This window comes from Streptomyces pacificus (assembly GCF_011766325.1).
In the GTDB taxonomy this organism is placed as follows: domain Bacteria; phylum Actinomycetota; class Actinomycetes; order Streptomycetales; family Streptomycetaceae; genus Streptomyces; species Streptomyces pacificus.
This window is the reverse complement of the sequence record NZ_BLLG01000001.1, coordinates 57,672-288,357: the sequence shown is the minus strand read 5'-3', so window position 1 is coordinate 288,357 and position 230,686 is coordinate 57,672. Positions and strand designations below refer to the sequence as shown.

Here is a 230,686-nt window from a genome sequence, read left to right as displayed (position 1 = left end):
GAGATCGCGTTCGTCAAGCAGGTGGCGCCGACGGTCGAGGATCTGACCGGCAGACGCACGGAGGCGGGGGCCCGCCTCGGCGACTATCCGACCGGCTCCTGGGGCGACGAGTCCCGCGACTACCACGTGTGCGTGCGGGTGCCCGAGGCGGCTGTCGGCAGGGAGATGCTGGCGGCCCGGGCCTCGCTGATCATCCCGGATCGGGCCGGCGGCACCCCGCGCACCCTCGCTCAGGGGCTGGTCCGGGCGGTGTGGACCGACGACATGGCGGCTTCGACCGCCATCAACCCCCAGGTCGCCCACTACACGGGCCAGGCCGAACTGGCAGAGGCCATCCGGCAGGGCCTGGATGCCCGGAAGTCCGGTGATGTCGACGGCGCGACGGCGAGACTGGGCCGCGCCGTGCAACTGGCGGCGGCCTCCGGCAACCAGGACACCGCGAAGCTGCTGGCGAAGGTGGTGGATGTCGTCGACGCGGCGACGGGTACTGTGCGGCTGAAGGCAAGGGTCGCGGAAGCGGACGAGATGACACTCGAAACGCGCTCCACGAAGACAGTTCGCGTAAGGAAGTAGAGCACGCAGCGATCAGGGGTCGTCGACAACGGCTCCCGAACGAAAGCGCGCACGAGGGAGTCCGGCTCGACCGCCGGACGGAGGAGAGGGGGAAGCGCCGACATGCCGACCTGCCCGAACGGACACCGGTCGGGTTCCGACGACTGGTGCGAGGTCTGCGGCCAACGCACGGCCGGGGCGGGGGCTCCGGCCGGCGCCGTTCCGCCGCCGGCCCCTTCACCGCCGCCCGCACCGGGCTACGGATACCCGGGCCCCGGAGACCCGAACGCGACAGCCCAGGCGGAGCTGTGCCCGCAGTGCCGCACGCCCCGCGAGCCGATGGCCCCGTTCTGCGAGGAGTGCCGCTGGAACTTCCTCACGCACACGGCGACGTCGTACACCCCCGTGACCCCGCCCGACCGGCCCGGCCCCGGCGGTCCGCCGTCCGGGCTGAACCTGCCGCCCGGCTTCCAGGCACAGCAGCAGCCGCGGCCGCCGCAGGACCCCTTCGCGTACCAGGGCTCGCGTCCCTCGCAGGTGAACCGGCCCGCCGAGCCGCTCGGCGAGCACCCCCCTACGGCCCGGCCGCCGTACGAGGGGCCCCCTCCGCCGCCTCCTCCCCCGCCGCCGTTCCCGCGGCCGGGGACATCCGGCTCCGAGGACGTCTCCGAGTCGCCCGGACGGCAGCGCCCCTCCGGCCCACCCGAGTTCGACGGGCCGGCGACCCCGCCACGGCACGGGTTCCCGTCCGTTCCGCCGGCGGCGGCGACTACCGGCTTCCCGGAGGCCGTCCAGGCCCCTCCGCAGCAACCGCTGAGCACCGGTGAGGACGACTGGATGCTCTCCCCTCCCCCGCACACCCCGCACACCCCGCACACCCCGCAGCAGCCCGGCGGGCGACATCAGCAGGCGCCCCCGCCACCGCAGAACCCGTACGAGCCCGCCGGGTGGACGGCGGTCATCGCCCCCGACCGCGCGTACTTCATGGCGATGATGCAGCGCAGCGGCCCCGAGGCGGCCGGACTGAGCCTGCCCGCGTACTCTCCGGAGCAGCGGCTCGCGCTGTCCGGCGACCAGATCACCATCGGCCGCCGCCGGCACTCCACCGGCGAGTCGCCCGACATAGACCTCTCGGTGCCGCCGGAGGACCCGGGCGTGTCGCACAAGCACGCGGTACTGGTCCAGCAGCCGGACGGGTCGTGGGCCGTCGTCGACCAGAACTCCACGAACGGCACCACGGTGAACGGCTCGGAGGACCCGATCCAGCCGTACGTCCCCGTCCCCCTGCGAAACGGCGACCGGGTGCACGTGGGCGCCTGGACGACGATCACCGTCCTCCGGGTCTGAGCCCGGTCACCCGGCATCGCCGGGCACTCCGAGGGGCCGGGCGTCCGGCCCCTCGGGACCGTCCGGCCACGCCCGGCGGCCGCCCCTCGCTCACGGTGGCCACAAGGCGCCCGGCTCCGGACGGCCTACGCGCCGCCGGAGCGCGAGCGCCTCGCGCCCGGATCGCCTCGGCGGCGGGCCCGGCCGAAGGCCCCGTGCCGTGCCCCGCCGGCCCGTGCCGTGCAGCGCGGTGCGGTGCGGTGCCGCCGTGAGCGCGGTGGAATGCAAGGGCCCTCGCATCGGCCGCCCGGCGCGAGGGCCCTTCCGCTGGCTCGGACCGGGGGAGAGGCCGTCAGGGTTCTACGATGACCCGGTGACCGAGACGCTGCCCCCCGTGGGTATTGACCTCTTCGACGTTGAACGGCTCCAGCTCACGGAGGCCGTGGAACCGCCACTGTCACCTGCGGATGAATCGGCGAGAGACAGCGTGTGGAACAAGGCGGTCCAGACCAACCCGACCCTCTTCGACGGGCCTGTGGTGGCCTGTGGGGGGCTGGAGTGGACGGGCCCGCGCATGGTGCGGCTCTCCTGGGTGCGGGTGACCTACCGGCACTACGCACTGCGGCGCGTTCCCGGCGCCACGGCGCTGCCCTCGTTGTTCGTGAACGTCGTCCAGCCGACCGATGACGGCCGGGTGCTGGCGGCGAGGATGTCGTCTTCTACGGCTGCCCCGGGCCGGTGGCAGCTGCCGGGAGGTTCCGTGGAACCGCCGCGGGAGGGCGCAGAGCTGAACGAGCCGGCCCTGGCCGGCCAGGCCGCGCGGGAGCTGGTCGAGGAGTTGGGGATTGACGCGGCCCCCGAGGCGTTGAGGCTGTGGGTGGTCACGCGCGGCGAGAACGGCAGTATCGGTCTGACCTACCTTGCCCCGGTCCTTCCCGAGGCGGCGGTGCGTGCACGCTTCGCCGCCGCTGTGGACGCCGAGCGAGCCCGCGGGCGTGAACCCGAACTCGACGGCATTGCGCTGGTGCGATCACCGGGCGAGCTGGCCGGCCTGAGCGGTCCGCACGCGGACTACCTGGAGCCGATCGTCCGTCGCTACGCCGCGGCGCATCGAGGTCCGGCGCATCGCTCAGGTGTCGTCGAGGAAACTGCGTCCGCGTTCGTCGAGTTCTGCCACGCATCGAAGGCCGCGGGCCCGGAAGCGCGCGAGGTCGCCGCGCATCCGTGAGACGGCCTTACGGGTCCGGACGGAGCGGACGCCGTCCATGTGGTCGATGGCCTGATGCCAGGTGGCGCACGCCTGCTCGATGCTGCCGCGCTTGAGGTGCATCTCGGCACCCGCGACCAGGTCCAGGGCGACGATTCGCGCGTACGTATCGGCGGGGCGGGCCGTGGCGGCCAGCGCGTAGTGCTCGGCGGCGGCCCGGTGGTCGCCCAGCGTCTCGTGGACCTTGGCGGTGCGCGAGTACACCGACGCGGCCGGAGGCCCCCTTCACGTGGGGCTCTCCTGGCGCGACCCGACATCACGCGATGAAGTCCGCATTACGGGATGAAACAACGGGAGAAAACGACCTCTAAGGCCCCTGGGTCCACGGGGTCAAGTGCACCGATCAGACATTTCCGGGTGATCATGAGCGGTGGATACGGTCAGTGCGCCTGTACGCCGACGCACACAAGGATGTCACCCGTGACCAGATCGTCCTCCTCGCCTGCCGCCAAGGGCACGCCTCGCGCCTACGGTCTGGGTCCGCGTGTGGCCGCGGTACTTGTCTTCGGCTGCTCGGCTGCGGTCCTGGTGGTCGAGATCGCCGCTTTGCGACTGCTGGCTCCGTACCTCGGCCTCACTCTCGAAACCAGCACGATGGTGATCGGCATCGCCCTTACTGCGATCGCCCTCGGTTCCTGGCTGGGTGGTCTCATCGCCGACCGGGTCGATCCACGCTGGCTCATAGGTCCGTCGCTGGGGGTATCGGGGGTGGTCGTGGCGCTCACTCCCGCTGTGCTGCGCGCCACTGCGGAGTGGGCGCCGCCAATGCTCTTGCTGCTTGCGTCGCTGACCATCCTGGTGCCGGGCGCCCTGCTCTCCGCGGTGACGCCGATCGTGACCAAGCTGCGTCTCACCAACCTTGCTGAGACCGGGAGCGTGGTCGGCCGCCTGTCCGGCGTCGGGACTGTCGGCGCCATCGTCGGCACGGTCCTCACCGGGTTCGTGCTCATGTCCCGCTGGCCGGTCAGCGGCATTCTGATCGGCCTGGGAACGCTGCTGGTCGTCGGTTCGGTGCTGATCGGGTGGCGAACACGCACGTGGCGCGGCACCACGGCCCTGACCCTCGCGCTCGTCGTCGGCAGCCTTGCCGCTACGGTTGCGCCCGGGGGCTGCGACACGGAGACCCGGTACCACTGCGTACGGGTCGTGGCGGACCCCGACCGGAGTGGCGGCCGCGTCCTCGTCCTCGACGGCCTGCGGCACTCCTACGTCGACCTCGACGATCCGACGCACCTGGAGTTCACGTATGTGCGCGCCATCGTGTCAGTGGTCGACACCGCCTTTCCTGAAGGTGCCCCCCTCTCCGCCCATCACCTCGGCGGTGGCGGGCTGACGATCCCCCGGTACCTCGCGGCCACCCGGCCGGGGACGCGCAGTGCGGTCTCCGAGATCGACGGCGGAGTTGCACGCGTCGACCGCGACCGACTCGGGCTGAGGTCGGCCCCCGGTGTCACCGTACGCGTCGAGGACGGCCGACTCGGTCTGCGACGGCTAGACGCAGGCAGCCGTGACCTTGTCGTTGGCGATGCCTTCGGGGGTGTCAGCGTGCCGTGGCACCTCACCACTCTGGAGGCGATGGCCGACGTGCGGCGCGTGCTCGACGAGGACGGGCTGTACGTCGCCAACCTCATCGACCACGGCGACCTGGCCTTTGCACGTGCCGAAGCAGCCACCCTTCGCGCGACCTTCGAGCACGTCGCCCTCATCGGCAAGCCCTCCGACATCGGCACCGCCCCGAGCGGCACCACCCCGAGCGGCACCGCCCGGGGCGGCAACCTGGTGGTGATCGCCTCCACCCAGCCGATCGACCTGCGCGCTGCCCAGGATGCGTTGGACGCCCGGCAAACCGGCTGGAGAATCGCCACAGGCAACGATCTCGCCTCCTGGATCGGCGACGCCACACTACTTACTGACGACTACGCACCCGTCGACCAGCTTCTCCAGTCCTGATGTGCCGTCTCATGAGGTTGGTGCCACGCCGTACAGTCATGGCGAATGCCCGCAGCCGACTCCAACGGCTGCGGGCCTTCGCTGATGCGGATCAATCGGGGTGGATACTCACGTGGTGCTGCGCCCTTTTGGAGCCCAGCGGGAGAGCTTGTTGAGAGGGCGGCAGGGGCGGCAGTCGGCGGGGTGCTCGTGCTCGCCACGCAAGTGCAGCATGACGGCGATCCCGGTGAAGAGGACACCCAGGCAGATCAGCACGTACAGCACGTCGAGTGCGGTCTTCATCAAATCTCCCCGGCGGTCAGGACGAGGGTCTCGGCGGCGTGGGTCTTGCGGCGGGCGTGCTCGGCGTCCAGTTCCTCGTGCAGTCGGGCGGCCTCCGCCTCGGCGTCGATGTCGGGCTTGGTCACCGGGGGGTGGCCGACGGGGAGGATGTACTGCTCGTAGGCGTCGGCCATCAGGTCGGCGTCCTCTCCCCGGCGCAGGGACGCCTGGCGCATCAAGGTCTCGGCGGGGGACTTCCACGCGTCGATCGCACGGTGCGCGTTGTCCACGGCGACCACTTAGGCGTGGTGGCCGTGCAGCCAGCTGCCCTTGCTGTTCGGATCGGCCAGCGCCTCCCACCGGAGGTCGACCGGGTGCCGGGCTCGGTTGCGCTCGGCGCGGGCATCTTCCTCCTCGGCGAGCGCGGCGCGCAGGTCGTTGTACTGCCCCACCGCCATGCTCAGCGTCGTGCTGCGGGTCAGCCGTCTGACCCGCATGCACGAAGACGGCAGGGCCGGCACCGGGGACGAGTACCCGCGCGTGCGCCCGCGGCCCGAGGCCGCCATCTCCTGGCCGGGGCGCGTCCGCAACCGGGGCGCGGTGTGCGACCGGAGGGCGGCTTCCGGCCGGAGGTCCTAGGGCCCGGGTCCTCCGCCGGTCCGTCTGAGAGCATGGAGTGGTGAACGAGATTCGGCGGGGCACACTTCAGGAGCAGACCTTCTACGAGCAGGTCGGCGGCGAGGAGACCTTCCGCCGCCTGGTCCGGCGGTTCTACCAGGGCGTCGCCGGGGACCCCCTGCTGCGGCCGATGTACCCGGAGGAGGACCTGGGACCGGCCGAGGAACGCCTCAGGCTCTTCCTGATGCAGTACTGGGGCGGGCCGCGCACCTACAGCGACCACCGCGGCCACCCCCGCCTCCGTATGCGCCACGCTCCGTTCACCGTCGACAGGGCCGCGCACGACGCCTGGCTCCGGCACATGCGGACCGCCGTCGACGAACTCGGCCTCGCTGAGGAGCACGAGCGGCAGCTCTGGGACTACCTCACCTACGCCGCCGCGTCGATGGTGAACACCGCGGGCTGACCCTCCCCGGGCCCGTGCCCGACATCTCCCGTCGGCGTCCCGGCACCACCCGCAGCAGTCCCCGAGCGCCTCACCCGGCCCGTCGCGATCATGTCGCCCCGGGCCCACGCCCGGATCAGCCGGGGCCGCCTCCCGCGCCTGCTCCTGTCCGCTCCCGTCTGCCCCCCTCCGCTCCCGTCTGCTCCCGTCCGCTCCCGTCTGCTCCTGTCCGCTCCCGGCCGACCGGAACACGCACCGCGGCGGCACAACAGAGCGGCGCTGCCGCAAGCGGAAGCGGGCCCGGCGCCGGCCAGGCCCGCCGGAACCGATCCGGCGGCAGCTCATGCCCGGGTCCGGGTCCGGACCCAGCAGCCTCCGGGCGGGGTCCGGACGGGTCGAGGTCGGAGCGGAAGCGCCGACCGGAGCGGGACTTCCCGGAGCAGACCGGGGCGAACCCCGGCACACCGAACGGGAAGTGCCGCGGCCCGAGCCGGGCGTCCCCGGATCAGACCAGGGTGACCTCCAGCGTGCCAAGCCCGGCCCCGCGCACCGCGACCGATCCGAACGGCGTCCGCAGCCGGAGCCAGCCGCCCGCGGCCAGCAGCGCGGGAGCGGGGGCATCGTGCGGGGCGGGCCGGAGGAAGCCCAGCGCCTGCGCGGCGTGCACCGCCCGGAGCGGCAGCCCCGTGTCGCCGAGGGGCCTGGACCAGATCTCGCGGCCGATCCGGTCGCGTTCGGCGCGGGAGCGGTGCCCGGCGGGCAGCGCCTCGTCCCGTGCGCGGAACTCGGCGACCGCGGCTGCCACCGCTCCCCGCAGCCGGTCGGGGGCGGGGAGTCCCGGCATCTCCCGCCAGCCTCCCCGAGGAGGCAGCACACCCGTCCACGGGGGGCCGGTGACGGCGGTCGGCACGGAGAGCCGCGAACCCCCGACCGACTCCAGAAGTTCGCCCGCGGACACCGTGACGTCCAGCCCGACCGGTTCCGCCAGCCGCGCCGTCCGGATCGCGAGGACCTCGAACGACGGCGGTCGGCCGAACACGGCGAGCGCGCCCCCGCCGGCCTGCAGCCGCACCGCGGCCGCCCGGTCGTAGTGGATCAGCCGGCCGAGGAAGGCGGCGAGGTCCGCCGCCTCCCGGGCATCGGCCAGCCGAAGGGTCTGCACCGGCGCGGTCATGCCGCGAGCGCGTCCTTCACGCCCCGCTCCTCGTCCAGGTACTCCCGGAGGAAGGACTTCTCCTCGGCGGTGATGCGGCGCGGGCGCCCGGCCGACAGGTCGTACGGGACGACGACGGTCGACGCCCGTACGTACACCTGTCCCGGGTCCTTGATCTCGTAGGCGATCGTGAGCGACGCCGCGCCGATCTTCGTCACCCAGGACTCGACGGTCACCGGCTCGTGGCGGTGCACCAGCGGACGCACATAGTCGATCTCATGACGGGCCACGACGGACCCGCCGGAGAACGACGGCGAACCGTTCCCCGGCGCCAGCCGGAACATGAAGTCGATGCGGGCTTCCTCCAGATAGCGGAGGAAGACCACGTTGTTGACGTGCCCGAAGGCGTCCATGTCCGACCAGCGCAGGGGACAGCTGTAGATATGGCGAGCCACGTGCTGCCTGCCTCAGCCCCGGGTGAGCTTCTTGTAGGTGGCGCGGTGCGGACGGGCCGCGTCCGGGCCGAGCCGCTCGATCTTGTTCTTCTCGTACGACTCGAAGTTGCCCTCGAACCAGAACCACTTGGAGTCGCCCTCGTAGGCCAGGATGTGCGTGGCGACCCGGTCGAGGAACCAGCGGTCGTGCGAGACGACCACGGCGCAGCCCGGGAAATCCAGCAGGGCGTTCTCCAGGGAGGAGAGCGTCTCCACGTCCAGGTCGTTGGTCGGCTCGTCGAGGAGCAGCAGGTTGCCGCCCTGCTTCAGGGTGAGCGCGAGGTTGAGGCGGTTGCGCTCACCGCCGGAGAGCACACCGGCGGGCTTCTGCTGGTCCGGCCCCTTGAAGCCGAACGCCGACACATACGCGCGGGACGGCATCTCGACCTGGCCGACGTTGATGTAGTCCAGCTCGTCCGAGACGACGGCCCACAGCGTCTTCTTGGGGTCGATGTTCTCGCGGCTCTGGTCGACGTAGCTGATCTTGACGGTGTCGCCGACCTTGATCTCTCCCGCATCGGGCTTCTCCAGGCCCTGGAGCATCTTGAACAGCGTGGTCTTGCCCGCGCCGTTGGGGCCGATGACGCCGACGATGCCGTTGCGCGGCAGGGTGAAGCTCAGGTCGTCGATGAGGACCTTCTCGCCGAAGGCCTTGCTCAGGTTCTCGACTTCGACGACCACGCTGCCCAGGCGGGGGCCCGGCGGGATCTGGATCTCCTCGAAGTCCAGCTTCCGGGTCTTCTCCGCCTCGGCGGCCATCTCCTCGTAACGGGCGAGCCGCGCCTTGGACTTGGCCTGGCGGCCCTTGGCGTTGGAGCGGACCCACTCCAGCTCTTCCTTCAGGCGCTTCTGGCGCTTGGCGTCCTTCTGGCCCTCGACCTTCAGACGCGCGGCCTTGTTCTCCAGGTACGTGGAGTAGTTGCCCTCGTAGGGGTGCGCCCGGCCGCGGTCCAGCTCGAGGATCCACTGGGCGACGTTGTCCAGGAAATACCGGTCGTGGGTGATGGCGACGACGGTGCCGGCGTACTTCGCGAGGTGCTGCTCAAGCCACTGGACGGACTCGGCGTCCAGGTGGTTGGTGGGCTCGTCGAGCAGCAGCAGGTCCGGGGCCTCCAGCAGCAGCTTGCAGAGCGCGACGCGGCGCTTCTCCCCACCGGAGAGGTTGACGACCGGCCAGTCGCCGGGCGGGCAGCCCAGCGCGTCCATGGCCTGCTCCAGTTGCGCGTCGAGATCCCAGGCGCCTGCGTGGTCCAGGTCCTCCTGGAGCTTGCCCATCTCCTCCATCAGCGCGTCGGAGTAGTCGGTGGCCATCAGCTCGGCGATCTCGTTGAACCGGTCGAGCTTGCCCTTGACCTCGGCGACGCCGTCCTGGACGTTCTCCAGAACCGTCTTGCTCTCGTCGAGCGGGGGCTCCTGCAGCAGGATGCCGACGCTGTAGCCGGGCGAGAGGAAGGCGTCACCGTTGGAGGGCTGCTCAAGACCGGCCATGATCTTCAGCACGGTCGACTTGCCGGCGCCGTTCGGGCCTACTACACCGATCTTCGCACCGGGCAGGAAGCTCAGCGTGACGTCGTCAAGGATCACCTTGTCGCCGTGCGCCTTGCGCGTCTTGCGCATGGTGTAGATGTACTCAGCCAAGAGAAACCGTCCGGCAATCAGTGAGTGGGCAGATACACCCCATCTTGCCGTACCGCCACCCCGGGAACGAAACCCGTATGGCGCGGGCTCCGCGACCTGCCGCTTCACGGATCCCTTCGGTAGCCGATCCGTCACCGGCCGCGGTCGTGGCCCGGGTAGTGGTGTGGATGGTCACATGCTCCGCGTTCCGGTTCGAGGCCCATGGCGATCTCCGGGCGGGCTCCACCGGCCGAGAGGAACACCTGTGCCGGCGCAGCCCTTCCGGCAGCGCCGGCCCGTCTCACACGCCGGTCACTCCGTCGACCTGCTCCCGGATGAGGTCGGCATGACCGTTGTGGCGTGCGTACTCCTCGATCATGTGCACCATGATCCAGCGCAGGGACACTCGTCGATCGCCGATGTGACCCGCTTCCTGCTCGGACAGGTGGCCGGAGTCGTCCAGCGACGCGTCAGCGATCAGCTGACGCCCCCGGGCGACCTCCGCCTGCCATGCAGCCGTCACCACGTCGAGTCCTCGTTCCGGCTGAAGGACGAAGCCGTCGGGATTGCCCTCCCCGAAGACAGGCGACACGGTCAGACCTGCGAACACGCGCTGGAACCAGTTGCGCTCCACCTCGGCCATGTGCTGAACGAGACCGAGCAGCGTCATCGACGACGGTGACGCCGCAGCCAGCCGTAATTGATCGTCTTTGAGGCCCGAACACTTCAGGGCCAGAGTCGCGCGGTGAAAGTCCAGCCACGCTTCCAGCATGGCGCGCTCGTCGGCATGCGCGGGCGGGATCGGCCGTCCATCCGGTGTTGTCTTCATGAGCACACCCTGGCAGCGGCGGCCATGGACCACGGTCGTCTTCGCTCACGACGAACATGCGTCTCGCTCGTCTTCCACCACGGGTCGGCGGCAGTGACACACCCGCGGTGGACCGGGCCGGTCCCCGGAGGCGTTCGGGCGGGCTGGGGCGCACGCGCGGGAGGGACCGAGGCAGAGGCGACGGCACCGCGGCGATGCCCGGCGGCGCCGCGCCTCGCTGTCGCACTGCCTCAGGCATCTCGGCGAACCTGCTTCTGCCTGCTGCGTTCGACGCGTGGACGGCCCGGGAGTACCACCCGGGCTGCACGCTCGAGCGTGACGCCGACGATGCGGTGGTGCACTCCAGCACCCCGGCGGAAGCGGAACGGGTCCTGGCCGCACTGCGGTCCAGGATGGCCGGGGTCGGTCTGGAACTGCATCCGGACAAGACCGGGATCACGTACGGCAGGGACGGTGTACGGCAGGGACGGCAACCGTCGGGGCCGGTTTCCGGTGCCTGAGTTGGGCCACACCGTGCGCCCGAAGTGCTTCGCCCACCGGACCTGGGCGACCCCGGCAGGGGCGAGGCCCGGAACGACGAGAGCCGTATGGCGGGAGACCGTCACATGCGGTTCCGTGGGAGCCCGGGGTGAGATTCCCCCGGGCGACCCGACTGCGCGTCCGTTTTCCGGGTCGAGTCCACCCGTCCCTGCGGAGCGGCGTCAGGGCGCGCGTCGGGCGCGCCCCGGCGGGCCCGTTCAGTCGTCCTCCTTCGAGGGTGCCTTCCTCGTGTGCACGAACAGCACCGCGGCGCCGCCGACGACCACGAGTGCGATGGCCGTGCCCACGATGACCGGGGTGGCAGGGGAGGCGCCGGTCGCCGCGAGGTTGTCGTCGATGCCCGTGCTTCCGGCCGAGAAGGCGCTGGGCTGAGGCGCCGGCTGGTCCGGGAGCGGACCGGCACTGCCGGTGGTCTTGCAGTCCAGCACGCCCTTGAAGTGCTTCGAGAAGCCGTCCTGCCCGGAGACCGTGAAGTCGTAGGCCTGGTCCTCGGGCACGGGGACGGTCACGGTGCGGGACTCACCGGGCGCTATGGCGTGCTCGACACCCTGCAGCCCGAAGGTGAACTGCTCGTCGCCCCTGTTGGTGGCCGTGATGTCGATGCCGCCGGCGGCGCAGTTCTTCTTCGCGGTGAGTGCGGGTATGGGGCCCTTGCCGGCCCAGGTGGCGGTGGCCGTCGCGGAGACCGTGGAGCGGCTGGAGCCTGCCAGGATCTGCGTCTGGCTCTTGGTCGCCCCGGAGAAGGCCCGCCCCACCGGCACACTGGTGCTGGCCTGCAGGCTCAGGGCCGCGCTGCCGTCGATGGCCCCGTCCGGAACGTCGAAGTACAGCCTGCTGCCGTCGACCGCGGTGGTGAGGGGACTGCCCGCCTGGTCGGTCACGATGACGCCACTGGCCGCGGAGTCCACGGGCGGTGTCACCGTCACACTGTCCGCGTCGGTACGGACCGTTATCGGCCCGAGCCGCCCGCCCGCCTTCCCCGAGACCGCGTTCGGTTCGAGGCTCAGCGAGGCGCGGGGCTCGTCGATGCGTTCGGCCTTGCTCTCGAGCCAGTCGGCCAGTTGCTCTGCCGCGGGATCGAGCGCCTCGACCCCGGCATCGTCCGAGTACCGCCAGATCGCGACCTGGGTGCCGGCCGCCGCGGTCCGCTCGGTGAGCGGACCGGTACCGGCCCGCTCGGCAAGCGCCACCAGGTCGTCGACCTGTGGATACGAGTGCTGCAGGATCCACTGGATCTTCCCCGCATCGCTGTTGCGGCCGAGCGAGGTCTGCTCCCAGGGCGTCTCCAGGTATCTGGCCTGCGGCTGCGTGGGGTTGTGCATGTCGACGCAGTACGTCTTGAGTCTGCCGCCGCCGTCGACGGTCATCTCGAACAGACCAGCGGGCAGTTCGTGCCGCTGTCCGCCGTCGTGCAGGACGGCGCGGTCGAAGGTGGTCAGGCCGTCCAGTGTCGCGGTCGCACCGCCCTGGTGCTGAGGGATGTCCTCGGCGGCCGCGGACCCCGCGGAGGCTATGGCACCGGCCGCGAACAAGCCGGACACCACGGCCGTCACGGCGAGCCGGGCGGCGCCCCGCCGACGTACAGAGAGCGCAGTCAACACAGAATTCCCCTTCGGGCGAGGCCCTTTGGCGTGGGGTGTGTGGGGGACGTGCCTCGCCGGCAGACTCAAGTGCCCCGTGAGTATTGAGGAATCCTAAGGATCCGGCGCGTCCCGTTCCCCCGTCATACCGTCAGACAACCATTCCGAATCGGAATCGTTATCACCGTCGGCACACCCCGCCAACTGTCGACAAGTCCCCATGGCCGTGGTTCAGGGCAGGCATCGAACACCGCCAGGCTCCGTGATGCGGACATCCGCCCCAATCAGGGACATCTTGTGTCTTGGAGCCGGAACGGACTCCCGGCCGGCGGTACCGGCAGGTCGCCCGCGCCCCTGCGTCCGCCCCGAGGCGGCACGCGACCGGTCCGGGGCGGGTCCGGCCGAGTCCGATCGACCGGGCCGGAACGGATCGACTCCGGCGGTTTGCGCAGTAACCGCAGTAACCGCAGAGACCGCAGTGAGCGCAGGCGCCGAAGGAGCGGAGAGAGCCGGGACTTCGGCGGAAACCGTCGGCGGCGCGGGTGCCGCCGGAGGTGTCGGAGGCGGGGTCGATGTCGGAGGCGGTGTCGGAGGCGGGGGCGTCCGTGCGGGCAGGTCCACGGCAGCCGGGGCGGGTGGGACCGCAGCGGTCACGGAGGGTGGCGGGGACGCCGGGGAGGTGGCCGCGGCCTGCCGACCCGTCAGCCTCGCCTCCGTTCGCGTCACACGACGGAACGCCGACGTCCCGCGCGCCAGGTCGTGCCCGGCCGCCACCGCATCGATGTCGACCGACGTCCTGGGCTTGCCTTCCCACTCCTCCTCGCGGACCCTCAGGCGGCCGTGCACAACGAGCGGTTCACCCACCGCGACCGAAGCCGCGAGGTTCGCGCCCAGCGCCCGCCAGGCCCACACCGTGTAGAAGCTGGTGGGCCCGTCGGTCCAGCCGTCCCGCTGACGGTCCCACCTCCGGGAGGGGACGGCGAAGCGGAAGCGCGCCCTGCCCCCGGTCGCCGAATCGCGGTACTCCACAGCCGTCGCGACATTCCCCGTCAGCGTCACCATCACGTCGGTCATGACGTTCCCCCTGTCTCATATCCCGTATCGGGTGTGTGTCCGCGCGCCGTCGCGCCGACGTGTCCATACTGGGCCGCCGGGCGAATTCCGGCTGCCGCCTGTGGACAAGGGCAGGACTGTGGAAAACTGCGCCGCACTCACGGGTGACGGGGTGCGCTCAGCACGTCCCGGCCCCTCTCCCCACCGGCCCGAAAGGGACCTTCACGGGCTGCCCGGCCGACCACCGCGACGGCCCTTCGGACGCAACTCTCGACGCTCCGGGACCTGCCAGAATCTTCCCGGCCCTTCCCGGCCCTTCCCGGCCCTCCGGTGCGCCGCCTCGCCACCGGCAGAGCCGCCGATCCACACAACAGGCACCCCCGCACCGGTACCAGTACCAGTACCAGTAACGGCGTTGGCGCCAGCGTTGGCGCCAGCGCCGACGCCGGCGGGCGGAACCGGCCGGTTCCACGCGCCGGTTCCACGCCCGGGTTTCAGGCCTCCGCTTCGCGGCTCAGCGCCTGAAGGACACCGCCCCGTACTGTTCCCGCACCTCCCGGTAGCGCAACAGCTCCGCCGCGACCGGGTCCAGTACCTTCGCCCGGCCGCACGCCGCCGCAGCATCCCGCAGGCGCCGCTCCGCGTCCTGTCCGTAGCGTCGCGCCGGCCCCCTGGCGGCCGCCGCGCACGCCCACTCCACCAGCGGCCCGCCGATGATCCCGGCAAGCATCACCAGTACCGGCGGGAGGAGCCCCGGTTCGAGAACCCCGATGATCTGCCCTACCAGCCACAGCCCGCCGAAGATCTGGAGCAGGGTCATGCCCGCCTGCACCAGCACAGCGGCCGGCCACCACGCCGGCCGGGGCAGACGGCCGCTGGGCGTGCCCAGCTCGGCCGCCAGGTCGTCGAGCTCCGCGGGAAGGCCGTCCGCGCCGCGCACCGCCGCCTCGCGCACCGCCTGCGCCCAGGGAGCAGGCAGTCCGTGGGCCGCGTCGTCGGCCACCGTCCGTACCGCCTGCTCGACCCGCTGACGGGCCGTGAGCTCCTCCTCCGCCGGCTGCTCGGGCTGCGGGAGACTTCCGCCGGGCATGCGCACGCGCCCGTACCAGCGCCACAACCGCAGCCAGGGGGTCCCGCAGGCCCGCCCGGCGTTCCTGCGCCACCGCCGTTCGGCCTCCTCGCCGACGGCGGTGGCGCCGACGGCGTTCGCCAGCCGGGCCGTGAAGTCGTCCCGGGCGCGCTCGCTGAGCCCGGGACGCCCATTGGCCACGTACATCGGCTTCAGCCGGTCCGCTGCCGCGTCGATGTCGGCGGAGACCCGGCGGGCGGCGGCGGTCTTCTCCTGGACGAGCCGTCCGAGCAGTTCGCGCAGCTCGCCGACCCCCTCCCCGGTGAGGGCCGACAGCGCGAGGACGGTGGCGCCGGGCTCGCCGTGCTCGCCGACCGCCATCCCGTCCTCGTCGAGCAGCCTGCGCAGGTCGTCGAGCACCTGGTCGGCGGCGTCGCCCGGCAGCCGGTCGATCTGGTTGAGGACGACGAAGGTGATCTCGGCGTGCCCCGCGAGGGGGCGCAGATAGCGCTCGTGGAGTGCCGCGTCCGCGTACTTCTCGGGGTCGACGACCCAGATGACCGCGTCGACGAGCTTCAGGACCCGGTCCACCTGTTCGCGGTGCACCTTCATCGCGGAGTCGTGGTCGGGCAGATCCACCAGGACCAGGCCCTGGAGCGCCTCGTCACCGCTCCCGCCCGCGAGGGGCCTGCGGCGCAGCCGTGGCGGGATGGCGAGCCGGTCGAGCAGCCCGGCGGCCCCTTCGGACCAGCTCAGGGAGATCGGGGCCGATGTGGTCGGACGGCGCAGCCCGGTTTCCGAAATCGGCACTCCGGCCAGGGCGTTGAAGAGCGTCGACTTGCCGCTCCCGGTGGCGCCCGCGATGGCGACGACGGTGTGCCGCGCCGACAGCTGCTGCCGGGCTGCCGCCTCGTCGAGCACCCGGCCCGCCTCGGCCAGGGCCCTGTCCTCAAGCCGGGTGCGGGAGAGCCCGACGAGTTCGCGGAGCGCGTCCAGTCTGCCGCGCAGCGGGGCTGTGTAGGGGCCGCCGACGGACGCGTGCCGCTCGTCCCCGGGCGGAGAGCCGTCGTCGTCCCCGGCGAGCTCCGACGGTTCGACGGCACGGCGTGCGATGAGTCCGTCGTCCCACCGGCCCTCGTCGCCCTCCCCGGAACGGCCCTCGCGATCGCCGTCCCCGACATGACCGCACCCGGGACCGCCGCGCTTCTCTCCGCTCTGCTTGCCGTGGCCGTCGCCGTCGCCGCCCCCGTCGCCGGCCTTCCTCCCCGTGGTGGCGTTCTTCCCCGCGGTCCGCGACTGCGGATCCGTCACGCTGTCCGCCCCGTCCGCCCCTTCCCGGCCTTCCCAGCCTTCCCGGCCTTCCGGGCCTTCCGGGCTTGCGCAGTCTTCACGGTTTTCACGGCTTCCATAGTCTTCGCGGTCTTCGCGGTCTTCAGGGCCTTCCTCCCCTGTGGCCCGCGCCCGCTCACCGCTCCCGGATTCGGCATGCCCGCCATCGGGACGGCCATCGGGGCAGCCCTCCCCGTCGACGCGGCCGCCGGATGCCGAGGCCCCGGCCGCGCAGTCGCCTTCGGAATCGCCTCCGGTGCCGGCCGGGGTGCCGGCCGGGGAGTCGACCGCGTGGTCGGGCCCCGTACGGTCCCGTGCACCCGTGCCGCTCTCCACCCCGGACGCGTCCCCGGACGCCTGCCCGGCGCCGGACCCCGGACTACATCCCTCGGTCTCCCCAGTGACTGCCGTCACCGCGGTCACCTCTCCTTCTGCATTACGGACAGCGCGGCGATCAGCTCGGCCTGCGGCTCCGGGCACAGTTCGAGGGAGTCGAGCGGCGCGAGACGCCGGTCACGCTCCTCGTTCACCACACGCTCGATATACGTGGTCACCAGCTCCCCGCCCCTGTCGCGCAGCCTGAGAGCACCCTGGGCGCCCATCCGCTCCGCCAGCAGCTCCCCGGCGGCCCTGGCCCGCCGGCCGCCGAGCAGGGCGGTGGCGAGCAGCGCGGCGACCGCTTCCGGATCGGGCGCCGAGGGGCGTTCCAGACCGCGGACTTCCTCCTCGGCGATTTCCTCGACGACACGCCGCCAGCGCCGGACGGCCATGCCGATGCGCTCCGGCGTCTCCCGGTCGGCGCGCGAGTGCCGGGCGAGGGCGGGTCCGGCGGGCTCGCGTCGCCACGCCTCCCGTAGCCGCTCGTCCGCGGCGGCGACGGCGCACTGCAACAGGGCGGTCAGGCCCTCGGCGAGCGCGTCGAGGAGTTCCCCGGCGGAACTGTCGCGCGGGTAGCCCCGCCATCGGGTGCGCGCGTCGCCCGCGAGGACGGCGCCGCGCCGCACCTGTTCGCGCACCCGCTCGGTCTCCGCGCCGTAGGCCTCCTCGACCGCTGCGGAGAGGCGCACGGCGGCGGCGTACTGTGCGGCCACGGCGCCCGCGAGTTCCGGCATCCGGGCGTTGAGCGAGTCGACGACCCCCGCGGCGGTGCGCACGACCGTCTGCTGGCGCACGGCGGGGTCCAGGGCGCAGTGCGCCAGCCAGCCGCGGAGCGCGGCGACGGCGGTGTCCGGGAGCAGTCCCCGGCCGCCACCGGCGGACTCGGGCAGCTCGGGGATCGTGAAGCGCGGCACGTGTCCGAGCCCGGCCTTGGTCAGCAGGGCCGCGTACTGCCGGGACACCTCGTTGATCACCTGGTGCGGCACCCGGTCGAGCACCGTGACCAGCATGGCGTCGTACTCCTTCGCCGTACGGAGGAGATGCCAGGGCACCGCGTCCGCGTAGCGGGAGGCCGTGGTGACCATGATCCATACGTCCGCTGCGCAGATCAGCTCGGCGGCCATGATCCGGTTCTCGACGACGAGGGAGTCGATGTCGGGCGCGTCGAGCAGGGCAAGTCCGGGCGGCAGGGCAGCCGCGGTCTCGATCCGCAGCGCCCGCTCCTCGGGCCTGGCCTTGGCCTTCGTCCGGTCCAGCGCGGCTCCGTGCGGCTGCTCCGTCTCGTCCTGCTGCGGCAGCCATACGCGGGTGAAGTGCGGCAGTACGCGTGTGTCGGCGAACCAGTGGCGATCCTCGGGGTGGCATACGAGCACGGGCGTGCGCGTGGTCGGCCGCAGCACTCCGGCCTCGGTCACCCGGCGGCCGACGAGCGAGTTGACCAGAGTGGACTTGCCGGCTCCGGTCGATCCGCCGACGACCGCGAGCAGCGGCGCGTCGGGGTCCCTCAGCCGGGGCACCAGATAGTCGTCGAGCTGCGAGAGCAACTCGGCCCTCGTCCGCCGTGCACGCGGTGCACCGGGAATCGGGAGGGGAAGACGCACGGCTGCGACTCGGTCGCGCAGGGCGGAGAGTGCGTCGATGAGCTGAGGCCGTACTTCCATGGTCACCACATGCGAAGAATGCCCAATTTTGGAGGTTTTTTGAAGCGTATGAGCCCCCCTGCGCGCCGATCAGGACAACGGGACAGACGGGACGAGTGGGGCGCAGGCATAACGAGTGCACAACACCCGAGCCGTGGGGCGAAAAAAGCGCTGCGAGAATCGCATCTGCCTGCGATTATCGGTTCGCTTCACTGAACCTCCACATGATGCCACGCTGGTGAAGCATCCGGGGCAGGGCGATCGGAGCCCTATCCTTGTCCCGGCGGTCACGGCCGACCCGGGGCTCCAGGCCACCGAGGCCACATCCGGCCCCCGTAGCTCAGTGGATAGAGCAGGCGCCTTCTAAGCGCTTGGCCGCAGGTTCGAGTCCTGCCGGGGGCGCATACAGCCCCTCACCTGCGAAAACGCGTGAGGGGCTCTTTCATGCCCGGATTCACACCGCTTTACGGGCAGGCGCCTTCGCCTGCCCAAGATCGTGGGCACAGACAGACCCTGCGGCGTGGCGACAACGCCTCTCGCCAGCGAATCCACACCCGAAGCACGATGTAGCACCGAGTAGCACACCGCCGCTATCATGGGCCGCATGGCAGCGCAGCCCGAGATCACTCAGCGCGATCTGCGCACCCGCTCCAAGGAGATCATGGACGCCGTCCAGGGAGGACAGGCGTTCACCGTCACCCGCGACGGGCACCGTGTCGGAGAGCTGATCCCGCTCCGCCACCGTCGCCGCTTCGTCCCCCGTGCCGAGTTCGCGGCCATGTCACGCACCGCCCCCGACATCTCACCGGACGCCTTCCGCGACGACCAGGACGCCGCCGTCGAGCAGGAGTTGGACGACCCGTATGCCCGTTGAGCACCGGCAGGGATTGCTCGATACCAACATCATGATCCTTCGCAAGTGGATCGACGCCGACGAACTGCCCGCCGAGATGGCCATCAGCGCCGTCACCCTCGCGGAACTCTCGGCCGGGCCCCACCAGGTGCGCGGCACCGGCGAGCAGAGCGACTACGACGAACACGCCGAGCGGGCCCGCCGTATGGACGTCCTGCAGCGCGCGGAGAACGAATTCGACCCCATCCCCTTCGACGTGGAGGCCGCCCGCCTCTACGGCAGAATCTGCGCCGCCGTTGTCTCCGCAGGACGCAAGCCCCGTCGACGCATGGCCGACCTGATGATCGCCGCCACCGCGGCCGCCGAGCAGCTTCCCCTCTTCACCACCGACCCCGACGGCTTCAGGGGCCTGGACGAAATCGTCACCATCGTGGCCGTCACCCGACCCGAGGTCCCGCGCGACCGGTAGGGCCGCGTCCGCCCTGCCCCGCGCCGGCCCCGAGGCACCGGCGCCTCGGTGCCTCGGTGCCTCGGTGCCGACAGCGTTCGTTCGCGTGCATCCCGATGCTGGACCCGAACGCTTCCAACTAGCGGTTCGCGCGTAGCGGCACGTCAGCGGGCATGACAGAGCCCCGCCCGCACGCCACAGGGGCAGCGCACGGACGGGGCGGATTGCGGGTGGTCCCGCTCAGTGCTCGCGCGGCCGCCGGACCGGCCTGCGGGTGGCAGCGTTGCGCCACCACCACAAGCCGCGGCAGGCGGGCAGCGAGAGCCCGAAGAACTCCCCGCACCACGCGCACCACGGCAACCCGTTCTCGGGGTCTGTGGGGCACTCCGCGTCACAGCGGGGGCACTTCGGCATGGGACCTACTCTCAGGCGCTCAGGTCGTACTCACCGGCCTTCACGGCGTCGGTGAGGGTGCCCCACTCGGCGGCCGTCATGGTGACCACGGTGTCCGGCTGCTTGCTGTCGCGCAACGCGACGGTACCGGGGACGTTGGTCGCCACCTCGGGGCAGTTGTCCACCCTCGCGTCACGACACGCGGCGGTCTTGACGAACTCGAACTCGGGGACTGCGGTCATGGTAGTGATCCCTTCGTCGCAGTACGGGGAAACGGTCCCCGCGCCGTCGTGCACCCGCCCCGGCAGGCCGTAGCAGTCATCCACCGGGGCGGGAATCAGGGGGCCATTCGCTTGCCAGGCAGGCGGAACACGTCACGCGCCGCTGCCACACGTCCACGCTGCCGACAGCGCCACACAGGGGCTTGCCGTCGCGGACCTTGTGCACGGTCATCACGTCATCTCCGACCGTGCCCCCGGTCCGGTGGGCAGGCGGGTTCAGAAGCTCCCGCTCAACGGTCCTCTGGTCCTTCACTGCCACGATCCCGGCTCGAATCGGTACGGGCGCGTGATGTGCTCCCGGTACTCCAGGTGGTCAGGGTGGGCCTTGAGATGCTTGACCGCCCACGCCGTGCCGCCCTCGAACTCCTCGGCCTTCCCGCTGGACTCTCCGCACGTCGTGCACCGCATCTCTGACGTGATCGGTTCGGCTTCCGGCCGGAGATCAGGGCCGATCTTGAACCCTCGGAACCGGTAGACAGCGCGCGTCATGCTGCCCGCCCCTTTGCTGTCGCGTGGTTCGGATGCGGCTTCAACAACACGTTGCAGTCAGTGACTCGGCTCATGTTGTGGTTCCGGCGCGCCTCCTCCTTCTCGCGCTCCAACCAGGCGCACTCGGCGCACTGCGTGCCGCTCATGAGGTCACTCCCGCAGCATCGCGCGCCTCCTCCAGCCGCTTAGCCATTTCGCACGACTGGCCGGGGGTGCACGCCCGGCATTCCTGCCTGTGCATGGTGTGCGCGGATTGCAGCTTGCTGATGTCTTGCGAGCGGAGGGTTCGGATGTTTCGGCGGTCATGCTGCACACCCCTCCCCGCATACCAAATCCTTGAGCCACTTGGGAGCGAACACCCATGAGGCCAGAATACGGGCGCATTCCTGGCAGACATAAACACTGCCGGCCGGACCGAACTCTCTTCGAGCATAGCTACCAACACGGGGGCACTTGTAAAAGTTCCGCAGCGACAAAACGACATAGAGGGGCCTGCCTTGACTTCGACAGTGGGTGACTTCACCCTATGGGAGGCAGGCAAGCACAACTAGCCGTTTTCCTGTTCCCTCACAAGCTCGTTGCGTAGTTCCTCGAGCATGGCCCGCATGTCGTCCCCATGCAGTGCCACAGCGGAGAACCGTTCGAACTTCTCTACATACTCGGCAACGTCCCTCGGGTCCGTCACCACAATCTCAGCGCGAACGGCCTCCACCGTGACCGTTCGTTCGTCCCGCATCACGAACGCATGATTCGCAATATCTCCCTGTTGAGCCGAGAAGGGAACAACGGCCACGTCAACATTAGACAGTCGCGACAACGAGATAAGTCGGTCAACCTGTTCTGCCATCCTGCCGGGTGAAACAATGCGCCACCGAAAGACGCCCTCAGTTATGACGAACTGTTGGTCCTTGTTCACGTCGTACAGCACGCGCTGACGCTCTAGCCGAGAACGAGTGATCTTGTTGAGGACATCCTCTGTGAGGCCATGGCGCGACAGAATGGCATGGATGTACTCAGGAGTTTGCAGAAGTCCCGGAATAAGAGCGGGTTGGAATACCTTTAGCCGGGTCATCTGCGCCTCAAGGGCTCTCACCTGCTCTTGCGCCCTGTGCAGCCCCATCCGTTGAATGAGACGCCATGCTGTAGCCTCTGTGACCTCAGCCCGCGCCTGCTCAAGGTATTCCACCTTCACTTCATCCGAGACACCAATTGCCGTCAGAATGCGTTCAACGTCAGCGGCAGATGGTGAAAGCTTCCCGGTTTCTATCTTGCTGAGCTTGCTTACAGACATGACAGCACTCCGGGCAACCGCTTTGGCCTCTCTTTCAGAAGCCTTCCGAAGTGCCCGGAGCGCTGCACCCAGCTCTCCATTATTCACCGCCGTACTTGCCCCACCATTCCGCGAACGGCTGTGCGCAACTGAGAGCCTTGTCCCTGTGCGCAATGAAGGCTGCCGCTCGTTCGTCGGGAAGCACTTCGGCTCCGAGGAACTTCCCCGCGCTGTCGTAGCTCAGTATGCCAACGGCAGATTCATCGAACAGCCAGAAGTCGTCTACACCTTGCAGCGGGTTAGGCTGTTCCGTGATGTCGAGAATGAAGAACTCTTCACCCCCGAGCATGTTTGTCCGGTAGCCCCACCCCAATTCGAAGCGCAGATACGGAGTCAGCGGACGAGAGAGGACGTGGACGCGGTAAATACGTTTCCCCTCGTTGACATATCCGTGAACCTCAGACACCCAATCGGAATTATAGTCTTCCGGCTTACCCTCCCCGGCCAGGAATGCCTTGTAAGCTTCGACGCTGCCCGACTTGCTGTAGTCGTCCAGCGTTTCGAGTCGGAACGCTTCGCGCTCGAACGAGTCGAAGAGATCCGACAGGGACCTAGATGAGCCCATCAGCAACAGCCTTCTTGATCAGAGACACGGGAATCTCAACGACCCCTTCATGCGCGGGCAGGGTCAGCCCGTGGTCTTCCGGCCGGTCACCCTGAATCAGAAGCGTCCCCCTGTCCGTGGCGTAGAGGGTCGGGCAGTCCTTCTTGTCACACTCTTTCGAGATCATCCAAAGCTTCATCGCGCCTCCTATCGTCGGGGGTGTTCCCGTTACAGCCTTCCCTGATGCGTGAGAGATCACCAGGGGCAAGATTTGCGAGAACAGGAAATCGCCCCAATAGGGGTGATTAGCATCTTTCCAGACATAAGGAGAGCCCGTACCCGTCAGGTATCGGCAGGCACGGGGCAGCGCTTGGGGACCGTTCCGGCTGCTTTGCGGGCGCGTTCGGCGGCTTTGCGGCGTCCGAGCAATACCGGGTACGCCGGTCGGCGTCCGCCGGTAGCGACGCATGAGCCCGGCCCACGTATCTCGCACTTCTCCAGATGTGCGCGCGGAGCGGCGTGGCTGCGCGCCCCAGCCCCTACGGTGCGGAGGTCACCGGCTCCAGGTGATGACGCCGCCGACGAGGAGCCGCCCCGGGGATGGGCGGAGCAGCGGGGCCGGTGGGCCACCACACCGTTCACGGGCGGGACGACGAGCGTGGTGAACAGTCGCCGGATCTCGTTACAGGTGAGCGGGGTCAGTGCGTCCGGGGCCGGAATGGCGGGCGTGTTCGTCAGCACCGACGACAGCGAGGAAGGCGTGAGCGAGCATGACCAGGGTGACCCAGCGGGACCACGAGGTGAAGCGGCGGACTTGGTGTTCATCCAGTCCGGCCAGGCCCTTTCCTGCCTGGAAAGTCTCCTCCACCCGCCATCTCGACCCGGCGACGCGCACCAGCGTGGCCAGCGGCACCGGGGCCAGCAGCCGCAGTAGGCCAGTTCACCGGTGACGCGGTTGCGGCGGATCAGGTCAACCGGCCGTCCGGTCCGGCGCTCGTCAGAGGCAACCCGGCAGCCACCGAGGTGCCCACCTGGCGAGCCCCGGGCCGCCGAGGCCACATCGGGCCCCGTGGAACAGGCGGTGGGGCTCAGCTCTCGCAGACGAACGAGCCCTGCCCCAGGACGGTCCTCAACCTGCCCTCGGAGCGGATGGCGGCTACAGCCTTCTGCGCAGTGGACTGGCTGATGTCGTACTGAGCGGCGATGTCCACGGTGCCGGGGAAGCGGTCGCCTGGCCTCCACTCCCCCGCGTCGAGTCGGCGGCGAAGGTCGTCCGCAACCTGCGGCCAGACCGGCACGGAGCGATCAAGGTTCATGACCCCAGACTCCGCGCTATCGCAACAATGAGCTATCGCGGTTTCGCGCTAGTGCGGTGACGCGATAACGCGTAGGCTAGGGGTGAGCACCGCAGCACGCCCAGCAGCAACGAAAGGACCCCGGCGACCGATGCAAGCGGCCCCGGGGCATGGCCCGCACAGCAACAAGGAGAGTGCAGACGTGCGAACTCTACTGGCCCTACTCCTCTCATGGCTCATGCCATCGACCGGCAGGCGCCGGGCACAGACCGCGCCGAGGGGTACTCACGCTCCGCCCAACCGCGGCACGGCGGACGCACCGGCCCGGCGCCTGTTCATCACTCGCCGACCGCTGGGTGTGGAACGTCCCGCTCACTGGCCTCCCCTCACCGCCCTGCGCGCACAGATCCTGCGCGGGGAAGACGGGGCATTGATCCGTCCGTACCTCATCGCATGGGAGCAGGAGCAGGAGCAGGAGCGGCGAGGGCGGAGGGACCGCCGACGTGCCACCGTGCCGGCGGCTCTCGGCCGGGACTTCGCATCCGGCGTCGACTTCCACGGAGCGACGGCATGAGCGGGATCCGGCGGATCCGGCTGCTTCCCTGGCCTGGCCCGGAGGGCAACCCTGCGCATCTCGTCACGGACGGAACGTCCACGATGCTCTCGCGTCTCGCCGACAGGGTGGAGGCCGAGCAGATCGAGACGGCCGCCGTCCTGCGTGACCTGGCTCTCTCGATGGTCGTGGACCATGTGGATCCCACGCCTCAAGAGCTCCTGTTCATCACCCGCCGCCTGTGCGAGGCGGTGACGGACCTGCTGAAGATCGCGGAGAGCAGGGCCGCTCGCATCCCGCCCTACGACGAGCCGGACGACCGGTCGCCGGCCGTCGAGTAACCCCAAGAGGAGAGTCCCAGGAGGCCGTGCGGACCCTTCCGCACGGGAGACGTACGGGGATCCGTCCGCTGAGCCCGGCGGTTCTCGGACCGGTTCCCGCCCTCGCCCGGCGGCGCCCTCGCCCGGCGGACCCATCAGGCCGTCCGGTCCCGTTCCCTGAGATCCGGCCCGTCCGGGGGCTCGGGATGCCGCGACGGCTCCGGTGCCTCCTGCGCCGGGGGCTGGCGGGGTGCGGTATCCGCCGCTCCGGTTCCGTCCCGGTCGGCGTCCCCGTCGGCGTCCCGCGCCGGGGCCCGCTCGGCCAGCAGCGCCGCGCACCCGGCCGCCAGCGACACCAGCCCGCCCACGACGAGCCCGGAGCGGGCGCCGAAGCGCCCGGCGAGCCAGCCGGTGCCCAGCGCGCCCAGCGGCGTGGACCCCTGGAGGATCAGGGCGTAGAGCGCCATCACGCGGCCGCGGTAGCGGGGGTCGCTGCCCAGCTGGATGCGGTGGTTCGCCGCCTGTACGAAGTAGATCGAGGCGAACCCGGTGAGCGCGAGCAGCACCATGGCGGCCGCGAAGCCGGGCGAACAACCGGCCACCGTCTCCAGCACCCCGAACAGCAGCGCGGAGACGGCCACCGTCCGGCCGGACGGGCGGCCGCTGCGCGCGGTGGTGACGAGGGCGGCCCCGAGGGAGCCGGCGGCGAACGCCGCGGTCAGCAGCCCGAACGCGTGCGCGTCAGCATCGAAGACCGTCTTCGCCAGCAGCGGCAGGGTCAGCTGGAAGTTCAGCCCGCACAGCCCGACGACGGCGAGCAGCGCCAGCGGCAGCACCAGGTCCGAGCGGGCCAGGACGTGGCGGAGCCCGTCGACGATCCGCGCCCGGCTCTCGGGGGCGCCGCGGTACAGCTCCCCCGGGCGCATCATGCGCAGCGCCACCACCGTCGCCAGATAGCTCGCCGCGTTCAGCAGCATCACCCAGCCCGTCCCCACGGCGGCGATCAGCAGCCCGGCCAGGGCCGGTCCGGCGACACGGGCGGTGCTGAAGTACGCGGCGCTCAGCGCGGAGGCGTTCGGCAGCAGTTCCGCGCCGACCATCTCGCTGACGAACGACACCCGGGCGGGCACCTCGACCGCGTTGACGACACCGAGGCCCAGCGCGAAGAGCCCGATGTGCCACAGGCGCACCGCCCCGCTCAGCACGAGGCCGGCCAGCAGCAGGGCGAGGACCGCCGAGACCGCGTTGGCCACCGTCAGCAGGAGCCGCTTGTCGTGGCGGTCCGCCAGGCGGCCGCCGAAGAGGGTGAGCAGGAGCAGCGGGGAGAACTGAAGGGCCGTCACGATCCCGAGCGCGCGGGCCGAGTCGCCGGTCAGTCCGAGCACCAGCCAGTCCTGGGCGACGATCATCATCCAGGTACCGGCCACGGAGACGACCTGACCGGCGGCGAAGAGCCGGAAGTTGCGTACCGCCAGTGAGCGGAACGGGCCCGCCACGGATCAGACCGCCGCCGCGCGCGGCCCGGGCGGGGGGCCGGACGCGTCCGGCCCCCCGCCGGGGGACCGCAGGCACTCCTCCAGGAAGCCGAAGGCCCGCAGGTGGTAGGCGCGTGCCGCCCAGCCGAGGCTGATGTTGTGGCCGGCGCCCGGCAACCGGTCCACGACGGTCCGCGGCGCGGCGAGCTGCGCCGTCAGCTCGGCGACGGCCTCCTCGTCGTGCCGCCACCAGGCCTCGAACTCGGCGAAGGTGAGGCGGACGGGGACACGGACGTCCGCGGCGACGGCGGGGAACTCCTCGGGCCAGCGGGCCGCTTCGGCGCGCTCCCGCACGGGCATGGCGGCCACGACGGAGGCGGCGGTGGTGAAGGTCTCCGGCGGGTACAGGCCGAGCGGCCCCCAGTTCAGACGGCGGCTTCCGTGGGCGCCCTCGTCGGGCAGTTCCTCCGGGGTGACGGCGTACCGGTGGCCGCAGCCGGAGATGTCCAGCCCGAGCAGCCGGTCATGGACGGACCGCGCTGCCGCGGTGAGCGCGAGCTTGCCGCCGTAGGAGTGGGCCAGGAGCAACAGACCTGCTCCGTACGGGTGAACGGCGCTGAAGCCGTGGAGTGCGGCGCTCAGTGACGCGGCCTGCTCGGCGAGCGTCTGGCCCTCGGGCAGCTGTTCGGCGGAGGCGCCGTAGCCGGGGCGGTCCAGGGCGAGGACGGTGTATCCGAGGCGGGCGCCGAGGGTGAGCAGCGACAGGCCGGGGTCCGCCTGGCCGTCGAAGTAGCCGGCGTTCATGCCTCCGCCGTGCAGGGCGACGACCGTGGCGCGCGGCGTACCCGCCGGAACGGCCAGCAGGGCGGACAGTGGCAGACCGGCGGCGTCCACGGTGATGCGCCGCACTCCTCGGGAGTGGAGGGGACGGGACACGGGGGCTCCTCGGAAGGGTCTCGGCGTCGGGGTCGGCCGGGTCGGCGTACGGGGGCGGGGGCGGGGCGGGAGCCGGGCTTGCCCGGGGCCTCACGGGGTGTGCGGTGGGCTCTCCGGTCGCGGCGGGGGAGTTCCGGGTCGTGGCGCGGGCTCCTGCTCCGGCTACGGCTACGGCTACGGCTACGGCTACGGCTACGGCTACGGCTACGGCTACGGCTACGGCTCGAGTGTCCGCTCCGGCTCGGCGGTCGGACGCGACTCCCGTGCCGGGGCCCGCCGCACCGTCGGGTACCGGCGTGGAGTCGCGCCGGGCGGCGGGGCCCCGGCGGGGGCGCTGACCGTGGTGCCGCGAGGGGCGTGGGCTGCGGCGTGGAGTGCCGCGCGGGGTGCGGCGTGACGTGTTACGCGGAGTAAGGGGTGAAGCGCGCACGGTAAAGAGCATGAGATGACCGTATGTGCATTCCTCCGCACGCCGCCGTCACCACGGCACGGCCACGGCGGGGCGGCTCACCCACCCGGCCCAGTACGGCCGAAAAGCGCCGCCCGCGAGCACACCCCGACCGGGCACCGGCCTGGCCTGTACGACTCGGCCGGGTGGACAACACGGGTTATCATGCGGGCCTTTGGGGTCCGCTGGGATCCATGGGGACACGAGCGCAGGAGGAACGGCATATGGCGCCCACTCCCCGGCCGGGCGTACTCGCACTGCTGGACGAGTTGACCACCGATGTGCCCCCGGACCGGGCCGGCGCACTGTGGCGGCTTGCGGAGGAATCCCGCCAGCTCGACGCGAACGTGGTGCGCCTGCCCGCCGGTGGCCGGATCGCCGGGCATGTGGAACCCGAGCTGGACGTGCTGCTGTATGTGGCCGCGGGCGACGGGGTACTCGAACTCGACGACCGGCCGCAGAACGTGGTCGCGGGCTCTGTGGTCTGGCTGCCGCGCGGGACCCGGCGGGCGCTGCGTGCCGGGTCCCGGGGCCTGGTGCAGCTGAGCGTCCACCGCCGGCGCCCCGGACTCGCCATCAAGGGCGTCGCGGGCACGTCCGCGGGTGGCGAGGCCGCCTGTCTGCTGGGCCGGGTCTGCGCGGAGTGCGGGCGTCTGGCCGGGGAGTCCGACGCCCGCTACTGCGGCCGGTGCGGGGAGCAGCTGCCCGAGCGGTGAGCCGCCCCGGCGGGTGCCTCCCCCGGACGGCGGCGGCCGCAGCCGGTCAGGACACGATGTCCTTGCGGGCGAATCCGCGGAAGGCCAGGGCGACCAGCACCAGGGCGAAGGTCACGGACACCGCCGTGCCCTTCAGCATCCCGCCCCATTCGAGCTGCGGCTGGAGAGCGTCCGCCCAGGCGAACTGCCAGTGCGCCGGCAGGAACTCGCGCCACGAGCCCAGGGCCGTCACGGCGTCCAGGACGTTGCCGACGATGGTCAGCCCGACCGCGCCGCCGACCGCCCCCAGTGGCGCGTCGGTCTTGGTCGACAGCCAGAAAGCGAGCCCGGCGGTGACGAGTTGGGAAACGAAGATGTACGCGACGACCAGCGCCAGCCTGGGCAGTGTGTCGGTCGCCGCCAGCGAACCGCCGGCCGGGAGCCGCAGGGGCCCCCAGCCGTATGCCGCGGTCCCCACCGCCAGTCCGACCAGCGGCAGCAGGAGCATCGCCGCCGCGCTGAAGCCGAGCGCGACCGCCAGTTTCGACCACAGCAGCCGGGACCTGGGTACCGGCGCCGCCAGCAGATAGCGCAGGGAGGACCAGCTCGCCTCGGACGCCACCGTGTCGCCGCAGAACAGTGCCACCGGCACCACCAGCAGGAATCCGGCCGACACGAACAGGCAGGTGGCCGCGAAGTTGGCGCCCGACGCGGTCGCCGTGTCCATCAGGTTGAGCCGGCCGCCGCCCCCGCGCTCGTCCGGTGAGCCGCCGATCGCGAAGGCCGCGACCAGGACGAACGGCAGGGCCGCCAGGACGGCGCCCATCACGAGCGTCCGCCGCCGCTTCAGTTGGCGCACCGCCTCGACGCGCAGCGGCAGGGTGCGCCGGGGGCGGTAGCCGGGGGCGGCGGGCACGGCCCCGGTCACCTCGCCCGGACCGGTGCCGGTGCCGGTGCCGGTGCCGGGGCCGGTACGCAGAGGGGTGGTGGTCATGCGGATGCTCCTCCGATCAGGGTGAGGAACGCGTCCTCAAGGCGCCGGTGCGGTCCCACTCCGGTCACCGGTACGTCGAGCCGGACGAGTTCGGCGACCAGGGAACTCGCGCCCGCGCCGTCGAGGCGGACCAGCACCCCGCCGTCGGTGCGGACGGCCGACCCCACCCCCGGCAGGGCCGCGATCTTCTCCACGAGCGGTGCGGACGGCTCTTCGGCCGTCGTCACCAGCAGGGTGTCCCCCGCGCCTGTGATGTCGGCGACGGGTCCCGCCTGTACCAGCCGGCCGCGGTCCATGACCACGAGGTGCGTGCAGGTCTGCTCCACCTCGGAGAGCAGGTGGCTGGAGACGATGACGGTCCGGCCCCCGGCCGCGTACCGGATCATCACCTCCCGCATCTCGCGGATCTGCGGCGGGTCCAGTCCGTTGGTGGGCTCGTCCAGGATGAGCAGATCCGGCAGCCCGAGCATGGCCTGGGCGATCGCGAGGCGCTGCCGCATGCCCTGCGAGTAGGTGCGGACCGCGCGGGCGAGGGCGTCCCCGAGGCCCGCGATCTCCAACGCCTCCTCGGCACGGGAGTCCTCCGCGGGGCGGCCGGTGGCGCGCCAGTACAGCTCGAGGTTCTCCCTGCCGGACAGGTGCGGCAGGAAGCCGGCGCCCTCGACGAAGGCGCCGACCCGGGAGAGGACCGGCGCTCCGGGCCTGACGGCGTGTCCGAAGACCCTGATCCCGCCGTCGTCGGGGGCGATCAGCCCCATCAGCATCCGCAGGGTGGTGGTCTTGCCGGCGCCGTTGGGGCCGAGGAGGCCCAGCACCTGGCCCTTCTCGACGCGGAAGGACAGGTCCCGCACCGCGTACCGGTCGGCCGATCCGGCGTACCGCTTGCTGAGTCCGGTGATCTCCAGCGGCACGTCGGCGAGCGCGGGATCGGGTGCCGGCGCCGCGGTCCGGCGGCGCGCGGTCAGCAGCAGGGCCGCCGCGGCCGACGCGCCCGCTGCGGGCAGGCCCCACACCCACCAGGGCAGGCCGGCAGCCTGGGAGGTGACGCCGGGTGCGGTGGGCACGCTCAGCGGTCCGGCCGGGGTGACGGAGTAGGCCGCCGGGGCGGCGGGTGAGGCGTGGGCGAGGTCGGTGGCCGCGAGCACGAGCCGGAGGCGGTGGCCCGCCTCGACCTCGTGGTCCACCGCGGGGAGGGTCAGTTCGACGGTACGGCCGGCTCTCGCGTCCTCGATCCGGACGGGGGCGACGAGCTGGGCGGGAAGCACCTGCTGCCCGCCGTCCGGGCCGACGTCGTACACCTTGCCGAAGAGGACCGCCTCCCCGCTGTCCGAGGCGACCTTCACCCGGACGGTGGGCGATCCGGTGATCCGGGTGCGGCGGTCGAGCGGCGCGGAGTCGAACCGGGCGTGCTGCCCCGGGAAGTCGAGCGAGAGGCCGACACCGAGCGAGGAGAGCCCGGAGAGCCCGCCGCCCAGTCCGGGCACGGTGGAGATCCCCGGTGGTCCGGCTCCGGCCGGGTTGCGGAAGTGCTGCGTCCCACCGGTCAGTACGACCTCGCGGCGTCCCGCTCCAAGGCCCGGGTACGCGTCGGCCGTGGCGCCGCGCAGGGTTGCCCGCCCGTCGGTGGAGTCGACGCCTCCGGTGCGGCTGACCCGGAACGCGGGACCGGGATCAGCCGCCTTGTCGCCCTTCAGATACCGGTCGAACCAGGCCGAGACACGCTCCTGGACCCGTGCCGTCTCCAGATCGCCGCCGTCGTGGCCGCCGGCGATCCAGTCGACCGCGACGGGTGCGCCGTTGCCGGCGATCGCCCGGGCCATGGAGTCGGCGTGCGAGAGCGGGAAGAGCGAGTCCGACTGGCCCTGGACGATGAGTGCGGGGACCTTGATCCGGTCGGCGACGGCGGACGGGCCCCGGGCTTCCAGCAGGGCCCGGGCTTCGGCGTCCGGTCTGCCGCTGGCCGCGACGCGCTCGTACATGGCGCACAGGGCGGGCTCGAAGCGCCCGCAGGCCGGCGCGGGCTGCCCGGCCGCGGCGGCGTCCGCATCGCGGGTGCCGCCGGTGGCACCCGCTTCCGTGGGGGCCCCGCCGCCGGAACCGGTGCCCGCGCCCGGGTCGGCACCGGTGCCCGGGCCGTCCCCGGAGGGAGCGTCCGCCGGTGCTTCACCGGAGCCGGGGACGAGCCCGGCCCCGCCGGCCGAGCCTGCCGTGAAGAACAGCCCCGCCCAGAGCTTCTTGAAGACGCCGTCCGGGAACAGCGCGTCGGCGAGGTTCCAGTACGTGATCTGCGGAGCGATGGCGTCGACCCGGCGGTCGTGGCCCGCCGCGAGCAGGGCGACGGCGCCGCCGTAGGACGCGCCGGTGATCCCCACTCGCGGGTCGCCCTCGGCATCCAGTTCCACCTCGGCCCGGGCGGCGAGCCAGTCGATCAGTCGTGAGACGTCCCTGACCTCGCGCCCGGGGTCGTTCAGCCCGATGGTGCCGGTGGATGCGCCGAAGCCGCGCGCCGACCAGGTCATGACGGCGTATCCGTCCCTCGCCAGCGCCTCCGCGTGCTGCCGCACGGAGTCCTTGCTGCTGCCGAAGCCGTGCCCGATGAGCACGGCGGGCCGACGGCCCTCCCCGGAGGTGAAGTACGAGGTGTCGAGTCTCGCGCCCGGCACGGCCAGCACCTGGTCCTCGCGGTGCACCGGGGGCTCCTCGTCCGCGGCGGCGGCGGTCCAGGTACCGGCGCCCGCGAGCACGGCGAGGGCGGCGGCGGCCGCGAGCAGCCTCGTTCGGCGCCGGGGCGGCACGGCTCGGCCGGGGAGTCGGATCCTCATGCCCGAAACCATAAGCGGACCTCCGTACCGGCTGCCGCTGCCTCCTGGCTGAACTCCTTGACCTCCTCGGGTAGTACAGGAGGGCCCCGCCGTACTCCAGCCGCGGTACGCGGAAAACGGGCGGGACACCCGGGGAACGGGCGGGGCCCGGAACGGGGACGTGGAACGGGCGCGGGCTCCCCGAACAGGCTGCCGGCCGTGGTGCCGCGAGATGCCGCGAGATGCCGCGAGGAGCGGCCCCTTCCCACCCGGGTGGGAAGGGGCCGCTCCTCGGTAGCAGCCGCCGGGGGCCCCTCGCCCCGGCGCGTGCGCGGGCGCGCGGGCGCGTGCGTGGACGGGGAACATCCCCGCGGGTGCCGGGAGCAGCACTCACCCCCGCGCGCACGCGGGCGTGGAACTCAGCGCGCGAGCGGGGCGGGTCGCCTGGTGCCCCGGCGCGGGCCGTCAGTGGTTGCGCGGGAAGCCGAGGTCGACGCCGCCGTGCGGCTCGGAGGGGTCGGGCCAGCGGGTCGTGACGACCTTGCCGCGGGTGTAGAACCGCACACCGTCGTTGCCGTAGACGTGCAGGTCGCCGAAGAGGGAGTCCTTCCAGCCGCCGAAGGAGTGGTAGCCCACCGGTACCGGGATCGGCACGTTGACGCCGACCATGCCCGCCTGGACTTCCAGTTGGAAGCGGCGGGCGGCGCCGCCGTCGCGGGTGAAGATCGCCGTACCGTTGCCGAACGGCGAGGCGTTGATGAGCGCGAGACCCTCCTCGTAGGTGTCGGCGCGCAGCACGCACAGGACGGGGCCGAAGATCTCGTCGCGGTAGGCGTCGGAGTCGGTGGACACCCTGTCCAGGAGGGACAGGCCGATCCAGTGGCCGCCCTCGTAGCCGTCGACGGTGCAGCCCGTGCCGTCCAGGACGACGTCGGCGCCCTGGTCCGCCGCGCCGTGCACATAGGAGGCGACCTTGTCGCGGTGGGCTTTGGTGATCAGCGGGCCCATCTCGGACGCCGGATCGCCGCCCGGGCCGATCTTGACCTTCTCGGCGCGCTCGCGGATCCTGTCGACGAGTTCGTCGCCGACGGCGCCGACGGCCACCACCGCGGAGATCGCCATGCAGCGCTCGCCCGCGGAGCCGTAGGCGGCGGAGACGGCGGCGTCCGCGGCCGCGTCCAGGTCGGCGTCCGGCAGCACCAGCATGTGGTTCTTGGCTCCGCCGAGCGCCTGCACCCGCTTGCCGTTGGCCGAGGCGGTGGTGTGGATGTGGCGGGCGATCGGGGTCGAGCCGACGAAGGAGACGGCCGAGACGTCCGGGTGCTCCAGGAGGCGGTCGACGGCGGCCCTGTCGCCCTGGACGACGTTGAAGACCCCGTCCGGCAGGCCCGCCTCGGCGAGCAGTGCGGCGAGCTTCAGCGACGTGGAGGGGTCCTTCTCACTCGGCTTGAGGACGAAGGTGTTGCCGCAGGCGATGGCGAGCGGGAACATCCACATCGGCACCATCGCCGGGAAGTTGAAGGGCGTGATGCCGGCCACGACGCCCACGGGCTGGCGGATCGCAGCCACGTCCACCCGGTTCGACACCTGCGTCGACAGCTCCCCCTTGAGCTGCGTGGTGATCCCGCAGGCCAGCTCCACGATCTCCAGACCGCGGGCCACCTCGCCGAGCGCGTCGGAGTGCACCTTGCCGTGCTCCGCGGTGATCAGTTCGGCGATCGTGTCGCGGTTGGCGTCGAGCAGCGCGCGGAAGCGGAAGAGGATGGAGGTGCGCTGGGCCAGGGAGGAGGTGCCCCACGTCCCGAAGGCGGCCTTGGCCGCGGCCACGGCGCGGTCCACCTCTTCTGCGGACGCCAGCGCGACCCGGGCCGTCACCGCACCGGTCGCCGGATCGGTAACCGGTCCCCAGTCGCCGGAAGCGCCCTCGACGGTCTTGCCACCGATCCAGTGGTGGACGGTCTTCGTCATGACGGATATCTCCTTCGGGTCTCTCAGAGATGGCGGCGCCGGGCCGCGGCCCGCCGGTCGTACTCCTCCCGGGCCTCGACCGCCGACGGCCGGGTCGCGGTCTCGGCCACGGGGACATCCCACCACGCCTGTGCCGGGGGCGCGCCCGACACGGTGTCTGCCGTTTCTGTCTCGACGTAGACACATGTGGGGCCGTCGGCCGCACGGGCCTCGGCCAGGGCTCCGCGCAGTTCGCGTACGGTCTCGGCGCGGATCACCCGCATCCCGAGGGAGGCCGCGTTGGCGGCGAGGTCGACCGGCAGCGGCGCCCCGGTGTACGCGCCGCCCGCAGGCTCCCCGGCCCGCGACGGAGCCGGTTGCCGGTGGCGGTAGGCCGTGCCGAACCGCTCCGCGCCGACCGCTTCGGAGAGACCGCCGATCGACGCGTACCCGTGGTTCTGCAGGACGATCAGCTTGATCGGGACGTGCTCCTGGACCGCCGTCACGATCTCGGTGGGGTTCATCAGATACGAGCCGTCGCCGACGAGCGCCCAGACCGGCCTCCCCGGCGCGGCCATCGCGACCCCGATCGCCGCGGGGATCTCGTAGCCCATGCAGGAGTAGCCGTACTCCACGTGGTACTGGTCGCGGGAGCGCGCCCGCCACAGCTTGTGGAGGTCGCCGGGCAGCGAGCCCGCGGCGCTGACCACGATGTCGTCGCCGGTGACCAGGCGGTCGAGCGCGCCGAGTACCTGGGGCTGGGTGGGGCGGAGCCTCTCGTCGGGCGCTTCGTAGGCGGCGTCGACCCGGTGCTCCCAGCGTTCCTTGGCGTCCGCGTACCGCGCCGCGTAGCCGTGCTCGACGCGGTGTCCGGGCAGGGCCCCGGTCAGTGCCTCGAGTCCGGCCCTGGCGTCCGCGACGAGCGGCAGCGCGGCGAGCTTGTGGGCGTCGAAGCCGGTGATGTTGAGGTTGAGGAAGCGGACGCCGGGATGGGCGAACAGGGTCGACGAGGCTGTGGTGAAGTCGGTGTAGCGGGTGCCGACGCCGATGACCAGGTCCGCGGCCCCGGCGAGTTCGTCGGCGGTGGCGGTGCCGGTGTGGCCGATGCCGCCCACGTCCGCCGGGTGGTCGTACGGCAGGCAGCCCTTGCCTGCCTGGGTCGAGGCGACGGGGATTTCGGTGGCCTCGGCGAGGGTGCGCAGCGCGCCCCCCGCCCCGCTGTGGCGCACTCCCCCGCCGGCGACGAGAAGGGGCCGCCGGGCGGACCGCACGGCGAGCACCGCCGCGGCGAGTTCCTCCGGATCCGGTGGCGGCCGGCGCACGTGCCAGACCCGCTCGGCGAAGAACTCCTCCGGCCAGTCGTGCGCCTCCGCCTGCACGTCCTGGGGCAGTGCGAGCGTGACCGCCCCCGTGGCGGCCGGGTCGGCGAGGACCCGCGCGGCGGCGAGCGCGGCGGGGATCAGCGCTTCGGGCCGGGTGATCCGGTCGAAGTAGGCGGACACCGGGCGCAGGCAGTCGTTGACCGACACGTCACCCGCGTACGGGACCTCCAGCTGCTGGAGGACGGGGTCGGCGGGGCGGGTCGCGAAGGTGTCACCGGGCAGGAGCAGCACCGGGAGCCGGTTGACGGTCGCGAGCGCGGCGCCGGTGACGAGGTTGGTGGCGCCCGGGCCGATGGAGGTGGTCACGGCGTGCGCGGACAGCCGGTGCGACTGGCGGGCGTAGCCGACGGCCGCGTGCACCATCGCCTGCTCGTTGCGTCCCTGGACGAAGGGCATCTCCCCGGACTCCAGGAGGGCCTGGCCGATCCCGGCCACGTTGCCGTGGCCGAAGATGCCCCACATGGCCGTGACGAGCCGCTGTCTGCGGCCGTCCCGTTCGGTGTACTGGCGGGCCAGGAACCGCACCAGTGCCTGGGCGACGGTCAGCGTCCGTCCGCTCATCGGTAGCCCTCCGCGTGGTCGGGGTGGAAGCGGATCCGCCAGGCGCGCTCGGGACCGGGGCCGGCCATGACGTTCAGGTAGTACATGGCGTGGCCGGGGGCGGCGATGGACGGGCCGTGCCAGCCGTCGGGGACGAGGACGGCGTCACCGCAGCGGACCTCGGCGAGGAGATCGGTGCCCCGCGGACGGGACGGCGACACCCGCTGGTAGCCGAAGCCGTGCTCGCCCTCGATCTCGAAGTAGTAGATCTCCTCGAGTTCCGACTCCTCTCCGGGTCGGTACTCGTCGTGCTTGTGGGGCGGGTAGGAGGACCAGTTGCCGCCCGGGGTCAGCACCTCGACGGCGATGAGGCGGTCGCAGGCGAAGGCGCCGGCGGCGGCGAAGTGGTGCACCCGGCGGGCGCAGCCGCCGGAACCCCGGTCCTCCACCGGGACGTCCGGCGCGGGGCCGCGGCGCGCGGGGAGCCGCCGCTCGCACCGCGCTCCGGCGAGGGCGAAGCGGCCTCCGGCGGCGGAGGTGATCCGTACCCGGGCGTCGCGGGGGACATACGCGAAGTCGGTGACTCCGGCGAACACGCTGGTTCTGCCGGCCAGTTCCATGGCCGTGTCCTCGGTCCGCACCGTGCACCCGCCCGCCAGCGGCAGCACGATCCACTCGCTGCCGCCGGTGTCCAGTCGGTGGGAGGCGCCGGGGGCCAGCTCCAGGATCCGCAGCGCGGAGTACCTCCAGCCGGCCCTCGCGGGGTCGATGTCGAGCGCGTAGGGACCCGCGGCGGCGGTCCCGGCCGGCAGATGGCGGTCGCGGACGGTGCCGTCGCGGGCGGTGCCGTCGCGGGCGGTGCCGTCGCGGACGGTGCGGTCGCGGGCGGTGCCGTCGCGGACGGTGCCGTCGCGGACGGTGCGGTCGCGGGCGGTGCCGTCGCGGCGCTCGTCGTCGTTGCCGGCTGCGGGGGCCGCGTCGGCTGCGGGGGCCTGGTGGACTTCGCGGTGGCTATGGCCCGTGCGGCCGGCGGGGTCCTTGTGGGCTTCCTGCTGCCCGTGGCCCTTGCGGGCTGTGGCGTGTCTGTTCTCCATCAGTCCTGGGTACCTCCTGGAGCAGGCCCGCGGCCGCTTCGGCCGCCGCCGTGATGGGGCCGACGGCCGGATGGAGCAGCGAACGGCCCACCGGCAGGCCCCGGACCGCGGCCGGGCCCCGGACCGTGGGCAGCCGCAGTGCGCAGCGCCCCTTCCCGTACGCCGCCGTCGGCGGGCCGCTCGGCGACGGCCCCCGGTTCGGGGGCCCTCGTCCCGACGGCCTCGGTGGGGCCGACGCGGGTCACCGCGCCGCTCCGGGTCCGCGGCCGCCGTCCGCTCCGGGCCACGGGCCGGGCCACGGGCCGGGGCGGGCTTCGGGACCGGGGGCGTGGCCGTCGAGGAGGGCGTCCACCTCGGCGGCGTAGGGCATGGCCGATGAGCATGCCAGACGGGCGGCGACGATCGCCCCCGCGGCGTTGGCGAACCGCATCACGCGCGCCAACTCCCATCCTGCGAGGATCCCGTGGACCATCGCCCCGCCGAACGCGTCGCCCGCGCCGAGCCCGTTGACCACGTCGACCCGTACCGGGGGCACTTCGGCCCTCGTGCCGTCCCGGCGCACCGCCAGTACGCCCGCGGGTCCCTGTTTGACCACGGCCAGTTCGACCCCTCGGGCGAGCAGCGCACGGGCCGCCGCGTGCGGTTCCCGCTCCCCGGTCGCGATCTCGCACTCCTCGAGATTGCCGATGGCGACGGTCGCGTGCGCGAGCGCCCTGGCGTAGACCGGCCGGGCCTCCTCCGCGGCCGAACCGGTGCGGCCGGCCCAGAACATGGGCCGCCAGTCCAGGTCGAGGACGGTCGTACCGGACTTCGCCCGGTACTCGAGCGCGGCGAGCGTGGTCTCCCTGCTGGGCTCGGCGCACAGCCCCGTGCCGGTGGTCCAGAAGACTCGCGCCCGGCCGATCGCGTCCATGTCGATGTCGTCGAGGCGCAGTTCGAGGTCGGGGGCCTTGGGCTGGCGGTAGAAGTACAGCGGGAAGTCGTCCGGCGGGAGGATCTCGCAGAACGTCACCGGGGTCGGCAGGCCCGGAACCGCCGTCACCCAGCGGTCGTCGACCCCGAAGTCGCGAAGTGCCAGGTGGAGGTAGTCCCCGAAGGCGTCCCGGCCGGTGCGGGTGACGACCGCGGTGCGCCGGCCGAGCCGGGCCGCCGCGACCGCCACGTTCGAGGCGGACCCTCCCAGGTACTTCCCGAAGGTCTCGACCCGTGCCAGCGGTACCCCGGTCTGCAGGGGGTAGAGGTCCACTCCGATCCGGCCCATCGTGATGAGGTCGTACGGCTGAGGCATCCGGGTCCCTTCGGTCCACGTATGGCTGCCCTTGGTCTAGCCCGACTCCGGAGCACTGTCAACACTTTGTCCTTACATTCTGACGAAACCTTGACACTGTTCGCCGGCGGCCGGAAAGCTGGCCGCCATGACCTCCTCCGCAGCCTCGTCCCACCGCATCCGCATCGGGTCGGCCCCGGACTCCTGGGGGGTGTGGTTCCGCGACGACCCCCGGCAGGTCCCCTGGCGGCGCTTTCTCGACGAAGTGGCACGGGCCGGGTACGAGTGGATCGAGCTCGGCCCGTACGGCTACCTCCCCACGGACCCCGCACGACTGGCCGAGGAGACCTCCTCCCGGGGACTGCGGGTGTCGGCCGGCACGGTCTTCACCGGGCTGCACCACGGCCCGGCCGTGTGGGAGGAGACCTGGGCCCATGTGTCCGATATCGCCGCCCTCACCCGCGCGATGGGCGCGGAGCACCTCGTCGTCATCCCGTCCTTCTGGCGCGACGACAGGACCGGCGAGGTACTGGAGGACAGGACCCTCACACCCGGGCAGTGGCGCCAGCTCACCCGCCAGACCGAGCGCCTGGGGCGGGAGGTGGGCGACCGGTTCGGGCTGAGGATCGTGGTCCACCCCCACGCGGACACCCATATCGACAGCGAGGAGAACGTCGGCCGGTTCCTCGACGCGACCGACGCGGACCTGGTCTCGCTCTGCCTGGACACCGGCCACTACGCCTACTGCGGCGGCGACAGCGTGCGGCTCATCGAGACCTACGGAGAGCGGATCGGCTACCTCCATCTGAAGCAGGTGGACCCGGACGTCCTCGCCGGCGTGATGGCGGACGAGGTGCCGTTCGGCCCCGCGGTGGCGCGCGGGGTGATGTGCGAACCGCCCTCCGGAGTACCCGCACTGGAGCCGGTACTGGCCGCCGCCCGGCGCCTCGACGCCGAACTCTTCGCCATCGTCGAGCAGGACATGTACCCCTGCCCTCCGGACAAGCCCTTCCCCATCGCCGAGCGCACCCGGCGCTTCCTCCGCTCCTGCGGCGCCTGACCCCCGCGCACCGCGGCCCGCTCGGCCCCGCCGTGTCACGGGCGGGCGCTCCCGTGTCACATATGTCTCCGTTACGCGGACCTTCCGTCACAGGACATCGACAGCCCCTCCCCTGCCGTCACTCTGCGTCGTTGAACGAGCACGGGCTGAGCGATCGCCAGCACCCGCGCCGCAGCCCCCCGACGGCTCCCCAGGCCGCCGCTGAGGCGCGGGCAGGGAGGTGCCACAGATGACGGACAGAAGACTCTGGTCCTACAAGGACATCGCGGCGCACATCAAGGTGCAGCCGGACACGGTGCGTTCGTACCGCAAGCACGGCCTCCTGCCTCCGCCGGACCATGTGGAGGCGGGCAAGCCCTACTGGTACGCCGACACCATCCGGGCCTGGGTGGCGAACCGCCCGGGCAACAGGGGAGGCAGAAGGTGAGGCATGGACCCGCGCCCCCGGGGCCGGGCCGGGACCGCCGCCGGGACCGCCGCCGCGACCGACCCCGACCCCGGGCCCGGGCCCCGTAACCGACGGGACCGGAGTCGCGCCGCCACCCAGGCGGGGAGGAGCAGGACGCCTGCTTGACGCAAGGCCGAACCCTCACCGGTGGCGCGACGCGCCCTCCCACCGCGGGCCCGCGCGGCCGAGCGGGGGACGGCCCGTGCGCCCGGCCGGGCGGGGAGCACTCGCCTAGATACCCCCCAGGGGTATAATCTCGGGGGGAAGGCCCGGCGCCGCCGCGACCGACCCCGGTGTGCACCACGGGTTCGGCGCACGACAGGGCGTCGCCCCGCAAGACGACCACGCATGCGACAGATCCGCGAAGAGGAGAACGCCATGACCGCCGAGACGAACACCGGCACCATCGGGGCCACCGGCTCCCGCAGCAGCGACGGCGCGGCCGCCGACACGGCAAAGGGCGGGACCGCCGAGGCCTCCGCGGTCTACCTGGTGAAGGGCATGACATGCGGCCACTGCGAGGGTGCCGTGTCCGAGGAGATCTCCGCGATCGCGGGCGTCAGTTCCGTGCAGGCCCTCGCCGCGAGCGGGCGGGTCACCGTGGTCTCGGCCACCCCGCTCGATGAGGCCGCCATACGCGCGGCCGTCGACGAGGCCGGGTACGAGTTCGCCGGGCGGGCCTGACCTCGGGTGCGCTCCGCGGCCACCCGCCCCGGGGCGCGGATCCCGCGGCCGCCGGAATTGCCGCGAGCTACTCGTCCGTTTCCATGGCCAGCGGGAGGCTGCGTCTGCGATCCTTCACGTGGCACACAGGACCTTCACAAGGAGACCCAGATCACAGGTGTTCCTGGGTAACCATTCGGGCTCTCCGCGAGTCTAAGTGGGCGATGCCAGAGCGTCTTGGGGGACGCTCATGGGACGTCTTGGGGGACGTCCCAGGCAAGCGCTGGCCGGGGCACGTACGACCGGGAGGCTTTGAGCGGCCCTCCCGTGGATGCGTACCCCGGCAGACCGCCTCGCGAGGAGCTTCTGCTGGACACCAGCAGACGCCCGGCCGGATCCCGTGGGGGGAATCCGCACCGGGGATATGGGAAGCGCCCCGCCTGCCGACCCGTGGGGGGATCGGCAGCGGGGCGCTTCTCGCCGCACAGGGCCCGCGAAGGGCCTGTCCCGCCGGGACCGCGGGCCGGGGCCCGGGCGGTCTCAGCGGGCCTCGACGGGGACGAAGTCCCGCAGCACCTCACCGGTGTAGATCTGGCGCGGGCGGCCGATACGGGAACCCGGCTCCTTGATCATCTCGTGCCACTGGGCGATCCAGCCCGGGAGCCGGCCGAGGGCGAAGAGCACGGTGAACATCTCGGTCGGGAAACCCATGGCCCGGTAGATCAGACCGGTGTAGAAGTCGACGTTCGGGTACAGCTTGCGCTCGACGAAGTAGTCGTCGGAGAGCGCGTGCTCCTCCAGTTTGAGGGCGATGTCCAGCAGCTCGTCGGACTTGCCCAGGGCGGAGAGCACATCGTGGGCGGCAGCCTTGATGATCTTGGCGCGGGGGTCAAAGTTCTTGTAGACCCGGTGGCCGAAGCCCATCAGGCGGACGCCGTCCTCCTTGTTCTTGACCTTGCGGATGAAGGTGTCGACATCGCCGCCGTCGGCGGCGATGCCCTCGAGCATCTCCAGCACGGACTGGTTGGCGCCGCCGTGCAGGGGGCCCCACAGGGCGGAGATGCCGGCGGAGATGGAGGCGAACATGTTCGCCTGGGAGGAGCCGACCAGGCGCACGGTGGACGTCGAGCAGTTCTGCTCGTGGTCCGCGTGCAGGATGAGCAGCTTGTCCAGGGCGGCCACGACGACCGGGTCCGGCTCGTACTCCTGCGCCGGGACCGAGAAGGTCATCCGCAGGAAGTTCTCGACATAGCCGAGGTCGTTGCGCGGGTAGACGAACGGGTGGCCGATCGACTTCTTGTAGGCGTAGGCGGCGATCGTCGGGAGCTTCGCCAGCAGCCGGATCGTCGAGAGGTGGCGCTGCTCCTCGTCGAACGGGTTGTGGCTGTCCTGGTAGAACGTCGAGAGGGCGCTGACCACGGACGACAGCATGGCCATCGGGTGGGCGTCGCGCGGGAAGCCGTCGAAGAAGCGCTTGACGTCCTCGTGCAGCAGCGTGTGCTGGGTGATCTCGCCCCGGAACGCAGCGAGCTGGTCCACGGTGGGCAGCTCACCGTTGATCAGCAGGTAGGCCACCTCAGGGAAGCTGGAGCGCTCGGCCAACTGTTCGATGGGGTAGCCGCGGTAGCGCAGGATGCCCTGCTCGCCGTCGAGGTAGGTGATCGCGGACTTGTAGGCCGCGGTGTTGCCGTAACCGCTGTCCAGGGTCACCAGACCGGTCTGCGCCCGGAGCTTCCCGATGTCGAAGCCCTGGTCGCCGACGGTGCTCTCGACCACCGGATAGGTGTATTCACCGTCCGCGAACCGCAGTACTACAGAGTTGTCGCTCACGTCATCCCTCACCGACGTAGTGCCTCTTCTTCGAGGTGCCCTGACTGTCTCTACCATCCCCCATTTGGCTGAGGAGAGTGCACTCGGGGTCGACCATTAGCCCGGTTGGCGGCACTCAGTGCCGCCCAGCTCGCCCATCCTGCCCCCTTCGCCCCGGTTCCGGAAGAGTCAGGTGATCTTTCCCACGAAGCCTCCACCTGTCAGTCTGTGATCGAGCGCGGTAAAGCGCCGGCCCGCCGAGGCGGTACGGACCGCCTGCCCTATCGCCCTCCGGGATCCGACCAGCACAACCAGCTTCCGCGCCCTGGTGACGGCCGTGTAGAGCAGATTCCGCTGGAGCATCATCCAGGCCCCGGTGGTGACCGGGATCACCACGGCCGGATACTCACTGCCCTGCGAGCGGTGGATCGTGACGGCGTAGGCATGGGCGAGCTCATCGAGCTCGTCGAAGTCGTACGGCACCTCCTCGTCCTCGTCCGTCAGCACCGTCAGCCGCTGGTCGACCGGATGGAGCGAGGTCACGACGCCGACCGTGCCGTTGAAGACTCCGTTCTCTCCCTTTTCGTAGTTGTTGCGAATCTGAGTGACCTTGTCGCCGACACGGAAGACCCGGCCGCCAACGCGCTTCTCGGGCACATCGGGGCGGGCGGGGGTGATCGCCTGCTGCAGCAGTCCGTTCAGGGTGCCCGCTCCTGCGGGCCCCCGGTGCATGGGCGCCAGGACCTGCACATCGCGCCGCGGGTCCAGCCCGAAGCGCGCCGGGACCCGTCTGGCGGCCACGTCGACGGTCAGCCGGCCCGCCTCCTCGGTGTCGTCCTCGACGAAGAGGAAGAAGTCACTCAGGCCCTGGGTGAGGGGCTGGGCTCCGGAGTTGATGCGGTGGGCGTTGGTGACCACTCCCGACTGCTGGGCCTGCCGGAAGATGCGGGTGAGCCGGACGCAGGGCACCGGGCTGCCGTCGGCGAGGAGATCGCTGAGGACCTCCCCGGCGCCGACGCTCGGGAGCTGGTCCACATCGCCCACGAGCAGCAGATGGGCGCCGGGCGCCACGGCCTTCACGAGCTTGTTGGCGAGCAGCAGGTCCAGCATGGAGGCCTCGTCGACCACCACCAGGTCGGCGTCGAGCGGCCGGTCCCTGTCGTAGGCCGCGTCACCGCCCGGCTTCAGCTCCAGGAGCCGGTGCACGGTGGACGCCTCGGCGCCGGTGAGCTCGGCCAGCCGCTTGGCCGCCCTGCCGGTGGGCGCCGCGAGGACCACCTTGGCCTTCTTGGCCCGGGCGAGCTCGACGATGGAGCGGACCGTGAACGACTTGCCGCAGCCGGGACCGCCGGTCAGAACGGCCACCTTCCGGGCGAGGGCGAGCCGGACGGCCTGCTCCTGCTCCGGCGCCAGCTCCGCCCCCGTGCGGTCGGCGAGCCAGGCCAGCGCCTTGTCCCAGGCCACACTCTGGAAGGCCGGCATACGGTCCTCGTCCGTGCGCAGCAGCCGGCTCAACTGGGCGGCCAGGGACAACTCGGCGCGGTGGAAGGGCACCAGATAGACAGCGGTGACCGGTTCCCCGCCCTCCGGCGAGGGGACCTGCTCCCTGACGACCCCCTCCTCCCCGGCAGCCAGCTCGGCAAGGCAGTCGATGACCAGGCCGGTGTCGACCTGGAGGAGCTTCACGGAGTCCGCGATCAGCCTCTCCTCCGGGAGGTAGCAGTGCCCCTGGTCGGTGGACTGGGAGAGTGCGTACTGCAGACCGGCCTTGACCCGGTCCGGGCTGTCGTGGGGTATGCCCACGGCCTGGGCGATCCGGTCGGCGGTGAGGAACCCGATGCCCCAGACATCCGCGGCGAGCCGGTACGGCTGGTTGCGGACGACGGAGATCGAGGCGTCCCCGTACTTCTTGTAGATCCGCACGGCGATGGACGTGGAGACCCCCACTCCCTGGAGGAAGACCATGACCTCCTTGATGGCCTTCTGCTCCTCCCAGGCGACACCGATCATTCTGGTGCGCTTGGGGCCGAGGCCCGGGACCTCGACGAGCCTGCCCGGCTCCCGCTCGATGACGTCGAGGGTGCCGGCGCCGAAGTGGTCGACGATGCGCTCGGCGATCCTCGGCCCGATGCCCTTGATCAGACCGGAGCCGAGATAGCGCCGGATGCCCTGGACCGTGGCGGGCAGGACGGTGGTGTAGTTCTCGACGGCGAACTGCTTGCCGTACTGCGGGTGGGAGCCCCAGCGGCCCTCCATCCGCAGTGATTCCCCCGGCTGCGCACCGAGGAGCGAGCCGACCACCGTGAGGAGGTCGGAGCTGCCGCGGCCGGTGTCGACCCGGGCGACGGTGTAGCCGTTCTCCTCGTTGGCGTAGGTGATCCGCTCCAGGACCCCTTCGAGCACTGCCAGATTGGACATGCGACGACGCTACCGCCCCGCTCGGACAACATGCCGGGCCTGTGGAAAACCTCGCGTACGGCGTCCACGGCACGGTCCGTGGACGGCTGCCCCTTCCCGTTCCGTGCCACCCCTGTTCGGCCCCCGTGCCGACCCGGGAAACCCCGCCCGGGCGGGGAACCCGGGACGGGGGTGCGTCGTCCAAGGACCGTGCCGTGGACGAGTCACCGCAGAGCGGAGTCGTCGGCCCTCGCTGCGGGCTGCGATCGCCGACTCCCTCCCCGGCCGCCTGCGGCCCGCGGCACGCCGCCACCGGTGCGCCCCCTCCCAGCACCGGTGGCGGCCCCTCTCCCCGATGGCGCCTTCCCGCCTCCGCAGCACGGACGGTCCGCACTCCGCCTCCGCTGCGGACGACCGGCCCGCGGCGGACCGGCGGCCGGGCGCGCGGCGGACCGGCGGCCGGGCGCGCGTCCGTCCACATCCCTTGACCGGCAGTTATTTTCCAGATATTCGTGACCCCTGGAAGTTTCCTTCAGGGAGGGAATGCCCGTGCCCGACCGGACCGCTCCGTCCAGACGTTCCGTACTCGCCGCCTCCGCCACAGGTGCGGCGGTGGCGGCTCTCTCCTCCGGCCCCGCGCACGCGGACCCGGCCGACCGCGGCGCCATCCGCGCCGGTCTCCAGCGGCTCATCTCGCGGATGGGTCTGGAGGAGAAGGTCGGCCAGCTCTTCGTGATGCGGGTGTACGGGCACTCCGCCACCGCACCCGACCAGGCGGACATCGACGCCAACCTCAGGGAGATCGGGGTCCGTACGGCCGCCGAGCTGATCGGGCGCTACCACGTCGGGGGCATCATCTACTTCGCCTGGGCCCACAACACCCGTGACCCGCACCAGATCGCCGAACTCTCCAACGGGATCCAGCGCGCCGGCCTGGCTCAGCCCACCCCCGTCCCACTGCTGGTCTCGACCGACCAGGAGCACGGCATCGTCGCCCGGGTGGGCAGGCCCGCCACCCTCATGCCCGGCGCGATGGCACTGGGTGCGGGCGGATCGCGTTCCGGCGCCCGGGAGGCCGCCCGGATCGCGGGTGCCGAGCTGGCCGCGATGGGCATCCGGCAGAACTACGCGCCGGTCGCCGACGTCAACGTCAACCCGGCCAACCCGGTCATCGGCGTACGGTCGTTCGGCTCCGACCCCCGGGCGGTGGCCGGGCTGGTCGCCTCCCAGGTGCGGGGCTACCAGCGCGCCGGCGTCGCCGCGACGTCCAAGCACTTCCCGGGCCACGGCGACACCGTGGCCGACAGCCACCACTCGCTGCCGACGATCCACCACAGCCGCGAGGAGTGGGAGAAGCTCGACGCCCCGCCGTTCCGGGCCGCGATCGCCGCGGGCGTCCGCTCCGTCATGACTGCGCACATCGTCGTCCCGGCACTCGACCCGAGCGAGGACCCGGCGACGCTCTCCCGCCCCATCCTCACGGGGATCCTGCGCGAGGAACTCGGCTACGACGGGGTCGTCGTCACCGACGCCCTCGACATGGCGGGCGTACGGCAGAAGTACGGCGACGACCGGGTTCCGGTCCTGGCGCTGAAGGCCGGCTGCGACCAGCTCCTCAACCCACCCGACCTGGGCGTCGCCTGGAACGCCGTCCTGCGGGCCGTGCGCAGCGGCGAGTTGACCGAGCAGCGCGTCGAGGAATCGGTCCTGCGCATTCTGCTGCTCAAGTCCGAGCTGGGACTGTTCAGGGACCCATTCGTCACCCGCGGAGACGTGGACCGCACCGTGGGCAAGCGGTCCCATCTGGTGGCCGCCGACCGGATCGCCGAGGAGACCACGACCCTGCTCGCCGATCCGGCCGGTCTGCTGCCGCTCTCCCACCGCAGCCGTCCCCGTGTGCTGGTGGTCGGCGCCGACCCCGCCTCCCCGTCCGGGACCACCGGCCCCCCGACCGGCACGCTCGCGAACGCCTTCACCGAGGCAGGCTTCACCGCCACGGCACTGTCCACCGGCATCACGCCCACGACCGCCGGGATCGAGGCGGCGGTGGCCGCCGCGGCCGGGAAGGACGTCGTGGTCATCGGCACCTACAACGTCTCGGCGGCCAGTCCGCAGCGCACCCTGGTGTCCCGGCTGGCGGCCACCGGGGTCCCGGTGGTCACGGTGGCCATCCGCAACCCCTACGACGTGTCGCAGTCCACCTCTGCCGGTGTCGCGGCCTCGCTCGCGACATACAGCTGGACGGACGTCGAACTGCGGGCCGCGGTACGGGTGATCGCGGGCCGGGCGGAGCCCGGCGGCCGGCTTCCCGTACCGGTACCGCGCGCCGACGACCCGGCGCGGGTGCTGTACCCGGCCGGACACGGCCTGGGCTACCGGAAGACCCGTCGATAGTCCCCCGCTGCCCCCGTGTTCCGACGGGACCACGACGGCGAAGGAACGGCGACCCGACGCACCCGCGACCCGACGCACCCGCGATCCGGCCCGTCCTCCATCCGAAGGAGACGCCGCCGCTGCACACCGAGGCGTAGCGCGGCGTGCGCCGTGCTACCGGCTCCACTCCCCCGCACGACGGAAAGCCCCCCTGCTCCCCTGGCGTGCGCCCGCCCCGGCAGGCCACCCTGGATGGACCGAGCAGGGGGTTTCATGCAGGTACGGCGACTTTGGGCAGGAGTGGTGTGCGCGGTGCTCGTCTCCTGCGGGCCGGCCTCGGGTGACGCCGGCAGCGAGGGCCCCGCGCAGACCGGGGAAACCCCGGCCACCACACCGGCCGCGCACGGGCCGCTGTTCCTCGGCCCGGGGGACTGCAGCGGCCAGGGCCGCACCGATGTCCGCGAGGTGCCGTGCACCAGTGGGAAGGCGGCGGCACGCGTGATCGCCCGCCACGACGGACGGCGCACGACCGGGCCCTCCTGCCCCGCCGCGACGGACTTCGTGCTGCACATCTCGGAGCACCGCCCGGAGTTCGACGAGGACGGCGACGGTTCGGTGCCGCGGGGATACGCCTGCATGCGCAACCTGGAGCCGCCGCACCCCGGCGATCCGGGCGGCGGGGGCGGCCCGTACACGGTCGTCGGCGACTGCCTCCGCGACTCGGGCGAGGGGCAGGTCAAGGAGGCCCCATGTGACGGGTCCGGTGCGCACCGGCCCGAGTTCAGGGTGGAATCGGCGGTGGACGAGCGGTCCCGGTGCCCGGCGTCGACGGACCTGTTCGTGGAGCTGCCGTCCGCCGACGCACCGGTGGGATGTGCCCGCCGCCTGTGACCTGACGCCTGCGACCCGGCACCTGCGGCCCGCCGTATCGCGGGTCGTCGACGGCGGGGCACGCCCGCCCGGCCCCGGGGCACCGCCTGCCGCCCTCCGCGTTCCCTGTGCTCCTGGCGCTCCCGGTTGTTCTCAGCGCTCCCGGTACTTCTCGCGTTCTCCGCGCACAGCACACCCCCCTCGGCCCACAGCGGTCGCGGTGCCCTCGCGGGGCGATACCGCTCTGGCCGGGCTCAGTGGGACGGCGGTGCGGAGACGGCCCTCTCAGCAGAGCGTCCAGCCGGTGGAAGCGCGCTTACCGGCCACGGCCCCCGACGCCCGGACGCAACGGTTGAGTGCGTAGACGGTGACGGGGCCCGCCAGCCGGGTGAATCGGCCGCTGTCGACGACCGCGCGACCACCGCGCGGTTGGAGGGACACCGACATGGGCCGTGCGGCGCCGGGCTGCTTGGCGACCGTGAGGGCGCAGACGTACTGCCGCTTCTTGTAGACGCGCAGTTCCCCCGTGGCAAACCCCACCGCCTTCGTGGGACGGCCGGAGCAGGCGGATGCGGCCTCCGCCCGCTGGCTCCCCGGCCCCGTCAGCGATACCGCGCCGAGGACCATGAGTACGGCCAGCACTCGCCTCACCAGCTTCCCGAACACAGGCACTCCTCTCCCGCATCGAGCTGTTCCGACGTACGACGCAGCCGCGGTCCGGAAGGTTGCCCGTCGGGGCCGGGAGAGCGGGATCGCACACGGGGCCGGCGGAGCCTCGCGGAGGACGGGAAGGCCGGTGGAGGGGGCGGCGGAGGACGGCAAGATCCGGCCGGATTCGTACCATCTGTGCCCCGGACCGCCGTGCGACCCGGGTCCGGACCGCTGGACGGTCCGAGCGGCGGCGCTCAGGAGCGGGCGAGCGGCCGCTCCGGACGGCAGGGCTCGGGAGCGCGCAGCGGGACCGACCCGGACGGCAGGCGGGACCCGGGAAGGAGCGGCGCGCTCACGTCCGGTCCGTGACAACCAGGACCGGGCCGCGGGCCCGGGAGCAGGCCGCGGACCCAGGGCCAGGCAGCGGGCCCCGGAGCAGGCCGTGCCGGTCTGACCGTGCGGGAGCTGACCGCAGGGCTCACGTCCGGGCCGCGGCCGGCTCCTCCTCGCCGATGAAGGTCCGCCACAGTTCGGCGTACCGCCCGCCCCGCGCGAGCAGTTGGCCGTGGGTACCGTCCTCGACCACCCTGCCGTGTGCCATGACGACCACGCGGTCCGCGCGAGCGGCGGTGGTGAGGCGGTGCGCGACCACCAGGGTGGTGCGACGCCCGGTCAGCCGGTCGGTGGCCCGGTTCACCTGTGCCTCGGTGGCCAGGTCGAGCGCGGCGGTCGCCTCGTCGAGCAGCAGCACGTCCGGATCGACCAGTTCGGCCCGGGCCAGGGCGATGAGCTGGCGCTGGCCGGCAGAGAGGTTGCGGCCGCGCTCCGCGACCTCGTGGAGATATCCGCCCTCCAGCGTGGCGATCATCTCGTGCGCGCCGACCGCACGGGCCGCCGCCTCCACCTCCGCGTCACTCGCCCCGGGCCGCCCGTACGCGATGGCGTCCCGGACCGTGCCGGAGAAGAGGTACGCCTCCTGCGGCACGACACCGAGCCGGTGCCGGTAGGAGGTGAGGTCCAGTTCGCGCAGATCGGTGCCGTCGGCGGTGATCCGCCCACTCGTCGGGTCGTAGAACCGTGCCACCAGCTTGACCAGCGTGGACTTGCCCGCGCCCGTCTCACCGACGAACGCGACCGTCTGCCCGGCCGGGATCCGCAGATCGACACCGCTGATGGCGCTGTCCCCGCCGTCGGCCCCGCGGCCGCCGTAGGCGAACGAGACGTCCTCGAAGGCGAGGTCGCCCCGCAGCGATGACACCTCCACCGGCTCGCGGGCCTGCTTCGTCGACGTCGGCTCCCGCAGCAGCTCCTGAATCCGGCCGAGCGACACGGTGGCCTGCTGGTAACCGTCGAAGATCTGGGACAGCTGCTGCACCGGGGCGAAGAACAGGTCGATGTAGAGGAGGTAGGCGACGAGCGCGCCCACGGTGAGGGTGCCCGCCTCGATCCGGCCCGCACCCACGATCAGTACGGCCGCCACGGCAACGGAGGACAGCAGTTGCACGAAGGGGAAGTACACGGAGATCAGCCACTGACCGCGCACCCGGGCATCGCGGTAGCTCTCGCTGCGCTCGGTGAACCGCCGGCGGCCGGACCGCTCGCGCCCGAAGACCTGGAGGATGCGCAGCCCGGTCACCGACTCCTGGAGATCGGCGTTGACCACACTGATCCGCTCCCGTGCCAGCTCGTATGCCTTCACCGACTGACGGCGGAAGAAGTAGGTGCCGACGATCAGGACGGGCAGTGTCGCGAAGACCACGAGGGCCAGCTGGAGGTCGAGCACGACCAGGGCGACCATGATGCCGAAGAAGGTGACGACGGAGACGAAGGCGGTGACCAGCCCCGTCTGCAGGAAGGTCGACAGCGCGTCCACGTCCGTGGTCATGCGCGTCATGATCCGGCCGGTGAGTTCGCGCTCGTAGTAGTCCAGGCCGAGGCGCTGGAGCTGGGCGAAGATCTTGAGGCGCAGGGCATAGAGGATTCGCTCACCCGTACGACCCGTCATCCGGGTGGCGCCGATCTGCCCGGCCCACTGGACGAGGACGGTCAGCAGTGCCAGGGCGGCGGCGACCCAGACCGCGGACATCGCGGCCTGCTCGACGCCGTCGTCGATACCGTGCCGGATCAGCACCGGCAGCAGCAGGCCCATGCCCGCGTCGACGGCGACCAGCAGCAGGCTGAGCAGCAGCGGCAGCCGGAAACCGCGCAGCAGTCTGCGCAGCCCGTACCCGTCCTCGGGCGTCACCGCCCGGACCTCGTCCACCCGCGGGGTGTCGTCCGCCGGTGGGAGCGCCGCCACCTGGGCGAGGAGTTCGGGCGTCGCACCGACCGCCTCGTCCTGTTCCTCCTCTTCCCTGCGCACCCACAGCGGGGGTGTGATACCGCGCTCGTCGTCGAACTCGGCGGCCATCCCGGCCATCCCGGCAGTCCCGGCAGTCCCGGCAGTCCCGGCCGTCCTGGCTACGTCGGCCATCCCGGCCATCCCGGCCATCCCCGCCCGGATGGTGCGGTCCTCCGAGGGCCCGGCCGGGAGGGTGCGCCCGGGGGAGACCCCGCCCATCTCGTCCGGGTCGGTGAGCAGCCGCCGGTACAGCGCGGATCGTTGCTGCAGTTCCTCGTGGGTGCCGATATCGGCGAGCCGGCCGCCGTCGAGGACGGCGATGCGGTCGGCAAGGCCGAGGGTGGACCGCCGGTGGGCGATGAGCAGCGTGGTACGGCCGGCCATCACCGAGCGCAGCGCCTCGTGGATCTCGTGCTCGACCCGGGCATCGACGGCAGAGGTGGCGTCGTCCAGCAGCAGCAGCCGAGGGTCGGTGAGGATCGCACGGGCCAGGGCGATCCGCTGCCGCTGGCCGCCGGAGAGGGTGAGGCCGTGCTCGCCGACCTTGGTGCCGTACCCGTCGGGCAGCTCACTGATGAACCGGTCCGCCTGCGCCGTACGCGCGGCCTCGATGATCTCCTCGTCCGTCGCGTCCGGTTTCCCGAAGGCGATGTTGGAGCGGACGGTGTCCGAGAAGAGGAAGCTGTCCTCCGGTACGAGCCCGACGGCGGCCCGCAGCGACTCCATGGTGAGTTCGCGTACGTCGTGACCGCCGACGAGCACCGCGCCGTGCGACACGTCGTAGAAGCGCGGCAGGAGCAGCGAGGCGGTGGACTTGCCGCTGCCCGAGGAGCCGACGACGGCGACGGTCTCGCCGGGTCGGATCTCCAGCGAGAAGCCGTCGAGGACGGGCCGGGTGCCCTTCGCATTCCCGCCCGCACCCCCGCTCCCGGATCCGAGACCGCGGCCCTGGCCCTGGCCCTGGCCATTCGAGGTTCCGGCTCCGGCTCCGGCTCCGTTGCCGATTCCGGCTCCGCCTCCGTCTCCGTCTCCGTCTCCGTAGGAGAAGCCGACGTTGTCGAACTCGACGGTCGCCGGGGCGTCGACCGGAAGCACCTTGGTGCCGTCCTTGATAGCCGGTTCGGTGTCGATCAGTTCCAGGACCCGCTCGACACCGGCCCGCGCCTGCTGGGCCACGGTCAGAACCATGGCCAGCATCCGCACGGGCCCGACAAGCTGGGCGAGGTAGGTGGAGAAGGCGACGAAGGTCCCGAGGGTGATCTGCCCGCGGGTGGCCAGCCAACCGCCCGCCGCGAGCATCGCCACCTGGCCGAGCGCGGGCACGGCCTGCAGCGCGGGGGTGTAGGCGGAGTTCAGCCTGACCGTACGCAACCGGCCGGCGAAGAGCCTGCGGCCGACGTCCCTCAGCTTGCCGGTCTCCTGGTCCTCCTGGCCGAAGCCCTTGACGACCCGCACCCCGGACACGGCTCCGTCGACCACTCCGGCGACGGCGGCGGCCTGCTGCTGCGCGTACCAGGTGGCCGGGTGGAGCCTGACCCGGCTGCGCCTGGCGATGAACCACAGGGCGGGGGCCACGGCCAAGGCGACGAGGGTGAGCGGCGGCGACAGCCAGGCCATGACGCCGAGGGAGACGAAGAAGAGCACGAAGTTCCCGATGGTCATCGGGAGCATGAAGAGCAGCCCCTGGACGAGCTGGAGGTCGCTGGTGGCGCGCCCGACGACCTGGCCGGTGGACAGCTCGTCCTGACGGCGCCCGTCGAGCCTGCTGATCGTGCGGAACATGTCGGTGCGAAGGTCGTGCTGGATGTCGAGGGCGAGCCGTCCGCCGTAGTAGCGGCGTACATAGGTGAGTGCGTAGATGACGATCGCGGCGCCGATCAGCAGCCCGGTCCACACGGAGAGTGACCGTGTGCGACCGCCGATGACGTCGTCGATAACGACTTTGATGATCAGCGGAACGAGGGCCATGACGCCCATGCCGGCAAGTGACGAGCCGAGCGCGAGCACCACGTTCCGCCGGTACCGCCAGGCGTAACCGGCCAGTCTCCGCGCCCACGATCGCTCTTCCGCCGCCGCCACCGGTTGCCTCCCCGTCGCCCTGATCTTCCGGAAGGCACCAACACGGACCGGGCCCGATTTCATCCCGTGGGGCGCGGTGGAGTGAAAGTACGGTCGCTGGTCCTAGGACCGGCGACCGCATCGCGCACCTACAAGCTTGTGGGCTTGTGAAAAGGGTGGAGGTGGACCCCGGGCACGTGAAGCGCCGGATGGCATCCCGGCACGGCCCGTGACGTGGGGCCGGGACTCGGCCGGGAAGGCGGGACTCAGCTCGCCGACGGTGACGGCACCGGGGCCTCGGCGGACCAGAAGTCGGAACGGACGTAGGGGAGGCCCTCCGCGGCGGGCGAGCCTGGGTCGATCGGCTCCCTGGGGGGCTCGGTCACCGCGGACTCGGTGACGCAGGGGGAGGTGACATCGACGCTCGCCTGGCCCCTGTATCCGAACTCCAGGACGACTTGGAAACCCTCAGGGCTGGTCGCGAAGATCGCCGGATTCTCCTTGTCCTTGCGGACGGTGGTGATCTCATAACCGTTCTTGTTCCAGTGGCCCTCGACAACCCCGAGGAAGCTGCCGCGCCGCTCGTCAGAGATGATCGTCATCACATAGCGCCGACGGGTGACCTGTCCGGTCCCGGTGCTGTCGTTCTTGAAGTCGGTGCAGATCGGATCGCTCGACGGGCCGCGCTGCACCTCAACGCTGGGCTTGATAGCCCCGAAGGTGCCATCAAGAATCCGCTCGGCCTGTTCACCGGCCTCCTGCATGTTCATGCTCTCCATCCTTCCCGTCGGTGCCGTATCCCCGTCGCCGATGAGACCGCAGCCGGACACGGCCGAGACGGTGAGTGCCACTGCGAACATGCGATGCTTCATCGGTACTTCTCCGTGGTGACAAGGTGGGGCCGCCCCGAGACGATGGCGGCGATGTTGACAGCGGACTCACGGTCCTTGCCCGGGTTGAAGTAGTTGGAGTGTGCGGGTGTCGGCCCCTCACCGTCGATGATCGGCCGTGGACCATCGGCGACAACGAACCGGTGGGCGCCGAAGGCCTCGCTGGCGGGATCCTTGCCGAACCAGATGTCATCGTCGCCCTGATCGGCGACATCGGCTGCCAGATACGACAACAGCGGACCACCACCCATGAAGACTGCCCCGGCGACCGCCTCCTTCTTCGAAGGAAGGCGACTTACCGGGTCGTTCTCGGCCGCGCCCACGAACACATGGTCCTTGCCGACACCCAAATCCTCCGCCCTGTCCACGCCGACGCCCGGACTGCCGAGCAGAATGATGTCGTCCGCCCCCGGGATCCCGACTCCCTCCTGGGTGGCCGCGCCGACGAGGCGGGAGCCGTAGGAGTGCCCGATCGCGGTGAGATGCGGGTCTCCGTGCTCATTGGTGACAGCGAGTCCACTCATGAACGAGTTGTAGGCGGGAGCCCCCCGCTCTGCCCGGTCGGCGGACATGACCTCGGTGTTGGAGAGCAAGGTCTCCGCGTCCACTCCGCCAAGCTGCGGTGGGTCGTATCCGAGCCAGACGATGGAGGTACTCGACGGATCATGCTTGCGAGCCAGGACTGCGGTGTCATGTGCGCGCTTGAGGTCGTTGCGCGCGAAGTCTCCGTCAAGTGCCGTGCCCAGACCCGGTACGTATGCCGACACGTTCCGGGAGGTGTCGGGGTTGCCGTACGCGACGACTGCCCGGCCCGTGCCCTTGTCGGCGATGCCGAGCAGGTACATCGGCGGTTCCCTCGGGTCCTTGAGCCGTGCGGCGGCGTTCACTTCCATCTGGTGCTGGATCTCCTTCAGGCCGCCCAGCCGCGCCTTGGCCACCTCGCCTTCCTCACCCGAGAACTTCGCGATCAGCAGCTGAAGGTTCTCCCGGTTGGCCTCGTCGCGTACCAGGGCCGGGATGCCGTCGAGGTTCCCGATGACGTCCGGATAGCTCGCCAGGTACTCCGCACGCTGGGCGTCGGTCAGCCCGTCCCACCAGACCTTGCGGTCCGCGGGCGACTTGTCCAGCGGGATCTCGCGCCCCAGCTGGCTGATCGCGGCCTCCCGCACCGCCGCCATGTCGGCCGCCGCGTCGGCCCAGGTGCCGGCGTTGACGGTGAGTCCCGGCGCTGCCTTGAGCTTGGCGAACACGCTCTGGTACCGGCCGTCGGTCTCCCGTGCGTCACGAAGTGCGCGGGCGATCCGGTCGGCGATGTCCTGTGCCTTGGCGTGGTGGGGATTCGTGCTGATCAGGCTGGGGCCTCGATAGCCCGCGGCCGGGTCGAGGAGACCGCCGCCGGGTCCCTGGACTCCGGCACCGGGTCCGATCAGGCCGTTGCGGCCCACGGCACGCCCGCCCGGGATCTCCCGCCCCGTCAGCTCGCTCTTGCCGGCGGACGGGTAGTCGACGCTTCCGTCCTCGTGCACCGTGTACGCGTGGGCGGCCGCGTCGGCGAGGGCCTCCCTCACCCGGCGTTGCGGCAGGGCGAGTTCGGCCGAGAGTCCGCTCACCGCGGTCCGCAGCAGACCGCATTCGGTCCTGATGTAGTCGAAGTTGCGACTCAGCCGTTTCAGGCGCTTCAGGGCGGCGTCGGCGGACTCGCTCTCCTGTGTCTTCGACAGAGCACCGCTCATGTCGCCATTGACGCGCTCCTCGGCGGCGTCCGCGTGCCGCGACACGACACCCCAGCCGTCGGCGGCGCCCTTCAGCGCGTCGAGCTTCAGATCCCGCAGCTGCTGCCAGGTCAACGACGAGGTCACGGGGCGGCACCACCCTGGGGAACCCCGACCGCGTTCGTCGCCGTGCCGACCCCGTGGTCCACGCCGACGAGTTCTCTGCCCGCCCCCCGCAACGCCGTCTCCAGGCTCCCGCACTCGTCCTCCACCCTGCCGAGGCGGCTCTCCCAGGAGTGGAGCGCGCTCGTGAGCGAGGTGAGACTGGACAGTCCCGTCAGGCCGCCGGCCACCCCGGTGTGCCCCTCCGTCAGATCGGCCCTGGCCCTACGGGTACCGGCCCCGAGGATGACTGCGGTCGCCGCGGCGCGGTTCCACGGCTGGGCCATGTGCTTCAGCCGCGAACCGGTGGCTTCGCCTGACGGGCCACTGTCGCGATCGGGCGGGAGCGGGGCGAGACGCGCTTCCGCGGACTGCCGCTCGGCCGCGGATGCCTTGATCCGTTCCCACTCGTCCCACGCCACGTGTGCCCCTCTTTCGTGTGCCGATGCGATGCGGACCAGACCGCCTGGGATCGCCGCTGCAGGCTAGCGAACCCCTCCGGGTCCATGTATCGGTCGAATGTACGGGGATCTCTAGGTACGCGTACTCATCCGCTGCGGAGGGATCGTGTGCACGGACGACGGAGCTTTCCGCAGTCCGCAGCGACTGGGCCTCCAGCGGGACTCGCCGGAGCGCCGGCATGCATCCGCGAAAGGCCGGGCCGTTCCGGCAGTCCGGTCACTCCGCGGGGGGGCGACCGGAGCAGCACCGCCGCGCCACGCCCGGCCTCACCCATCTACTCCCGCCATGCAGCGCCACGCCACACCACGCCACAGGAGCACCGCACGAGCGTCACCCGCCGCACCGGCCGCAGGCGCACGGCACGGCCGCCACTCGCGCCGCCCCGCCGCGCAACCGCACCCAGACCCGCGCCCTCACCCGCGCCCCCCGCGCCACGCCCGGCCCACTTGGGCATCCGCGCCACGCCACCCGCGTCACCCGCGCGCCGCACCCCTCACCGGTGCCCCCGCGCCCCTTCGCCCTCCAGGTGGGTCGGCGCGAACATCCGGAGCACCGCCGGCAGCACCACGACCGAGGGGCCGGGCTGCGCGAGGGCCCTGGCGAGGTCCTTGCGGAGCGATTCCGCGGTGGTGCGCACGGCCGGGACGCCGAAGGAGTCGGCGAGCGCGACGAAGTCCGGGCGGGACAGCTCGGTCGCGGTGGCCTCGCCGAAGGCGTCCGTCATGTACTCGCGCAGGATGCCGTAGCCGCCGTCGTCGACGATCAGCCAGGTCACCGGCAGCGCGTACTGCTTCGCGGAGGCCAACTCCGCGATCGCGTACATCGCTCCGCCGTCGCCGGAGACCGCGAGCACCGGCCTGGTGCGGTCCGCGGCGGCCGCGCCGAGGGCAGCGGGGAAGCCATAGCCGAGGCCGCCCGCGCCCTGTGCCGAGTGCATCGTGTTCGGTCGGCGGGCGTCGAAGGCGGACCAGGCCCAGTAGGCGAGGATCGTCATGTCCCAGAAGCTGGGGGAGTCGTCCGGCAGGGCCTCCCGGACGGCGGCGAGTACCTCCTGCTCCAGGGTCAGCTCCTGGCCGGTGATCCGCTCCCGGACCTTCGCCAGCAGCGCGGAGACCCGCCCGGCGGCCGACGGGTCGCGGCGCTCGTCCACCGTCTCCAGCAGCGCGGCGAGCGCGGTCCGGGCGTCGGCGTGGATGCCGAGCCCCGGATGGTTGGACTCGAGCTTGCCGAGGTCCGCCTCGATCTGGACGATCCGGCCGCGCGGGGCGAAGGTGTGGTAGTTGGAGGAGAGTTCACCCAGGCCGGAGCCGACGACGAGCAGCACGTCGGCGTCCTCGAGGAAGTCGGTGGTGTGCCGGTCCTCGAGCCAGGATTGCATCGACAGCGGGTGCTCCCAGGGGAAGGCCCCCTTGCCGCCGAAGGTGGTCACGACGGGCGCGTCCAGTTTCTCGGCGAGCGCCAGCAGCTTGCCGGAGGCGTCCGAGCGCACGACCCCGCCGCCCGCGATGATGGCGGGGCGCTCGGCGTGCTGGAGCAGATACGCGGCGGCGGCGGTGAGTTCCGGGCGGGGCACGAGGTCGCGCGGGGTGGCGTCCAGGGCCGTCACGACCGGCAGGGCCGTCTCGGCGAGCAGCACGTCCTGGGGGATCTCCACCCAGACGGGTCCGTGCGGGACCGTCAGAGCGGACTCCCAGGCGTCGGCGATGGCGGAGGGGATCTGGGAGGCGGTACGGACGGTGTGCACGGACTTCACGATGTCCCGGAACGACGCCTGCTGGTCGCGCAGTTCGTGCAGATAGCCGTGGCGTCCTCCGCCGATGCCGGCGCTCGGCACCTGGCTGGAGATCGCCAGCACGGGGGCGCTGGCCGCGGCGGCCTCCTGGAGCGCGGCGAGCGCGGTGAGCGCGCCGGGGCCGGTGGAGAGCAGCAGCGGGGTGGCCTGTCCGGTGATCCGGCCGTGGGCGTCGGCGGCGAAGCCGGCGTTGCCCTCCACCCGCAGCCCGACGTAGCCGAGGTCGGAGCGGCGCAGCGCGTCGAATATGCCGAGGGCATGCTGGCCCGGAAGGCCGAAGACCGTCGTGGCGCCGAGTCCGGCGAGGGTCTCGACGACGAGATCGCCGCCGTTGCGGCCGGGCGGCGGGTTGAGCGCGGCCTCGACCTGCCGCGCCGTGGGGCGCAGCACGAGGTCGTGGTCGTGGGTCACTTGCCGTTCCTGGACGCGGCGATCTGACGGGCCATGATCGTGGTGAGTTCGTACGCGGTGTGGGAGGCCGCGACCGAGGTGATCTCGGCGTGGTCGTAGGCCGGGGCGACCTCGACGACATCGGCGGAGACCAGGTTGCAGGAGGCGAGCCCGCGGAGGATCTCCAGCAGTTCGCGGGAGGTCATGCCGCCGGCCTCGGGGGTGCCGGTGCCGGGGGCGTGCGCCGGGTCGAGGCAGTCGATGTCGATGGAGATGTAGAGGGGGCGGTCGCCGATGCGCTGGCGGAGCTGGTCGGCGACCTCGTCGGCGCCCCGGCGGTAGACGTCGGAGGAGGTGACGATGCCGAAGCCCATCTTCTCGTCGTCGGTGAGGTCCTGCTTGCCGTAGAGCGGGCCGCGGATGCCGACGTGGGACAGGGCCTCGGTGTCGAGGATGCCCTCCTCGACGGCGCGGCGGAACGGGGTGCCGTGGGTGTACTCGGCGCCGAAGTAGGTGTCCCAGGTGTCCAGGTGGGCGTCGAAGTGCAGCAGCGCGACGGGGCCGTGCCTCCTGGCGACCGAGCGGAGCAGGGGCAGCGCGATGGTGTGGTCGCCGCCGAGGGTCATCATGCGGGCGCCGGTGCCGAGGATGTCGTCGGCGGCGGCCTCGATGGTCTCGACGGCCTCGTTGATGTGGAACGGGTTGGCGGCGATGTCGCCCGCGTCCGCGACCTGGGCGAGCGCGAAGGGCGAGGCGTCCTGGGCCGGGTTGTACGGCCGCAGGAGCCTCGACGCCTCGCGGATGGCGTTGCCGCCGAAGCGCGCGCCGGGACGGTAGGAGACCCCGGCGTCGAAGGGCACGCCGACGACGGCGACGTCGGTGCTGCCCACCTCGTCGAGCCGGGGCAGCCGGGCGAACGTCGCGGGTCCGGCGTACCGCGGGATGCGGGACGAGTCGATGGGGCCGCGCGGCGCCTCGTTGCTGCTCATGACCATGCCTCTGCTTCCTGCGTTTTTCTGCTTATCCATCGGTATGCGGTGGTTTGACTGTAACGGGGTTCACGGCATGCCCGGACCGTCTCCGGATCGGGCACCCGCTCGCGGGCCTCGGCGCCTCGGGGCCGAGGCCCGCCGGGCGCTCGCGCCGGTCGGCCGGCCCATGGCCGGCATGCCCGCCGGACGGACGACGGTCACTGCATAGCCGGGGGCCATGGGGCCTTGCTCGCTCTCACCTCGGTGGCGTGTCGTGCAGAGGCCCAGGGGGACGCAGCGGCTCCCCCGCGTAGAGGCGGTATCCGCCCGTACCGCGTCGGTTGGACGACTCGACGATAGGTGGCCGAACAGAGACGATGAAGTGTACGTTTCCTCCATTCTCGAACACGATCAGGGATGGAACGTCCACCATGCCGGACTCCGCCGCTCTCCAGGGCGCCCCCGCAGCCGATGCGGCTTCCCCGGGCCCTTCGGCAGCTGCGGCCCCTGCGAACGACTCAGCCGTCCCAGTCCCCGCCGGCCCCTCGGCACCCGCGGCTCCCACGGCTCCCACGGCTCCCACGGCCGATTCGGCCGCCCCCTTCCCCACCGGCTCCCCAGTCCCCGCCGGCCCCTCGGCACCCGCGGCCTCCGCAGCGCCACCCACCCCGCCCGTACCGCTGACCGCACTGCTGGCGCGGGAGGAACTCGGACTGCGGCTGCTGGCGGGCACCCCGGAACCCCCCGGCGCGGAGGGCGTCCGCATCCGGTGGGTGCACGCCTCGGAGATGGCCGACCCGTACCCCTACCTCCTGGGCGGTGAGCTGCTGCTGACGGCGGGCGTCCTGCTGAAGGACCCCGAGCGGTACGCGGCGCGGGTCGCCGAGGCGGGTGGCGCGGCGATCGGCTTCGGGCTGGCTCCGGTGTACGACGCCGTCCCGGACGCGCTGGTCGCGGCCTGCGAACGCCGCGGGCTGCCGCTGCTTGAGGTGCCGCCGAAGACCCCCTTCACCGCGGTCGCGCGAGCCGTGTGGGGGCTGATGGCGCAGGCCAGGCTCCGGGAGGTGCGCCGGGTCAGCGAGGCCCAGCAGGGCCTCGCCGGCGCCGCGGCCCGCCCCGATCCGGTGCCCGCGGTGCTCCAGCAGCTGGCCTCCCGCCTCGGCGGCTGGGCGGTGCTGCTGGCGCCGGACGGCTCGGCCCTGCACGTCTCGGGCCGGGCGCCGTCCCGGGAGGCCCGCGAGGCCCTGGGACGGCTGGCGCGGGTGGTGGGCCCGGAGTCCGCCGGCGAGGAGCCCGCGGGGGACCCGGCCACCGCCCCGCTCCGGGGAACCGCCGGAGGCCGGACGGCACAGGGCGCGGCGGCGGACGCCGCGCGCCGGGCACCCTCCTCGGCGGCCGACACCGCCGGGGACGTGCACCTCGCGGCCTACGCGCTCGGCGGCGAGGGCCTGGTCCTCGGGATCGCCGCCGAAGGGCGCGAACCGGGCGGCCACACGGTCGCCGGGCTGGCCGCCGTCCTGCTGTCGCTGCTCACGGCGCCGCACCGGGGAGCGGACGCGAGCGGGCGGACTGCCGCGCTGGTACGGCTGCTGCTGGGCGGCACGCCCGCGGAGGCCGTCCGCGAGCTGGGCGGGGGCCCCTGGACGGTGGTGCACGGGACACGGCCGGGGCAGCCGGACCGGATCGCCGCCTCGGCCCTCGGCGCGGCCCTGGGCAGCGCCCTGGTGGACACCGACGGGGCGCGGGTGCGGGTCCTGCTCTGCGGCGACCGGCGCGTGGAACCGCAGCCCGGCTGGACCCTCGGGGTGAGCGCCCCGGCTGCGGCGGAGGAACTGGGCACCGCCGACGCCGCCGCCGCCCGGGCACTGCGCCGCGCGGAGGCGACCCGCGTCCCGCTCGCCCGCCAGCGGGGCACCGGCCTCGGCGAGCTGGTCGCGCCCGACGAGGCGGCCGTCCATGCACGCACCCTGCTGGCACCGGTCGCGGACTCGCCCGCGCTCACCGAGACCCTGCGCGTCTGGCTGTCGCTGCACGGCAGTTGGGACCGTACGGCGGTGGCCCTGGGCGTCCACCGCAACACCGTCCGCCAGCGGATCGCCCGGTGCGGTTCGCTGCTGGGCGTCGACCTGGACGACGCGGACGCACGGATGGAGCTGTGGTTCGCGCTGCGCTACAGCTGACGTCGGCACGGCCGTGGAAGGCCGGGAAGGCCGGGAAGGCCGGGAAGGCCGGAAAGCGCAGGAAGGCCGGAAAGGGCAGGAAGGGCAGGAAGGGTTCCGACGAGCCGCGTGAGCGCGCGACGCGGCCGGGTCGCGCGACCCGGCCGGCCGTCGGAGCCCGCAGGACCCCGCCCCCGGGCTCCGTACTCCTCCCCTGTCGCACCGCGCTCAGCGGGCGAACCCGGCCACGCTGGCGATCGCGGTGTCCACCTCAGCGGGTGTGTTGATGACGGCAGTGCCCAGGCGGGTGTAGGGCGACGAGGCCAACGCCGACAGCCGCACCCGCCGGGTGGCCGCATGGTCGATGACCTGACGGTTGGCACGCCCCGCCACGCTGAAACAGGTGATGCCGGCCGACAGCTCGGGACTCATGGGGGTGTGCACCGTCACCCCCCGGGTCTGTGAGAGTCCCTGCTTCGCCCGGGTCGCCAGTTCGCTGATGCGTCCGGCCACACGCGCCCGCCCCCACTCCTGGTGCATCGCGACCGCCACCGGCAGTGCGAAGGCGTGCTCGAACGCGAGGAAGCCGCCGGGGGAAAGGGGCGCCGCTCCCCCGCCCGAGATAAAGCTGACGAACGTCGGGTGCAGTTGGTCGAGGATCTCCGGACGCACCCAGACCAGCCCCGTTCCCCTTGGGCCGAACAGCCACTTGTGGGTGCCGGCGACGACCACGTCCGCACCGAGACGGGCGGCGTCCTCGTCGACCGCCGCGAGCCCGTGCACCGCGTCGACCACCAGGAGGCACCGGTCGGCAGGACTGCGACCCTCGTTGGCCCGCCGCACCACGTCGGCGACGGCACGGACCGGCATCCGCAGTCCGGTACTGGACTGGACCCAGGTGATCCCGACGACCCGGGTGTGCGGGCGGATGGCGTTGCCCACCGCCGCGGCGATGCCCCCGGCGGTGGCCGTGGCCGGATCGGCGAACCACGAGCACATCCTCACCCGGGCCCCGCGCTTCTCGGCCGCGAGGTCGGCCGCCATGTGCTGGGCGCGATGGTCGAAGCCGGTCAGCAGGAACTCCTGACCGGGCCGTGTCCTCACCCCGTTGTAGACCACCCCGAGGCCGATGCTGGTACTCGCCGTGATCGCGATGTCCTCCGCGCGGCCTCCGATGTAGGCGGCCAGCGCCTCGCGCACGCGAGGCCAGCCGGTCGGGCCGTCGGGCAGCCTCATCCCCGTGGGCACCACCAGAGGGTTGGCGTCGACCTGTGCACTCAGGTGGTCCACCGCGTCACGTACCCGCTTCGGCTGCGAGGCGAGGTAGAACAGGGCAAGGTTCGCCCACCCCGGCTCCAGCCGGAACTGTCCCCGCAGAGTGCCCCAGTCCGCTTGCCCGGCCGGCGCCGAGGAGAGCGGAGCCGCTTCCCGTGACGCTTTCGGCGCAGTGCACGATCCGGTCACCAGGCCGGCTGCGGCCACTCCGGCCGACTTCACCAGCAGGTCACGCCGACTCGTCCTATACACACCAGCGCTCCTTCGGACACGGTTTCCCGAGGCACCGGGCAGACATCTCCGATCTCGACGGCCGGAGAATTCACCTCACACTAAACCCGATTCCCCGTTGCCGCCCGCCGCCCCTTCGGGGAAGCCGTTCCGGTCGATCGCTTCGGCAACGCCCGGCCGACGGCCGGATCCCGCACCGGAACAGGACGCAGAGGCTCACCGAGCCTTCGGGGAGCGGCTTCCGGTCGGGCGAATCCGGTCACACCGGCCAGGGCGCGCAGTTCCGTCAGCGTGCCACGGTAGACACTGCGGTCGACGTCATCCGAAATGCCCGGGACCTGCGCCTGATCGGTGTACTGCCAGAACGTCCACGGCTGATCCGTGCCGGGAAGTGGGCGGGGTTTCGCACCCCAACTCGCGAGCCACTGCAGATGCCCCCTGAACACCGCGGCATTCCCCGCAAGACAGCTGACGGCAAAGGAATACTCGGTGTAGACGATCGGTTTGATGCCGAACGCCTCCTCGACGGCACCGAGAAAAGTCGCGAGTTGACGGGCGTCGGTACCGGGCGGGCAGCTGGGCCGGTGGTGCCGCCACCCGCTCTCCGCATCGAGAACCGGCGGCAGTTCCCCAGGATTACGTCCGGTGTAGCCGGCGGCGCGTGCCGTACGGACGAAGTGTGCAGCCTGAGCCTCGGCGTCCCCTGGGGATTGCGAGTCGAAGAAGTGGTAGGGGGCCCGGTAGAGACTCGTGCGAGACGCACCCGCCAAATCCTCCGCAAACCACGGGTCCTCGTACTGCGTGCCTTGGGTGGCCTTCATGAAGACGAAGGCGTTACGGGTCGCGACCCTGTCCCAGTCGATGGGCTCATCACCGTCTCCGTGGTTGAACTCGCTGGTGTCCACCCCTCTGGGGCCCGGCGGGATCGGCGTCCCGGAAGTCACCCATATGGCGGAACAAGGGGCGGTCACGAGCACCGCGGCAGTCACTACGGCGCTCATCGAGCGCCCGGCGGATGCACGACGCGGCATGATGCACTCTCCCATGGCGACGCCGGCACCGGCCGTGCTCCGCCAGTGCGCATTTCCGGAGCCAGGGAAACACAAAGGAAGAAGACCTGGATATGGCGGAATCGTATGCGGGCCGTTCCGGAGACGCATTTCGGCGGCTGCCGCGCGGGGAGTCGTATCGACGCGCTTTCCCTGTCGCCCCGGAGCCCGCACCCGCACCCGCACCCGCACCCGCACCCGCACCCGCACCCGCACCCGCGGATCATCCGTCCTCATCACGCCCGCCGGACCCCGCGCCCGCCTCGCGCTCCCCGCAACCGCCCCTCTCCCTCCGCCACCACCCGCCATCACCCTTTCGGCGGCGGCGTCACCTTCCAGTCCGGATGGTTCGGCATGGGCGGCGTCTCGGTCCCCTTGAGCCAGGACTCGAGGAACCCCTTCACTCCCTGCCCTGGAGCGATGCGGTCGGCGTGCGCGATGTAGTCGTCCGTACTGGCGGACCCGCCCTCGTACGCCGCGAGGAACGACCGTTCGATCTGCCTGAACGCGGCCTTCCCGACCTTCTGCTCCAGTGCGTAGAGCACCAGGGGGCCGCCTCGGTAGACCTGTTCGCTGAACAGCGATTCCTTCGTGGGCCTGGCGACCGGACCGTACTGCGCACGGTAGACGTCACCGCTCCGGTAGAAGTCCGCCATCAGCGACTCCATGGAGCGGTGCCTGCCGTCGTTGGTGCTCCAGCCCTGCGCGAACCGGTAGGTGAGGCCGTAGTAGTTGGCGTGGCCCTCACTGATCCAGTTGTCCGCCCATGTCTTCGGTGTGACACTGCCGCCGAACCATGAGTGCACGAGCTCGTGCATCATATGCGGGGCGACGCTCTCGAGCGGGGTGGACGAAAGATAGGAGGGATCGTAGACGGTGAGCGTATGCGTTTCCAGGGCATGGAATCCGAACGGGACCTCTCCGTCCGTGTCGAGGGGCATCAGACCGTACGCCTCGAGCGGAAACGGCCCCAGTTCTCTCACCGCCCACCTCATCTGCTCCACGGCCATGTCGAGTTGACCGAAGCGGCCGGCGGCTCCCCGCGGCAGGACGAGACTGATCGGCACCCCGTCGACCGTGCCTATCTCCTCCGTCTCATACCGGCCGACGGCGATCTGCACGAGTTCCGGTGCCACCGGATGCACGGTCCCGTAGGTGTACGTCGTGTATGCGCCACGGGTCTCGGGGGGCTTCAGCGGAAGTCCGCTGGCTACGGCAACGGCGTCACTGCCGCGGGTTACCGAGACACGGAAGGTGAAGTCCGCCTTGTCCCAGGGAACGTCGTTGCAGGGAAAAACCGTGTGCGCCTTGTCGGGTTGCGGGGCGAGAGCGAAACCCCTCCCCGTGTCCACCCAGCCACTGGCACCAGAACCACGCGGGTCCACGTCGTACCGGACATTGATCCGCATCACGTGATTCGGTGCCACCGAGGAAGCCGGAGAGATCTGCAGCTTCTTCTTCGCCAGAGTGAAACGGGCATCCTCCCCATCGACCGTCACGGACTTCACGTGCATTTTCTGCGCGTCCAGCGAGAACTTCTGCAGTTCGACCGAAGAGCGGGCCGTGATCACCGCCTCCGCTTCGACGGGCACCTTCTGACCTTCCGGACGGTACACAAATTCAAGGTCATACGATTCCACCTCGTATCCGGAGTTGCCGAGTCGCGGGAACACCGGATCAGCCGGAACCGGGGGGTCTGCCGTCGTCACACCCATCGAAGCGATGAGCAGGGTCGCGGTGAACGCCGCCAGAAGACCCGCCCTGCATCCACCGATCCGGATCATCCCCGTCTCCCTGCGCCATGGAGAACAGACCGCGCCCCGGCATTGTTTCGCCGAAGGTCACCGTGTATGAGGAGGGTGCACCGTGGGCGGAGAGTTGCCGGGCCTCTCGACGGTAGATCAGTGCGCGGCGTCGGATGCGGTGCATCGCGGGAGAGGCCGTGGGCTCAACGCTCCGGGCAGTCGCCGCCTTGCCCGGCCGTCATCACCGAAGAGCGGGACCGGGCCGTGGGCGAGGCGTCCCGACATTCCAGAAAAACGGTACCGGCAGCACCTGAATGCCGCAATCACAGCAATCTCCTCCGCCGGAGATCAGCGGCTTCGCCGCAGTGCACGGGCGCCGGCCGATCAGGGACGCCTCCCTCACTCCGACATCACGCCGGCCTCATGTGCTCCTCGTTGCCCCGGCGACTTTGTGTGATCATGCGGGCACGGCCCCGAGGAGCGGCCGCCAGGCGCGGCCGGTGCCGAAGTCGACCCGTACGACCGCAGTACACCGATGGGCCACGGGGACGCGGACGCCGGTGATGGCCGCAGGACCGCCACACGGTCTCAAGAGCCTGTCGGACGGGCGGCGGGCGCGGCCTTCGACCACTCGGGACACCGCTACCCGGGGTGGTCGAGCCGGACGGGAGCGGCGAGCCGGGCCCCTCGGCTCCGCGCGACGCGGTGCACATCGCGCAGGGACTCCACGAGGCGGGCGATGACGTAGCGGAGCTGTTCGGGGGTGGCGGAGCGGTCGGGCAGCAGGTCGTCGGCATGGGCGAGGAGATCGGCGGCCATGCCGAGCTGCACGCTCTCGAAGTCGTCGGCGAGGCGCGACACATAGCCGTCACCGTCACCGACGAGGTAGCAGGGCTTGCCCTCGGCCCCGGTCCAGGGGAGCAGGCGAGGCGCCTCGGTGGTACGACGGATCACGCCGCCACCTCCCGTCCGTGCATCACGAGCGGGCCGGCGTCGACGCCTTGGACCGTGATCCAGAGAGCCCGGCGACGGAGGTGCCGGCGGCGGGCCTCTGCCTGGCGGCGCTCGTGGGCGAGGAGGTAGGGACGGACGAGAGGGCTGTCCTCGCCCCGGTAGTACGGGGCGGGGGCACGGGTGGGTGGGGGCGGACACGGCGGCAGGGGCGGGGGGCAGTGGTCCACGGGCGGCGGAGGCCACAGGAGCCTCCGGAGCGGGTCGATCAGGCGGACGATACAGTGCAACACGTCGTCAACTCCTGGTTAGTTGAGGGCCACGCCCCCGGACCGTTCGCCCCGGTCGCGGGGGTCTGTGACTGCGGCTCTCCCGGGCGGCCCCGCCCGGTGAACTCGCTCTGTAGCGATTCACTCACAGCCTGGGACCGATCGGGCTACCCTGACCAGGGGGTTCGATGTGACAGAGCTTTTGTCGCGAGGGAGTTGACGATGAGCAACACCTACGGGGAATGGCTGAAGGCCCAACGCGAAGCCGCCGGCCTCACCCAACAGGAACTGGCCGATGCCGCGATCATGACCCGCTCGCACATCGCCCACATCGAGGCGGGCCGCCGCATCCCGTCGAAGGAGGATGCGCGGCGGCTGGACAGGGCGCTGGGCACGGGGGACGTGCTGAGCAGCTTCCTGCCACAGGAGGGCGGGACGATCGCCGACTACTTCGAGTCAGCGCGGCAGCTCGAACAACAGGCCACGATGATCCGCGAGTTCGCCCTCACCTTTGTCCCCGGCATCCTCCAGACGGAGAGGTATGCGCGGGCAGTTCTCGGCACGACGTTCCCACCCAGGAGCGACGAGGAACGTGACAGGCACGTTGTCACACGGCTCAATCGGGCACAGATCCTCACCGACCCGGTGACGCCGGTAGTGTGGGCCCTTCTGGATGAGACCGTGCTGCGCCGACCGGTCGGCGGCGCGGAAGTCATGGCGGAGCAGATCATGCACATGGTCCGCTTGGGTGAGTCCGGGCGTGTACGTGTGCATGTACTACCGCTCGGCGCCGACATCCACCCGATCAACCAAGGCATGGTCTCGCTCATGTGGTTCGATGACCAGCCTCCGACCGCCTACACCGAGGGCCTGTCCATCGGGAAGCTGCACGACTCCCCAGCCGTTGTCGCGCGGCTTCAGGCTATCTACGATCTCGCACTGAGCGACGCTCTACCACTGAGGGGGTCGCTGGCCATGTTGCGAACGACAGCTAAGGACTACGGGCATCATGACTGAACACATCATCGGTGACGCATCCGCGATGCGCGGCTGGCGTAAATCGTCTTACAGCGGCCCGGAGTCAGGCAGTTGCCTTGAAGTCCTGGACGGCCACCGGTCGGGTATCCCGGTCCGCGACTCCAAGAACCCTCAAGGGCCCGCGCTGGTCTTCGCGACGACTGGCTGGTCTACGTTCGTCACCGCCCTCAAGAACAACGCCTTCCCCGCCTGACCGCGCCGCGCCACATCGGGACGCGTCAAGCCTCTACTCGTACTCGCGTTCCCGTTCGTTCGCCGCCAGCAGTCGCCGCGCGATCTGGCCCTCCAGAAGAGACGGCACCGCGCCGAAGGCACCCGCCAGATAGGACTTCATCAGGTCCTCGTCCTCCCCCGGGGACGCCGCCGTCAGCGGGTACAGGTCCGTCGCGCCTTCCTCGTCCTTCTCGGTCAGCCACACCTGCCCGGGCTCCAGCAGCCGACCGCCGCTCGGGGTGCTGAGCACAGAGGGGTCGTGCGAGGTGAAGACGAGCTGCGCCCCCCGTGGATTCGCCTGCGGGTCGTGGAACAGTCGAACGACCTCCGCGGCGAAGCGCGGGTGCAGGCTGGCATCCAGTTCGTCGACGAGCAGCACGGCGCCTTCGTCGAGGGCGAGGAGCAGGGGACCGAGCAGAGCGAACCAGGATCGGGTACCGAAAGATTCCCGAGTCCAGTCGAAGGCCACGTCTCCCGCGGCGGAGCGGTGGGTGAGCTTGACCGTCGCGGGTCCCGTGCCCTCCTGGACGACCTCCGCACCGGTGATTCCGAGGTCCGCGACCCGCAGCAACTCGTTGATGCGGCGCGCGCGGCTGCCGGTCAGCTCCCGCGTCGTGAAAGCCTCGCGCTGCTCGCGCTCGTCCTCCGGGTTGATCAGCCAGAGGTTGCGGCGGAACCAGTGGAAGAGCGGGGTCAGCTGCGGATGGTTGTCCGTGCCGGCCGTGGACAGCAGCAGGGCGTTGGGCCGGGTGCGCCGCTCGAGTCCGGCCCGGTCCTTCACGCGGTTTCCCGGCCAGTCGTAGACCTCGGCGCGGGACGCGTCGCGGTCCAGCCACACCTGCCGACGGCCTCGGGGATAGCTGTGCAGCCACTCGGCCTCGACCCGGTCCGCACCGAGTTCGAAGCCGTACGTCCAGCGCACGCCGTCAAGGACGAGGTCCACCTCGAAGAAGCTGGCCGACTGCTGCCCGTCCTTGTCGTTCAGGGCGAAGGGAACGCGCGCGGTCCCTTCGAAGGCCGCCCAGCGTGCGTACGAATTGATGACGGCGGCACGCATGTCCGTCATGGCGGCCAGCACGTTCGACTTGCCGGAGGCATTGGCTCCGAAGACGCCGATCAGTGGAAGTACGGCGAGTGACCGGTCACCCGCGAGCCCCACCGGGCGTGCGGACGTGCCCGGGTCGTCCTCGGGCACGACGAACGTCAGCTCCTGCTCGTCGCGCAGTGACCGCACGTTCGCCGTGCGGAATCTCAGCAGCATGCCGGCCCCTCTCCGCGGCCAGAGTAGTGGGCGCGAAGGACAGCGGCTCGATCCGGACGCCGCGTCCGCCCTCTCCCGTCACCGGGGCAGCCCATGAGCACCGGCCCCTGCCCCGGTCCCGACACCGACACCGCCGTGTGACAGGGCCGACGTCACGTCCGGTCATCACGTCCGGCCGCCGGCGCGGATCGTCACGTGCGGGCCCATGCCCGGGCGTGACACCCGGCCGCCACGCCCGGCCGCCTCCCGCCTCCCGCCCGCGCACGTGCCCCGCATCACTCTGGACAGCTTCAACAACCGCCGGGTAACTTATTCTGAGCAAGCGCTTAGACAGCTCTGTGTGCTCGTCTGAACCCAGCCAGTGACCGACACCGTGCCGAGGAGGCGTCCGTGCGCCGGACCGTATTCAACGAGGACCACGAAGCGTTCCGGGAGACCGTCCGCGCCTTCATCGAGGCCGAGGTCGTCCCCGTCTACGACGAGTGGTTCGCCGCCGGCCAGGCGCCGCGCGAGTTCTACGACAAGCTCGGCGAGCTCGGCATATTCGGCATCAACGTGCCCGAGGAGTTCGGCGGCGCGGGCCTGGACACCCACAAGTTCGAGGCCGTCCTCTACGAGGAGACCGCGCGTGCGGGCGTCCACTTCGGCGGCTCGGGCGTGCATGTGCTGCTGGCCCTGCCGTACCTCAAGATGCTCGCCACCGACGAGCAGAAGAAGCGCTACCTGACGAAGTTCGTCACCGGCGAGGAGATGTGGGCGCTGGCGATGACCGAGCCGGGCACCGGCTCCGACGTCGCGGGCATGAAGACCACGGCCAGGCTGTCGGAGGACGGCACGCACTACGTCCTCAACGGCGCCAAGACGTTCATCACCGGCGGCGTCCACGCCGACCGCGTGATCGTGTGCGCCCGCACCTCCGCCCCGCGCGAGGACGACCGCCGTTTCGGCATCTCCCTCTTCGCGGTGGACAGCAAGTCCGAGGGCTACTCCATCGGCCGCAAGCTGGACAAGCTCGGCCTGCGCACCTCCGACACCGCCGAGCTGGCGTTCGTCGACGTCAGGGTCCCGGCCGAGGACCTGCTGGGCGAGGAGAACAAGGGCTTCCACTACCTCGGCCAGAACCTGCCGTCGGAGCGCTGGGGCATCGCCTTCGGCGCGTACGCGCAGGCCAAGGCCGCGATCCGGTTCGCCAAGGAGTACACCCAGGACCGCACGGTCTTCGGCAAGACCGTCGCGTCCTTCCAGAACACCAAGTTCGAACTGGCCGCCTGCCAGGCCGAGGTGGACGCCGCCGAGGCCGTCGCCGACCGCGCCCTGGAGGCGCTGGACGCGGGCGAGCTGACCCCGGCCGAGGCCGCCTCCGCCAAGCTGTTCTGCACCGAGGTCGCCCACCGCGTCATCGACCGGTGCCTCCAGCTGCACGGCGGCTACGGCTACATGAACGAGTACCCGATCGCCCGCCTCTACGCCGACAACCGCGTCAACCGCATCTACGGCGGCACCAGCGAGGTCATGAAGTCGATCATCGCCAAGTCGATGGGCCTCTGACCCTGTGAGCGAGGCTCTCGACGACCTGCTCGATCTGCTCGACCTGGAGCGGATCGAGCAGGACATCTTCCGCGGCCACTCGCGCCCCACGATCGTGCCCCGCGTCTTCGGCGGGCAGGTCGCGGCCCAGGCGCTGGTGGCCGCGGGCCGTACCGCGCCCGAGGACCGCTCGGCGCACTCCCTGCACGCGTACTTCCTGCGGATGGGCGACCCGGGCGCGCCGATCGTCTACACGGTCGACCGCATCCGCGACGGCCGTTCCTTCACCACCCGGCGGGTCGTCGCCGTCCAGCACGGCCAGCCGATCTTCCACCTCTCGGCCTCCTTCCAGGTCCACGAGGAGGGGCTGGACCACCAGGCGGCGATGCCCGAAGCGCCTGATCCGGAGACCCTGCCGACCGCCGCCGAGCGACTGCCCCACTACGCGGGCGGCCCCCTTCACCCGGAGATCGTGCGGCGCATGCTCGAGGTCCGCGCCGCGGTCGACATCCGGTACGTGGGCAGGCCGCCGTACGCCAGCATCGGCGAGCAGCGGGAGCCGCACTCGCAGGTGTGGTTCCGTACCAGCGGCAAGCTCGCGGACGACCCGCTGCTGCACGTCTGCCTCGCCACCTATGTCTCCGACATGACGCTGCTCGACTCGGTGCTGCTGGCCCACGGGCGCGGCGGCTGGGCGGTCGGCGACGTCGTCGGTGCCTCGCTGGACCACGCGATGTGGTTCCACCGCCCGTTCCGCGCCGACGAGTGGCTGCTGTACGACCAGGAGTCGCCGAGCGCGCACGGCGGCCGCGGCCTCGGCCAGGCGCGCATCTACACCCAGGACGGGCGGCTGGCGATCTCGGTGATCCAGGAGGGTGTGGTCCGCGTCCCGCGCGACTGACTCGCGGCCGGGCGCCGCCGTCCACCCGCGCGGTGCGTGGTCCGTCCCGCCCGAGCGACCCGGCGTGAACCGGCAGCCCACCGCGTCCCGCCCGGCCCGGCGCACCGGGCGAGCGCACCGCCCGAGCACACCGGCCGAGGGGCCACCGCGCCGGGGCCCGGTGCACCGGAGCCCATCGGCCCCGCCCCGCCCGACCGGGGGCCGGCCCCGCGCAACCGGCCCTCCGCCCGAGAGGCCCCTCCCGGACCGGCAGGCCCACCGTGTCCCGTCCTGAGCAGCGCCGCGCGAGCCGCCCCGGGTCCGACCGCGCCGACCCGGCCCGCGCACTCCACCGGACCCGGGCCCGGCCGGGCTCCCGGTGTAGGCGTTCAACCAGTCCTCAAAGGACCGGAGCTGACAGCAAGTCGATCAAGCGCTAGATTTCAGGGACGCCCAAGTCCGGTTGATATCAGCGTCATTCGCCGACACCCGGTCCAGGATGCTCGTCCCCCGGCCCGGAGGAGACGACGGGCGGATACGAGGAGGATCGGTGTTCGACGCCATCGTTGTGGGTGCCCGTTGCGCGGGCTCGCCGACGGCCATGCTGCTGGCCCGCGGGGGTCACCGCGTGCTGCTGCTCGAACGGGCCCAGTTGCCGAGCGACGTGCTGTCCACGCATTTCCTCTGGCCCCACGGCATGTCCTACCTCAACCGGTGGGGTCTGCTGGAGGAGGTGCTCAGGACCACTCCCTCGCACACCGCCGTCCACCTCGTGAACGAGGGCATCGCGCTGACCGGGGAGGTTCCGGAGAAGCTCCTGCGTACGCACTTCGAGGAACTGCACGGTGACGGTGGGGGCGTGGTGACCACCCACGCCTCGGTACGCAGGCGGGTGCTGGACGGGATCCTGATGGACGCGGCCGCGTCGGCGGGGGCTGACGTACGCCAGGGCTGCACCGTCGACGAACTGATCGTCGAGGAGGACCGGGTGGTCGGCGTCCGGGGCCGCACCCGGGCGGGCACGCGGTTCGAGGAGCGCGCCCGGATCGTCGTCGGCGCCGACGGGCGGAACTCCTTCGTGGCCCGGGCTCTCGGGCTCGCCAAGTTCGACGAGCGGCCCCGGTGCACGTTCGCCTACTGGACGTACTACTCGGGGTTCGCTCCGGGGGGCCTGCAACTGCACCGCCGCGGCCGCCTCGCCGCCGCCGTGGTTCCGACCAACTTCGACCAGAACATGACGCTGGTGTGGGGCCCGAGCGAGTGGGCCTCCGCCTTCCGCAGCGACGTCGCGGGCCACTTCCAGCAGGCCCTGTCCTTCGTCAGCCCCGACCTGGCCGAGCAGGTGCGCTCCGAGGGACAGCAGGAGGAACGTTTCTACGGGACGCTGGACCAGGCCGCCTATCTGCGTCCGCTGTACGGACCCGGCTGGGTGCTGGTGGGCGACGCCGAGAGCTTCAAGGACCAGTGCACCGCCACCGGCATGACCCACGCCTTCCGCGACGCCGAACTCGCCGCGGCCGCGATCGGCTCCTGGCTCGGCGGCCGCGAACCCCTCGACCGTGCGCTCCGGTCGTACGAGGAACGCCGCCGCAGCCAGAACGCCGCCGCCTACTACGACTACGCCTGCACGCTGGCCGAGATGCGCCCGCTGCGCCACGACGAACTCCAGCTCCTCGCCGCACTGCGCGGAAACCAGGAGGAGACCGACCGCTACATCGCCACCCACGCGGACATCGCCCCCGTCTCCGAGTTCTTCCAGGCGTCCAACCTGTTCCTGATCAATGACGCCGCCCGCGAGACGTCCGACCAGCACGCGATCTTCGACGGCTTCGCCGAGACGTCGCGGAGCTACCTCCGCAACCCGTTCTCCTGAGGCCCCGCTCCCGAATCCGAAGGTGTCCCGCCATGCCCAGCACTCCGGTCCCCCGCACCGACGAGGAACTCGTCCGCATCGTCCTGGAAACCGCCGACCGCGCCCTCAAGGAGCTCGGCGGCCGGCCGGCCGCCGGACCGCCGGCGGATCCCGGGACCCGCCGGAACCTGGCCGGGTCCGCCCGGGAGACGGGCCGGGCGGTGCAGGAGGTATCGGAGATGATGAAGAACTGGGCCACCCACGTCCCCTGGGACGAGCTGGCGGACTTCGCGGACTTCGGCGCCGACGACCCGGCAGGCCCCGAGTCCTTCACCCGCTTCCTGACCGACCGCTACCCCGAGGTGCGGACCGCGCTCGAGGACCTGGTGGAGCCGGCCGCCCTGCGGATCACCGCCGATCCCGACGAGGAGTACGCCCTCGACAAGCAGGCGTACGACTTCTACCGGCCGGCCGGCCGTGACCTGCTGCGGCGCACCGAGGAGTTCCACGACTGGGTCGAAGCCCGCCGGCGCACCGAGACCTGGCAGTACTCCAGGCTCCTGGAGGCCGCGCCCGGCAGCGTCGCGGAGATCAGCAACGACCTCGGCCGCCGGGCCCGCGGCATCAACTTCAACTCCCAGGACTACCTCTCCCTCAACGCGCATCCGGCCGTCCGGGAGGCCGCCGCGCGCGCCCTCGGCGACTTCGGGCCGCACAGCGCGGGATCCCCCATGGTCCTCGGGAACACCCGGCTGTCCAACGAACTCGAGGAGGCCCTCGGCCGGCTGGTCGGGCTGGACCACGTCACGCTGTTCCCCACGGGCTGGTCCGCCGGCTTCGGAACGGTCACCGCGCTCGTCCGCCCGGAGGACTGGGTGGTCATCGACCGGCTGGCGCACTCGTGCCTCCAGCAGGGCGCGCGGGCCGCGAGCAAGAACGTCGTCCGCTACGAGCATCTGAACATCGAGGAGGTGCGCCGCCACCTCGGTGAGATACGGCGCCGCGACAGCCGCAACGGCATCCTGGTCGTGACCGACGGCCTGTTCTCCGTCGACGCCGACTGGCCCGACCTCCTCGCCCTCCAGGAGGTCTGCCACGCCCATGACGCGACGCTGCTCGTCGACGTCGCCCACGACCTCGGTTCCATGGGGCCCGGCGGATCAGGGGTCCTGGGCATGCAGCAGATGACCGGGAAGATCGACCTCGTCATGGGGGCGTTCTCCAAGACCTTCGCCTCCAACGGGGGCTTCCTGGCCTCACGGACACCCGCGGTCAAGCAGTACGCCAAGATGTTCGGCGGCCCGCACTTCTTCTCCAACGCCCTCTCGCCCGTCCAGACGGCCGTCGTCCTGGAGGCGGCAAGGATCGTGGGCAGCGCCGAGGGCGATCGCCTCAGGGCGCGCCTGTTCGCTGCCATCGACGCGCTCCGCGGCGCCCTGGGCGGCCACGGGCTGGAGTGCCTGGGCTCTCCCTCGCCGATCGTCCCGCTGCTGATCGGCAACGAGAAACTGGCCCGTACCGCCAACCGGTTCCTGTTCGACCGCGGGGTGCTCGCCTTCATGGTGGAGTTCCCGGTCACCCCGTCCGGCTCCGCCCGCTTCCGCCTGCAGGTGCAGGCGGCGCACGGGCCCGACGAGGCACGGGAGGCGGCTGCGATCATCAGCGCCTCGGTGGAGGATGCCCGGCAGTACCTGTCGAGCGCCTTCCGCATGGGGACGCGCTGACCCCGTCCCGTCCCCTCCGCCCGGGTGCGGAAGGCCCGGGCGGTTCGGCCCGGGGTGCGAGCGGTCCAGGGCGGTTCTCCCCGGGGGGAGCCGGGTGCGGGTGAGTGGGTGGGGAACGGGCAGGTAGGCGAAGGGCCGGTCGGGCGGGTACGGGCCGGTGCGGGACCCGCTGAGCGCGGGGGCTCCCGCCGCCCGCGCCGCCGCCGGCCGGACCGGCCCTCCTCGCACCCGCACGACCGGCCCGCCGTGCACCAGGACCCGCCGGGCTCAGAGGAGACCGGCCGCGTCCAGCAGATACCCGGTCATCGGTTCGTAGAAGCGCGGGTCCGCGACATGGTCGTCCAGCGGGACCGTGACCCGGACCGTGCCCTCCGCCTCGCCGATGAACAGGGCCGGGTCGTTGCTGTCGGCGAAGCCGACGGCGTCGACGCCCCGCTGTCCCGCGCAGCCCGCCCAGCCGTGGTCGGCGACGACCAGATCCGGCCGGGTGCGGCCGTCCCGCTCCAGCCCGTCCAGGATCGCGGCCATCGGCTCGGGGGAATGCGTGTGCCACAGCGTCGCGCCGCGCTCCAGCACGGCCACGCCGGCGAACTGGAAGACCATGCCCTCGTCGGCGGTGAGCCCGGAGGGGATGCGGACGATCTCGCAGCCCGCGGAGCCGAGCGCGTCCGCGATCTGCCGGTGCACGTCGAGCAGCCCGCCGGGGTGCCCGGTGGCGAAGAGGACGGACTCCCGCCCGGCGGCGGCCTGCTTCAGCCGGGCCGCCATCCGGTCGAGGGCGTCCACGGTCAGCTCCGGGTCGATGGTGTCCTGGCCGACCCGGTACCGCGGGTCGTCGTTGACGCCGCAGCGCTCGGCCATGACGGCCAGGACGTCCTGCTCGTCGCTCCAGCGGTCGCCGAGCTCCAGCCCGAGCCAGTAGTGGCGGTCCCCGTTGGCGAGCTTGCGGTAGTGGGAGAGGTTGTTGTCGCGCGGGGTGGCGACCTCTCCCGCGATACGGGTGCGGACGAGGTGGTCGACAAGGGCGGCGCGGTTCGGTATCGGCATGCGCCCATTGTGCCGCCGACTGCGCGGAGCGTGCACGGCGTCCCGGATGCCGCGCCGCGGACCGCCGCGCGCGGTCCCTCCCGCTACGGGAGCGAGGCGAACGCCCCGTGGGCGAGCCTGCGCAGCAGGTCCTCCATGGCCGTGCGGCCCGGCAGCCCGTTGCCGTGCGAACCGAGGTGCGGGGTGGAGTTGAGCAGGCCGAAGACGGCGTGGACGGCAGCCCGGACCTGGCCCTCGCCGGTATCCGGGTGCAGTCGCCGGACGACCTCCACCCACAGTTCGACGTACTGGCGCTGGAGCTGACGCACCAGCTTGCGGTCACTGTCCCGCAGCCGGTCCAGCTCCCGGTCGTGGAGGGTGATCAGCGGGCGGTCGTCGAGGGCGAAGTCGATGTGCCCGTCGATGAGCGAGGCGAGCACCTCCTCGGCCACGCCGTCCGCCTCGGCGACCCGCCGCCTGCCGCCGTCCAGCAGCCGGCCGGAGATGCCGACCAGCAGCTCGGCGAGCATCGCGTCCTTGCCGGGGAAGTGGCGGTACAGCCCGGGGCCGCTGATGCCGACGGCGGCGCCTATCTCGTCGACGCCGACGCCGTGGAAACCGCGCTCGGCGAAGAGGCGCGCGGCCTCCCTGAGGATCTGCTCGCGACGGGTCGGAGCGTCGGTCCTGGTGCTCATGCCGCCAATTCTAGACAACCCGGTTAGCGCTCGTTAACCTGGCGGCAGTGGGTTAACGCTCATTAACACGAACGATGCTCTGACAGGGGGCACCAGACCATGCGGGAAGCACCTGTGCTGACGAGTGCGGCGGACCCCGCCTCGGACGCCTGGGGGGTCAACGAGGCGGCGCACCACGCCCTGGCCGACACCCTGCGCGCGAAGCTGGCGGCGGCCCGGCTCGGCGGCGGGGAGCAGGCCCGGGCACGCCACACGGCGCGCGGGAAGCTGCTGCCGCGCGACCGGGTCGACACGCTCCTGGACCCGGGCTCGCCCTTCCTGGAGCTGGCCCCCCTCGCGGCCGACGGGATGTACGAGGGGCAGGCCCCGGCGGCCGGAGTGATCGCCGGCATCGGCCGGGTCGGCGGCCGCGAGGTGGTGGTCGTCGCCAACGACGCCACGGTCAAGGGCGGCACGTACTACCCGATGACGGTGAAGAAGCATCTGCGCGCCCAGGAGGTGGCCCTGGAGAACCGGCTGCCGTGCGTCTACCTCGTCGACTCGGGCGGCGCGTTCCTGCCCATGCAGGACGAGGTCTTCCCCGACCGCGAGCACTTCGGCCGGATCTTCTACAACCAGGCGCGGCTCTCCGCCGCCCGCATCCCGCAGGTCGCCGCGGTGCTCGGCTCCTGCACGGCCGGCGGCGCCTACGTCCCGGCGATGAGCGACGAGGCCGTGATCGTGCGGAACCAGGGCACGATCTTCCTCGGCGGCCCCCCGCTGGTGAAGGCCGCGACCGGTGAGGTCGTCACGGCCGAGGAGCTGGGCGGCGGCGAGGTGCACTCCCGGGTCTCCGGCGTCACGGACCACCTCGCGGAGAACGACGCCCACGCGCTGAGGATCGTGCGGACCATCGTGTCCACCCTCCCCGGGCGGGGTCCGCTGCCCTGGCCGGTGGAGCCCGTCGAGGAGCCCAGGACCGACCCGTTCGGGCTGTACGGTGCGGTGCCGGTGGACTCCCGCACGCCCTACGACGTCCGGGAGATCATCGCCCGGGTCGTGGACGGCTCCCGGTTCGCCGAGTTCAAGGCAGAGTTCGGCACGACGCTGGTCACCGGCTTCGCCCGGATCCACGGCCACCCGGTCGGGATCGTCGCCAACAACGGCATCCTGTTCGCCGAGTCGGCCCAGAAGGGCGCCCACTTCATCGAGCTGTGCGACCAGCGCGGCATCCCGCTGCTGTTCCTGCAGAACATCTCCGGCTTCATGGTCGGCAGGGACTACGAGGCGGGCGGGATCGCCAAGCACGGCGCCAAGATGGTCACGGCCGTGGCCTGCACCCGGGTGCCGAAGCTGACGGTCGTCGTCGGCGGCTCCTACGGGGCGGGCAACTACTCGATGTGCGGCCGCGCCTACTCGCCCCGGTTCCTGTGGATGTGGCCCAACGCCAAGATCTCGGTGATGGGCGGCGAGCAGGCCGCGTCCGTGCTGGCCACCGTCAAGCGGGACCAGTGGGAGGCGCGCGGCGAGTCGTGGCCCGCCGAGGCCGAGGAGGCCTTCAAGGCCCCGGTCCGCGCCCGGTACGAGCAGCAGGGCAACGCGTACTACGCCACGGCCCGGCTGTGGGACGACGGGGTGATCGACCCGCTGGAGACCCGGCAGGTGCTGGGGCTCGCCCTGACCGCATGTGCCAACGCCCCGCTGCCCGAGAGGGACGCCTCGGCGCCCGGCTTCGGCGTATTCCGGATGTGAGGACCACTGTGACGTTCGAAGGACAGCGGATGTTCGACACCGTTCTGGTCGCCAACCGCGGCGAGATCGCGGTCCGCGTCATCCGTACGCTGCGGGCCCTCGGGGTCCGCTCGGTCGCCGTGTACAGCGACGCGGACGCCGGCGCCCGGCATGTGCGGGAGGCGGACACCGCCGTCCGGATCGGCCCGGCGCCCGCCGCCTTGAGCTACCTCTCCGCCGAGCGCCTGCTGGAGGCCGCCCGCCGCAGCGGCGCCCGGGCGGTCCACCCCGGATACGGCTTCCTCGCGGAGAACGCCGGCTTCGCCCGCGCCTGCGAGGAGGCGGGCCTGGTCTTCATCGGGCCGCCCGCCGGGGCGATCGCCCTGATGGGCGACAAGATCCGGGCCAAGGAGACCGTGCGGGCGGCCGGGGTCCCGGTCGTGCCGGGCTCCTCCGGCTCGGGGCTCACCGACGGCCAGCTGGCCGAGGCGGCACGGGAGATCGGCATGCCGGTCCTGCTGAAGCCCTCGGCGGGCGGCGGCGGCAAGGGCATGCGGCTGACCCGGGTGGAGTCGGCCCTGCTGGAGGAGATCGCGGCCGCCCGGCGGGAGGCGCGCGCGTCGTTCGGCGACGGCACCCTGCTGGTGGAGCGGTGGATCGACCGCCCGCGGCACATCGAGATCCAGGTCCTCGCGGACGGCGCCGGCAACGTGGTGCACCTCGGCGAGCGCGAGTGCTCACTCCAGCGCCGCCATCAGAAGATCATCGAGGAGGCGCCGTCCGTCCTGCTGGACGAGGGGGTCCGCGCGGCGATGGGCGAGGCCGCGGTGCAGGCGGCCCGGTCCTGCGGCTACCGGGGAGCGGGCACGGTCGAGTTCATCGTCCCCGGCGGCGACCCGTCCTCGTACTACTTCATGGAGATGAACACCCGTCTCCAGGTCGAGCACCCGGTGACCGAACTCGTCACCGGCCTGGACCTGGTGGAGTGGCAGCTGAGGGTGGCCGCGGGCGAGGAACTGCCCTTCGGCCAGGAGGACATCGCGCTCACCGGCCACGCGGTCGAGGCCCGCGTCTGCGCGGAGGACCCGGCCCGCGGCTTCCTGCCCTCGGGCGGCACGGTGATCTCCCTGAGCGAGCCGGCCGGCGAAGGGGTGCGCACCGACTCCGGTCTCAGCGAGGGCGCGGAGGTGTCCAGCCTCTACGACCCGATGCTGTCGAAGGTGATCGCCTACGGCCCCGACCGGCCGACCGCCCTGCGCAGGCTGCGCGCGGCGCTGGCGGACAACGTCACCCTGGGCGTGCCGACGAACGCGGGCTTCCTGCGCCAGCTGCTCGACCACCCCGCGGTGGCCGCGGGCGAACTGGACACGGGGCTCGTCGAGCGGGAGGCGGAGTCCCTCGTCGACGGCACGGTTCCGCCGGAGGTGTACGCCGCCGCCGCGCTGCTGCGGGAGCCGCCCGCACAGGTGGACGCCTCGGGCTGGACGGACCCGTTCTCCGTCCCCGGCGGCTGGCGGCTCGGTGGCGAACCCGCCTGGACCGTCCACCACTTCCGCGTCCCCGGCCACGACCCGGTGGAGGTCCGGCTGCGCGGCGCCGAGGCGGTCGTGGACGGTGGGGAGGTGCGGCAGGTCAGACGCACCGGGCGCGCCGGGAGCACGTCCCCGGGCAGGGGGACGGGCGCGAACTCCGGCACGGGATCCGGCACCGGATCGGGATCGGGCACGGGAACGGGAACGGGATCCGGCACCGGCACCGGCACCGGCACGGGATCGGGATCGGGATCGGGAACGGCGACCACCGGGGTGGAGGTCGACGGTGTCACCCACACCTTCCACCACGCCGCCTCCCCCGACGGGGTCTGGCTGGGCCGGGACGGCGACTCCTGGCATGTGCAAAACCACGACCCGGTCGCCGCCGGTCTGAGCGGTGCGGCCCGGCAGGGCGCCGGCACACTCGCCGCGCCGATGCCCGGCACCGTCACGGTCGTCAAGGCGGCGATCGGCGACCAGGTCGACGCCGGGCAGAGCCTGCTCGTCGTCGAGGCGATGAAGATGGAGCACGTCATCTCCGCCCCGCACGCCGGGACCGTCACCGGACTGGACGTCGCCCCGGGGGCGACCGTCGTCATGGACCAGGTCCTGGCGGTCGTCGCCCCGCGCGGCGGCGAGGGGAAGGAGGACACGCCATGACCGGGGCACTGCCGATGGAGGTGCCCGCCGCCGGGCTGCCGCCGCGTGTACGGATCCACGAGGTCGGGCCGCGCGACGGGCTGCAGAACGAGCGGCAGGTCGTCCCGACCGGGGTGAAGGCCGAGTTCGTCCACCGCCTCGCCGCGTCCGGGCTGACGACGGTGGAGGCGACCAGCTTCGTCCACCCGAAGTGGGTGCCCCAACTCGCCGACGCCGAGGACCTGTACCCCCGCCTCGCCGACATCGAGGGGGTGGCCCTGCCGGTCCTCGTGCCCAACGAGCGCGGGCTGGACCGCGCCGTCGCCCTCGGGGCCCGTCGGATCGCCGTCTTCGCGTCGGCGACGGAGACCTTCGCCGCCCGCAACCTCAACCGCACGGTCGAGGAGTCGCTGGCCATGTTCGCGCCCGTGGTGGCCCGCGCGAAGGACGACAAGCTCCATGTCCGCGGCTATCTGTCGATGTGCTTCGGCGACCCGTGGGAGGGCGCGGTGCCGGTCGGCCAGGTCGTCCGCGTCGCCCGGCGGCTGAGGGACCTGGGCTGCGACGAGCTCAGCCTCGGCGACACCATCGGCGTCGCCACCCCGGGCCATGTGCGGGCCCTGCTCGCCCGGCTCGACGAGGAGGGTGTGCCCACCGGCGCCGTCGGGGTCCACTTCCACGACACCTACGGCCAGGCACTGGCCAACACCCTCGCGGCCCTCCAGTACGGCGTCACCACCGTCGACGCCTCCGCGGGCGGCCTCGGCGGCTGCCCGTACGCGAAGAGCGCGACCGGGAACCTCGCCACCGAAGACCTGGTGTGGATGCTCCACGGCCTCGGCATCGAGACCGGGGTCGACCTCGGCCGGCTCACCGCCACCAGCATGTGGATGGCCGAACGGCTGGGCCGCCCCAGCCCGTCACGCACCGTTCGCGCCCTCGCGGGCACGGCGTCCCACAAGGAGTCCTAGCCATGTCGCTCGACCACCGCCTCGCCCCCGAGCACGACGCACTGCGCCGCACCGTGGCGGAGTTCGCCCACGATGTCGTCGCCCCCAGGATCGGCGACCTCTACGAGCGGCACGCATTCCCGTACGAGATCGTCCGGGAGATGGGCCGGATGGGCCTGTTCGGTCTGCCCTTCCCCGAGGAGTACGGCGGGATGGGCGGGGACTACCTCGCCCTGGGCATCGCCCTGGAGGAGCTGGCGCGCGTCGACTCCTCCGTCGCCATCACCCTGGAAGCCGGGGTCTCGCTCGGCGCGATGCCCGTCTTCCGGTTCGGCACCGAGGAGCAGAAGCGCGCCTGGCTGCCCCGGCTCTGCTCGGGTGAGGTCCTCGGCGCCTTCGGGCTGACCGAGCCGGACGCCGGCTCGGACGCGGGCGGCACCAAGACCACCGCCGTACGCGACGCGTCGACCGGCGAGTGGGTGATCAACGGCTCCAAGTGCTTCATCACCAACTCCGGCACCGACATCACGGGCCTGGTCACGGTCACCGCCGTCACCGGCCGCACGGACGCGGGCAAGCCGCTGATCTCCTCCCTCATCGTCCCCTCGGGCACGCCGGGCTTCACCGTCGCCGCCCCCTACTCGAAGGTCGGGTGGAACGCCTCGGACACCCGGGAGCTGTCGTTCTCCGACGTCCGCGTCCCGTACGCGAACCTGCTGGGCGAGGAGGGCCGGGGCTACGCCCAGTTCCTGCGCATCCTCGACGAGGGCCGGATCGCCATCGCCGCGCTCGCCACGGGTCTGGCGCAGGGCTGTGTGGACGAGTCGGTGAAGTACGCCAAGGAGCGCCATGCCTTCGGCCGCCCGATCGGTGCCAACCAGGCCGTCCAGTTCAAGATCGCCGACATGGAGATGCGCGCGCACATGGCCCGGATCGGCTGGCGCGACGCGGCGTCGCGGCTCGTCCTCGGCGAGCCGTTCAAGAAGGAGGCGGCACTGGCGAAGCTGTACTCCTCGACGGTCGCCGTCGACAACGCCCGCGACGCCACGCAGATCCACGGCGGCTACGGCTTCATGAACGAGTACCCGGTGGCCCGCATGTGGCGCGACTCCAAGATCCTGGAGATCGGCGAGGGCACCAGCGAGGTCCAGCGGATGCTGGTCGCGCGGGAGCTGGGGCTGTCCGGGTAGTCCGGGGCAGCGGGTCCGCGCGGGGGCCGGCCGCCGGCCGCCCGCCGGGCAGGGACGGGGCGGAAGCGTCCGCCGGGGCCGGGGCTCCCGCAGGGGCCGGGGCTCCCGCAGGCAGGGATACCCCCCGGCGATACGAGCATGAGGTTAGGCTAACCTACCTTCGAACTTGCCCGATGGCCGAACCGGCACGTCAGAAAGCGACTCCGCCATGCCCGATGCCAGAGCCATAACCCTCACCCGCCGTGGACTGCTCGCCGCCGGAGGCGCCCTCGGGATCGGCGCCGCGCTCACCGCGTGCGGGGGCGGAGGCGGGACCGACAGTGAAGCGAGCGCTGGAGCAGGCTCCGGAGCGAGCGCCGGCACCTGGCAGTTCAAGGACGACCGCGGCCAGGTCGCCGAGGCCGAGACCACCCCGGAGAACATCGTCGCCTTCACCGGTACGGCGGCCGCGCTCCACGACTTCGGCATCGAGGTGAAGGGCGTCTTCGGCCCCACGTATGTCGAGGACAAGGCGAAGGGCACCAGGACACCGGGCGTCCAGGCGGGCGACCTCGACATCGACAAGGTCGAGGTCCTCGGCAACATCTGGGGCGAGTTCAGCGTCGAGCAGTACGCGGCCCTGGCACCGGACGTGCTCATCACCGACATGTGGGAGAAGGGCTCCCTCTGGTACGTGCCGGACGAGTCCAAGGACAAGATCCTGAAGCTGGCCCCGAGCATCGCCCTGTCCGCCGCCGACCGGACGATGCCGAAGGTCCTCCAGCGCCACGTCGAGCTGGCCGAGTCCCTCGGCGCCGATACCGGGGCCGCGAAGGTCACGGACGCCAAGGCCGCCTTCGAGAAGGCCGCGGCCCGGCTGCGCGCCGCCGCCAGGGCGAAGCCGGAGATCAAGGTGCTGGTCGGCTCGGCGAGCGCCGACCTGTTCTACGTCTCCAGCCCGGCCCGCCCGACCGACACGCTCTACTTCAAGGAGCTCGGCGTCAACTTCGTGACGCCGGGGAATCTGGACGAGGGCGGCTGGTTCGAGGGCCTCAGCTGGGAGAACGTCGACAGGTACCCGGCCGACGTCATCATGATGGACAACCGCGCCTCCGCCCTCCAGCCCGACGCCCTGAAGTCCAAGCCGACCTGGGCCCAGCTGCCCGCCGTCCAGGCCGGCCAGGTCGTCCCGCGCGTCACCGAGCCGATCTACTCCTACGAGAAGTGCACGCCGATCCTCGAGGACCTGGCCGAGGCCATCGAGAACGCGACGAAGGTCGCCTGACCCATGCCGGCAGCCGAGGCCGTACCGTTTCGCTTCTTTCCCCTCCGGGTCGTACGGACGCGACGGCTCGGCCCGTCGCTGATCCGCATCACCTTCGGCGGGGGCGCCTCCCGGTCCGAAGGCTCCGGAGGCGAGACCCTCCGGGCCTTCGCCTCCGGAGGGCGCGACCAGTCCCTCTCGCTCTTCCTGCCGCAGCCCGGGCAGGAAGAGCCCGTCATCCCGCTCCCCGGGGAGCAGGACATATACGCGCGCCTCGGCGCGTGGCGGGCGCTGCCGGAAGGCGAGCGGGCCGTGATGCGCTCGTACACGGTCCGCGCCCAGCGTCCGGACGCCGGTGAACACGGCGAGATCGACATCGACTTCGCGGTGCACGAGGACGGCGGCCCGGCGTGCCGATGGGCGCTGAGGGCCTCCGCCGGAGACCGGGTGACGGTCCTCGGTCCGGCGGTCGCCGACAACACCGCGGTCCGCTTCCGGCTGCCCGAGGACGCCGACTCCGTGCTGATCTGGGCGGACGAGACGGCGCTGCCCGCCGCCGCGGCCGTGCTCGAATGGCTGCCGCGCGGGATCCGCGCGCAGGTCTGGATCGAGGTGCCGCACGCCGGGGACCGGATGGAGCTCGCGACCGCGGCCGAGGCCGCGGTCACCTGGCTGGTGCGGGACGAGGGGGCGCCCCGGGCGGTCGAGGCCGTAGGCGACGCCGAGTTCGGCAGCGCCCCGTACGCGTGGCTCGCGGGCGAGTCGGGTTCCGTGAGGGCGCTGCGCCGCCATCTCGTCACAGAGCGCGGACTCCACCGCCGCCGGGTCGCCTTCGTCGGCTACTGGCGCACGGGCCTCAGCGAGGACGCGCTGCGGGAGGCCCCGGACGACGGCACATAGGCCGCACACCGGCGCCCTCGGGGCACGTCGGCCACACCCGCTGCCGTGTCGGGGCAGTCGGCCACGGCCCCAGCCAGGGCTGCCGACCAGACCCTCCAGTGCCCTTGGCCGCTCCCCTCGCCGGCGCGGCCGGCACCGACGTCCTCGACACCGCCGGCGCCATCGGCCCCCGTCGCCCCGCAGCGGGGCCGACGGCCGTGCGCCGCACCGGGGGAGCTGCCGGGTGTGAGCCAACTCGCGCTCTCCTCAACGAGGCAGGGGCCAACGGAAGCAGACATTCAGGTTAGGCTAACCTAAATTCCACCCTCGCTGCCCGCCTCTGCCCCCAGGGGACGGGCCTTGACACGTCCCGCACCGGGAGGACCACCACCATGCGCTCGCACCTGCTCAACGGCACAACGGCGGAGCTCTACCGCAGCTCGGTGACCGAAGGAGTCGAGCGGGTGGCGAGCAGACTCGCCACAACCAGCCGGCCGTTCACCGGAGTCTCCCCGGACGAACTGGCCCCGGCGATCGCCGCGGTCGATCTCGACCAGCCGCTCGGCGACTCCTCCGCCGCCCTGGACGAACTGGAGCGGGTGTACCTGCGCGACGCGGTCTACTTCCACCACCCCCGCTACCTCGGCCACCTCAACTGCCCCGTCGTCATCCCCGCCGTGCTCGCCGAGGCCGTCCTCTCCGCCGTCAACTCCTCCCTGGACACCTGGGACCAGAGCGCCGGCGGCACCCTGATCGAGCGCAAGCTCATCGACTGGACCACCCGGAGGATCGGACTCGGACCGGCCGCCGACGGCGTGTTCACCAGCGGAGGCACCCAGTCCAATCTGCAGGCGATGCTGCTCGCCCGCGAGGAGGTGAAGCCAGCGGACCGGGAGGACCTGTCGAAGCTGCGCGTCTTCACCTCCGAGTGCAGCCACTTCAGCGTCCAGAAGTCCGCCGGCCTGCTCGGCCTCGGCCCGGACGCCGTGGTGTCCGTACCCGTCGACCGCGAACGGCGCATGCAGACCGTCGCACTCGCCACCGAGCTGGAGAAGGCCCGGCGCGCCGGGCTCGTCCCCATGGCGGTCGTCGCCACCGCCGGCACCACCGACTTCGGGTCCATCGACCCGCTGCCCGAGATCGCCGCGCTGTGCGGGGAGTACGGCACCTGGATGCACGTCGACGCCGCCTACGGCTGCGGGCTCCTCGCCTCGCCGACCCGCCGCGGGCTCCTCGAGGGCATCCAGCACGCCGACTCGGTCACCGTCGACTACCACAAGTCCTTCTTCCAGCCGGTCAGCTCGTCCGCCGTGCTGGTCCGCGACCGCGCCACGCTGCGGCACGCCACCTACCACGCCGACTACCTCAACCCCCGGCGCACGGTGGAGGAGCGGGTTCCCAACCAGGTGGACAAGTCCCTCCAGACCACCCGCCGCTTCGACGCCCTCAAACTGTGGATGACCCTGCGCGTCATGGGCGCGGACGGGGTCGGCCGGCTCTTCGACGAGGTGTGCGACCTCGCCGCGGAGGGCTGGCGGCTGCTGGCCGCGGACCCCCGCTACGACGTCGTCGCCGAGCCCCGGCTGTCCACCCTGGTCTTCCGCTGCATCCCGGGGCGGGTCGCCTCCCCCGCGGAGATCGACCGGGCGAACCTGTACGCCCGCAAGGCCCTCTTCGCCTCGGGGGAGGCCGTCGTCGCCGGAACCAAGGTCGACGGCCGCCAATACCTCAAGTTCACCCTGCTGAACCCCGAGACGACCGCGTCCGACATCGCCGCCGTCCTCGACCTCATAGCCGGCCACGCCGAGCAGTACCTTGGAGAGAACCTTGTCCACGCTTCCTGAGCACCGTGACATCCACGATTTCATCGGTATCGGGCTCGGTCCGTTCAACCTCGGCCTCGCCTGCCTCACCGAGCCCGTCGAGGAGCTGAACGGCCTCTTCCTCGAGTCCAAGCCCGACTTCGAGTGGCACTCCGGCATGTTCCTCGACGGCGCCCATCTGCAGACGCCGTTCCTGTCGGACCTGGTCACCCTCGCCGACCCGACGTCGCCGTACTCCTTCCTCAACTACCTCAAGGAGAAGGGCCGGCTCTACTCGTTCTACATCCGTGAGAACTTCTACCCGCTGCGCACCGAGTACAACGACTACTGCCGCTGGGCCGCCGCGAAGCTGAGCAGCATCCGCTTCGGCACCACGGTCGTCCGGGTCGAGTTCGAGGAGGCGGACGAGGTCTACGCCGTGCACACGGCCGCGGGCGAGACGTTCCGCGGCCGCAGGCTCGTCCTGGGCACCGGCACCCCGCCGTACGTCCCGGAGCCCTGCCGGGACCTCGGCGGCGACGTCATCCACAACTCCGGCTACCTCCAGGCCAGGGAGGAGCTGCGGAAGAAGGAGTCGATCACGCTCGTCGGCAGCGGCCAGAGCGCCGCGGAGATCTACCAGGACCTGCTCTCCGAGATCGACGTGCACGGCTACCGGCTCAACTGGGTCACCCGCTCCCCCCGGTTCTTCCCGCTGGAGTACACCAAGCTGACCCTGGAGATGACCTCCCCCGAGTACGTGGACTACTTCCACGCGCTGCCGGAGGCCACCCGCTACCGGCTGGAGACCCAGCAGAAGAACCTCTTCAAGGGCATCGACGGGGAACTCATCAACGAGATCTTCGACCTGCTGTACCAGAAGAGCCTCGCCGGCCCGGTGCCGACCCGCCTGCTCACCAACACCGCCCTGTGCACGGCCTCCTACCAGGACGGTACGTACACGCTGGGGCTGCGCCAGGAGGAGCAGGAGAAGGACTTCGAGATCAGGACCGAGGGCCTGATCCTCGCCACCGGCTACCGCTACGTCACGCCCGAGTTCCTCGAGCCCGTGCGCGACCGGCTGCGCCGGGACGGCCGGGGCCGCTTCGACGTCGCCCGCAACTACTCGATCGACACCACCGGGCGCAGCGTCTTCCTGCAGAACGCGGGGGTGCACACGCACTCCATCACCTCGCCCGACCTGGGCATGGGCCCGTACCGCAACGCCTACCTCATCGCCGAGATGCTCGGCAGCGAGTACTACCCCGTGGAGAAGACCATCGCGTTCCAGGAGTTCGCCGTATGAGCACCGCCGCCCCCGGCCTGGGGACGTTCTCCTTCCGTCCTGTCGGCCTTTCCCCTGCCTCCGGCGGGGAGACCCCAACCCCTGCCCCCGGCGGGGGGAACCCGACCCCTGCCCCCGGCGGGGGGAACCCGACCCCTGCCCCCGGCGGGGGGAACCCGAGTGACGCCGAACTGCTGCACCAGTGGATCACCCACCCCAAGGCCGCCTTCTGGATGATGCAGGACGCGCGGCTGGAGGACGTCGAGCGCGAGTACATGAGGATCGCCGCGCACGAGCACCACGAGGCGTTCATCGGGCTGCACGACGGCGAGCCGGCCTTTCTGATGGAGCGCTACGACCCGCGCCATGTGGAGCTGGCCGGCCTGTACGAGCCCGAGCCGGGCGATGTCGGCATGCACTTCCTCGTCGCCCCGACCACCACCCCGATCCACGGCTTCACCCGGGCCGTGATCACCGCGGTGATGCGGGAGCTGTTCGCCGACCCGGCGACACGCCGGGTCGTCGTTGAACCGGACGTCGGCAACAAGGCCGTGCACGCGCTCAACGAGGCCGTCGGTTTCGTGCCCGAGCGGGAGATACGAAAGCCCGAGAAGAAGGCGCTGCTGAGCTTCTGCACACGTGAGCGGTTCGAGGCGGCCACCGGGGTCACGGAGGTGCCGCGATGAGCACGGCGATCGACAGCGTCTCCCACCTCACCCCCGAGCTGTGGGCCGAGGCCAACCGGTTGCTGGTCCGCAAGGCCCTCGCCGAGTTCTGCCACGAGCGGCTGCTCGCGCCGAGGGCCCTCGGGGACGGCCGCTGGGCGGTGCTCGGCGACGACGGCAGGACCGAGTACCGGTTCGCCGCCGGGCGGCTGGCACTCGACCACTGGCAGGTCCGGGCGGACTCCGTGACCCGCCACCGCGACGGCGCCGAACTCCCCCTGGACGCCCTGGAGTTCTTCATCGAACTGCGCGGCGCACTCGGCCTCACCGACGAGATCCTGCCGGTGTACCTGGAGGAGATCTCCTCCACCCTGTCCGGCACGGCGTACAAACTCGGCAAGCCCGAGGTGTCCGCGAGCGCACTCGGCCGCGCCGGGTTCCAGGACATCGAGACCGGGATGACCGAGGGCCACCCCTGCTTCGTCGCCAACAACGGGCGGCTCGGCTTCGGCATCCGCGAGTACCACCGGTACGCTCCGGAGGCCGCCGCCCCGGTCCGGCTGCTCTGGGTCGCAGCGCACCGGTCGCGTGCCGCGTTCACCTCCTGCACGGACCTCGGCTACGAGAACCTGATGCGGGCCGAGCTGGGCCAGGCGGCGCTCGACCGGTTCGACGCCCGGCTGCACGACCTCGGGCTGGACCCCGGGGACTATCTGCTGATGCCCGTGCACCCCTGGCAGTGGTGGAACAAGCTCTCCGTCACCTTCGCCGCCGAGGTGGCCCGGCGGCGGCTGGTCCCGCTCGGCGAGGGTGACGACGAGTACCTGGCCCAGCAGTCGATCCGCACCTTCTTCAACACCAGCCACCCGTCGAAGCACTATGTGAAGACGGCCATGTCCGTGATCAACATGGGCTTTATGCGGGGGCTGTCCGCCGCGTACATGGAGGCCACGCCCGCCATCAACGACTGGCTCGCCGACCTGATCGCGAGCGACGACGTACTGACCGCCGCACGCTTCTCGATCATCCGCGAGCGGGCCGCGGTCGGGTACCGGCACCTGGAGTACGAGGCCGCGACGGACCGCTTCTCCCCCTACCGGAAGATGCTGGCCGCGCTCTGGCGCGAAAGCCCGGTGCCCGCCCTCAAGGACGGGGAGCGGCTGGCGACGATGGCCGCGCTGCTGCACACCGACCGCTCGGGGAAGTCCTTCGCCGGCGCGCTGATCACCGAGTCGGGCCTGGCGCCCGAGCAGTGGCTGCGCCGCTACCTGGACGCCTACCTGCTGCCGGTGCTGCACTGCTTCTACGCGTACGACCTGGTCTTCATGCCGCACGGGGAGAACGTCATCCTGGTGCTCGGCGAGGACGGCACGGTGGACCGGGCGATCTTCAAGGACATCGCCGAGGAGATCTGCGTGATGGACCCGGACGCGGTCCTTCCGCCCGCGGTCGAGCGGGTGCGCGCCGAGGTGCCCGAGGACATGAAGCTGCTGTCGGTCTTCACCGATGTCTTCGACTGCTTCTTCCGGTTCCTCTCCGCGGCGCTCGTCACCGAGGGGGTACTGGAGGAGGACGCCTTCTGGCGGACGGTCGCCGAGTGCGTCACCGGCTACCAGGAGTCGATGCCGCACCTGGGGGAGAAGTTCGCCCGGTACGACATGTTCGCACCGGAGTTCGCGCTGTCCTGCCTGAACCGGCTCCAGCTGCGCGACAACAAGCAGATGGTGGACCTGGCCGACCCGTCGGGCGCCCTCCAGCTGGTGGGTGACCTGGAGAACCCGATCGCGCGGTTCCGGTAGCCCGCACGGCGACGACGGCGACGCGGTCCGGGAGCCCGCACGGGCGGCAGGCCGGGGCGGGCGACAGGCCGGGCGGGCGGCAGGCCGGGCGGGCGTCCTGCGGGGTACGGTCCCTCCGCAGGGCGTCTGCTCCTCGTCGGACCGCCGGCGCTCCCCGTCAGCGCGCCGGGCCGGGAGGGGCCGCCGGGTGCGCCGGGCCCGGGAGCCGGGCGCCCGGAAGGGACCGCCCCGGGCGCCCGGCCGCCACCGCCACCGCCCTGGTGATTCGCCGCGATCACGGCAGCCCTGATCACCGTCGTCGCACGGCTTCCGCGCCCATGGGCGCGGAAGCAGCCGCACGTGCGCGCGGTACGCGACCTACGTGACCTGCCTGGCATACGCGCCGTACGCCCACCCGCGGGCGCGCGGGCGCGCGGGCACTGAGCGTGAGCGAGCCCGCGTCGAAGATGAGCGCGAGCGGGCCGGCTCGGCGGGTCCGGTGCCGTATGCCATCGCGATCACGCCGGTTCGTGCCCGGAATCGGGCAGGAATCTTGCGTTCCACCCCGACGGCACCTCAGTATCTACGGGTGCCCGAACGCCGTATGTCGCATGACGACCTTGTCGACCATCTGGTGCGCAGCACCGCGCTCCGGCGCGGTGAGGCGGCCCGCGTGGTGCTGGACGTGCTGGCGTTCTTCGACGAGACGACCGAGGAGTTCGTCCGGCGCCGCCACCGGGAGCTGCAGTCCGGCGGGGGCGTGAACGCGGAGATCTTCGAGCGGATCGCAGCCGAACTGCCGCATCGCGCGGTGGCTCCCCCGGAGCTGTCGCTGCGGCAGCTGCGCCGCATCGTCTACGGCTGAGCCGCCGCGGGGACCGCGCGCGCCGCGCACCCCGCGTGCCGTGCGACCGGGCACACACACAGGAACATCGTCCAAGGGGCAGAGACTCTATGTGCGGAATCGTCGGTTACATCGGGAAGCGCGATGTCGCGCCGCTGCTGCTGGAGGGGCTGGCGCGGCTGGAGTACCGGGGCTACGACTCCGCGGGCATGGTGATCACCAGCCCCAAGGGCACCGGCCTGAAGATGGTCAAGGCCAAGGGCCGGGTCCGCGACCTGGAGGCCCGCGTCCCCAAGCGCTTCGCCGGCACCACCGGCATCGCCCACACCCGCTGGGCCACACACGGCGCCCCCAGCGACCACAACGCCCACCCCCACATGGATCCCGGCGACAAGGTCGCGGTGGTCCACAACGGCATCGTCGACAACGCGTCCGAGCTGCGCGCCAAGCTGGAGGCCGACGGCGTCGTCTTCGCCTCCGAGACCGACACCGAGGTCCTCACCCACCTGATCGCCCGCTCCCAGGCCTTCTCGCTGGAGGAGAAGGTCCGCGAGGCGCTGAAGGTCGTCGAGGGCACCTACGGCATCGCCGTGATGCACGCCGACTTCAGCGACCGCATCGTCGTCGCCCGCAACGGCTCCCCCGTCGTCCTCGGCGTCGGCGAGAAGGAGATGTTCGTCGCCTCCGACGTCGCCGCGCTGGTCGCCCACACGCGCCAGGTCGTCACCCTCAACGACGGCGAGATGGCCACCCTGAAGGCCGACGACTTCCGTACGTACACGACCACGGGCACGCGGACCACCGCCACGCCCGAGACGGTCGAGTGGGAGGCCGCCTCGTACGACATGGGCGGCCACGACACCTATATGCACAAGGAGATCTCGGAGCAGGCCGACGCCGTCGACCGCGTGCTGCGCGGCCGGATCGACGACCGGTTCTCCACCGTGCACCTGGGCGGTCTGAACCTGGACGCACGCGCGGCCCGCGGCATCCGACGAGTGAAGATCCTCGGCTGCGGCACCTCGTACCACGCGGGACTGATCGGTGCCGGGCTCATCGAGTCCCTGGCCCGTGTCCCCGCCGACTCCGAGCCGGCCTCCGAGTTCCGCTACCGCAACCCGGTCGTGGACCCCGACACCCTCTACATCGCCGTCTCCCAGTCCGGTGAGACCTACGACGTGCTCGCGGCCGTCCAGGAGCTCAAGCGCAAGGGCGCCCGCGTCCTCGGCGTCGTGAACGTGGTCGGCTCCGCGATCGCCCGCGAGACGGACGGCGGCGTGTATGTGCACGCGGGTCCCGAGGTCTGCGTCGTCTCCACCAAGTGCTTCACCAACACGGTCGTCGCCTTCGCGCTGCTCGCTCTGCACCTGGGCCGCATCCGCGACCTGTCCGTCGCCGACGGCAAGCGGATCATCGAGGGCCTGCGCAGGCTGCCCGCCCAGATCTCCGAGATCCTCGAGTCCGAGGACGAGATCAGGAAGCTGGCGGACGAGTACGCCGACGCCAAGTCGATGATGTTCATCGGCCGGGTCCGCGGCTACCCGGTGGCGCTCGAGGCCTCCCTGAAGCTCAAGGAGATCTCCTACATCCACGCCGAGGCCTACCCGGCCTCCGAGCTGAAGCACGGTCCGCTGGCGCTGATCGAGCCGGCGCTGCCGACGGTCGCGATCGTCCCGGACGACGAGCTGCTGGAGAAGAACCGCGCCGCGCTGGAGGAGATCAAGGCCCGCAGCGGCCGGATCCTCGCGGTCGCCCACCAGGAGCAGGAGCGGGCCGACCACACGATCCTCGTCCCCAAGAACGAGGACGAGCTGGACCCGATCCTCATGGGCATCCCGCTCCAGCTCTTCGCCTACCACACGGCCCTGGCCCTCGGCCGGGACATCGACAAGCCGCGGAACCTGGCCAAGTCGGTCACCGTGGAGTAGGTCCGGTCCGGCCTGCGCCGGTCCGGCCGGCTCCGGTCCGGCCCGGCCCCGCACCGGCCCGTTCACACCTCGGTCCCGCACCGGGAGACGGCGACCCCCTTGCGCACGCCACCAGTGCCGCAAGGGGGTCGCCTTCTTCGTCACCGGCGTCCGGCAGCCCACGCCGGCGACCCGCCGCTCAGCCGGTGGCCGTCACACCCCGGCCCGCGGCTCGCCTGGTGAAGGCGGGCCAGTGCGCCAGCGCCGCGGTGGCGCCGTACCAGGCCGCGAAGCCCGCGACCGCGCCGGCCCAGCCGCCGCCCCTGGCCAGCCCGTCGCTCCCCGGCGAACGAGGCGATCGCAGGGAGCAGCATCGACACGCACAGCAGCCCGTACGACGTCCTTGCCCACGGCGGGCTCCCTTCGTGCGCATGTGGTGCTGATTCCCAGCCACCCGTATCTACCCTTCACAAACGCACGATCCACCCTGTACCAGCGAGTAGCCTCGACGGTGGTCAAAACCTTACCGACAGGCCCCGACCTGCGAGAACGATGCTGCGCAAGGGACCGGTGCGCCCTCTGCGAGCTAGGGGATGACGATGACGGGGCGCTGCGCACGGCGAGCCAGCCGCCCGGCGACCGAGCCGAAAATGCGCCCCACGACACCATGGGTGGAGCCGACCACGATGGCGTCCGCCGCATACTCCCGGCCGACCTCCTCGAGTTCGCTGCAGATGTCGCCGCCGCGCTCGACGAGGATCCAGGGCACCTCGGAGAGGTAGTCCGCGCAGGCGAGTTCGAGTCCCAGCACCTCGGTGCGGTGGTCCGGGACATCGACGAAGACGGGCGGTTCGCAACCCGCCCACACCGTGGTGGGCAGACGGTTGGCGACATGCACGATGATCAGGCCCGAGCCGGAACGCCTGGCCATGCCGATCGCGTAGGCCAGCGCCCGCTCACTGGAGGTCGATCCATCGAAGCCGACCACGACACCGTGCCGGAAGGCGGGATCGCAGGAGCGGCGCGGCTCTTCCGCCGCCTGCAGATCCGACAGGGGGTCGGCGACCTGCTTGCGGTCCGCGGGTTCGGGAGTTTCGTGACCGGCCATCGGTTGTCTCGACGTTCAGATCCTCATGGGAGGGTGATGGTGGGTGGCGGAGCGCTGTCCGGGAATCATCTACCCGACCCCATACCCCAAGAGTACGGCGCCACTCCTTGCCTGCCCGGAGTCCGTCCTCGCCCGCCCAGCGCTCGGGCGTCCGCTCCCGGCGAGCCAGGGAACATGCGCCCCAGGGAGCATGCACGAGCACGCTCCGTATGGCAATGGCGCCTGCACCGCAGGGGCTTCGCCGGGCGGCCCCCGGCACCCCCGGCACCGCGGGTTCCCGACGGGGTGCCGGGGCGGGCGACCGGACACCGGAGACGGCCGCAGACCCGGCGAACCGCGGGAGGAAGTCCGCGGCGGTGACCGGACGGCCGCGCTGCTCGTTGGCCCCTCGCCGGTCTCAGGCACCCGCATCGGCGAACCCCCGCCACCCGAGGGCGAATCGGACTCGCCGCCGCCTGGGCGCGCCCCCTCCGCCCCCTGCCCGCCGCCCCGTTCCACACCGCCAACACGCCACCGCACCCGTCCCGTCCCGTCCCGTCCCGTCCCGTCCCGTCCTCAGGAGCTTCCATGCCCGCATACTCGGCCGCCCGCACCTTTGTTCCGCCCCCGGGCCGAACTCCCCCACGGGGCCGCCGCAGGGCGCGTCGGACGGCTGCCGCACACCGGGCAGCGGCCACCGCACCCGGCAGGCCGGCACCTCGCACAAGCGGCAACGACCCGGTCGGCCCCACCGAGCCCGCCATCCGTGGCACCCGTGACACCCGTGACACCCGTGACAGGTATGGCACCGGTGGCACCCGTGCCGTACCCACGGGTGGCACCGGTGACGGTCCCCAAGAGCACGCGGCCGTCTCCGCCCGCACGCCGGCGCACGACGCCGCGGCCGAAATGGTTCGATGGGCAACTTTCTGCTGCGCGGTCGTCCCGGCCGTTCTGGTGGCGTACGGCGCATCCGTCGGCGGCGCCATCGCGGCCGCGGCCGGCCTGGCCGCCGTGACCGGGGCCTGCAACGAGCTGATGCGCCGGTCCGCTCCGGCGCCTCCGCGCCCCGCCGGGCCGAGGGGGCGGCGGGGCGGAGGCCGCCGGGGAGGGGGCCGTCGAGCACGGCGCACCGCCCGGGACTGACGGATTCGCACGCACACACCCATACATTTTCGGCCAACTTCACCGCCCCGGGCCCCCCTTGGGGAAAAGGCCCGTCACCCCCCGTGCCACCTGCAAGGAAGCGGCCGTGTGCGCCCCGCGCACCCCATGGGGATGGGCCATGCACGCGTCGCGCACTTCCCTGCGCGGCCTCCGGATGCCACGCTTCGTGATCGAATGCTTTACGCCAAGTTGCCTTGTCGACAATGTGCCGATTCCGGAACTTGTCACGCCGGCACCACGGGACGCAGTAGATTCGATCATGAGTATCGAAGTCTGGGGACTCGTGCAGAACCGAGGGGAAACGTGCAGGAGCGACAGGCCCGACAAGAACGGGGAGACGCGAACACCGAGGGGGGCTTAGCGTCATGAGTCAGGACTCCGCCGCGCCGGAGGCTGTGAGGAAGCTGTCCGGGCGCCGCCGCAGGGAAGTGGTGGCAGTGCTGCTGTTCAGCGGCGGTCCCATCTTCGAGAGCTCCATTCCGCTCTCGGTGTTCGGAATCGACCGGCAGGACGCCGGAGTTCCTCGCTACCGGCTGCTCGTATGCGCCGGCGAGGAGGGCCCCCTGCGGACCACAGGGGGACTTGAACTCACCGCGCCCTACGGGCTGGAGGCGATCGGCAGAGCGGGCACGGTCGTCGTGCCGGCCTGGCGGTCCATCACCTCACCACCGCCGCCGGAGGCCCTGGAGGCCCTGCGACGCGCCCACGAGGAGGGCGCCCGCATCGTGGGGCTGTGCACCGGGGCGTTCGTACTGGCCGCCGCGGGGCTGCTGGACAGCCGCCCGGCGACCACACACTGGATGTACGCGCCGACGCTCGCCAAGCGCTATCCGTCGGTCCATGTGGACCCGCGGGAGCTCTTCGTCGACGACGGCGACGTCCTCACCTCCGCCGGCACGGCGGCCGGCATCGACCTCTGCCTGCACATCGTGCGGTCGGACCACGGGGCCGATGCCGCCGGAGCGCTGGCCCGCCGGCTGGTCGTCCCACCGCGGCGCAGCGGCGGTCAGGAGCGCTACCTCGACAGGTCTTTACCCGAGGAGATCGGCTCCGACCCGCTCGCCGAAGTCGTGGCCTGGGCACTGGAGCACCTCCACGAGCAGTTCGACGTGGAGACGCTGGCGGCCCGTGCGTATATGAGCAGACGGAACCTTCGACCGCAGGTTCCGCTCACTCACCGGAAGCGCTCCCCTGCAGTGGCTGATCACCCAGCGGGTGCTGCAGGCGCAGCGGCTGCTCGAGACCTCCGACTACTCGGTCGACGAGGTCGCGGGGCGTTGCGGCTTCCGCTCCCCGGTGGCGCTGCGCGGGCACTTCCGCCGCCAGCTGGGTTCCTCCCCGGCTGCGTACCGGGCGGCCTACCGGGCCAGACGCCCGGGGGGCGAGCCGGTGGCGTCCGCGGCCGAGCAGCCCGTCATGCCCGACCGGATGCCCCCGGGGCACACGAGAAGGCCTCAGGCCGCGATAGCCGCGTCCCACGGTTCCCCGGAACCGGCCAGGCCCGGCCCGGACGCCTACGCCCAGGGCCGCCCGGCGCTCCCCGGCCAGCGGAGTGCGCCATAGGGTAGGACGCATGAACGATCGCATGGTGTGGATCGACTGCGAGATGACCGGGCTCTCGCTGGCCGACGACGCACTCATCGAGGTGGCCGCGCTGGTCACCGACTCGGAACTGAACGTGCTCGGTGAAGGGGTGGACATCGTGATCCGCCCTCCGGACTCGGCGCTGGAGACCATGCCCGAGGTGGTGCGGCAGATGCACACCGCCTCGGGCCTCCTCGGCGAACTCGCGGCCGGGACCACCCTGGCCGACGCCGAGGAGCAGGTCCTCACCTACGTGCGTGAGCACGTCAAGGAACCGGGCAGGGCTCCGCTGTGCGGGAACTCGGTCGGTACCGACCGAGGCTTCCTGCTCCGCGACATGCCGAGGGTGGAGGAGTACCTCCATTACCGGATCGTCGATGTCTCCTCGGTCAAGGAGCTGGCCCGCCGCTGGTACCCGAGGGCGTACTTCAACAGTCCCGAGAAGAACGGCAACCACCGGGCGCTCGCCGACATCAGGGAATCGATCGCGGAGTTGCGCTACTACCGAGAGGCGATCTTCGTCCCGGATCCCGGCCCGGACTCGGACACCGCCAAGACGATCGCGGCGCGCCACGTGGTATCCGCGCCGCAGTGACCCGCGCAGGGCTGCGGGGCGTCGGCCGACGCCCCGCACGGGCCCGGGGGTCCGGACCGGGGCCGTGTGATCCAGCCCCCGGACCGGGGCAGGTGGGGGGTATGTATGCCTGCACCCGTTCCTGCGATGTCCCACCGGTCCCGGCCGCATCCCGGCGCGCCACGCCGGGGCGCCTCCTCGTCGGCGGCATCGTCGGCCGGGCCCACAAGGCACCGGGACGGCATCCGGGTGGAATCCCCCGCGGCCCGGTTCCGGACGTCCGGCACGCCCACGCCCACGCCTGGTAGGCGGCACCCCGGTACGCGGCGAGCCGTCCACGGCCTGTCTGAGGCGAGCACGCCGACCGCCTCCACCCGTCTGCGAGAACCCGGCACCCAGGCATTTCCCCTGCACCCGGCACCCCGGCACCCCGGCACCCCGGCCGCGCGACGCGCCCGCAGGCGGCCGGTCGCCCTCACACCCGGGCCCCCGCACGGGCCGACCGAGGCCCGGCGCAGGCGGCAGGCGACTCCCCGCCGCTGCGCCGGGGGACGTACGGAGCAGGCGCGGCCGGGCCGCACCTCCCACGTCGGGCGGAGTGCCCCGCGGTCCGTAAGGCCAGGCGGCGGGCCCTGTGCCGAACCGCCGGAAACACGGGCGCGAGCACCCTCTCGGACCCTGTACACTTTTTCTCGGCCGGTCGGAGGAACGACCGGTCGCGGTGGGTGTAGCTCAGCTGGTAGAGCACCTGGTTGTGGTCCAGGATGTCGCGGGTTCGAGTCCCGTCACTCACCCTGAACGATCGGCCGGTGACCTGGGGAAGCAGGTCACCGGCCGATCTTGTTTCGGATCGGCCCTGGTTCGGCCGGCCAAGGGCCGAACGCCCCGCTTCCGACCGGCGACGGCGGAGTCGACGGGGGCCGTCGGGAGCCCGGCGGTTACAGCAGGCCCGGCACGAGCGGGGGACTCAGCGGAAGACGGAGGACGGCGGTACCGGCGAGGGCTTGGCGGCCGCGTCGGTGACGGCGGCCGCGCCGCCGGCGAAGTCCGTGAGCGCCCTGCCGTACTCGACCCGTCCGGCGTGCGGGTCGCCCGCCACCCGGCGGGTCAGTTCCGCCACGGGCAGGGGCCGATCCGAGCCCGCCAGCACGGCGTTGCCGAAGCGGCGGCCGCGCAGTACGGCCGGGTCGGCGACGAGGGCGAGCTCGGGGAACACGGTCGCGGCCGTGGCGATCTGCCCGCGCAGATGGGCGAGCGGGTGGCCGTCCGCGAGATTGGCGGCGTAGGTCCCGCCGGGCTTCAGCACCCGGCGCACCTCCGCCAGGAACTCGGTGCTGGTGAGGTGCGCGGGGGTGCGCGCACCGCTGAAGACATCGGCGACGACGAGATCGGCCCAGCCGTCGGGAAGCCTGCCGAGCCCGGTCCGGGCGTCGACGGAGCGGACCCGTATCCGGGCACCCGGGTCGAGCGGCAGCCGGTCCCGGACGAGCGCTACGAGGCGTCCGTCCACCTCGACGATCTGCTGGGTGGAGCGCGGACGGGTCGCCGCGAGGTACCGCGCGAGGGTGAACGCGCCACCACCGAGGTGGACGGCGCGCAACGGCCGGCCCGCGGGTGCGGCGGTGTCGGCGACGTGACCGAGGCGGCGCTGGTACTCGAAGGTCAGCAGGGCCGGGTCGTCCAGGTCCACGTGGGACTGCGGGGCCCCGTCGATCAGCAGGGTCCAGCCGCGGGGCCGATCGCGGTCGGGGATCAGCTCGGCGAGCCCACCGTCCACGGCCTCGACCACCCCTTCCGCCGCCCCGGACCGACCGCGCTGCCTGTTTCTCGCCACCCGCTCATTATCGGCGGGCGCCGGGGCGGCCGCGTACACACGGTGCGGCGGATGCCCGCGGGGCGGACGGCCGCGGTCTTGCGCCCGCCCGCGTGGGGTCCGGCCCCGGCCGAATCGGCCGAGTGGGCCCGCTGCGAGGCCGATCCGGCGCCTTGCCGTGCACCGCAGCGCAGCGCAGCGCACGCCGCGCCGCTGCTGACGGGCAGACCCCGCCCGACGCGGCACTAGATACTGTCCGCGGCCTCGATCATGCGGGCCGCCTCGCCCAGGGCCTCGCGGAGTATCACCGGGTCGGTGAGCGGCACCTGGCCCGTGTCACCGGGGGGCAGCAGCCAGTCGGGGCCCGCCGGCGAGAGCCCCGCGGCAGGTTCCACCGGTCCCTCCGCGGAGGCACGGGGGATCCGGATGCCACGGCCCGACGTCTCCGTGCACGCACTCCCCGGCATGTCCCAGCCCGCGGCCGTACCGGGCGGCACCAGGAAGCCGAGGGTGTCCCCACTGCCGTCGTGGAGCACGGGGCCGACGACGGGGGCGCCGCCGCGGCGCAGGATGTCCACCGCCTCAAGGCCCTGCCGGGCGGGCACCGTCACCAGATCGCAGGGCCCCTCCGGCCCCCCGGGTCCCGGTACGTCCGGGCCGGGTGCCAGGCTGTGATCCTGGGTGGGCAGGTGCTGGGCACTCGTCCGTGAGCCACCGCTGGTCTCCATGCCGACCTCCAACAAGGGAACCCTCCTCGCCGAGCAGGGGCGCGCGCCGCGTCCCCGGGTGGTTCAACGCAGGCCGGCGTCAAGGGCTACGGCGGCACGCCGCCGCAAAGGGTGGCAGTTCATGGCAGATTGCGGGCGAGATGTCCCTTTTATAGTCAAACGCTGCATGGTGGCCCCGTCACAGCAGGTACGTTCTTCCTCCGCCGGAGCCAGGCGTCCCGCGTCCGGAACGACTCGGGAGGGCTCCGGGAGTGGCACAGGAGAGGGCTCGGCCATGGCGTCGTCACGGGCAGTTCCCAACCTCAGGTTCCGGCAGCTGCGGGGACAGCGCTCGCCCGGCGAGTTCGCCGCGCTGGTCCGTCGCGCGGCGCGGGAGATCGGCGAACAGGTGGCCTGTGACGCACGTTACGTCGGCCGGGTCGAGGCGGGTGAGATCCGCTGTCCCAACTATGCGTACGAGCGGGTCTTCGGCCATATGTTCCCCGGCCTGACGCTGGCGGATCTCGGGTTCTCCGCCCGCGAGGCGGTACGGGGCCGCGCGGCCCGCGGGCGGACGCCACGGGCCACGGAGCCGTACAGCACCACTGAAGGCACCGGCGGCACCGGCGGCACCGGCGCCCAGGGTGCTCACGGCTCTGGCAGCACCTTCAGCTTCTGCAGCACCAACAGCACCAACAGCGCCTTCAGCACCTTCAGCACCTTCAGACCCAACAGCACATTCAGCACCTACAGCGACGAGGAGAGCGACGTGCTGCGTCGCGCGTTCATCACCGGCGGAACCGCCACCGCGGCGGCCGCCTCCCTGGGGTTCGGGCCCCTGCCCGGCGCCGAAGCCCTGCTTTCCGGCCTGCCCCGGCAGCGGATCGGCACCTCTGAGGTGAGTGCCGTGGAGGCCGCGGTGCGGCAGATCCGGCTACTCGACGACCGGCACGGCGCCGACGGACTCTACCGGCGGGCCGCGCAGCCGCTCCGCGCCGCCTTCGCACTGCTGGACGCCGGTGCCACCACCCGCGGCTCGACCGCCGAGCGGCTGGCCGCGGGCGCGGGCGAACTCGCCATCTCCGTCGGCTGGCTCGCCCATGACTCGGGCCGGCTGCAGGACGCCCGCTCCCACTACGCCGAGGCACTGGCGACCGCACGCCTCGCCGGCGACGCGGCACTGGAGGCGCACGCCTTCTGCAACACCTCCTTCCTCGCCCGGGACGCCGGCCGGCACCGGGAAGCGGTGCGCGCCGCCCAGGCGGGGCAGCGCGCGTCGGGGCAGCTCGGTTCGGACCGGCTGCTGAGCCTGCTCTCCCTGCGTGAGGCGGGCGCCTGGGCCGGTCTGGGCGACCGCGCCGGCTGCGAGCGCGCGCTGTCGCGCGCCCATACGCTCTTCGGCCGGGGCCCTTCGGACTCGGACCCGGAGTGGATGTCCTTCTTCGGCGAGCCGGAACTCCAGGTGCTGGAGGCGCAGTGCTGGTCCGCGCTCGGCGACTGGGCTCGCGCCGCCCGCCACGCGCAGCGGGCCGCGGTGCTCCAGGACCCGCACTTCGCCCGCAACCTCGCGCTCTACCGGGCTCAGCTCGCCGCGGACCTCGCCCGCGCCGACGCCCCCGCCGAGGCGGCCGCGATGGGCGAGCGGGTGCTCGACGCCCTGGAGGGCGATGTCGAGTCCACCCGCATCCGGGCGATGCTCGCCGACACGGCGCGGGTGCTCGGACCGCGCCGGAGCGCGGCCGGTGTGGCGGCGTTCCTGGACCGCCATATGGCCGCAGCGGCGCCGCTGCGGGTCTGAGGGCGGTTCAGGTGCCGAGATGCCCGGTGTCGTTCCAGCGCTCGACCGCCGGGGCACCGTAGGCCCAGCCGAGTACGGAGAGACTGGCCGGGCTCAGCTTGATGCGGGCCGCGAAGGAGACGTCCTCACCGATCCAACGCGCGCACAGGACGCGCAGGATGTGGCCGTGCGCGAAGGCCAGCACGTCGCGGTCGGCCGAGCGCACGTACTCCACGATCCCGTCGGCGCGCCGGGAGAGTTCGGCCAGCGTCTCCCCGCGCGAGGGTGCGCCCGGCACCCCGACGGGGACGCCGTCCCGCCAGATGAACCAGTCGGGATCCGTCTCCTGGATCTCCGCCCGCGTCCTGCCCTCGTACGCTCCGTAGTCCCATTCCGTCAACGCGTCCCAGTCCCGCGCCCGGTCGCCGAATCCGGCGAGGTCGCAGGTCTCGCGCGCGCGTGAGAGCGGACTGGTACGCACCTCGGCGCCCGGGAGGCCGTCCCAGGGACGCCTGTGCAGCCGCTCCCCGAGGAGTTCCGCTCCGCGGCGGCCCTCGTCGAGCAGCGGGATGTCCGTCCGGCCGGTGTGCCGGCCGAGCAGAGACCATTCGGTCTGGCCGTGCCGGCCCAGCAGTATGCGCGGTGCCATGACTCCATCATCACCGCCGGTCGCGGTATGCGCCCGGCGGTCTCGCCCTCCGGGGCGGCCCGATTCCCCGGTGGTGGCGATATGCGGCCGGTGCGCCGCGGGGCGGCCCGAGGCGCCCGTCCGCTTCCTCCCGGGGCCCGGCCCCGGGAGCACCCGTGGGGGCTGCGGGTCCGCCGGGCCCGCGGGGGCCCGGCCTCCGCGCACGGAGTCCGCACCCTGAGGCCGGAGAGCCGCACCCCCGATCTGGGCGACCGCGCCCCCGGTGTCGGTGGCGGATGCAAGACTTCCGCGGGTGAGCACATCCCTCGACAGCGGACCTCCCCCGCAGGCGCAGGCGACCGCACTCCGGCGGCGTCTGGCCGCGCTGCGCGGGCCGTCCACCGCACCGCGTCCGCTCGACGCGCGGGCGCTGGCCGCCCTTGCCGCGAACCCCGGGTGCAGGCGGCGTGCGCTGCTGGACGGCGCGGGAGTGGACAAGGCGGCGCTCGCCCGGGCACTGGGTTCGCCCGCCGTCTTCGGCCAGTCCCAGTTCGCCTTCATGCGGGGCAACGCCTTCGAGGCGAGAGTCAAGGCCGAGGGCGGTGCAGCGCTGCTGAGGCTGCTCGGAGTGGCCGATCCGCAGGCGGCGCTCGTCCCCGATCTGGCGGCGGCCGGCCCGGAAGGGCGGGCGGCGCGCACCGCACTGGCCCTGCGCGAGGCCACACAAGCCGGGGCGTGGACGCTGCTGGACCATCCGATGCTGGCGCTTCAGGTCGCGGGATCACCCGTGTACCTCGAGCCGGACGCGGTCGTCGTGCACCCCGGCGGCCGGTGGACGGTCGTCGAGATCAAGTCCTTCCCGATGCTCGACGGCTCCGCAGACCCGTCCAAGGCCGGTGCGGCCGCCCGCCAGGCCGCGGTGTACGTACTGGCGCTGGAGCACATCGCTGCGGTGACGAAGGGCGCGTCGGTGGACCACTCCGTCCTGCTGGTCTGCCCCAAGGACTTCTCGAACCTGCCGACCGCGTCGGCCGTCGACGTGCGCAGGCAACTCTCCGTCACCCGGCGGCAGCTGGCGCGGCTGACCCGGGTCGGGGAGATCGCCTCGGCGCTGCCGGACGGGCTCGACTTCGACATGGAGTCCCGCTCGTCGGACGAGCTGGCGTCGGCGGTCGACTCGGTCCCCTCCGCCTACGCCCCGGAGTGCCTGTCCGCCTGTGAGCTCGCCTTCCACTGCCGCGAGCGGGCCCGTTCCACCGGCGCGGTCGAGGCCCTGGGCCGAGCGGTGCGGGGCGAACTGGGCGGGCTGAGCACGATCGCCGGGGTCCTGTCGGCGGCCCGCGGTGAATCCGGCGATCCGGACGACCCGGCGGTGGTGGCGCTGCGCCGTGCGGCGCGCCTCCGCGCGGAGGCGCTGGGCGGGAGGGCGACGGACGACGCCGTGAGGGGGCCGGGATGTCGCTGATCGGGGCGCTCGCCCGGCTGGAGGCGGTCGAGAGCGGGCGGGCACGGCCGCTGGCCACCGTGCGGCACCGGCATCTCTCCCCGCGTCCGATGGTGTTCGTCCCCCTCACCACCGCCGGTGAGGCGGGCGCCCCGCTCGGGGCGCTCGTGGGCACCGGCCGGGACGCGCCGCAGCTGCTCGCCGTCGCCCAGCCCCGGGACCGTGACCTGCGGTTCGCCTTCCTCTCCGAACTGGCGGAGGTGCTGCTTCCCTACCTCGACGGATACGCCGACGGCGTGGAGCCCGCCGAGCGCGGCGAGACGGACCCGGAGACCGGCAAACGCGTCAAGGTCGAGGTGGAGCTCTGCGCGGACGCCCCCCAGCTGATCGTGCCCAGTGGGCCCGGCATCGACTTCGTGCGCCTGCTCGGCCGGTCGATGCGGTTCCGGCGGACCGCGGAGCAGGACCCCGGCACGCCCTATCCCGCGCCCCCGCGCGTGCCGCTGCTCGGGCGCTGGCTGACGCACTACGGGGAGCGGGCGAGGGTGCCGGGCTCCTCGCTGCTGCTCGCGATGACGGATCTGCTGGGCCGGCACTGGGCCACCGGGCAGTCCCGTCTGGAGGACCGGCATCTGGGTGCGCTGCTTGCCTGGATCGCCCCGCCGGAGGGCGGATCCGGCGCCGAGGCGGCACTCCGGGCGGAGACGGAGCGCGACCGCGAGGGCCAGTTGGTGTGCCCGCCCGCCGGGCCCGCCACGGACCCGGCCTTCGACAACGGGCTCCTCGCGCCCGTGATGGAGAGATACGACCGGGCCCGCCAGGCGCTCGCGGCAGCCGCGGACGGAGCAGCGGCCGACGAGCAGCTGGCCCGGCTCACCTCGGCCGAGCGGGAGATCCGCTCGCTGCTCGAGGGAGTGCTGCGCCCCACGTGGGACGCGGTGTGGGACGGCGTCGACCTGCTGCTGGAGCTGCCCGAGGGCCCTCACGTCGCCGACCGGTGGAAGCGTGACCGCTGGTCGTTCACGGGGCACCGCGACCGGGTGCGGGCCGGTGAGCCCCCGCAGCCGCGCCGGGACGACGCGGTGACCGCCGCGCGGAAGCTCGCCGCGCGCGAGACCGCCCAGGCGCAGCTCGATGCGCAGGAGGCCCTCGACGATCCGCTGGTGCTGGCGGGGCGGCGGCTGGCGGGCGAGGCGTTCGTCGGCGTGGTCGCCGACGTCACGATGGCCTGGTCGGAGTCGAAACGGCCCTCGCCCCGGCCGCTGCTGACGCTGCGCACGCAGGACACCCCGCATCTGGGCTCCGGGGTGAAGGCCTACCGGTCGCTGGCGGGCCGACCGCAGTCCGCCGAGTTCGTGCGGTACGAGGAGGACGGCGCTTTGGTCCTGCGGCTGCTCGACCGGATGGGCCGGTCCAGGGACCCGGCGGAGGGATCCGTGCCGGACGTGGGCGAGTCCGTCGCCTGGACCCTGTTCGAACACGACCAGCGCGGCGGGCCGAAGCTGCCCGAGCCCGAGGACACGCCGTGGACGCACGGCGGTCCGCCGCGTACCGACGCCGAGAGCCCCGACGCCGTGACCCCGGAGGACCTGCTGTGACCGGGACCGTGATCCCGCTGTTCGACCCCGGCGCGGAGGCCGCCCGCGCCACCGCCGCCATCCTGGAGGACACCCTCACCGGGGACGCGCGCGGTGTCGTCGTGGACTCGCCCCCGGGCGCGGGAAAGTCCACGCTCGTGGTGCGCGCGGCGCTGGAACTCGCTGCGGCCGGGCGCCCGTTGATGATCGTGGCGCAGACCAACGCACAGGTGGACGATCTGGTGGTGCGGCTGGCGGAGAAGGAGCCGGGGCTGCCGGTCGGCCGGCTGCACAGCAACGACCCGGACCCGTACGACAGCGCGCTCGACGAACTCCCCGCGGTGCGGAAGTCGGCGAAGGCCGGCGACCTCGCCGGGCTGGACGTGGTGATCTCGACAGCCGCGAAGTGGGCGCACGTCCAGGGCGTGGAACCCTGGCGGCACGCCATCGTGGACGAGGCGTACCAGATGCGCTCGGACGCGCTGCTCGCCGTGGCCGGGCTGTTCGAGCGGGCGCTGTTCGTCGGCGACCCGGGTCAGCTCGACCCGTTCTCCGTGGTCGGGGCCGAGCAGTGGGCGGGGCTGTCGTACGACCCGTCGGCAAGTGCGGTGTCCACGCTGCTCGCCCACAATCCGGAGCTGCCGCAGCACCGGCTGCCCGTCTCCTGGCGGCTGCCGGCGTCGGCAGCGCCCCTGGTCTCCGCCGCGTTCTACCCGTACACGCCCTTTCGCAGCGGCACGGGCGCGGAAGACCGGCGGCTGACGTTCGGGGTCGCGTCGGACGGCTCGGGAGCCGACCGGGTGCTGGACGAGGCGGCCGAGTCCGGCTGGGGTCTGCTGGAACTCCCCGCCCGGCACACCCCGCGCACGGACCCGGAGGCGGTGCGGGCCGTGGCACGGGTGGTCCAGCGTGTGCTGGACCGCGGAGGGGCGTCGGTATCCGAGCGTTCCCCGGACCCGGTGCCGCTGACCGCGGACCGGGTCGCCGTCGGCACGGCCCACCGCGACCAGGCCGCCGCGGTGCGTTCGGCGCTCGCGGAGCGGGGCGTGACGGGCGTGGCGGTGGACACCGCCAACCGGCTCCAGGGCAGGGAGTTCGACGTCACGGTCGTGCTGCACCCCCTGTCGGGACGCCCGGACGCGACGGCCTTCCACCTGGAGACGGGACGCCTCTGCGTGCTGGCCTCCCGGCATCGCCACGCCTGCATCGTGGTGTGCCGGGCGGGTGTCGCCGAACTGCTGGACGGGCACCCGTCCACGGAGCCGGTGCAGCTCGGGGTGGCGGTGAAGTTCCCGGACGGGTGGGATGCAATGTTCACCACATACCTTCACCTGCTGGAGCACCGTGTGTCCTGGCGTCCCTGAGCTGCGATGACGCACAGGCAGTCAGTCCAGGGACGCCAACGCCCCCGCTATGAGAGCACGTGCAGCCGCTCCCCTGACGGCTTCCTGGGACAGCCGTTCGAAGGCTCGGCTGTACAGCGCTACCTGGCTGGGCTGCGTGAGGGTGGCGGCAGCGTCCAGAGTGTCCGCGTGCACCCTGGCGTCGTCGAAGATCGTGAAGGTGGGCATGGTCCACACGGCTCGTTGAGCTGAGAACGGGATGAGCCCCACGGCAACGTTCTGGAGATCCATGACCCCGAGCAGATGACCAAGCTGTGCCGCCATGGTCTCCGCGCTGCACAGCCGGTACCGCAACACCGACTCCTCCAGCACGAACGAGAACCGGCGTGCACCGTTGCCGAGCACCTCGTTACGCCTCATACGGGCCGCCACGGCATCGCTCACGTCGTCCGGAGTCCCCCGGAAGTGAGCGATGGAGGACAGCAGAGCGGCGGCGTATCCGGGTGTCTGGAGGAATCCGGGGATCACATCGGAGACGTAGACCCTGAATATCTTTGTTTGTTGGTACAGATCACCGGTGGACTCCTGCAATCGACGGAGACCGCTTCGCTGGAGTCGCCTCCACTGCACATGAGCATCTGCGGACTGTCTGTTGGCTGCGATCAGGTCGGGGGCTTGGTCATCAGCAGCGCAGGCTCGGCACCAGGCTTTGATGTCCGCATCGGAGGGAGGGGTTTTGGCGTTCTCGATCCGGGATGACTTTGACTCTGACCAGCCGCACCTGACGGCCAGCTCCCGCCCGCTGATCCCCGCGTCCTTCCGGATCTCACGCAGACGGCCGGCCAGTTCTTCACGGGCCTTCTGAACGCGTGAGGAGGGGTGTGGGGGCATGGAGCCGGCTTTCGTCAGATCTCGTACAGGTGGTGCGGGATCGCTCGCTCCCAGACCGCTTCGAAGGCGGCGGAGCACAGCTTCACGGCTTCCGGGTCCGCCGTGATCTCGTCTTCCACCACCACTCCATCACCTGAGAAGTGGTGCACCCGCAGCAGGGCGCCATCGAAGAGCCAGAAGTCATTGCCCGGCAGGGCGATGGTCGTAGCCCGTCGCCGTGGCAACCACCGCACTTCCTCACCCGCTGTGACGTTGGCGCGGGTGACGTAGTGCTCCCAACGGATGTAGTCCGATACAGGCTCGGAGACCACCCGGGCCCGACGGATCGCCACGCCCCGGGCCACGGTGTCCATGATCAACTGATCGTAGGAGTGCCACCAGGATTCGCGGTCCTCCCAGTTGATCCGTTCGCCCCGCTTCCATGCCTCGAACCGATCCGTTGTGGCGTAGGAGTCACGCAGCTCCAGGTGAACGGCGGACCGCTCGCACTGGCCAAGCAGCTCAGCGAAGCTGGGCACGCTCGACGGCATCACACGCCTCCCTGATCATCGGGATCATCCGGGCCGGAATCCTCACGATGGCTTCGCTGTCGGGTACCGAGCCGTTCGCGGGGCTGCTCGCCTCGCACTCCGCCTGAGTCTCGGTGCTCGGCTTCCACCCCTGCAACAGGATCTCCTGAGCTTCCGCGTCCGCCCACACGGTGGGGCAGTGGTCCCGGTCCGTGTCGGGGTCGATTCCAATGAACTCTACGGCCATGGCTGGCTCCCTGGTCTAGGTGCTTGCTCGGGCTTGCATCAGCTTCATTGAACTGTGGAGACAGCGTCAATAGCGCTATCGGGCATGCCAGTTGCTGTGCAAGCTCATGCAAGTTTGTGGAGCCCGACACTCGCCACTTCCTACCGTCGGCACATCCACGCGGAATCGATCGGGAGGGTGCGGTGCGATGGGCGAGAGCAAGGCGCAGGACACCGAAGCGGCTGATCGTCTGGGCAGCAGTGAGGCCCGACAGTTCCTCTCCCGCCTCTCCGGAGCATTCGGCGTAGACGGCGTGCTCATGGTGCAGAAGCACGCCCCTGGCCCCGAGGGCGCAGACCTGGCCCCCAGTTCGGCCTTGCACTGGCCCCGATGCGAGTGCGGGAGCGCGAAGTGTCCTGGCTTCAAGGCCCCGCCCATTAGGCCGACAGGGGGACTGAGCGGCAGGGTCGCAGAGGCCAACGCGCGGAGCCGTAGGGGTGGGCTGTGAGCATCAGAGCGGCCATGCGGTACGTAATGCACAGGAATACCGAGCACCCCGACACGACACAGACGTCACCTTCGAGGCCGCATGTCTGCACTGCAAGTGGACGGCCACGCCTTCCACTGACTCGGCATCCGTCGATGTGGAGTGCATGAGCCACACGGGCCGGTCCGGTCATGCCGGTTTCCGACGCATCAGGACCTCGTTCGCCATGGTCGTCCGCGCCGCGTAGAGCCCCTGCCGCAGTTGTGGGGGGACCCGAACTCCCACCCAGCATGGGCGGCGGTGCGGCGGTGGTCAGTCATGACCGCGATTAGTTGAGCAGGAAGGTGCAGTGATGCTGAACGGAAGTGATCTGTACGGGCTAGACATCAGCGGGGCTTCGTTCGTCCAGGCGTGCGACGGTCCCTGCACCGAGGGGTGCGTGACCCTGGCCCGCATCGGCGACGACGCCTGGGCCCTCGGTGACAGCAAGCGGCCGGACGCGCATCCGCTGCGGTTCACCACGGAGGAACTGGACGCGGCCGGAATCGATCCGGCGCGGTTCGGCCTGAACGTCTGATCCTCCGCCCTCCCCAACCGGTCCCCGGCCCACCCCTCCACAGGACCGGGGCCGGTTGGTCCCACGACCGCCAACACCGAACGGGAACGACTGTGCACCATCACGCTGTGGACCGGCCCGAAAGAGCGTTTCGACAACGAGGCCCTACGACGACCACCGCACCCTGAGCCTCCGCCGACACCGGTTTCCGATCAGGACGTACAGGCAGAGCGGCTACTCAAGCGCTACCGGGACGTGGTCGTAGAGTTCCCCACCGCCGATCTTCCGCCGATCGAAACGGCGTACTGGCTCATCAAGCCCCGATCTCTCGTTCGCGGCACCTGGGAGGAGGCCAAGGAAGCCGCGGCCTGGCTCGGTGAGCGGCTGGCCGAGCACGCCCCTCGGTCTACACGACCCAATACCAGGACAGGATCACCTACCGGAAGACGTACACCAACTTCAGTTTCTCCGAGACTTCATGGTGGACGACGACCCACCGAAGGATCTACGTCTATTCGTCGAGGATCTACTGGGGTTACTGATCATCACCGGCTGCCTGGCCCACCGGGCCGGGCAGCCACCCTCTCCCTTCAAACCGCACCAGTAGGAGACCCGTGTGCCCAGATCCTCTGCCGGCGTCGCACTGATGTCGGTCGGCGCTGTAGCCACCGTGGCCGGAGCTCTCATGTTCGTCCTTCCGGGCCCTGGCTTCCCCATCCTCATTCTGGGTCTGGCACTCATGGCCGCAGGAGCTGCCCTACGGATCGCCGACAGAAGGTGAACAAGTGACCGCGCCGGGCTCGGCGCACGAGGACACCCCGGGTGCCGGGTGCCGGCGCGGGACGGCGGGACCGTGCCGCCGGGACCCGCCCCCTTGTGCGGGGCGGGACAATGGGGTGGTCCGGAAGCACGAGGAGGAGACGCGCATGGCGGAGTCGTCGGAGTGGAGCGAGCGGCGGGTACGGCCTTCGCCGCTGCTCTTCGAGCCTGCGGAGGTTGCCTCCGATCCGGAGCACTTCTTCGATCTGGAGTCGATCGAGGACCCCCGGGAGCTGCTTTCCCGTGCGACGGAACTCAGCCAGGCGTTCCAGGCCGCGACGGACCGGGCCCTGGAGTACCAGGCGATCGCCGCCGCGCAGCTCGCCGACCCGCGCCGCTTCGACCGGCTGACACCGGCGGAGATCGCGCGCAGGGCGGAGTGGAGCGAGGACTACGCCAAGCGCATGATCGACTTCGGCCGCGATCTGCTGCGGGGGCCCGACCCGAGGCCCGCGCCCCGGCCGTAGGTGTCACCCTCCGGCGGCGGCAGGGCAGGGTACCCCCTCCTGCCGCCCCCTGTCCCCGCTTTCGGCAACTCACAGAAAGCCGACGATTACTCCGCGTACACATGGTCCTCATGGGCAATCGGCCGCGAGACGACACCAGCGCCGCCAGGCGCAGTCCCGACCTCCATGAGGAGCGGCGGCGGGACCTCCTGGCCTCCCCGAGGGGGGACGGAGCGCACCACACCTCCCGGATCACCGCGCCCGGCGCGGACTGGCTCATGTCCGTCGGCGCGGATCCGCGGTCCGCACCGGCCCCGCGGGAGTCACGGCCGTCCGGACCCTTCGCCGTGCCCTGCGGCGGGGGCGTCTTCGACGTGGTGAACGTCCCCGCGATGTTCGGGCGGCGGATGCTGGACCGGCTGTGGTCGCAGGGCCCGGGGTCGGGGCCGGCCGCCTACCACCGGGGCCGGACGCTGCTGTTCGCCGCCCCGGGCACGGCCCAGCGGCTGCCGAGCCTGCTGAAGTGGGAGGAGTGGAGCGGCGCCGTGCCGCCCCTGCTCTGCCACGGCACGGGCGACGCGATCACCGTTCCACCGCTCGGCCCGGCGCCACCGGGCGGCGCCGGGCCCCGGTGGATCGTCGCTCCCGACACCCGGCACCCGTGGCTCCCGGGGCCCGAGGTCCTGCTCTGGGCCTGTGTGCGGGCGGCCCGCACCCCTTCGGCTGCGACGGTGCGTATATCGATTTTTCCTCCCGCCGACCAGGATGCTAAGGTCTACGACGTCAGCGGGCGCCGCTAGCTCAGTTGGTTAGAGCAGCTGACTCTTAATCAGCGGGTCCGGGGTTCGAGTCCCTGGCGGCGCACAGACGGAGAAGGCCCCTCGCGCAAGCGGGGGGCTTTCTCGTCGCCTCGCACCGCCTCGCACCGCCTCGCACGCAGCGGCTCACCGCACCGGCGTGATCTTGATCTTCCACGCTCCCGTCCGGGCGCGGTCCGCCACCTCGACCCGCACCCGCTCGCCCGGGACGGTGAAGGACTCCCCCACGCCGAGCGGTGCGTCCGCCAGCTGCGGATAGACCGAGCGGCCCCAGCACGCCCCGCTCCCCGGATGGGTGTCGATCACCTCGACCGGGCCGGCGCCGGACGCCTGCTCGTTCCTCACCCGGTAAAGCAGCACGCCCTCCCTGCAGGTGTCCCGGTCATTGCCCGTTGCGCCGCGGGCCTCGATGGCCAGCGCGCTGTGCTGCCCGGTCCTGACGACCGCGAGCCTGGTGCCCTCGGGGCGCCCGGGCACGGGGGCCGCCGCCAGCGGCTCCAGCTCGAGCACCCGGTCGGCGGGCCCGGTGACGCACCGGACCTGGCTCTCGTCCAGCCATCCCAGCTTCCACTTGTGCCACCCGAGGAGCTCGGGGGCCAGCCCGAACTGGCTGCCCATCACGTCCCAGTCCCCCACGTGGGTGTCCCAGTCGCCCTTGCCGTCCGCGGGCCGGTGGTAGAGGTCCGGCAGGTCGAAGACGTGCCCGGTCTCATGCGCCAGGACATGGCGGTCCGGAGGGTGCCGCTCGAACACCGTGACGGCCCGCTTCAGCTCGGCGCCGTCGGCCTGCGTCGCCCGCTCGAAATTGACCACCTTCGTCGCGTCGGAGTCCACGCCGGGGGCGTCCGGGTCGGCGACCAGATAGATGACGTCGTAGCGGGAGAAGTCCACCAGGGGGTCCACGACGGAGACCGCGTCCCTCAGGTAGGCGGCCCGCAGCCCGGCGTCCCAGTCCCGCTTTATGCGGTACTCGGTCGACGGCCTCGGCATCCGGATCCACCGGCGCACGGGGTGCGGGCGGAGCAGGAACCTTCCATACGAGGCGTTGCGGAAGAAGTCGCTGGTCGCGGGGAAGTGGTCGGCGACCAGGTCGTCCGGCGTCGTCAGGGGGGTGGAGTCGGGGAAGGACAGGAAGACCATGACGGCGTCGACGGCCCGGTCGGGCCGGGGGTAGGCGGAGTTCCAGCTGTCCAGTCCCAGCGAATGGTGCGCCGCGGTCCTGGCCAGTGCGCAGCCGCGCGGGGAGGGGTCGGCGGAGGCGGGGCCGGCGGCGAAGGTGGTCGCAGCGAGGGCCACCAGGGAGGTGAAGGCCGCGGCGCCGGCGCGCAGACTCGACCGCTCCACTCCTTTGGGTGAATCCTCCAGCGCCTGCTGACCCTCCACGTGGACCTCCGGCTGCGGAATGCGGGACATCCCACCCAGCTTGTGGGCTTTTATGATGATTCGCACTGTTCCGCTGCGCCGGTCGGGTGAGCAGCCCCCGACACCCCGGTGATCGGCAGGAAGTCACAACCGGTCACGAGAGCCCCGGCCTGATCCCCAGTCGTGCAGAAACGATCGGTCCGGACCTCTCGACGCCCCCGATGGCCGGCCGGACGCTGGAACGACCACCCGGCCAGCCTCTATGATCGGCACACTTTCCCGAGTTTCCGGCCCCGGAACGGGCCGGACGACACGACTGCACTGCGGGAGCGAGCGGTGAGCGCACACACGGAAGGACGGGGCCCCGCGACCGTCGCGACACCGGGGGGCGCCCCTCCACTGGTCACGGAGAGTCAGCACATGGCGGCCCCATCCGGCCCCGCGGGGGCCGTCCGATCCCGACCCGGCCGGGGGGCCGAACAACAACTCGCCGACTACCGCGCCGCGTTCAACGCCTCGGAGCTCGCCATGGCCCTCGTCGACCACGAGGGCCTCGTCGTATCCGCGAACGACGCGCTCGCTGCGCTGCTCGGCACCGAACCGGACGCCCTCCGCTCCCGGCCGGCCGCCGATCTCGTCGACCTCGCCTCGGACGGCCTTTCCCTGCGCGCCTACGGCGAGGTGCTGAGCGGGCGGAACCCGCGCCTGCGCTGCACCCGCCGCCTCAACCACGCGGACGGGCGCACCGTCTGGGCCGAGGTGACGGTCACTCCCGTCCCCGGCTGCCGCCGGCTGCTGCTCTCGGCCGCCGACATCACCGACCGCCGCGAGCTCCAGGCGCGGCTGCGGCACCTGCAGATGTACGACCCGGTGACCCGGCTGCCCAACCGGACCCTGTTCTTCGAACGGCTCAGCGGCGCCCTCGGCTCCTCCCCGCACGGCCACGGCGGCACGGGCCGGATCGGGTTGTGCTACCTCGACCTCGACGGCTTCAAGGCGGTCAACGACACCCTCGGCCACCGCATGGGCGACCGGCTGCTCACCGCGGTGGCGTCCCGGCTGGCCGAATGCGCGGAACGGGACGGCCGGGCCCGCGGCGGCACCCATCTGGTGGCCCGGCTCGGCGGCGACGAGTTCGCCGTCCTGGTCGAGGACTCCACCGGTACGGAGCAGCTCGCCGATCTGGCCGGGTCCCTGCTGGCCGCGCTCCAGCAGCCGTTCGACCTGTCGGGGCAGCGGCTGTCCGTCTCGGCCTCGATCGGGGTGGTGGAGCGCGCGGCGGACGGCACCACCGCCACCGGGCTGATGCAGGACGCGGACACGACGCTGTACTGGGCGAAGGCGGACGGCAAGGCCCGCTGGACGTTCTTCGACCCGGAGCGCAACGCCCACCGGATGACCCGTCAGGCACTCTCGTCCATGCTCAGACCGGCGGTGGAGCGCGAGGAGTTCACGCTGGAGTACCAGCCGCTGGTGTGCATGGCGGACGGCGCGGTCCGGGGCGTGGAGGCACTGGTGCGCTGGCGGCACCCCCAGTTCGGCACACTCGCACCGAATCGGTTCATCGGCATCGCCGAGGAGGACGGGTCGATCGTCCAGCTCGGCCGGTGGATCCTGCGCACCGCCTGCCGGCAGGCCCGCGCCTGGGAGCTCGGACACCCGGCGGATCACCCGCTCTTCGTCAGCGTCAACGTCGCCGTGCGCCAGCTGTGGGACTCCGACCTGGTCGCCGACGTGGCAGGGATCCTCCACGAGACGGGCCTCGCGCCGCACCTGCTGCAACTGGAACTCACCGAGTCCGCGGTGATGGGCTCGGCGGGGCGCCCGCTGCGGGTGCTCCAGGCGCTGAGCGACATGGGCGTGCGGATCGCGATCGACGACTTCGGAACGGGCTACTCCAATCTCGCCTATCTCAGCCGCCTTCCGGTGTCCGTGCTGAAGCTCGACGGATCGTTCGTCCGCGGCTTCCGCTACGACGACGGGACGCACCCGAACCCCGCCGACGAGACGATCGTCGAGGCCATGGTCGAGCTGGCCCACCGGCTCGGCCTGACGGTCACCGCCGAGTGCGTCGAGACCTCGGGCCAGGCGGAGCGGCTGCGCCGCATCGGCTGCGACACGGGTCAGGGCTGGCTGTACTCGCGCGCGGTGGCGCCGGACCGGATCGCCGGGATGATCGGGACCAGCCCGCTCACGGTCTGATGCCCGGCGCCGCGGCGCGACCGCCGCGCCCCGCGAACCGGTTCGGTCGCGCTCCGGCAGCCGGTGCGGCGCTCCCGCTCGACCGCCCCGCCCCGGCTGCCGAGTGGGCGCGGGCCCGGGAGGGCCGGTGAGGAGCACCCGGTGTGCGAGCACGGAGCGCGGCGCGCGAAGCGGAGCGCCGGAGCGCCGGCCGACGGACCGGTCCGCCTGCCGGACGGGCCCACCCGGGAGCGGCACGGCAGTCACGGCCCCGCCTCCGGCCGGGCAGGGAGTACCTCACCACCGGCGATCCGGCGGTGCCGACCGGGCAGCACCGCCGCCGCGGCACCGGCCGGCAGGCAGGCACCGCCGACGGCTCACCGGCCCTGGCCGGGCAACCCGTACGCGTCCGCGATCAGCTCGTAGGAGCGCAGCCGGGCCCCGCCGCCGTGGATGTTGGCCGTGATCATCAACTCGTCGGCCCCGGTGCGCTTCTGCAGCTCGTCGAGGCCGGCGCGCACCTCGTCGGGCGTGCCGTGGACGATGTCGGCCAGCCGGCCGGCCACGAACTCCCGCTCCATCGGGCCGAGGCCGTACGCCTCGGCCTCCTCGGGCGCCGGGATCAGCCCCGGCCGCCCCGTGGTCAGCCGCAGCATCGCCAGCGCTCCGGTCATCGCCTGGCGGCGTGCCTCCCGGGCGTCCTCGGAGGCGAGCGCGGCGACGGCGATCAGGGCGTAGGGCGCGTCCAGGACCGGCGAGGGGCGGAAGGAGTCCCGGTACAGCTCCAGCGCGGGCACGGTGCTGCGGGCGGCGAAGTGGTGGGCGAAGGCGAACGGCAGGCCGAGTGCTCCGGCGAGCCGGGCGCTGAAGCCGGAGGAGCCCAGCAGCCAGACGGGGGGCCGGGCAGCGGACTGGACCCCGCCGGGAACGGTGGCCTGCACCGGGCCGGGGACGGCGTGGATCCGGGCGTAGGGGTGGCCGTCCGGGAAGTCGTCGTCGAGGAAGCGGACCAGCTCGGCGAGTTGCTCGGGGAAGTCGTCCGCGCCTTCCCCTCCGGCCTTCGGCCCCCTTCGGTCGGTGCGGCGCAGCGCGGCCGCGGTGGCACCGTCGGTCCCGGGGGCGCGGCCGAGGCCCAGGTCGACCCGTCCCGGCGCCAGGGCCTCCAGGGTGCCGAACTGCTCGGCGATCACCAGCGGGGCGTGGTTGGGCAGCATGACGCCGCCGGAGCCGAGGCGGATGCGCTCGGTGTGGGCGGCGAGATGGGCGAGGATCACGGCCGGGGACGACGAGGCGACACCGGGCATCGCGTGGTGCTCGGCCACCCAGTGCCGGTGGTAGCCGCGCCGCTCGGCGAGTCGGGCGAGTTCCACGCTGGTGCGCAGTGCCTGGCGGGCGGTGCTGCCGCTGCCGACGGTGACCAGGTCGAGTACGGACAGCGGCACGGGGGCGCCGCCCTGCGCCGGTCCGCGGATCCCGTCGGGTCGGCGCGCTGCGTCCGGTGTGTTCGCGGCGTCCGGGGCCTGCGGTGCGTCCGGCGTGTTCGCTGCGTCCGGCGTGTCCACGAGAGGTGCCTCCTGCGTTGCGGTGCGTGTCCCCGGACACAACAGGAGGCAGTCTCCGTTTATTCCGCGGCGCGTGCGGGTGGCGGTGTCCGCCCGCCTTCCGGTCCCTGGCCGGGACGGCCGAACAGGGTCCCGAGGCCGTCCGCCCACGCCCGCCGCCCGGCCAGCCGCAGGCCCTCCCACACGGTCACCTGGTTGGCCGTGAGGACGGGCTTGCCGAGGGCCTCCTCCAGCTCCCGGAGATGGGCGGCCGTGTGCAGCGCGGTGTCCGGCATCAGCACCGCCTCCGCCCGCGGGTCGTCCCCGGCCGAGGCGAGTTCCAGCAGCTGCCCGCGCTCCCAGGTGCCGACCTCGGCGGCCGTGATGATGCCGCTCGCCCTGGCCGCGACGACCTCGATGCCCGCCGTCCGCAGGAACTTCTCGAAGAGCCCGGTCACATCGCCGGGGTAGGTGGCCGCGACCGCCACCCGGCTCACGCCCAGCGCCTCGGCCGCGTGGACGAAGGCGAAGGAGGTGCTCGACGCCGGCAGTCCCGCGGCCCGCGCGAGCTCGCGGACCTGCCGCCGGGCGCCGTCCCGGCCCCGGACGAAGCTGCCGCTGGTACAGGCCCACACGACGGACTCGGCGCCGGCCAGCCGCAGTTGCTCCACACCCGCCGCGAGCCGGTCCGCGGCCCCCATCTCGATCAGCGCGTCCTGACGGTGCGCGTCCTCGCCGATGTCGGTGTGGAAGACGGGCAGCCTGATGTCGCTGTCGAGCAGGAACTCGATCCTGGGGTAGTCGTCCTCGGCCGAGTGCCCCGGGTAGAGGAGTCCGACGGTCGTCATGTCCATCCTTCCTGTTCCTCCGGCTGGGCGACGGGCGGCACGGCCGGCGGCACGGGGGGAGCCGGCGGGGGCGGCGGCTCCTCGTGCGGACCGGCGGTCCGGATCAGCAGGGCCTGGTAGGAGCCGACGGCGTACACGCCGATCCTGCGCAGCGCCGCCCACATCGTGACCTGGTTCGCGGAGAGCACCGGCATGCGCAGCTCCGCCTCCAGCTGGGGTATCGCGTCGTACGTCGGCAGGTTGGTGCAGCTGATGAAGAGGGCGTCCGCCGCGCCCACCACGGCCTGGCGGGCCATGTCCACCACCGACCGGTACGGCACCTTCCAGATGTGCCGGGTCAGTCCGAGAAAGGCACGGCCCGTGACGGCTACCCCCGCCTCGGCCAGGTACTCCTCCAGCGACCTGGTGACCGACTCCGTGTACGGCGTGACGATCGCGACCCTGCGGGCGCCCAGCTCCTCCAGGGCTTCCAGCAGGGCGCCCGAGGTGGTCACCGAGGCGACGTCCCCCGCCGCGGTCATCGCCTCGCACATCGCCCGCTCGCCCGCCACCCCGCCGACGAAACTGCCGCTGGTGCAGGCGTAGGCGACGACCTCCGGTTCGGAGGCGGCCAGCGCACGGACCGCCTCACCGAGGGTCTCGTGCTCGCTGACCAGCCGGGCCAGGTCGAGCGAGACCTCGACGGGCACGAACGGGGTCCGGGTCAGCCGCAGTGAGACGCCGTCGGGCACCCAACGCCACAGCTCCCGGTCGAGTGCGAAGTCGAACGGGGCGACCACCCCGATCCCGCGCTGCGGGTCGGGGCCGCCCTGAAGCGAAACCGCGAGGGACACATCCATCACAGGCCCCCTCATTTACGTCTTGTTGACGACGGTAGGTTCGGGTGCGAGCGTGGGTCAATCCGTACATCTCAGACGTTCAGAAACGGTTTCCGCACGATGTCACTACCGGTTCTCCTCGTACTGGAAGCAGACCCTCCGCCTCGGCTCGGCAGCCTCACCGGACGCGCCGACGTCCGCTACGCCGACGCCGGCTCGCTGGCCAGGGCACTTCCCGGAGCCGACGCCCTGCTGGTGTGGGACTTCACCTCCGACGCGGTGCGTCTGGCCTGGCCGGGACGCGGCCCCCGGCCGCGCTGGGTGCACACCCCGAGCGCCGGCGTCGACCGGCTGCTCTGCCCCGAGTTCTCGGCCTCCGACACGGTCCTGACCAACGCCCGGGGGATCTTCGAGCAGCCCATCGCCGAGTACGTGGCCGCCCTGGTCCTCACGATGGCCAAGGACCTGCCGGGCACCCTGGAACTCCAGCGGCAGCGGAGGTGGCAGCACCGCGAGTCCCTGCCGGTGGCCGGCAGCCGGGCGGTCGTGGCCGGCGCCGGGCCGATCGGGCTGGCGATCGCCCGCACGCTGCGGGCCCTCGGCCTGGAGGTCGCCGTCACCGGGCGCAGTGCCCGCACGGGGGTGCACGGCGCCGACGAACTGGACGGGCTGCTCGCCCGCGCCGACTGGGTCGTGTGCGCGGCCCCGCTGACGGACGCCACCCGGGGCATGTTCGGCGCCCGGAGGTTCTCCCTGATGCGCCCGACGGCCCGCTTCGTCAACGTCGGGCGGGGCGCGCTGGTGGTCGAGGAGGAGCTGGTCTCGGCGCTCGCCGGACGGCGGATCGCGGGGGCCGCCCTGGACGTCTTCGAGGAGGAGCCGCTGGGGCCGGACAGTCCGCTGTGGGACGTTCCCGGCCTGATCCTCTCGCCGCACATGAGCGGGGACACCGTCGGCTGGCGCGATCGGCTGGGCGAGCAGTTCGTCGAACTGTTCGACCTCTGGTCGGCCGGAAAGCCGCTGCCGAACGTGGTCGACAAGAAACGTGGGTACGTCCCCTCCCATGACTCCCAAGACTCCCATGACCCCCCTGACTCCCATGGCTCCTGAGCCGAACGACCTGAGCGCCCTGACCGCACGCCGCCTCATCGCCGGCTACCGGCGCGGCGACTTCTCCCCGCTGGAGGCGGTCCGCGCGGTCCTCGACCGGGCCGAGGCGGCGCAGCGCCTGACCAACGCGTTCGTCCGGATCGACGGCGAGCAGGCGCTCGAGCAGGCTGCGGCGGCCACCGAGCGCCGCCGCAGAAAGGAGCCGCTCGGACCGCTCGACGGCGTGCCCGTCACGGTCAAGGACATCTTCCTGCAGGCCGGAGGGCCGACGCTGCGGGGCTCACGGGCGGTCCGTCCGGACGCCTCCGCCTGGGACGAGGACGCCCCGGCCGTGGCGAGGCTGCGGGAGCAGGGCGCGGTGCTCGTCGGCAAGACGACGACCCCGGAGTTCGGCTGGAAGGGCGTCACGGACTCCCCGCTGACCGGGGTGACCCGCAATCCGTACGACCCCTCCCGCACGGCGGGCGGGTCCAGCGGCGGGAGCGCGGCGGCGGTGGCACTGGGTGCGGCCCCGCTGTCGATCGGGACCGACGGTGGGGGCTCGGTGCGCATCCCCGCGTCGTTCTGCGGGATCTTCGGGCTGAAGCCGACGTACGGCCGGATCCCGCTCTATCCGTCGAGCCCCTTCGGCACACTGGCGCACGCCGGGCCGATGGCCCGGGACGCCGCCGACGCGGCCCTGCTGCTGGACGCGGTCAGCGGCCCGGACTGGCGGGACTGGTCGCAGGCGGCGCCCGCACCGCCCGCGGCCGACGGCCTGGCGGAGGGGGTCAAGGGGCTGCGGATCGCGTTCTCCCCGTCCTTCGGCGGCCAGGTGGCGGTCCGTCCTGCGGTGGCGTCCGCGGTGCGCGCCGCGGTGGGCCGGCTGGCCGGGCTGGGCGCGTACATCGAAGAGGCCGATCCGGACATCGCCGACCCGGTGGACACCTTCCACACCCTGTGGTTCACCGGGGCGGCACGCCTGGTGCAGCACTTCGGCGGGGAGCAGCGGGAGCTGCTGGACCCGGGGCTGCGGGAGGTCTGCGCCGAGGGGGAGCGCGCCTCGGCACTCGACTACCTCGCCGCCGTCGACGCCCGGATGGACCTCGGACGCCGGCTGGGAAGGTTCCACACCGGGTACGACCTGCTGGTCACACCGACGCTGCCGGTCACCGCCTTCGAGGCGGGCGCGGAGGTGCCGGGGGGCTCGGCGCATCGCCGCTGGACGGGCTGGACCCCGTTCACCTACCCGTTCAACCTCACCCAGCAGCCGGCGGCGACGGTGCCGTGCGGGGTGGATGAGGACGGTCTGCCGGTGGGGGTCCAGCTGGTCGGCCCCCGCCACGCGGACGCCCTGGTGCTGCGCGCGGCGCACGCGCTCTATGTGTCGGGCGCGGCGGCCGTACCGCCGCCGTCCACCGGGTGACGAGCCGCCGGACGGCAGGCGGACCCCGGCTCCGGGGCCGGAGCCGGAGCCGGAGCCGGAGCCGATGCCCCGGTGCCGTCGAACGGCCCCCAGCCCCGTGTGCCGGAACAGGCACTCCGGCAGCCGACCCGTACGAGCGCTGGGCACGGGCCCCTCCGGGTCACACCCGCCGGAACGACAGCGCCTCGCCGAGCGCGCCCGCGCGCCACAGGTCCTGGCAGGCGCCGGCCATCCGGTCGAGGCCGTCGACCACCTGGCCCCACACGATGCCCGGTACCCAGCCCGTGTCGCCGTTGAGCAGCAGGTTGTTGCGTTCGTAGAAGAGTGCGAGGTCCACGGTCACCGGCCGGGACAGGTCCCGGTCGTACCCGTACGCCGCCGTCCCCAGTTCGGTGCCGCTGAAGGTGAAATAGCACAGGTCGCCCGGGATCGGTGTCACCGTCGGGTTCTCCAGCGGTGGCTCCCGGTCGGCGAACGCGGGGAACAGGGCGTAGATCTCGTTGCGTGCGTACTTGGCGTGGTAGACGTCGCCCCCGAGCGGCAGCGCGTCCCATACGGCCTGGCAGGTCAGGGGCGCCCGGTCGTCCAGGAGCCGTGCGGTGCAGCGCACTTTGCGCCGGGTGAGGGAGACTTCGATGAATCGATCGGCCATTGCCCAGGCATACCCCGCCTGAGCCCGGGTAGCCGCGCCGCCATGGCTCCAGACACGGCACCAGAGACCAGACACGCGGTACGCAGACGAAGTCTGCTGCTGGGGACCGCCGGCGCGCTCGGTGCGGCCGGCGCCGCCGGAGCGGCGGGCTGCGCACGGGTCCCCTCCGGCGACGGGCTGGCCCGGCTGAGATCCCAGGGCACGGTGCGGCTCGGCATCGCGGGCGAGGTGCCGTACGGCTACATCGACGAGCAGGGCGAGTTCACCGGAGAGGCCCCGGAGCTCGCCAAGGTGGTCTTCCAGCGGCTCGGGGTGGCGAACGTGCAGCCCGTGGCGACCGACTTCGCCTCCCTGATACCCGGCCTCAACTCGCAGCAGTTCGACGTCGTTTCCGCCGGGATGTACATCAACAGGGAACGCTGCGCACAGGTCCTCTTCTCCGATCCCGAGTACCAGATGCTCGACGCCTTCATCGTGGCCAAGGGCAATCCGAAGGAGCTGCACGACTACCGGGACGTGGTGCGGACCAAGGCGAGGTTCGCCACGGGAACCGGTTACGCCGAGATCGGCTACGCCGTGGCGGCCGGATACCCCGAGAAGGACATCGTCATCCTCCAGGACCAGGTGGCCGGACTCAACGCCGTCGAGTCCGGGCGCGTGGACGTCTTCGCCGGGACCGCGCTCACCACCCGGCAGGTGGTGCGCAAGAGCCGGAAAGCCGAGGCCACCAAGCCGTTCGCGGCGATCGTCGACGGCAAGGAGAAGATCGACGGCGGCGGGTTCGCCTTCCGGAAGACGGACGCCGAACTGCGGGACGCCTTCAACGCCGAGATCCACAAGATGAAGCGGAGCGGCGAGCTCTTCCGCATCCTGAGCCGGTTCGGCTTCACGGAGGCCGAGATGACCGAGCTCACGGCGAAGGAGCTGTGCCGATGACGTCCGGACTCTGGCAGAACTGGGTACTCCCGGGCATCTGGATCACCGTCCAGCTCACCCTCTACAGCGCCGCGCTGGCCACCGCCGTGGCGTTCGGCGTCGGCATGGCCAGAACGCACCGTTCGAAGGCCGTCCGCTTCGCCGCGGCCTTCTACACCGAGGTGTTCCGCGGGACGTCGGCGCTGGTGCTGATGTTCTGGCTGTTCTTCGTCCTGCCACCGCTGCTGGGCTGGCAGCTGGTGCCCATGTGGGCGGCAGTGCTCGCGCTCGGCCTGTCCTACGGCGCGTACGGCGCGGAGATCGTGCGCGGCGCGCTGAACGCCGTCGCGCCGGCCCAGCAGGAGGCCGGTGTCGCGCTCAGCTTCACCCCCTGGCAGCGGATGCGGCTGATCATGCTGCCGCAGGCCGTGCCGGAGATGATCCCGTCCTTCGGCAACCTGGCGGTCGAACTGCTCAAGGGCACGGCGCTGGTGTCGCTGCTGGGTGTGGGCGACGTGTCGTTCGCGGCCTACCTGGTGCGGCTGGCCACCCAGGAGACCGCCCAGATCTACACCGTCACACTGGTGATCTACTTCGTGCTCGCGTTCCTCATCACCCGCTCGATGAAGGCGCTGGAACGGAAGACCAAGGCGAACCTGGGGGTGGCGGTCAAGTGACCTGGGACTGGTCCGCGGTCGCGGACTTCATGCCGCGCTTCTGGGACGGCGTGCTCGTCACGCTGCAGATCCTGGTACTCGGCTCGCTGCTGTCCTTCACGCTCGGCCTGGTCTGGGCACTGGCGCTGCGCTCCGAGTCGCGCTTCGTGCGCTGGCCCGTGGGGCTCGTCACCGAGTTCATCCGGAACACCCCGCTGCTGGTGCAGCTGTTCTTCCTGTTCTTCGTCCTGCCGGAGTGGGGGGTGCAGTTCTCCGCCCTCGCCACCGGCACGCTCGCGATCGGGCTGCACTACTCGACCTACACCGCGCAGGTCTACCGGGCCGGCATCGACGCCGTGCCGGCCGGGCAGTGGGAGGCGGCGACGGCGCTGAGCCTGCCCGCCCACCGGACCTGGACCGCCGTGATCCTGCCGCAGGCGGTCCGCCGGATCGCGCCCGCCCTCGGCAACTACGTCATCGCGATGCTCAAGGACACCCCGCTGCTGGCCGGTATCGGCGTGCTGGAGATGCTCCAGCAGTCCCGGCTGGAGAGCGCGGCGACCTTCCAGTACACGGAGCCGCTGACGGTCGTCGGCATCGCCTTCATCCTCATCGCCTATCCGGCATCCCTGCTCGTACGGACCCTGGAGCGCCGCCTTGCCCGCTGACACCGGCCACACCGTGCCGAACGACGAACTCATCCGCTTCACCAACGTCACCAAGCGCTTCGGGGACAACACCGTCCTGGACGACCTGTGCTTCTCGGTCCGCCCGGGCAAGCACGTCACGCTGATCGGGCCCTCCGGGTCCGGGAAGACGACCATCCTGCGCCTGCTGATGACGCTGACGATGCCCGACTCGGGCACCATCGACGTCGACGGGGGCCGGCTGTTCCCGGCCGACGAGCGGCAGCGAAGAGAGGTCCGCAAGAGGATCGGCATGGTCTTCCAGCAGTTCAACCTCTTCCCCAACATGACCGTGCTGCGCAACATCACCGAGGCCCCGGTGCGGGTGCTCGGGCTCTCCGGGGACGAGGCGGAGGAGCGTGCCCGCGGGCTGCTGGACCTGGTCGGCCTCGCCGACCGTGCCGGCGCGCGGCCCTCCCAGCTGTCGGGCGGCCAGCAGCAGCGGGTGGCCATCGCCCGGGCGCTCGCGATGCGGCCGCGGGTGCTGCTGCTGGACGAGGTGACGTCGGCGCTCGACCCGGAGCTGGTCGCGGGGGTGCTCGACGTCCTCCGGGACATCGCCCGCACCACCGACATCACCATGCTCTGCGTGACGCACGAGATGAACTTCGCCCGGGACATCTCCGACGAGGTCCTGATGTTCGACGCAGGGAAGGTCATCGAGTCCGGGCCCCCGGAGAAGATGTTCTCCGAACCCGAGAACGCCCGTACCCGCGAGTTCCTGGGCGCGGTGCTCTGACCTCTCATTCCGGGCATCATCGGTGACGCCGGCATGTGCCGAGGCCGTGCGCCCCGGGCCCCGCGCCCGGGGCGCGCACATTTCTCGCCAACGGCTGCCCGCCGGAAGGTCCTTGGCGGCTATCGTGGTACGGAAGCTTGCGGTCACAACCTGGTAGGGGGAAACCGTGGCGCTGAAGCCCGAGCCGACCGCGCCGTTCCACTCGGTGCAGTACGCCCTGCGTGTCCTGGAGACGATCTCCCGGCACGGCAGAGGAGTGACCGATGTCCAGATAGCCCGCGAGACCGGGCTGCCGACCGGCCATCTCACTCCCCTGCTGCTGATGCTCCGCCGCGAGGGCTATGTGGAGCAGGTGGCGGACGGGGCGTATGTGACCGGCGACTCCCTGATCCTGCTGGCCTCCGGCGGGAGCCGGCGCGAGGCCCTGGAGCACAAGCTCCAGGACACGCTCGGCGAGCTGCGCGACTCGGTCGGCGCGGCCGTCTACATCAGCCGCTATATCGACGGCGAGGTCAAGATCACCCAGTTCGCGGACGGCCCCCGCACCCCCAAGGTCAACGAGTGGGTCGACTTCCGCTCGGCGGCGCACGCCAGCGCGGTCGGCAAGTGCCTGCTGACCCAGCTCGACCAGAACGGCCGCCGCGACCACCTCGCCCGCCACAGGATCGCCCGGCTCACCTCCAGGACGATCACCAACGAGAAGATCCTCTTCTCGAAGCTGGACGCCCAGCCGCCCACGGTCCCGGTGCTCGACCTCCAGGAGTACGCGGTGGGCACCGTCTGCGCGGCGGTACCGCTGACGGCCGGTTCCGCCGTGGGCTGTCTGGCGCTCTCCCTCCCCATCGAGCACGCCCACCGGCTGCGCGCCGCGGCCGACACCCTGAACCGCCGGGCGGCTCCGGTGGTGCTGTCGCTGACCCTCTGACCGGCCCGGCCGGGAGTCCCCGGACCGGCGAGACGATGTGCTCCCGGCCGCCCGGGGGTCGGGAGCACCCCCTGGGACCGGGTAGGATGACGTTCGTCGTCAGCCGCCGAGAGCGGCGGAGACGGCAGCCCGCGCCGCTAGCTCAGTTGGTTAGAGCAGCTGACTCTTAATCAGCGGGTCCGGGGTTCGAGTCCCTGGCGGCGCACCACCTCCCGAGGGGCCCTCGCAGTCGCGAGGGCCCCTCGGACCGCTTCCGGTCCCGGCCCAGCTCGCCGGCCGTGACAGCGGCAGGAACACGGCCGGTCCCGTCAGGGAGTCTCCGCGCCGCTCGTCCTCGCCGTGCAGAACGCCACCGTCAGGTCCCTGACCAGGGCCTTGCGCTCATCGTCGTCGAAATCCACCAGACCCCGCAGCGTCAGCCGCCGCACCGTGTCGTCCACCGCGTCGACCACCGAGCCGAGCATGGTGACGCGCCGCTCGGCCTCCAGGACCGCCACCCGGCGGCGGCGCATGGCCGCGGCCACCTCGGGCGCGTACCCGATCCGCGTCGGCTGCGCCGAGAAGACGTCGATCCCGACCGGGGCGCACTCGGCCGCGAGCGTCTTCGTCAGGGCGTCGCCGACGGCCTCGGCATTGCGGAGCTCGGGACGCACGTCGAGTGAGCGGCCCCGGCCCGCGGGCGGGCCCGAGGCGTCGGCGGGAAGCCGGGAGAACACACGGGACAGGGCGGCCTCCACCTGCTCCCGCAGATACGCCTCGTGGTCCGCGAGCCCGAGTACGGCCCTGGCCGTGTCCCTGACCCGCCACACCACGAGGACGACCGCTTCGAGCGCGGTCCCGTCGGCGTCTACCGACGGCATGGGATCGCTGCGCCAGTGCCGGAGCCGTACGTCCACCCGCCTGCGGAGCAGCAGCGGGCTCACCCACAGCAGACCGCTGCGGCGGACGGTGCCGCGGTACTCCCCGTACAGCGTCAGCACCCACGCATGACCCGCCTTGCCGCGGGCCAGCCCGCCGAACGTGAACAAGGCGACGGTGAGGGACACGGCGAGCAGCGCCCAGTGCACGAACCCGATTCCGACGTAGGGCCGTTCGCCCAGTCCGAAGAACGTGGTCACCTCGGGCGGGAAGGCTCCCGCCCAGTGCAGCACGGCCGCGCAGCCGACAAGGGAGAGGGCCCCTGCGAGCAGAGCCGCCCAGCCGGGCAGAACCGGGCCGGGCCGCTCCGTCAGCCTGGGGTCGGGCGGGGGTGCGGCCCGCCGGCCGGGCCGGCCGGTGCGCCGCGTGGAGCCGCGCCCGACGGGGAGTGCCACCGGGGGCATGGCGATGGTGTCAGGCCCGCCGTCGCCGTCGGCGTCCCCGCCCGGCCCGTCCGCGCCCGGGCTGTCCGCACCCGGGCCGCTCCGGCGGTCCTTGAGCCACGCGGGGCCGGTGGCGCCCGCGGGGCCGGCCGGCACGGATGTTCCGTTGTGCGGGCGGGCGGTGCCCGCGCCTTCGGCCGCCTCCTTCCGCCTGCCCGCACCGGCCTTCTCCGCCGCGCCCTGGGTGCCCGCTCCGGCGGAGGCGACGGCGTCGCGATAGAGCAGATGGACGGGGATGGCCCCGGTGGCCTCGGTGCCGATGACGACCGTCCGGCGACCGCCCGCGCCGCTGAACTGCCGCTCGAGGCGCTGGGTCGCGGGCCCGCCGTCGCGCACACCGCTCCGCTCCGTCCCGCCCCTCGCACCGCTCTTCGTCCAGCCTTCCGTCCCTTCGGTACCGGACGGGGTGTCCGGGGGGGTACCGGCCGGACCGGGACCCGTCGCGCCGGCACCCGTCGAGGGGGGACCCGCCTCGGGCGCGGCGGGCGGGGTGGGCGCGGCGGGCGGGGTGGGCGCGGCGGGAACGGCGGAAACGGGCGCAACAGGCGGAACGGGTGCTGCCTCCGCGGCACCTGCCGTGGGGGCGCCGGCCGCGCCGCGAACGGCCGCGGTGGAGCCGGGCCGGGCAGCACCGTCCGCCCAGGAGTCCGAGGCGGACCCGCCGCCGACGGGGGTCTCCTGGTCCGAGGCCGGCAGTCCGGCCCCCGTGGACGCGCCGCGTGCGGTGCCGTCGTACGCGGCCCGGGAAGCGTGCGCCTCACCGGCGCCGGGCGGGGTGGGCGCGGCGAGGCGGTCGGCGGCGGCGTGTGCGTCAGGGGTACCGAGGGGACGGGCGGTACCGGCCCGGGCGGGAGCACCGGCCGGGTTGAGGAGGCCGTACCCGTCGACGGGGCCGGGAGCGCCATGGGCGCCGAGCGGGTCGGCGGCGTTCCCCGAGCCGGCGCCCGGCACGTCGGGTGCGGCGGCGGACGCGACATCGGTCCGTGGGCCGGCGGGGGCGGCGGGCAGGGGCGGGCCGGCGGCCGTGACGCCCGCGGCGGGGAGCCCCACACCGCGAATGGCCGCCGGGGCCGAGGTCAGCCGGCCGAGCGTCAGGGGAGGACCCGGTGGGTCCTCGGAGTAGGGGGTTGTCGGGTTCACCGCGGTCGCCTCCTCGCGGGGTCGGTGCACATCGGACGGGTGGGTCATGAGAAGAGCCGCTGCCAGGTCTCGGGGCCCGGGTAGCCGTCTGCCGCCGCGCCGCGCCAGCCCTGGGCGTGCTGGAACGCCCGGGTGGCCTGCCGGTGCCCCTCCCCCCAGCGCGACCCCGGATCGTCGGTGCCGCCGACGTCGAAGCCGTACCCTGCCAGCAGTCCGCCGAGCTGCATGACGTACGCGTTGTCCTCGCCGGGCCCGAAGACCTCCGCGCCGGGGAACCCGGTTTCCCCGTCTCCCGTGAGTCGCGCGTCCCCCGGACCCACGTCCTTGAGCGCCTTGTAGCGGTAGGCCTCGTACTGGCCGGAGTTGCTCCAGTAGGCCAGGGGCGTGATCTGTCGGCGGGTGTGCGGCCTGGTCTGCTCGTACGCGACGTACTTCGTGTGCGTGTCGTCCGCCCAGCCCCCGAAGACCGTCACATGGGAGCCCTGCGACGGATCGTCCGCGTTGTGGAAGAGCAGGATGTCGCCGGGCTGCAGATCCTGGTGTGCGATGCGCGTTCCGAACCGGGCCAGGCTGCCCGTCCATTCGTTGCCCGGAAGGTGCCAGGCCATGGAGACGTAACCCGAGCAGTCCTGCCGGTAGCCGTCCGCCCAGTACCTGCTCATGGAGTACGGGACCTTTGCGTTCACCCAGCGCTTCGCCCGGCTCATGATGTCGGATCGGGCCATGGTGCGCAGGCCGGCGGTTCCGGCGGGCCCGGCGGGGGGTCCACCGTGCAGCGGTTCCCGGCTGCCCTGCCACGTGGCCGGGTCGGGGTCCGGCTCGCGAGCGGCCCCGGCCGGCTCACCGGTCCGGGGGCCCTCCGCGGCGGCACGGTCCGTCACGCCTGCGGGGCCGCCTCCCGCGCGATCCGCCCCCGCGGGTTCGGCCCGCGACCGCGCCCCGGCTGAGGTCCGCGACCGCTGCGGCCGATCCTGCTGCGCGCGGGCGTCCGCCCGGCCCGGCCGCGGCGCGGGCGGCGCGGCCCGCGGTGCCGCCGCCTCCGGGGCGGACGGTGGGGAGTGCCGCGCACCGGAAGCGGCGAGCGCTCCCGTGCCCCCGCCGCCCAGGACCGCTCCGGCGAGGGTGACCAGGACGAGAGCACGACGGACGCCGGGTGCGGCCGGGTGGCCCCCGGCGCGTACCGGCACGGCACGGACCCGTTCCCTCCGCCGGGCGCAGCCGGGGCAGCCGGGGTCTCCGGCCGGCTGGTACTCGTCGAACACCGGAACGGTCATCCCTCGCCCCTTCAGCAGATCCACCGCTCTCTTTCGCCATGACAAATCGCATTTTGACTGAACAAAGAGAAAAAACGACCATCCGACAGGCCGGAACGCGCGAGGAAATGGTCAGGAGCATCACCGAGGGTCCGGTAAAGTTCTCCGGGTCAGCAGGCGCCGCTAGCTCAGTTGGTTAGAGCAGCTGACTCTTAATCAGCGGGTCCGGGGTTCGAGTCCCTGGCGGCGCACTCGCGGTCAGTTCGCTGACCTGGGCGCCCTTGGTTTCCAAGGGCGCCTTTTCGCATGGGCGCGAACCCCCGCGCAGCCCCCGTACGGCCCCCGCGCAGCGCCGGGCCCGCGGAGCCCGAGGCGGTCGGCGCACGACGGCACGGCGGGCGGGACGCGCCCGACCGGGACATCCGCCCCCCAGGCACCCATCCGACCGGGACATCCGGAGCGGCGGCGGCACGGGAGGGGCCGCGGCCGCCCTTGCGATCACACCCCCCGCTCGGGGACTCTGTGCTCTGAGTCCGCGGCCCTGAGGGGCAGCGGGCTCAAGCAGTTGCGGCTTGGGGTGATTCGCGGAGATCCTCCGGCCGCGGCCGGCCCGTACCGGGGGTCCCGTTCGTCGACGAACGCGGAGACGGGCATCATGCAACCGGAAGACCATCGCCTTATGTCTACGGATACGGTGGTCACCCACTGATGCGTCCGGCCGGCCACGGGGAGCCGCGGTCCGGACCCGACCGAACGATCACGCAGCCAGCAGGCGTGCGGGGGGAATGAAACGTATGACGTCGACGCCGACCGGCGCACGGCCGCAGGACGACGATCCTTCCCGGACCACGCAGCTTCGGGTTCCCCCGCAGCTCAGGACCGGGGGCCACCGGTCGCGCCCCAAGAAGGCGCTGCCGAGGTACGACTACGAGCACTACAGCCGGCTGGCCGGCCCCCTGACCCAGCCGGACCCGTCGAAGCCGTACCGGGTGCAGTACCGCTCGCTGCTGTCGCAGGAGCAGCACCGCGTCCGGGCCGCCCTGCTCCTCGGTGCCGCACCGCTGGTCTCGCTGGGCCTGTTCGTCTGGCTGATGCAGCCGCAGCACTGGACCGAGCGGGACCCCAACCTCGACAACGAGCTGCTGCTCTGGCTCGACGTCGTCATGCTGGTGTCGATCGGCCTGATCGAGCTCTTCCGCACGATGAACGTCCTGTCGAACGCGCACGCGACCCTCGTCGCGCGTGACCCGATACCCGTCGTTCCGGAGTCGGGTACCCGCGTGGCCTTCCTCACCTCCTTCGTGCCGGGCAAGGAGCCCCTGGAGATGGTGACGAAGACGCTGGAGGCGGCCGTGCGGATCCGCCACCGCGGAGTGATGCACGTGTGGTTGCTCGACGAGGGCGACGACCCGGCCGTCAAGGAGGTCTGCGCCCGGCTCGGCGTCCACCACTTCTCCCGCAAGGGCATAGCCAAGTGGAACCAGGAGAAGGGCGCCCACCGGGCCAAGACCAAGCACGGCAACTACAACGCCTGGCTCGAGGCGCACGGCGGCGACTACGACTTCTTCGCCTCCGTCGACACCGACCACGTACCGCTGCCGAACTACCTGGAGCGGATGCTCGGTTACTTCCGCGACCCGGACGTCGGGTTTGTGATCGGCCCCCAGGTCTACGGCAACTACGACACCTTCGTCACCAAGGCGGCCGAGTCCCAGCAGTTCCTCTTCCACGCCCTGATCCAGCGCGCCGGCAACCGCTACGGCGCCCCCATGTTCGTCGGCACCTCCAACGCCGTGCGGATCAGTGCCATCAAGCAGATCGGCGGCCTGTACGACTCGATCACCGAGGACATGGCCACCGGCTTCGAGATGCACCGGGCCAAGAACCCGGCCACCGGCAACAAGTGGCGGTCCGTGTACACCCCGGACGTCCTGGCCGTCGGCGAGGGCCCGTCGGCCTGGACCGACTTCTTCACCCAGCAGCTGCGCTGGTCCCGCGGCACCTACGAGACGATCCTCAAGCAGTACTGGAAGGGCTTCGGCAGCCTGCCGGCCGGCAAGCTCTTCAACTACACCATGATGATCATCTTCTACCCGATGTCGGCCCTCAACTGGATTCTGGCGGCGCTCAGCTGCGCGCTGTTCCTGGGCATGGGGGCCTCGGGCGTGCAGATCGACCCGGCCGTCTGGATGATGCTGTACGGCAACGCCTCCGCCCTGCAGATCGGCCTCTACATCTGGAACCGCCGCCACAACGTCTCCCCCCACGAGCCGGAAGGCTCCGGCGGCCTGGCCGGCATGGTGATGTCCGCGCTCTCCGCACCGATCTACGCACGCTCCCTGATGGACGCCGCACTGCGCCGCAAGAGCAAGTTCGTGGTGACGCCCAAGGGCGACTCCTCCAGCCCGGACACCCTCTTCGGCACGTTCCGCATCCACCTCTTCTTCATCCTGATCTTCGGCGGCTCGCTCGCCTCCTCGTTCTGGTTCGGACACGACCACCCGGCGATGATCACCTGGGCCGGTCTGGCCCTGCTGATCACTGCGGCACCCATCTTCGCCTGGCGGTACGGCATCCGCGAGGAGCAGAAGAAGCGGCGGGGCCGGCGCCGTGCGAAGCCGGGGACGGACGGCGGGGCCTTGGAGGCCACGCCGCCGGCCGCTCACGAGCAGCAGTCGCACCCGTGGGCCCCTGCCGACCAGACCATGCAGATCGCCCTTGGGGGACGTAAGAAATGAGCGCACTTCCCGTCCGGCCGAACCACCGCAGGAACCGGGCCCGGCGGATCCTGATCGGCGCGGCGGTCGTGGCGGCGATCGCCGGGTTCAACGGACCCGCGATGTACCGGTACGGCTCGGAGCAGTACCACGAGTACAAGATCGACCGGCCCGAGTACAAGGCGGCCAACGGCCGCTGGGACCTCCTCGACGTCCCCGCCGAGTACAAGATCAACACGATCCACGCGGCCCTGCTGCACACCGGCAAGGTGCTGCTGATCGCGGGCTCCGGCAACAACCAGAAGAACTTCGACGCCAAGAAGTTCGAGTCGGTGCTGTGGGATCCGAAGACGAACGAGTTCACACATATAGACACGCCCAAGGACATGTTCTGCGCCGGGCACACCCAGCTGCCCGACGGCAAGCTGCTGGTCGCGGGCGGCACCAAGCGGTACGAGACGCTCGAGGGCGACGTCACCAAGGCCGGCGGCCTGATGATCGTCCACAACGAGGACCCCGACAAGCCGATCACCCTGCCCGCGGGCACCAGGTTCACCGGCAAGGAGAACGGCAAGACCTTCGTCTCCAAGGACCCGGTCCTCGTCGAGAAGGCGAAGAAGATCTTCGACAAGGAGACGGGCCGCTTTCTGCGGACCGAGGCCGGCCTCGGCCGGATCTACGTCGAGGCCGAGAAGTCCGGCAAGCGGTACGAGACCGGCACCGAGGACAACTACCGGGTGCACGGCCTCGAGGGCACGGACAACCGGAACGTCTACGGCATCGCACAGAAACTCGCCCTCGACAAGAAGGACTTCCAGGGCATCAAGGAGGCCTTCGAGTTCGACCCGGTCGCGGAGAAGTACATCACCGTCGACCCCATGAACGAGGCCCGCTGGTACCCCACCCTCACCACGCTCGAGGACGGCAGGGTGCTGTCGCTGTCCGGGCTGGACGAGATCGGCCAGATCGTCCCCGGGAAGGACGAGATCTACGACCCCGAGACCAAGAAGTGGGAGTACACCGGCTTCGAGCGGCGCTTCCCGACCTATCCCGCGATCTTCCTGATGGACAACGGGAAGCTCTTCTACTCCGGCTCCAACGCCGGCTACGGACCGGCGGACGTGGGCCGCGACCCCGGCGTCTGGGACCTGGACACCAACACGTTCACCAAGGTCCCCGGGCTGAGCGACCCGGACCTGATGGAGACCTCGGCGACCGTGATGCTGCCGCCCGCGCAGGACCAGCGGTTCATGGTCATCGGCGGCGGCGGGGTCGGCGAGTCCGAGAAGTCCAGTGAGAAGTCCCGGCTGGTCGACCTGAAGGACCCGAATCCGCGCTTCGAGGACGGCGCCTCACTCGACAAGGGCACGCGCTACCCGAGCGCCTCGCTGCTGCCCGACGACAGCGTGCTGGTCACCGGCGGCTCGGAGGACTACCGGGGCCGCAGCGCTTCCAACGTCCTGGAGGCGCGCACCTACGACCCGAAGACGGGGGAGTACACCAGGGTCGCCGACCCCCGGGTCGGCCGCAACTACCACTCGGGGTCCGTGCTGCTGCCCGACGGCCGTGTGATGATCTTCGGCTCGGACTCGCTCTTCGGCGACGCCGCCAACACCAAGCCCGGGGTCTTCGAGCAGCGGATCGAGATCTACACCCCGCCCTACCTCTACCGGGACGCGCGACCGGAGATCGGCGCCGGCCCCGAGAAGATCGAGCGCGGCGGTTCGGCGACGTTCAGGAGCCCGGACGCGGCGAAGCTGGCGTCGGCGAAGCTGATGCGGCCCAGCGCCGTGACGCATGTGACCGATGTCGACCAGCGCTCCATCGCGCTGGAGATGACGAAGACGGCGGACGGTTTCGAGGTCACCGTGCCGAAGAACCGGTCCCTGGTCCCGTCGGGCTGGTACATGCTGTTCGTGACGGACGACCAGGGCACTCCGTCTGAGGCGGTCTGGGTCGAGATCCCCTAGACCGGACACGGCGCGGACCGGACGGACGGCAGACGGACGACCGGACGGCAGACGGGGGGCCCGAGCCGGGAGCCCCCTGCGTGGCGGACGCGGCTGCCCGGTGGTGCGGGCCGGGCGCTGCGGGGCGGGCGCCCCGAACGAGGCCGAACCTGGCGTTCCGGTCCTGGCCTCCCGAACCTGGCGTTCCCGGCCTGGCCTCCCGAACCTGGCGTTCCGGGCCCGGCATTCCGGGCCGGATGTCGCGGACCAGGTCTCCGGAGCCGGGCGTCCCGAACGAGGCGTCCCGAACGAGGCGTCCGGGAGCGAGGAGGCGCCGTTCGGGGGCGTCGGCGCGGGGAAGCGCTACGCGGTGTTGCGGGCCAGTTCGAGCGCGTACTCCGGGTACCAGTCGCCCGCCTGGGGACCGCCCTTGCAGTCACCGTCGGACTCCCCCGGCCGCTTCACCCACAGATAGGCGTCGACGAGGGGGTCGCCGGTCTTCGTCGTGGGCTGCTCACCCAGGGCACGACCGGGCGGGTTGCACCAGTTCTCCTGGGGATCGCCGTCGGTGTACGGCCCGTTGCCGTTGCGGCTGGTGTCGATCACATAGGGCTTCCCACCGACCTTGGTCGAGAGCGCGTGGCCGAACTCCTTGCTGGCCTCGGTTGTCTGGAAGTTGGACACGTTGACCGCGAAGCCGTCGGCCGCCTCGATGCCTGCCCTGCGCAGCGGGCCGGGCAGGGAGTCGGGGTCCGCCCACCCCGCATTGCCCGCGTCCAGATAGACCGTGGCGGCCGGTAGCCGCTTCAGCCGCTCGATGGCGCCCTTCAGCAGGTCGTACCGCTCCTGGTGGTACTCCTGCGGGGTGCAGCCGTCGACCAGGTGCAGCACGGCGTCGGGTTCCAGCACGACCGTGGCCCGGCGGTCGCCGATGCCCGCGGCCACCTTGTCGACCCAGGCGCGGTAGGCGTCGCCGTCGGACGCGCCGCCCTTGGAGAACTGCCCGCAGTCCCGGTGCGGGATGTTGTAGAGCACCAGCAGTGCGGCCCGGCCGGCCTCGGCCGCCGCCTCCGTGTAGCGCTTCGCCTCGCCCTCGGGGTCCTCGGTGCCGATCCACTCGCCCACCGGCTGGGCCGCGATCTTCTTGATCAAATCAGCTTCGGCGCTCTCACCGCCGTCGAGGTACGAGGCCACCTGCTTCGCCGCGTTGCCCTCGGGGTTGACCCAGTACGGGGCCGTCGCCTCGGGCTGCCGGGACGCGGGCCTGTCCCCTTCGCCGTCCGCGGAGGAACACCCCGCGACCAGCAGCACGGCCCCCACCGCGGCCGCCGTCCCTCGGGCGCGCCCGACTCGACTGCCGTACATCCACTCCCCCTTGGTGCACCGTGTACGTGCCGGGCCGCCCCCCGGGTGCCCGCGCTGCCGGACCGGGCCCGGCCGCCCCATCCTGACACACGGCGTCCGCGCGCCACGAGGCAACGAGGCTTCCGCCTGAGGCCCTCAGGCCCTCAGACGCCTCGCGCGTCCGTGAGGTAGGCGGACACCACGACGTTCGCCGTGTACGAGCCGGTCTTCCCGTCGTAGGTACCGCCGCAGGTGATGAGTCGCAGCTCGGCCCGGCCCGGCCGGTGCACCCCGTACACCTTCCGGGCGTCGAACCGGTCCCGGCCGACGACCCGGACATCCTCGATCGTGAAGACGGCGACCGTGCCGTCGGTTCGGGTCACCCTGACCGTCTCGCCGGGCCGGGCCGCGCTCAGACCGTAGAAGACCGCGGGCTCGGTACTGGTGTCGACATGGCCGACGAGCAGCGCCGCGCCCGCGGCGCCGGGACGGGTGCCGGTACCGAACCAGCCGACGGTGTCCGGCGTCGCGAACGGCGGCGGTTCAACCGCCCCCGCCGCGTCCAGGCCACGGGCGACGACCGGGGCCGAGACACCGATCGAGGGGATTTCCACCCTGCTGGGCCCCACCGGTGCCAGCGGCTCACGGGCCGGCGGCAGCGGTACCCCGAGTGGCCGGCCCACCGCGGCCACGTCGCCCGTCGTGGGGGCCGAGGCACCCCCGGCGCCGTCGGCCGCCCCACGGCCCCAGAGCCACAGGCCCGTCAGCAGAATCGCCCAGGCCACTCCCGTAAGCAGCCGACCGCTGCCGGAGGACTTCTCCTCATCGGTGGACACGGCGGTCAGTCCCGGTCCGGGGAGCCGGCCCGGCGGCGACGGGCACTGCGGAAGGCGACGGCAACAGCCGCCGCTCCGGCCAGCAGCAGCCCGATCACGGTGTGCGGGGTGCCGGGCCCCTGGGTGTCGGCGGTCCCGGCCCCCTGCGAGGCCAGCCGGTCGGCAGCGCCGCCGCCCCCGGCGCTGACGGGCGCCACGGGGCTCACCGCAGGATCGGGGTCCTCCCCGTCCTCTCGGTCCTCCCCGTCCTCTCGGTCAGGGCCGTCCTCGTCATGGCCACCGTCGTGGTCACCGTCGTCGCCGCGGCCGTCGTGGTCACCGTCGTCACCGTCGTCGCCGCGCCCGTTTCCGGTGTCGTCACCATGACCGTCGTCGCCCCGCCCCTCGTGGTCGTCGCCGGAGCCGTCCCCTCGGTCCCGGCCGTCGCGGTCCCTGTTGCCGTCCTGGGACCCGTCGTCCTTCTTCCCGTCGCGCCCTTCACGCCCCCGCTCGGCATCCTCCTCCTCGCCCTGCCTTCCCTCGGGCTCGGAGCGCGAGAGCGGCGTGAGCGTGACGATCTGGAGCCGGTCCACGGCGGCGCTCTGACCGCCGTGGCTCAGCTCGCTCCCGGATTCCGCGCCGAAAGCCCGAACCCTGTCCGTCGGCTGGGAGTTCTCCTCCGCGAACGCGGTCCCGGGGACGGGGGCCAGGATCAGGAAGCCGGTAACCGTCCCTGCGACACGGAGAGCAATCATGACTGAACGCATGGTGAACCTCCTGGTGTAACGACATTCACGCGTTCCGCCCAGTTCCGCATCTCCGGCACACCCGTACGGGTCAGTCCGCCGGAAGCACCGGGACCGCGCAGTGGCCGCACACGCCGCGGGGAGACCCGCGCCGAAAGGACCGCCCGCATCGGATGCGCGGACAGGGCTCACCGCATAGTTCACCGCAGATTTCACCGCATAGCGGACATGTTCCCCCGCACCGGAATCGAACACGCGCCGAAGGTAGTGTCTAGGCCGAGCGCAAGCCGCCTCGTACAACTGCGTCCGGCAGGAGAAACACCCCATGGGAGAGCGCAAGCCGATCGAATCATGGCTCACCGACATGGACGGAGTGCTGATCCACGAGGGCATCCCGATCCCCGGCGCCGAGGAGTTCCTGAAGCGGCTGAAGGAGTCCGGGAAGCCCTTCCTGGTACTGACGAACAACTCGATCTACACCCCGCGCGACCTGCATGCGCGGCTGGCCCGGATGGGCCTCGACGTGCCGGCCGGGAACATCTGGACCTCGGCGCTTGCCACCGCACAGTTCCTCGACGACCAGCGGCCGAACGGCACCGCTTACGTGATCGGCGAGGCGGGCCTGACGACCGCTCTGCACGAGATCGGGTACGTCCTCACCGACACCGATCCCGACTTCGTCATCCTGGGCGAGACTCGGACATACTCCTTCGAGGCCATGACGAAGGCCGTACGGCTGATCAACGACGGCGCCCGGTTCATCGCGACGAATCCCGACGAGACGGGCCCCTCCGCCGAGGGTGCGCTCCCCGCCACGGGCGCCGTCGCGGCGCTGATCACCGCGGCCACCGGCAAGAAGCCGTACTTCGTCGGCAAGCCGAACCCACTGATGATGCGTGCCGGACTGAACGCCATCGGGGCCCACTCCGAGACATCGGCCATGATCGGTGACCGGATGGACACGGACGTGCTGGCCGGCCTGGAGGCGGGCATGCGGACGTTCCTCGTCATGACGGGAGTCACCCAGCCGCACGAGGTGGACAGATTCCCCTACGGCCCCTCGAAGATCGTGGACTCGATCGCCGACGTGATCGACCACATCTGACCGCGGCGAGCCGGGGGCGACGAAGGCGGCACCCTGCCGGCGCGCGGACCGAAGCGCACCGGAGGATCGGTCGGCGCCCGCCCCGGCGGCGCCCCCGGCCCGGCCCCGCCGGCTGGGCCGCCGGCCATCAGCCGCAGCGACCGCCCACGCCCCTGCAGATCAACAGACCCGGCCCGGGGCAGAGTCCCTGCCGTCGGCGACCGCGTCCGCACACGGCCTACTTGACCGCACAGGCGCCCATTCCGGCTGCCGCGTACTCCACGACGAGAGGGCTCGCCACTACGCACCGAGAGGTCGTACCGTCACCGCGCAGGAGCCCTGTGACGCGGGCGTACCCCGTCATCATCGCGGATACGTTGATGCTGTCGTCCTCGTCGTCCAGGGCATCTATCAGTTCCTTCACGCCCCCGCGGTGCAGGCGCACCACCTCCCGCGACGGAGCCGGCTCCAGCGGCAGCGGGTCGCGGTGCCGCGTGAGCTCCTCCACGACATGCCCCACCCTGGTGACGAACGCCGTTCCCAGGCTGGAGTCCGAGCTCTCCGCTTCCAGCGCGGGACCGTCCACCACCTTCGGCGCGCTGCCCCTGAGATGTCGAACCGATCCGTGCATGAGCAGACGGCAGTCGCCGTAGGCCGCGGAGTCCGCTCCGCTGCCTGCACGGTCCACGAACAGGACGAGGTCCTGGTGAGCGCCACCGAGTGTCACACAACGAAGTGGTGCTTCGAACTGCACCCATTGGCCAGGACGCAAGTCGGGTTGCGCATACCAGTCCGCCATCAGCTCGATATGCCTGGACACCTGGCGAAGGTGGCGTAGCTGCCCCTGCTCCGCGTTCACCGCCGGCGCGTCCATGTCGATGCCGCCCAGCGGCGTGGTCACGCGGAGAGCACCGGCACGCGGGACGCGCCGTGGCTCGGGTACGAATTGCCGCAGTTTGCTCTCCGACAGATAGACGATCTCGCGCACGGATCGCTCCCGTTCAGTCGACCTGGTCAAGTGACACGTCATACTGCCACCCTCACCGAAAATGGCCGAAAACTATCAATTCCTGATCAAATGAAGCCAGTTGCCCGACAGTCGTCCAAGTGGAACCGACAATGAGCGGGCGCGCACCACAGGCGGTGATGACCTCGGGGGATGTCATGGACGACGGACCGGACCTGGACTCGACACTTCAGCGACTCGGCGAGCGGATCGGAGGCGTGGAGGAGGGGCAGGGGCGCCACGAGGAGAAGCTGGACAGCTTCAGGGAAGGGCTCCACGGCGTGGAAGCGGACGTTGTGGGGCTCAGAGGCGAGGTCGGCTGTGTGCGACAGGAGATCGCAGGGCTGGAGAGCGCGGTCGCCACCACACGCCGGGTCCTTGACCTTTTCGTCGAGCAGTACGAACGCGACCGGGAGGTCTCCAAAGCCCAGGCGGAACTGTCCCGCCTGACCACCGAGTGGCATGCACACTTCGCTCAGCGCAAGCAGACCCGCGCCCTGGCCCGCGGCCTGGTGCACGTCCTCACCAGACAGGCCATCTACAGAAACGTGGTCAACACCGCCACCGTTCGAGCGTGCTCCGAAGAGCGGCTGCTCCTCGAACCGACGTACTGGCTCGCTCCTGCGACCATGGCCGTGGCGGCCAGATTCCGCGGCGAGGAGGAGCAGGGTGAACGGGCCCGGTCGCACGCCTGCGCCCTGGACGCCGCAAAGGCCAATCTCTTCTTCTCCCTGACCTGTTCCCGCCTCGGAGACGACACCGAGGCCGCCGCGTGGATGGACCTGTACCTCCAGTCGCTCAACCCCTACGCACTCGGACAGGACTTCCTGGTCGTCCTCGACGCGATCGCCGGCAAGGAACTGGGCGAGAAGGCGCTCGGCTACACCCGGCAGGTCGTGGCTCGTTGGAACCGAGGGGCCTCGTCCCTCTCAGCCGATCCGAACGAACCGCGCCTGGGCGGTGGCACGCGTCTGGAGTCCCGGCTGCTGAACCTCCGCAGCCGCCTTGCCGACAATCGGTACGCAGCACTCCGTGCCACATGCGGAGACCAGTGGGGAGCCCTCCGGGACTGCTGGGAGCTCTCGACCGTGCCCAACAGAACCCTGGCCCACCTCGAGTACGTGTTCCCCGGCGACGGCGATGGGGCGGACGGAGCCGACACACAGGTCGGCAGCGGGGGCCACGTGCAGAGCGCCCTCGAGCGCCTCATCGAACAACTGGATCCGGATGAAGCGGATATGCACGAGAGGATGCGACGCCTCGAGCGCATCATCGAGCACGGCGGAGACCTTGCGGCGGCCGACCGGGCTCACGAATCGTCAGCGGCCTCCGAGGCCGCCCCGGTCTCGCTCATGACGCTTCTCGACCAGGCCGTCTTCGAGCCCGAGGAGGTGCGGCTGGGCCCGTCGGCCCGCCGCATGGCCCTGCAGGCCATCTGGCCGGACCTGGAGGAGACCGCACAGCGTCTTGTCACCAACTCCAGATGTCGCCTTCCGCACAGCATCACCTTGAGCGTCGCCGGCTGGCACCGCGACGTCCCGAGTGACCCCCGGCTGATGGCGCAGCCCGGTCGGCTCACCGATGAACTCGGCACCTACATCGAGCGACAGACCCAGGACCGGTCGGACGCTGTGGTGCGCAGGTGGCCCCGCGTCATCGCGTCCCTGGCGACCGGTGCCTGCACCCTGGCGCTGGTGGTGCCGTTCAGCGACGGCGCGGCACGGTGGATCTTCGCTCTGCTCACCGCCGGCCTGTTCACCTGGGCGGGGTGGGAGTTCTGGAGCGTTCCGTTCCGGAGGAGGCGCGTACGTGACGAGGGAGACCGGTTGCGGCACGAGGCCGTCGCGACGATGGACCGGGCACTCCACCAGTGGAAGGACCTCCTTGACGAATGGCACGATGCGATGGAGGAGATGGATCTCCTCACCCGATGGGGAGACAACCGTAGACAGAGCTGATCGCCGCTGCGGGGGGAACCCCCGGGATCCGGCCTGGGAGCGGAGAGGCCAAGTGGACACCTCCAAGCTGATCGGCGGCCGCTTCAAGGTGAAGGACCGCCCGGTAAGCGGCGCCATGGGGGACGTCTGGCCGGCTGAGGACACAAAGCTCGGCCGCACCGTGGCCCTGAAGTTCCTCGCGCGACGACGCCTCCGCCGGCAGGGGGCCGCCACGGACTTCACCGACTGGACGGTGAAGAGGTTCGGGCAGGAGGGCGTTGCCATGGCGCGGGTCAGTCACGCCCACGTGGCGCAGATCTACGACACGGGTGAACACGAGGGCGAGCTCTACATCGTCATGGAGTACATCCGGGGCAGATCCCTCGCCGGCCACTTGCGGGAGGGGCCCACCCTGACGCTCGAACGCACCGTGCGATGGGCGAGGGAGATCTGCGAGGGCCTGGATGCCGCCCACTCACGCGAGGTGCTCCACCACGACATCAAGCCCGACAACATCATGATCACGAACGAGGGCGAGGTGAAGATAGTGGACTTCGGGCTCGCGTCCTTCGCGGATGTCGCCCAGTCCCACACGGGTGCGGGCACCGCGCTGTACAAGGCACCGGAGAGATGGGGCGGAAGCCCGGGCAGTGTGCGCAGCGATCTGTACTCCGTGGGCTGCGTTCTCTACGAGATGCTGACGGGCCGCCCGCCGTTCGGCAACCCGCAGGACGACCCCATGACGGTGGGGAGGATGCACCAGGACAACGCGCCGGCGCCGCCCAGCGCCCATCGTCCGGGCGTGCCGGGTCAACTCGACCGACTCGTACGGATTCTGCTGGCCAAGGACCCGGGAGACCGCCCGCGAAGCGCCGAGGCGGTGTCCGCGATGTTGAGCGACATCCAGCACTCCCTCGGTGCTGAGGACACGGCCACCCGGCGGGCACACGTCTCCGGCGGCGTGGACGGCAGTGCCGACCACTCGGAGCGCATCAGGGAACTGGATCGCCAGATCTTCGAACTGGAGGGCCGGTTCGGGCCGTATGACCACGCGGTGATCGACGCACGGATAGTTCATGCCGAGCTCACCGGCCGGTCGGGCGACACCCGCGGGGCCGCGGCCCTGTACAACCGCCTGGGCCGCGACTGCCAGGACCTGTTCGGACCGTATGATGCGCGGGCGCTCAACGCTTTCGAAGGTGTGGCCCGGTGGATCGCCAGGTCGGGAGCCGGGTAGCCGGACCGCCGCGACCTGGGGTCGTTCCCGGTTCCGGCCCCTCGCTCCCGGCCGATCACGCCCTCTCGTAACGCGGCCCCGGGGGACGGCCCGACCTCGATGCAGAGCAGTACGCGCGTTCGCACACCCCGCCGGCTATCTGACCCGGCGCCTCATCAGGAGCAGCACCACCGCTCCGGCGAGGAGCACACCGCCTGCGGTGGCGAGGCCCACCGAGTGCCAGGGGCGGGCGCCGGTCGCGGCGAGTTCGTGCGGGTTCCGCCAGGCGGTGCCGTCCTCGCCCGTCCTCTCACCGGGGACCGGGGGCCCGCTCGCCTCCGGCTCGCCGACGGGCGCCGAGGGCCGGCCGGTGGGTTCGGGGGCGAGTACGTCGAAGCGGTAGTCGTCGGACTCCCCCACCCAGTCCCCGTCCGCGCCGCGGCGCTGGACGACCGCGGCGTTGGCGACGACGGTGTCGGGGGCCGTGGCGCGGTCGGGGAAGGCCAGCCTGACCCGCACGGAGAAGGTGCCGCCTGCGGGCAGCGACAGGCCGGCGAACCCGCCCGAGCCCGCACCGAACGCCCCGACGGCCTCCCCCTGGTCCGTCTTCTCGATGGTGACGTGCCGCCAGGTCCGCGCGGCTCCGTCGAAGAACTCCAGCCGCACCATGTCCGGCTGGAGCGCCCTGGCCTGCCCGGCGAGCACGACCACGGGGTGGATGTCCAGACAGGGCTGCGCCGTGGTGTTCGACAGTTCGACGGAGAACTCACGGGCGTCGCCGCCGGCCCGGTACTCTCCGGGGCCCTGGACGATGCGGGTGACGATCGGGAACTCGGCCGCGCCGGGATCGCCGCAGACCGGCTGCTGCCCGCCGGGTGCCGCGCCGGGGGCGGCGGGCGATGCGGCGCCCGGCGGGGAGGGCTGCGACGCGGGGGGTGACGGGGCGGTGGGAGCAACGGCCGGGGCCGCGGGCACCGGCGCGAGGCGGTGGGGCGCGGCGGGGGCGGGCGCATCGGGCGGGGCGGACAGGCGCGGAGGCTGCCGGATGGGTGGGGCGGACCGCGGCGCGGCGGGCGGACCGCCGGCTGACGGCGGCGCCGGCCGGGAAGCGTCCGGGTGGGGTAGTACGGGCCGTTCGGGGGCTGAAGCCGGCGTCGGCGGCAGGGGCCCCGGGTTCTCCGCGGTCCGGGCGGGGGCCGGTCCCGCCAGGGCGACGGGGGCGAGGGCGGCCGTGACGGCTCCGGCGGCGAGGGTGGTGCGCAGACGCATGGGGAACCTCAGCAGATCGCGGGTGTGGGCGGCGTCGGCAGCGACGCTGCCACGCGGGGGCCCGCCGGTCGTGCACCGACGCCACCCTGCGACCTGAAAATCACACCATTAGGCCCGACTGGCGGAGCCCATCGCCTCCATGCGGCCGAACAGCGGGGCGAGGACGAGCTGCGCCGCCCCCTCGGCGACGGGGTACGCACCGCCCTGCGCCAGCGCGACGCGCACGGCGTCGTCGCCGACCACCGCGCCGACGCCCCGGACGAACGTGTCGGCGGCGGCGAGGACCGTGCGCCCGCCGAGCAGCACCTGCTCGACGTCGAGCAGCCGGACCAGATTGGCCGCGCCGGTACCGAGCACCCTGGCGGCTTCCCCGAGGTCACCGCGGGCGACGGCCGCGAGGCAGAGCGCCTCGATGCAGCCGCGGTTGCCGCAAGGGCAGACGGGGCCGTCGAGTTGCACGACCTGATGCCCGAACTCCCCCGCGCCGGTGCGCGGCCCCCGGTGCACCATCCCGCCGATCACCAGCCCGGCTCCCAGGCCGGTGCCGAGGTGGAGGTACGCGAACGCCCCGGGGGCGGACACGGCGGCTGCCGCGGGGACGAGGCCGGGGGCGGATACGGCGGCTGCCGCGGGGGCGGGCGCAGAAGCGGGCGCGGCGGGGAGTGGGGCGGGCACGGCCGCGGGGCCGCCGCCGCGCCGTCCGGGACCGGCACCGCCGCCGCCGGCGCGCCCGGCCGCTTCCGCCGCGCCGGGTCCCGTCCTGGGCAGCCCCCGCAGCGCGAGCCCCAGCGCCGCCGCGTTGGTGTCCTTGTCCAGGACGACCGGCATGCCGAGCCGCTCCGCCAGCGCGTCGCGCAGCGGGACGCCCGCCCAGTGGGGCGCCCCTGTCACCCGGCCCGGGATCCCGCTCCGGTGGTCCAGCGGCCCGGGCATGCCGACTCCGGCGCCGAGCACCCGCGCCGGTCCCCCCGCCAGCAGCGCCCGCACCTCGCCCGCCGCGGCGGAGATGACCTCCGGTACCGCGCCGGCCAGGTCCAGCCCCCGGGTGCGGGACGCGACGACCGTGCCGACGAGGTCGACCAGGACGGCCGTCAGCTCGTCGCGGTCAAGCTGGAGACCCACGGCGTGCGCGGCGCGGGGGACAAGTCGCAGGACCGTGCGGGGCTTGCCGCCGGTGGACGCGCGGCGGCCGGCCTCGGTCGCCATCCCGTCCTCCCGCAGCCTCCCGGTGATCTTGCTGACGGCCTGGGGCGTCAGTCCGGTGCGCTCGGCCAGCTCCAGCCTGCTGATCCCGTCATCGCCGGCCATCCTCAGCAGATCCAGCACCAGGGCCGTGTTGTGGCTGCGCAGCACGGGAAGGTTGGCACCAGCGTTGCTCCACTTCACCCGACCATTGTGCGCGCGCTTGACGCTTTGGCAACAGTGTTGCTTAAGTGCGCGTATGACTGGAAGCACCGGCACCGGCACCGGCACCGCATCCGGGGCTCCCGCCCCGACCGGGCCCCCTTACCGCGTCGCACTCGTCGGCTACGGCCTCGCGGGTTCCGTCTTCCACGCCCCGCTCGTCGCGGCCACCGAGGGCCTCGTCCTCGACACGATCGTGACCTCCAGCCAGGAGCGCCGGGAGCGGGCGCGGGGCGAGTTCCCCGACGTACGCTTCGCGGCCACGGCCGACGAACTGTGGGAGCGCGCGGACGAACTCGATCTCGTCATCGTCGCGTCGCCGAACAGGACCCACGTCCAGGTCGCCACCGCCGCACTGGAGGCCGGACTGCCCGTCGTCGTCGACAAGCCGATCGCCGGGACCGCCGCCGAGGCCCGGTCGCTCGCCGGTCTCGCGGAGAAGCGCGGACTGTTGCTCTCCGTCTTCCAGAACCGGCGGTGGGACAACGACTTCCTCACCCTCCGCCGTCTGCTCGAGGACGGAGAACTCGGCGAGGTACAGCGCTTCGAGTCCCGCTTCGAGCGCTGGCGTCCCCAGCTCAAGGGCGGCTGGCGCGAGTCGGGTGCCCCGGAGGAGATCGGCGGTCTCCTGTACGACCTGGGCAGTCATGTCGTCGACCAGGCCCTCGTCCTCTTCGGACCCGCGGTACGGGTGTACGCGGAGTCCGATGTGCGCCGCCCGGGTGCCGAGGCGGACGACGACACCTTCATCGCCGTGACACACATCGGCGGAGTCCGCTCGCACCTGTACATGAGCGCGACGGCCGCCCAGCTCGGCCCGCGCTTCCGGGTCCTGGGCTCTGCAGCGGGCTATGTGAAGTACGGCCTCGACCCGCAGGAGGCCGCACTGCGCGAGGGGAAGCGGCCGCAGCCTGGACGGCCGTGGGGAGAGGAGCCGCAGGAACTGTGGGGCCGTATGGGCTCCGGTGAGTCGCCGCTGACGGGCGGCGGTCACCCCGTCGAGACCCGGCCCGGCGACTACCCCGCGTACTACGCCCAGGTGGCCGCCGCACTGCGCGACGGCACCGCCCCGCCGGTCGGCGCGTACGAGGCCGCCGACGCCCTCGACGTCCTTCAGGCGGCCCGCCGCTCCGCCCGCGAGGGTGTCACCGTGGAGCTCGGCGCTTGACCGGACTCCGGCACGGCACCGGGACTGCCCGTGGCCGTGCCGGAGGCGCGAAGAACGTCTGACGCTCAGCCGGTGCGGCCACGGGGACGCGCCTCCTCCGTTCGGCACCCGCCTTCGGTCCCCTCCCCGGCCTCGGGGACGCGCGACCCAGCCCGCGCCGGGCGCCCTACGCCGGGCGCCCTACGCGGGGCCCTGCGCGTGGGGCGGTCCTACGCGCCCTTCAGCACCTGGCGCCGGCGCCCGAGTCCCTCGATCTCCAGCTCGACCACATCACCGGCCCGCAGATACGGCTTCGGGTCCGGCCGCCCCAGCGCCGCCCCCGCGGGCGTCCCGGTGCTGACGGCGTCCCCCGGATACAAGGTCAGAAGCGCCGTGCGCTGCTCGCGGTCACGCAGCGCGGTACGTATGCGCGTGGGCGGCACCCGCGGCACCGATCGCGAGAGGATCAGCGCACAGGCGACGAGGGCGGCGCCGGCAGCAGCGGTGGCGGCGAGCGCCACGGCGATGGAGAGGCCGATCCCCTCCGCCACGAAGACTTCGACGAGGATGAAGAGCAGAAGGGCCAGCGGCCGCAGCACGCGCCAGGTCTGACCGGCCATGCGCACCCCTCCCTTGCTTCCACGCCCCGCCCGTGCGCGGCGGCTTGACGGCTGTGCGGACGGCTGTACGGCTCCAAGGCCGTAGGGCTCCAAGGCCATAGGGCTCTATGGATGTACGCGCATACGGCCCATCAACGGTTATACACGAGCGCGGTGCCCTCCGGGTTCCCTGGGGAAAACCCTGGGACGCGCACCCCGCTCCCGGCCCGGGCCACCCGGCGGGGCGGCGGCTCCCCCTCACCTGGGCGGGCACCTGCGATGCCCCGTACAGCAGTACGGTGTGCAGCATGCGCCCCGACACGTCTGCCGACCACACAGCCGAAGCCGAGCGTCTGCTGCGCACAGCGGAGCAGTACCCGGAGGACCGTGAGCCACTGCTGCTCCAGGCCGCGGCCCACCTGGAGCTCTCGGGAGACCGAGCCCGCGCGAGCGGTCTCTACGACAGCCTCCTCGCCGGCAATCCGGACAACGCCCACCTGGTCAAGGCACTCCAGGCGGCCAATCTGTGGGAGTACGGCCACGAGGCGGAGGCCCGTGCGCTCATCGACGGCATCCGCACGGCGGCACCCGACGACGCGGCACCATGGCAGATCGCCGCGGAGACGCTGGAGGCCCACGACGAACTCGATGCGGCCCACTCCACCTTCACCGAGGCCGCCACCCGCCTCATCTCCCCGGGCGGGGAGACCTCCTATGCCACCCAGTCACTCCTCACCGGCCGCCACCGTGTGCGCCGTCTGCTGGCGCTGCCGCACGACGACTGGGACACCCTGGCGGACCGCCTCCACACCGCGGCCGTCCCGCTGGACGAACTCCACGACCCCAAGCGCCTGTGGGCCCTCGGCTCCTCGGACCCGGCCGAACTCCGCGCCGAGATCGAGCGGCTCCGCTCCGAACTGGGCACCTACCGGGCGGCTCTGTCCCGCCCCTTCCCGGTCGCGGTGCTCCACTGGCCGGCATCCGAACTCGCCGAACTCCTCGGCGCGTACCCGGCGCTGGCTGCCGAGTACCCGACCCACGGCGCCCATCTCCATGCCGTCGAGTCCTCCCTGCGCGACCTGTCGGCGGCCGGCACGGGCAACCTCGGCATCGTCACGGGCACGGTCCCCTCGTACGAGGCGTTCGCCGCCTCGGAGGGCGCATCCCCCTCGGACGCCGCCCTTCTCCCCCAATACGCCACGACGCTCGCGGCCCGCGGCAAGGCGAGGCCGTGGCCCCCGACGAAGGGGGCGCTCTGCTGGTGCGGGTCACGGGCGGCGTACGGGGAATGCCACGGGGTGGGACGGGGCTGATCTCGCCGACGGCAGCGGGCGCCCTGGGGAGGAGCACGGCACGCGGAGGGGAACGGGGGCCGGGGGACGGGGGCCGGTGTCCGTTGAGTCGGCTGGGTCCGTTGGCGAGGGAAACCGGTCGGCGGACTCGAGGAGCGGCCGATCAACCCGGATCAACGAGAGGCGTCCCGCGCAGACCTCTGCCGGGAATACGCCCCGGCCCGGCTCTGTAAGTGGTGGGTCCCCCGGTGCGGTCGTAGCGTCGATACAGGGGCAACCGCCGGAGGAGCCGGGGAAGGGAGTGGACATCCGCCCGGACGCGCTGGGGATGCCGGGCCGCATGGGGGTCGGCATGGGCGCGTGGGCACGGTAGGGGACGGGTGGCTCGGGGAGAGACGGCTGGGAGCAGACATGCAGAGACACAAGCTGAGGACCGGGGCCGTGATCTTTGCCGCGACGGTGCTCGCGGTGGGCCTTGTGCCCGCGACCGCGTCAGCGTCCCCTTCCTCGTACCCCTCACAGTCCCGCTCAGCATCCGTCTCAGCATCCTCCTCCGTGACGGCCCGGCCCGATGACGAGGTCGTCGTCGTGGACTGCTTCATGAAGGCCCAGGTACGGCCGAGTGAGTTCCTGATCGCCTGCGGGGACGGCAACAGCGGGCTGACCCAGCTCCGGTGGTCGTCGTGGGGGCCGAGATTCGCCTTCGCCTCGGGGCTGAACGTGGTCAACGACTGCAAGCCCTACTGTGCGGCGGGCACGTTCCGCTCGTACCCCGTGAACGTTCGGCTCGAGCGCCCGGAGGCGTGGGAAAAGGCCCCCGACCGGCAGCGTTACGGGCAGCTCCACCTCAGCTTCCCGGGCAGCAGGCCCGAGCACCTGCCCCCCGAGGTGACGTACAGGCTGTGGGGCTGACGGGCGGTGCGGTGCTCGGCGCCGACGGCGTGCGGCCGAACGGCCTGAGCGCCTGGCGCCGGGCCGCCGGGCCGGCCGCCGCGGTTCACATCCCGATGTTCGCCGGCCGATGGGTGTGGCTCTCGACATCGGCCGCCGCACGGCCCACGAGTTCGTGGGCCAGCTCGGAACAGGCGCGGGCCGCTGCCAGTTCCTCGCCGATCTTCGCGTCCGGAGTGTCGTCCGGATTGCGCCTGGCCACGCCCCTGCCCTCGACACCGGGGGCGTTCGGGCCGCTGAGGGAGGCCTTGCAGGCCGTCCGCGTCCCGTCCTCCTCGAACGACAAGTCGATGTTCCAGTGCTGCGTCGTCATGACGGGTCACCTTCGCCATACGGTTCCGTGGGCCCCGTCCACCGCGGGGCACTGCGTGGTCAGCTGTATGGGTTCGCCTGTTCCACCAGGTCCTTGAACTGGTGGAGGTCGGCCCGGACGGTCCTCTCGATCGCGGACGACTGGGCGAATCCCCTGGGGCCCCCGAACGCGTCGTGCGCCTCCGCGGGGTCGTACTCCATGCGCAGTTGCATCCTGGTGTGGGTCGCGTCGATCGGAAGGAGCGAGACGGAACCGCTGAGGTGCGGGGTCTCGGCTGTCCTCCAGGTCATCGTCCGGTGGGGACGGAGATCGTCCGTGGCGGCGTCGAGCCCCAAGACCCGCCCCGCCGCGGTCTCCACGTCCACGTGGACACCGGAGTCTCCCTCGCGACGGGCCTCCCGTACGCCCCCGACGAACTGCGGATAGTCCTCGACCCGGTGCAGGTGGTGCCAGACCACGTCACCGGGCGCCGTGATGTCGATCTGTTCCTCGAGAGTGGGCATGGCGGTCTCCCTACCTCTCCCTCCAGGGTGCGTTCCGGGAGGCCCCGGCGCAACGCATCGGCCCCAGCGCGACCCTCCGCCCGCGCGCCAGCGCTTCCCGCCCCGGCGCTGGCTCACCCCGGTCGCCATGGTGCTCCGCGGGGTCCCCCGCAGGGGTTCCGGCATGCCCGCCCGCGAGAGCCGCCCGACGGGGCCGGGCCGTGACGGCCCGCCGGCCACTGACGCAGGGGCGCCACCGGCGCCGACGCACCCGGCCCGCCGATGCACACCCACCGGGCCGACGACGGTTCCAGCGCCGCTCGGCGGGCGGCTGAAAGAAAATCCGGGAACCGCTGAACGAGGTCGGCGGCCTCTCCGTACTTAACGGCAACTCCCCCATGGTGGCCGGGTGCGCGACCGGAAGACAGGATCCGGTCGCGCACCCGGCGCTTTATCGCCGCCACGGCCACAACGAGGGCCACAGCCACCACTGTGGCGCCGCTGCCGCCACTGCCGTGGTCGCCGCGCGCCGCGCGCCGGGTTCCCCGCCGCCGGTCGCCGGTTCCCGCTCCCCGTGCGCCGCGCCCGGCGCCCGGCGCCCATGTCACCGGCCGCCGCGCCGGGAGCACCCCGGCGCCCAGTCCGCCGCGCGGCTCATCCTCCGAGTGCGTGTACCACCGTGTAGATGACGAGCCCGGCGAGCGCTCCGACGACCGTGCCGTTGATCCGGATGAACTGCAGATCGCGGCCGATGTGCGCCTCGATCTTCCGTGAGGTGTGCTCGGCGTCCCAGCCCGCGACCGTGTCGCTGATCAGGGAAGTGATCTCCTCGCGGTACGTCGTGACCACGTACACCGCGGCGTTCTCGATCCAGCCCTCCAGCTTCTGCTGGAGCCTGCCGTCCGTCGCCAGCCGCGCGCCGAGGGACATCAGCGAGGCGCGGGCCCGCAGCCGCAGCTCACTGCGCTCGTCCTCCGCGGCGGAAATGATCATGGCGCGCACGGAAGACCAGGCCGACGCGATGACGTCCTGCACCTCGGGGCGGGAGAGCATGTCGGACTTCATGCGCTCCACCCGCGCCCGGGTGTCGGTGTCGGCCTGGAGATCGGAGGCGAAGTCGGCGAGGAACCGGTCGATCGCGCCGCGCGCCGGGTGGTGGGGGGCGTCGCGCATCTCGGTGACGAAGCGGACCAGCTCCTTGTAGACGCGCTCACCCACCTTGCGGTCGACGAAGCGCGGCGTCCAGCCCGGTGCTCCGCCCTGGACGGCATCCATGACGGAATCGCCGTGTGTGACCAGCCAGTCGTGGGCGCGGGCACAGACCAGATCGACGGCACGGCGGTGAGCGCCGTCGGCGACGATCTTGTCGAGGGTCTTGCCGATGCCGGGTGCGACCTCGACGGCCTCCGCGCGGCGGGTGATGGCCTCACCGACGACGGCCTGGACGTCGGAGTCCCGCAGAACGGCCAGCGCACCGCGCAGTGCGGTGGACAGTTCCGCGGTGACGCGGTCGGCGTGCGCCGGCTCGGCGAGCCACGCACCGAGCCGGCCACCGAGGGAGAGCCCGCGCAGCCGGGCCCGTACGACGTCCTGGGAGAGGAAGTTGTCCCCCACGAAGCTCCCGAGCGACGCGCCGAGCTGGTCCTTCTTCCTGGGGATGATCGCGGTATGCGGGATGGGGATGCCGAGGGGGTGCCGGAACAGCGCGGTGACCGCGAACCAGTCGGCCAGTGCGCCCACCATCCCGGCCTCGGCGGCCGCGGCCACATAGCCGGGCCAGCCTTCGATACCGGACTTCCCGGCCCAGGTGGCGAGCGCAAAGATCACCGCCACCAGGACGAGGAGGCCGGTGGCCGTCGCCTTCATCCGGCGCACACCGCGGCGCTTCTCCTCGTCGGCGGCGGTGTACCCGAACGACACGAGCGGCGCCGGGCGCGTACGAGGGGGCCCGGAGTCGCGCCCGCCACCACCCGCTCGGCCCAGCGCTCCCGCACGCTCCGTTCCACCCCCCGCACGGCCCGGCGCCTCCACACGCTCCGCTTCGCCGCCCCCCGCACGGACTGAACCGTGCCCGGCGCCGTCGGGGCCCTTACCGGGAGTACCGTCGGCGCCGCTCTCGGGGCCGCCCTCGAAGCGGCTACCGGCGCCGCTGTCCGCGGCCGGGTCGCCGGAGGAGGAGTCCACGGAGCCCGGCACCTCCACCGGCAAGCCCCCACCGGCCTGGCCGTCGTCCTCCGGCACACCCGCGGCGCGCCCGGGGCGGCCGGCCGCCGGATCCTCGCGCCCGGTTCCCTCTGTTCGCATCATCCGCTCCGCCCGTCCACGCACACGACCCTCCTACCCCGGGGCCGTACGCCTTCTCCCTACCTCTGGTACTCCCAGGGCGCACGTCGAGTTCCCACGGGCCGCGGCCGACAGCAGGTCAGAGACCCGGACGTCAGAGACCCAGATCCTTGATGATCTTCGCGACGTGACCGGTCGCCTTCACGTTGTACAGCGCCCGCTCGACCCTGCCGTCCTCGCCCACCACGACCGTGGAGCGGATGACACCGGTCACCGTCTTCCCGTAGAGCTTCTTCTCGCCGAACGCGCCATAGGCCTCCAGGACCGCCTTCGAGGGGTCGCCGAGGAGGGTGACCTTCAGATTCTCCTTCTGGCGGAACCGCGCCAGCTTCTCGGGCTTGTCCGGGGACACCCCGATCACGTCGTACCCGGCTCCTGCAAGCAGGTCCAGGTTGTCGGTGAAGTCGCAGGCCTGCTTGGTGCAGCCCGGGGTGAGCGCGGCCGGGTAGAAGTACACGATGACCTTGCGGCCCCTGTGGTCGGCGAGCGAGACCTCGTTGCCGTCCGCGTCGGGCAGGGTGAAGTCCGGGGCGGTGTCGCCGGGCTGGAGTCGCTCGCTCATTCTCGGTTCTCCTCGGGGAAAGTGTGCGTACGGGAGCGAGCGTAATAGGGGGTGCCGCGGGGTGCGGTCGGCATCGAGCTGACAGACTGTCCAGGAGGACTACCGGATACGACGACGGAGGCGGCGCGGTGTCGGACGCCAGGACCCCTGCGCAGATCGAGGCGGACATCGTCCGCCGGCGCGAGCAGCTCGCCGAGACGCTCGACGAGCTCGGGACGCGGGTGCACCCGAAGACGATCATCGGGGATGCGAAGGCCAAGGCCGCCTCGGCCGTGGACCACACCGCCGGGCGTGCGTTCGTGGCCGCGAATCGCGTGGTGACCGATGTGAAGCACCACTTCGTGCACCCGGACGGCACACCGCGGCTGGAGCGCGCGGTGCCCGCGGCGCTCGCCGTGGTGGGTGTGGTGGGTCTGCTCACCCTGGCAGCCAGGAAGCGGAAGGCGTGACTCCGCTCCACCCCGGCGGCGGCCGAACCGGCGTTCGGCAGGTAGGTTCGATGCCGTGAGCGACAACAGCCTCGGCAAGCACGACAAGCTACCCATCAAGATGCTGCACGACCGGGTACTGGTCCGGTCGGACGCCCCCGAGGGCGAGCGGCGGTCGGGCGGCGGAATCCTGATTCCGGCGACCGCGGCCGTCGGTCGGCGGCTCGCCTGGGCGGAGGTGGTCGCCGTCGGGCAGAACGTCCGTACGGTGGAGGCCGGGGACCGGGTGCTGTACGACCCGGAGGACCGCGCGGAGGTCGAGGTGCGCGGCGTCGCATACGTCCTGATGCGGGAGCGCGACCTGCACGCCGTCGCTGCGGACCGCTTCGAGGGCGCAGAGGACTCCACCGGGCTCTATCTGTAGCGGCCCCCGCACCCGCGAGAACCCGCCCCGCCTGCCGCCCCCGGCACGCGGGGCGGCCGCATTCCGGACGCTGAGGCCCGGGTCCGGTCCCGGCCGCGGAAGCGACCGCGGGAACCGGACCGCACGAACCGCACACACCGCGCATACCACACAGGCGCGTATACCGGATGAACCGGACTGAGCGGCGCGGGACTGGACGGCGTCGCCACGGGCCGCGCCGACCCCGGGTCAGCGGGCAGCGGGCACCAGGCACCAGGCACCAGGCACCAGGCACCAGGCACCAGGCACCAGGCACCAGCAACGGTCTCACGGCGGGGAGACGGCCTGGCGACACCGGTCCCCAGGCCGTTCTCACACCCTTTGCTACCGTGGAGACCGACCCGACGAGACGCGCCGTACCGGGCAGGAAAAGACGACGCACCCCGCCCGAAGTCCGCGTCCCGGAGGTGCCTGCCATGGCATGGGTCCTGCTCCTACTCGCCGGCCTGCTCGAGGTCGGCTGGGCGATCGGCATGAAGTTCACGGAAGGGTTCACCCGGCTCTGGCCGAGCGTGTTCACCGTCGCCGGGATCGTCGCCAGCATGCTGCTGCTGTCCCAGGCCGCCAAGGCACTGCCCATCGGCACCGCCTACGGCGTCTGGGTCGGCATCGGGGCGGCCGGAGCCGCGATCGTGGGCATGGCCGTCCTGGGCGAGCCAGCAACCGCCGCCCGGATCTTCTTCGTGGTGCTGCTCCTGGTCGCCGTGGTGGGCCTGAAGGCGACCTCGGGCCACTGACGCCGCGCTCCCCGCCCGGCTCACCGCCGGTCCGGCCGGTCGTGGAGGAGCGGCCTCCGGTGGTTCCGCCTCACGGCCGGGCACCACGGTCCCACGGAACCCCGCCCTCCGCCGCGCCACCGCCGCCCGCCCCGTTCTCCGGTGGCACGTTGCCCGTGGAGCGCCCGTCGCCGCCGACGTCCTCACCCCCCTCAACCGGGGCCGGCGGGTCTTCAGCGGGCCGGCGCAGGTCGTCAGGCCCGTCGAGGACCTCCTCGCCGAACGGTCCGCCCGACGGACCGTCGGACGGACCGTCGGACGGACCTGCCAAAAGATCGTCGTGCCGCTCGCCTGACGGATCACCGTGCGGATCACCGTGCGGAGAGAGCCCCTCGTCCGCCCCCTCAGCCACCACCAGGTCGAAGTCCCGCGCCTCGCTGCCTGCCAGAGCGGCCGCCGTGTACGCGCCCCAGATCGCCGCGGGGGGCCCGCCGCCGTTGATCCTCGGCAGGCCCAGCGCCCCGTAGAGCGACCGCTGCGCACCGGTGTCCGGGTCCTGGCCCATGACGGCGACGACGGTCGCCAGTTCGGGCGTGTAGCCGGCGAACCAGGCGGCCCTGTCGCCCTCCGCCGTACCCGTCTTTCCCGCCGCGGTCCGGCCGGCGGACAGCGCCGCCATGCCGGACCCCCGCCGCACCACGCCCATCAGCACGGACGTGGTGGTGTCCGCCGCTTCACGGCTCACGGCCTGCCGGACCGGCACGGCGGGCAGAGCGAGTTCCACACCGTCCCGGGTGACGCGCTCGACGATCGAGTACATGCCGCGCCGGCCGTGGTTGGCGAGCGTCGCGTACGCCTCGGCCATGTCCAGCACGCTCGCGGTCGCCACGCCCAGGGCGATGGACGGGGTCGCGGTCAGGTCCGGAGTGCTCTCCGGGACACCGAGCGCGACGGCGGTCTCCCGTACCCTGCGCGGTCCGACGTCCTGGGCGAGCTGCGCGTACACCGAGTTGACGGAGTGGTCCGTGGCCAGGCGCAGGCTCAGCGGGCCGTAGGAGACGTTGTCCTCGTTCCCGGGTGCGTAACCGGTCGGGCCGTGGCTGCCCAGCACCTGTCGCCGGTCCGTGCCGTCGTAGAGCGTGTCGGGGGTGATCCTGCGGCCGTCCCGGGTCACGGAGCCGTTCTCGACGGCGGCGGCCAGCACGAACGGCTTGAACGTCGAACCGACCTGGTAGTCGCGGCGGGTGGCGTTGTTCACGTACTGCTCGGTGTAGTCGATGCCGCCGTACAGGGCGACCACCCTGCCGCTCGCCGGGTCGATCGACGCTCCGCCGACGCGGACGTTCCGGTCCACCGCGCGGCCGGAATCGCGCCGGGACATCACATGCCGGTCGACGGCGGCGGCGAGGGCATGCTGCTTCCCACGCTCCAGGGTGGTCGTGATCCGGTAGCCGCCGCGCGCGAGGGTCTTCTCGTCGACGACCCCGTGGCCGGTGAGCCAGTCCTCGACGGCCCGCACGATGTAGCCGCGCTGTCCGGAGAGTCCCGTCGCCGGGCCCGCCCGCCCCGGCATGGGGAAGATCATGGCGGACCGCTCGGAGAGCGCCAGCCAGTTCTCCGTCACCATGCCGTCGAGGGTGTAGTTCCACCGGGCGAGCGCCCTGGGCAGGTTCTCGGGGTGCGCGGCGACGTCGTACGCGCTGGGCGCGTTGAGCAGCGATGCGAGGTAGGCGCCCTCCGCGGTGTCGAGCGCGCTGACGTCCTTGCCGTAGTAGGCGTGCGCCGCGGCCTGGACGCCGTACGCGTTGCGGCCGAAGTAGCTGGTGTTGAGATAGCCCTCCAGGATGTCGGTCTTGCTCTGCTCCCGGGCGAGCTTGATCGCGATGAAGAACTCCTTCACCTTGCGGGTCACCGTCCGCTCCTGACCCAGGTAGTAGTTCTTCACATACTGCTGGGTGATGGTGGAGCCGGACTGCTTGCCCTTGCCCGTGACGGTGTTCCACGCGGCACGGGCCATCGCCTTGGGGTCGACGGCCCGCTCGGAGTAGAAGTCACGGTCCTCGGCGGCCAGCACGGCGTGCCGGACGGACAGGGGGACCCGGGAGAGCCGGACACTCTGCCGGTTGACCTCGCCGTCCCGCGCGATCTGGGTACCGTCCCGGTAGAGGAACACGTTCGACTGGGCCGTGGCAGCGGCGTTGGCCGGCGGGATGTCCAGCAGCAGGTATCCCGCGGCGAAGCCGCCGAGCAGCACGAACCCGAACAGCAGGGACGCGCCGACCACCATCCGCCAGGTGGGGACGACACGACGCAGTCCGGTGCGCCGGGGCCGGCTGCGGCCGCGGCGGGCGGGACGCGACTTCGCAGCAGTCTCACGGCCCGGGCGGTTCGGAGCACGCGGATCCCGACGCGGCTGCTCTGGCTCGTGGCTCATGTCCCTGGAGACTCCTCGGCCCCTGCCCGGAGGAACACCCTGCCCGGAGGTGCACCCCGGCCCGGTGCCGACAATTCGGGCGATTCGCTTGGTGTGCCCATACTGCACCCCACACCCCCGGACGTCCGGGCCCCGCCGGTAATACGGTCGCGACGGCCACGCCCCTGGGCTAGGGTCATGCGCTTCGGCGCGTCCGTCCCGGACAAGCGCAGCGACGACCACCGCCGGAGGAGGCCATGGTGCGGCTCTACGCGGTCGTCGCGGCAGGCAGCTTCCGGCGCTATGCGACCTACCGGGCGGCGACAGCGGCCGGCGTCTTCACCAACACCGTCTTCGGCTTCATCCTGGCCCACACCTATACCGCCCTCTGGGACGAACGCCCGGGCCTCGGCGGCTACGACCTCTCCCAGGCCGTCACCTATGTGTGGGTGTGCCAGGCCCTCCTGATGACGTGCGCCACGATGGGCGGCGGCTTCGAAGACGAACTCGTCGAACGCATTCGCACCGGCGACATCGCCATCGACCTCCACCGCCCCGCCGACCCGCAACTCTGGTGGCTCGCCCGAGACCTGGGACGCGCCGCCTTCCACCTCCTCGGCCGCGGCGCCGCCCCGCTGCTGCTCGGCGCCCTCGCCTTCGACCTCGCACTGCCCGCGTCCCCGCTCCCCTGGCTCGCCTTCGCCGCCTCCGTCGCGCTGGGGGCCACCGTCAGCTTCGCTCTCCGCTACCTCGCGGCCCTGTCGGCGTTCTGGCTGATGGACGGCGCGGGAGTGCTCCACTTCAGCTGGCTGGCCGGGATGTTCTTCTCCGGCATGCTGCTGCCCCTCACCGTCTTCCCGGGCGCCCTCGGCGAACTCGCCCGGCTGCTGCCCTGGTCCTCACTGCTCCAGATCCCCGTCGACGTCCTCCTCGGCAAGCGCACCGGCTGGGCGCTCGTCCATGCCTACGCCTTCCAACTGGGCTGGGCCGCCGTCCTCCTGGGTGCCGGCCGGCTCCTTCAGTCCGCCGCCACCCGAAGGGTGGTGGTCCAGGGTGGCTGAACCGCCCCGGGCCGGCCGGGACCCCCGCCACGCCACGCCGGCGCGCTCCGTCGGCGGCGTCCCGCCGCATCCCGAGGAGCCCCCGCCCGCTCCCGAAGCCACCGGGCCGGCCGCCCGGCCCGGCCGCCACCCGCTGCCGGGACCGGGACCGGGACCGGGTGAACACACCCTGCCCGCTGAACACACCCTGCAGGCAGAACACACCGGGCTCGCAGGACACACCCGGCTCGTCGAACGCCTGCGCACGCTGCGCTGCGGACTGCGCGCCTACGGGCTCGTCGCCGCCATGTGGATGCGCTCCACCATGACCTACCGGGCGTCCTTCGCCATGACCGCGCTGGCGAACCTCGCCGCCACGTCCTTCGACTTCGCCGTCATCCTGCTGATGTTCACACACGTCGACACCCTCGCCGGATACCGCCTGCCCGAGGTCGCCCTCCTCTACGGAGCGGCCGCGACCGCCTTCGGGCTCGCCGACCTCGCGATGGGATCCATGGACCGGCTCGGACGGAGGGTGCGCGACGGCACGCTCGACACCCTCCTGGTACGGCCCGCCCCCGTACTCGCCCAGGTCGCCGCCGACCGCTTCGCCCTCCGCCGGCTCGGCCGCATCACCCAGGGCCTGCTGGTCCTCGGCTACGCGCTCCTCGCCCTCGACATCGCCTGGACCCCGCTCAAAGCCGCCGTGGTGGCGATGATGCCGCTCAGCGGCGCCGTGATCTTCGCGGCCCTGTTCGTCGTCGGCGCGGCCTTCCAGTTCGTCGCCCAGGACGCCGCCGAGGTACAGAACTCCTTCACCTACGGCGGCAGCACCCTCCTCCAGTACCCGCCCACCGTCTTCGCGAAGGACCTCGTCCGGGGCGTCACCTTCGTCGTACCGCTCGCCTTCGTCAACTGGCTGCCCGCCCTCTACGTCCTCGGGCAGCCCTACCCGCTCGACCTGCCCCGCTGGCTCGCCTTCACGCCACCGCTCGTCGCCGCCGGGTGCTGCGCGCTCGCCGGGGCAGCGTGGCGGGCGGGTCTGCGCACCTACCGCAGCACCGGGAGCTGAAACGTGGCCGAGGAAGCCATCCGCACCGCGGACCCCGTCCGGACCGGGGGCCTGATCGAACTCGACGGCCTGGAGAGGGTCTTCGACGTACGCCGCAGAACGGGGCCGCTGCGCCGCGAGAAGACCCGGGTACGGGCGGTCGACGGCATCAGCTTCACCGTCTCGCGCGGCGAGATGGTCGGCTATATCGGCCCCAACGGCGCCGGGAAGTCCACCACCGTCAAGATGCTGACGGGCATCCTGACCCCCAGCGGAGGGCGGCTGCGCGTCGCCGGGATCGACCCGTCGCGCGAACGCACCCGGCTCGCCCGGCGCATCGGTGTGGTCTTCGGTCAGCGCACGACACTCTGGTGGGACCTGCCGCTGATCGACTCCTACCGGCTGATGCACCGGATGTACCGGATCCCGGACGCCCGCTACCGGCAGAACCTGGAGCGCTGCGTCGAACTGCTCGACCTCGGCGCCCTGCTGGACGTGCCCGTACGGCAGCTCTCCCTCGGCCAGCGCATGCGCGGCGACATCGCCGCCGCCCTGCTGCACGACCCCGAGGTGCTCTACCTCGACGAACCCACCATCGGCCTCGACGTCGTCTCCAAGGCCAAGGTGCGCGAGTTCCTGCGCGACCTGAACGCCGAACGCGCCACGACCGTCCTGCTCACCACCCACGACCTCACCGACATCGAGCACCTGTGCAACCGCGTCATGGTCATCGACCACGGACGGCTCGTCTACGACGGCACCCTCACCGGACTCCACGCGATCGCGCCGGGCGAGCGCATCCTCGTCGTGGACCTCGAACACCGGCTCCCGCCCATCGAGGTCGCGGGCGCGCGGCCGGTACGGGTCGAGGGCCCGCGCCAGTGGCTGGCGTTCCCGGCCTCGGCCTCCGCGGCGCCGATCGTGGCCGCCATCGCCGACGGGTACCCGCTCGTGGACCTGTCGGTACGGGAACCCGACATCGAGTCGGTGATCGCCAGGATGTACTCGGAGCGTCCGGCCGGCCCGGTCAGACCTCGTGGGAGTTCGTGAGACCGCATGAGAGCTCGTGTGGCTCCGGAGGCCCCCGAGACCCCTGGGCCCGGGGGACCTCATGCGGCGGGACAACTCGGCCGGTCGCGGCAGCTCGGCCAGAGGGCCGTCCGGATGACCCACCGGCCGGCCGGTGGGTCATCCGGACGGCCCGTCAGTCGCCGCGGCCTTCCCGGCGCTCCCGTCCGGCCGAGGCACTAGGCTGACCGCATGACGAGCGACCTTCCGGACATGCGGGCCTCCGACGCCGAACGGGAGCGGATCGCCGAGCTGCTGCGGGACGCCGTCGCCGAGGGCCGCCTCGGCATGGACGAGTTCGGGGACCGGCTCGACGCCGCCTACAAGGCACGTACCCGCGGAGAACTGGAGCCCCTCGTGCGGGACCTGCCGGCTCCGGGCGGCAGCCCGGCGCCCCCCGCCGCCGCACCGGACCCCGGCACCATGGGCCACGCCCGGCGTATCGGCGGGCCACCGACGTCCAAGGGCGCGTTCGCGTTCTGGGGCGGCTTCGGCCGCAGGGGCACCTGGACCGTCGCCCGCAGGTTCACCGCCGTCGTCCTGCAGGGAGGCGGCGAGATCGACCTGCGGGAGGCCGACTTCGAGGACCGGGACACCGTCATCCGCTGCTTCACCCTGATGGGCGGAATCCATATCACCGCCCCTCCGGACCTGCATGTCGACGTCAGGGGCTTCGGCGTGATGGGCGGCTTCGGCGAGGCGGGTTCCGGCGGCGACCCCGACGACATCGCCCCCGGCTCACCCCGGGTGACCGTCACCGGCTTCGCCCTCATGGGCGGCGTCGGCGTCGAGCGCAAACTCCGCAGGGCCGACAAGCAGCGCCTGAAGGAGGCACGCAAGCGGGCACGCCTGGAGAAGCGCAAGGACGGCGGTTCGCCGGACGAGCGGGCGTAGCGCTCCCACGCTCCTCGGGCCATGCCCCGGCTCTGAGGGGCCTTGTTGCACCGGATACCCATCGCGCCCAGTACAGTGGGCGCGGTACGGGCGCCCGTACGCCAAGGGCTGAGCGGCGATCTTTAGGTGGTCGTGTTTGTCGGTTCGAATCCGACCGGGCGCACCAAAGCCGGGGGCTCGACCCACATCCCGCGAGCCGAGCCTTCCGCTCCGCCACCTCAGCCCAGCAGCTCCCGCACCACCGGTACCAGCGCCCGGAACGCCTTCCCCCGGTGGCTGATCGCGTTCTTCTCCTCGGGGCTCAGCTGAGCGCAGGTCCGCGTCTCGCCGTCCGGCTGGAGGATCGGGTCGTAGCCGAAGCCGTTGGTCCCGGCCGGGACATGGCGCAGGGTGCCGCGCAGACGGCCCTCGACCACGCGTTCCGTGCCGTCGGGAAGGGCCAGGGCGGCCGCGCAGGCGAAGTGGGCGGCGCGGTGTTCCCCGGAGATGTCGGAGAGCTGGGCGAGCAGGAGTTCGAGGTTGGCCGTGTCGTCGCCGTGGGTGCCCGACCAGCGGGCGGAGAAGATGCCCGGGGCGCCGCCGAGGACGTCGACGCACAGGCCGGAGTCGTCGGCGACGGCCGGGAGGCCGGTGGCCTGGGCCAGGGCGTGTGCCTTGAGCAGGGCGTTCTCGGCGAAGGTGACGCCGGTTTCCCTGACGTCGGGGATCTCGGGGTAGGCGTCGGTGCCGGCGAGTTCATGGCCGAGTCCGGCGTGGGCGAGGATCGCGCGGAGTTCGGTGATCTTTCCGGGATTGCGGGTGGCGAGGATCAGGCGGGTCATGCGCCCAGTATCTCCGCGCCGGTGGTGGGGCGGGCGCCGCGGGTGGTGCCCGCGGCGCCCGGTGGCGACGGGCGCCCGGTGGCGACGGGCGCCCGGTGGGGTCGGGCGCCCGGTGAGGACGGGTCCAGCCGTACGGCGGGGTCCGGCGCCCGCTCCGCTCAGGGGGTGCAGACCTTGCCGAGTTCGGCGGCGGCGTTGGTGACCGGTGTGATGTCCGGGGTGGCGTCGCCGTTCTCGACGGACGTGCGGACGTTGTCGACGCCCTGGGAGAGGTCGTCGACGGCCTGGGAGAGGTCGGCGTTGTCGGTGGTGTCCTTGAGGTTTCCGAGTTCCCTGTCGATGTCGTCCAGGGCTTCGACCAGCTGAGTGGGGTCCTCGGATGCGGTGGTGACGGCCCGGGAGAGCCCGTCGACGCTGGTGGCTATGGCGTCGGCGGTCTTGACGCAGTCCAGGGCCTTGTCGACGGCGCCGCAGCCGACGGCTCCGGTGAGCGCGACGGCGGTGACGACGGCGAGTGCGATGCGGCGGCTGCGCATGGGGCGGTCCCTCCCGGGTTCTCGGACGGACGTACGGTTCGGCCCGTACGCCCATGGCTGCTGTGACGCCGGCGGTGGCGTCCTCGGTTGCTTCTCTACTCCGGGAGGGGGCTGCGCCCGGGGAGACCGGCCGGGGGGCGCCCCCTGTTCACCCCGGTCCGCCCTGTTCACCCCGGGCGATGCCCCCGTCCACGCGGGTCGCCCCGGGTCATCCGCCCAGGGACGTGGCGAGTGCGGCGGTCTGGAGCGCCGCGAGGTCGGCGCAGCCGCCGGTGGCGAGGTCGAGGAGGGCGTTGAGCTCCTTGCGGTCGAACGGCTCGGCCTCGGCGGTGCCCTGGACCTCGACGAACCGGCCGTCGCCGGTGCAGACGACGTTCATGTCGGTCTCGGCGCGTACGTCCTCCTCGTAGCAGAGGTCGAGCAGGGGTGTGCCGTCGACGATGCCGACGGAGACGGCGGCGACGGTGCCGGTGAGTGGTTGGCGGCCGGCCTTGACGAGCTTGTTGGCCCGGGCCCAGGCGACGGCGTCGGCGAGGGCGACGTAGGCGCCGGTGATGGCGGCGGTCCGGGTACCGCCGTCGGCCTGGAGGACGTCGCAGTCGAGGACGACGGTGTTCTCTCCGAGGGCCTTGCAGTCGATGACGGCGCGCAGGGACCGGCCGATGAGGCGGGAGATCTCGTGGGTGCGGCCGCCGATCCTGCCGCGGACGGACTCCCGGTCTCCGCGGGTGTTGGTGGAGCGGGGCAGCATGGAGTACTCGGCGGTGACCCAGCCCTCACCGCTGCCCTTCCGCCAGCGGGGGACGCCCTCGGTGACGGAGGCGGTGCAGAAGACCTTGGTGTCGCCGAAGGCGATGAGGACGGAGCCCTCTGCGTGCTTGCTCCAACCGCGTTCGATGGTGACGGGGCGGAGCTGTTCGGGGGTGCGGCCGTCGATACGAGACATGCGGTGAGCCTATCCGTACACGGCTGGGGGCCCGGTGCGGTGGGCGGTCCCGGGCCGTCCACCGCACCGCGTCGAGGGTGTCGGTTCCCGCAGGCAGGCCCTGCCGCCCCGCCAGGGGCATCCGGAAGCGGTCCGGCGCTGCCGGCGGGCGCAGCGCCCGTGGTCCGGCTCGTACCCCGCCGGGCCGGTGGGGCGGGCTCCGCTGCCGCTCGTGCGGCGGTACGTCGAGCCGGGCCCCGGCGTCTCAGAGTTCGTAGACCGCTCCGGGGGTCGCCAGCTCGACCGGGCCTTCGAAGACATCCCGGGCGTCCGCGAGATTCCGCTCGGCGTCCGTCCACGGCGGGATGTGGGTCAGCACCAGTCGGCCCGCCCCGGCGCGCGCGGCGTGGGCGCCGGCCTCGCGACCGTTGAGATGGAGGTCCGGGATGTCCTCTTTGCCGTGCGTGAAGGCCGCTTCGCAGAGGAAGAGGTCGGTGCCCTGGGCCAGGTCGACCAGGGCTTCGCAGACACCCGTGTCGCCGGAGTACGTCAGGGACCGGCCGCCGTGCTCGATACGGACGGCGAAGGTCTCGACAGGGTGCGCCACCTTCTCGGTGCGCAGCGAGAAGGGCCCGATCTCGAAGACGCCCGGCTTCAGGGAGTGGAAGTCGAACACCTCGCTCATCGACGTGTCCGAGGGGGTGTCGGCGTACGCCGTGGTCAGCCGCTGCTCCGCGCCCTCCGGCGCGTACACCGGGATGGCTTCGCAACGGCCTCCGTCGTGGCGGTAGTAGCGGGCGACGAAGTACCCGCACATGTCGATGCAGTGATCCGCGTGAAGATGGCTCAGAAAGACGGCGTCGAGGTCGTAGAGACCGATGTGTCGCTGCAGCTCGCCGAGGGCGCCGTTGCCCATGTCGAGCAGCAGCCGGAAGCCGTCGGCCTCTACGAGGTAGCTCGAGCAGGCCGATTCCGCGGACGGGAACGACCCCGAGCAGCCGACGACGGTGAGCTTCATGGAGCTGGAACCTCCGTGGACGGTCGTCCCGTGAGCGGGAAACGGGGCGGGTGGCGGGGGCGGGTGGCGGGGGTGCCGAGGGTGCGCAGGGGAGGTCGTGCGGTCCGTCGAGCGTAAGGCGCGAAAGTGTGGAGCGCTCCTTCGCACGTGCCCGTTGTGGGAGAACTCACCTGCCCTGTCACCGGATAGGACGACGTGTGACGGTCGGGCGCCCGGACCGCGCGCCCGTGGATGCGCGCCGGCATCGTCGGGGGCAGGGGCGCACCGCGCTCCTGCTGCCCGCACCGCCCGCCACCCGGGGCACGGCCCCGCGGCCCGCCCCGGGTGGCGGCGTTGTCCGCTGCGTCAGGCCCAGAGCTGGCCCTGGAGGCTCTCGATCGCCGCCTCGGTCGTCGGGGCGGTGTAGACCCCGGTGGACAGGTACTTCCAGCCGCCGTCGGCCACGATGAAGACGATGTCCGCGGACTCACCAGCCTTCAGCGCCTTCCGGCCCACGCCGATCGCCGCGTGCAGCGCCGCTCCGGTGGAGACGCCCGCGAAGATGCCCTCCTGCCGGAGGAGCTCACGGGTGCGGGTGACCGCGTCGGCCGAGCCGACCGAGAAGCGGGTCGTGAGGACCGACGCGTCGTACAGCTCGGGGACGAAGCCCTCGTCGAGGTTGCGCAGCCCGTAGACGAGGTCGTCGTAGCGCGGTTCCGCGGCAACGATCTTCACATCGGGCTTGTGCTCGCGCAGATAGCGGCCGACGCCCATGAGGGTGCCGGTCGTACCGAGGCCCGCGACGAAGTGGGTGATCGACGGCAGGTCGGCGAGGATCTCCGGCCCGGTGGTGGCGTAGTGGGCGCCCGCGTTGTGCGGGTTGCCGTACTGGTAGAGCATCACCCACGACGGATTCCGCGCGGCGAGTTCCCTGGCCACGCGCACGGCCGTGTTGGATCCGCCGGCCGCGGGCGACGAGATGATCTCGGCGCCCCACATCGCGAGGAGCTGCCGGCGCTCCTCGCTGGTGTTCTCCGGCATGACGCACACGATCCGGTAGCCCTTCAGCCCGGCCGCCATGGCCAGGGAGATGCCGGTGTTCCCGCTGGTCGGCTCCAGGATCGTGCAGCCGGGCACGAGGCGGCCGTCCTTCTCGGCCTGCTCGACCATATGGAGCGCCGGGCGGTCCTTGACCGAACCGGTGGGGTTGCGGTCCTCCAGCTTGGCCCAGATGCGGACGTCCTCGGAGGGGGACAGCCGAGGCAGCCGGACGAGGGGGGTGTTGCCGACCGCGGCGAGCGGGGCGTCGTAGCGCATGGCTCCGGCCGCTCAGGCCATGCCGCCGGCCACGGCGGGCAGGATCGTCACGTTGTCGCCGTCGGACAGCTCGGTCGAGATGCCGTCGAGGAAGCGGACGTCCTCGTCGTTCAGATAGACGTTCACGAAGCGGCGGAGCTGCTCGCCGTTCGCCTCGTCAACGATCCGTGCATGGATTCCGGGGTGCCGGGTCTCGAGGTCGGCGAACAGCTCGGCGAGCGTGCCCCCGCTGCCCTCGACGGCCTTGGCGCCGTCGGTGTAGGTGCGGAGGATGGTCGGAATGCGGACCTCGATGGCCATGGCGTGGGCTCCTGTCGGAAGGACGTCGGGGCGTGTACATACGGGCGCGCGGCTGGGCCCCCGCGCAGGGGCTGGTACAGGGTCGCTGCGGTGGCCGGCCGTGGGCTCAGGCCGTGCGGGCATCCCCGCAGCGCGTACAGATGGCGCTGGCCAGACGGCACAGATCGACGTGCAGCCGCGCCACGAGCAGCGGTGTGCCCGGCGTCTTCTCGCTCACGTCAGGGGAAACCATGTGGTCATCGTAACGATTCCCGAACCCGCCTCCGGCGTGTGATCTCAGATGGTGAACCCGAACCGTTCACCTGACGGACACCCGGGGTCAGTACGCCTCGACGACCTCGATCTCCTCCTCGGTGACCTCGCCGTCGAGGATCCGGAAGGAGCGGAACTGGAACGGGCCGGCGTCGTCGGTGTCCGCCGTGGAGACGAGCACATAGTGGGCGCCGGGCTCGTTGGCGTACGAGACGTCGGTGCGGGAGGGGTACGCCTCGGTCGCCGTGTGGGAGTGGTAGATGATCACCGGCTCCTCGTCCCGGTCGTCCATCTCCCGGTAGAGCTTCAGCAGGTCCGCCGAGTCGAACTCGTAGAACGTGGGCGAACGGGCGGCGTTGAGCATGGGGACGAAGCGCTCGGGCCTTCCCTCACCGGCGGGCCCCGCGACCACACCGCACGCTTCGTCGGGGTGGTCCTCGCGGGCATGGGCGACGATCCGGTCGTACAGAGCCTGGGTGATGGTCAGCATGAGGACGACAATAGGCGGACCGCGCCCGGGGGCGGGACCCGGGGAGCACGGGGTGGGGTCCCCGGGCCGGGGGTGCGCAGGGCCCGCCGGAGCGGCTCCCCGGCGGACCCCGGCCGGGTCGTCGGGCAGGCCCGGGACCGTCCTGCAGCGCGGCTGCCGCGGCCCCCGGGCGGAACGGGACGGCGCACGGCTGCGGCCTCCACAAGGCGGGCTCCCGCGGAACGCCGGGCGGGGCCCCGGCCCGCCGTGGAACGCCGGGCGGTGGGCCCTGCGGTCGGTGCCGCCGAGCACCCCCGGGCCCGTCACGGGCCTGAGGGCCCCGGCTCCCGGTCGGTCACGGCGAGCAGCGCGTGGACCGCGGTCTCCATGGTGCGGCGCGCGGTGTCCGGGTCGAGCCCGTTGCTGCGCCAGTGGTACCAGACGCCCCATGTGGTCACCGCGTCCAGCCCGTTGAGCAGTTCGGCCCTGCGGTCTCCGGAGAGCCGGTCCAGTTCCTCGGCGAAGACCTCGGTCAGCCGCCGCCGGGCGAAGTCGAACACCTGGCGGGTGGCCGACTCGACCCGTTCGGACGGGTTCTCCAGCCGCAGCATCGTCAACCGCGCCGGTGTGATCCACTCCAGGATCCGCGCACGCTGCTCGACCAGCGCGGCCACCCTCGCCCCCCTCGGCCCCTCGGCCGGCAGCGGCACTATCCGCGCGGCCAACTGGTCGAGCCGCCGGGCCACGGCGACATCCTGAAGCTGCCCCATGTCGGCGAAGTGGTGGAACACCAGGCGCCGTGACACCCCGGCCCGCTCCGCCACCCGGTCAGCGGGGAACTGGGTCTCGCCGTCGTCGAGCAGGGAGAGCAACGCATCGGCGATCCGGTCCCTGGTCTGGCGCCCGCGCTCGGTGCGGCCGTCCCTGGCGGGTCCGCCTGCGGTTCCGGGACGAGCCCCGCCGCTCCCCCGGGCACGATCCGGCGCCCGCCGGTCCGCCTGGTCCATCTGGGTCCTCCCCTCACTGCGTTGACATTATTGCACTCGCGATGCAACCGTGCTGCTTGCACATCGAGTGCAACGACACTCCGCGCCCCTCCGGGCCACCGCACGAGAAGGACGGCTTTCGCATGCTCCTGGCCGTAGGGCGCTGGTGCGCCCGCAGACCGAAACGCACCGCGGCCGCGTGGCTGCTGCTGCTCGCCGCCCTGGCCTCCGCCGTCGGGGCCTTCGGGATGGTCACGAGCGAGGCCGTGACCATCCCCGGCAGCGACAGCCAGGCCGCGCGCGACTCGGCCGCCGCCTTCGCCGACCCGGCCTCCGGGCGGCAGCCCGTGGTCCTGTACGCACCGTCCGGCACCGCGCCGCTCACCTCGCCCGGGCAGCGCGAAGCCGTCGAGGAGGCGGCCCGGGCCGTCGAGCGCGTCGACCATGTCGTGGCCGTGACCACCCCTTACGACACGGCAGGCGGCGGCCTCAGCGCCGACGGGCGCACCGGCAGACTGACGGTCGAACTCGATGTCGGCGGCCGGGACATCACCGCGGAGACCACCCGCGCGGTCACGGACGCGGCCGCCCCCGCCACCCGGGCGGGAATCGAGGTGACGGCCGGCGGTGAACTCGCCGCGGCTGCGGACAAGGGCTCCACCGGGCACAGCGAACTCATCGGCATCGCGGCCGCCTTCGTCGTCCTGGCCGTCGGCTTCGGCAGCCTGGTCGCGGCCGGGGTGCCGCTGCTCACGGGAGCCGTCGGCCTCGGCGCTTCCCTCTGCCTGATCGGCCTGGTCGGGCATCTGATGGACATGCCGTCCGCGGGGGCGACCATCGCGGCGATGATCGGCCTCGGTGTCGGCATCGACTACACGCTCTTCTGCCTGAGCCGCTTCCGCGAGCTGCTGGCGGCCGGGGTGGGGGTCGAGGACGCGGCCGCACGCACCACCGCGAGCTCCGGAAAGGCGGTCGTGTTCGCGGGCAGTGCCGTCGTCGCCGCCCTCGCCGGGCTCGCGCTGGGCGGACTTCCCCTGCTGCAGGCGCTGGCACTGGCCCCGGGAATCGCGGTGGTGCTGGCCATGGCGGCCACACTCACGCTGCTGCCCGCCGTGCTGGCACTGCTCGGACCGCGGCTCGCACCAAGGGCGCGGGGCGCACGACGGGAACGGGGCAGGCGGAGCGGCCGGAGCGAGCAGACCGCACGGACCGGAGAGACCGAACCGTGCAAGCAGGCTGCACGCGCCGGACGGACCGAACGGGCAGAACACGCTGAAGGGACCGAACGGGCAGAACTGGCCGAACAGACCGGGCAGACCGAGCAGGCCGAGCAGGCCGACGGGGGTGCACGGCAGGGGCAGGGCATACCGAGCCGCCACGGCAAGCCGGGAGAGCCGGCCGCCGCACGGCACGACAGGGCCGAGCCGGGTGGACCTGCGGCCACCGGCGACCAGGGGGGACAGCGGGAGCCGGACCGAGGGCAGGAGGCCGCTCCGGCCGGCTGGGGCCGGATCGCCGCGTTCGTCGCCTCCCGGCCGTGGCGCTGCCTGCTGGCCGGGCTCGCGCTGACCGGCGTACTCGCAGCCCCGGCGGCCCAGTTGACCTTCGGTCAGTTCGACGCGGGCGACAAGGCGCTCGGCACGGCGAGCCGTACCGCGTACGACCGGCTGGCCGACGCGTTCGGGCCCGGCGCCAACGGTCCGCTCCAGGTCGTGTCCACGCTGCCCGCGGCAGCCTCGGGCCCGGACGACACCCGGGTCGCGGCCGTGACCGACGCACTGCGCGCGGCGACCGGGGTCGCCTCCGTCGGGCCCGCGCAGTTGGACGCGAGCGGCACCCATGTGCGCTGGCAGGTCACCCCCACCACCGCTCCCTCGGACCCGGCCACGGAGGCGCTGGTCAACCGGCTGCGGCAGGAGACCCTCCCCGGGGCCACCGAGGGCACCGGCGTGGTGTCCCATGTGGGCGGGGTCACGGCGGCGCAGACCGACCTGAACGAACGGCTCACCGAGCGGATGCCGCTGGTCATCGGCTTCGTGCTGACCGTCGCCGCACTGCTCCTGCTGGTGGCCTTCCGCTCCCCGGTGGTCGCGGTGAAGGCGGCGCTGATGAACCTGGTCTCGGTCGGTGCTTCCTACGGGGTGCTCACCGCCGTCTTCCAGTGGGGGTGGGGCGCGGCGCTGATCGGGCTCGAAGGGCCGGTGCCGATCCCCGGGTATGTGCCGCTGCTGATGTTCGCCGTCCTGTTCGGGCTGGCGATGGACTACGAGGTGTTCCTGCTGAGCGCCGTGCGCGCCGCGTATCTGCGCGGCGGGGACAACCGGGGCTCGGTGATCGCCGGGCTCTCCGCGACGGGCCGGATCATCACCAGCGCGGCACTGATCATGGTGAGCGTCTTCCTCGGCTATCTGCTGTCCGACGACCCCGTGGTGAAGATGGCCGGTATCGGCCTGGCCACGGCGGTCGCACTGGACGCCACCGTGGTGCGCGGCGTGCTCGTACCGTCCACCATGGTCCTGCTCGGCCGGGCCAACTGGTGGCTTCCTGGCCCGCTGGACAGACTGCTGCCGAGGCTGGCGATCGAGGACGACGGCCACGGCGAATCCGCGCCGCCCCCACCCTCGGGTGAGACGGCGCCCCTGGCCGGCGCCGGGAGCGCGTCATGATGCGGCGCCCCGCGGGTGGCCGTCGCCGGCGATGGCTGTGGGTGTCCCTGTCCCTGGTGACGGCCCTGCTGCTCGTCGGGCTACCGGTCGCCGACCGTGTCTGCGCGGCCCTCGCCGAGCAGCGGATCGCGGAGCGGATCGCCGCACGGCAGCACACGCTGTCCGGCACTCCGCAGGTGACCATCGGCGGCTTCCCCTTCCTGCTGAACGCGGCCCGTGGAGCGTTTCCGACGGTTGAGGTGCAGGCGGACGCGACGACCGAGGAGGGCAGGTCGGTACGGGCCACGGTGGAACTGCGCGATGTCGCCGAGCGGGACGGCGGGTACGAGGCCGCGTCCGCCGACGCCGTCTTCACGGCACCGTTCGACTCCCTGGGGGAGGGGCTCGGGCCGGACGCCACGCTCTCGGCGGACGGAGCCGGCCGGCTGCGCGTCGAGGCCGAGATCCTGGGCCTCCCGCTGACCGTCGTGGCCGAACCGCGGCTGACCGGGCGGACGATCTCCCTGGTGCCGGTCGCGGCCTCGTTCGCGGGGCGGCCGGTCGACCCCTCCGGCCCCCGGATCTCGGCGGCCTTCGCCGACCGGAAGGTCGAGGTACCGGAGCTGCCCGCGGGCCTCACCCCGACCCGTGTCTCGGTCGACGACGCGGGGGTGACGCTGCACGCCCGGGGGGATGACATCCGGCTCACATGAGCCGGTGCCGGGAGCGGCCGGCCGGCTGCCGGCCGGCGTTCCCGGGGCGGGGCCGGGCCGATGCCCGGCCCCGCTCCGCCCCGGCCGTACCGCCGTGGCGGTCCGCGCCGTCGGTACCACCGGTACCGGCACCGGCCCGGCACCAGCCGGGCCACCGGAACCGGCTTGCACCACGCGTACCACCCGCATCGGCCCGCACCCCGTACGCGCCGGCTCCGGCCGCGCCGTCGGTACCACCGGCCACCGGCCTGCACCAGCCGGGCCAGCCGGGCCAGCCGGGCCAGCGGAACCAGCCCACACCGCCCGTGCCACCGGTACCGGCCCGCCCCGGCCGTCTCGGTCACCTGAGCGGGGCCCCACAGTCACCTCGCCCGGCCGCCATCGGGCCCGGCGGGCGGGCGGCACCCGGCCGCGCGCCTCTGACCGGCGGGGAAGGCGGGAGCGGTGCCCCGCTATCCCACCCCGTCCGAATGGCGGGCGCTGTTCCGGCCGAGCCGCGGATCGCGCTTCTTGAGGACCGCCCAGCCGACGGCCAGACCGATGCCCCAGACCGCGCCCACCAGCAGCGATACCCGGGTGTCCCGGTCGTAGGCGATCATGCCGGTGACGGCGACCAGGAACGCCAGGGCCACCCAGCTGAGCCTGGCGCCGCCGGGGGCGGGGAAGGAGCTGGCGGGCAGCCGGCCGGCGTCGACGGCGCGGCGGTAGCGGATATGGCTGACGAGGATCATCATCCACGTCCAGATACCCGCGGCCGTGGCCACGGAGACGACGTAGCCGAACGCCTTCTCCGGAACGACGTAGTTCAGGACCACGCCGACGCCCATGAGAGCCACCGAGACGGTGATGCCCACGGCCGGGGTCCTGCGGGCGTTGAGGCGTCCGAAGGCCCGCGGTGCCTCGCCGTTGGACGCCAGGTCGCGCAGCATGCGGCCGGTGGAGTACATGCCCGAGTTGCAGGAGGACAGCGCGGCGGTCAGGACCACGAAGTTGACGATGCCGGCGGCGAGCGGGATGCCGATCCTTTCGAAGGCGTGGACGAACGGGCTCTCGCCCGCGGAGAACTCGGTCCACTTCACGACGGAGAGGATCACCGTGAGGGCGCCCACGTAGAAGATGATGATGCGCCAGGGCAGCGTGTTGATGGCCTTGGGGAGCGTCTTCTCGGGGTTCTCGGACTCGCCGGCGGTGACGCCGACGAGTTCGACGGCGAGATAGGCGAACATGACGCCCTGCAGGGTCATCAGGCTCGAACCGATGCCGTTCGGGAAGATCCCGCCGTGCGCCCAGAGGTTGGAGGCCGAGGCGGTGTCACCGGCGTGGGAGAACCCGAGGGTGAGCACCCCCAGGCCGATCACGATCATCCCGATGATCGCGGTGACCTTGACCATCGAGAACCAGAACTCGACCTCGCCGAAGATCTTCACGGAGATCAGGTTGACGCCGAAGAGCACCAGCAGGAACGCCAGGGCGCTGACCCACTGCGGGATCGTGGGGAACCAGAAGTGCATGTAGATGGAGGCGGCGGTGAGTTCCGCCATCCCGGTGACGACCCACATCAGCCAGTACGTCCAGCCGGTGGCGAACCCGAAGAACGGGCCCAGGAACTCGCGGGCGTACTCCGCGAAGGAGCCCGAGACGGGCCGGTAGAGCAGTAGTTCGCCCAGTGCCCGCATGATGAAGAAGATGACCACACCCGCGAGGGCGTACATCAGGATGATGCCGGGTCCGGCCTTGGCGATGTTCGCCCCCGCCCCCATGAAGAGGCCCACCCCGATGGCGCCGCCGATGGCGATCATCTGTACCTGGCGGCTGCCGAGCCCGCGCTCGTAGCCCTCCTGCGAAGTGCCCCCGGCCTCGCTGTCGTGCTTGCCGACCTGCAAGGAGGTCATGGTTGATGCGCCTTTCTCCATACCGTTCCGCGCCGTTGCGACACGGCCGCGGCCCGGTCCTGATCCCCGGGACAGCCATGGAGTGCCACCGGCGGCCTGCCGGTCCGAGCGCCTCCGGGGACATGGGTGGCGCCCCGGCAGGTCGTGAACATGTATCACGACGGGAAACACGTTCGATCCGGCCTGATGTGAGGCACCACATAGAAAAAAGCGGACAACTCGCTCAGCACGTAACAAAAGAGGTTCAATAGGTAATGCGATCTTGATCCTGATTTGACCGTTCACTGAAGGAACAACGGCGCGCGCAAGGGCGCGCCAGCACGGCACCCCGGCGACGCCCGTCGCGCTCGCCGTCGGACAGTGCCGCACCGCACGCCACCGCTGCGCCGCCCCACGCAGTGCCGCACTGCGCAGCACCGCGCCGCCGGCCGAGCCACCGCGCGCTGCCGTCGTGCACCGCGACGGAGCGCCGTCCGTGTGGTCCGCACGGGCCGCACGGGCCGCACGGGCCGCACGGGCCGCACGGGCCCTACGAGGGGCCTCCCGCCCTCCGGGAGCTCGAGGAAAGCAGGCCGCACCCCCGCCTCGGGCCGGGGCGGCTACGCGGTCAGCGTCTCGACCAGGGTCTCCTGGAGCGCCCCGAGCCAGAGGTACGCCATGACCATCGGCTTGCGCGGATCGGAGTCCGGGAGCCGGTAGAGGTCTCCGGTCTCGTCGTCGTCCGTGACCTGGAGCCGGGTGCCGATCGTCAGCCGCAGGTCGTTGAGCGCGCCGAGCCAGTGCAGCGAGTCCTCGGCGGTGAGCTTCAGGACGGCCCCGCCCTCACCGGTCACGGTGAGGGCGTCGAGGCTGCGGACGACCGCGAGGACGTCGTCGCGCTTGCGGGCGCGCAGCTCGTTCTCCGTGAACCGCCGGAACTCGGCCGAGAGCGCCCTGAGTTCCTCCTCCTCGGTCTTTTTCGCACCGCGCTCCGCCCCGGGCCTCGCGTAGGCGTCGGGGAAGAGCCGTGCGAGCGCGGGGTCGGACGGCGGCTCGCTCGGACCCTCGGCGAAGAGCGCGGCGAGCGGGTCCGCACCCTCGGCGGGCTCGTCACCGGGACCGATCAGCTCCAGCAGCTGGACGGCGAGCGAGCGGAGGATGGAGATCTCGACCTCGTCGAGCGCGACGGCCGCGCCGCCACCGGGCAGTGCTTCGAACTGTCCTGCCATCACTGACGTTCCTGGGAGAGGGTCGCCCACAGTCCGTAGCCGTGCATCGCCTGCACGTCGCGTTCCATCTCCTCGCGGGATCCGCTGGAGACGACAGCGCGTCCCTTGTGGTGGACGTCGAGCATCAGCTTGTGGGCCTTGTCCTTGGAGTAGCCGAAGTACGCCTGGAAAACGTACGTGACATAGCTCATCAGATTGACCGGATCGTTGTGGACGATCGTCACCCAGGGGACATCGGGTTCGGGAACGGCGAAGGTCTCCTCGGCCGACTGGGTCTGCTCGATCTCTAGGGGCACAGTCACTCCACCCATGCTGCCACCCGGGGGACCCGGTCGCACAAACGCCCCGGCCGATCCGGCGACATCTCGTCACTCTGACGAGATGCGCGCTAGCATCGCACATATGAACACTGCGGATCTGGGTCTGCCGGTCTCCGTGCCGTCGACCGCGCTCTTCACCGACCAGTACGAGTTCACGATGCTGCAGGCGGCTCTGAAGGCGGGCACCGCGGACCGCCGCTCGGTCTTCGAGGTCTTCACCCGGCGGCTGCCCGAGGGCCGCCGCTACGGCGTGGTCGCCGGCACCGGGCGCGTCCTGGACGCCGTGGAGAACTTCCGCTTCGACGGGGATCTGCTCGGCTTCCTGCGGGACCGGGGCATCGTCGACGAGGCGACGCTCCAGTGGCTGGCCGACTACCGCTTCAGCGGTGACATCCACGGCTACCCGGAGGGCGAGGTCTACTTCCCCGGCTCGCCGGTCATGCGCGTGGAGGGCTCCTTCGCGGAGTGCGTGCTGCTGGAGACCGTGATCCTCTCGGTGCTCAACCACGACTGCGCGATCGCGGCAGCCGCCTCCCGGATGGCGGCCGCCGCCGGTGACCGCCGGCTCATCGAGATGGGCGCCCGGCGCACGCACGAGCTCGCCGCCGTGGCCGCCGCACGCGCGGCGTACGTCGGGGGCTTCCATTCCACGTCCGACCTCGCCGCGGGCTTCCGCTACGGCATCCCCACGGTGGGCACCAGCGCACACGCGTTCACCCTTCTGCACGACACCGAGCGGGACGCCTTCCGCGCCCAGGTCGACTCGCTCGGGCGCGGGACGACCCTGCTCGTCGACACCTACGACGTCACCGCGGCGGTGGCGGCGGCGGTGGAGATCGCCGGCACCGGCCTCGGGGCCGTGCGCATCGACTCGGGGGACCTGCTGATGGTGGCCCACCGGGTGCGCCGGCAGCTCGACGAACTCGGCGCCCGCGACACGAAGATCGTCGTGACCTCCGATCTGGACGAGTACGCGATCGCCTCCCTGGCCGCCGCGCCCGTGGACGCCTACGGTGTGGGTACGCAGCTGGTCACCGGCAGCGGCCATCCCACCTGCTCCATGGTGTACAAGCTGGTCGCCCGCGCCGCATCCGCCGATCCGGGTGCCCCGCTGGTACCGGTGGCGAAGAAGTCGGCGGGCGGCAAGCTGTCCGTCGGCGGGCGCAAGTGGGCGGCCCGCCGGCGGGACGAGCACGGCGTCGCCGAGGCCGAGGTGCTCGGAACCGGCCCGGTTCCGGAGCCGCTGGTGGGCCGGCAGCTGCTGGCCGAGCTGGTCAAGGGAGGCGAGGTCGTCGCCCGCGAGTCGCTCGACACGGCGCGCGAGCGGCATGTCGCGGCGCGCGGCGCGCTGCCGGTCTCCGCGGCCCAGCTGTCCCGCGGTGAACCGGTGATCCCCACGGAGTACCTCGGGTGAGCCCGCCGAACACCAGGGGAGCCGGGGCACGACGCCACCGCGGGCAGCAGGTGAAGGCCCCCTCCCGCCGGGCGGTCGAAGTCTCTACCCTCGGAACGTCGCCGCCCGTCCCTCCCGCACCCGCCTACCACCGCCCTCTCCGTTCAGCACCGTCACCTACCCTTCCTCTCCGTTCAGCACCGTCACCTACCCTTCAGCACCGCCGCCTGCCGGCCGGCACCGCCACCAGCCGGCCCGTACCCGCCCCGACCGGGGCCCGTCACCACGAGCCCGTCGTTCACCTGCCCGTCACCACCACCAGCCCGTCACCACGAGCCCGTCACCACCACCAGCCCGTCGCCCCGCCCGCCGCACCCACCCGAAGGACACCCGCCATGCACCGCGCACTCATCGTCGTCGACGTGCAGAACGACTTCTGCGAGGGGGGCAGCCTCGCGGTGGCCGGGGGCGCGGACGTCGCCGCCGCCATCACCGACTACATCGGCCAGGCCCAGCCCGGATACAGCCATGTGGCGGCCACCCGCGACCACCACATCGACCCTGGGGACCACTTCTCGGCGCAGCCGGACTACGTGGACTCGTGGCCTGCTCACTGCGTCGCCGGGACCGAGGGCGTGGGCTTCCACCCGAACTTCGCGCCCGCGGTCGCCTCCGGCTCCGTCGATGCGGTCTTCGACAAGGGCGCCCACGCCGCCGCGTACAGCGGCTTCGAGGGCACCGACGAGAACGGCACGCCCCTGGCGGAGTGGCTGCGGTCCCGCGATGTGACCGAGGTCGATGTCGTGGGCATCGCCACCGACCACTGTGTGCGGGCCACCGCGCTGGACTCCGTCCGCGAGGGTTTTCGCACCCATGTGCTCCTCGACCTGACCGCCGGGGTCTCGGAGGAGACGGTCGAGCGGGCCTTGGAGGAGATGCGGCAGGCCGGGGTGGAGCTGTCCGGCAAGCCGTTGGTCTGACCGCGCGGAAGCCGCACGCCGCCGCGGGCGGCTTCCCCGGGGCGTGTTGCGCACGCGGCTCCGCCGCCCGAGCAGCCGCCCGGGGCCCGCGGCTCCCGGGCCCACCACCGGGGGCCGCCCACTGCCGGCAGGGGGCGGCCCCGGCATCACGGCCCTGAGCCGGTGAGGTCCCCGGCGCGCGGGCTGCGGGTCCGGTACGCCTCCCCCCGGGGGCAGCACATCACCGCGGGCCCCAGGCGCGCGGGTCGCGGGCGCTACCCCCCGCCCGTCGGGCGCAGCAGGGCGCGGATGGGGTGCCAGAGTTCCTGGGTGCGCGGCTCCTGGGTGCGCCAGAGCAGACCGTCCGGATGGTGCAGCACCGCCGTGATCTCGTCCGGTGTCGGTGGCTCCGCGTTACCGCGCAGATACACCGCCCGCAGTCCCAGATTCCGCAGCCGGGTGAGGGCGCGCGCACGGTTGGCCGCATGCACCAGCACCCGCACCGTGCGGCCGCCGCCTGCCGGGTCGGGCAGGCCTATCGCGACCACGACGCTGCCTCCTGGCAGCTTGCAGAAACCTCCGCCGGGCACACCGCATCACTCCCCCGCGAGCTCGCTGTCAATAAGAACCTCATCAGACGCACCTAAACACGATCGGTCGACGCCCGCTAGACGGCACCTGTATTTCACGCTCTGACCTGCGACTTTCTCTAGAGATCACTGAGATATCCCCTCTTCCGGCACCCTCGCGCGGTATCTCGCCCCCCACCGCTTCGTGCCGGTGTCAACAAGGGGACGCCTTGCCGCAAGGGCACCCCGCGGCGACGGGGAAGACGTCCGGCGACGGCGAAGCGGGGTGCCCGCGCGACGAACGCGCGGACACCCCGCTCCCGGTGCGGTGCTCCGTACTACCTGACCGAAGGACCGACCTTGACCGTGATCGTCTGCCCCTTCTTGGGCTCCTTCACGATCGAGATCCGGGTGTTGGTGTCCGGGACCCGGACACCGGCGGTCGGGTTCTCCTCGAACCAGTAGACACCCTTGCGGTCGTCGAAGACCGGGTTGCCCTTGTGTGCCGCGATACTCGCGGGCACGCCCGCCTTGTGCAGCGTGAGGGCGTCCGAGCGGAACCTGCTGAAGGTCGAGTCGAACGACTGGATGCGGTTGCGCATCAGCGTGCCGTCGGCCCATGTGAGGGCCTCGGGGTTGGCGTCGACCGGAAGGATCAGGCCCTTGCCGGGGTGCTGGCTGGTGTTGTTGTCATTCTGCGAGGTGTCCCACAGCCAGATCAGCAGACCGTTCTGGTACGGGAAGTGTTCGACCCAGCCGTCCTTCGGCGCCGCGAAGCCGAAGTTGTACGGTCCGACCTCGAGGGTCTGGTCGTACGAGACGTACTGGCGGTTCTCGGCGATGTAGTACTGCTCGTACTCGTCCGTGAAGGACTCGCCGATACGGGAGAAGCCCTTGGCGGTCCAGCCGGGCACCTCGGTCTCGGCGTCGTCGCTGAAGAGCGGGGCGCCGTCCGCGGTGACCACGATGCCGTCCGCGGCGAAGCCCTTGCCCGCCACACCGCCGTCCGTCTGGTAGCGGAAGCGGATGTCGACCTTCTCGCCGGCGTACGCGTCGAGCGGGTACACGAGCTTCTTGTACGTGTCCGACGGGCCGGTCAGCGTCGGCTTGTCGGAGGCGTCACGGGCGATCGGAGCGCCGTCGGCGGTACCGTCCACCGCGGTCCACTCGGCGCCGCCGTCCGTCGAGACCTCGGTGTAGAGGTAGTCGTAGTCGGCCTCGATGTCCCACCAGCCGGTGAGCTCCAGCGATGCCGTGGACGTGCCGGTGAGGTCGACCGAGCGGGTCAGGGTGTTCTTGAGGTCGTCACCCATGTCGCTCCACCACTGCATCGAGCCCTCGGCGGGCTTGACGACGCTGGTGGTGACCTTCTTCTTCGGCAACTCGACGACCAGGGCCTGCGGGTCCTTGGTGTTGTACTCCGCCACGCCCAGCTTGTGCCTGGACTCCGTCGCCGCCTTGGCCTTGGTGTAGTTGAGCCAGCCGAGCTGCAACTTGTCCCAGGCGGTCATGTCGCCGGGCATGTCGCCGATCGAGTCCTCGCCGGTGCCGAGCCAGGAACCGGAGGACATCAGGGACCAGAAGCCGGTCGAGTTCTCGCCGCCGCCGGAGGTGTCGTACAGGTCGGGCAGACCGAGGTCGTGGCCGTACTCGTGGGCGAAGACGCCGAGGCCGCCGTTCTCGGGCTGCATGGTGTAGTCGCCGACCCAGATGCCGGTGTCGCCGATCTGGGTGCCGCCGGCCTTGTTGTCCGCCGGGCCGGTCCGGCCGGCGTCGGTGCCGTAGGCGTACCAGCGGTGCGCCCACAGGGCGTTCGGGCCCTCCGCGCCGCCGCCGGCCGACTCGTCCTCGCCCGCGTGGACGATCTGGAAGTGGTCGATGTAGCCGTCGGCCTCGTTGAAGTCGCCGTCGGCGTCGAAGTCATAGCGGTCCCACTGGTCGTACTGCGCCAGGTCGGCCTTGATCTGGGCGTCGGTGCGGCCCTTGGCCTTCTGGTCGGCCGTCCAGGCGGTGACGCCGTCACGGACCGCGTCCCAGACGTTGCTGCAGTTGGACTGGCCGCAGTAGTTGGAGCCGTAGCGGGCCTCGTTCCAGTCGACCTTGACCCAGTCCGAGACGGTTCCCTCGACCGAGTACCGGCCGGAGGACGTGCGCTCGTAGTAGGTCTTCAGCGAGTGCTTGGGGTTCCCCTTCTCGTCCTTGCCCTCGCCGAAGTACAGGTCCTGGAAGTGCTCGCGGTCGAAGTCCTGCTGCCAGGCGGTCGAGTTGTCCACCGAGCGGTCCGGCTGCGCGATCTCGTTGTGCAGCGGACCGGGGGTGCCGCCGTACTTCTTGACGGGCGGCTTGGGGCCGTCGCCGTCCGGGTCGTACATCGTGGTGTCGTCGACCTGGTCGCCGAACTCCAGCAGGATCGTGAAGATCTTGTCGGTCTTCTCCCGGCCGAGCTCGACGTACTTCTTGTCGTCGAGCTTCACCACCTTGGACGCGCCGCGCTTCTGCACGGTCGCGTCCCCGGATATGACCTGCTCCAGTGCCGCCTGGCGCTGCTCCTCCTGCTGTTTGCTGAACGGGCCCTCGAGGTCGTGGTCCACATGGCCCTGGTGGGCCTTGTGGTGATCGGAGCCGGGTGCCGGGTCGTGGCGCTCGACCACGGGTGCCCCGGAGGGCCTGCTGTCGGCCTGGGCCGTCGTGAACGCCGCGGCCGTTGCCCCTGTCGTGGCCAGGGCCACGAGCACCGCGGACGCTCTGAGCGCCCTTTGCTTGCCTGTCACGTGAAGGTGTCCTCCCCCGCGCGCCGGAGTACCGCGGTCCCGGGAATGTGGGGTGGACCGCTCGCGGCAACGCGTCACAAGTGACAGCATTCGACCGGAGTTGAAGGAGAAAAAACAGACCTTGACTTGAACAGACCAACTGCACTATGCAGTAGGCCGTTTCCGGATAGCGGACGACGGCCCGCCGCCACCAGGCCCACCGCGGTGGGCCGCTCACGGCGCGACCGACCGGTCAACAGGTGCATGCTTCCGGCCGATTCCCGGGACATGTGACTCGATGCGCCCCCGGTGCACCGGCACCGTGGGTCGGGTCACGCTTACCGCCGGGTCCTCTCGGGCATCCACCCCCCTAGGGCGTGTCCGCGAGAGCGGCTCCGTTTCGCCCACAGGGCGGATCCGGTGCGCGCGATCGCGAGGCGGAGGGTCATCCTGGTGCCGGACGTACTCGGATGAGTCCGACGACGCGGCACGGGGACACCACCCGTGCCCGAAGGGCCGAGGGGAGGTGCCTGCCGGGCGTCGCGGGCCAGGAGGGGCTTTCGCCACCCGCCCCAGGGCCGCAGGACAGGGCGACCCGTCGCGACACACCACCGACATCGATGCTCTCGAGGGACGGAATCCGTCATGCCGCGTCCGACCGCCGCACAGCTCGCCTACGGTTCGGCCACCGTCGTGGTCTCGACCGTCGCCATGCTTCTGCTCTTCCGCACGACGACGGCGCCCGGTGTGGCCGTCGTCGGGGTCGCCGCACTCGCGCTCGGCCTGCTGGTCGCCGTGACCGTACCGGCACCCGGCAGGGCGAAGGCGGCACGCACGGCCGATCGAAACCGTGCGGCCGCCTTCGACGACCACTCCCGCCCCGAACCCGCCCGGGTGCCCGCCGCCCGCGGGGCGGACCGGCACGGAGCCGGGCAGCACTCAGGGCGCCGTTGACACCACCACCGTCTTGGCGGCCTTGTCGTGCAGGCCCTGCTTGAACGGCTTGTCCACCAGGATGAAGACCAGCAGAAGCAGCGGCCACAGGCACGGGCAGCAGATGAGCTGCGGCAGCCAGAGCACCACGGCACGGGTCAGGGACGATCCGGTGTCGGGCGTGCTCCCGTCGTTGAGCATCGCCACCCGCATCTTCATGAGCTTCTTGCCCAGCGTCTGGCCCGACCTGCGCACCATCAGGGTCTCGTAGCCGACGAACGCGACGATCGCGATGATCTGGAACACCCACCCGCCGGTGCCGCCGTCGGCCACCCAGTCGCCGAATCCCCCGCCCGCCGCGACCCCGCGGTAGATCCCGAACGGGATGCCGATGAACAGCAGCGGGATGCCGACGATCAGCCAGTCGACGACACGCGCGAGGATGCGCTTGGCGGAGTCGGCCATCGGGGGCATTCCGTGCAGCGGATCACCGCCGCCATAGGGGTCGCCGCCGTACGCGTGCGAATCGTACGGCGGAGGCGGGGTGCCGTAGGGCGAGCCGGCCCCGGGCGGCGGGGAAGCACCGGGCGGCGGGGAACCGTGCGGTCCTCCGCCGGGGGGCGGGGTGCCGTAGGGGCCGCCGCCACCGGGAGGGGGCGCGCCGCGGGGGCCCTCGCCCGGCGGCGGCTCCCCGGGGGGCGTGGGCCCCTGCGGCTCTTGGGGCCCCTGCTGCGGCTCCTGGGGCCTCTTGCGGAACGGGTCGTCCTCGGGCGGCGGGTCGTTGCTCATGGGGGCAGTGCACCCCGCCGCACCGGGCCCCGCAACGCCTCGGGAGCCGTTCGAGGGACGAGGAGGGGCTCGAGTAACTCAAGGTGACCGGCGGGCTCGACGGGCTCGACGGGTTCGGCGGGCTCGACGGGCTCGACGGGCTCGACGGGCTCGACGGAGCCGAGGCCGCGGAGAGGGCGGCCAGGACCCACGAGCCGTGAGCCGTCAACCTGCCACGAACGTGTGCGCCGCCTTGTCGTGCCAGCACTGCCGCCATGGGCGGTCGAACAGGCACCACAGCACATTGAGGACGCCGACGACCAGGACCCCGAGGAGGCCGTGCACCAGCCAGCGCAGCAGGGCCGCCACGAACGACGGCGGCTCGTGCGACTCGATGTCCCGCACCTGCAGCCCCAGCAGTTTCTTGCCGGGCGTGTGCCCCCACCTGGCCGTCGGCAGCGCCTCGTAGAGCGTGCCGAGCACCAGCATCGTGACGAGCGAGAGACCGAGGTGGAAGCCGGTGGTGCCGTCGATCAGCCAGACGGTCACCGTCTCCCCGGTCAGCTTCGCCGCCTCGATCTTCTCGTCGATGTGCGTCAGCGCGGCGGAGACGAACGGATACGTCGCGGCGGCGACCAGTGCGCCCAGCACGGCGGTGTCGAACAGCCGGGCGGCGAAGCGCCTGCCGATCGCGGCGGGCCGGGCCGCGGCCTGGGCCTGGGCTGCCAGCAGGAACGGATCGCTCACCGGGGGCTTCCAGGGAACGACGGGCGGCTCCTCCGCCGGCCGCGCCGGCCGATGGACCTGCTGCTCCCAGGACGCGGACCCGCCGCCCGACTCCCGCGAAGCGGGGGGCTGCTGCTCCGCCGGCCGGCGAGACCGCGGCGACCGCTGTGCGGGAGGCGACGGCTGCCGAGCCTGCCGCTGCGGCGGCGCCTGGGCGGGGTCCTCGGCCGGTGCAGGCGCCGGCTGCGCGGAAGGCGTCATCGTACGGGTCGTCATGGCGCCCTCGGCGGGCGACGTACCGGGCTGCGGCTGCGGGTACCGGATCGCGTCGGCTCCGTCGGGCCCCGGCCGCTCGGGCCGCCCGGGGGGCCCGCCGACACTGCGCACGCCGGGCAGCGCGCCGCCGGTCGGGTCCGTCCCGGTGCCCGACGGCTCCGGGTCCCCGTCGTCGAGGGCCGGGCGGCCGTCCGGCCGGTCGAACCGGACCCCGGGGTGTCCCCCGCCGTCGCCTCCCGGCGCGGCCGCGCCACCGGCGTCCGGGCCCTGTGCCGTGGCGCCCGGCCGGTCCCAGGCCTGGCCCGCGACCGGTGCCGAGGCATCAGCTCCGGAGCCCGGGGGGCCCCCGGGGCGGGGGTCCCCCGGTGCGCCCCAGGAGACCCGGCGGTCGCGGTCGCCGCCGAAGCCGCTCTGCCGCGAGGCGTCGGCCTGCCAGCCGGCGGACGGCTCCGGGTGCTCGTCCAGAAAGACGGGGCCGGTCTCCTCGACCGCCGGAGCATGGGGGGCGGGCGCCGCCGGGGGCGGCGCGGAGGCCGCGTGCGCGGAGGGCGGCGACGCCGGCATCGTCTCGCCGTCCTTGGGCGCCGGACGGCTGGTGCCCGGCACCCACGCCGTACCGTTCCAGTACCGGACGTAGCCCGGGATGGACGGATCGGGGTAGTAGCCAGGGGTGGGGCTGCCGTCGCCGGTTGCCGGGGTGGGGGCGCTCATCACCGTGGTCCCGTATCTCCTGGAAGACATCGAGGTTGGTCGGGGGTCGTCAAGGCCGGTCGGGGGTCTCGAGGGTCGGGGAGGCTTGTCAGGTTCGCCGAGGGGGTGGATGCAGTGGATTCAGTGGATTCAAGGGTCCACATCTATCAGACCACCGCCCCTTACCGGGCCCGTCCCGGCGCAAGGCCCACTTTCCGGTAACACTCCGCCGTACCGGGCGACCGTACGCCCCTTCGCTGAGAGGTTGGTGGCGGAAGTCGCGTAATAGTCGGCGGGGACGGCGCTCTTCCCCTGTGTGGCCCGCTCCGGGGCCTCGTGCCAGGACAGGAAAGGAAGTCGCAGCCTCATGGACACCGTGGTGGAACGCGAGCTGGAGCTCAAGCTGGTCCTGTCGCCCGAGCGCAGTGTCCCGGTGCCGGCCAGGCTCACCTACCGGGGGGACGACGCGTACGCCGTGCACATCACCTTCCACATCGGCTCCGAGCGTCCCGTGCACTGGACGTTCGCGCGCGCGCTGCTGGTGGAGGGGGTCTTCCGGGCGTGCGGGGAGGGGGATGTCAGGGTCTGGCCGGCGAGGGAGGACGGGCGCAACGCCATCCGAATAGCCCTGAGTTCACCGGACGGCGACGCCCTCCTCGAAGCCCCGTCCGCACAGGTGTCGGCGTGGCTCGAGCGGACCCTGCGGGCCGTTCCGCCCGGGACGGAGGCGGAGAACCCGTGCTTCGAGGCGGAGTTGGCGGAGCTGCTCGCGCCCGCCCCGGCCGACGGGTGCGGCGGCCACTCCCCCGCCCTCGGCGGCGACGGCACCCAGGCCCCGGAGGAACCGAAGGACGGCGAGACGTAGCGGGGCCGGCCGTCGGACACCCGGCGGCTTGGGGGGGCGGGGACGCCTGGCCGGCCCGGGGGGGGCAGGCACCCGCCGGGACTCGCGGGGCGGTTCTCAGAACAGCTTGCCGGGGTTGAGGATGCCGAGCGGGTCGAAGGCGTTCTTGACGGCCTGCTGCAACTCCACTCCCACGGGTCCCAGTTCGCGGGCGAGCCACTCCTTCTTCAGTACGCCCACCCCGTGTTCACCGGTGATCGTGCCGCCGAGTCCCAGTCCAAGGGCCATGATCTCGTCGAACGACTCGCGGGCACGGGCCGATTCACCGGGATCGCGGTGGTCGAAGCAGACGACCGGGTGGGTGTTGCCGTCCCCCGCGTGGGCGCAGACGCCGATGGTGAGGTCGTACTTCGCCGCGATGTCCGCGGTGCCGTCGATCATCTCGGCGAGCCGGGAACGCGGCACGCAGACGTCGTCGATCATCGTCGCGGTCTTGACGGCCTCCAGGGCGGTCAGCGACAGCCGGCGGGCCTGCAGGAGCAGCTCGGACTCGCCCTCGTCCTCGGCGGGGACGACCTGGGTGGCCCCGGCCGCCGCGCACAGCTCGCCGGCGGCGGCGAGGTCCGGTCCGGGGTCGGCGGTGTCGAATGCGGCGAGGAGCAGCGCCTCGGTCGTGTCCGGAAGGCCCATCTGCGCCATCGCGTTGACGGCCCGGATGGTCGTGCGGTCCATGATCTCCAGCAGCGACGGGGTGTGGCCGCGTTCCATGATCGCGCAGACGGCGTCGCAGGCGGTGGCGGCCGACGGGAACTCGGCGGCGAGGACGAGCTGCCGGGGCGGCTTCGGGCGCAGCGCGAGCACGGCTTTGACGACGACGCCCAGGCTCCCCTCCGAGCCGACGAACAGGCGGGTGAGGTCGTAGCCCGCGACGCCCTTGGCGGTGCGGCGGCCGGTGCTGAGGAGCCTTCCGTCGGCGAGGACGACCTCGAGGCCGAGGACGTACTCGGCGGTGACGCCGTACTTGACACAGCACAGTCCGCCCGAGGCGGTGCCGATGTTGCCGCCGATGGTGCACGTCTCCCAGCTGGACGGGTCCGGCGGGTAGTACAGCCCGTACTCGCCGACGGCGCGTGACAGCACGGCGTTGACGACGCCGGGCTCCACGACGGCGATCCGGTCGACCGGGCTGATCTCCAGGATGCGGTCCATCCTGACGAGGGAGAGGACGATGCAGCCGTCGGAGGCGTTGGCGCCACCGGACAGTCCCGTGCGAGCCCCCTGCGGTACGACGGGGACGCGCAGTTCGGTCGCGGTCCGCATCACGTGCCGGACCTGCTCGACGGTGCGCGGCAGGACCACGGCGGCCGGGGTGCCGGCGTCGCAGAAGCTCGCCATGTCGTTGCGGTACGAGGCCGTGACGTCGGGGTCGGTGATCAGGGCTTCGGGCGGGAGGTTCTCACCGAGCCGGGAGAGGAGAGCGTCCATGATCCCAGATTGGCACCGGGGGCCATCGGTGTGAACCCACCGGCGACCCGCGTCGCTCCGCCGGGTGGGCACTTCGTGCGCGACCGGAGGTGGCGCACAGTGAGCGCCATGAGGAAGCGATGCGCGCCACTGACCAGGAACGCCGTGATCGCCTCGCTGGTCGCCGGGGCGGTCGCCACCGGCATCGTGGTCGCCGGTACGGGCCGGGACGACCGGCAGCCGCCGCCCGCTCCGGGGCCGGCGGCCCGGACCGTGCTGGCGGAGGGCCCCGGGGCCGCCCTGTCGGCCGGGGAGCTGTCGGCGCTGATCGCCGCCCAGGAGCAGCGGCCGGCGGGGAAGGCAGGCGGCCATCTGCCGTGGGCGGTGCTGGGCTCGGCCTATCTGGCGCAGGGGGCGCTGCTCGGCGACCGCACGGACTTCGGGCGCGCGGAGAGGGCGCTGCGGCGTTCGCTGGAGGCGCTGCCCGGCGAGAAGGGCAACGCGGACGCCCAGGTGGCGATGGCGGCGCTGGCGAACGCCCGGCGGGACTTCGCCTCGGCCAGACGCTGGGCCGAGAGCGTCCGGGCGAGGTCGCCGGAGCAGTGGACGGCGTATCCGGCGCTGATCGACGCGTACAGCGGACTCGGCTCCTACGCGGCGGCCGCGAAGGCCCTGCACACACTGGAGGAGCTGCGGCCCCGCACCGTGCAGACCCTGCTGCGGGGCTCCCAGGTCCACCGCGACAACGGCCGGTACGAGGACGCGGAGGCGCTGGCCGACGAGGCGGTGTCGCGGTCGGGCGGCGGGACGGAACGGGCCCGGGCGCTGTACCGGCTCGGCGAGCTGGCCTGGGAGCGGGGCGAGCCGGGGCGGGCGGCCGCGTACTTCGACACGGCGCTGCGGCTGGAGTCGGGCCATCACCCCTCCCTGGCGGGGCGGGGCCGGGCCTCGGCGGCGCTCGGGCGCACGGACGACGCGCTGCGGGACTACCAGGCGGCCATCGAGCGGGCGCCGCTGCCCGAGTACGCGCTGCGGGCGGGCGAGCTGTACGAGTCGCTGGGGATGCCGGGCGAGGCCCGCGCGCACTACGAGAAGGTGCGCAGGCTGGCCGCGAAGGCCCGGAAGTACGGGGTGAGCGAGGAGCTGACGCTGGCACGGTACGAGGCGGACCACGGGCAGGCGGACTCCGCGGTGCGGCGCCTCGCCCTGGAGTGGAAGCGGGGGCACCGCAGTGCGCACGTCTCGGACGCTCTGGGGTGGGCGCTGCACCGGGCGGGGAGGACGGAGGAAGGGCTGAAGTACCTGAAGCGGGCGACGGCTCCCGGGCTCCGCAGCGCGCTGTCCCTCTACCACCGGGGGGAGATCGAGCGCGCGCTCGGCCGGGACGGCCCGGCCCGCCGGCACCTGCGGGAGGCGTTGCGCCTGAACCCGTACTTCTCGCCGCTCCTGGTGCCTCGGGCGCAGCGGGCGGTCTCGGTGCTGGGCGACCCCCCTCCGGGCGGTCCCGCCGATGTCGAGGGCGAGCCGTGGGCGACGGGCGGGGACCTGCCGCCGGAGGGCGGCGAGACGGCGGAGGACGGCGAACGCACCGCGGATCGCGACCCGGCGGAGGACGGCGAACGCACCGCGGATCGCGACCCGGCGGAGGACGGCGAACGCACCGCGGACGCCGATGAGCGGGCCCCGCGTGACAGGGACGAGGACTCCCCGCCCGGGCCGGGCGACTCCGGGTCGCCCCGGCCCCGCGAACGCGACTCCCGGGAGGCCGGGGAGACTCGGGAACCCCGGGAAGCCGGCGACGCCCGGTAGCCGGGGACGACCAGACGGATCCCGCCACCGGGCACGGGCCGTCGCCGGGCGCCGGGCACCGGGCGCCGGGAAACGGGAAACGGCCGGCGGCCGGCGGCCGGCGGCCGGCAAGCGACCGGTCGCCGGCTGGTGGGTGGGGCCCGGACGGCGGGGCCGCGCGGCCCACGGCCCCAAGGCCCCGCGGCTTTCTACAGGTTCCCGCGCTTCTCCTGCTCGCGCTCGATCGCCTCGAAGAGCGCCTTGAAGTTGCCCTTGCCGAAGCCCATCGAACCGTGCCTTTCGATGAGTTCGAAGAAGACCGTCGGCCGGTCCTGCACGGGCTTGGTGAAGATCTGCAGCAGATAGCCGTCCTCGTCGCGGTCCGCGAGGATCTTCAGCTCGCGCAGGGTGTCGATCGGCACCCGGGTGTCGCCGACCCACTCGCCGAGCGTGTCGTAGTACGAGTCGGGCGTGTCCAGGAACTTCACCCCGGCCGCCCGCATCGCGCGCACGGTGGCGACGATGTCGTTCGTGGCCAGGGCGATGTGCTGGACACCTGCCCCACCGTAGAACTCGAGGTACTCGTCGATCTGCGACTTCTTCTTCGCGATCGCCGGCTCGTTGATCGGGAACTTCACCTTCAGGGTCCCGTCCGCGACGACCTTGGACATCAGCGCCGAGTACTCGGTCGCGATGTCGTCGCCGACGAACTCCTTCATGTTGGTGAAGCCCATGACCTGGTTGTAGAAGGCCACCCACTCGTTCATCCTGCCGAGTTCGACGTTGCCCACGCAGTGGTCGACGGCCTGGAAGGTCCGCTTGGCGGGGGGCTCGACGAGGGGGTCGGCGGCCGCGAAGCCCGGCAGGTACGGGCCGCTGTAGCCGGACCGCTCCACGAGGGTGTGGCGGGTCGTGCCGTACGTGGCGATGGCGGCGAGGACGACCGTGCCGTGCTCGTCCTCGAGTTCGTACGGCTCCTGGATGCCGCGCGCGCCGTGCTCGGTGGCGTACGCGTAGGCGGCACGGGCGTCCGGCACCTCGATGGCCAGGTCGATGACACCGTCACCGTGCTCGGCGACGTGCTCGGCCAGGAACCGGCCCCAGTCGGTGGACGCCTTGATGACGGAGGTGAACACGAACCGGGCGGAGCCGTTGGTCAGCACGTAGGAGGCGGTCTCCCGGCTGCCGGTCTCCGGCCCCGCGTAGGCGACCAGCTTCATCCCGAAGGCCGAGGAGTAGTAGTACGCGGCCTGCTTGGCGTTGCCGACGGCGAAGACGACCGCGTCCATTCCCCTCACCGGGAAGGGGTCGGTCTGCCTGCCGGTGTCAGGGGTGTGATCCAGGGTCTCAGTCATGAGCGCAGACTCCCGCCGATCCACAAGCTGCGCAATAGTTACCGTATTCACTGGACAGTATGCTGGGTCTGTGTCCGATTTGCTCGGACTACCTGTACAGGTTGACTACGCAGGGGGCTGATGTGGCGATCGATCATCTGGACGGCAGGCTCATCGTGCTGCTCGCACGGGAGCCGAGGATCGGGGTGCTGGAGGCGTCCCGCCGCTTGGGGGTCGCGCGCGGCACCGTGCAGGCGCGGCTGGACCGGCTCCGGTCGCACGGGGTCATCCGGGGTTTCGGGCCCGAGGTAGACCCGTCCGCACTGGGCTACCCGGTGACCGCGTTCGCGACGCTGGAGATCAAGCAGGGGCAGGGGGCCGATGTGCGGGCCCACCTCGCCACCGTTCCCGAAGTGCTTGAGCTGCACACGACGACCGGCCACGGCGACATGCTGTGCCGGCTGGTCGCGCGGTCCAACGCGGACCTCCAGCGGGTGATCGACCGGGTGGTGGGGTTCGACGGCATCGTGCGGGCGTCCACCGCGATCGTGATGGAGAACCCGGTACCGCTGCGGATCATCCCGCTGGTGGAGCAGGCAGCGGAGGACGCCCGCTGACCCGGTCCGCCCCACGGTGCCACGGTGCCACGGCCGCGCAGACATCGGGCATGCGGTCCACCGTGACGCGCGGGGCGCAGCGTCCTGCGCCGCACCGACGCGGCGCTCGGACCGCCCCGCGGACCGGGGCCGCACCACGCGCCGGGCCGCACCACGGCCCCGGCGCCACCGGCCGGCACCACCGCTCCGGCACCGCGAGCCGGCACCGTCCGGCGCGCCGGTCAGCACCGCGGGACGTCGCCGCCCTTCTGCAGCGCCCTGAGCGACGACACCGCGTCCGACAGCTCGGTGACCGGGATCAACGTCATGCCCTCGGGCAGCTGCTCCGCGGCCACGGCGCACTCGGCCCTGGGAACGAGGAACACGGTCGCGCCGTCGCGCGCCGCCGCCTGGGTCTTCAGCGCCACCCCGCCGACCGCGCCGACCCTGCCGTCGGCGCCGATGGTGCCCGTACCCGCGATGTTCCGGCCGCCGGTGAGATCGCCGCCCGCTCCGTCGCCCGCGAGCTTGTCCACGATGCCGAGGGAGAAGAGGAGTCCGGCGCTCGGGCCGCCGACATCGGCGAGGTGCAGGGTGACCTTCACCTTCGCGGGGTCCTTCCCGAGGTAGCCCAGGGCGGCGTCCACCGCGCTGTTCTGGGACTTCAGCATCTCGGCGGTGTTGTGCTCCTCGATCTCCTCGTCCGACCGCCCGGAGGGGTAGACGGAGTCGCGCGGCAGCACGGCGCGGTCCCTGCGCACCCAGGCGTCCGCCACGTCGCCGAGATCGACCTCGGCCGAGGGACCGGTCGCCACGATGGTCGTCATCCGCAACTGCCCCTGGGTCTGCCGTACGGGTGCTCCGGAGATGGTGATCACCGGCTTGCCCGTGTCGGTCCCCAGCACGTTCGTGGTCTGCCCGGGCTGGGCCACGGTGAACGGCAGCGGCGCGAGCGCCGCGACCGCGAGCAGCGAGGCGACGGGCAGGGCGCAGACGGCGAGAACCCGGGGGCGGGAGAGACGCGAGAGACGGGAGAGCACCCCCTCAATGTATCGGTCCGGCTCGTCTGCCCCACCGTCCGCCGGTTCAGCGCAGTGCGTCCGCGATCTCGCGTGCCGCGTCCACCACCCGGGGGCCCACCCGCTCGGGGACCGCGTCCGCCAGCATGACGACGCCGACACTGCCCTCTATCCCGGTCACCCCGACGAGCGCCGCGGCGGCCCCGCTGGCGCCCGCCTCCAGTTCACCGTGGGTGAGGGTGTACGAGGGCTCGGCGAGCTTCCCCTGGCGTGCGGCGAGGATCGCCTTCCCCGCGGCTCCGCGGTCCAGCGGGTGCCGGAAACCGGCCCGGTACGCCACGTGGTAGTCCGTCCAGGTCGGTTCGACGACCGCCACCGCGAGCGCCTCCGTCCCGTCGACCAGGGTGAGATGGGCGGTCGCGCCGATGTCCTCGGCGAGGGAGCGCAGCGCCGGGAGCGCCGCCTCCCGGACCAGCGGGTGCACCTGACGGCCGAGCCGGAGCACACCCAGCCCCACGCGGGCCCTGCCTCCCACGTCACGCCGGACCAGGGCGTGTTGCTCGAGCGTGGCAAGCAGTCGGTAGACGACGGTCCGGTTGACCCCGAGCCGGTGGGACAGCTCGGTCACGGTCAAGCCGTGGTCGGTGTCGGCGAGCAGTTTGAGGACACGCAGTCCTCTGTCGAGCGTCTGGGAGGTCTCCGCGGTCACGACGCCCTCTCCTTCGAGGTGAGTGCGGCGGCGCTCTCCCGGTCAGCGGCACCGGTCCCATCGGCGACGCACGGAGAGGCCGCCGGCAGGCCATGGCACACCGGCTGCGCTCCGCGGCGGCGCTGCCACGGGGCGTTTCATGTGCGGGGACAGTAGCGAAGCCGGTTCGCTCAGCGGAAGACCTCGTCCAGAATCCGGGCGCCGCATGCCCCGGCCGTCCGCCGTCGGCAGGAAAACGAGTACGACCAGCGACGTCACACGACACATGCCGCTTCGGACTCCGCCGAAGAGGGACACCGCACCACCCTCGCCACGGCCAGGAGACACGGGAGCGCGACGGGGCCCGGGCACCGGCGTACGCGCCTCCAGGCGCCGCCGACGGAGCCCGGACGCGCCGCGCGCGCTCCTCAGGCGCCGCGCACGCTCACCGCATACGAGTGGCCCACTCCTGCACCTTCTTGATGCGCTCCCGGATCTGGCCCGCCGTCGCCTCCGCGCTCGGCGGCCCCCCGCACACCCTCCGCAGCTCGGTGTGGATCACCCCGTGCGGTTTGCCGCTCTGGTGGACGTACGCGCCCACCATCGTGTTCAGCTGCTTCCTCAGCTCCAGCAGCTCCTTGTGCGAGACCACCGGGCGGCGCTCCGCGGGCAGTTCCAGCAGGTCCGCCTCCGCGTCCGGCTTCCTGCGGCTGTGCGCGATCTGCCGCGCCTGCCGCTTCTGCAGCAGCAACTGCACCTGGTCGGGCTCGAGCAGGCCCGGGATGCCGAGGTAGTCCTGCTCCTCCTCGCTGCCCGGGTGGGCCTGCATACCGAACTCGGCTCCGTTGTACATCACCCGGTCGAAGACGGCGTCGGACTCCAGTGCCTCGAAGGGGAGCATGTCCTGCTCGCCGGTGTCCTCGTCCTGCTGCTTGTCGGCCTCGTCCATCTCCTTCTCGGACTCGGCGTAGGGGTCCTCCTCCCCTTCCTTCCTCGGGCGGTCGAGCGCGTGGTCCCGCTCGACCTCCATCTCGTTCGCGAAGCCCAGCAGCATCGGGATCGTCGGCAGGAAGACGGACGCCGTCTCGCCGCGCCGCCGGGAGCGGACGAAGCGCCCGACGGCCTGCGCGAAGAACAGGGGGGTGGAGATGGTCGTGGCGTACACGCCGACCGCGAGCCGGGGGACGTCGACGCCCTCGGACACCATCCGGACGGCGACCATCCAGCGGTCCTGGTTCCCGCTGAACTCGTCGATGCGCTGCGAGGCGCCCGCGTCGTCGGACAGCACGACGGTCGCCTTCGTGCCGGTGATCTCCCGGATGAGCTTGGCGTAGGCGCGCGCCGAGTCCTGGTCGGCGGCGATGACGAGACCGCCCGCGTCCGGGATGGCCCTCCTGACCTCGCCCAGCCGATGGTCGGCGGCGCGGAGCACGTTCGGCATCCAGTCGCCGCGCGGGTCGAGCGCGGTGCGCCACGCCTGCGAGACGGCGTCCTTGGTCATCGGCTCGCCGAGCCTGGCCGCGACCTCGTCGCCCGCCTTGGTGCGCCAGCGCATGTTGCCGCTGTAGGACAGGAAGATCACGGGACGGACGACGCCGTCGGCGAGGGCGTTGCCGTAGCCGTAGGTGTAGTCGGCCGCGGACCGGCGGATGCCGTCGGGGCCCTCCTCGTAGGCGACGAAGGGGATGGGGTTGGTGTCGGAGCGGAAGGGCGTGCCGGTGAGGGCGAGTCGACGGGTGGCGGGTTCGAACGCCTCCAGGCACGCCTCGCCCCACGACTTGGAGTCGCCTGCGTGGTGGATCTCGTCGAGGATCACGAGGGTCTTGCGCTGCTCGCTGCGGTTGCGGTGGAGCATCGGGCGTACGCCGACACCGGCGTAGGTGACCGCGACCCCCTCGTACTCCTTGCCGAGCGGGCCGGCGCTGTAGTCCGGGTCCAGTGTGATGCCGATGCGGGCGGCAGCGGCGGCCCACTGCTTCTTCAGGTGCTCGGTCGGCGCGACCACGGTGATCTGCTGCACGACGTGGTGGTGCAGCAGCCAGGAGGCCAGGGTGAGCGCGAACGTCGTCTTGCCGGCACCGGGCGTCGCCACCGCGAGGAAGTCACGGGGCTGTTCCTGGACGTACTTCTCCATGGCGCCCTGCTGCCAGGCACGCAGCTTGTTCGCGGTCCCCCAGGGGGCGCGGCCGGGAAAGGCGGGTGAGAGGTGGTGGGAGGCGGTAGTAGACACGGTCTCCGGTTCGAGGCAGGGCTGCGGCGTTACGTACGACAACCGGGCCACCCTACCGGTGCGGCCACTGCCCGGGGGGCCGCACCGGGCTGTGCGGGGACGGGGTGAGACCCGCCTCACAGCGGCGGCCCGGGGCACCCGGGCCCGGGCCCGCCGCCCGTGTTCACGGAGTGCGACGGACGGACGGGGCGGCAATGGGGTTGCCGTGGCCGCTCTACCGGCCCGGCGGGGTTGGTCACCCGATGGTGGCTGACCAGGCGCCGCGCTTGAGGTGTGTGGTGCCGTCCGGGTCGATGCGGACGTGTGCACCGTAGACGGGTAGGCCGCCCTCGCGGTTGAGGCGGTGTCGGATGCGTTCGAGTTCATCCCACAGGCGGCGTGGGCCGCTCTGGTGCACCGTGGGCGGGTCGGTCCACTGGCCCTCAGCGCGCGCCCATGAGCCGTCCGGGTGCAGCAGCCATACCGTGCGCCGGTCTCCGTCGTCCGTGCACCTGTGCTCGATGCCCGGCACGGTGAGTTCGAGCATGGACCACACGTCCCACGCGTCCGGTACGTACAGCACCGGATACCGGCCGGTTGTCACCGCCTCGCCCTCCGCCGCCCTGGCCCGCTCGTACACCGCGTCGAGGCCGGGCGGGTAGTCGTCGCCGAGGCGGGTGGCCATGAATCCGGCCGCGTCCGGCGCGGTACGTCCGATGGCGCCGCCGTCGGGGCTCTTGTCCGCAGTGACGATCAGGCCCGTGCGGGCGAGCGTCGTCACCAGGCGCCCGCCCGGTCTCAGCGCGGCCAGCCACGAGGCGGGAACAACCGGCACGGACACGGTGGACACGATCCGGTCGTACTGGCCGGGCAGGGGGCCGGTGATGTCGCAGACGGCCGTCTGCGGGGTCAGGCCGACGGACGCGAGCCGGTCACTGGCCTTCTCCACGAGTGCGGCGTCTACGTCGATGCTCGTCACGCGCTTGTCGCCGAGGCGACGGCAGGCAAGCGCGGTGCCGTAGCCGGTTCCGGTCGTGACCAACACGTCCGACTCGTCATCGATCACGGCGTGCCGGTACATGGTGACGACCAGCCCCGGCAGCGTTGACGACGATGTGGGGTGCCCGGTGGTGATCTCGGCGCCGGACTCGGCTTCGTCGGCGTGCAGCGGACCGACGCGGTTACGAGCGTGCGGTCGCTGTAGGCCGCCCGCGCCCAGGCTTCGGGGTCGCTGGGGCCGTCCCGCAGTGCCCACCGGCCGCCGTCGTTCGCCCACCAGCGCGGCACGAAGACGTGACGCGGGACGGTGGCGAGCGGCCCGTACCAGCGGGATTCGGGCCGGACCGTGTCGGCCGCCAGACGACGCGCGTGTGTCTCCCAGTCCATGAACAGCCCGCTTTCAGTACTTGGGGTTACAGGCTGGGGTTTCCGCCGGCGAGCAGTCTGAACCGTCCTTGTCGGGATTGCACGCCGTCACCACCCCCGGGGAGGGCTGGCATGAGTCCTCTTTCGGGGTGCACGAGTCCGGGACACAGGTGCCCCCGGCCCTCCGGCGGGGGATGACCGCCATACGGTCGGCCCACTCGGCCCCGTTCAGGATCTCGGCGAGGCTCTGTGTCCGGACCGACCCGCCCGTCAGCCACCGTGACATGACACACGGGGTCACTACGCCGTCGGGGTCGATGGCGGCGCGGTCGCCGCCGCACCGCCCGCACAGTTCGGCCGGGTCGTGGAAGGTGACGCCCGCTGTGTCTCCGTTGCCGATGGCGCGCACCCGGTCGAGGCGGATTTCCCCGGTGACGCCGAGCTGCCGCAGCTCCGCGCGGGCGCCGTCGACGGCCTGCCCGTCAAGGACGTGCACGAGCGAGGCGCGCAGCGGGATACCGCGGCGGACCGCTTCGGCGATGTTCGCGCGGGTGCGGGCGTAGGACCCGCGCCCTCCGGTGATCTTCTCGTGTTCGGCCGCGTTGTCGCTGTAGTACGAGGTGGCCAGGCTCACCCCGGGCCGGTCGAAGGCACGCCACATCGAGGGACGTATGTGCACGAGGTTGGAGAACACCTCCACGCGCAGACCGAGGTTCAGCGCGTGGTCGATGAGCTGCGGCAGGTGGGGGTGAAGGGTGGGTTCGCCGCCGATGTACTGAACCATGGTGACGCCGAGCGCGGCGGCCTGGTCCAAGAGCGTGAACCAGTCCTCGCGGCGCATGGTGCCATGGCTGCCATGCGGGCCGGACGACCTCACGGCGACCTGCCGGGGCGAGGCGATGCGCTGGCAGGCCTAGCACGACCGCGACGCCTTCAAGGAAATCTGGCTGCTGTTCGACAACGAACACGGCCGTTTCCCGCTCTATCCCGGCGAGTCCGTGTGGATCGAGTACGCCTACACCGTCAGTGACGACAAGTGGGGCAAATGGTTCCAGCGTGCCGTCCGTCTGCCCACCGAACAGCTCGAAGTCCAGCTCGCCTTCCCCGCCGACCTCGACCCGGTGGTCTGGGGCACCGAGACCTCGATGACCGCTGAAGCTTCCCCGCTGCGGACCCCGCCCGTTCGCAGCGACGACGGTGACCTACGGCAATTCACGTGGATCACGGCCACACCCGCTCTGCACGCTCGGTACCGTCTTGAGTGGCGGTTCAGGGCACGGCCCGAGCGCAACACGGATCAAGGGGAGTTCAGGTGATTCACTTGCGGCCCAGCCAGCGGATGCGAGGCCTCGGAGTCGTCCAGCACGGCGCCGGCATCCTCGCCGAACCATCCCGCGCCTTCGACCTGCCCGCCGAGCGCGACGAGGCCGAGCGCATCATCGACGAGCTGTTCGCCGCCGTGGAGCGGATCGGTCAAGTCCACCCCTTCGCCAAGGGCATGGGCATCGCCGCCCCGCAGATCGGCATCGGCCGTGCCGCCGCCGCCGTCCAGCCGCCCGGCGACGCACCGGCCATTATCCTGCTCAACCCGAAGATCACCGAACGCTGCGACGAGATGGACGAACAGTACGAGGGCTGCCTGAGCTTCTTCGATGTCCGCGGCCTCGTACCCCGCCCCCTGAAGATCACCGTCAAGACCACGGCCCTGACCGGCGAGACCGTCGCCACCGTGTACGAGCGGGGCCTCGCCCGCCTCATCCACCACGAGATCGACCACCTCGACGGCCTGCTCTACACCGCCCGCATGAGGACTGGCGTCGACCCCATCCCCGTGGAGCAGTACCGGCAGACCGGCCGGGCCTGGGTGTACGAGGGCGCCTGACCGCCCTTCCTCTGGGCAGCGCAGAGGACTTGCCTTTCATGCCTGAAGGCCGCCAAAGTCGACGATGACGGTCAGGCCGAGCGCGAACGGGTCCTCCACGGCCTCCGCAGTGGACGGCTGAACGGTCTTCTCGGTCACGACAGCGGTCATGGCCAACTCCTTCTCAGACGGGTGAACGTGCTCTTGCGGTGGTACGCCGCCCCCGCTCGAAGGCGCGGGACGGAGCTCATCAGCCCTGTGGGCCGCGCAGGACGACGGCGGTCACGCATCCGTCGTCGCACAGGTCGCAGCGGGTGGACTCCGCCCAGCCGTCGCCGAGTCTCGCGATCGCTTCCTCGCGCACACCGCGGTGCGCGTGGTCGGGCTGCTTCTCGTAGATGGGCGTCATGACGTACAGCACGCCGTCAGGGCGGCGCCGTCGGCGCACGTCGGACAGGAACCGGGCCCGATCGAGGAAGGCCATCACCAGGCGGCACACGACGATGTCCACGCTTTCCGGGGCGAAGTCGTTGGGGATCGCGCCGGCGTTGAAGTCGTGCTCGCGGTAGCGCAGCCTCGGGTGGTTGTAGCGGGAACCCCGGCTTCTCATGCCTCATCGGCTGGGACGGGAGCGAGCCCGCTGGCTTCGCCTACGGCGCCCCCGCGACGGCTGGCAGCGAGTGGTGGCGAGAACACGTGACCGAAGAGCCCGAGAACCCGTCGACGTTCTCGCTGTCCGAGTTGATGGTGCGGCCCAGGTGGCGCAAGACCGGCGCAGCAGAGCAACTGCACGAGGCGCTCCTCGCCAGCCGGGAGGAGGCGCTCGCCGTGCTGCTGGTCGACACCACCCATCCGCGCGTGCAAGCCCTGTACGAGTCCTGGCAGTACCGCAAGGTCGGCGAGCGGCAGCCGTTCCCCGACTCTCCCGTCTATGCGGTGATGCTCCGCTCCCTTTCGCCCGCGCTGAGCAGGGTGTCAACCACCGACGGGTGATGGTGTCGCGTGGCATGACCGCATTGCCCTGCTCGTCACGCAGATGCCCACCGTGCGGGAGGCCACCGGCGGGCTGATCAGCGCCCTCCACGGCGTGCGGCTGTGCGGCCCGGTGTCCCCGGAACGCCTCCACATCGCTCCCTCACCAACTGACGCGGCCGGCCGGGGTCGGTCTCCGTCAAACGGCTGTCGCGTCCGGTGCGCCGCCCGGGACGCGCCGCCGCTACGGCGTGGCCACCGCCGCCTGCGGCCGGATCGGGAGGCGGTTGACCGGGCGGCCGGTGGCCGCGCGGACGGCGGCGGCAACGGCGGCCGGGGAGGTGACGACCGGGACGGCGCTGGCCGCCTTCGCGCCGAAGGGGGCGACCACATCACGCTCCTCGACGAGTCTGACGATGCGGATGTCGGGCGCGTCGAGGGCCGTCGGCAGGGCGTAGCCGGTCAGGTCGGGATGGCGGACCAGCCCCCGGGCCGTGCGGAGGTTCTCGGTGAGCGCGGCGCCGATGCCCTGGGTGACGCCCGCCTCGATCCGGGTGGCGAGCTGGGCGGGGTTCAGCACGCGCCCCACGTCCTGGGCGACGGCCATCTCCACGACGCGCACGGAGCCGAGTTCGATGTCGACATCGACGACCGCGCGGATCGCGCAGAAGGCGAGACCGACGAAGGCGTCTCCCTGGCCGTGGTCGTCGAGGGGTTCGGTGGGATGCGGGCGGCACTGCGCGGTGGCCCAGAGCTCCTTGCCGTCCATGGCCTCGGTGACCGTGGTGGACAGCACGCCGTCGTACGAGGTGATCTTTCCGTCGGTGATCTGCAGCAGTTCGGTGGACATGCCGAACTGGTGGGCCAGCGGCTGCAGCAGCTGCGTACGGACCATCTTCGCCGCACGCTCGACCGCGCCGCCGGAGACCCAGGTGTGCCGCCCGTGGGCGGCGGGTCCGGCCGGAGGCTGGTCGGTGTCGACGGGGGCGACCCGCACCTCCTCGATGCCGAGCGTCTCCTGCACGATCTGCCGGGCGAGGGTGGAGAAGCCCTGCCCGGTCTCGACGGCCGCGCAGATGACCGTGGCCGCACCGTCCTGGACCTTCACCGTGGCCGTGGACACCTCGTCGGTCCCCTCCGCCCCGAGCATATGGACCATGCCCAGGGCGTAGCCGACCCCCCGCCGCACCGCGCCGGGCTCGCCCGCGCCCTCGGGTCCGCCGGGCAGCAGCCAGGCGGCCTCGGGGGTGTCCTTGGGCAGCGGCGGGAGGGGGACATCGCGTACGGCCCGCAGCAGTTCGGCCACCGGGGCCGGGCAGGTGACGGTCTGCCCGGTGGGGAGGATGTCGCCGGTGGCGAGGACGTTGCGGAGGCGGACCTCCGCCGGGTCCAGACCCAGCTTGGCCGCCAGTTTGTCCATCTGCGCCTCGTAGGCGGCGCAGACCTGGAGCGCGCCCTCTCCGCGCATATGGCCGGAGGGCGGGTTGTTGGTGCGCACGGCCCAGCCCTCGACGAAGGCGTGCGGCACCACGTACGGCCCGCAGGCGAAGGCGACGGCGGCGGCGAGGGACTCCGACGAGGAGTCCGCATACGCGCCGGCGTCCAGCAGGATCTGCGCCTCCACCTTCAGCAGCCTGCCCTCGGCGCTCGCGTGGTGGCGGTAGCGGAGCAGTGTCGGGTGGCGGTGGGCGTGGCCGAGGAAGGACTCCTCGCGGGTGGCGGCGAGCTTGACCGGGCAGCCGGTACGCAGGGCGAGCAGCCCCAGCGGGATCTGGAAGCCCGGGTCCTCACGGTCGCCGGTCGCGCCGGGCACGCCCGTCACCACGACCTTCACGCGCTCGCTGTCCAGGCCGAAGCAGGCGGCGGCGAGGTCGCGGTCGGTGTGCGGGTCGGTGGAGGCGGTGTACAGCTCGACCCCGCCGTCGGGGCGCGGCACGGCGAGGCCGGCCTCGGCGCCGATGGGGGCCGGGTCCTGGCGGCCGATGCGGTAGAGCCCTTCGACGACGACCTCTCCGCCGGCCTCGGGGTCGCCGTAGCTCAGCGGGATGTGGCGGATGAGGTTGCCGTCGGGGTGCAGCGGCTCGGCGGCGAAGGCCTTCTCGGGGTCGGTGACCGGTTCGAGGACCTCGTACTCGACGGTGATCGCCGCGGCGGCGAGCCGGGCGGTGTCGGGATGGTCGGCGGCGACCGCGGCGATGGCCTCCCCGTGGTGGCGGACGATGTCGGAGGCGAAGACGGGCCGGTCGGCGACCCCGCGTCCGTAGGCGGCGTCGCCTGGTACGTCGGCATGGGTGACGACGGCCCGTACGCCGGGCATCCCGGCGGCGGCGGAGGTGTCGACGGCGGTGATCCGGGCGTGGGGGTGCGGGGAGCGCAGGATCGCGGCCCAGAGCAGCCCCTCGGCCCACAGGTCCGAGGCGTAGGGGAAGGTGCCCTCGGTCTTGGCACGGACGTCCGCCTGCGGGAGGGCGGCGCCGAGGCCGTGAGCGGGCGGGGCCTGCTCCGGACCGCCGACCGCGGGGGCTGCGATGGCCGCGTCGTTGCTCACACCATGCCTCCGTCATGCGGGTGGGGCTGCACACTACCGGCGCCGGGGGGCGCCTGGCGCGGGATGCGGGCCGCGTCCTGGGCCGCTTCACGGCTCCCGTCGCCGGCTTCGGCGGCCGCGGCGGCACTCGCCGCGCGTTCGGCGGCCACCTCGCGCACGGCGTCGAGGACTCCCCGGTAGCCGGAGCAGCGGCAGAGGTTGCCGGAGAGGGCCCGGCGGGTTTCGAGTTCCGTGGGGGCGTGGTTGCCCTCCAGCAGGTCGTGCACGGTCATGGCCATGCCCGGGATGCAGAATCCGCACTGGACGGCTCCGCACGCGGCGAGGGCGCGCTGCACGTCGGAGGGCTCGCCGCCGGCGGCCAGACCCTCGACGGTACGGACCTCGCAACCTGCCGCGGTCGCCGCGGGCACCAGGCAGGAGGCCACGAGCCGGCCGTCGACCTGGACGTTGCAGGCGCCGCACTCACCCTGCGAGCAGCCGTCCTTGGCACCGGCGAGGCCGAGGCGCTCACGCAGCACATAGAGCAGCGACTCGCCGATCCACGCGTCGCTGACGGGCCGGTCGGCTCCGTTCACGCGCAGGACGTACGAACTGTGCGGGTGTTCGTCGTTCGCCGTCGCCGTCGCCGTCGCTGTGGTGGCGGACTCGGCGCCCTCCGCGTCGGCCCCGGACATCTCAGAGGCCGCCGCCTCCTCGGCCGGGGGCGTGTCCGCCGGGTCCTGGGGGACTGGGTCCGGTGGACCCTGCCGGGCCTCGTCGGCTCCCCCCGCTTCAGCGGCACCCGCGGCACCCGGGGCCGCGTCGTCTGCGAAGTCCCGGGTGTCCCCTGTTTCCCCGGTGTTTCCGGTGTCCCGGGCATCCCCGGTATCCCCGGTATCCCCGGTATCCCGGGCATCCCCGGTGCCGCCGGTGCCCCGGGCATCCCCGGTGCCGCCGGCATCCGCGCTCGCGGTAGGGGCGGTCCCCGTGTGGCCGGGCTCGGCAGGGTCCGCTTCCGGACGGTCGGGCTCGTTCGGGTCCGCTGCGACACGACCGGCCTCCACGTGATCGGCCCCCGCGTGACCGGCGTCCGGGTAACCGGGCTCCATAGGACCGGCGTCCGGGTAACCGGCCTGCGGACGGCCTGCTTCGACCGGATCGAGGGGAAACGCCCCGCTCTGGTCCGGGTCGGCTGCGGTCGCGGTTGCGGTTGCGGACGCCTCGTCCCCGGAGCCGGGGTGCATGCCCTCGCCGTGCGGGCCGGGCCCGGCTTCGGTGGGCGGTTCGGGGCGCGGGGCGGCGGATCCGGCCGGCTCGTCCTCGGCGGGATACCCCCCGGTCGCCCAGGGAGCAGGGGCACCGCCGGGCAGGGTGGCGGGGTAGCCGGCTCCCGCCGCCGGCGTGCCGGAGGCCGGCGCACCTCCCCCTGCCGGAGTGCCGCCGTCGGACGTCGTGGCCCACGGAGCGGGGGCACCACCGGGCAGGGTGGCCGGCGGAGTACGGCCGCTCCACTGCGCCAGGGCGGACGCCGAGAACTCGCCCGACTCGTCCGGGAGGTCCCCGTCCGCGACGGGAATGGTCCAGTGGCCGGTCAGGTCTCCCGCCGCCGCAGACCCGGCGGAGCCGGGCGACGGCTCGTCGGCTTCAGCGAACGTCCACTGCCCCGTGGCGTGCGGATCGTGGCCGCCCGCAGCGCCACGGCGGGGCTCGCGGAGATCGCCGCCGCCGTCCGCGCCCTGGCCGCCGACCGGGGAGTCGCCTCCGAGGCGACCGGGAGCGGGGTGCGCCTCGTGCCCGGTGTGCGGCGCCCCGTCGCCGAGCGGCTCCCGGGCATCCCGCGAAGCGCCGTACGGGTCAGGGCCACCGTCCGGCTCCTCGGCACCCCGCGACGTCCCGTGGGGATCCGGGGCCCCGTACGCATCGTGCGGACCGTAGGCGCCGCGGTGTTCGCCGTCCCAGGAGTCCCCGCCGCCCCAAGGGTCCCCGCCACCCTGGGGACCGAGACCGAGACCGAGACCGGGGCCGGGACCGGGTGCGGCAGGCCCGGCATAGGGCCGCTGCCCGGCATCAGACGCGTAGGGGTTCTGCCCGTAGGGGCTCTGGCCGTGGGCGCTCCGGTCGTGGGCGCTCTGCCGCTGCCCGGCCCCCGTAGCCGCCCAGGGGTGCGACGAGCCCGGCGCCCGCTCCGGAGCGGTCCAGCCCGGCGCCTGCCCCTCCTGTGCCGCAGGCGGGATCTGCGGAGGCACATAGCCGTGGCCCGGGGCGGCGAGCGGCGCATCGAGCGGGCCGTCGGACGGCAGCCGGACGAACGCCGTGGCCTCCGCGTCGTACTCGCCGCCCTGCGGGACGGGTCGCCAGGCGCCGCCGTGCGGGGCCGTATCCCGGGACTCTTTCTCCTCGGAGCTCACGACAGTGCCCTCCCCAGCGCTCGTCGAGCCAGCGCGGCGACCACGCGCCGCAGGTGCAGGACCGCGGGCGGCGGTTGCTCCTCGCCCTCCTGGTCCGGGATGCAGGCGGCCGCCACGTACTCGCCGAAGGCCGCCAGCGCCTCGGGGGCGAGTCCGCGCTCACCGTCCCAGTCGATCAGCGAGCCGATCCAGCGCTCCGCCTCCAGCGGGCGCAGCGGCATCGGGGCGATAGCGCCGACAGCGCAGCGCACTCCGCGTCGCGCCGGGTCGAGGACGACGGCGACGGACGCCGTCGCCCGACCGGGGCCGGTGCGCCCGGTGGCCTTCAGGAACACCTGCGGGGCGTGCAGGAGGGGTACCCGTACGAAGCCGACGAGTTCGGCGGGGCCGAGCAGTTCGCGGCCGGCGAGCAGATGGGAGACGGGGACCTCGCGGATCGTCCCGCCCGGTCCCGCGATCACCAGGTCCGCCTCCAGGGCGGCCAGCACCGGCAGGGTGTCCCCGGTGGGGGCGGCGGTGACGATGTTGCCCCCGAGGGTGCCCGCGTTGCGGATCTGCGGAGGTCCGGCGGCCCGGGCGGCGGCGGCGAGCGCCGGGATCAGCGCGGCGAAGTCGGGCCGGCCCATGCGGGAGTGGGTGAGTCCGGCACCGAGGAGGGCGTGGCCGTCCTGGTACTGCCAGCCCCGGATCTCGTTGATACGGCCGAGACCGACGAGGCCCGCGGGCCTGAGCCGGCCCTTGTTGACGGCCGCCATCAGGTCCGTGCCCCCGGCGACCGGCACGGCGGCGGGCATGGCGGTGAGTGCCGCCACGGCCTCGTCGAGCGAGGCCGGCAGCGTCACGGACTGCGCCGCGTGCGGTGCGTGCGTGGTCAACCCAGCTGCCCCTTCCCGGTGTCCCGGCTGTCCGTTTGTGTTGCCGTACCGTACGTGCTCACAGGCCGGACGTGGCAACTCTGGCACATCTTCCGGGCGGTCCGGCGCCGAGGTCCACGAAGGACGCATCCGCACCGGACCTCCCGGGACAAGCGAAATGCTCGAAATGGCGCGACATTGCCGTCACAGGCGGTTTACCGGTCGAAGGCATTCCTTGTACGACTATTTCCCACGGGTGTTCACGGTCCCAGGGAGCCGGATCGGCAACAGCCCGTTGGGGCAGTGCTCACACGTTTGGGGGTGCCCCCTCGATCGGGCGTCCGAGCACACCCGCTCACCTCGGTGCCACGACAGCGGGCCGGGGCGGGTAACGCCTGTCAAGGCCGGGGGCCCGGGTCGCCCGGGTCGAGCGGGGGTGGGGCGCAGGGGTGGGGCGCAGGGGTGGGGCGCAGGGGTGGACGATCGCGGCCGGCCGACCGGGGCCGCACGCACGTCGCGGCCTCCCGCGATGATCACGCGAGAGGCCGCGCCCCGCTCGGGGTCAAGCGCCGCTATTTTCGGCCGTCTTCGGCGAGGGTGTGCGCGACGAGCGCGTTGGCGTGGCCGTGGCCCAGTCCGTGCTCGGCCTTGAGCCAGGAGACGAGTTCCCCGTGACGGATCAGGGGCGAGGAGCGGATCAGGGCCTTCCACTCGGCTATCGGGCGGCCGTACTTCCGCTCGATCGAGGGGAAGTAGCTGGCCGGGCCCTTCGGTTGTTCGGTCATGCCTGACGTGTTCCCATCCGTTCGCAGTCGGTGGTTCCGGAGTGCCGCCCTGCCCAAGCGGCAGGCGGGAAGGGGGGGTTGCTACCGGCCCGCCGGCGGCGCCGCCGCCATCAGCCGGGCGGTGACCGCGGTGAGCCAGAGGAGGCCGAGCCCGGCTCCCACGGTGAAGGCCAGGACACCTACGGACGAGCCGGCGAAGCCGGCGAGGACCGCCGCGGGCGCGATCCGGGAGGCGACGGCCCAGCCGCGGCGGCCCTGGGCGGCGAAGTGCCGGGCGAGTACGAGAAAAGCGGCACAGAGCGCGAGGTAGCCCACCATGCCGCTGAACATGTGGACGGCGCCGTGCACGCTCGGGGAGACGGCGCGGGCCTCGGGGGCACCGGCAGGGAATCCGGCACCCGGGTCGGCGGTGAACACCCCGGCGAGCAGGAAGGATCCGCCGAACACGCCGATCAGCCGCGGAGCCCAGGTGCCGCCGGGCGTATCGCGCAGCGCCCGGCCCGTCCCGGCCGCTCCGGCGAGCAGCAGGACGCCCGTGAGCAGGAAGGCGGCGACCTGGATCCATCCGAGGTCGCCGAGGCTGAGCTGGCTGAGGGCGTTGCGGGTGAAGTCGAAACCGTCGCGGGTGAGGCCCTGCATCAGACCGGCACCCAGGAAGAGCGGGCCGGCCGCGGCAGCGCCCGCCAGCAGGGACCGGGCCGGGGGCCGGGCCGGGGCACACCCTGCGCTCGGGGCGCTGATGGTCCGGGTCATGCGATGTCCTCCTCGACGGAACCCCTACGGAACTGGACGGTGTGGTACTGAGCGGAACTGGACGGTACAGTACCCACACGTGAACTGGACTGTCCAGTACCGGACTTGGGAGGCGGCGTGGAAACAAGCGGGCACGGCCGGTCGGCGCTGAAGCGTCAGGCGATCCTGGAAGCCGCGACCAGCGCCTTTCTGAGCAGCGGCTACTCCGGCACCAGCATGGACGACATCGCGAGACTGGCCGCGGTGTCCAAGCAGACCGTCTACAAGCACTTCTCCGACAAGGAGAAACTGTTCGCGGAGATCATCCTGGCCACCACCGACCGGGTCGACGGCATGGTCGATCTGGTGGCCCGCTTCCCGGCCGACGCCGACACCCTGGAAGAGGACCTGACCCGTCTCGCCCGCCAGTTCCTGGCCGCGCTCACCCACCCCCGGGTACTTCGACTGCGGCGCCTGGTCATCGCCAACGCGGACACCTTCCCCGAACTCGGCGCCGACTGGTACGAGCAGGGCTTCGAGCGGGTCCTGGCCACCCTCGCGGCCACCTTCGAGCACCTCGCCGGGCGCGGACTGCTCCGCATCGACCAACCGCTGCTGGCCGCACACCACTTCTCCGGCCTGCTGCTGTGGATCCCCGTGAACAAGGCCATGTTCTACGGAAGCCCCCAGTACACCGAGGCCGAGCTCGACCACTACGCCACGGCCGGCGTGCGGGCGTTCCTCGCCGCCTACCGCTGACCGCCCCCGCTCACCGCCTGCGGCCGGCCGCACACCGGTCCCGACGCACCCTCACCCTGCGACCACCCGAGCGCTCGAGCACCCGAGCACCACATCGCCGCGGACCGCGAACCACGTCGCCGCGAACCACGTCGCCGCGAACCACGTCGCCGCGGACCGCGGTCAACCGGCCCTCCGCCCTGATCCGCCGGCCGCCCGGCGGCCGCTGAGCGACGGGGCGACCCGCCGGGCGGTCCGCGCCCGGCACCGGGGAGAACCGCGCCGCGGGACCTGCCAAGGCCCGGTGGCCGGGCCGCACCCGCGGGCACGGCGCCGCCGCCGCGGCCGCACTCAGCGGCCTGCCACGTGAAACGCCCGGCGGGGGAACCCCCGACCGGGCGTCTGCACGAACTGCTCACGGCCTGATCAGACCGACTCCGGCACCGACTCCAGCACCGGCTCCGGCACCGGGCCAAGCACCGGAATCCACCCTTCCGGGTGGGGCCGCCCCCGAACCGGAAGGCAAGTCCGGGACCGGGGGACCCGCCGCCGGGTTACTTCTTGTCCTTGCCGCCCTTGTCCTTGCCGCCCTTGTCCTTGTCCCCGCCGGGGCCCATGGACTCGTAGATCTCCTTGCACATCGGGCACACCGGGTACTTCTTCGGGTCGCGTCCCGGCACCCAGACCTTGCCGCACAGTGCCACCACGGGAGTGCCGTCAAGGGCGCTCGCCATGATCTTGTCCTTCTGGACGTAGTGGGCGAAGCGCTCGTGGTCGCCGTCGCCGTGCGACACCTGGGGTGTCGGTTCCACGAGGGTGCCCGTACCTGCCCCGCGCTCGGGCTCGAGAGTGCTCATAGCTGCCAAGGGTACTCAAGCCGCGCGGATTCAGTTCAGCGAAGGGTCGTCCGGATAGGTGGCCACCATCGCGAGTTCGCTGCGCTGCCGGCGCAGCACGGACCGCCACAGCGACTCGGGCCGCGGGGAGGACACGTCACCGGGCTCGGACTCCACCACGTACCACGCGCCCTCGCCCAGCTCGTCCTCCAGCTGGCCCGGGCCCCAGCCCGCGTACCCCGCGAAGATCCGCAGCGAGCCGAGGGAGGAGGCGAGCAGTTCCGGCGGGGCCTCCAGGTCGACCAGGCCGATCGCCCCGTGGACCCGGCGCCAGCCGAGGGGGCCCTCGTCGCCGGGGATCACGGCCAGGCCGAGCGCCGAGTCCAGGGAGACGGGACCGCCCTGGAAGACCACGCCGGGCTCGCCCGCCAGCCCGGCCCAGGTCTCCAGGATGTCGCCCACGCCGACGGGGGTGGGCCGGTTGAGGACCACACCGAGCGATCCCTCCTCGTCGTGGTCGAGCAGGAGCACCACCGCTCGGTCGAAGTTGGGGTCCGCGAGGACCGGAGTGGCGACGAGCAGCCGCCCTGTGAGGGAGGACACCTCGGTCATGGGAGACATGATCCCGCATCTTCGCCCTCCACGGGGAGCGGGCATCCCGGTCCGGACCGACGCAGCTCAGGGCGCACCGCTGCAGCGGGAGGGCGCGCCTGCCGGAACAAGCGGACGGTGACCCTCTGCAGGCACGCCGGAACAGAGTGCATTGTGCCGAATTCATTACACCCGAGGGGTGCCCTTGGCCCTACGGGACGGGGGTAGGAGGGCCTTAACCTTTTCTCTGGCCCTGCCCGACCTCCTCCCCGGGGCTCCCTGGGGGGACCCTCCGGAACGCGAGATTCATGACCGGCACAGACGATGTACTGCTTGTCCACGGCGGAACCCCGCTGGAGGGCGAGATCCGCGTCCGCGGCGCCAAGAACCTGGTGCCGAAGGCCATGGTCGCCGCGCTGCTCGGCAGCGAGCCGAGCAGGCTGCGCAATGTGCCCGACATCCGCGACGTGCGGGTGGTGAGAGGGCTGCTGCAGCTGCACGGTGTGACGGTGCGGCCGGGCGAGGAGCCAGGTGAACTGGTGCTCGACCCGACGTATGTCGAGAGCGCGAACGTCGCGGACATCGACGCCCACGCCGGTTCCTCGCGCATCCCGATCCTGTTCTGCGGCCCGCTGCTGCACCGGCTCGGGCACGCCTTCATCCCGGGCCTGGGCGGCTGCGACATCGGCGGCCGGCCCATCGACTTCCACTTCGACGTGCTGCGGCAGTTCGGCGCGAAGATCGAGAAGCGGGCGGACGGACAGTACCTGGAGGCCCCGCAGCGGCTTCGCGGATGCAGGATCCGGCTGCCGTACCCGTCGGTCGGCTCCACCGAGCAGGTGCTGCTGACGGCCGTGCTGGCCGAGGGCGTCACCGAGCTGTCGAACGCGGCGGTCGAGCCCGAGATCGAGGACCTCATCTGCGTCCTGCAGAAGATGGGCGCGATCATTTCCATGGACACCGACCGGACCATCCGGATCACCGGCGTCGACCGCCTCGGCGGCTACACCCACCGGGCGCTGCCGGACCGTCTGGAGGCGGCTTCCTGGGCATCGGCGGCGCTGGCGACCGAGGGCAACATCTACGTGCGCGGCGCGCAGCAGCGGTCGATGATGACCTTCCTGAACACCTACCGCAAGGTCGGTGGCGCCTTCCAGATCGACGACGAGGGCATCCGCTTCTGGCACCCTGGCGGCTCCCTCAACGCGATCGCCCTGGAGACGGACGTGCACCCCGGCTTCCAGACGGACTGGCAGCAGCCCTTGGTGGTGGCGCTGACGCAGGCGGCCGGCCTGTCGATCGTGCACGAGACGGTGTACGAGTCGCGGCTGGGCTTCACCTCGGCACTCAACCAGATGGGTGCCCACATCCAGCTGTACCGGGAGTGCCTCGGCGGCTCCGACTGCCGCTTCGGCCAGCGCAACTTCCTGCACTCGGCCGTCGTGTCCGGGCCGACGAAGCTCCAGGGCGCGGATCTGGTGATCCCCGACCTGCGCGGCGGCTTCTCGTATCTGATCGCGGCTCTGGCGGCGCAGGGGACGTCCCGGGTGCACGGGATCGACCTGATCAACCGCGGCTACGAGAACTTCATGGAGAAGCTCGTGGAGCTCGGCGCCAAGGTGGAGCTGCCACGCGGCGCGGTCGTCTGACCGCAGCCTCTGCACATGGTCGTCCGGCCGCGGTCATCCGGCCGTGGCCGCCGGCCCCCCGGGGACCTGACAACGGGTCACGGGTGCAAAGAGCCCATGGGGCGCGTGAGCACACGGGGCACACGGGTGGACCGGGCGCACGGTGCACGGGCAACAAGGTGCACGGGAACACCCGGGAGCCCCGCCAGCGGAGTGCGCCGGACCGGCAGCGGCCTGACGTCGGGCCGACACGGGGCGGCGTCAGGGCGTCGCCGGCCCGGCGCCGGGGCGGTGGAGGGGCAGCGCCGGGGCGCGGTGGAGGGGCGCCGAGCGCCGGTGGTCGCGGGGCGGCCGGGCGGACGCCCGGCGGGACGGGGTGGCCGGGCCCCGGAGAGCCGGACCGCCCGAGGGTCCGGCGGCCACGTCAGCTCCCCGACGCCGTGCGCCGGAGCACGGACCGCCGGCGTCCGGACGCGGCAGACCGGAGCCGGGCCTCCACCCCCCGGGACGGCACGAGGGCGGCCACCCCCGAAGGGAAGTGGCCGCCCTCGCCTCCCGGGCCTACTTGCCCTTCGCGGCTTCCTTGAGCTTGGAGCCCGCGGAGACCTTCACGCTGAAGCCGGCCGGGATCTGGATCGGGTCGCCGGTCTGCGGGTTGCGGGCGGTGCGAGCGGCACGGTGGGTGCGCTCGAAGGTCAGGAAACCGGGGATGGTGACCTTCTCGTCGCCCTTGGCGACGATCTCGCCGACGACCTCGGCGAAGGCGGCCAGCACAGCGTCGGCGTCCTTGCGGGTCACCTCGGCACGGTCGGCCAGCGCGGCCACCAGCTCACTGCGGTTCATGTTCTTACTCCCGTGTTCTTCTTGCCTGTGAGGCGTGAGATCGAAGCCGATGCTGCCAGGGCCCTCGGACAGTTCCCCGGACCCGGGTCTGCTGTCAGACCCTCGCGCCCAATTGAGCATCCTGCCCCCACCAGCGGCGGGAAAGCCAATCCGGCACCCTCCGGAGTCACACGAAAAGCGCCACTGGCTTGTTCCGGTGACGTTCCGTCGACTCCCTGCGGACTCCGTGAAGCCGAAACGGCCGGAGGAAGCCCGCCGGAGGTGGGTCCTCCGAGGTCGCGCGGCCCTTCGCGGGCTCATGGTCCGCCACCCTACGGGCGGTCTTCCGGGCCCGCGAACCGCGACGCGCCGGTCTCGCACCATGCCCGGCCCACACCGCGCCCGCGACCCGCCGGGCTCAGACCTCGCCCGCGCCCGACACCACCGCACCCGCCGCCCGCGCCGCGTCCCGGACGGCCCCGGCGACCGCGCCCGCGACCTTGTCGTTGAAGACGGACGGGATGATGTAGTTCGGATTGAGCTCGTCCTCGGTGACGACGTCCGCCAGCGCCGTGGCCGCGGCCAGCATCATCTCCGTGTTGACCGTGCGCGACTGCGCGTCGAGGAGGCCGCGGAAGACACCGGGGAAGACCAGCACGTTGTTGATCTGGTTCGGGAAGTCGCTGCGGCCGGTGGCCACAACGGCCGCGGTCTGCCGGGCGATCGCCGGGTCGACCTCGGGGTCGGGGTTCGCCAGCGCGAAGACGATCGCGTCGTCCGCCATCGCGGCGACGTCTTTGGGGCCGAGCACGTTCGGGGCGGAGACCCCGATGAACACATCGGCGCCGCGCACGGCCTCCCTCAGTGTGCCGGTGACGCCTTCGGGATTGGTGTTGTCGGCGATCCACCGCAGGGCCGATCCGGGTACGGCGTCCACGAGGTCCTCGCGGCCGGCGTGGACGACGCCGTGGATGTCGGCGACGACGGCGTGCTTGACGCCCGCGGCGATGAGGAGTTTCAGGATGGCGGTACCGGCCGCGCCGGCGCCGGACATGACGACCCGGACATCCCCGACCTCCTTGCCCACCACCCGCAGTGCGTTGGTGAGCGCGGCGAGCACGACGATCGCGGTGCCGTGCTGGTCGTCGTGGAAGACGGGGATGTCGAGTGCCTCGCGCAGCCGTGCCTCGATCTCGAAGCAGCGGGGGGCGGAGATGTCCTCCAGGTTGATACCCGCGAAACCGGGGGCGATGGCCCTGACGATCTCGACGATGGCGTCGGTGTCCTGGGTGTCCAGGCAGATCGGCCAGGCGTCGATGCCGGCGAAGCGCTTGAACAGCGCAGCCTTGCCCTCCATGACGGGCAGGGCGGCCTTCGGGCCGATGTTGCCGAGGCCGAGTACCGCGGAGCCGTCCGTCACGACCGCGACGGAGTTGCGCTTGATGGTGAGACGGCGGGCGTCCTCGGGGTTCTCGGCGATCGCCATGCAGACCCGCGCCACACCGGGGGTGTAGACCATCGAGAGGTCGTCGCGGTTGCGGATGGGGTGCTTGGACTGCATCTCGATCTTGCCGCCGAGGTGCATGAGGAAGGTCCGGTCGGACACCTTGCCGAGGGTGACGCCCTCGATGGTGCGCAGCTTCTCGACGATCTCGTCGGCGTGCGTGGTGGACGTCGCCGCGATGGTGACGTCGATCCGGAGCTTCTCATGTCCGGACGCCGTGACGTCGAGACCGGAGACCGAGCCGCCGGAGGACTCCACCGCCGTGGTGAGCTGCGAGACTGCGGTTCCGCTCGCGGGCACCTCCAGCCGGACCGTCATCGAGTACGAGACGCTGGGCGCCGTTGCCATGGCCGAGTTCCTCTGCTTTCCCTAGCTTCGTTGCCGCACCGCCCGGTGAGGACCGGGGCGGGGCCATCCGATGGTCGCACCTACCTGCCAGTAGCAGGTAATACTGTGCGTTTTGACCTCGGAAAATACTTTCCACCATACGAGAAATCATGGATGAGCAGAGGAACGGGCAGACGAAGAGGTCCGCCTCACCGTGGTGAAGCGGACCTCCTCCGCACGCGCTGTGACACCGACCCGCCATGCTCGCCTCGCGGCAAGTGGTCCCTCGAAGGGACGAAGGTTGGGCCCGGGGGCTTGGATCGGGCCGGTGCCGTACACAGGCTAACAAACAGTCCCGGAAGGTGATTCCCCCTTGGCGAGTCGGCCCTTCCGGCTGCGCACCGCCTCTGCCGGCTGCCCTCCCCACCCCGCCCCCACGCCCCGCTCCGCCCGGCCCGGCCCGCCCGCCGCCTCGGCCCCCGCGGCAGGTCCGGCGCCCGCCGGCCCTGAGCAGGACCGGAGTCCCTTCCCCCTCGGGGGGTCCGCGACCCTCAGCAGGTCCGGAACCCATCCGCCCCGGGCAGGTCCGGTACTCCGTCACCACCGGGCAGGTCCGGTACCCCGTCACCACCGGGCAGGTCCGGTACCCCGTCACCCCTGAGCAGGTCCGGTACCCCGTCACCCCTGAGCAGGTCCGGTACCCCGTCACCCCTGAGCAGGTCCGGTACCCCGTCCGCGTCGGGCTCGTCGCGCCGGCCCGAGACCACCGTGAGCCGCTGGGTGGCGCGGGTCAGCGCCACGTACAGCACCCGCAGACCGGCCGGCGACTCGTCGGCGATCTCCGCGGGGGACACCACCACCGTCGCGTCGTACTCCAGTCCCTTCGCCTCAAGCGAGCCGAGGGCGACCGCACGGCCGCCGAGCCCGTCGAGCCAGCGGGCGGCCTCCCCGCGCCGGTCCATCGCGACGACGACGCCGACGGTGCCGCCGACCTCGTCCAGCAGGCGCCGGGTCTCCTGCCGCACCGTCCGCTCCAGGTCGTCCCCGGCCACCGCGAACCGGGGCCGCAGACCCGTCGAACGGACGGCCCGGGGTGCCACCATCCCCGGCATGGCCAGCGCCAGCACCCCGGCGGCGAGCTCGGCCACCTCGGAGGGGTTGCGGTAGTTCACGGTGAGCTCGAAGCGGCGGCGCGGACGGCTGCCGAGGGCCTCGTCGCGTGCCTCGGCGGCCTCGTCGGGGTCCGACCAGGACGACTGGGCGGGGTCGCCCACGATCGTCCAGGTGGCGTGCCGTCCGCGGCGGCCGACCATCCGCCACTGCATGGGCGTGAGGTCCTGGGCCTCGTCGACGATGACATGGGCGTACTCGGTGCGCTCCGCGGCGAGCCGCTCGGCGCGCTCGCGCGGGGACTCCTCGCGCTGCGGCATCAGCTCCTCCAGCCCGGTGAGCTGGTCCAGCGGGTCCACCTCGCGCTTGCGCTTCGGGCGGGCGGCGGCGCCGAGGATCGCCTGCAACTCGTCGAGGACCGCCACATCGTGCACGGACAGGCCGTCGCGTCTGAGACTGCGGGCGACCCTGCGCACCTCGCCGGGGTTCAGGACGCGGCGCGACCAGCGGCCCAGCCGCCGCTCGTCGGCCATCGCGGCGAGCACCCCACGTGGTGTCAGCTCGGGCCACCACGCGTGCAGGAAGCCGGCGAACGAGTCCTCAGAACTGACATCGGCGTCGAAGGACGACCGCAGCTCGGCGGCGAGTTCCGGATCGCTGTGCCGTCCGGCCGCCCCCGACTTGGCGTACAGGGCGTCCAGGAGCAGTCTGCGGGCGCGCGGCCGCAGCAGGTTGACGGGCGCGGTGCCGCCGAGGACGCTGTGGCGGATGCGCCGGAGTTCCTCGGCCTCCAGCTCCAGCCGGCGGCCGAAGGCGACGACCCGCAGCCGGTCGGGGGGGCCGCCCGCTTCCAGGGCGCCCCGGGCCGCCCTGCGCAGCACCTTCGCCATCCGCAGAGAGCCCTTGACGCGGGCGACCGCCGGATCGTCGTACACCGTGGCCTCGGTGCCGTCGACCAGGGAGCCCACCGCCCGGATCGCGACCTGCCCCTCCTCGCCCAGCGAGGGCAGGACGCCCTCGGTGTAGGCGACGAGCAGCGGGGTCGGGGAGACGACGAGGATTCCGCCGGCGTACCGGCGCCGGTCCTGGTAGAGCAGATACGCGGCCCGGTGCAGTGCGACGGCCGTCTTCCCGGTGCCGGGGCCGCCGGAGACCTCCGTGACCGAGGCCGCGGGTGCCCTGATCACCAGGTCCTGCTCGGCCTGGATGGAGGACACGATGTCCCGCATGGTGTGGGTACGGGCCTGGCCGAGCGCGGCCATCAGGGCGCCGTCGCCGATGACGGCCAGTTCGGCGCCGTCGAGGCGGGCGGTCAGCTCGGGGCGCATCAGGTCGTCCTCGACGCCGAGGACCCGGCGGCCCTTGGAGCGGATGACCCGGCGGCGCACCACCCGGCCGGGGTCGACCGGCGTGGAGCGGTAGAAGGGCGCGGCGGCGGGCGCACGCCAGTCGACGACCAGGGGCGCGTAGTCGGAGTCGAGCACGCCGATCCGGCCGATGTGCAGCGTCTCGGCGATGTCGGCGTGCTGCCCCGCCCCGTCCGACCGCACGGCGTCCTCGGCGGGCTCCACCGAGGTGTACGCCCCGTCGGGCCCCCGCTTGCCGTCCTTGCCGCGCAGCAGGTCGATGCGGCCGAAGAGGAAGTCCTCGAACTCGCTGTTGAGCCGGTTGAGGTGGATCCCGGCGCGGAACACCTGGGCGTCCCGCTCGGCGAGCGCGCCGGGCGTGCCGACCTGGCCGCGTTTGGCGGCGTCGTCCATGAGGAACTCAGCCTCGTGGATCTTCTCCTCGAGTCGGCGGTACACCTGGTCCAGATGGTCCTGTTCGACAAGGATCTCGCGGTCCCGGACCGAGTCGACAGCGGCTTCCTGCGCGGCCACCGTGGCCCCCTTCTGACGTGCACTGGGCAGCCGTCAACCGTACGCGAAGGGGGCCGTGATGTCAGGCGGGAGGTCCGCTGCCGTGCTCCGGGTGTCGTCGGCTCAGCCGTCGACCTCCACCAGGACCTGCCCGTCGAGGGTACGCACCTCGAAGTGGTCGATCTCGTTGCGCTCCATGGCGGCGCCGCCGTGGATGTACAGCGGTTTCCTGGCCTCCTCGTCCGTGCTGTCCGCGATGCCGTACCCGCGCTCCGGGACGGACCAGGAGGTCATGACCTCCTCCTCGCCGCTCTTGGGGACGGCGACCAGGCTGCACTTCAGCGGGCCCTTGACGTTCTTGAGTTCCAGGACCGCGTGGATGCCCCAGCCCTTCTCCTCCAGGCCGACGGTGGCGGACACCCCGGTGGCCGCGTTCGTCGCCTCGATCTTCTCCGCCAGGTCGTCGAAGAACACGTCCTCCGCGGCGCTGGTCGTCCGGGGCGCCCCGGTGCTGCCCGCCGTGGCGTCGTCCTGGGTGACGACCACCGCGACGGCGGGTCCGCCCAGGATGAGCACGACCGACGCCGCGATCATGTACAGGCTGCGGCGGCGCTTCCGGGAGCGCTTCACCGCGACCTCGTCCACGAGCCGGTCCAGCAGTTGCGGACTCGGCGCGGTCGGCACCACGGCCGCGGCGCGCTCCGGAGGCTGCATGATCTTGCTGTCGAAGGGCAGCGCAGCCGGTTGCCGGGGCACACCCGGCCGCACCGGGGCGTCGGCGAGCATCGCCAGCATCGGCTCCATGCCCGCGAACTCCTCGAGGTGGGCGGCGCAGATGTCGCAGCCGGCCAGATGCGCCTCGAACGCGGTGGCTTCAGCTTCGTCGAGGATGCCGAGGACATACGCCCCGGCCGTCTCGTGGACCGACCCCTCTTCGGACTGTCCGAACTGCCCGGACTGGTCCTGCCTGTTCATGCCGTGACCCCCCTCTCCTCCAGTGCGAGCTTCATGGAACGCAGTGCGTAGAACACCCGGGACCGCACGGTCCCGCTGGGTATGCCGAGCTTCTCGGCCGCCTCATTGACCGTACGCCCTTTGAAATACGTCTCGACGAGTACTTCCCTGTGAGCAGGGGTCAAATCATCGAGCGCATCGGATAGCGTCATCAGCCACAACGCCTTGTCGATCTCGTCCTCCGCGGGCATGACCTCCAGCGGCGACGGGTCGACCTCCTGCGGCCGGGCCTGCCGGCTGCGGTGACCGTCGATGACGATACGCCGTGCGACCGTCACCAGCCAGGGTCGGACAGAGCCGGTGGCCCGATTGAGCTGACCGGCATTCTTCCAGGCACGGATGAGCGTTTCCTGTACCACGTCCTCGGCACGCTGGCGGTCGCCGGCCACGAGGCGGAGCACATAGGCGAGGAGGGGTCCGGCGTGCTCCTGATACAGCACGCGCATCAGCTCCTCGTCAGGGACGGATGTGCTGGTGCGCGACGAGTCGGCGCGATGCCGGGCCCTACCTGAACGGTCATCGGCCACGGCGGCATCCTTGCGCACCTGAACCTCCCGGTCGAGACCCCGTTTGATGTCTGACTGCTTCTCTGTCCTCCATCACTACGGAGGAGTCCGGCCGGCCGCTCAACGCGAGCAGGAAAAACTTCCGGAATTCTTCGGCGGGGTACCGCGAACGGCCTCGACCCAGCCCGCATTCCGGCCGATAACAGCCGAAAGTGACGGGAGTTCAGGTCTGCGGGAGGGCCGCACGACGCCGGTGCCGGGCAACCCGCTCCCGGTTGCCGCACACCTCGCTCGAGCACCAGCGGCGCCGCCGTCCCCGGGATGTGTCCAGATACACACGGTGGCAGCCCTCGCCCTCGCAGCGACGGAGCCGGGCGCGGGCCACCGGGTCGGTGAGCAGGTCCACGGCGTCGCGCGCGACGGCGGCGAGCAGCGCGGCGCACTCGGGGCGCGCGATCGGGCCCCGGACGAGTTCGCCGTCGCCGTCGCGCACGGCGGTCACGGCGGGCGGGGCGGCGGCGGCGAAGGCGTTGAGCCGTGCCAGAGCGCCGTCCGGAGCACCATGGCGCTCCGGTGCGGGCACACCCCGCCCCGGTGCGGGCACGCCCGTACGGCGGTCGATCTGGGCGTCCACCAGAGCCCCCACACAGGCACGGAGTTCACGGAACGGCACTACCCAGCGGGCGGTCACCGCGCCCAGCGGTGTGCCCGGCGGCACCAGACCGGCCGCCAGGAGCCATCTGCCGAGCCCTTCGGGGCCCTCCGGCCGCGCCGCCACGAGATCCAGGCAGACGCGCCCGGAGTCGAACCGCCCGCCGTTCGAGCCGATGCCCATGGATTCAGAGTGCCCGGGCCGGCGCGCCCCGTGAACCCCCCGGGCGCACTCCCCCGGGCGCGGTTACCCGGGCGCGGTCCGGCCGGGCGCGGTTACCCGGGCGCGGTCCGGCGGGTCCGCTCACACACGGTCCCCCGGGCACGGTCCCGCGTGCGGGGCCTCGGGGCGCGGCTCTTCGGATACCGCCCCGCCGGGACCCGGCCCTCCGGGCACGCGCCCGCGGCCCTGCGCCGGACCGGCACCCGCGCGCCCGCGCCCCGTCAGGTGTCCGCGTACGCGGTGTCGGCCGCCGGGTCGACGGCGAGGCGGTAGCCCCGCTTCACCACGGTCTGGACGAGGTGGGGGACGCCGAGTGCGGCGCGCAGACGGGCCATGGCCGTCTCCACCGCATGCTCGTCCCGCCCGGCGCCGGGCAGCGCACGCAGCAGGTCGGCGCGGGAGACCACCCAACCCGGGCGCCGGGCCAGGGCGTTGAGCAGCGACATCCCGGCCGGCGGCACTGGGCGGACGGTGCCGTCGACGAGGACGGCGTGGCCGCGGATCTCGACCCGGTGGCCGCCCACCGGCAAGGTCCGTGCCCGGGCGGGCAGTTCGACGCAGAGCAGCTGGACGAGCGGACCCAGCCGGAACCGGTCGGGCTGCACCGTGTCCAGGCCGTGCGCCTGGAGGGCGAGGGCCGTGACCGGTCCCACACAGGCCGGGAGCACGTCGTGGGCGAGTGCGTCCAGCAGCTCCGGAAGCATCCCGCGGTCTTCGGCACGGGAGCAGAGCGACGCCGCTGCCGGGGCGCTGGTGAACGTCAGCGCGTTCAAGGACCGCCCCGCCGCCGCGTCGAGCAGGCGGTCCAGCGGGGCGAGATCCTCCGGCGGCATCCACCGGTAGACGGGGACGGCGACGACCTCGGCGCCCGCGGCCCGCAGCGCCTCCGCGAACCCGGGCAGCGGCTCGCCGTGGAGCTGCAGCGCCACCCGGCGGTCGGCGACGCCCTCGGCGAGGAGCCGGTCCAGTACCTCGGCCATCGACTCGGACGTGGGCGACCACGTCTCCGTGAGGCCGACCGCCCGGATCGCGCCCTTCACCTTCGGCCCCCGGGCGAGGAGTTCGACTCCGCTCAGGCAGGAGAGCAGCTGCTCGCCGAAGCCCCAGCCGTCGGCCGCCTCCACCCAGCCCCGGAATCCGATGGCGGTGGTGGCGACCACCACCTCGGGTGCGTCGTCGATGAGTTCCCTGGTGGCGGCGAGCAGCCGGCCGTCGTCCGCGAGGGGAACGATCCGCAGGGCGGGCGCGTGGAACACCGTCGCCCCGCGGCGTCGCAGCAGCGCGCCGAGCTCGTCCGCGCGCCGGGCCGCGGTGACTCCGACCGTGAAGCCCGCGAGCGGGGCGGCCGCGGAATCTCCGTGCTGTTCCTGGTACATGCCGGCCGAGCCTGGCAAAGGTGCGTGACAGGCCCGGATCGGCCGCGTTTCCCCGTGGTTACGAGGCACTGCCGCTCACACCTCGGCGTAGCCGAACTGCGGCTTCGTCTCGGTCGTGGCGGCCGGGGCGACGGTGCGGGCGGGCTTGCGGAGGTATACCGCCCAGGTGACCGCGCAGCACACCCCGTAGCAGACGAGGAAGGCGACGAAGGCCCCCGTCCCCGTCCCGGCGGCCAGGAACGACTGCCGGAAGGCCAGGTTGATGGCGAGCCCGCCGAGCGCGCCCACCGCGCCGATGAGCCCCATCGACGCCCCGGACAGCCGGCGTCCGTACGCCTCGGCCGCCTCGCCCGTCATGCCCCCGGCCAGCGCCTTGGCCCGGAAGATGCCGGGGATCATCTTGTACGTGGAGCCGTTGCCGAGCCCGGTGAGGATGAACAGGGCGATGAAGGCGGCCAGGAACATCGGCAGCGACCCGGACACGGAGGCGAGGACGACGGCGACGGTGGCCGCGGCCATCGCGGCGAAGGTCCACAGCGTGATCCTGGCCCCGCCGAGGCGGTCCGCGAGCGATCCGCCGAGGGGCCGGACGAGGGAGCCGAGCAGCGGGCCGACGAAGGTGAGCGACGCGGCCTGCAGCGGGGTGCGCCCGAACTGGGTCTGGAGTACGAGGCCGAAGGCGAAGCTGTAGCCGATGAAGGAGCCGAACGTCCCGATGTAGAGGAAGGACATGATCCAGGTGTGCGGGTCGCCTGCCGCCTCCTTCGCGGCTCCGGTGTCGTTCCGCACGGGGGCGAGGTTGTCCATGAACAGCGCCGCGCACAGCGCGGAGAGCACGATCAGCGGGATGTAGACGCCGAGCACGATCCTGGGCTGGGCCGCCCCCGCAAGGCCGATGACCAGCAGCCCGACGAGCTGCACCACGGGGACGCCGATGTTGCCGCCGCCCGCGTTCAGTCCGAGTGCCCAGCCCTTCTTCCGCAGCGGGAAGAAGGAGTTGACGTTGGTCATCGAGGAGGCGAAGTTGCCGCCTCCGACGCCGGTCAGGGCGGCCACCGCGAGGAACGTCCCGTACGACGTACCCGGTTCCATGACCGCGAACGCGGCCCCGGTCGGCAGCAGCAGCGCCAGCGCGCTGAAGACCGTCCAGTTCCGGCCGCCGAAGCGGGCGACGGCGAAGGTGTACGGCACCCTGATCAGCGCCCCGACCAGGGTCGCGGTCGCGATGAGGAAGAACTTGCCGGCGGGGTCGACCCCGTACTCGGGCCCCATGAACAGGACCATCACGGACCACAGCGACCAGACGGAGAAGCCGATGTGCTCGGACAGGACGGAGAAGAAGAGGTTCCGCCGGGCGATCCGCTCGCCCTCCTCCTTCCAGAAGGTCTCGTCCTCCGGGTCCCACCGCTCGATCCACCTGCCGGCCATGGCGTGCCTCCACTGCTGCTCCGGGTCGTGGATCCGACGGTAGGCAGCGCCGGTTTCGGCTTCGTGGCGTGAGATGACCGGGGTGGAACCTTGCCCTCACCCGCTGCTCAGTCGCGGTGTGAGGGTGCCCGGCCGGGCCCCGTCCCCCCGGGCGGCGGCGCACCGGGCGCCTTTGCGGCCCGTGCGGCACCGCCGGGCGCCGCCCCGCCGCGTGCCGCCTTCCGGCGCGTGCCGCCGTTCGGCCAGAGCCGGGGCCGGCGCTTGGCGGCGATGTCCTCCAGCCAGCCGACGGCCATGATCGTCAGCCCGATCAGCGGGAAGACGACGATCAGCATGAGGACGGGGTACGCGCGCTCCAGGTAGACCGCGTACGTCGGCCAGAGTCCGGGGATCCGCCAGAGCAGGTCGATGACCGGGATCGTGGCCATGATCAGCAGGTTGTGCCAGAGGTAGATCGTGACGGCCCGGTTGTTGGACAGGGTGACGAGGCTGTCGAGGTGCGCGAGCCTCCCCGGCAGCCGCTGCCAGGACGGGGAGTAGGCGAGCAGGATCACGCAGAAGCCGAACGACCAGGTGGCCTGGGCGAGCGGGATGTCGTTCAGGTCCCAGCCGTCGGGGCCCAGGTGCCATGACGCCCACCACAGGCCGAAGGCCATGATCATCGATGACACGGACACGAAGACGTACCGCGGGAGTCTGTCGAACATGCCCTCCTGATGGGCGAAGCCGAGCACCCAGCAGGAGCCGTAGGTGGCGAAGTCGGTGATGGCGTTGCCCGTCTCGCCCGGGATCTTGAACAGCCCGGAGCCGACGACGGCGGTGAGCGCGAGCGGGGCGGACAAGGTCACCCACGGCACCCTGCGGAAGGCCCACAGCAGAAGCGGCGAGGCGATCACGAACCACAGATAGGCGCGGATGTACCACAGCGGTCCCGCCGCCTGGACCGCCCAGGTGTCGCCGAGCAGCCCCGAGGCGTCACCGCTGTGCCAGGGGTACGGCGGTGCGCCGACCGGGACGATGTACCAGGCCAGCTTGACGAACCACCAGATGCCCTCCTCCTGCACCGGCTTCCAGCCGAAGGAGAAGATCACGGGGAGGACGAAGGCCGAGAACGCCCACATCGGCGGGAGCAGCCGCCGGACCCGCCCGCGGATGACGCCCCATGCGGGCCGCGCCAGCGAACGGGCCATCAGCGAGCCGGCCAGCGCGAACATCACGCCCATCGACGGGAAGAGCAGCGTCAGCCACGCCCAGCCGAAGATGTGGTAGACGATCACGCGAACCAGGGCGATGGAGCGCAGCAGGTCCAGATAGCGGTCCCGGCCGGGCCGCTTCGGAGCGGTGGCGACGGCCGGAGGGACCGCCGGGGCGGTCGCCCCGGCACGGTGCCGGGCCCCGGTCCCGGGGGCGCCGCCGGTGTCGAGCGAGGGCGAGGGCGAGGTCATCCGACGGGCCTCCGCTCGTCGCTGCCCTGGCGCTGCGTCGGTATCGAACCCGGTGCCTCCACCACGCCCGTGCGCCGCAGCTTCTGCCAGCGGAGCCGGCCGCCGGTGAGGGCGGTGATCCAGGACTGGAGCAGCACGACGTACATGAGCTGCCGGTACAGGAGCTGCTGGAGCGGCAGGGAGATCAGGTGCACCATGCGTTCCTTGTCGAGCCGGAACGCGTAGGCGGCGCAGACGGCCTGGATGGCGAGGACGCCGAACCACGCGGCGATCGTCTTCTGGGTGGGGCCGAAGACGATTCCGTAGAGCAGGAACACGTCGATGAGCGGCGCGAGCAGCGGGAACAGCACCATGAAGAGCGAGACGAGCGGGAGGCCGACCCGGCCGAAGCGGCCGGAGGGACCGCTGTCGATCACGGCGCGGCGGTGCTTCCAGATCGCCTGCATCGTGCCGTACGACCAGCGGTAGCGCTGGGACCACAGCTGCTGAACGGACTCCGGGGCCTCCGTCCACGCCCTGGCGCGCTCGGCGTACACCACGCGCCAGCCGTCGCGGTGGATGGCCATGGTGATGTCGGTGTCCTCGGCGAGGGTGTCGTCGCTCATGCCGCCGACCCGCTCCAGGGCCTCGCGGCGGAAGGCGCCGACCGCGCCGGGGATCGTGGGCATGCACCGCAGCACGTCGTACATGCGGCGGTCGAGGTTGAAGCCCATCACGTACTCGATGTGCTGCCAGGCCCCGATCAGGCTGTCCCGGTTGCCGACCTTGGCGTTGCCGGCGACCGCGCCGACGCGCGGATCGCCGAAGGGCTGCACCAGTTCGCGGACGGTGGACGGTTCGAAGACCGTGTCCCCGTCCATCATCACGATGATGTCGTGGCGGGCGTTGCGGATGCCGTTGTTCAGGGCTTCCGGCTTTCCCGCGTTGACCTGCCGGACGACCCGGACGTTGGGCAGCCACAGGTCGTCGACGATGTCGGCGGTGCCGTCCGAGGAGCCGTCGTCGATGACGATGACCTCGATCGGGTGGTCGCTCTCCATCAGCGAGCGCACCGTGTTCTCGATGCACTCCTTCTCGTTGTACGCGGGCACCAGCACCGTCACGGGTTCCGTGACGGCCGGGCCCCAGCGGAAGCGGCGGCGGCGCACCTTGCGGGCGTGGCCGAAGGAGAGCAGCAGCATCAGGCCGAAGCGGAAGAACACCAGGACGCCGATCGCGGCGAGCCCGACGGTCAGCGCCGACGTGGTCTTCTCGGAGACGGTGACGGCGCCGACCCAGGCCTTGCCCTTCCACAGGTCCGCTCCGGTGACGGGGGTGTGGGCGCTGGGGGCGCCGAGGGCCTCGGTGAGGTTGGCGAACCGGTAGCCGCGGTCCTTCATATCGGGCAGGAAGCGGTCGAGGGCGGCCACGGTCTGGGAGCGGTCGCCACCGGAGTCGTGCATCAGCACGATGGAGCCCTTGGTGCCCTTCGGGGTGGCGCGCTCGATGATCGCCTCGACGCCCGGGCGCTTCCAGTCCTCGCTGTCGGTGTCGTTGAAGGCGGTGATGTAACCGCGGCTGCCGATGTACTCGGTGACCGGCCAGGACTTGTCGTCGAGGGCGGCGGAGAACGACGAGTAGGGCGGCCGGAACAGCGAGGTGCGGATGCCCGCGGCGCCCGCGAGCGCCAGCTGGTTCTGCGAGAGCTCCCAGTCGATCCGGCTCTGCGTCTGGAGCGCCAGATCGGGGTGGTTGAAGGTGTGCAGGCCGATCTCGTGGCCTTCCTCGACCATCCGCCGCACCAGGTCCGGGTGGCGGGAGGCCATGGTGCCGGTCACGAAGAACACGGCGTGGGCGTCGTACTCCTTCAGCCTGTCGAGGACCTTCGGCGTCCACACCGGGTCGGGGCCGTCGTCGAAGGTCAGCACCAGGTTCCTGTCCGGGACGCTGAGTGCCTTGGGCTCGCCCGGGGCGCGGGCGTCGATGACCGGACCGCCGTCGAGGATCTGCGGGGGCACCTGGCCGTTGGAGACCGGGGGGCGCACACGGTGGTCGGCGAGGATCTCGCTGTGCACATAGCCGCGCAGCATGAGCATCGCGAGGAGCGCGACGAGGAGGAGCGAGGGCAGCAGGTAGCGCATGGGCAGCCTGCGCCGCACGGCGGACCTCCTGGCGCTCCGGCGGCGTCGGTCGGCCCTTCTGCCGGAGGCGGTCATTTAGCGGGCACCTTCCCCGGCCAGTTGCCCGCCCTGCGCGGCGGGTTCGCCGGGCGGTTCCTCCGTAGAGGTCTCGGTCGGTACGGGATCGGTCGGGTCCGCCGTCTGCTCCCCGCCGGCCGTGCCGCCGTTGTCTCCGGTGCCGCCCGGATCCGTGGACTCGGTCGCTTCGGGGGCGGTCGTGGCGCCGTCGCCGCCACCGGCTGCGGGGGTGGCCGTACCGGTGGCGGAGTCACCGGCCGGACTGCTGCTGCGGTCGTCGGCCGGTTCACCGACGGACACGGTGGGCTCCCGCCGCACGGCGGCGGTGCTGCCGGAAGGGGAGGGGACGCCGGCGACGACCTCGACCTCGGTGCCGGCGGGGGCGGTCGGGGTCTCCGAGGGCCCGGGCGTCTCCTCGGCGGTGTCCGCCTTGTCCTCCGTCTGGCCGGGTATGAGCAGGGACGGGGCGTTGGAGTTGCCGCCGATGAGGGCGACCACGAGGGTTACGGCGTAGCCCGCGCAGGCGAGCGCGAGCACCCAGCCGATCCGGCGGAACTTCTTGCTGCGGCGGCCGCTCTCGTCGACGAACACCGGCCCGTCGGCGTCTTCCTGGGGAGGTTCCTCCGAGGGCTTCCCGCCGGCCTGGAGCTTTCTGAACTCCACGCTGTCGATCTGCATCGTGACCTCGTTGGGGTCATGCGTGTGCCCTATTCGGGACTTCTCTCGCCTGTTTTCCACTGCTGTACGCTCTTCCCCCACTGAACGGAGAGGCGGGAGCGCCAGCGGAACCGGACGCCCGCCGTCGGACCGGGCCCCCTCAACCCGGGCCGAGCGCCCCCTACCACGTTGCACCCGGACCATGAATGTAGCGCACGCCGGGTACGCCCGGGACGCGGAGTCAGGTGTTCCGTGCCATCGCGGCACGGTCCTCGTCCGGAAGCCAGCAGTCCTTGGGCAGGTCCAGCCATCCCTCCGCAACGGCCAGTCCGGCCGCTGCGGACTTCAGGACGCCGAGGCCGGGGTGGCTCAGCCCGCGCCGCCAGACCAGCGAGACCGGCGACAGCGGCACGGGGGCGGCGAGCGGCCGGACGACCATGCCGGGCACGGCGAGGAACTCGGTGCTCGCCAGCACCGACCAGCCGTGCTTGCGCACCACCCGCACGAACTCCTCCGGCCCGGCTATCTCGGGGAAGGGGGCGGCCATGCGGATGCGGCGGCCGGCGAAGAGCCGGGCGGCGAGGTCGGTCCACTCGGCGGTGGCCGCGTTGCCCGCGCCCGTGTAGAGGGTCTCCCCGGCCAGGGCGTCGAGCGGCACCTCGTCGAGCGCCGCGAGCCGATGGCCGTCGCCGAGCAGTACGGCCATCCGCTCGCACCGCACCGGCTGATGGTCCAGCCCCGAGCGCAGCGCCGCGTCGATCCCGGCGATCCTGCCGAAGGAGACGTCGAGCCGGCCGGCGGCGATCTCACCGGCGGCGCCGGTGAGTCCGCTGAGGTAGCGGGCGACGAACTCCATGCCGGGGGCGGCCCTGCGGGCCTCGCCGAGCACCCGGTAGGCCGTCCCCACCGGGGCGCCCACATCGACGAGCAGCGGCCGTTCCGTGTCGGTGAAGGCAGCGGCCAGCGCCTCGTGGGCGTCCAGCACCCGCCGTGCGTACGGCAGCAGCCGCTCGCCGTCGGCGGTGAGCCGCACCTGCCGGGTGGTGCGTACGAACAGTTCGGAGCCCAGCTCCCGCTCCAGCCGCCGGATGTCGCGGCTGAGCGCCTGCTGGGCGACGTACAGCCGGGCGGCGGCCCGGGTGAAGTGCAGTTCGGCCGCGACGGCGAGGAAGGCGCGGAGCAGACGTGGTTCGAGGTCCCGGGGCACCCCCAGAACCTACAACGGGGGTGCGTCAATAGGCTCCGAACAGGTGTTGGACCTCCGCGGGGCCGCGCGGCGAGCCTTGATCCATGCCGAAGCCGCACTCCTCCCGGACCACCGCGTCCGCGCACTCCTCCCGGATGACCACGTCCGGGACCCCGCCCCGGATCACCCTGTCCGCCCACTCACCGCGAACGGCCGACTCCGCGCACTCACCCCGGATGACCACGTCCGGAGGGACCCTGGTCCTGGCGGCCCGGAGTCCGGAGCCGGGGCGCTCCCGCCCACCGGGCCCGTACCGCAGACTGTTCGCCGTCCCGGGGGCACGGGCGTTCACCGCCGGGAACCTCCTCGCCCGGCTGCCGATGGGCATGTTCGGCGTCAGCGCCGTGATCATGATTGCCGGGGAACGCGGCTCCTACGCCCTCGCCGGCGCCGTCACGGCGACCGGCCTGGCCGCCACGGCCCTCGTCGCCCCCTGGACCGCACGGCTCGTCGACCGCCACGGGCAGGCCCGCGTCGCCGTCCCGGCCGCCGCGGCGGCCGTGCTCGGCCAGCTCGCCCTGGTGCTGTGCGTCCACCACGGGGCCCCCGACTGGACGCTGTTCGCCGCCTACGCCGCGACCGCCACGACCCCCAACACGGGCGGGATGTCCCGGGCCCGCTGGGCGCATCTGCTGAGGGACGACCCGGCCGCCCGGCACACCGCGAACTCCTTCGAGCAGGCCGCCGACGAACTGTGCTTCATGCTCGGGCCGGTGCTCGCCGCCTGGCTCTGCGCGGGGCTCTTCCCGGAGGCGGGGACCCTGGTCGGCGCGGGGCTGCTGCTGACCGGCGTGCTCCTGTTCGCAGCCCAGCGCTCCACCGAGCCGCCGGCGTCCGGCCGGGCCGCGAAGCCCGGCTCCCCGCTGCGCACACCCGGCATGGTCCCGATGCTCGCCGTCTTCCTCGCCACGGGAGCCGTCTTCGGTTCGACGGAGGTCGTCACGATCGCCTTCGTGGACGGCCCGGCGGCGGGTGCGGTGCTGGCCCTCCAGGCCGCCGGCTCGTGTCTGGCGGGCCTCGCGTACGGCCGGGTCCACCGGACGGCCCGGCTGCGGACCTGCCTGGCCGCGATGACGGTCCTCATGGCGCTGCCGCTGCTCGCCGCGGCCGGCACCGGCTCGCTGCCCGCGCTGGCGGGCGCGCTGCTGATCGCCGGGATGGCGACGGCGCCGGCCATGGTGACCGGGATGGGCGCGGTCCAGCGCCTCACCCCCGAGGGGCGGCTGAACGAGGGCATGACCCTGGCCGTGACGGCGCTGCTCGGCGGCATCGCGGCCGGTTCGGCGGCGGGCGGCTGGACGGTCGAGCTGGCAGGCGCCGCCCACGGCTACGCCATCCCGGTGACGGCCGCCGCTCTGGCACTGGCGCTGACGCTGCTGCCGGCGGGCACCACGAAGACCCGGGCGTCCTGACGACCCGGCACGGCCGGTGCACCGGAGCCCAGCCCGGTCCCGGCTGACCCGCTCTGCCCCACGGCATGCGGAAGACCCCCTGTCCTGGCGAAGTTCTCGCAGGTCAGAGGGTCTTTGCTCACATGGGATGAGTGGAGATGGCGGGAATCGAACCCGCGTCCAACGGTGCGGAACCAGGGCTTCTCCGTGTGCAGTCCGCTGCGATTTTCTCAGCCCCGGAGATCACGCGAACAAGTCTCCGACGGGCTCAGTCACTGCTTGTTGTCCCTCTACACCCCGTGACCGGGTCTAGAGGTAAAGTTCCCTAGCTGATGCCAGGATCCGGGTCGGGAACACCCCCGGGCTGACACTTCGCGAGTCGCTACTCAGGCAGCGAGGGCGAAGGAATCGCGCTTGGTGTTGGCGATTATTGGTTGCGACATATGGTTTACGAGATCATTGCCGCTTCCTCGACACGCTTCCCCTGCTTCGACATCCGCTGTCGAAACCGATCATCCCCATGTTGATTTTTCAATGCCCGCCCTCTCGGGAAGGGCATGAGCCATCGTACGCGACCAACGCGCGAACGTGCCAGCGTATTCCGCGCGTCCGGCCCGGCCCGGTGCGGCGGCCGGTGCTGCGGCCCGGCGGCGCGGCAGCCCGGGGCCGGTGGTGCGGCCGGTCCCGGCCCGGCAGAGGCGCGGCGCCCGCGCCCGGCCGGCGCCTCGGCGGCCTGGTCCGGCCGGGGGCACAGGGCCCGGCGCCCGGGGTCCGGCGCACATGTGCGACTCAGGCCCGCTGGCGCCGCCGCGCCGCCGACATCGCGCGGTCGGCCTCGCGTCGGTCCTGCTTCTCCCGCAGGGTCTGCCGCTTGTCATACTCCTTCTTGCCCTTCGCCAGCGCGATCTCGACCTTGGCCCTGCCGTCCTTGAAGTACAGGGCGAGCGGCACGATGGTGTGGCCCGTCTCCTGGGACTTGGACTCCAGCTTGTCGATCTCCGCCCGGTGCAGCAGCAGCTTCCGCTTCCGCCGGGCGCTGTGGTTGGTCCAGGTGCCCTGGCTGTACTCCGGCACATGCACGTTGTGCAGCCACGCCTCGTGGCCGTCGATGTGGACGAACCCGTCCGCAAGCGAGGCCCGCCCCTGGCGCAGCGACTTCACCTCGGTACCCATCAGCACGAGACCGCACTCGTAGGTGTCGAGGATGTGGTAGTCGTGCCGCGCCTTCTTGTTCTGCGCGATCAGCTTGCGCCCTTTTTCCTTAGCCATAGTGCGGTCATTTTCGCACTACGACCCGGCCCCGAGGCCACTCAATACCGTCTGCGCCCGCTCCTCGGCCCGCTCGCTGACGGCCAGGTCCGGGGCGATGCCCCGGCCGTCCACGTCGTGACCGGCCGGAGTGCGGTAGTGGCCCACGGTGAGCTCCGCGACGGACCCGTCGGGCAGCTGCTCGGGCATCTGCACCGACCCCTTCCCGAAGGTACGCGCCCCGACGGTGACCGCGCGCCCCCGGTCCTTCAGGGCACCGGTGACCAGCTCGGCCGCGCTCATGGTGCCACCGTCCACCAGTGCCACGACCGGACGGCCGGTGTCCCCGCCGGGACTGGCGTAGAGGGCCTTCTGCTCGCCGCGCACGTCGTAGGTGGCCACCAGCCCGCCGTCGAGGAAGGCGGACGCCGCCGTGACGGCCTCGGAGACCAGACCGCCGCTGTTGCCGCGCAGGTCCAGCAGGACGCCGGCGCCCTCGGGCGCCGACTCCACCGCCTGCCGCACCCGCTCCCCGGCGCCCCTGGTGAAGGCCGCGACCTTGATCAGTACGGTCCTGCCCCGAAGCTCCCTGACGGTGACCGCCTCGGTGGCGAGGCGGGCCCGCCGCACCGTCCGGCTCCAGGCGAGGTCGCCGCGCTGGAGCCCCAGCACCACGGACGAGCCGGCCCCTGCGGTCCCGCCGTCACCGCGCAGCAGCCGGACGACCTCGCTCACCGGCCGCCCGTCTATCCGGGCCCCGTCGACCGTGCGGAGCTGGTCCCCTACGCGGACACCGGCCCGGTCGGCGGGACCGCCGCGCTGCAGGCGGGCGACCTCGACCCGGCCGTCGGCACCGCGCCTGGCCCACAGCCCGACGCCGGTGTAGGAGCCGTCGAGGGCCCGTGCGAACTCCTCGTACTCGGCCTTGTCGTACACGGCTCCCCAGCGGTCCCCGCTGCGGCTGACGACCTCCTCCGCGGCCTTGGCGCCGGACTTGCCGTCCGCGACGGCCTCGGCGGCGGCGCGTGCGATCTCGTCGCGGTCGACCGTGGCGGCGGTTGCGCGCACACGCTGCTCGGGCGGCTCCACCTCCGGGCGGGGCATCAGACCCGTCGCGGAACCGGTGGCGAGGGCACTCGCGAACACCAGTGCCAGAACCGCCCCTTGGCGCAGGCCACGGGGCACCTTCGGTGATCCAGAGCCCAACATGGCGCCCACTCTAGGACAAGCGAAGGGCGCCGCAGGGTCGTTGACCCGTACGACGCCCGGGGCGCTCGTCACACCTTCAGGTACTTGCGCAACGCGATGAGAGCGGCCATGGAGGGCATCAGCAGCCCGATCACGAGGACGAGCGGCAGTACCGCTATCACGGCGTCCCAGCCGATGAAGTTGACCAGCGGCATCTTCTCGGAGAGCGCCAGCCCACCGTCGATGAGGAAGTACCGGCCGACCAGCAGCATCACACAGGCGACCAGGCCGCCGAGCAGACCGGCGAAGGCGGCCTCCATGATGAACGGCATCTGGATGTAGAAGCTGGACGCGCCGACGAGCCGCATGATCCCCGTCTCACGCCGCCGGCTGAACGCCGACACCCGCACGGTGTTGACGATCAGCATCAGCGCGATGACCAGCATCAGCCCCATGACGAAGAGGGCGGCGACGTTCATGCCGCGCATCATGTTGAAGAGGTTCTCCAGGATGCTGCGCTGGTCCTGGATGGACTGGACCCCGTCCCGGCCGGCGAACGCGGTCGCCACCACCTTGTACTTCTCCGGGTCCTTCAGCTTGACCCGGAACGACTCCTGCATCTGGTCGGGTGTGATGACCGTGGCGATGGCGGTGTCGCTGTACTGCTCGCGGTAGTGCTTGTAGGCCTCGTCGGCGGTCTCGTGGTGGACCTTCTCGACGATGGCCATGGCCTCGAGGTCGGACTTGATCTGCTCCCGCTGCTCGGCGGTGACGGCACCCTTCGAGCACTGCCCGCCCGTCCTCGCGTCGTTCTTGTTGCAGAGGTAGAGGGAGACGTTGACCTTGTCGTACCAGAAGTCCTTCATGGTGCTGACCTGTTCACGCATGAGCAGGGCGCCACCGAAGAGGGCGAGCGACAGGGCAACGGAGACGATCACCGCGAAGGTCATCGTCAGGTTGCGGCGGAGACCGACACCGATCTCCGACAGTACGAACTGGGCGCGCATGGCGAGTGTTTCAGCCTTTCCTCTACCTGCTCAGTGCCTGCTCAGTGCTGGTAGCCGTAGACACCGCGCGCCTGGTCGCGTACGAGCCGGCCCTGTTCGAGCTCGATGACGCGCTTGCGCATCTGGTCGACGATGTTCTGGTCGTGGGTCGCCATCACCACCGTGGTCCCGGTCCGGTTGATCCGGTCCAGAAGTTTCATGATGCCGACGGAGGTCTGGGGGTCGAGGTTTCCGGTCGGCTCGTCCGCGATCAGCAGCATGGGGCGGTTGACGAACGCCCGGGCGATCGCCACGCGCTGCTGCTCACCGCCGGAGAGCTCACCGGGCATCCGGTCCTCCTTGCCGCCGAGACCGACGAGGTCGAGGACCTGGGGCACGGCCTTGCGGATCTCACCGCGCGGCTTGCCGATGACCTCCTGGGCGAAGGCCACGTTCTGGGCGACGGTCTTGTTCGGCAGCAGGCGGAAGTCCTGGAACACGGTGCCCAGCTGCCGGCGCATGTGCGGCACCTTCCAGTTGGACAGGCGCGCCAGATCCTTGCCGAGCACGTGCACCTGCCCCTGGCTGGTGCGCTCCTCTCGGAGGACCAGCCGCAGGAAGGTCGACTTGCCGGAGCCGGACGAGCCCACGAGGAAGACGAACTCGCCTTTCTCGATCTCCAGGGAGACATCGCGCAGGGCTGGACGGTTCTGCTTGGGGTAGCTCTTGGAGACGCTGTCGAATCGGATCACGGATGCACCACGGTCGGCCGGGAGTATGTGTGCGTGACCATACGCGAACGAGGATGGCGCGTGCAGTCACCGCTCGGAGTTGCGCGATTTGTCGGATTGACGGCGCCCGTTCGCCTCCGATTCGAGCCCCGGAGCAGGCCCGATCCGACGGGACGCGCCGAATCGCCCGCGAGCTGGCACAGTGGTAGCGGGAACGAACGCGGTTCCCGCAGCGTTGCGCGAAGAGAGCACGCGGAGAACCACC

General features: G+C 72.1%; 194 protein-coding genes, 6 tRNA genes, 1 other RNA gene, 7 pseudogenes and 1 riboswitch (1 of these 209 running past the window's edge). Of the genes and pseudogenes, 89 read left to right on the top strand and 119 right to left on the bottom strand.

Annotated features, from left to right (window positions below; translation table 11 throughout):
• The 3 genes from SCWH03_RS01235 to SCWH03_RS01225 all read left to right on the top strand — a co-directional run.
• Positions 1-573: the end of a vWA domain-containing protein gene (locus SCWH03_RS01235; RefSeq protein WP_173260682.1), read on the top strand. Its footprint begins 786 nt before the window's first position; only the last 573 of its 1,359 coding nucleotides appear in the window; its start codon lies beyond the left edge, outside the window; its stop codon occupies positions 571-573.
• Positions 574-675: 102 nt separating this feature from the next.
• A complete protein-coding gene (locus SCWH03_RS01230) occupies positions 676-1,899 on the top strand; it encodes an FHA domain-containing protein (RefSeq protein WP_173260680.1) in 1,224 nt (407 codons plus the stop codon).
• 352 nt (positions 1,900-2,251) lie between these two features.
• Complete coding sequence (locus SCWH03_RS01225) at positions 2,252-3,106, top strand: NUDIX domain-containing protein (RefSeq protein ID WP_254076488.1); 855 nt, start codon at positions 2,252-2,254, stop codon at positions 3,104-3,106.
• Here SCWH03_RS01225 and SCWH03_RS01220 read toward each other — a convergent pair.
• The gene (locus SCWH03_RS01220) at positions 3,008-3,349 is read right to left on the bottom strand and encodes an NsdA family TPR-like regulatory protein (RefSeq protein ID WP_254076487.1); all 342 of its coding nucleotides are present in this window, start codon (positions 3,347-3,349) and stop codon (positions 3,008-3,010) included. The genes SCWH03_RS01225 and SCWH03_RS01220 overlap by 99 nt on opposite strands.
• Before the next feature lie 207 nt (positions 3,350-3,556).
• Between SCWH03_RS01220 and SCWH03_RS01215 the strand changes: the two genes are divergently transcribed.
• On the top strand, positions 3,557-5,095 hold the full coding sequence (locus SCWH03_RS01215) for a fused MFS/spermidine synthase (protein WP_173260678.1): 1,539 nt from the start codon (positions 3,557-3,559) through the stop codon (positions 5,093-5,095).
• A gap of 108 nt (positions 5,096-5,203) precedes the next feature.
• Here the strand turns inward: SCWH03_RS01215 and SCWH03_RS01210 are convergent, their stop codons facing one another.
• From SCWH03_RS01210 to SCWH03_RS01200, 3 genes are read right to left on the bottom strand one after another with little or no spacing between them, the layout of a single operon-like run.
• Positions 5,204-5,377, bottom strand: a complete 174-nt coding sequence (locus tag SCWH03_RS01210; RefSeq protein ID WP_173260676.1) for a hypothetical protein — start codon at positions 5,375-5,377, stop codon at positions 5,204-5,206.
• Positions 5,377-5,646: a hypothetical protein gene (locus SCWH03_RS01205; RefSeq protein ID WP_173260674.1), complete on the bottom strand. Its 270-nt coding sequence runs from the start codon at positions 5,644-5,646 to the stop codon at positions 5,377-5,379. Before SCWH03_RS01205 ends, SCWH03_RS01210 begins: the two co-directional genes overlap by 1 nt.
• Positions 5,647-5,655: 9 nt before the next feature.
• Complete coding sequence (locus SCWH03_RS01200) at positions 5,656-5,853, bottom strand: hypothetical protein (RefSeq protein WP_173260672.1); 198 nt, start codon at positions 5,851-5,853, stop codon at positions 5,656-5,658.
• Between the two features lie 182 nt (positions 5,854-6,035).
• On the opposite strand from SCWH03_RS01200, the gene SCWH03_RS01195 reads away from it, so the two are divergent.
• A complete protein-coding gene (locus SCWH03_RS01195; RefSeq protein WP_173260670.1) occupies positions 6,036-6,440 on the top strand; it encodes a globin in 405 nt (134 codons plus the stop codon).
• Positions 6,441-6,924: 484 nt separating this feature from the next.
• Here SCWH03_RS01195 and SCWH03_RS01190 read toward each other — a convergent pair whose 3' ends face one another.
• From SCWH03_RS01190 to SCWH03_RS01175, 4 genes are all read right to left on the bottom strand, one after another.
• Positions 6,925-7,593, bottom strand: coding sequence for a DUF8010 domain-containing protein (locus SCWH03_RS01190; protein WP_173260668.1), 669 nt, complete (start codon positions 7,591-7,593; stop codon positions 6,925-6,927).
• Positions 7,590-8,027 (bottom strand): acyl-CoA thioesterase, encoded by a 438-nt coding sequence (locus SCWH03_RS01185; protein ID WP_123187778.1) that lies wholly within the window; start codon positions 8,025-8,027, stop codon positions 7,590-7,592. The genes SCWH03_RS01190 and SCWH03_RS01185 overlap by 4 nt, the downstream gene beginning before the upstream one ends.
• Positions 8,028-8,039: 12 nt before the next feature.
• Positions 8,040-9,704, bottom strand: coding sequence for an energy-dependent translational throttle protein EttA (ettA, locus tag SCWH03_RS01180; protein WP_173260666.1), 1,665 nt, complete (start codon positions 9,702-9,704; stop codon positions 8,040-8,042).
• 280 nt (positions 9,705-9,984) lie between these two features.
• Positions 9,985-10,512, bottom strand: coding sequence for a DinB family protein (locus tag SCWH03_RS01175; protein WP_173260664.1), 528 nt, complete (start codon positions 10,510-10,512; stop codon positions 9,985-9,987).
• Between the two features lie 335 nt (positions 10,513-10,847).
• Between SCWH03_RS01175 and SCWH03_RS01170 the strand changes: the two genes are divergently transcribed.
• On the top strand, positions 10,848-11,012 hold the full coding sequence (locus tag SCWH03_RS01170) for a hypothetical protein (protein ID WP_173260662.1): 165 nt from the start codon (positions 10,848-10,850) through the stop codon (positions 11,010-11,012).
• Between the two features lie 237 nt (positions 11,013-11,249).
• On the opposite strand, the gene SCWH03_RS01165 is transcribed toward SCWH03_RS01170, so the two are convergent.
• The 4 genes from SCWH03_RS01165 to SCWH03_RS01150 all read right to left on the bottom strand — a co-directional run bounded on the left by SCWH03_RS01165 (position 11,250) and on the right by SCWH03_RS01150 (position 18,122).
• Positions 11,250-12,650 (bottom strand): Cys-Gln thioester bond-forming surface protein, encoded by a 1,401-nt coding sequence (locus SCWH03_RS01165; protein WP_173260660.1) that lies wholly within the window; start codon positions 12,648-12,650, stop codon positions 11,250-11,252.
• 213 nt (positions 12,651-12,863) lie between these two features.
• Positions 12,864-13,694, bottom strand: a complete 831-nt coding sequence (locus SCWH03_RS29740) for a single-stranded DNA-binding protein (protein ID WP_308788854.1) — start codon at positions 13,692-13,694, stop codon at positions 12,864-12,866.
• A gap of 505 nt (positions 13,695-14,199) precedes the next feature.
• Positions 14,200-16,065: a YfjP family GTPase gene (locus SCWH03_RS01155; protein ID WP_254076485.1), complete on the bottom strand. Its 1,866-nt coding sequence runs from the start codon at positions 16,063-16,065 to the stop codon at positions 14,200-14,202.
• 437 nt (positions 16,066-16,502) lie between these two features.
• On the bottom strand, positions 16,503-18,122 hold the full coding sequence (locus tag SCWH03_RS01150) for a dynamin family protein (protein ID WP_173260653.1): 1,620 nt from the start codon (positions 18,120-18,122) through the stop codon (positions 16,503-16,505).
• 308 nt (positions 18,123-18,430) lie between these two features.
• Here SCWH03_RS01150 and SCWH03_RS01145 point away from each other — a divergent pair.
• From SCWH03_RS01145 to SCWH03_RS01135, 3 genes are all read left to right on the top strand, one after another.
• Positions 18,431-18,503: transfer RNA gene (locus SCWH03_RS01145), tRNA-Arg, on the top strand.
• A gap of 193 nt (positions 18,504-18,696) precedes the next feature.
• A complete protein-coding gene (locus tag SCWH03_RS01140) occupies positions 18,697-18,975 on the top strand; it encodes a type II toxin-antitoxin system Phd/YefM family antitoxin (RefSeq protein WP_173260652.1) in 279 nt (92 codons plus the stop codon).
• Positions 18,965-19,423: a type II toxin-antitoxin system VapC family toxin gene (locus tag SCWH03_RS01135; RefSeq protein ID WP_173260650.1), complete on the top strand. Its 459-nt coding sequence runs from the start codon at positions 18,965-18,967 to the stop codon at positions 19,421-19,423. Before SCWH03_RS01140 ends, SCWH03_RS01135 begins: the two co-directional genes overlap by 11 nt.
• Before the next feature lie 404 nt (positions 19,424-19,827).
• Here SCWH03_RS01135 and SCWH03_RS01130 read toward each other — a convergent pair whose 3' ends face one another.
• The 7 genes and pseudogenes from SCWH03_RS01130 to SCWH03_RS01100 form a co-directional block, all read right to left on the bottom strand.
• Positions 19,828-20,037 (bottom strand): DUF397 domain-containing protein, encoded by a 210-nt coding sequence (locus tag SCWH03_RS01130; RefSeq protein WP_173260648.1) that lies wholly within the window; start codon positions 20,035-20,037, stop codon positions 19,828-19,830.
• 288 nt (positions 20,038-20,325) lie between these two features.
• The gene (locus SCWH03_RS01125; RefSeq protein WP_173260646.1) at positions 20,326-20,565 is read right to left on the bottom strand and encodes a DUF7848 domain-containing protein; all 240 of its coding nucleotides are present in this window, start codon (positions 20,563-20,565) and stop codon (positions 20,326-20,328) included.
• A gap of 547 nt (positions 20,566-21,112) precedes the next feature.
• Positions 21,113-21,943 (bottom strand): helix-turn-helix domain-containing protein, encoded by an 831-nt coding sequence (locus SCWH03_RS01120; protein ID WP_173260644.1) that lies wholly within the window; start codon positions 21,941-21,943, stop codon positions 21,113-21,115.
• Positions 21,936-22,463, bottom strand: coding sequence for a DUF6879 family protein (locus tag SCWH03_RS01115; protein ID WP_173261368.1), 528 nt, complete (start codon positions 22,461-22,463; stop codon positions 21,936-21,938). Before SCWH03_RS01115 ends, SCWH03_RS01120 begins: the two co-directional genes overlap by 8 nt.
• Positions 22,447-22,638 (bottom strand): hypothetical protein, encoded by a 192-nt coding sequence (locus tag SCWH03_RS01110; protein ID WP_173261370.1) that lies wholly within the window; start codon positions 22,636-22,638, stop codon positions 22,447-22,449. Before SCWH03_RS01110 ends, SCWH03_RS01115 begins: the two co-directional genes overlap by 17 nt.
• Before the next feature lie 407 nt (positions 22,639-23,045).
• A pseudogene (locus SCWH03_RS30050) lies at positions 23,046-23,408 on the bottom strand (IS701 family transposase); the annotation flags it as partial.
• A 119-nt stretch (positions 23,409-23,527) separates the two neighbouring features.
• Positions 23,528-23,755 (bottom strand): GntR family transcriptional regulator, encoded by a 228-nt coding sequence (locus SCWH03_RS01100; protein WP_173260642.1) that lies wholly within the window; start codon positions 23,753-23,755, stop codon positions 23,528-23,530.
• Between the two features lie 549 nt (positions 23,756-24,304).
• Here SCWH03_RS01100 and SCWH03_RS01095 point away from each other — a divergent pair.
• A complete protein-coding gene (locus tag SCWH03_RS01095) occupies positions 24,305-24,628 on the top strand; it encodes a hypothetical protein (protein WP_134406755.1) in 324 nt (107 codons plus the stop codon).
• Positions 24,629-24,762: 134 nt separating this feature from the next.
• On the opposite strand, the gene SCWH03_RS01090 is transcribed toward SCWH03_RS01095, so the two are convergent.
• Positions 24,763-26,103: an MFS transporter gene (locus SCWH03_RS01090; RefSeq protein ID WP_173260640.1), complete on the bottom strand. Its 1,341-nt coding sequence runs from the start codon at positions 26,101-26,103 to the stop codon at positions 24,763-24,765.
• A 3-nt stretch (positions 26,104-26,106) separates the two neighbouring features.
• Entirely contained in the window at positions 26,107-26,991 is an 885-nt protein-coding gene (locus tag SCWH03_RS01085) for an alpha/beta hydrolase (protein WP_173261366.1), read from the bottom strand.
• 124 nt (positions 26,992-27,115) lie between these two features.
• Between SCWH03_RS01085 and SCWH03_RS28530 the strand changes: the two genes are divergently transcribed.
• On the top strand, positions 27,116-27,415 hold the full coding sequence (locus SCWH03_RS28530) for a hypothetical protein (RefSeq protein ID WP_216854701.1): 300 nt from the start codon (positions 27,116-27,118) through the stop codon (positions 27,413-27,415).
• 275 nt (positions 27,416-27,690) lie between these two features.
• Positions 27,691-28,182, top strand: a complete 492-nt coding sequence (locus tag SCWH03_RS01075; protein WP_173260639.1) for a hypothetical protein — start codon at positions 27,691-27,693, stop codon at positions 28,180-28,182.
• A 46-nt stretch (positions 28,183-28,228) separates the two neighbouring features.
• Here SCWH03_RS01075 and SCWH03_RS01070 read toward each other — a convergent pair whose 3' ends face one another.
• The 6 genes from SCWH03_RS01070 to iolC form a co-directional block, all read right to left on the bottom strand.
• The gene (locus SCWH03_RS01070; protein WP_254076484.1) at positions 28,229-29,155 is read right to left on the bottom strand and encodes an ABC transporter permease; all 927 of its coding nucleotides are present in this window, start codon (positions 29,153-29,155) and stop codon (positions 28,229-28,231) included.
• Positions 29,152-31,977 (bottom strand): alpha/beta fold hydrolase, encoded by a 2,826-nt coding sequence (locus tag SCWH03_RS01065; protein WP_173260638.1) that lies wholly within the window; start codon positions 31,975-31,977, stop codon positions 29,152-29,154. The genes SCWH03_RS01070 and SCWH03_RS01065 overlap by 4 nt, the downstream gene beginning before the upstream one ends.
• 444 nt (positions 31,978-32,421) lie before the next feature.
• Positions 32,422-33,924, bottom strand: a complete 1,503-nt coding sequence (locus SCWH03_RS01060; protein ID WP_173260637.1) for a CoA-acylating methylmalonate-semialdehyde dehydrogenase — start codon at positions 33,922-33,924, stop codon at positions 32,422-32,424.
• Positions 33,925-33,947: 23 nt separating this feature from the next.
• On the bottom strand, positions 33,948-35,846 hold the full coding sequence (gene iolD, locus SCWH03_RS01055; RefSeq protein WP_173260636.1) for a 3D-(3,5/4)-trihydroxycyclohexane-1,2-dione acylhydrolase (decyclizing): 1,899 nt from the start codon (positions 35,844-35,846) through the stop codon (positions 33,948-33,950).
• The gene (iolB, locus tag SCWH03_RS01050; protein ID WP_173261362.1) at positions 35,843-36,637 is read right to left on the bottom strand and encodes a 5-deoxy-glucuronate isomerase; all 795 of its coding nucleotides are present in this window, start codon (positions 36,635-36,637) and stop codon (positions 35,843-35,845) included. The genes iolD and iolB overlap by 4 nt, the downstream gene beginning before the upstream one ends.
• Positions 36,638-37,160: 523 nt before the next feature.
• A complete protein-coding gene (iolC, locus tag SCWH03_RS01045; protein ID WP_173260635.1) occupies positions 37,161-38,207 on the bottom strand; it encodes a 5-dehydro-2-deoxygluconokinase in 1,047 nt (348 codons plus the stop codon).
• A gap of 127 nt (positions 38,208-38,334) precedes the next feature.
• On the opposite strand from iolC, the gene SCWH03_RS01040 reads away from it, so the two are divergent.
• From SCWH03_RS01040 to SCWH03_RS01030, 3 genes are all read left to right on the top strand, one after another.
• Complete coding sequence (locus SCWH03_RS01040) at positions 38,335-39,246, top strand: sugar phosphate isomerase/epimerase family protein (RefSeq protein ID WP_173260634.1); 912 nt, start codon at positions 38,335-38,337, stop codon at positions 39,244-39,246.
• Positions 39,247-39,475: 229 nt separating this feature from the next.
• Positions 39,476-39,673 (top strand): helix-turn-helix transcriptional regulator, encoded by a 198-nt coding sequence (locus SCWH03_RS01035; protein WP_173260633.1) that lies wholly within the window; start codon positions 39,476-39,478, stop codon positions 39,671-39,673.
• Between the two features lie 399 nt (positions 39,674-40,072).
• Positions 40,073-40,378 carry a heavy-metal-associated domain-containing protein gene (locus SCWH03_RS01030; protein ID WP_173260632.1) on the top strand — a complete coding sequence of 102 codons (306 nt, stop codon included), beginning with the start codon at positions 40,073-40,075 and terminating at the stop codon, positions 40,376-40,378.
• Positions 40,379-40,897: 519 nt separating this feature from the next.
• Here the strand turns inward: SCWH03_RS01030 and SCWH03_RS01025 are convergent.
• Positions 40,898-42,244 (bottom strand): citrate synthase, encoded by a 1,347-nt coding sequence (locus tag SCWH03_RS01025; protein WP_173260631.1) that lies wholly within the window; start codon positions 42,242-42,244, stop codon positions 40,898-40,900.
• A gap of 111 nt (positions 42,245-42,355) precedes the next feature.
• Positions 42,356-44,584: an SF1B family DNA helicase RecD2 gene (gene recD2, locus SCWH03_RS01020; protein WP_173260630.1), complete on the bottom strand. Its 2,229-nt coding sequence runs from the start codon at positions 44,582-44,584 to the stop codon at positions 42,356-42,358.
• 528 nt (positions 44,585-45,112) lie between these two features.
• Between recD2 and SCWH03_RS01015 the strand changes: the two genes are divergently transcribed.
• Both SCWH03_RS01015 and SCWH03_RS01010 read left to right on the top strand, forming a co-directional pair.
• The gene (locus tag SCWH03_RS01015; protein WP_173260629.1) at positions 45,113-46,957 is read left to right on the top strand and encodes a glycoside hydrolase family 3 protein; all 1,845 of its coding nucleotides are present in this window, start codon (positions 45,113-45,115) and stop codon (positions 46,955-46,957) included.
• Positions 46,958-47,188: 231 nt separating this feature from the next.
• Positions 47,189-47,827: an LppU/SCO3897 family protein gene (locus tag SCWH03_RS01010; protein ID WP_254076483.1), complete on the top strand. Its 639-nt coding sequence runs from the start codon at positions 47,189-47,191 to the stop codon at positions 47,825-47,827.
• A gap of 264 nt (positions 47,828-48,091) precedes the next feature.
• Here SCWH03_RS01010 and SCWH03_RS01005 read toward each other — a convergent pair whose 3' ends face one another.
• The 7 genes from SCWH03_RS01005 to speB form a co-directional block, all read right to left on the bottom strand.
• Positions 48,092-48,472, bottom strand: a complete 381-nt coding sequence (locus SCWH03_RS01005) for a hypothetical protein (protein ID WP_173260628.1) — start codon at positions 48,470-48,472, stop codon at positions 48,092-48,094.
• A 463-nt stretch (positions 48,473-48,935) separates the two neighbouring features.
• Positions 48,936-52,940: an ABC transporter ATP-binding protein gene (locus tag SCWH03_RS01000; RefSeq protein WP_173260627.1), complete on the bottom strand. Its 4,005-nt coding sequence runs from the start codon at positions 52,938-52,940 to the stop codon at positions 48,936-48,938.
• Between the two features lie 182 nt (positions 52,941-53,122).
• Positions 53,123-53,728: a hypothetical protein gene (locus SCWH03_RS00995; RefSeq protein ID WP_254076481.1), complete on the bottom strand. Its 606-nt coding sequence runs from the start codon at positions 53,726-53,728 to the stop codon at positions 53,123-53,125.
• Positions 53,725-55,605: an alpha/beta hydrolase gene (locus SCWH03_RS00990; protein WP_173260626.1), complete on the bottom strand. Its 1,881-nt coding sequence runs from the start codon at positions 55,603-55,605 to the stop codon at positions 53,725-53,727. The genes SCWH03_RS00995 and SCWH03_RS00990 overlap by 4 nt, the downstream gene beginning before the upstream one ends.
• Positions 55,602-56,042 (bottom strand): amino acid ABC transporter permease, encoded by a 441-nt coding sequence (locus SCWH03_RS00985; RefSeq protein WP_173260625.1) that lies wholly within the window; start codon positions 56,040-56,042, stop codon positions 55,602-55,604. Before SCWH03_RS00985 ends, SCWH03_RS00990 begins: the two co-directional genes overlap by 4 nt.
• Positions 56,043-56,575: 533 nt before the next feature.
• Positions 56,576-58,285: a thiamine pyrophosphate-binding protein gene (locus SCWH03_RS00980; RefSeq protein ID WP_173260624.1), complete on the bottom strand. Its 1,710-nt coding sequence runs from the start codon at positions 58,283-58,285 to the stop codon at positions 56,576-56,578.
• Complete coding sequence (gene speB, locus SCWH03_RS00975) at positions 58,282-59,253, bottom strand: agmatinase (RefSeq protein WP_173260623.1); 972 nt, start codon at positions 59,251-59,253, stop codon at positions 58,282-58,284. Before speB ends, SCWH03_RS00980 begins: the two co-directional genes overlap by 4 nt.
• Before the next feature lie 695 nt (positions 59,254-59,948).
• On the opposite strand from speB, the gene SCWH03_RS00970 reads away from it, so the two are divergent.
• Positions 59,949-61,415 carry a PucR family transcriptional regulator gene (locus tag SCWH03_RS00970; protein WP_308788853.1) on the top strand — a complete coding sequence of 489 codons (1,467 nt, stop codon included), beginning with the start codon at positions 59,949-59,951 and terminating at the stop codon, positions 61,413-61,415.
• A gap of 207 nt (positions 61,416-61,622) precedes the next feature.
• On the opposite strand, the gene SCWH03_RS00965 is transcribed toward SCWH03_RS00970, so the two are convergent.
• The 5 genes from SCWH03_RS00965 to SCWH03_RS00945 form a co-directional block, all read right to left on the bottom strand.
• On the bottom strand, positions 61,623-62,921 hold the full coding sequence (locus SCWH03_RS00965; protein WP_173260621.1) for an aminotransferase class V-fold PLP-dependent enzyme: 1,299 nt from the start codon (positions 62,919-62,921) through the stop codon (positions 61,623-61,625).
• An 80-nt stretch (positions 62,922-63,001) separates the two neighbouring features.
• Positions 63,002-63,805 carry a glycoside hydrolase family 25 protein gene (locus tag SCWH03_RS00960; RefSeq protein ID WP_173260619.1) on the bottom strand — a complete coding sequence of 268 codons (804 nt, stop codon included), beginning with the start codon at positions 63,803-63,805 and terminating at the stop codon, positions 63,002-63,004.
• A 452-nt stretch (positions 63,806-64,257) separates the two neighbouring features.
• Positions 64,258-65,664 carry a M1 family aminopeptidase gene (locus tag SCWH03_RS00955; protein ID WP_272491039.1) on the bottom strand — a complete coding sequence of 469 codons (1,407 nt, stop codon included), beginning with the start codon at positions 65,662-65,664 and terminating at the stop codon, positions 64,258-64,260.
• A gap of 672 nt (positions 65,665-66,336) precedes the next feature.
• Positions 66,337-66,648, bottom strand: coding sequence for a hypothetical protein (locus SCWH03_RS00950; RefSeq protein WP_173260615.1), 312 nt, complete (start codon positions 66,646-66,648; stop codon positions 66,337-66,339).
• On the bottom strand, positions 66,645-66,938 hold the full coding sequence (locus SCWH03_RS00945) for a hypothetical protein (protein ID WP_173260613.1): 294 nt from the start codon (positions 66,936-66,938) through the stop codon (positions 66,645-66,647). Before SCWH03_RS00945 ends, SCWH03_RS00950 begins: the two co-directional genes overlap by 4 nt.
• A gap of 198 nt (positions 66,939-67,136) precedes the next feature.
• Here SCWH03_RS00945 and SCWH03_RS00940 point away from each other — a divergent pair, with 198 nt between their 5' ends.
• Both SCWH03_RS00940 and SCWH03_RS00935 read left to right on the top strand, forming a co-directional pair.
• A complete protein-coding gene (locus tag SCWH03_RS00940) occupies positions 67,137-67,931 on the top strand; it encodes a helix-turn-helix domain-containing protein (protein WP_173260611.1) in 795 nt (264 codons plus the stop codon).
• Positions 67,924-68,145 carry a DUF397 domain-containing protein gene (locus SCWH03_RS00935; protein ID WP_173260609.1) on the top strand — a complete coding sequence of 74 codons (222 nt, stop codon included), beginning with the start codon at positions 67,924-67,926 and terminating at the stop codon, positions 68,143-68,145. The genes SCWH03_RS00940 and SCWH03_RS00935 overlap by 8 nt, the downstream gene beginning before the upstream one ends.
• A 33-nt stretch (positions 68,146-68,178) precedes the next feature.
• Here SCWH03_RS00935 and SCWH03_RS00930 read toward each other — a convergent pair whose 3' ends face one another.
• Positions 68,179-69,426 carry an AAA family ATPase gene (locus SCWH03_RS00930; RefSeq protein ID WP_173260607.1) on the bottom strand — a complete coding sequence of 416 codons (1,248 nt, stop codon included), beginning with the start codon at positions 69,424-69,426 and terminating at the stop codon, positions 68,179-68,181.
• 390 nt (positions 69,427-69,816) lie between these two features.
• Here SCWH03_RS00930 and SCWH03_RS00925 point away from each other — a divergent pair, with 390 nt between their 5' ends.
• From SCWH03_RS00925 to SCWH03_RS00910, 4 genes are all read left to right on the top strand, one after another.
• Positions 69,817-70,974, top strand: a complete 1,158-nt coding sequence (locus tag SCWH03_RS00925) for an acyl-CoA dehydrogenase family protein (RefSeq protein ID WP_173260605.1) — start codon at positions 69,817-69,819, stop codon at positions 70,972-70,974.
• A 4-nt stretch (positions 70,975-70,978) separates the two neighbouring features.
• Entirely contained in the window at positions 70,979-71,854 is an 876-nt protein-coding gene (locus SCWH03_RS00920; protein ID WP_173260603.1) for an acyl-CoA thioesterase, read from the top strand.
• Between the two features lie 529 nt (positions 71,855-72,383).
• Positions 72,384-73,706 carry an NAD(P)/FAD-dependent oxidoreductase gene (locus tag SCWH03_RS00915; RefSeq protein ID WP_216854700.1) on the top strand — a complete coding sequence of 441 codons (1,323 nt, stop codon included), beginning with the start codon at positions 72,384-72,386 and terminating at the stop codon, positions 73,704-73,706.
• Between the two features lie 32 nt (positions 73,707-73,738).
• Positions 73,739-75,409, top strand: coding sequence for an aminotransferase class I/II-fold pyridoxal phosphate-dependent enzyme (locus SCWH03_RS00910; RefSeq protein WP_173260599.1), 1,671 nt, complete (start codon positions 73,739-73,741; stop codon positions 75,407-75,409).
• A 267-nt stretch (positions 75,410-75,676) separates the two neighbouring features.
• Here SCWH03_RS00910 and SCWH03_RS00905 read toward each other — a convergent pair whose 3' ends face one another.
• Both SCWH03_RS00905 and SCWH03_RS00900 read right to left on the bottom strand, forming a co-directional pair.
• A complete protein-coding gene (locus tag SCWH03_RS00905; protein WP_173260597.1) occupies positions 75,677-76,456 on the bottom strand; it encodes a phosphatase in 780 nt (259 codons plus the stop codon).
• Positions 76,457-76,539: 83 nt separating this feature from the next.
• Positions 76,540-77,130, bottom strand: coding sequence for an SACE_7040 family transcriptional regulator (locus SCWH03_RS00900; RefSeq protein WP_173260595.1), 591 nt, complete (start codon positions 77,128-77,130; stop codon positions 76,540-76,542).
• 99 nt (positions 77,131-77,229) lie between these two features.
• Between SCWH03_RS00900 and SCWH03_RS00895 the strand changes: the two genes are divergently transcribed.
• The 12 genes from SCWH03_RS00895 (at position 77,230) to glmS (ending at position 93,575) form a co-directional block, all read left to right on the top strand.
• On the top strand, positions 77,230-78,861 hold the full coding sequence (locus SCWH03_RS00895; RefSeq protein ID WP_173260593.1) for a carboxyl transferase domain-containing protein: 1,632 nt from the start codon (positions 77,230-77,232) through the stop codon (positions 78,859-78,861).
• Positions 78,862-78,890: 29 nt separating this feature from the next.
• Complete coding sequence (locus SCWH03_RS00890) at positions 78,891-81,032, top strand: acetyl/propionyl/methylcrotonyl-CoA carboxylase subunit alpha (protein WP_173260591.1); 2,142 nt, start codon at positions 78,891-78,893, stop codon at positions 81,030-81,032.
• Positions 81,029-81,982: a hydroxymethylglutaryl-CoA lyase gene (locus tag SCWH03_RS00885; RefSeq protein WP_173260589.1), complete on the top strand. Its 954-nt coding sequence runs from the start codon at positions 81,029-81,031 to the stop codon at positions 81,980-81,982. The genes SCWH03_RS00890 and SCWH03_RS00885 overlap by 4 nt, the downstream gene beginning before the upstream one ends.
• Before the next feature lie 2 nt (positions 81,983-81,984).
• Positions 81,985-83,151, top strand: a complete 1,167-nt coding sequence (locus SCWH03_RS00880; protein ID WP_173260587.1) for an acyl-CoA dehydrogenase family protein — start codon at positions 81,985-81,987, stop codon at positions 83,149-83,151.
• Between the two features lie 208 nt (positions 83,152-83,359).
• Positions 83,360-84,415 (top strand): ABC transporter substrate-binding protein, encoded by a 1,056-nt coding sequence (locus tag SCWH03_RS00875; protein ID WP_173260585.1) that lies wholly within the window; start codon positions 83,360-83,362, stop codon positions 84,413-84,415.
• 3 nt (positions 84,416-84,418) lie between these two features.
• Positions 84,419-85,294, top strand: coding sequence for a siderophore-interacting protein (locus SCWH03_RS00870; RefSeq protein WP_173260583.1), 876 nt, complete (start codon positions 84,419-84,421; stop codon positions 85,292-85,294).
• A gap of 371 nt (positions 85,295-85,665) precedes the next feature.
• A complete protein-coding gene (locus SCWH03_RS00865; protein ID WP_173260581.1) occupies positions 85,666-87,117 on the top strand; it encodes a pyridoxal phosphate-dependent decarboxylase family protein in 1,452 nt (483 codons plus the stop codon).
• Positions 87,101-88,381, top strand: a complete 1,281-nt coding sequence (locus SCWH03_RS00860) for a lysine N(6)-hydroxylase/L-ornithine N(5)-oxygenase family protein (protein WP_173260579.1) — start codon at positions 87,101-87,103, stop codon at positions 88,379-88,381. The genes SCWH03_RS00865 and SCWH03_RS00860 overlap by 17 nt, the downstream gene beginning before the upstream one ends.
• A complete protein-coding gene (locus tag SCWH03_RS00855; RefSeq protein ID WP_254076479.1) occupies positions 88,378-89,046 on the top strand; it encodes a GNAT family N-acetyltransferase in 669 nt (222 codons plus the stop codon). Before SCWH03_RS00860 ends, SCWH03_RS00855 begins: the two co-directional genes overlap by 4 nt.
• A complete protein-coding gene (locus tag SCWH03_RS00850) occupies positions 89,043-90,824 on the top strand; it encodes an IucA/IucC family protein (protein ID WP_173260576.1) in 1,782 nt (593 codons plus the stop codon). Before SCWH03_RS00855 ends, SCWH03_RS00850 begins: the two co-directional genes overlap by 4 nt.
• A gap of 568 nt (positions 90,825-91,392) precedes the next feature.
• Positions 91,393-91,668, top strand: coding sequence for a hypothetical protein (locus SCWH03_RS00845; RefSeq protein ID WP_173260572.1), 276 nt, complete (start codon positions 91,393-91,395; stop codon positions 91,666-91,668).
• Between the two features lie 89 nt (positions 91,669-91,757).
• On the top strand, positions 91,758-93,575 hold the full coding sequence (gene glmS, locus SCWH03_RS00840; RefSeq protein ID WP_173260571.1) for a glutamine--fructose-6-phosphate transaminase (isomerizing): 1,818 nt from the start codon (positions 91,758-91,760) through the stop codon (positions 93,573-93,575).
• 178 nt (positions 93,576-93,753) lie between these two features.
• Here glmS and SCWH03_RS28720 read toward each other — a convergent pair.
• Both SCWH03_RS28720 and SCWH03_RS00835 read right to left on the bottom strand, forming a co-directional pair.
• Positions 93,754-93,952, bottom strand: a pseudogene (locus tag SCWH03_RS28720) (GPR1/FUN34/YaaH family transporter); the annotation flags it as partial.
• A gap of 188 nt (positions 93,953-94,140) precedes the next feature.
• Positions 94,141-94,662: a universal stress protein gene (locus SCWH03_RS00835; protein WP_173260568.1), complete on the bottom strand. Its 522-nt coding sequence runs from the start codon at positions 94,660-94,662 to the stop codon at positions 94,141-94,143.
• Positions 94,663-96,173: 1,511 nt separating this feature from the next.
• Between SCWH03_RS00835 and SCWH03_RS00830 the strand changes: the two are divergent.
• The 3 genes and pseudogenes from SCWH03_RS00830 (at position 96,174) to SCWH03_RS00820 (ending at position 98,760) form a co-directional block, all read left to right on the top strand.
• Positions 96,174-97,371: pseudogene (locus tag SCWH03_RS00830) on the top strand (helix-turn-helix domain-containing protein).
• Positions 97,372-97,381: 10 nt separating this feature from the next.
• Positions 97,382-97,987: an oligoribonuclease gene (gene orn, locus SCWH03_RS00825; RefSeq protein WP_173260566.1), complete on the top strand. Its 606-nt coding sequence runs from the start codon at positions 97,382-97,384 to the stop codon at positions 97,985-97,987.
• A gap of 700 nt (positions 97,988-98,687) precedes the next feature.
• Positions 98,688-98,760: transfer RNA gene (locus SCWH03_RS00820), tRNA-His, on the top strand.
• A gap of 173 nt (positions 98,761-98,933) precedes the next feature.
• Here the strand turns inward: SCWH03_RS00820 and SCWH03_RS00815 are convergent.
• Positions 98,934-99,800 (bottom strand): spermidine synthase, encoded by an 867-nt coding sequence (locus SCWH03_RS00815; RefSeq protein ID WP_173260564.1) that lies wholly within the window; start codon positions 99,798-99,800, stop codon positions 98,934-98,936.
• 224 nt (positions 99,801-100,024) lie between these two features.
• Positions 100,025-100,507, bottom strand: a complete 483-nt coding sequence (locus SCWH03_RS00810) for a hypothetical protein (protein WP_173261345.1) — start codon at positions 100,505-100,507, stop codon at positions 100,025-100,027.
• 274 nt (positions 100,508-100,781) lie between these two features.
• Between SCWH03_RS00810 and SCWH03_RS00805 the strand changes: the two genes are divergently transcribed.
• Positions 100,782-102,284 carry an NsdA family TPR-like regulatory protein gene (locus SCWH03_RS00805; protein WP_173260563.1) on the top strand — a complete coding sequence of 501 codons (1,503 nt, stop codon included), beginning with the start codon at positions 100,782-100,784 and terminating at the stop codon, positions 102,282-102,284.
• 7 nt (positions 102,285-102,291) lie between these two features.
• Here the strand turns inward: SCWH03_RS00805 and SCWH03_RS00800 are convergent, their stop codons facing one another.
• Positions 102,292-102,912 (bottom strand): histidine phosphatase family protein, encoded by a 621-nt coding sequence (locus tag SCWH03_RS00800; RefSeq protein WP_173260561.1) that lies wholly within the window; start codon positions 102,910-102,912, stop codon positions 102,292-102,294.
• 292 nt (positions 102,913-103,204) lie between these two features.
• Here SCWH03_RS00800 and SCWH03_RS00795 point away from each other — a divergent pair, with 292 nt between their 5' ends.
• The 3 genes from SCWH03_RS00795 to SCWH03_RS00785 are packed head-to-tail and all read left to right on the top strand — an operon-like array spanning position 103,205 to position 107,276.
• Positions 103,205-104,356, top strand: coding sequence for a hypothetical protein (locus tag SCWH03_RS00795; protein WP_173260559.1), 1,152 nt, complete (start codon positions 103,205-103,207; stop codon positions 104,354-104,356).
• Positions 104,347-105,933 carry a hypothetical protein gene (locus tag SCWH03_RS00790; protein ID WP_173260557.1) on the top strand — a complete coding sequence of 529 codons (1,587 nt, stop codon included), beginning with the start codon at positions 104,347-104,349 and terminating at the stop codon, positions 105,931-105,933. Before SCWH03_RS00795 ends, SCWH03_RS00790 begins: the two co-directional genes overlap by 10 nt.
• Positions 105,934-105,941: 8 nt before the next feature.
• Positions 105,942-107,276: an AAA domain-containing protein gene (locus SCWH03_RS00785; RefSeq protein WP_173261343.1), complete on the top strand. Its 1,335-nt coding sequence runs from the start codon at positions 105,942-105,944 to the stop codon at positions 107,274-107,276.
• A 21-nt stretch (positions 107,277-107,297) separates the two neighbouring features.
• Here the strand turns inward: SCWH03_RS00785 and SCWH03_RS00780 are convergent, their stop codons facing one another.
• From SCWH03_RS00780 to SCWH03_RS00770, 3 genes are read right to left on the bottom strand one after another with little or no spacing between them, the layout of a single operon-like run.
• Positions 107,298-108,146 (bottom strand): helix-turn-helix domain-containing protein, encoded by an 849-nt coding sequence (locus SCWH03_RS00780; protein WP_173260555.1) that lies wholly within the window; start codon positions 108,144-108,146, stop codon positions 107,298-107,300.
• A gap of 14 nt (positions 108,147-108,160) precedes the next feature.
• On the bottom strand, positions 108,161-108,676 hold the full coding sequence (locus SCWH03_RS00775) for a DUF6879 family protein (protein WP_173260553.1): 516 nt from the start codon (positions 108,674-108,676) through the stop codon (positions 108,161-108,163).
• A complete protein-coding gene (locus tag SCWH03_RS00770) occupies positions 108,648-108,902 on the bottom strand; it encodes a hypothetical protein (protein WP_030347680.1) in 255 nt (84 codons plus the stop codon). The genes SCWH03_RS00775 and SCWH03_RS00770 overlap by 29 nt, the downstream gene beginning before the upstream one ends.
• Before the next feature lie 476 nt (positions 108,903-109,378).
• Between SCWH03_RS00770 and SCWH03_RS30045 the strand changes: the two genes are divergently transcribed.
• The 6 genes and pseudogenes from SCWH03_RS30045 to SCWH03_RS00750 all read left to right on the top strand — a co-directional run bounded on the left by SCWH03_RS30045 (position 109,379) and on the right by SCWH03_RS00750 (position 112,053).
• Complete coding sequence (locus SCWH03_RS30045) at positions 109,379-109,615, top strand: DUF7848 domain-containing protein (protein WP_443098651.1); 237 nt, start codon at positions 109,379-109,381, stop codon at positions 109,613-109,615.
• Between the two features lie 105 nt (positions 109,616-109,720).
• Positions 109,721-109,945, top strand: coding sequence for a DUF397 domain-containing protein (locus SCWH03_RS00765; protein ID WP_173260551.1), 225 nt, complete (start codon positions 109,721-109,723; stop codon positions 109,943-109,945).
• Between the two features lie 90 nt (positions 109,946-110,035).
• Positions 110,036-110,329, top strand: a pseudogene (locus SCWH03_RS28715) (hypothetical protein); the annotation flags it as partial.
• A 521-nt stretch (positions 110,330-110,850) separates the two neighbouring features.
• On the top strand, positions 110,851-111,210 hold the full coding sequence (locus SCWH03_RS00760) for a DUF8844 domain-containing protein (protein WP_173260549.1): 360 nt from the start codon (positions 110,851-110,853) through the stop codon (positions 111,208-111,210).
• Positions 111,211-111,467: 257 nt separating this feature from the next.
• Positions 111,468-111,989: a hypothetical protein gene (locus tag SCWH03_RS00755; RefSeq protein WP_254076516.1), complete on the top strand. Its 522-nt coding sequence runs from the start codon at positions 111,468-111,470 to the stop codon at positions 111,987-111,989.
• Positions 111,980-112,053, top strand: a tRNA-Lys gene (locus tag SCWH03_RS00750). The genes SCWH03_RS00755 and SCWH03_RS00750 overlap by 10 nt, the downstream gene beginning before the upstream one ends.
• A gap of 80 nt (positions 112,054-112,133) precedes the next feature.
• On the opposite strand, the gene SCWH03_RS00745 is transcribed toward SCWH03_RS00750, so the two are convergent.
• A complete protein-coding gene (locus tag SCWH03_RS00745; protein ID WP_173260547.1) occupies positions 112,134-113,420 on the bottom strand; it encodes a M6 family metalloprotease domain-containing protein in 1,287 nt (428 codons plus the stop codon).
• Positions 113,421-113,705: 285 nt separating this feature from the next.
• Between SCWH03_RS00745 and SCWH03_RS00740 the strand changes: the two genes are divergently transcribed.
• Complete coding sequence (locus SCWH03_RS00740; protein WP_173260545.1) at positions 113,706-115,571, top strand: putative bifunctional diguanylate cyclase/phosphodiesterase; 1,866 nt, start codon at positions 113,706-113,708, stop codon at positions 115,569-115,571.
• A 356-nt stretch (positions 115,572-115,927) separates the two neighbouring features.
• Here the strand turns inward: SCWH03_RS00740 and SCWH03_RS00735 are convergent, their stop codons facing one another.
• The 3 genes from SCWH03_RS00735 to SCWH03_RS00725 form a co-directional block, all read right to left on the bottom strand.
• On the bottom strand, positions 115,928-117,022 hold the full coding sequence (locus tag SCWH03_RS00735) for an LLM class flavin-dependent oxidoreductase (protein WP_173261339.1): 1,095 nt from the start codon (positions 117,020-117,022) through the stop codon (positions 115,928-115,930).
• Positions 117,023-117,171: 149 nt separating this feature from the next.
• Positions 117,172-117,939, bottom strand: a complete 768-nt coding sequence (locus SCWH03_RS00730; protein WP_173260543.1) for a maleate cis-trans isomerase family protein — start codon at positions 117,937-117,939, stop codon at positions 117,172-117,174.
• Positions 117,936-118,778 carry a maleate cis-trans isomerase family protein gene (locus SCWH03_RS00725; protein ID WP_173260541.1) on the bottom strand — a complete coding sequence of 281 codons (843 nt, stop codon included), beginning with the start codon at positions 118,776-118,778 and terminating at the stop codon, positions 117,936-117,938. Before SCWH03_RS00725 ends, SCWH03_RS00730 begins: the two co-directional genes overlap by 4 nt.
• Before the next feature lie 99 nt (positions 118,779-118,877).
• Here SCWH03_RS00725 and SCWH03_RS00720 point away from each other — a divergent pair, with 99 nt between their 5' ends.
• Together SCWH03_RS00720 and SCWH03_RS00715 are read left to right on the top strand one after the other, a co-directional pair.
• Positions 118,878-119,867, top strand: a complete 990-nt coding sequence (locus SCWH03_RS00720) for a D-2-hydroxyacid dehydrogenase (RefSeq protein WP_173260539.1) — start codon at positions 118,878-118,880, stop codon at positions 119,865-119,867.
• Complete coding sequence (locus SCWH03_RS00715) at positions 119,857-121,272, top strand: amidase (protein ID WP_173260537.1); 1,416 nt, start codon at positions 119,857-119,859, stop codon at positions 121,270-121,272. The genes SCWH03_RS00720 and SCWH03_RS00715 overlap by 11 nt, the downstream gene beginning before the upstream one ends.
• 160 nt (positions 121,273-121,432) lie before the next feature.
• Here SCWH03_RS00715 and SCWH03_RS00710 read toward each other — a convergent pair whose 3' ends face one another.
• A complete protein-coding gene (locus SCWH03_RS00710) occupies positions 121,433-121,924 on the bottom strand; it encodes a DUF3830 family protein (RefSeq protein ID WP_173260535.1) in 492 nt (163 codons plus the stop codon).
• 42 nt (positions 121,925-121,966) lie between these two features.
• Between SCWH03_RS00710 and ehuB the strand changes: the two genes are divergently transcribed.
• The 6 genes from ehuB (at position 121,967) to SCWH03_RS00680 (ending at position 126,053) form a co-directional block, all read left to right on the top strand.
• A complete protein-coding gene (gene ehuB / locus SCWH03_RS00705; protein WP_173260533.1) occupies positions 121,967-122,860 on the top strand; it encodes an ectoine/hydroxyectoine ABC transporter substrate-binding protein EhuB in 894 nt (297 codons plus the stop codon).
• Positions 122,857-123,516, top strand: a complete 660-nt coding sequence (ehuC, locus tag SCWH03_RS00700; protein ID WP_173260531.1) for an ectoine/hydroxyectoine ABC transporter permease subunit EhuC — start codon at positions 122,857-122,859, stop codon at positions 123,514-123,516. The genes ehuB and ehuC overlap by 4 nt, the downstream gene beginning before the upstream one ends.
• Positions 123,513-124,163, top strand: coding sequence for an ectoine/hydroxyectoine ABC transporter permease subunit EhuD (gene ehuD / locus SCWH03_RS00695; protein ID WP_173260529.1), 651 nt, complete (start codon positions 123,513-123,515; stop codon positions 124,161-124,163). Before ehuC ends, ehuD begins: the two co-directional genes overlap by 4 nt.
• A complete protein-coding gene (locus SCWH03_RS00690; protein ID WP_173260527.1) occupies positions 124,153-124,920 on the top strand; it encodes an amino acid ABC transporter ATP-binding protein in 768 nt (255 codons plus the stop codon). The genes ehuD and SCWH03_RS00690 overlap by 11 nt, the downstream gene beginning before the upstream one ends.
• A 166-nt stretch (positions 124,921-125,086) precedes the next feature.
• Positions 125,087-125,845 (top strand): IclR family transcriptional regulator, encoded by a 759-nt coding sequence (locus SCWH03_RS00685; protein ID WP_173260524.1) that lies wholly within the window; start codon positions 125,087-125,089, stop codon positions 125,843-125,845.
• A gap of 131 nt (positions 125,846-125,976) precedes the next feature.
• Positions 125,977-126,053: transfer RNA gene (locus SCWH03_RS00680), tRNA-Lys, on the top strand.
• 100 nt (positions 126,054-126,153) lie between these two features.
• Here the strand turns inward: SCWH03_RS00680 and SCWH03_RS00675 are convergent.
• Together SCWH03_RS00675 and SCWH03_RS28710 are read right to left on the bottom strand one after the other, a co-directional pair.
• Positions 126,154-128,346: an SPFH domain-containing protein gene (locus tag SCWH03_RS00675; RefSeq protein WP_254076477.1), complete on the bottom strand. Its 2,193-nt coding sequence runs from the start codon at positions 128,344-128,346 to the stop codon at positions 126,154-126,156.
• Positions 128,347-128,390: 44 nt separating this feature from the next.
• Positions 128,391-129,071 carry a peptidoglycan-binding protein gene (locus SCWH03_RS28710; protein WP_254076476.1) on the bottom strand — a complete coding sequence of 227 codons (681 nt, stop codon included), beginning with the start codon at positions 129,069-129,071 and terminating at the stop codon, positions 128,391-128,393.
• A gap of 705 nt (positions 129,072-129,776) precedes the next feature.
• On the opposite strand from SCWH03_RS28710, the gene SCWH03_RS00665 reads away from it, so the two are divergent.
• The 3 genes from SCWH03_RS00665 to glxA all read left to right on the top strand — a co-directional run bounded on the left by SCWH03_RS00665 (position 129,777) and on the right by glxA (position 134,286).
• Positions 129,777-129,850: transfer RNA gene (locus SCWH03_RS00665), tRNA-Lys, on the top strand.
• Between the two features lie 543 nt (positions 129,851-130,393).
• A complete protein-coding gene (locus SCWH03_RS00660) occupies positions 130,394-132,337 on the top strand; it encodes a glycosyltransferase family 2 protein (protein ID WP_173260518.1) in 1,944 nt (647 codons plus the stop codon).
• Positions 132,334-134,286, top strand: coding sequence for a radical copper oxidase GlxA (gene glxA, locus SCWH03_RS00655; RefSeq protein WP_173260516.1), 1,953 nt, complete (start codon positions 132,334-132,336; stop codon positions 134,284-134,286). The genes SCWH03_RS00660 and glxA overlap by 4 nt, the downstream gene beginning before the upstream one ends.
• Before the next feature lie 342 nt (positions 134,287-134,628).
• On the opposite strand, the gene SCWH03_RS00650 is transcribed toward glxA, so the two are convergent.
• The 3 genes from SCWH03_RS00650 to SCWH03_RS00640 form a co-directional block, all read right to left on the bottom strand.
• The gene (locus tag SCWH03_RS00650; protein WP_173260514.1) at positions 134,629-135,630 is read right to left on the bottom strand and encodes a glycoside hydrolase family 6 protein; all 1,002 of its coding nucleotides are present in this window, start codon (positions 135,628-135,630) and stop codon (positions 134,629-134,631) included.
• Between the two features lie 143 nt (positions 135,631-135,773).
• Positions 135,774-136,445 (bottom strand): class F sortase, encoded by a 672-nt coding sequence (locus tag SCWH03_RS00645; RefSeq protein ID WP_173260511.1) that lies wholly within the window; start codon positions 136,443-136,445, stop codon positions 135,774-135,776.
• Positions 136,446-136,450: 5 nt separating this feature from the next.
• A complete protein-coding gene (locus SCWH03_RS00640; RefSeq protein ID WP_254076475.1) occupies positions 136,451-137,179 on the bottom strand; it encodes a hypothetical protein in 729 nt (242 codons plus the stop codon).
• Positions 137,180-137,495: 316 nt separating this feature from the next.
• On the opposite strand from SCWH03_RS00640, the gene SCWH03_RS00635 reads away from it, so the two are divergent.
• Positions 137,496-138,275 (top strand): HAD-IIA family hydrolase, encoded by a 780-nt coding sequence (locus SCWH03_RS00635; protein ID WP_173260507.1) that lies wholly within the window; start codon positions 137,496-137,498, stop codon positions 138,273-138,275.
• A 217-nt stretch (positions 138,276-138,492) separates the two neighbouring features.
• Here the strand turns inward: SCWH03_RS00635 and SCWH03_RS00630 are convergent, their stop codons facing one another.
• Complete coding sequence (locus SCWH03_RS00630; protein WP_173260505.1) at positions 138,493-139,272, bottom strand: SAVMC3_10250 family protein; 780 nt, start codon at positions 139,270-139,272, stop codon at positions 138,493-138,495.
• 89 nt (positions 139,273-139,361) lie between these two features.
• Between SCWH03_RS00630 and SCWH03_RS00625 the strand changes: the two genes are divergently transcribed.
• Both SCWH03_RS00625 and SCWH03_RS00620 read left to right on the top strand, forming a co-directional pair.
• Positions 139,362-141,218: a hypothetical protein gene (locus SCWH03_RS00625; RefSeq protein WP_173260503.1), complete on the top strand. Its 1,857-nt coding sequence runs from the start codon at positions 139,362-139,364 to the stop codon at positions 141,216-141,218.
• 52 nt (positions 141,219-141,270) lie between these two features.
• A complete protein-coding gene (locus SCWH03_RS00620; RefSeq protein ID WP_173260501.1) occupies positions 141,271-142,434 on the top strand; it encodes a serine/threonine-protein kinase in 1,164 nt (387 codons plus the stop codon).
• Between the two features lie 135 nt (positions 142,435-142,569).
• Here SCWH03_RS00620 and SCWH03_RS00615 read toward each other — a convergent pair whose 3' ends face one another.
• Together SCWH03_RS00615 and SCWH03_RS00610 are read right to left on the bottom strand one after the other, a co-directional pair.
• Positions 142,570-143,388 (bottom strand): hypothetical protein, encoded by an 819-nt coding sequence (locus SCWH03_RS00615; RefSeq protein ID WP_254076474.1) that lies wholly within the window; start codon positions 143,386-143,388, stop codon positions 142,570-142,572.
• Positions 143,389-143,790: 402 nt separating this feature from the next.
• Positions 143,791-145,035: an ROK family transcriptional regulator gene (locus tag SCWH03_RS00610; RefSeq protein ID WP_254076515.1), complete on the bottom strand. Its 1,245-nt coding sequence runs from the start codon at positions 145,033-145,035 to the stop codon at positions 143,791-143,793.
• A gap of 88 nt (positions 145,036-145,123) precedes the next feature.
• Between SCWH03_RS00610 and SCWH03_RS00605 the strand changes: the two genes are divergently transcribed.
• Positions 145,124-146,254 (top strand): Gfo/Idh/MocA family oxidoreductase, encoded by a 1,131-nt coding sequence (locus SCWH03_RS00605; protein ID WP_173260499.1) that lies wholly within the window; start codon positions 145,124-145,126, stop codon positions 146,252-146,254.
• 209 nt (positions 146,255-146,463) lie between these two features.
• Here SCWH03_RS00605 and SCWH03_RS29565 read toward each other — a convergent pair whose 3' ends face one another.
• Positions 146,464-146,853: a fumarylacetoacetate hydrolase family protein gene (locus tag SCWH03_RS29565; protein WP_173260497.1), complete on the bottom strand. Its 390-nt coding sequence runs from the start codon at positions 146,851-146,853 to the stop codon at positions 146,464-146,466.
• A 287-nt stretch (positions 146,854-147,140) separates the two neighbouring features.
• Between SCWH03_RS29565 and SCWH03_RS00595 the strand changes: the two genes are divergently transcribed.
• Both SCWH03_RS00595 and SCWH03_RS00590 read left to right on the top strand, forming a co-directional pair.
• Positions 147,141-148,145, top strand: coding sequence for a tetratricopeptide repeat protein (locus tag SCWH03_RS00595; RefSeq protein WP_173260495.1), 1,005 nt, complete (start codon positions 147,141-147,143; stop codon positions 148,143-148,145).
• A 534-nt stretch (positions 148,146-148,679) separates the two neighbouring features.
• Complete coding sequence (locus SCWH03_RS00590) at positions 148,680-149,036, top strand: hypothetical protein (RefSeq protein WP_254076473.1); 357 nt, start codon at positions 148,680-148,682, stop codon at positions 149,034-149,036.
• Positions 149,037-149,121: 85 nt separating this feature from the next.
• Here the strand turns inward: SCWH03_RS00590 and SCWH03_RS00585 are convergent, their stop codons facing one another.
• The 4 genes from SCWH03_RS00585 to bcp form a co-directional block, all read right to left on the bottom strand.
• Positions 149,122-149,388, bottom strand: a complete 267-nt coding sequence (locus SCWH03_RS00585) for a DUF1876 domain-containing protein (protein ID WP_017948042.1) — start codon at positions 149,386-149,388, stop codon at positions 149,122-149,124.
• 59 nt (positions 149,389-149,447) lie between these two features.
• Positions 149,448-149,891 carry an SRPBCC family protein gene (locus tag SCWH03_RS00580; protein WP_173260493.1) on the bottom strand — a complete coding sequence of 148 codons (444 nt, stop codon included), beginning with the start codon at positions 149,889-149,891 and terminating at the stop codon, positions 149,448-149,450.
• Positions 149,892-150,524: 633 nt separating this feature from the next.
• Positions 150,525-152,177 carry a DUF445 domain-containing protein gene (locus SCWH03_RS00575; RefSeq protein WP_308788852.1) on the bottom strand — a complete coding sequence of 551 codons (1,653 nt, stop codon included), beginning with the start codon at positions 152,175-152,177 and terminating at the stop codon, positions 150,525-150,527.
• Between the two features lie 130 nt (positions 152,178-152,307).
• Entirely contained in the window at positions 152,308-152,775 is a 468-nt protein-coding gene (gene bcp, locus SCWH03_RS00570) for a thioredoxin-dependent thiol peroxidase (protein ID WP_173260491.1), read from the bottom strand.
• A gap of 128 nt (positions 152,776-152,903) precedes the next feature.
• On the opposite strand from bcp, the gene SCWH03_RS00565 reads away from it, so the two are divergent.
• The 3 genes from SCWH03_RS00565 to SCWH03_RS00555 all read left to right on the top strand — a co-directional run bounded on the left by SCWH03_RS00565 (position 152,904) and on the right by SCWH03_RS00555 (position 154,403).
• The gene (locus SCWH03_RS00565; RefSeq protein WP_173260489.1) at positions 152,904-153,224 is read left to right on the top strand and encodes a DUF3618 domain-containing protein; all 321 of its coding nucleotides are present in this window, start codon (positions 152,904-152,906) and stop codon (positions 153,222-153,224) included.
• Between the two features lie 100 nt (positions 153,225-153,324).
• Entirely contained in the window at positions 153,325-153,627 is a 303-nt protein-coding gene (locus SCWH03_RS00560) for a GroES family chaperonin (protein ID WP_212765466.1), read from the top strand.
• 357 nt (positions 153,628-153,984) lie between these two features.
• Positions 153,985-154,049, top strand: a riboswitch (guanidine-III (ykkC-III) riboswitch).
• A 33-nt stretch (positions 154,050-154,082) separates the two neighbouring features.
• Complete coding sequence (locus SCWH03_RS00555) at positions 154,083-154,403, top strand: DMT family transporter (protein WP_173260487.1); 321 nt, start codon at positions 154,083-154,085, stop codon at positions 154,401-154,403.
• A gap of 70 nt (positions 154,404-154,473) precedes the next feature.
• Here SCWH03_RS00555 and SCWH03_RS00550 read toward each other — a convergent pair whose 3' ends face one another.
• Positions 154,474-156,816, bottom strand: coding sequence for a transglycosylase domain-containing protein (locus SCWH03_RS00550; protein WP_254076471.1), 2,343 nt, complete (start codon positions 156,814-156,816; stop codon positions 154,474-154,476).
• Between the two features lie 239 nt (positions 156,817-157,055).
• Here SCWH03_RS00550 and SCWH03_RS00545 point away from each other — a divergent pair, with 239 nt between their 5' ends.
• The 5 genes from SCWH03_RS00545 (at position 157,056) to SCWH03_RS00525 (ending at position 161,014) form a co-directional block, all read left to right on the top strand.
• A complete protein-coding gene (locus SCWH03_RS00545; protein ID WP_173261327.1) occupies positions 157,056-157,856 on the top strand; it encodes an ABC transporter permease in 801 nt (266 codons plus the stop codon).
• A gap of 238 nt (positions 157,857-158,094) precedes the next feature.
• The gene (locus tag SCWH03_RS00540) at positions 158,095-158,907 is read left to right on the top strand and encodes an ABC transporter permease (RefSeq protein WP_254076514.1); all 813 of its coding nucleotides are present in this window, start codon (positions 158,095-158,097) and stop codon (positions 158,905-158,907) included.
• A 3-nt stretch (positions 158,908-158,910) separates the two neighbouring features.
• Positions 158,911-159,936 (top strand): ABC transporter ATP-binding protein, encoded by a 1,026-nt coding sequence (locus tag SCWH03_RS00535; protein WP_173260485.1) that lies wholly within the window; start codon positions 158,911-158,913, stop codon positions 159,934-159,936.
• A 210-nt stretch (positions 159,937-160,146) separates the two neighbouring features.
• A complete protein-coding gene (locus SCWH03_RS00530) occupies positions 160,147-160,848 on the top strand; it encodes a DUF1707 SHOCT-like domain-containing protein (protein WP_173260483.1) in 702 nt (233 codons plus the stop codon).
• Positions 160,849-160,938: 90 nt separating this feature from the next.
• Positions 160,939-161,014 (top strand) — tRNA-Leu (locus tag SCWH03_RS00525).
• A 52-nt stretch (positions 161,015-161,066) separates the two neighbouring features.
• On the opposite strand, the gene rdgB is transcribed toward SCWH03_RS00525, so the two are convergent.
• The 9 genes from rdgB to SCWH03_RS00485 form a co-directional block, all read right to left on the bottom strand.
• Positions 161,067-161,669 carry an RdgB/HAM1 family non-canonical purine NTP pyrophosphatase gene (rdgB, locus tag SCWH03_RS00520; protein WP_173260482.1) on the bottom strand — a complete coding sequence of 201 codons (603 nt, stop codon included), beginning with the start codon at positions 161,667-161,669 and terminating at the stop codon, positions 161,067-161,069.
• A 158-nt stretch (positions 161,670-161,827) separates the two neighbouring features.
• The gene (locus SCWH03_RS00515; RefSeq protein ID WP_173260480.1) at positions 161,828-162,205 is read right to left on the bottom strand and encodes a hypothetical protein; all 378 of its coding nucleotides are present in this window, start codon (positions 162,203-162,205) and stop codon (positions 161,828-161,830) included.
• 208 nt (positions 162,206-162,413) lie between these two features.
• Positions 162,414-163,151, bottom strand: a complete 738-nt coding sequence (gene rph, locus SCWH03_RS00510) for a ribonuclease PH (protein ID WP_173260478.1) — start codon at positions 163,149-163,151, stop codon at positions 162,414-162,416.
• 244 nt (positions 163,152-163,395) lie between these two features.
• Entirely contained in the window at positions 163,396-164,148 is a 753-nt protein-coding gene (locus tag SCWH03_RS00505) for an MBL fold metallo-hydrolase (RefSeq protein WP_173260476.1), read from the bottom strand.
• 345 nt (positions 164,149-164,493) lie between these two features.
• The gene (locus SCWH03_RS00500) at positions 164,494-165,444 is read right to left on the bottom strand and encodes a PLP-dependent cysteine synthase family protein (RefSeq protein WP_173260474.1); all 951 of its coding nucleotides are present in this window, start codon (positions 165,442-165,444) and stop codon (positions 164,494-164,496) included.
• A gap of 12 nt (positions 165,445-165,456) precedes the next feature.
• A complete protein-coding gene (locus SCWH03_RS00495) occupies positions 165,457-165,744 on the bottom strand; it encodes a MoaD/ThiS family protein (RefSeq protein ID WP_173260472.1) in 288 nt (95 codons plus the stop codon).
• A gap of 106 nt (positions 165,745-165,850) precedes the next feature.
• On the bottom strand, positions 165,851-165,976 hold the full coding sequence (locus SCWH03_RS29560) for a putative leader peptide (RefSeq protein ID WP_272491037.1): 126 nt from the start codon (positions 165,974-165,976) through the stop codon (positions 165,851-165,853).
• Between the two features lie 87 nt (positions 165,977-166,063).
• Entirely contained in the window at positions 166,064-166,486 is a 423-nt protein-coding gene (locus tag SCWH03_RS00490; protein ID WP_173260470.1) for a M67 family metallopeptidase, read from the bottom strand.
• A gap of 302 nt (positions 166,487-166,788) precedes the next feature.
• On the bottom strand, positions 166,789-167,472 hold the full coding sequence (locus SCWH03_RS00485) for a TetR/AcrR family transcriptional regulator (RefSeq protein WP_173260468.1): 684 nt from the start codon (positions 167,470-167,472) through the stop codon (positions 166,789-166,791).
• 122 nt (positions 167,473-167,594) lie between these two features.
• On the opposite strand from SCWH03_RS00485, the gene SCWH03_RS00480 reads away from it, so the two are divergent.
• Together SCWH03_RS00480 and SCWH03_RS00475 are read left to right on the top strand one after the other, a co-directional pair.
• On the top strand, positions 167,595-170,117 hold the full coding sequence (locus SCWH03_RS00480; RefSeq protein ID WP_173260466.1) for an MMPL family transporter: 2,523 nt from the start codon (positions 167,595-167,597) through the stop codon (positions 170,115-170,117).
• Positions 170,114-170,809 (top strand): LmeA family phospholipid-binding protein, encoded by a 696-nt coding sequence (locus SCWH03_RS00475; protein WP_254076470.1) that lies wholly within the window; start codon positions 170,114-170,116, stop codon positions 170,807-170,809. The genes SCWH03_RS00480 and SCWH03_RS00475 overlap by 4 nt, the downstream gene beginning before the upstream one ends.
• A gap of 452 nt (positions 170,810-171,261) precedes the next feature.
• On the opposite strand, the gene SCWH03_RS00470 is transcribed toward SCWH03_RS00475, so the two are convergent.
• The 3 genes from SCWH03_RS00470 to clpS all read right to left on the bottom strand — a co-directional run bounded on the left by SCWH03_RS00470 (position 171,262) and on the right by clpS (position 174,220).
• Positions 171,262-172,701: an amino acid permease gene (locus tag SCWH03_RS00470; protein WP_173260464.1), complete on the bottom strand. Its 1,440-nt coding sequence runs from the start codon at positions 172,699-172,701 to the stop codon at positions 171,262-171,264.
• Positions 172,702-173,300: 599 nt separating this feature from the next.
• Positions 173,301-173,909, bottom strand: coding sequence for a DUF2017 domain-containing protein (locus tag SCWH03_RS00465; RefSeq protein ID WP_173260462.1), 609 nt, complete (start codon positions 173,907-173,909; stop codon positions 173,301-173,303).
• The gene (gene clpS, locus SCWH03_RS00460; RefSeq protein ID WP_173260460.1) at positions 173,909-174,220 is read right to left on the bottom strand and encodes an ATP-dependent Clp protease adapter ClpS; all 312 of its coding nucleotides are present in this window, start codon (positions 174,218-174,220) and stop codon (positions 173,909-173,911) included. Before clpS ends, SCWH03_RS00465 begins: the two co-directional genes overlap by 1 nt.
• A gap of 91 nt (positions 174,221-174,311) precedes the next feature.
• Between clpS and SCWH03_RS00455 the strand changes: the two genes are divergently transcribed.
• Together SCWH03_RS00455 and SCWH03_RS00450 are read left to right on the top strand one after the other, a co-directional pair.
• Positions 174,312-175,643 (top strand): nicotinate phosphoribosyltransferase, encoded by a 1,332-nt coding sequence (locus tag SCWH03_RS00455; protein ID WP_173260458.1) that lies wholly within the window; start codon positions 174,312-174,314, stop codon positions 175,641-175,643.
• Between the two features lie 374 nt (positions 175,644-176,017).
• Positions 176,018-176,602, top strand: coding sequence for an isochorismatase family protein (locus SCWH03_RS00450; RefSeq protein WP_173260456.1), 585 nt, complete (start codon positions 176,018-176,020; stop codon positions 176,600-176,602).
• Between the two features lie 254 nt (positions 176,603-176,856).
• Here SCWH03_RS00450 and SCWH03_RS00445 read toward each other — a convergent pair whose 3' ends face one another.
• Positions 176,857-177,171, bottom strand: coding sequence for a hypothetical protein (locus tag SCWH03_RS00445; protein WP_173260453.1), 315 nt, complete (start codon positions 177,169-177,171; stop codon positions 176,857-176,859).
• A 317-nt stretch (positions 177,172-177,488) separates the two neighbouring features.
• Positions 177,489-179,921 carry an immune inhibitor A domain-containing protein gene (locus SCWH03_RS00440; RefSeq protein WP_173260450.1) on the bottom strand — a complete coding sequence of 811 codons (2,433 nt, stop codon included), beginning with the start codon at positions 179,919-179,921 and terminating at the stop codon, positions 177,489-177,491.
• A gap of 624 nt (positions 179,922-180,545) precedes the next feature.
• Between SCWH03_RS00440 and SCWH03_RS00435 the strand changes: the two genes are divergently transcribed.
• Positions 180,546-180,854, top strand: a complete 309-nt coding sequence (locus SCWH03_RS00435; protein WP_173260442.1) for a hypothetical protein — start codon at positions 180,546-180,548, stop codon at positions 180,852-180,854.
• Here the strand turns inward: SCWH03_RS00435 and SCWH03_RS00430 are convergent.
• Both SCWH03_RS00430 and SCWH03_RS00425 read right to left on the bottom strand, forming a co-directional pair.
• Positions 180,840-181,622: an RDD family protein gene (locus SCWH03_RS00430; RefSeq protein WP_173260440.1), complete on the bottom strand. Its 783-nt coding sequence runs from the start codon at positions 181,620-181,622 to the stop codon at positions 180,840-180,842. The genes SCWH03_RS00435 and SCWH03_RS00430 overlap by 15 nt on opposite strands.
• Positions 181,623-181,826: 204 nt before the next feature.
• A complete protein-coding gene (locus SCWH03_RS00425; RefSeq protein ID WP_173260439.1) occupies positions 181,827-183,314 on the bottom strand; it encodes an RDD family protein in 1,488 nt (495 codons plus the stop codon).
• A gap of 346 nt (positions 183,315-183,660) precedes the next feature.
• Here SCWH03_RS00425 and SCWH03_RS00420 point away from each other — a divergent pair, with 346 nt between their 5' ends.
• Positions 183,661-184,158 (top strand): SsgA family sporulation/cell division regulator, encoded by a 498-nt coding sequence (locus SCWH03_RS00420; protein WP_173260437.1) that lies wholly within the window; start codon positions 183,661-183,663, stop codon positions 184,156-184,158.
• A 96-nt stretch (positions 184,159-184,254) separates the two neighbouring features.
• Here SCWH03_RS00420 and SCWH03_RS00415 read toward each other — a convergent pair whose 3' ends face one another.
• Positions 184,255-185,622: an FAD-binding oxidoreductase gene (locus SCWH03_RS00415; protein WP_173260435.1), complete on the bottom strand. Its 1,368-nt coding sequence runs from the start codon at positions 185,620-185,622 to the stop codon at positions 184,255-184,257.
• Between the two features lie 108 nt (positions 185,623-185,730).
• Here SCWH03_RS00415 and SCWH03_RS00410 point away from each other — a divergent pair, with 108 nt between their 5' ends.
• A complete protein-coding gene (locus tag SCWH03_RS00410) occupies positions 185,731-187,410 on the top strand; it encodes a tetratricopeptide repeat protein (RefSeq protein ID WP_254076469.1) in 1,680 nt (559 codons plus the stop codon).
• A gap of 188 nt (positions 187,411-187,598) precedes the next feature.
• Here the strand turns inward: SCWH03_RS00410 and hppD are convergent, their stop codons facing one another.
• Complete coding sequence (gene hppD / locus SCWH03_RS00405) at positions 187,599-188,744, bottom strand: 4-hydroxyphenylpyruvate dioxygenase (protein ID WP_173260433.1); 1,146 nt, start codon at positions 188,742-188,744, stop codon at positions 187,599-187,601.
• Between the two features lie 122 nt (positions 188,745-188,866).
• Here hppD and SCWH03_RS00400 point away from each other — a divergent pair, with 122 nt between their 5' ends.
• On the top strand, positions 188,867-189,340 hold the full coding sequence (locus SCWH03_RS00400) for an Lrp/AsnC family transcriptional regulator (protein ID WP_173260431.1): 474 nt from the start codon (positions 188,867-188,869) through the stop codon (positions 189,338-189,340).
• A 221-nt stretch (positions 189,341-189,561) separates the two neighbouring features.
• Here SCWH03_RS00400 and SCWH03_RS00395 read toward each other — a convergent pair whose 3' ends face one another.
• The 5 genes and pseudogenes from SCWH03_RS00395 to SCWH03_RS00375 all read right to left on the bottom strand — a co-directional run bounded on the left by SCWH03_RS00395 (position 189,562) and on the right by SCWH03_RS00375 (position 195,477).
• The gene (locus SCWH03_RS00395) at positions 189,562-190,359 is read right to left on the bottom strand and encodes a S16 family serine protease (protein WP_173260430.1); all 798 of its coding nucleotides are present in this window, start codon (positions 190,357-190,359) and stop codon (positions 189,562-189,564) included.
• Between the two features lie 46 nt (positions 190,360-190,405).
• Positions 190,406-191,047: an IclR family transcriptional regulator gene (locus SCWH03_RS00390; protein ID WP_173260428.1), complete on the bottom strand. Its 642-nt coding sequence runs from the start codon at positions 191,045-191,047 to the stop codon at positions 190,406-190,408.
• A gap of 424 nt (positions 191,048-191,471) precedes the next feature.
• Complete coding sequence (locus SCWH03_RS00385; protein ID WP_173260425.1) at positions 191,472-193,256, bottom strand: DEAD/DEAH box helicase; 1,785 nt, start codon at positions 193,254-193,256, stop codon at positions 191,472-191,474.
• Between the two features lie 235 nt (positions 193,257-193,491).
• A pseudogene (locus SCWH03_RS00380) lies at positions 193,492-194,621 on the bottom strand (methyltransferase domain-containing protein).
• A 13-nt stretch (positions 194,622-194,634) separates the two neighbouring features.
• The gene (locus tag SCWH03_RS00375; protein ID WP_272491036.1) at positions 194,635-195,477 is read right to left on the bottom strand and encodes a radical SAM/SPASM domain-containing protein; all 843 of its coding nucleotides are present in this window, start codon (positions 195,475-195,477) and stop codon (positions 194,635-194,637) included.
• A gap of 121 nt (positions 195,478-195,598) precedes the next feature.
• Between SCWH03_RS00375 and SCWH03_RS00370 the strand changes: the two genes are divergently transcribed.
• Both SCWH03_RS00370 and SCWH03_RS00365 read left to right on the top strand, forming a co-directional pair.
• Positions 195,599-195,916 (top strand): hypothetical protein, encoded by a 318-nt coding sequence (locus SCWH03_RS00370; RefSeq protein ID WP_216854699.1) that lies wholly within the window; start codon positions 195,599-195,601, stop codon positions 195,914-195,916.
• Positions 195,913-196,482 carry a peptide deformylase gene (locus tag SCWH03_RS00365; RefSeq protein ID WP_173260421.1) on the top strand — a complete coding sequence of 190 codons (570 nt, stop codon included), beginning with the start codon at positions 195,913-195,915 and terminating at the stop codon, positions 196,480-196,482. The genes SCWH03_RS00370 and SCWH03_RS00365 overlap by 4 nt, the downstream gene beginning before the upstream one ends.
• Before the next feature lie 229 nt (positions 196,483-196,711).
• On the opposite strand, the gene SCWH03_RS00360 is transcribed toward SCWH03_RS00365, so the two are convergent.
• Positions 196,712-197,071, bottom strand: coding sequence for a methyltransferase domain-containing protein (locus SCWH03_RS00360; protein ID WP_173260411.1), 360 nt, complete (start codon positions 197,069-197,071; stop codon positions 196,712-196,714).
• On the opposite strand from SCWH03_RS00360, the pseudogene SCWH03_RS00355 reads away from it, so the two are divergent.
• Positions 197,053-197,454: pseudogene (locus SCWH03_RS00355) on the top strand (GNAT family N-acetyltransferase); the annotation flags it as partial. The gene SCWH03_RS00360 and the pseudogene SCWH03_RS00355 overlap by 19 nt on opposite strands.
• Before the next feature lie 223 nt (positions 197,455-197,677).
• On the opposite strand, the gene SCWH03_RS00350 reads toward SCWH03_RS00355, so the two are convergent.
• From SCWH03_RS00350 to SCWH03_RS00330, 5 genes are all read right to left on the bottom strand, one after another.
• On the bottom strand, positions 197,678-199,981 hold the full coding sequence (locus SCWH03_RS00350; RefSeq protein ID WP_173260408.1) for a xanthine dehydrogenase family protein molybdopterin-binding subunit: 2,304 nt from the start codon (positions 199,979-199,981) through the stop codon (positions 197,678-197,680).
• Positions 199,978-202,368, bottom strand: coding sequence for a 2Fe-2S iron-sulfur cluster-binding protein (locus SCWH03_RS00345; protein WP_173260404.1), 2,391 nt, complete (start codon positions 202,366-202,368; stop codon positions 199,978-199,980). Before SCWH03_RS00345 ends, SCWH03_RS00350 begins: the two co-directional genes overlap by 4 nt.
• Entirely contained in the window at positions 202,365-203,243 is an 879-nt protein-coding gene (locus tag SCWH03_RS00340) for an FAD binding domain-containing protein (RefSeq protein ID WP_173260402.1), read from the bottom strand. The genes SCWH03_RS00345 and SCWH03_RS00340 overlap by 4 nt, the downstream gene beginning before the upstream one ends.
• Before the next feature lie 551 nt (positions 203,244-203,794).
• The gene (locus SCWH03_RS00335; protein WP_173260400.1) at positions 203,795-204,007 is read right to left on the bottom strand and encodes a DUF4287 domain-containing protein; all 213 of its coding nucleotides are present in this window, start codon (positions 204,005-204,007) and stop codon (positions 203,795-203,797) included.
• An 81-nt stretch (positions 204,008-204,088) separates the two neighbouring features.
• A complete protein-coding gene (locus SCWH03_RS00330) occupies positions 204,089-204,760 on the bottom strand; it encodes a DUF998 domain-containing protein (protein WP_173260398.1) in 672 nt (223 codons plus the stop codon).
• 117 nt (positions 204,761-204,877) lie between these two features.
• Here SCWH03_RS00330 and SCWH03_RS00325 point away from each other — a divergent pair, with 117 nt between their 5' ends.
• A complete protein-coding gene (locus tag SCWH03_RS00325) occupies positions 204,878-205,498 on the top strand; it encodes a TetR/AcrR family transcriptional regulator (protein ID WP_173260396.1) in 621 nt (206 codons plus the stop codon).
• A 533-nt stretch (positions 205,499-206,031) separates the two neighbouring features.
• On the opposite strand, the gene SCWH03_RS00320 is transcribed toward SCWH03_RS00325, so the two are convergent.
• On the bottom strand, positions 206,032-206,334 hold the full coding sequence (locus SCWH03_RS00320; protein ID WP_173260394.1) for a DUF3039 domain-containing protein: 303 nt from the start codon (positions 206,332-206,334) through the stop codon (positions 206,032-206,034).
• A gap of 30 nt (positions 206,335-206,364) precedes the next feature.
• The gene (locus tag SCWH03_RS00315) at positions 206,365-206,925 is read right to left on the bottom strand and encodes a YqgE/AlgH family protein (protein ID WP_173260392.1); all 561 of its coding nucleotides are present in this window, start codon (positions 206,923-206,925) and stop codon (positions 206,365-206,367) included.
• 287 nt (positions 206,926-207,212) lie between these two features.
• Between SCWH03_RS00315 and murA the strand changes: the two genes are divergently transcribed.
• Entirely contained in the window at positions 207,213-208,553 is a 1,341-nt protein-coding gene (murA, locus tag SCWH03_RS00310; RefSeq protein WP_173260389.1) for a UDP-N-acetylglucosamine 1-carboxyvinyltransferase, read from the top strand.
• 540 nt (positions 208,554-209,093) lie between these two features.
• Here the strand turns inward: murA and SCWH03_RS00305 are convergent.
• From SCWH03_RS00305 to SCWH03_RS00250, 12 genes and pseudogenes are all read right to left on the bottom strand, one after another.
• Complete coding sequence (locus SCWH03_RS00305) at positions 209,094-209,375, bottom strand: HU family DNA-binding protein (protein WP_173260387.1); 282 nt, start codon at positions 209,373-209,375, stop codon at positions 209,094-209,096.
• A 397-nt stretch (positions 209,376-209,772) separates the two neighbouring features.
• On the bottom strand, positions 209,773-211,206 hold the full coding sequence (locus SCWH03_RS00300; RefSeq protein WP_173260385.1) for an NAD-dependent malic enzyme: 1,434 nt from the start codon (positions 211,204-211,206) through the stop codon (positions 209,773-209,775).
• Positions 211,207-211,895: 689 nt separating this feature from the next.
• A pseudogene (locus tag SCWH03_RS00295) lies at positions 211,896-214,175 on the bottom strand (HelD family protein); the annotation flags it as partial.
• Between the two features lie 102 nt (positions 214,176-214,277).
• Positions 214,278-215,129: an anti-sigma factor family protein gene (locus tag SCWH03_RS00290; protein ID WP_173260384.1), complete on the bottom strand. Its 852-nt coding sequence runs from the start codon at positions 215,127-215,129 to the stop codon at positions 214,278-214,280.
• Positions 215,126-215,713 carry a sigma-70 family RNA polymerase sigma factor gene (locus tag SCWH03_RS00285; RefSeq protein WP_026165301.1) on the bottom strand — a complete coding sequence of 196 codons (588 nt, stop codon included), beginning with the start codon at positions 215,711-215,713 and terminating at the stop codon, positions 215,126-215,128. Before SCWH03_RS00285 ends, SCWH03_RS00290 begins: the two co-directional genes overlap by 4 nt.
• 184 nt (positions 215,714-215,897) lie before the next feature.
• On the bottom strand, positions 215,898-216,509 hold the full coding sequence (locus SCWH03_RS00280; protein WP_173260382.1) for a CGNR zinc finger domain-containing protein: 612 nt from the start codon (positions 216,507-216,509) through the stop codon (positions 215,898-215,900).
• A gap of 260 nt (positions 216,510-216,769) precedes the next feature.
• Positions 216,770-217,924 carry a uroporphyrinogen-III synthase gene (locus tag SCWH03_RS00275; RefSeq protein WP_173260380.1) on the bottom strand — a complete coding sequence of 385 codons (1,155 nt, stop codon included), beginning with the start codon at positions 217,922-217,924 and terminating at the stop codon, positions 216,770-216,772.
• A gap of 75 nt (positions 217,925-217,999) precedes the next feature.
• Complete coding sequence (locus SCWH03_RS00270; protein ID WP_173260379.1) at positions 218,000-219,352, bottom strand: nitrate/nitrite transporter; 1,353 nt, start codon at positions 219,350-219,352, stop codon at positions 218,000-218,002.
• A gap of 107 nt (positions 219,353-219,459) precedes the next feature.
• A complete protein-coding gene (locus tag SCWH03_RS00265) occupies positions 219,460-220,797 on the bottom strand; it encodes an acyltransferase family protein (RefSeq protein ID WP_173260377.1) in 1,338 nt (445 codons plus the stop codon).
• A complete protein-coding gene (locus tag SCWH03_RS00260; protein ID WP_173260375.1) occupies positions 220,794-222,992 on the bottom strand; it encodes a bifunctional polysaccharide deacetylase/glycosyltransferase family 2 protein in 2,199 nt (732 codons plus the stop codon). Before SCWH03_RS00260 ends, SCWH03_RS00265 begins: the two co-directional genes overlap by 4 nt.
• Complete coding sequence (locus tag SCWH03_RS29555) at positions 222,993-223,712, bottom strand: hypothetical protein (RefSeq protein WP_173260373.1); 720 nt, start codon at positions 223,710-223,712, stop codon at positions 222,993-222,995. It abuts the gene before it with no gap.
• Between the two features lie 160 nt (positions 223,713-223,872).
• Entirely contained in the window at positions 223,873-224,838 is a 966-nt protein-coding gene (locus tag SCWH03_RS00250) for a LysR family transcriptional regulator (protein WP_173260371.1), read from the bottom strand.
• A 215-nt stretch (positions 224,839-225,053) separates the two neighbouring features.
• Here SCWH03_RS00250 and SCWH03_RS00245 point away from each other — a divergent pair, with 215 nt between their 5' ends.
• Entirely contained in the window at positions 225,054-226,289 is a 1,236-nt protein-coding gene (locus SCWH03_RS00245; RefSeq protein ID WP_173261319.1) for an MFS transporter, read from the top strand.
• A 129-nt stretch (positions 226,290-226,418) separates the two neighbouring features.
• Here the strand turns inward: SCWH03_RS00245 and ssrA are convergent.
• From ssrA to ftsE, 5 genes are all read right to left on the bottom strand, one after another.
• Positions 226,419-226,788, bottom strand: a transfer-messenger RNA (tmRNA) gene (gene ssrA, locus SCWH03_RS00240).
• A 269-nt stretch (positions 226,789-227,057) separates the two neighbouring features.
• On the bottom strand, positions 227,058-227,537 hold the full coding sequence (smpB, locus tag SCWH03_RS00235) for an SsrA-binding protein SmpB (protein ID WP_109293916.1): 480 nt from the start codon (positions 227,535-227,537) through the stop codon (positions 227,058-227,060).
• An 18-nt stretch (positions 227,538-227,555) separates the two neighbouring features.
• Positions 227,556-228,725, bottom strand: coding sequence for a S41 family peptidase (locus SCWH03_RS00230; RefSeq protein ID WP_173260369.1), 1,170 nt, complete (start codon positions 228,723-228,725; stop codon positions 227,556-227,558).
• A 68-nt stretch (positions 228,726-228,793) separates the two neighbouring features.
• A complete protein-coding gene (gene ftsX / locus SCWH03_RS00225; protein WP_173260367.1) occupies positions 228,794-229,711 on the bottom strand; it encodes a permease-like cell division protein FtsX in 918 nt (305 codons plus the stop codon).
• A gap of 41 nt (positions 229,712-229,752) precedes the next feature.
• Positions 229,753-230,442, bottom strand: coding sequence for a cell division ATP-binding protein FtsE (ftsE, locus tag SCWH03_RS00220; RefSeq protein WP_173260365.1), 690 nt, complete (start codon positions 230,440-230,442; stop codon positions 229,753-229,755).
• Between the last annotated feature and the right edge of the window lie 244 nt (positions 230,443-230,686).

Coding starts and splice junctions, on each gene's coding strand:
- SCWH03_RS00810 (WP_173261345.1), bottom strand. CDS start 100,507: ATGGAGACCAGCGGTGGCTCACGGACGAGTGCCCAGCACCTGCCCACC.
- SCWH03_RS00720 (WP_173260539.1), top strand. CDS start 118,878: ATGTCACTACCGGTTCTCCTCGTACTGGAAGCAGACCCTCCGCCTCGG.
- SCWH03_RS00715 (WP_173260537.1), top strand. CDS start 119,857: ATGGCTCCTGAGCCGAACGACCTGAGCGCCCTGACCGCACGCCGCCTC.
- SCWH03_RS00530 (WP_173260483.1), top strand. CDS start 160,147: ATGACGAGCGACCTTCCGGACATGCGGGCCTCCGACGCCGAACGGGAG.
- SCWH03_RS00415 (WP_173260435.1), bottom strand. CDS start 185,622: ATGGACGCTCTCCTCTCCCGGCTCGGTGAGAACCTCCCGCCCGAAGCC.
- SCWH03_RS00870 (WP_173260583.1), top strand. CDS start 84,419: ATGCCGGCAGCCGAGGCCGTACCGTTTCGCTTCTTTCCCCTCCGGGTC.
- orn (WP_173260566.1), top strand. CDS start 97,382: ATGAACGATCGCATGGTGTGGATCGACTGCGAGATGACCGGGCTCTCG.
- SCWH03_RS00995 (WP_254076481.1), bottom strand. CDS start 53,728: ATGAAGCATCGCATGTTCGCAGTGGCACTCACCGTCTCGGCCGTGTCC.
- SCWH03_RS00275 (WP_173260380.1), bottom strand. CDS start 217,924: ATGTACCAGGAACAGCACGGAGATTCCGCGGCCGCCCCGCTCGCGGGC.
- SCWH03_RS00245 (WP_173261319.1), top strand. CDS start 225,054: ATGACCACGTCCGGAGGGACCCTGGTCCTGGCGGCCCGGAGTCCGGAG.
- SCWH03_RS00855 (WP_254076479.1), top strand. CDS start 88,378: ATGAGCACCGCCGCCCCCGGCCTGGGGACGTTCTCCTTCCGTCCTGTC.
- SCWH03_RS00745 (WP_173260547.1), bottom strand. CDS start 113,420: ATGTCCCGCATTCCGCAGCCGGAGGTCCACGTGGAGGGTCAGCAGGCG.
- SCWH03_RS00315 (WP_173260392.1), bottom strand. CDS start 206,925: ATGACCGAGGTGTCCTCCCTCACAGGGCGGCTGCTCGTCGCCACTCCG.
- SCWH03_RS01125 (WP_173260646.1), bottom strand. CDS start 20,565: ATGACGCGCGCTGTCTACCGGTTCCGAGGGTTCAAGATCGGCCCTGAT.
- SCWH03_RS00650 (WP_173260514.1), bottom strand. CDS start 135,630: ATGTACGGCAGTCGAGTCGGGCGCGCCCGAGGGACGGCGGCCGCGGTG.
- SCWH03_RS00880 (WP_173260587.1), top strand. CDS start 81,985: ATGTCGCTCGACCACCGCCTCGCCCCCGAGCACGACGCACTGCGCCGC.
- rph (WP_173260478.1), bottom strand. CDS start 163,151: ATGTCTCGTATCGACGGCCGCACCCCCGAACAGCTCCGCCCCGTCACC.
- SCWH03_RS01140 (WP_173260652.1), top strand. CDS start 18,697: ATGGGCCGCATGGCAGCGCAGCCCGAGATCACTCAGCGCGATCTGCGC.
- ehuB (WP_173260533.1), top strand. CDS start 121,967: ATGGCTCCAGACACGGCACCAGAGACCAGACACGCGGTACGCAGACGA.
- SCWH03_RS00805 (WP_173260563.1), top strand. CDS start 100,782: ATGGCGTCGTCACGGGCAGTTCCCAACCTCAGGTTCCGGCAGCTGCGG.
- SCWH03_RS00790 (WP_173260557.1), top strand. CDS start 104,347: ATGTCGCTGATCGGGGCGCTCGCCCGGCTGGAGGCGGTCGAGAGCGGG.
- SCWH03_RS00865 (WP_173260581.1), top strand. CDS start 85,666: ATGCGCTCGCACCTGCTCAACGGCACAACGGCGGAGCTCTACCGCAGC.
- SCWH03_RS29740 (WP_308788854.1), bottom strand. CDS start 13,694: ATGGTGACGCTGACGGGGAATGTCGCGACGGCTGTGGAGTACCGCGAT.
- SCWH03_RS00635 (WP_173260507.1), top strand. CDS start 137,496: ATGGGAGAGCGCAAGCCGATCGAATCATGGCTCACCGACATGGACGGA.
- SCWH03_RS00265 (WP_173260377.1), bottom strand. CDS start 220,797: ATGACCTCGCCCTCGCCCTCGCTCGACACCGGCGGCGCCCCCGGGACC.
- SCWH03_RS00475 (WP_254076470.1), top strand. CDS start 170,114: ATGATGCGGCGCCCCGCGGGTGGCCGTCGCCGGCGATGGCTGTGGGTG.
- SCWH03_RS00835 (WP_173260568.1), bottom strand. CDS start 94,662: ATGGCCGGTCACGAAACTCCCGAACCCGCGGACCGCAAGCAGGTCGCC.
- SCWH03_RS01130 (WP_173260648.1), bottom strand. CDS start 20,037: ATGACCGCAGTCCCCGAGTTCGAGTTCGTCAAGACCGCCGCGTGTCGT.
- SCWH03_RS01215 (WP_173260678.1), top strand. CDS start 3,557: ATGTCACCCGTGACCAGATCGTCCTCCTCGCCTGCCGCCAAGGGCACG.
- SCWH03_RS01210 (WP_173260676.1), bottom strand. CDS start 5,377: ATGAAGACCGCACTCGACGTGCTGTACGTGCTGATCTGCCTGGGTGTC.
- SCWH03_RS00280 (WP_173260382.1), bottom strand. CDS start 216,509: ATGGGCATCGGCTCGAACGGCGGGCGGTTCGACTCCGGGCGCGTCTGC.
- SCWH03_RS01070 (WP_254076484.1), bottom strand. CDS start 29,155: ATGACCACCACCCCTCTGCGTACCGGCCCCGGCACCGGCACCGGCACC.
- SCWH03_RS00560 (WP_212765466.1), top strand. CDS start 153,325: ATGCTGCACGACCGGGTACTGGTCCGGTCGGACGCCCCCGAGGGCGAG.
- SCWH03_RS00465 (WP_173260462.1), bottom strand. CDS start 173,909: ATGGCAGGACAGTTCGAAGCACTGCCCGGTGGCGGCGCGGCCGTCGCG.
- SCWH03_RS00550 (WP_254076471.1), bottom strand. CDS start 156,816: ATGAGCCACGAGCCAGAGCAGCCGCGTCGGGATCCGCGTGCTCCGAAC.
- SCWH03_RS00420 (WP_173260437.1), top strand. CDS start 183,661: ATGGACACCGTGGTGGAACGCGAGCTGGAGCTCAAGCTGGTCCTGTCG.
- SCWH03_RS00910 (WP_173260599.1), top strand. CDS start 73,739: ATGCCCAGCACTCCGGTCCCCCGCACCGACGAGGAACTCGTCCGCATC.
- SCWH03_RS00930 (WP_173260607.1), bottom strand. CDS start 69,426: ATGCTGCTGAGATTCCGCACGGCGAACGTGCGGTCACTGCGCGACGAG.
- recD2 (WP_173260630.1), bottom strand. CDS start 44,584: ATGTCCAATCTGGCAGTGCTCGAAGGGGTCCTGGAGCGGATCACCTAC.
- SCWH03_RS01000 (WP_173260627.1), bottom strand. CDS start 52,940: ATGAAATCGGGCCCGGTCCGTGTTGGTGCCTTCCGGAAGATCAGGGCG.
- SCWH03_RS00890 (WP_173260591.1), top strand. CDS start 78,891: ATGTTCGACACCGTTCTGGTCGCCAACCGCGGCGAGATCGCGGTCCGC.
- SCWH03_RS00780 (WP_173260555.1), bottom strand. CDS start 108,146: ATGCCCCCACACCCCTCCTCACGCGTTCAGAAGGCCCGTGAAGAACTG.
- SCWH03_RS01095 (WP_134406755.1), top strand. CDS start 24,305: ATGAGCGGGATCCGGCGGATCCGGCTGCTTCCCTGGCCTGGCCCGGAG.
- SCWH03_RS29560 (WP_272491037.1), bottom strand. CDS start 165,976: ATGGTTTCCCCTGACGTGAGCGAGAAGACGCCGGGCACACCGCTGCTC.
- SCWH03_RS00485 (WP_173260468.1), bottom strand. CDS start 167,472: ATGGACCAGGCGGACCGGCGGGCGCCGGATCGTGCCCGGGGGAGCGGC.
- SCWH03_RS00230 (WP_173260369.1), bottom strand. CDS start 228,725: ATGTTGGGCTCTGGATCACCGAAGGTGCCCCGTGGCCTGCGCCAAGGG.
- SCWH03_RS01135 (WP_173260650.1), top strand. CDS start 18,965: ATGCCCGTTGAGCACCGGCAGGGATTGCTCGATACCAACATCATGATC.
- SCWH03_RS00955 (WP_272491039.1), bottom strand. CDS start 65,664: ATGGGTGTGACGACGGCAGACCCCCCGGTTCCGGCTGATCCGGTGTTC.
- SCWH03_RS00765 (WP_173260551.1), top strand. CDS start 109,721: ATGCTGAACGGAAGTGATCTGTACGGGCTAGACATCAGCGGGGCTTCG.
- SCWH03_RS00905 (WP_173260597.1), bottom strand. CDS start 76,456: ATGCCGATACCGAACCGCGCCGCCCTTGTCGACCACCTCGTCCGCACC.
- SCWH03_RS00335 (WP_173260400.1), bottom strand. CDS start 204,007: ATGACCGAACAACCGAAGGGCCCGGCCAGCTACTTCCCCTCGATCGAG.
- SCWH03_RS00430 (WP_173260440.1), bottom strand. CDS start 181,622: ATGAGCAACGACCCGCCGCCCGAGGACGACCCGTTCCGCAAGAGGCCC.
- SCWH03_RS00760 (WP_173260549.1), top strand. CDS start 110,851: ATGGCGGAGTCGTCGGAGTGGAGCGAGCGGCGGGTACGGCCTTCGCCG.
- SCWH03_RS00320 (WP_173260394.1), bottom strand. CDS start 206,334: ATGAGCACTCTCGAGCCCGAGCGCGGGGCAGGTACGGGCACCCTCGTG.
- SCWH03_RS00895 (WP_173260593.1), top strand. CDS start 77,230: ATGCGGGAAGCACCTGTGCTGACGAGTGCGGCGGACCCCGCCTCGGAC.
- SCWH03_RS00935 (WP_173260609.1), top strand. CDS start 67,924: ATGACTGAACACATCATCGGTGACGCATCCGCGATGCGCGGCTGGCGT.
- SCWH03_RS00710 (WP_173260535.1), bottom strand. CDS start 121,924: ATGGCCGATCGATTCATCGAAGTCTCCCTCACCCGGCGCAAAGTGCGC.
- SCWH03_RS00305 (WP_173260387.1), bottom strand. CDS start 209,375: ATGAACCGCAGTGAGCTGGTGGCCGCGCTGGCCGACCGTGCCGAGGTG.
- SCWH03_RS00585 (WP_017948042.1), bottom strand. CDS start 149,388: ATGACGACGCAGCACTGGAACATCGACTTGTCGTTCGAGGAGGACGGG.
- SCWH03_RS00260 (WP_173260375.1), bottom strand. CDS start 222,992: ATGACCGCCTCCGGCAGAAGGGCCGACCGACGCCGCCGGAGCGCCAGG.
- glxA (WP_173260516.1), top strand. CDS start 132,334: ATGAGCGCACTTCCCGTCCGGCCGAACCACCGCAGGAACCGGGCCCGG.
- SCWH03_RS01230 (WP_173260680.1), top strand. CDS start 676: ATGCCGACCTGCCCGAACGGACACCGGTCGGGTTCCGACGACTGGTGC.
- SCWH03_RS00730 (WP_173260543.1), bottom strand. CDS start 117,939: ATGACGACCGTCGGACTCCTCTACCCGGGGCACTCGGCCGAGGACGAC.
- SCWH03_RS01150 (WP_173260653.1), bottom strand. CDS start 18,122: ATGGAAGTACGGCCTCAGCTCATCGACGCACTCTCCGCCCTGCGCGAC.
- SCWH03_RS00775 (WP_173260553.1), bottom strand. CDS start 108,676: ATGCCGTCGAGCGTGCCCAGCTTCGCTGAGCTGCTTGGCCAGTGCGAG.
- SCWH03_RS01075 (WP_173260639.1), top strand. CDS start 27,691: ATGGCGCCCACTCCCCGGCCGGGCGTACTCGCACTGCTGGACGAGTTG.
- ftsX (WP_173260367.1), bottom strand. CDS start 229,711: ATGCGCGCCCAGTTCGTACTGTCGGAGATCGGTGTCGGTCTCCGCCGC.
- SCWH03_RS01010 (WP_254076483.1), top strand. CDS start 47,189: ATGGACCGAGCAGGGGGTTTCATGCAGGTACGGCGACTTTGGGCAGGA.
- SCWH03_RS00290 (WP_173260384.1), bottom strand. CDS start 215,129: ATGAACAGGCAGGACCAGTCCGGGCAGTTCGGACAGTCCGAAGAGGGG.
- murA (WP_173260389.1), top strand. CDS start 207,213: ATGACCGGCACAGACGATGTACTGCTTGTCCACGGCGGAACCCCGCTG.
- SCWH03_RS00435 (WP_173260442.1), top strand. CDS start 180,546: ATGCCGCGTCCGACCGCCGCACAGCTCGCCTACGGTTCGGCCACCGTC.
- SCWH03_RS01190 (WP_173260668.1), bottom strand. CDS start 7,593: ATGACCGCGCCGGTGCAGACCCTTCGGCTGGCCGATGCCCGGGAGGCG.
- SCWH03_RS00490 (WP_173260470.1), bottom strand. CDS start 166,486: ATGCTGACCATCACCCAGGCTCTGTACGACCGGATCGTCGCCCATGCC.
- hppD (WP_173260433.1), bottom strand. CDS start 188,744: ATGACTGAGACCCTGGATCACACCCCTGACACCGGCAGGCAGACCGAC.
- SCWH03_RS28710 (WP_254076476.1), bottom strand. CDS start 129,071: ATGGCCCGATCCGACATCATGAGCCGGGCGAAGCGCTGGGTGAACGCA.
- SCWH03_RS00900 (WP_173260595.1), bottom strand. CDS start 77,130: ATGAGCACCAGGACCGACGCTCCGACCCGTCGCGAGCAGATCCTCAGG.
- SCWH03_RS00480 (WP_173260466.1), top strand. CDS start 167,595: ATGCTCCTGGCCGTAGGGCGCTGGTGCGCCCGCAGACCGAAACGCACC.
- SCWH03_RS00660 (WP_173260518.1), top strand. CDS start 130,394: ATGACGTCGACGCCGACCGGCGCACGGCCGCAGGACGACGATCCTTCC.
- iolD (WP_173260636.1), bottom strand. CDS start 35,846: ATGAGCGGACGGACGCTGACCGTCGCCCAGGCACTGGTGCGGTTCCTG.
- rdgB (WP_173260482.1), bottom strand. CDS start 161,669: ATGACCCGCCTGATCCTCGCCACCCGCAATCCCGGAAAGATCACCGAA.
- SCWH03_RS01175 (WP_173260664.1), bottom strand. CDS start 10,512: ATGAAGACAACACCGGATGGACGGCCGATCCCGCCCGCGCATGCCGAC.
- SCWH03_RS00360 (WP_173260411.1), bottom strand. CDS start 197,071: ATGAGAAGCCGGGGTTCCCGCTACAACCACCCGAGGCTGCGCTACCGC.
- SCWH03_RS00800 (WP_173260561.1), bottom strand. CDS start 102,912: ATGGCACCGCGCATACTGCTGGGCCGGCACGGCCAGACCGAATGGTCT.
- SCWH03_RS00470 (WP_173260464.1), bottom strand. CDS start 172,701: ATGACCTCCTTGCAGGTCGGCAAGCACGACAGCGAGGCCGGGGGCACT.
- SCWH03_RS00850 (WP_173260576.1), top strand. CDS start 89,043: ATGAGCACGGCGATCGACAGCGTCTCCCACCTCACCCCCGAGCTGTGG.
- SCWH03_RS29565 (WP_173260497.1), bottom strand. CDS start 146,853: ATGGCCGGTCAGACCTGGCGCGTGCTGCGGCCGCTGGCCCTTCTGCTC.
- speB (WP_173260623.1), bottom strand. CDS start 59,253: ATGAGCAGCAACGAGGCGCCGCGCGGCCCCATCGACTCGTCCCGCATC.
- SCWH03_RS00515 (WP_173260480.1), bottom strand. CDS start 162,205: ATGCGCAGCCGCCGCATCGCACTCGCCGTCGTCACCGCCGTCGCGCTC.
- smpB (WP_109293916.1), bottom strand. CDS start 227,537: ATGGCTAAGGAAAAAGGGCGCAAGCTGATCGCGCAGAACAAGAAGGCG.
- SCWH03_RS00425 (WP_173260439.1), bottom strand. CDS start 183,314: ATGAGCGCCCCCACCCCGGCAACCGGCGACGGCAGCCCCACCCCTGGC.
- SCWH03_RS00940 (WP_173260611.1), top strand. CDS start 67,137: ATGAGCAACACCTACGGGGAATGGCTGAAGGCCCAACGCGAAGCCGCC.
- SCWH03_RS00755 (WP_254076516.1), top strand. CDS start 111,468: ATGTCCGTCGGCGCGGATCCGCGGTCCGCACCGGCCCCGCGGGAGTCA.
- SCWH03_RS01035 (WP_173260633.1), top strand. CDS start 39,476: ATGACGGACAGAAGACTCTGGTCCTACAAGGACATCGCGGCGCACATC.
- glmS (WP_173260571.1), top strand. CDS start 91,758: ATGTGCGGAATCGTCGGTTACATCGGGAAGCGCGATGTCGCGCCGCTG.
- SCWH03_RS00770 (WP_030347680.1), bottom strand. CDS start 108,902: ATGGCCGTAGAGTTCATTGGAATCGACCCCGACACGGACCGGGACCAC.
- SCWH03_RS00575 (WP_308788852.1), bottom strand. CDS start 152,177: ATGATGCGAACAGAGGGAACCGGGCGCGAGGATCCGGCGGCCGGCCGC.
- ehuC (WP_173260531.1), top strand. CDS start 122,857: ATGACGTCCGGACTCTGGCAGAACTGGGTACTCCCGGGCATCTGGATC.
- SCWH03_RS00875 (WP_173260585.1), top strand. CDS start 83,360: ATGCCCGATGCCAGAGCCATAACCCTCACCCGCCGTGGACTGCTCGCC.
- SCWH03_RS00495 (WP_173260472.1), bottom strand. CDS start 165,744: ATGGCCATCGAGGTCCGCATTCCGACCATCCTCCGCACCTACACCGAC.
- SCWH03_RS00410 (WP_254076469.1), top strand. CDS start 185,731: ATGAGGAAGCGATGCGCGCCACTGACCAGGAACGCCGTGATCGCCTCG.
- SCWH03_RS01110 (WP_173261370.1), bottom strand. CDS start 22,638: ATGAAGCTTTGGATGATCTCGAAAGAGTGTGACAAGAAGGACTGCCCG.
- SCWH03_RS00555 (WP_173260487.1), top strand. CDS start 154,083: ATGGCATGGGTCCTGCTCCTACTCGCCGGCCTGCTCGAGGTCGGCTGG.
- SCWH03_RS00505 (WP_173260476.1), bottom strand. CDS start 164,148: ATGAAGCTCACCGTCGTCGGCTGCTCGGGGTCGTTCCCGTCCGCGGAA.
- SCWH03_RS00270 (WP_173260379.1), bottom strand. CDS start 219,352: ATGGCCGGCAGGTGGATCGAGCGGTGGGACCCGGAGGACGAGACCTTC.
- SCWH03_RS00595 (WP_173260495.1), top strand. CDS start 147,141: ATGCGCCCCGACACGTCTGCCGACCACACAGCCGAAGCCGAGCGTCTG.
- SCWH03_RS01030 (WP_173260632.1), top strand. CDS start 40,073: ATGACCGCCGAGACGAACACCGGCACCATCGGGGCCACCGGCTCCCGC.
- SCWH03_RS01065 (WP_173260638.1), bottom strand. CDS start 31,977: ATGAGGATCCGACTCCCCGGCCGAGCCGTGCCGCCCCGGCGCCGAACG.
- SCWH03_RS00640 (WP_254076475.1), bottom strand. CDS start 137,179: ATGATTGCTCTCCGTGTCGCAGGGACGGTTACCGGCTTCCTGATCCTG.
- SCWH03_RS00605 (WP_173260499.1), top strand. CDS start 145,124: ATGACTGGAAGCACCGGCACCGGCACCGGCACCGCATCCGGGGCTCCC.
- SCWH03_RS01100 (WP_173260642.1), bottom strand. CDS start 23,755: ATGAACCTTGATCGCTCCGTGCCGGTCTGGCCGCAGGTTGCGGACGAC.
- SCWH03_RS01200 (WP_173260672.1), bottom strand. CDS start 5,853: ATGCGGGTCAGACGGCTGACCCGCAGCACGACGCTGAGCATGGCGGTG.
- SCWH03_RS01060 (WP_173260637.1), bottom strand. CDS start 33,924: ATGACGAAGACCGTCCACCACTGGATCGGTGGCAAGACCGTCGAGGGC.
- SCWH03_RS00725 (WP_173260541.1), bottom strand. CDS start 118,778: ATGGATGTGTCCCTCGCGGTTTCGCTTCAGGGCGGCCCCGACCCGCAG.
- SCWH03_RS00885 (WP_173260589.1), top strand. CDS start 81,029: ATGACCGGGGCACTGCCGATGGAGGTGCCCGCCGCCGGGCTGCCGCCG.
- SCWH03_RS00455 (WP_173260458.1), top strand. CDS start 174,312: ATGAACACTGCGGATCTGGGTCTGCCGGTCTCCGTGCCGTCGACCGCG.
- bcp (WP_173260491.1), bottom strand. CDS start 152,775: ATGAGCGAGCGACTCCAGCCCGGCGACACCGCCCCGGACTTCACCCTG.
- SCWH03_RS00300 (WP_173260385.1), bottom strand. CDS start 211,206: ATGGCAACGGCGCCCAGCGTCTCGTACTCGATGACGGTCCGGCTGGAG.
- iolC (WP_173260635.1), bottom strand. CDS start 38,207: ATGCCTCAGCCGTACGACCTCATCACGATGGGCCGGATCGGAGTGGAC.
- SCWH03_RS00580 (WP_173260493.1), bottom strand. CDS start 149,891: ATGCCCACTCTCGAGGAACAGATCGACATCACGGCGCCCGGTGACGTG.
- SCWH03_RS00450 (WP_173260456.1), top strand. CDS start 176,018: ATGCACCGCGCACTCATCGTCGTCGACGTGCAGAACGACTTCTGCGAG.
- SCWH03_RS01025 (WP_173260631.1), bottom strand. CDS start 42,244: ATGGTAGAGACAGTCAGGGCACCTCGAAGAAGAGGCACTACGTCGGTG.
- SCWH03_RS00500 (WP_173260474.1), bottom strand. CDS start 165,444: ATGCGCTACGACGCCCCGCTCGCCGCGGTCGGCAACACCCCCCTCGTC.
- clpS (WP_173260460.1), bottom strand. CDS start 174,220: ATGGGTGGAGTGACTGTGCCCCTAGAGATCGAGCAGACCCAGTCGGCC.
- SCWH03_RS00330 (WP_173260398.1), bottom strand. CDS start 204,760: ATGACCCGGACCATCAGCGCCCCGAGCGCAGGGTGTGCCCCGGCCCGG.
- SCWH03_RS01040 (WP_173260634.1), top strand. CDS start 38,335: ATGACCTCCTCCGCAGCCTCGTCCCACCGCATCCGCATCGGGTCGGCC.